We start from the raw sequence: 229598 nt of genomic DNA, 5'->3' as shown, positions 1-229598 counted from the left end.
GCCCGCCGCCTCAGGCCTTGAACGGGTCGAGGACGTGGCCGGTGAGGTCGGCAATCGAGTTGACCACCTTCGTCGGCCGGTACGGAAACAGCTCCGCGGTGTTCTCGGTGGAGATCCCGGACAGCACCAGGATCGTCTGCAGACCCGACTCCAGCCCAGAGCGGACGTCGGTGTCCATCCGGTCCCCGATCATCAGGGTGTTCTCCGAATGCACGCCCAGGTGGCGGAGCGCGGACCGCATCATCAGCGGGTTCGGCTTGCCCACGTAGTAGGGCGCGCGGCCGGTCACCCGCTCGATCAGCGCGGCGACGGCGCCGGTGGCGGGCAGCGTGCCCTCCCGGCTCGGCCCCTTCTCGTCGGGGTTGGTGGCGATGAACCGCGAACCCGCCTCGACCAGCCGGATCGCCTTGGTGATCGCCTCGAAGCTGTAGGTGCGGGTCTCGCCGAGGATGACGTAGTCCGGATCGCGGTCGGTCAGCACGTAGCCGATGTTGTGCAGCGCCGTGGTCAGCCCCGACTCGCCGACCACGTAGGCCGAGCCGCCGGGCCGCTGCTTCTCCAGGAACTGCGCGGTCGCCAGCGCGGAGGTCCAGATCGCACCCTCGGGGACGTCGAGCCCGGTGCGCTGCAGGCGGGCGCGCAGGTCACGCGGGGTGTAGATCGAGTTGTTGGTGAAGACCATGAACGGGATGTCGTTGTTGTGCAGGGCCGCCAGGAAGGCGTCCGCGCCCGGCACCATGTGCTCCTCGTGCACGAGCACGCCGTCCATGTCCATCAGGTACGTCCAGGGGGATGGCTCAGTCACGCCCCCGATGATCCACCGGAGGTGGGGTGGATGGCTACTTCGGCGGCCTTCACCACAAACCAGACCTCGTCGTCCGGAATGAGCCGCAGATCGGCGACGGCCGCTGGGGTCACGTCGGCGGCCAGCGAGCAGTTCCGCGCCACGCCGCGCACCCGCACGACGTCGCCGCGCGGTTCGAGCGCCGCCAACCGCACCGGGATCGCGTTGCGCGGGCTGCCGTGGGGCCGCTCGCGGTGCACCGCGACGGCCGACGGCGAGAACACCGCAGCGGCGGATTCGCCCTGCTCCAGCTCCTCGACGATCCGGCCGCTGATCGCGCCGTCCCCGAACGCGATACCGTCCGCCGCGGCCACCCCGGGCACCAGGTTGAGCCCGGCCACCCGCGCCGTGAAGGCCTCCTTCGGCCGGGCCAGCACCTCGCGGGTCGGGCCCTGCTCGACGATGCAGCCGTCGAGCAGCACAAGCAGCCGGTCGGCCAGCACGACCGCGTCCAGCACGTCGTGGGTGACCAACACGGTCGGTTTCTCCTGCCGGCGCAGCACTTGGTGCAGCAGCCCGCGCATGGCTGGGGCCGCGTCGACGTCGAGCGCCGCCAGCGGCTCGTCGAGCAGCAGCAGCTGCGGGTTGGCCGCCAGCGCCCGGGCCAGCGCCACGCGCTGCGCCTGACCGCCCGACAGCTGCCCGGGCTTGCGCGCAGCCAGTCCCGAAACGTCCACTCCGGACAGCCAGCGACCGGCGAGTTCCCGGGCCTCCGCCTTGCGGACGCCGGCCGCGCGCGGGCCGAAGGCGACGTTCTCCAGGGCCGTCAGGTTCGGGAACAGCAGGGCGTTCTGCGCGAGCAGCCCGACGCCACGGCGGTGCGTCGGCACGTTGATCCCGCGCTCGGTGTCCAGCCACGACGCGCCGTCCAGTTCGACCCGCCCGCGATTCGGCACCAGCTGCCCTGCCAGCACGGACAGCAGCGTGGACTTGCCCGCCCCGTTCGGCCCGAGCACGGCGAGGACCTCGCCCGGCGCCACCTCGAACTTCGCGCGCAGCGTGAAACCGGCGCGCCGGAACTCGATGTCGGCCCGCAATCCGCTCACAGCCGTCCTTCCACCGCCTTGGGCCGGGCCACCACGATGACCAGCAGCGCGACCACCACCAGCAGCAACGACATTGCCACCGCAGCGTCCACATCGGACTGGGCCGTGTTGTAGATGGCCAGCGGCAGGGTCCGGGTGGTGCCCTGCAAACTACCTGCGAAGGTGATCGTCGCGCCGAACTCCCCCAACGCCCGCGCGAAGGTCAGCACCAAGCTCGACCCGAGCGCGGGCAACAGCAGCGGCACGGTGACCCGCCGGAACGTCAACCAGGGCCCGGCGCCGAGCGTCGCGGCGACCTGTTCGTAGCGCCCGCCCGCGGTCCGCAGCGCGCCTTCCAGGCCGATCACGAGGAAAGGCATCGCGACGAACGTCTGCGCCAGCACCACGGCCGCCGTCGTGTACGGCAGGCGAATGCCCACGGTTTCGAGCAGCTGCCCGAGCGGGCCGGTGCGCCCCAGCAGGTAAAGCAGCGCGAGGCCGCCGACGACCGGTGGAAGCACCAGCGGTAGCAGCACGAAAGCTCGCACCATGCGCAGTCCGCGCATCCGGGACCGCGCCAGCACCAGCGCCAGCGGTCCGCCCAGCACGAGGGACAGCCCGGTCGAGATCAGCCCGGTGATCACCGACAGCCACAGGGCGTCGAGCGCGGCGGGGCTGAGCAGCAGCGCCGGCAGGCGTGCCGGGTCGACGCGGGTCAGCAGCCCCAGGACCGGCAGGACCACGAGCGCCAGCGCGAGCGCCGCGGGCACCCAAAGCACCACCGGCACCTGGGTCGTCCGCAATTTCAATGGAAATCGAAGGTCCGATTTCCATTGAAATTGCGGTGATCGCCTGGTCACGGGGTGCCGAAACCGTGCTGACCGAGGACCTCGCGGCCGACCGGACCTCGCACGAACGCCATGAACTCCGCGGCCAGCTGCTTCTCCGGCGCGGCCCCGATCGTCGCGATCGGATAGGTGTTGACCGCCTGCTGCGTCTCCGGGAAGTCAACCGCCTGCACCTGGGCCCCGGCCGCCTTCGCGTCGGTGACGTACACGAGCCCGGCATCCGCCTCCCCCGCAACGACCTTCTGCAGCACCGACTTCACGTCGTTCTCCTCGCTGGCCGGCGTCAGCTGCACGCCGGAAGCCTGCGCCACCTTCTGCGTGGCCGAGCCGCACGGCACCTGCGGCGCGCAGACCACGACGGTCCGGCCGGGCGCGGCGAGATCGGCGAGCGAGGCGATGTGGGCCGGGTTGCCCGGCGGGACCACGATCGTCAGCTGGTTCGTCGCGAACGTCTCCGGCTGGCCGACCAGGTCGCGCACCTTGTCCATGTTCTTCGTGTCCGCCGAGGCGAAGACGTCCGCGGCGCGGCCCTGCTTGATCTGCTCGGCCAGCGTCGACGAGCCCTGGTAGTCGAACTGCACCCGCACGTCGGGGTGCTGCCGCGTGAACCGCGTGCCGAGATCGTCGAAGGACTCGGTGAGGGACGCCGCCGCGAGCACTGTCACCGTGCGCTGCGGCTGGGACTGCTGCCCGGCCTGCCCGCACCCGGCCAGCAGCACGAGCGCAACCAGCGCACCGACGATCATCCTGAGCTTCGCCATCATCCCTCTCCCGGTGTTTCCACCACGACGTTGGTCGACTTGACCACGGCAACCGCCAGCGCCCCGGGCACCAGCCCGAGCTCGTGCACCGCCTCGGTGCTCATCAGCGAGACGATCCGGTGCGGGCCGCACTGGATCTCCACCTGTGACATGACCCGGTCCGAGACCACCTCGGTGACCAGCCCGACGAACCGGTTCCGCGCCGACCGGCCGATGCCGGAGGGATCCGGCGTCGAGCGCGCCTGGGCTCGGGCGAACTCGGCGAGCGCGGCGCCGTCGACGGTGCGCCGACCGGCGGAGTCCCGATCCGAGGGCAGCTGCCCGCCCTCGATCCACCGGCGCACCGTGTCGTCGCTGACACCGAGCAGCCCGGCGGCCTCTGAAATCCGATAGTGCGGCACAGCCGGAACAATACTTCCGCAGATGCGGGAAAAACCAGGGAATATGCCCGCCGATCAGGATCCCGCAACGGGTTTGTGCCTTCCTGCGCCCCCGTCGAACTCCCAGGCGGGTCCGCACAAAACCGCTCGCGCGATCGAAATACCCCGCCGCTACGCGCTAGGGTCGTGGTGTGACCGCGGTGGACCTGGGAATCCCGCTCGTGCGCCGCACGACCGATACGTCCGCACGTCCGGACACGCCGCAACTGGTGGACCGGTTCGGTCGCGTGGCCACCGATTTGCGCGTCTCCCTGATCGACAAGTGCAACCTGCGCTGCACCTACTGCATGCCCGCCGAGGGCCTGCCGTGGTTGAAGCGCGCGGAGTTGCTCGACACCGACGAGATGAACCGGCTGATCCGCATCGCCGTCGAGGAACTCGGCGTCAATACGGTGCGCTTCACCGGTGGCGAACCGCTGCTGCGGCAGGACCTGGTGGACATCATCGCGGCGACCGCTGCCCTGCCCGGCCACCCGACAACATCGCTGACCACCAACGGGATCAACCTCGGCGGCTACGCCGAACCGCTGGTGCGCGCCGGGCTGAACCGGGTCAACGTCTCGCTGGACACCCTCGACCGCGACGTGTTCAAGCGACTCGCCCGCCGCGACCGCCTCGACGACGTGCTCGCCGGGCTCGCGGCGGCGAAGACGATGCGGCTGGAACCGGTCAAGGTCAACGCGGTGCTGATGCGCGGGATCAACGACCACGAGACCTGCGACCTGCTGCGGTTCTGCATCGAGCGCGGCTACCAGCTGCGGTTCATCGAGCAGATGCCGCTGGACGCCCAGCACGACTGGGACCGCGAGCAGATGATCACCGCCGAGGAGATCCTGGACCGGCTCAGCGCCGAGTTCGACCTCACCCCGGACGTCGCCGAGCGGGGCTCCGCCCCCGCTGAGCGCTGGCTGGTCGACGGCGGGCCAGCCACGGTCGGCGTGATCGCCTCGGTGACCAGGCCGTTCTGCTCGGCGTGCGACCGCACCCGGCTGACCGCCGACGGCCAGTTGCGCTCGTGCCTGTTCTCGACGACCGAGACGGACCTGCGCGGGCCGATGCGCGCCGGGGCGGACGACACCGAACTGATCCGGTTGTGGCAGGAGACGATGTGGGCGAAAGCCGCGGGGCACGGCATGGACTCGGGCGAGTTCGCCCAGCCGGCCCGGCCGATGAGCGCTATCGGGGGTTGAGCGGATGACGGCGCTGCCGGACCAGGCCAGGATCGTCGCGGTGCAGGTGAGGTACTTCGCGGGCGCCCGCGCGGCCGCCGGAGTCCAGGAGGAGACGGTGCGCGTCGCGCGGCCGGACGGTGCCGCGGTGACCGCTGCGGACGTCATCGCCGCCGCGCTGAACCTGCACGACGAGAAGCTGTCGAAGGTGCTGCCGGCGTGCAGCTTCCTGCTCGACGGCGTCGCCGTCCGGGACCGCACCGTCGAGGTCTCCGACGACGCGACGCTGGACGTCCTCCCGCCGTTCGCGGGCGGCTGAACCGCACCCTCTTGGCCCTTCCGGACCGACGCTGAATTACTGCGCGCGCGGGCGTGCGCGCGCACGCGAATACAACATGCGCCGGCGTGTCGTACACGCTCACTCGGGTGACATTTTGATATCGCTCCAGACCATGTCGATCTTGATTCGCGAGCCGCGTCCTTCGGCAGCCTTAACGGCCCCTGATATAGCGACATAGATCGCTACTCTGCGCACTGATGCGAACCCTCTTCGTGATCGTCTCGGCGGTGTCCCGGCACGCCCGGGCGAGAGTGAAGAGGAGTCGACGGCGCGGTGAACCACCGCGACGAGCGTTGCTCGGAGGAAGTAACGAGGTGACCCATGACTCACTGTCGGTGATCGATATCGGCCCGGAAACGACTTGATAACAACGTCCTGATCAGCACAAATACCCCGGATCGAAGCACCTACCCCCGCTGTTACTGTGATCAGCGTCACATGATCTCAGGTTTCCGATCTCCGCGTTGGTTACGTAGTGTCGCTCCTCGGTCGGCCCCGAACCGATCAGCAAGGAGCGGAAGCCCGCAGCGCCGAGCCCTGTCCGGCGGGCTTCCAGACCCCGAAACGAAGAACACCGGACAGGGGCGGGGGACCCAACACCCGGGCTCCCCGAAGCCCTAGGGGTGAAGCCGGTTCCCCGAACCGGCCGGGCTGCCTCTCAGCCCGAACCCGACAGCTCACCTCGCAGGCGCGGCAGGAGAGAGGAAACATGGCTCGCTACCAAGGCAAGCACCGCAGGCCTTCCAATACCAGCCGCACCATCGCGCGCGTCGCCGTCGCCGGCGCTGTGGTCGCCACCCCGATCGCGATCGCAGCCCCCGCCAACGCGGCGTACGCCCCGAACTGGGACAAGCTTGCCCAGTGCGAGAGCAGCGGCAACTGGAGCATCAACACCGGCAACGGCTACTACGGCGGGCTCCAGTTCAGCTCGTCGACCTGGGTGGCCTTCGGCGGCACACAGTACGCCGGCAGCGCCCACCAGGCGACCCGCGAGCAGCAGATCGCCGTCGCCGAGAAGGTCCTCGCCGCGCAGGGCCCCAACGCGTGGCCCGGCTGCACCGCCAAGCTCAACTGGACCACCGGCGGTACCCAGGTCAGCGTCAAGACCACCACGCCCGCCAAGACCACCGCGCCGAAGCAGACCGAGACCAAGGTCAAGCCTCAGACGACCACGCCCAAGCCGGCGGTTAAGACCAGCGGCGCGGACTACACGGTCCAGATCGGCGACACCCTGAGCGAGATCGGCGAGAAGTTCGGCGTCGCCTTCCAGGAAATCGCCCAGCGCAACTCGAGCATCATCAGCGACCCGGACCTGATCTTCCCCGGTCAGCGGCTCGACATCAAATGATCTGGTCGACCGGCCGGTCCGGTCGGCGAGGAGTACGTGTCGTACCCCCCGACACGGCACGTGCTCCGCGCCTCTCGGAACCCCCACCGCAAACCCCCGGCGGCGGGGGTTCCGGCATTCCCGGGGTTCCTCGCTCGTCCGCGATGCGGGCGGCGGAACATCAGACCCCGCCTGTCCCCCGGGAATCCTAGGGACCGTTCAGTGGGCTCGGCTCAGCTCACCGCCTGCCGCACGAGGGCGCCGATGCGCGCCTCCACCTCGGGCGTCACCTCGATCAGGGCGAAGCTCGTCGCCCACATCGCGCCCTCGTCCAGCTTCGCCTGGTCGTTGAACCCGAGCGTCGCGTAACGCGCCTTGAACTTGTCCGCGCCCTGAAAGAAGCAGACGACTTTGCCGTCCAACGCGTAGGCGGGCATCCCGTACCAGAGCTTCGGCGCGAGCATCGGAGCGTTGGCCGTGACGATGGCGTGCACGCGCTCGGCCATGACCCGGTCGGAGTCGGGCATCTCGGCGATCTTCGCGACCACGTCCCGCACCGCCTCTGCCGCTTTGTCCGCGCGCGAACTGCGGCGCGCTTCCTTCTTCACCTCTTGGGCGTGCTCCTTCATCGCGGCCCGCTCCTCGGCCGTGAATCCTTCGTAGGCGGTGGTCTTGGTACGGCTCATAGCGGATTCCCCTCGAGGATCGTGGTGTGCGGGACCTCAACCCGGCTTCTCGTGCTGACCAGGTGTTCTTCGGCAGGTGGAAAGGTGGTGCCGTCAACGTCAGGTCGCCGACCGGCGGGCGCTTCGGCTGGGCACACGGCGCTGTCCCGGGCGAGCGCGGCGACCACTTCCGGCGGGCGGTAGTGGCACATCAGGCCAGGGCTTCCACTGAGGTGGTTCTGCGGGAGCATTCGGCGGCCGCAGGGCCGGCCACCTCGGAGGTGATCGTGTCGATGGAGGTCATGGCAGGAACGGTAGGTGCGGCCCGGTGACCGGCGCTTCTTGATTCCTGATCGGTCTTGGCGCACCGCACGGCTCGCCGAGCAGTCCGCGCTCGAGCGCCTCGCAGCGCTTGGTCCGCTGGCTCGCTTGATGGACGCGTTGGTTTCGCCGTCCCGCCGCGTTGATTCCCGCCGCGCTGACCGCGATCGATCAGCGCGGCGCAGCGGCGCTGCACTCACTGGGCCTGTCGGCTATCGAAGTGAATGCCTACAGCAGGATCAAGGGCAGTTGACCCATTCTTCGGTGTTGTCGTCGAAGACCTGGCGCTTCCAGATCGGCAGGCGCCGCTTGACCTCGTCGACCAGCTCCGAACAGGCGCTGAACGCCTGCTTGCGGTGTTCCGCCGCCACCGCGCACCCGAGCGCCACATCGCCGATCTTGAGCAGGCCGATGCGGTGCGACACCGCGATGGCGCGCACCCCCTCGAAGCGCGCCGCGATGTCCTGCGCCACCTCGGCGATCACATCGGACGCGCTGGGATGCCCGGCGTATTCGAGCTCGCGTACGCCGCGCCCGCCGTCGTGGTCGCGGACCACCCCGCCGAAGGTCACCACCGCGCCTGCCGCACTGTGCTCCACCGAGCGGGCAAGGCCCTCGACGTCGATCACCTTCTCGGTCACGTCGGCCCGCAGGACCGCCGCGACCACGCGGTTCGGCACCGCGTGATCGCCGCCGTGCAGCTGGTCGACGGCGTGCTCCAGGACTCCGTCCAGCACGCCGAGCCCGTCCTTGACGCCGCCGCGCGAGCCCGGCAGGTTCACGATCAACGTCCGGCCGCTGACCCCGGCCAGCCCACGGGAAAGCACCGCCGTCGGGACCTCCGGCAGGCCTGCCGAGCGGATCGCCTCGGCCAGCCCCGGGATCGGGTAGTCGAGCACCGCCGCCGTGACCTCGGGCGTGCGGTCGGTCGGGCTGATGCCGGTGCCGCCGGTGGTGATCACGACGTCCGCGCCGTCGGCGACCGCGCGGCGCAGCTCCTCCCCCACCGGGTCTCCGTCGGGCACCACGACGGGGGCAGGGGTCTCGTAGCCGCGCCCGCGCAGCCATTCGACGATCACCGGACCGGTGCGGTCGGGGTAAACGCCGGCCGCGGCGCGGTTGGACGCGGCGATCACTCGCGCTGTCCTCGTCATGGAGACCTCCTGTGTGTTTCATGCCCCGTCCGATCGGCCGCCGCAGGGGCCATCCTCCGTGACCTACCGATACGGCCTCAACCCCGCCCGCTCCGCGGCACGCGGCACCGGTGCCGTTCCCGCAATTTCAAAGTGGAAATCAGACCTTCGACTTCCATGAACCTTTTTCATGCTGGCCGATCCGGCGCCGCGACGCTTGGAGTCTTACGACGCGAGCATGCGCCGGAGACGCAAGGCCCACCCTCGCAACCGGCACCGCCGCGGGTTCTCAGCGGTCTTCTCGCGAGGACAGCCTGGACGCCGCTTATTGGTCATACCCAAGTCTGGGGTCCCACAGCCGATAAGACCGCTGAGGTTCCGCTACCCGCGCCGCAACGCAAGAAGAAACTGGAGAACGCTCAATGGAAATCGCGGACCCCTGGATCAGGCGTCGCGGTTCCAGGTGCCGGTCTTGCCGCCCTCCTTGCGCTCCACCTGGACGGCGTCGAGCACGGCGGCCGGGTCGACGGCCTTGATCATGTCGTGCAGCGTCAGCCCCGCCCCGGCGACCGCGGTCAGCGCCTCCATCTCGACGCCGGTGCGGTCGGTGGTCTTCACCGTCGCGGTGATCCGCACCTCGGCCTCGCCGAGCACGAGTTCAACCTTGGCGCCGGAGATCGCGATCGGGTGGCACAGCGGGATCAGGTCCGGGGTCCGCTTCGCGGCCATGATCCCGGCGATCCGGGCGGTGGCGATCGCGTCGCCCTTCGGCAGCCCGTCGCGGCGCAGCAGGGCGATCACCTCGGCAGTCGTGCGCACCACGCCGCTCGCGACAGCGGTGCGGGCGGTGGGCTGCTTTCCGGAGACGTCGACCATGCGAGCCGCGCCCGCCTCGTCGACATGCGTGAGCTCGTCCTGCGCCATGCCCCGAGCCTAGACCTGCCGGGGATTGCGGAAATCACCGCGGCACGGCTTCCCGGACTGCGCGTTCGAGCTGTTCACGGGGCCGTGAGTCTTGTCGTCACAGCTGCCCAACAAGCTCACGGCCCCGTTCGATCAGTACTCGATGTCCTCGGCCATGGACCAGGGCAGGGAAGAGCCGCCCTGCGGGGCCGGGTCGTCTTCCTTCGACGCGATCGCGGCCTTCTTCACCGCCTCCGCGACCGCCGGGGCCACCGCCGAGTCGAACACGCTCGGCACGATGAACGACGCGTTGATCCGCTCCCCGTCCGCGACGTCGGCGATCGCGTTCGACGCCGCCAGCATCATCTCGTCGGTGATCTTGTGCGCGTGCGCGTCCAGCAGACCGCGGAACACGCCCGGGAAGGCCAGCACGTTGTTGATCTGGTTCGGGTAGTCGCTGCGGCCGGTCGCCACGATGGTGGCGTGCTTCTGCGCCTCCAGCGGGTCGATCTCCGGGTCGGGGTTGGCCAGCGCGAACACGATCGCGTCGGAGTTCATGGACGCCACGTCGTCCGCGCTGAGCAGGTTCGGCGCGGACACGCCGATGAACACGTCCGCCTCGCGCACCGCGTCGGACAGCGTGCCGCCGCGGCCGTCCTTGTTGGTGGACGCCGCGATGGACTGCAGGTTCGGGTCGCTGTCGCCGCGACCGGCGTGGACGATGCCGTCGATGTCGACGGCGATGATGTCGGCCGGTTTCTTGTGCTGCAGCAGGCGGATGATGGCCGAACCGGCGGCGCCGACGCCGCACACCACGATGCGGCAGTCGGTGATGTCCTTGTTCACCACGCGCAGCGCGTTGCGCAGCGCGCCCAGCACCACGATCGCAGTGCCGTGCTGGTCGTCGTGGAAGACGGGGATGTTCAGCTTCTCCCGCAGCCGGGCCTCGATCTCGAAGCAACGCGGGGCGGCGATGTCCTCCAGGTTGATGCCGCCGTAGACCGGGGCCATCAGCTCGACGGCGCGGATGATCTCCTCGGTGTCCTGGGTGTCCAGGCAGACCGGCCAGGCGTTGACGCCGGCGAACTTCTTGAACAGCGCGGCCTTGCCCTCCATGACCGGCAGCGCGGCCGCCGGGCCGATGTTGCCCAGCCCGAGCACGGCGGAACCGTCGGTGACCACCGCGACCGCGTTGCGCTTGATGGTCAGCCGGCGGGCGTCCTCGGGGTTGTCCGCGATCGCGGTGCACACACGGGCCACGCCGGGGGTGTACGCGCGGGAGAGGTCGTCGCGGTTGTTGAGCGCGACCCGCGAGTTGACCTCGATCTTGCCGCCGAGGTGTACCAGGAAGGTCCGGTCGGAGATCTTGCGCACCCGGACGCCGGGCAGGGCACCGAGGACCTCGGCGAGGTCGTTGGCGTGGTCGGCCGACAGCGCGTTGCAGGTGATGTCGACGACGATGCGGTCGGCGTGCGACTCGACGACGTCGAACGCCGTGATGACGCCGCCCGCGCGACCGACCGCGCTCGTCAGGTCACCCGCAGCGGTCGTCGACGGCGGGGCCTCGACGCGAACGGTGATCGAATAACCCGGACCTGGAACCGGCATGGCACACCCCTGTCGAGCTGATCGGCTATGGACTTGGTGGGTGCGGTCCTCCGGCGGCCCGCGGGCCGCCGGAGGCAGATCGCCCATCCGGGATGCAAGCCCTTCGGGCCGGCTAAGCGACCAGAACTTCACCCAGCACGAAAAAGCCTAAAACTTTCCCGACTGTGAGCGACGTCCGGTCCCGTTACCGACCGGTTCCCCTTGACAGGAGGGTCACTTGTTGATTCGGGTGACCGGGTGGACGTAGGAAACGGCGTCCTGCCCGAGCGGGAAAGCGGTGTCCCCGAACGGCGACAACGCGCCCTGCTTGTCGGCCAGGAACTCGCTCACCGGGTGATCGCCGTCCGAGACCTTCGGCCAAGACGGGTCAATGCGGTCCTTTTTGGTCTTGCCGGCCACGTCGTTCCTCCTGTGCATTCCGGCTACGGTGCACTTCCAGTTTGCCGGATCCGGGCCCGGACCTCACCCAAGGGTGCGCAGCGCAACTAGTGCCGCGTCAAGCAACGTTGATCGGGTGTTGAGGGTGCTGCCGATTTCGCGCGAAATCGCCGCTCCCCACGCGTGCCAGGTGGCGATTTCGCGCGAAATCGACACCTCTCCCGTACGGCCCGGATGGCGGGTGGCTGCGTGATGATCAATAGGCCGATCAAGGTTCGTAGCCGCGGCACTAGGACCGGCGCGCGGACCTCGGTCCGGTGCGATGCATCTCACCAGGCGGCGACGGAGAACGTCGGCGCAGCGCAGCCGCTGAGTATCGTGGAGAGGATGTCATCACTGGCGGATTGGCTCCGGGCACGCAGCGACGAACAGCTCGTCGCCCTGCTGCGCGCGCGGCCCGATCTCGCGACCCCACCGCCGGCCGACAACTCGGTGCTGGCGACACGCGTCGGAGTGCGCTCGTCCGTCGCACGGGCCTGCGAGGACCTCGATTCCTTCGCCCACGCCACGCTCGAGGCGCTGGTGCTGCTCGACGCCGACGTCGTCCCGGTGCCGTTGGACGCCGTCGCCGGGCTGCTCGGCCGCGACGTCACGGTCGAACGCGTCCGCCGATCCGTCACGCAGCTGCGTGACCTCGCGCTGGCCTGGGGCGAGGACGCCGAGCTATCGGTGTCCACGGCGGCGCGGGAGGCGCTCCCGACCTTCCCCGCCGGACTCGGGCGCCCCGCCGAGCGCCTCACCGAGGCGGCAGCGAAGGCCGCGCTGACCGACCTCGACGAGGAGGAGCGGCGGCTGGTCGGCAAGCTCGCCGAAGGCGCGCCGATCGGCCGTACCAAGGACGCCGCCAGACATGTCCCGCTGGAGCAGGCGGCCAATCCGGTGCAACGGCTGCTCGCCAAGGGGCTGCTGCTGCGGCGCGATGCCGAGACCGTCGAGCTGCCGCGCCAGCTCGCGTTGGCCGTGCGCGGCGACCACCCGATGGGCCCGGTGGAGCCCGAGGAGCCGATCCCGGACCTGACCGGCACCGGTCAGTCCAATGTGGACAACACCGGTGGCGGCGCGGCGCTGGAGCTGCTGCGGCACGTCGAAGAGCTGCTCGCCGCCTGGGGCGAGGAACCACCGGACGTGCTGCGCTCCGGCGGCGTCGGCGTGCGCGACCTGCGCCGCACCGCCAAGGCCATCGAGATCGACGAAAACCAGCTGGGCCTGCTCGTGGAGGTCGCGGTCGCGGCCAACCTCCTCGCCAACAGCGAGGGCTCGGAACCCCAGTGGGTGCCCACCATCCAGTCCGACACCTGGCTGGCCTCCCCACCCGGGCAGCGCTGGGCAACCCTGGCCCAGGCCTGGCTGGACCTGCCCCGGCTGCCGGGCCTCATCGGCGCCCGCGACGAGAAGGACCGGCTGCTCAACCCGCTGTCCGAAGACCTGCGCCGGCCGCTCGCGCCGAAGGACCGCCGCCGCATCCTCGACTACCTCGACGAACTGCCGGGCGGACACGGCGCCCGGCCGGACGACGTCGCCGCCGTGCTCGGCTGGCGCGCCCCGCGCCGCGGCGGACGGCTGCGCGACGACCTGGTGCGCTGGACCCTCGCCGAGGCGACCGCCCTCGGCGTCGTCGCGCTGCACGCGCTGACCACCGCCGGACGCGTCCTGCTCGTCGACGGCGCCGCCGAGGCGGCCCGGCAACTCGCCGACGCGCTCCCCGAACCACTGGACCACGTCCTGGTGCAGGCCGACCTCACCGTCGTCGCGCCGGGCCGCCTCGAACCCGACCTCGCCATCGAGATGAAACTCGTCGCAGACGTCGAATCCGCGGGCAGCGCAACGGTTTACCGGATCAGCGAAGGCAGCATCCGGCGCGCGCTCGACGCCGGCCACACCGCCGACGACCTGCACTCGCTGTTCCGCACCCGCTCCCGCACCCCGATCCCGCAGTCGCTGACCTACCTCATCGACGACGTCGCCCGCCGTCACGGCCGGCTCCGCGCGGGCACCGCCGCAGCCTTCCTGCGCTGCGACGATCCGCTGCTGCTGGCCGAAATCCTGGCCAAACCCGGGAGCGAAGAACTCGAACTCCGCCGCATCGCCCCAACCGTCCTGGTCAGCCCCCTGCCACTGGCCGACGTCGTCGCCGTCCTCCGCGTCGCCGGATTCGCCCCGGTGGCCGAAGGCCCCGACGGCAACGTGCTCGACCTCCGGGAGAGCGGTCGGCGAGTGCGCGGCAAGAGCCGCCCGGCGCAGCCGGTTGCGATCGCCGCGCCGAGCCCGGAGCAGCTCGGCGAGCTCGTAGCGCAGCTGCGAGCCGGCGACCGGGCGGGGGCGGCGCGGCGCGGCAGCGCCGTGAGCCCCGAGCGCGGGCGGCCGAGCGCCGAGGCGACGCTGCAGCTGCTGCGCGACGCGGCGCGGCAGCGCCGGAGCGTGTGGCTGGGGTTCGTCGACACGCACGGAGTGCGGAGCCAGCGCGTGGTGCGTCCGGTGAGCGTCGGCGGCGGAATCCTGCAGGGCTTCGACACCAGCAGCGAGGAGCTGGGCAACTTCCCGCTGCACCGGATCATGTCCGTCGCACTCGTCGAGGACTGACCGCCCGGCACTAGGCCGTAAGCTTCACGCTCCGCAGGTCCGGGGCCCGCCTCCACCCCCGGAGCGCCGTCACGCTGGTGTCGGCGCCAGCCTGCTGGAGCCAAGACCCGGCGCCAACGGCTACCGCGAGTACCTCGACGATGCCGTCCCGACCATGATCCAGATCAGGAAGCGGCTCGAAGCCGGACTGTCGACCCAGGAAATCGGATACCTGCAGCCCAGCGTCACCGGATCCGCACCCGACTTCGAACCCTGCCCGGAACTCCTGGACGCCCTGCGAGCACGCCTGCGCGGGCTAGACGAACACATCAACACGCTCGTCCGCTCCCGGAAGGTCCTCCACGACTACATCGAAGCGACGGAACGGCGTGCTCCACGGCAGGATTGCGACTCCACAACGCAGTTTTCGAGGCAGCGCTGGATCGCTCCCGTTGGGCCGCCAGCGGGAACTCCAGGCTGCGAGACCCCGAACAAGCGTCATACCCCCGAGAAACGCTCACTGGCATCCAGCAGCAGGAAACCTTGCTTTCGCAGTTTCGCCGAGAAACGCACGTTAGCGCCGAAATCCAGGGACTGGCCACTGTGGACCATCTTGGCCGCGTCAGGGCAGGGTGCCACCTGCACCGCTACGAAGGGACCTGGAAATCCGGCCTCAAAGCGTCGTGGCCATGCGTTGGCGCATTGCGTGTTCGACCAGGGCGATCAGGGCCTGCTTGGTGGACTCGCGGTTCCGGGCGTCCACCGTGATCATCGGGACCGAGGCGGCGATGGTCAGCGCCTCGCGGATGTCCTCCTGGTCGTGGTGCAGCACGCCGTCGAAGGTGTTCACCGCGATGATGTACGGCAGGCCCCGGTCGTCGAAGAAGTCGATCGAGGCGAACGCGTCCGCCAGCCGCCGGGTGTCGACCAGCACCACCGCGCCGATCGCGCCGCGCACCAGGTCGTCCCACATGAACCAGAACCGGTGCTGGCCCGGGGTGCCGAACAGGTACAGAATCACGTCCGAGTCCAGCGAGACCCGGCCGAAGTCCATCGCGACCGTGGTGGTGACCTTGTCCGGCGTCGCGCTGAGGTCGTCGACCCCGACGCTGGCCTCGGTCATGACCGCCTCGGTGGTCAACGGCACGATCTCGGACACCGAGCCGACGAAAGTCGTCTTCCCGACACCGAAACCACCGGCTACCACGATCTTCGTCGAGGTCTTCTGGCCGGCCGCATTCGATCGGGGATCAGAGCCTGCGAAGCCCACTGAGCACCCTTTCCAAGAACTCCATGGACGGCCGGCCACCGACGACCATGCCACTGTCGTGAATCAGAACCAGACCGGTGTCGGCCATGTCGCCGATCAGCACCCGGACGACCCCCAGCGGGAGGCGCAGGTGCGCGGCCACCTCGGCCACCGAGCGGGCCTCCAGGCACAGCTCGGAGATCGAGCGGTGCTCGGCCCTGGTCTGGGTCGCCTGGGAGCGACCGCGTTCGCTGGTGGTCACCAGCGTTTCGATAGCAAGATCATAATCGGTGCGGGTGCGCCCGCGCGTGCGGGCGTAGGGCCGCACCAGGGAACCGCCGTCGAGGCTGTCGGACTCCGGCTGGTCGATGCTGGGGATCGCCGGCATCGATCCGGAGATCGACGGCATGGACTGGGAAATCGGCGGCATCGACTGCGAGATCGACGGCATCGACTGGGAAATCGGCGACATCGACTGTGAGATCGACGGCATCGACACCGACGGCGGGCCGCTGTCGTTCGGCCGGGGACCGGCGGCAACCTCGGGCACCGAGTCGTAGCTGGAGCCGAACAGGTCCGCGCCCGGGCCGCCGAACAGCGCCCGGTCGTAGCCGCCCATCGACTCCGATCCGTGGCCGGCCGAACCGTCGTTGTCGACGAAGTCGTCCTGCCAGGACTCGGCGCTCAGCCGCTTGTTGTAGAGGCGGAAGAGGTCTCCGTCCCAGCTGGGCTCGGAACCGGTGTTCATGGCGAACTCCCCTCAGCGTTCCCCAGCCGAACTCACCGACGCCCCAAGCCCTGCAGCTGCGCCCGCAGTTCCGGGGTGAGCTGTTTTCCGACCCGCTCCACCAGCAAGGTCATCTCGTAGGCGACCAAACCGATGTCGGCGTTCGGCGCGGCCAGCACCGCCAAGCAGGAACCGTCGCTGATGGACATCAGGAACAGGTAGCCCTGCTCCATCTCCACGACGGTCTGCGTGACCTCACCGGCTTCGAAACAACGCGCGGCGCCCTGGGTGAGGCTGACCAGCCCGGAGGCCACCGCGGACAGTTGCTCGGCGCGGTCCCGCGGCAAACCCTGGGACCCAGCGAGCAGCAGGCCATCGGCGGACACCACGACCGAGTGCGCCACGCCGGGGACGCGACGCACGAAGTCGGTGATCAGCCAGCTGAAGCTGTTGCTGCTCGTCGGTTGCTGCACGGACCCGTTCACTCCTGCTCCTCGGGACGGCTCGGATTCGAGCGGGGTGGTTCACTGGAAACCGGTTCGGCCTTGGAATGCCTACCCCGTTTGACACCCTGCTGGAAGTTCGCCATCCGCCCGCGGACGGCGTCTGCCGAGCGGGTGGCGGCGGGTTTGCGGCGGGGGGGCTGCGGGGCGGCCGAGCCGGGCACCAGGTTCGTCTTGGGCACGCGCTTGGGCAGACCGGCCGCGGTGGTTTCCTGGACCTGCTGGGTCTGCAGCAGCGCCTCGGCGGCCCGCCAGCCGTCGTCGGCCGTGCCCCAGCCGGGATCCGGTGTCATGGTGCGCGGCACCTCGTCGACGACGGGCTCTTCCGGGATGCGCAGTTGTTCGGTCAGTCGCCTAGGCTCGATCGGCGCTTCGGCCGCCGCCGGGGTGGCCGGCGCGGCCGGGGCATCGTCCACATCGGACTCGCGGAACCACTGCGAAAGCACGGCTTCGTAGATCGGCAGTCGTTGGGTCGGCGCATCGTCCATGTCCCAGGCGGCCCCCTCCGGCTCATCGTCGGCGAACGCCGGCGATCGGCCGTCGGTGCCCTCGACCGGGCCTTCCCCTTGCGCCCAGGCTTCCGACGCCGGGTCCTGCCGGGTTCCGTTGTTCGCGGCGCCCTCGGAGTCCGCGGTGCCGAAGAGGCCACCGTCCGACCCGGATCCGTTCAGTCCAAAGCCGTTGTGTCCGGCCCCTTCCGGCCCGGCCGGGAACTCCATCGAAGCGGTCTTCGCTGCCTCGAACGGGCTGCGGAAGAGGTCCGCCGACCCGACGAGCTCTCCCGGTGCCCCGCACTGCCCTTCGAACTCGTCCGAGAAGTGGTTCCCGGCGGTCTCCTCGCTCGGCCACTCGTCGGCTCGGACCTCGTCGTCCGCGGGCGCCTTCGACACATCCTCCCACTCCGGAACGTCTGTGGCGCCGAACGAATCGCCGTTGGAAACGGTCACCGAGTACTGGGTCGACAGCTCGGTGTCCTCGACTTCCGGTTCTTCCTGCTGGAGTTGCGGGGTGAACGCGGTGGCCTGCTCGATGCCGACCAGTGACGGCAGCGGTGCGCGCTCGGTGGGCTGGTCGACGCCGCGGTCGGGGCTCGTGGCGGCGCGACCGCCGAACGCGGCGGCCAGGCCGAGGTGCGTGCCGGTCTCGCTGAACGCTTCGCGCCGTTCCTCGGCGAGCGCGGCGCGCGGCACGTCGGGCATCGGCCGCGGGCCGTCCGGCGTCAGCTGGACGACGAACTCGCCGGCCAGGTGCACCGTCGCGGTGACGCCGCCTTCCAAGTTGTCGTTGTTGTGCAGCTCGACCCGGATGTCGTGGCGCCGGGCCAGCTGCCCGACCACGAACAGGCCCATCCGGCGGGACACGGCGACGTCGATCTCCGGCGGCCGGGTGAGCCGGTCGTTGATCTCGTCGATCTCGCTGGCGTCGATGCCCACGCCGCGGTCCCGGATCTCGATTACGAGTTCCTGCCTGCGGTAGGCGGTGCGGACGGTGACCTCGGTGTCCGGATTGGAGAAGACCGTCGCGTTCTCCAGCAGCTCGGCGACCAGGTGCACGAAGTCGTTGACGACCCGGCCCTGGATGGCCAGGTCGGGCGCGTCGACCACGGCGATCCGCGCGTACTGCTCCACTTCGGACACCGCCGCGCCGAGGACCTCGTTGAGCGGCACCGGCCGCATCATCCGGCGGGTCAGGTCGGTGCCGCCGAGGATCAGCAGGTTCTCGTTGTTCCGGCGCATGCGGGTGGCCAGGTGGTCCAGCTCGAACAGGCTGCTCAGCTGGTCCGGGTCCTGCTCGTCCTGCTCCAGCCGGTCAATGAGGGCCAGCTGCCGCTGCACCAGGGTCTGGCTGCGGCGCGCCAGGTTGACGAACAGGTCGTTGACGTTGTTGCGCAGCAGCGCCTGCTCGGCGGCCAGCCGCAGCGCCTGCTGGTGCACCGCGTCGAAGGTGCGGGCCACCTGCCCGATCTCCTCGCCGGAGTGCACCGGCACCGGCTGCACCGTGATCTGGTTGGCGCTGCCCGGGTTCTCGTTGACCTTGCTGATCGCTTCCGGAAGGCCCTTCTGCGCGATCTCCAGGGCCCCGTAGCGGAGGATGCGCAGCGGGCGCAGCATCGAGCGCGCGATGTAGGCCGCGACGCCGAAGGCGACCACCAGCAGCAGCAACAGCAGCGCGGAGTCGCGGATCAGCGACCACCAGGCGGAGTCGGCGAGTGCCTCTGCGTCGTCGTGGAAGCCGGTGAGCAGCGACTCCTCCACCGAGCGGACCAGGTCGGTGCGTTTGCCCGACTGGGTGCCCCACTCGAGGGGGTTGATGCGCACCGCTTCCTTGCGGTCGGCCGCGATCAGCGCGGCCTGCTCGACTTGCTCCGAATCGTCCACCTCGGCACCGGCGACGCGCGACGCGAAGAGGGCGCGCTGCTCCGGGGTGGCGGCGGTCTCGAACTCCGCGAAAGCGGCCTCGTAGCGCGCGTTGGCGGCGCGGACCGCGTCGGCCTGCCCGGTGAGGAAACCGTTGAGCATCCCGGCACTGAGCAGGATCGAGCGCTGCTGGGCGAGCTGTTCCTTGGCCCGGCCGAGCGCTTCGGCGGCCCGGGCGGTCTGGCTGACCTGCGTGTTGACCGCGGAGGTGGCGACCATCCGGTTGATCTGCAGCAGCTCTTCGAGCACCGAGTTGTAGGCGACCAGCGTCTGCGGGCCGGTGAAGCGGTTGTTGATGGTGGCGCGCAGGGCGCCGAGGCTGCCGAGGCGGTTGACTGCGCGCTCGTAGGCGTCGCGGACCTCCGGCGAGAAGGTCGCGACCTGCTGGTCGAAGCCGTGCAGCTGCTGCACCGCCGTGTCGACCCGTTGGCTCTGCGCGACGTAGTCGGTGCCCGCGCTGCCGCCGTTGGCGGTGGTGAAGACGATCGCGAAGTCGCGTTCGCGCTGCAGCTCGTGGGTCAGGTTCGCGGCCTGCTCGCCGAGTTCGACCTGCTCGACGATGGTGTTCAGCCGCGACTGGGTGGCGAGGCCGTCGTAGACCCGGATTCCGCCGACACCGAGCGCGGCCAGGGTCGGGACGAGCAGGACGGCGGCCATCTTGTACCGGAGGCGCCAGTTGCGCAGCCACCACGTCTTGGACCGACCGGCAGCCGGTTCGGTGGCCGCGCCGGTTCCGGTAGCGGGGTCGTTGTTGAGCATCCCTGTTTCCTGCGCTGCGGCGGACATGTGCGACACCGCCACGGCTAGTTGCCTCTCCAGGCTGCGGCAGTGCTGATCATCGTGTCGGGAACGTGCCCGCGATCCGACGCGGCGGCGCCAGGTACCCACGAGCGGGTCGACGGTCCCACGACTCGCACCGTGCCCCCGCAGACCCTGACTCTGTCAGCCGGGCTTGCCATCACACTCCCTGGTCACAACGTGCATCCCCCGAAGCAGAGGCCAAGTCACCTCGACGGGCGAGACTATACTTAACCGGGCGTCACAAGTCAGGCCCCCAACACTAGAGTTCACCACCCCATAGGGTGGCATGGACAACACTGGGCCATCCGTGTGACCTCTACCTAGTTACACCTAGTTGTCGGGTTTTGTTCAACGTTCTACAGTTCAGGGGCACCCGCACCCCGCCGCACCACGGAAGACGCAGAACTTCGTACAAGGGTCGAGACGCCGCGGCGCGTGTGGCCGACGAGGGCCCTTCCCTGCTCGTGGCTCAGTCCACAGCGCATCAGCGCATCTCCCGTACCGCTCGCGGGGTACACCTGCGCCGTCATCGGCACGGCTGCGCCACAGACACACCTCCGCCGCAGCCCACCGTTCCACGTCGCACCCAATGCAAGGAGGAACAGATGAGCCCCGCCCTCGCCCACCGCTGCCTGCCCCGCAGGAGTCTATTCAAGCTCGCAGGTGGTGCCGTCACCGCCGGTGCGCTGCTGGGCACGAGCGGCTGCGGGCTCCTCGGTGGCTCGCAGGCGGAAAGCGGCGGCAACGGCCAGGTGGAGAAGGCGAACCTGCGCGTCGGCGCGCTGCCGATCAACGACCTGGCCCCACTGCACCTGGCCGTCCGCAACGGCTACTTCCAGCAGGAGGGCCTGACCATCGAGATCGTCAACGCCCCGGACGGCAGCGCCGCGCTGAACAGCACCATCGGCGGCGACTACGACATCACCTACAGCAGCTACGTGCCGTTCTTCGCCGCCCAGGCCAGCGGTGCGGCGTTGCTGAAGATCGTCGCGGACTGCGCGGCGGCCGCGCCGAACGCCACGATGATCATGACCTCGCCGAACTCCGGGGTGCGTACCCCGCAGGACCTCGAAGGCAAGACGATCGCCATCAGCGGCCCCAACACCATCACCGAACTGCTGGTCAAGGCCACCCTGAACGCCTACGGCGTGAACTACTCCAAGGTGAAGCTCTCGCCGACCCCGTTCATCACCATGCCCGCCGCGCTGCAGCAGCGCCGGGTCGACGCCGCGATCGTCACCGAGCCGTTCCTCACCCTGGCCGCCCGCGACGGCGGCGCGGTGCCGGTCGTCGACACCGCCACCGGACCGCTGGAGGACCTGCCGCTGACCGGCTACGGGGCGACCGCGAAGTTCTGCGAGGAGCACCCCAAGACCATCGCGGCGTTCCAACGGGTAATGGACCGCGCCGTCGCCGAGGCGCAGGACCGCAGCAAGATCGAGCCGCTGCTGCCGGAGTTCGCCAAGATCGACAAGGAGACCGCGGCGATCATCACGCTGCTGAAGTTCAACTCCCGGGCCGACGCCACCCGGTTGCAGCGGGTGCCGCGCCTGATGAAGGAGTTCGGGTTCATCAACACCGACATCGACGTCGCGAGCATGATCGTGGCCCCGCCACAGGCCTGACGTTTCCGCTGATCACGAGGCCGCGATCCCCTGGGGTCGCCATACTCCGTGATCCCCTGGGGTCGCCATACCCGGAGGACTCGCGGTCCCGCTCGGGCATGGCACCGGCGCGCTGGTGCAGACGACATTCGGTGTTCCCTCGAATTGTCCAGCAGAATTCGACTCTCCGTCACGATTCTGTCCGGACATTGGTCCGCGTGTCGTGAATCACGCGGCTCATCGTGGGACGAGTGGCAACGAGCTATTTACGCCTGGTTGTCGCGTGTGATCCGAGCTTCTACAGTTCGGGGGCACCAAACCCCGCCACCGCACCGGGAGGAAAGACGCAGCGCCGCCGAGTCCCCGCACCACCGGCCCGGCGTCGTTGCACGCCCCGCTAGTCCGCCGCTAGTCCTCCCGGGTCAACACCGCGACGACGCCGTCCACCCGCAGGCACGACCCGCGACGGCCGCCATCGCACGACCCGCACTCCGCTCCCGGCGCACGGCACAACGGAAAACGCGCACCCGCACGCACCCCGATGCCAGGAGGATCCACATGAGTCCCCGTCCCCGCGCCCTTCCCCGCCGAGGTCTGTTGAAACTGGCCGGCGGGATGGTCACGGCAGGCGCCCTGATGGGCACCAGCGGTTGCGGACTCCTAGGTGGATCGGAGGACAGGCAGGGCGGCAACGCCCAGGTCGAGAAGGCGAACCTGCGGATCGGCGGGCTGCCCACCAGCGAACTCGCACCGCTGCACCTGGCGGTGCGCAGCGGCCACTTCCAGCGCGAGGGCCTCACCGTCGAGATCATCAACGCGCCAGACGGCGGCACCGCGCTGACCAGCACCATCGGCGGCGACTACGACATCACCTTCAGCAGCTACGTGCCCATATTCGCCGCCCAGGCCAAGGGTGGCACCAAACTGAAGATCGTCGCGGACTGCGCGTCGAGCACGCCGAACACCTGCATGATCATGGCTTCGCCGGCCGGCGGCGTGCACAGCCCGCAGGACCTCGCGGGGAAGAAGATCGCGATCAGCGGCGCCGGGACCATCTCCGAGCTGATGGTGAAGGCCTCGATGAAGGCCAACGGCGTGGACTACAGCAAGGTCCAGTGGATGCCGCTCGGCTTCCCCAACATGCCCAACGCGCTGAAGACCGACCAGGCCGACGCGGCGTTCGTCGTCGAACCATTCCTGACGCTCTCCGCCCGCGACGCCGGCGCCATCCCGGTGGTGGACACCGCGACCGGTCCGCTGGAGGACCTGCCGCTGGGCGGCTACGTCTCGACCGCCAAGTTCGCCGACGAGAACCCGAAGACCGTGGCAGCTTTCCAGCGGGCCATGGACAGCGCGGTGGCCGAGGCCCAGGACCGCAGCAAGATCGAGCCGCTGCTGCCGCAATTCGCCAAGATCGACAAGGAGACCGCGGCGATCATCACCCTGCTGAAGATGAACTCCCGCGCCGACGCAACCCGCCTCCAGCGGATTCCGCGTCTGATGCTGGAATTCGGCTATATCCGCAACGACGTCGACGTGGCGAGCATGATCGTTGCTCCGCCGCAGAGCTGACTCGGGGAAATGACCAGAACACTCCGGGGATTGGTCGGTCTGCTGGGCTTCCTCATCGTGTGGGAAGCCTTCAGCCGATCAGGAATCGTCCCCCAGCAATACTTCCCACCACCGTCCACAGTGCTCGCCCAGTTCGCCGAACTGCTCGGCGACCGCTCCTTCCTGCTCGACCTGATCGCCACCGTGCTGGCGTGGGCGATCGCGCTGAGCATCTCGATCGCCATCGCGGTGCCCGCCGGGCTGCTGCTCGGCAGCGTCCGCTGGGTCCGGGTGGCCACCCGGGCGATCATCGAGTTCCTCCGGCCGATCCCTTCGGTGGCGCTGATCCCGCTGGCAATCGTGCTGGTCGGAGCTGGTCCGGAAACCAAGATCACGCTCGCGGTGTACGCCTCGGTGTGGCCGATCCTGTTCAACACCATCTACGCGCTGGACGAGATCGACCCGGTCATGGTGGATACCGCGCGCTCCTTCGGGTTGGGCCGCGGTCGGGTGATGTTCACCGTGGCGCTGCCGAACGCGGCGCCGTTCGTGCTCACCGGCATCCGGATGTCCGCTGCGGTGGCGCTGATCCTGGTGGTCAGCACCGAGTTCCTGGCCGGCGGCGCCAGCGGCCTCGGCACCTTCGTGCTCGGCGCGAGCACCGGCGCGGGCCGGATGGACCTGGTGCTGGCGGGCACGCTGGTCGCCGGGATCGTCGGCTACCTCATCAACGAGGCACTGGAACTGGTGCACAAGCGCGGCTTCCGGTGGAGCGCGGTCGATCGGGAGGCGGCATGATCAGGATGCGCGGATTCCTGCAGCGCTGGGTGGTCTTCATCATCGCGATCGTGGTGTGGGAACTGCTCACCCGCGTCGCGCAGAGCGCGTTCTTCCCGCCCCCGACGCAGATCGTCGGCACCGCGGTGGAGAAGTGGTTCAGCGGACCGGCTTCGTCGCTGTTCCTGACCGACGAGGCTTTCTCGGACATGCTGGCCAGCCTCGGGCGGATCGCCGTGGGCTGGCTCATCGCGGTGGTGCTCGGCGTCGCGCTCGGCACCCTCCTCGGCCGGTCCCGCACCGCGCTGGACTACTTCGGACCGCTGATGGCGTTCATGCGGGCCATCCCGCCGCCGGTGCTGGTGCCGGTCTTCCTGGTGCTGCTGGGCATCGGCGCGCAGATGCAGATCACCGTGATCGTCTTCGGCGTGATTTGGCCGATCCTGCTGAACACCGTCGACGGCGTCCGCTCCGTGGACCAGGTCAAGGTGGACACCATCCGGTCGTTCCGCATCCCCCGCTCGCACTGGGTGTTCGGGGTGGTGCTGCCCGCGGCGACACCGAAGATCTTCGCCGGACTGCGGGTGAGCCTGTCGCTGGCGCTGGTGCTGATGGTCGTCTCCGAACTCGTCGGCTCCACCGACGGCATCGGCTACCGGCTGGTCTTCGACCAGCGGCAGTTCGACTTCCCCGCCATGTGGGCGGGCATCGTGCTGCTGGGCATCCTCGGATACGTCCTCAACACCCTGCTGCTCGTGGTGGAGCGCCGCGCGCTGAGCTGGCAACCGCCGCAGGCGCACCAAGTAGTCGGAGGCTGAATTCCAATGACCGAAACCAAGACCATGCTCGAAGTCTCCGGGCTCGGACACCGCTACGGCGGCGGAGAAGGTCACCAGGCCATCGCCGACCTGACGTTCCAGGTGCGCACCGGTGAACTGGCCTGCATCGTCGGCCCGTCCGGCTGCGGCAAGTCGACCATGCTGCGCTCCATCTCCGGGCTGATCAAGCCCACCGCAGGCGACGTCCGGCTGGACGGCACCCCCGTGAACGGCGTGCCGGCCGACCTGGCCGTGGTGTTCCAGGACTACAGCCGATCGCTGTTCCCCTGGCTCTCGGTGCGGTCCAACGTCGAATTCCCGTTGCGCTCCAGGGGTTTGAGCAAGGCCGAGCGGCGCAGCCGGGCCGATGAGGTGCTGGAGTGGGTGGGCTTGGGCGCCGCCGCGAAGAAGTACCCGTGGCAGCTCTCCGGCGGCATGCAGCAGCGGGTGTCGATCGCCCGCGCGCTGGCCTGCCGGCCGTCGCTGCTGCTGATGGACGAGCCGTTCGCCTCGGTGGACGCCCAGACCCGCTTCGAGCTGGAGGACCTGCTGCTGCGGGTCCGCAAGCAGTTCGACAGCACGGTCCTGCTGGTCACCCACGACATCGACGAAAGCATCTACCTGGCGGACCGGGTGTTCGTGCTGTCGAAGTCCCCGGCGTCGATCGTGGCGGACCTGGAGATCCCGCTCGGCGACGAGCGGGACCAGATCACCACCCGCGAGTCGGAGACCTTCGTCTATCTCCGCAGCGAGGTGGCCCGCCTCCTCGACGTCCGCAGCGCCCAAGTTTCGGTGGCGGCAGCGGCGGAGAAGTCCGACGAGTCCACTGTGGACGGTTCGGCGAAGTCCACGGCGAAGCAGTGGACGGAGCCCGAGAAGGCGGAGGCCGAGAAGGCCGACGCCCACAACTGACGCAATCCGGCTGAAGGGCACCTTTGACCGGCAAAGTCGGCAACCGACAAAGTCGGCCGGAGGTGCCCTTCACTTCAAAGCGACCGGGCAATCCCATGGCGCTGTTCTCCCTCGCAAAGATCCTCAACGACTCGTCCATTCCGGACGAGCTACGCAAGCTGACCACCCACGAGGCGGACAAGCTGATCGCCGACCTCCAGCGATGACGCCCTTCAAGCCTTGATCAGCTTTCGGCAGCGGCGAATCGCCGAGTCGCTGAGGGCCGGCTCAGTCGCGGCGGCGAGGTCGCGTAGATGATCGGCGCTGCTGGTGCCGACGGCCACGAGTCGAGCCGCCGTTGCCGCCTCGCAGTAACTGATGCCGCCTCGGCGTTGCGCGCGTTTGCGGGCACTGGCGTAGGTAGCGGCCTTGCAGTAATGGCACCCCTGGTTCCATGCGGTAATTTCGTGGTGTGTTCGCGGTTTGGGAAGCGGCCGGACGGTGCGTCGGGGGGCTTTCACTCCGCCCGGCCGCACGACTCGATGCCGCCGCGAGTGGGGGAGGTCGCGGCATCGAGCCGGGTCTTTAGATCTCGCGAAGGCGCTGGATGATTCGGTCTCTGAGCTGTTGGTCGATCGGGGGCCTGGTGATCGGCTCGTTGAACCAATACGCGCGGTTCTCGGTTGTCAGGGTGTTGTCGGGCTCGCATACGACAGGTGTGCCGTCTGGCCAGTACATCGGTGAGGTCATGTCGGCCAGCCCTTCATTTCTTTGAGCAGTGTGTTGCAGTCCTGGCATGTCTTTGCATTTATCCAGTCCATTTCGGACGGTTGGGCAAGGGAGAAAATGTTGCCGCAGAACGCATCACCGGCCGTGCCTGAGTCGAGGCGGGTACCGGCAAAGGCGTGGCGTGTAAGGCCGTAGTCGCTGGACTCGTCGGGTACTGGCAGCCAGAAGTAGCGCTGTGAAGTTCCTGCTTCAAACATGAGAGTTCCTGTCATCCCTCGCCGCTATCAGGACGCCCGAGGGTGGGGCCGGTCTTCGCGGGAGGAACGAACCGGCCTCACCATGCCGCCGCGCGCCACGTCGAACACCAAAGGCGTGTCGCGTCGGGCAGAGGTAACTCGATGCCGTAGGTCGCAGACCACAAGAGGACGTCAATGGTGGTGCCAGGCATGCGAATCCCCTTCAAGCTCGTGGACCGGAAGGTCCGCACCGGGGTCATACGCCTGGGTGTGCGCTGGTACTGCGATGATCACGCGATCCCTATCCGACACGGCACGCTCCAGATGTAAACGTTATCTAGTGCGTAGGATGTCCAATACGTGCCTGTAAACGGAACAGTAACACCCTTAGTCACATCGGGTGATCTACACGACTACGAGCAACGTTAGGATGTGTGCCATGTCTGTTAACGCAGGTAGGCCTTGCGCAAGGGCTCTTTGCGCCGCCCTGCGTGCTGCGCGCGAGGCAAGCAGCCTCGGGGTTCGCGAGCTGGCGAGAGCGGTTGACCTGTCACCAGTGCAGATATCGCAATATGAACGCGGTGAGCGTATTCCCGGCGAAGCGCGAACCGGAGTAATTCTTGGTGCACTAAAGGTTTCATCGAGCGAGCAAAATCGGATTCTCGCATTGGTGCGCGCCGCGAAAGAACCGAACTGGCTCACTGTTGGCGTTAATGGCGTTCCACAACAGTTGGATATGCTGACGGAACACGAGCGGGCGGCATCCGGGATTACTCATTGGGAACCGTTGGTCATTCCCGGACTGCTGCAAACTCCTGACTACACGCGCTCAATCAAGGAAGCGGGCGGTTTGCAGCATGAGGAAATCGGCGTCCGTTTGGTGGTCAATGCTGGCAGGCGCGATGTAGTTACAACGGTGTCCAAGCCTGTCAACTATGAGGCTATCATTGGCGAAGCGGCGCTGCTGTCCCCAATCGCATGTAACGCCGTCATGGCAGACCAACTTCGGCACATTATCGACGACGCAAAACGGTCTAACGTTGCAGTCCGGGTCATGCCCGAAAAAACATCATGGCATCCCGGCTTGTCAGGTCCGTTTGTTTTCTTCACGTATCCTGATGCGCCCCCGCTTGTATATCTCGAACACCACAGTTCAGGCGCATGGGTTAGCCAGGACTACGACATCGAAGAATACGCCAAGGCTATCGATTGGATGCGTAGGACCACGCTCGATCCAGAAAAGTCGCTCGAACGTATTGAAAAATTGGCGGAAGTATGGGAGGTCTCACCGTGATCGAGTATCATTGGCGGAAATCTAGCTACTCGCACCAAAATGGCGCATGTGTTGAATTAGCGACCACGTTAGACCGCGTCCGAGATTCCAAAGACCCGAATGGTCCGATGCTGAACGTTGATGTGCCAAGTTTCGTTCGTGCGGTAAAGGACGGGCGTTTCGATCGCTGAATAGAACAATGATGCCCCGGTATCTGGTACCGGGGCATCATTGTGTCGGCTTCGCTGCGGCAGTAGTACGCGTACGGCAGTAACGATAGCTTGGTGGTGCGTTCAGCTTCCAGTGGGAGCGCCGTCGTTTCGTGCAGCCTGGCATGGGCGTGTCAACGAGACTCATCCGCATCCTGACAGTGTCATAGATCGCAAACTTCGCGCGCAGCCTGTACTTCCGACACCTCTCAGTGTTTACCATGAGATTAGCTCCACCCGAACCAATCTGTCTACAATGGACTTGTTCCTGCGTTTCTGCTACACAGAAGATCACAGACATGGACGCCTCGATCAAAATGGCAGCCTCGGCGTTGGGCTGCAAGGCTTGCAAAATATCGATCAAGGAATCCCCATGGCTGACTACTTGACCTACGTCTGGCGCCCGGTCACGGGCGCCCGTCACGCGTTTCCCATCGCAGCAACGAAAGCTCCGCGCGAGGAGCGGGTGTAGGCGTTCTGTGGGGCGGAAGCGGGCGCGGCGGAGCTGCACAACAGGTCCGAAGTGGACTGGCTTCGGGAGGACACCTGCATGCGCTGCTGGCACACCCTCACCGCCCGCCTGTGATCACCCGGGGACGGCGCAATTTCGCGAGAAATTGACCGTCACCCGGGTGAACGTCAATTTCTCGCGAAATTGACACCCCTCGCCCAACCGAAGGAGAACCACCGATGTTCTGGATCCAGCTCAGCACGTTCGTCCTGTTCAACCTGCTGGTCCTCGCCATGCTCGCCACCCAGTTGACCACTAGAACCATCGCGTTCTCCACGGCCCAGCAAGCCGGAGGCGGCGAAGGCGCTTACACGGTCTGGCACCTCAGAGCCGACATCGAAGCCGAGAACCGCAACGAAGAACACCGGGCGGAACAAGAACATCTCCACATACCACCGGGATTCCCCACCACAGACCCCGACGCCCCGACGACTTCGACGAGCCCACGACCATCAGGCGTGAACGGCCTGGGCAGGTGGAACGCCAAGTCAGTACAGGTAGCGCTGGCCCGGGTCGACCCTGACGTGCAGGAGGGTCGGTCCGGCCCGGCCCGCGAACTCCTCCACGAGGGCCGCGTCCAGCTCCGCCGGGGACTGGACCAGCTTGGTCCGGCAGCCCAGGCCGGTGGCCAGCGCGGCGAAGTCGATGCCGCCGAGATCCACGCCGGGTAGCTTGCTGCCGCCCGCCGCCTCGCCCAGCACCGCCACCGCCGCGTACCGCGAGTTGTCCATGATCACGAACGTGACGGGAGCGTGCTCCCGGACCGCGGTCCACACCGACTGGATCCCATACATGCTGGAACCGTCGCCGATCAGCGCGACCGTGCGCCGCGTCGGGTCCGCCATCGCCACCCCGACGGCCGCGCCGATGCCGTAGCCGAGCGCGCCGGAGAATCCGGTGAAGAACCCGCCATCGGTGGACCGGATCGGGAAGTGCTCGTGCAGGTCGTTGCGGTGGCTGGGGGTTTCCTCCACCACAGCCGCGTCCGCGGGCAGCGCCCCGGCGATCGTGTCGAAGACGTAGGCGGCGGTCATCGGCGTGGACGCGGCCGGTTTCGGCGGCCGCCGGTAGGTCGTCGGCGCGCTTCGCTGCTGCGCCTCGACCTTCTCGTTGACTTGCCGCACAGAATGCGCCAGCGTGCCCAGCACGCCGCGCCCCTCCCGGGCCCGGCCGAGCACCTGCGGATCGTCATGCACCAGGAAGAGCTCGGGCAGCTCGACTTCGCTCTCGCCGCGGTACACGTGGTAGGTGAACGCTGGCGCGCCCCACACCACGACGAGGTCGTGCCCGGCGAGCTCAGCGGTCAGCAACCGCTGCTCGGGCTGCAGGAAACCGGCGAACTGCGGGTGGTCCTCGGGGAACGAGCAGCGCGGCGACATCGGCGCCACGTAAACAGCCGCCTGCGCCTTCTCCGCCAGGTCGACGAGGTCCTCGACGACGCCGTCGGCGTCCACCGCCGGGCCGACGACGAACGCCGGGCGCTCGCAGCTCCGCAGCGCCTCGGCGAGGTCGGCGACGACGGCCGGGTCCGGGGCGGAACCGGGGGTGCGCGGCCGGGCCGTCACCGGCACGCCCGGCTCGTCCCAGTCGTCGGCCGGGATCGACACGAAAACCGGGCCGTACGGCGGGGTCGTCGCCAGCTGGTAGGCGCGCACCAGGGCCGCGGGGACGTCCGCCGCGCGGGCCGGCTCGTAGCTCCATTTCACGTACGGCTTGGGGAAATCGGCGGCGTCGGTGGCACCGAGAAACGGCTCGTCGAACATCAGGGTGCGGGTCTGCTGCCCGGCCGTCACGATCATCGGCGTCCGGTTGCGGTACGCGGTGAAGATCGCGCCGAGCGCGTGCCCCACGCCGCCGGCGGAGTGCAGGTTGACCAGCACCGGCTCCCGGCGGGACTGCGCGTAACCGTCGGCCATCGCGACGACCACTGACTCCTGCAGGCCGAGCACGTAGCGGAAATCGTCCGGCCACCCGGTCAGGAACGGCACCTCGGTCGTACCCGGGTTACCGAACACCGTGGTCAGCCCGAGTTCTCGCATCAGACCCCGGGTGATGTCACGGATCGTGTGGTCTTCGCTGCGCATCGAAGCCCTCCCTCATCGTGCGAGCACCCCCGTTCACCTGCGGGGTTGCCCAGACACGACATCACATCGAGGGCAGCGGAACCAGATCGCGTTGGTCACTGAGCGGACGGCACGGTGCACACCGTTCGCGCCGGATCGGGGTAGATCGCCGTCCGGCTCGTCCCGGGCGGGCAAACCGCCGCGCCGCCGGTGTTCGACGTCACCCCGGTGACCCGCTCGTTTCGCGCCCGGTTCGTCGCAGCGCACCCTGGTCTCGATACCGGCCACCGGGACGCGCAGGCAGTCGCCGACCTCCGGAAACGATCTAGGTCGGGCAAACCTAGTCGAGACGACGGGCCCGCCACGGCCGATCAGCGGAAATGGCCCGATTTACCGGAAATCCGGGGTCGTGAGTGCGACCGGGCACGGGGACAGGGCCCGGGTACAGGGGTGCCGGGCCCGGTCGCACACTCACGACCGCTCAGGCACCCTGGACGTCACCGAAGCAGACGGTGCGGTCCGCGAAGACGTAGTAGCCCTCGCCCTGCGCACAGGCGATCTTCGGGTCGGTGCTGTTGGCTACCTCGGTCACCTGGTCGTCTGCCGTGCTGCAGTCGATCTTCAGCGGCAGGACGTCGACGGAGTCGTTGAACCCCGTGAGGCAGTCGCCCGCCTTGACGTCCAAGACGATGCAGTAGGTCTTGCTGCCGGTGACGTTGCTGTAGTTGTCCCCGCACACCGAGTGGTCGGTGCCGCGCTGGACGTCGACGATCTCGTAGTCCGAGTCCGCGGAACCGCAGGTCGCGGCGTTCATGTCGCCGCCCTTCTCGCTGAGCAGGTCGACGCAGTTGCCGACCGCGAACTGGCTGCTGGAGCTGGTGCTCGTGCTGGAGCTCGTGCTGCCGGTGCCGGTCGGACTGCTGCTGGTCGTGCTGCCGGCGTTGTGGCTGGTGTTGCTGCCGCCGTTGCTGTTCACGACCACCAGGATGATCGTCACCACGATGCCGATGACCACCACCGCACCGGCGCCGGCCAGGGCGACGATGAGCCCGGTGCGGCTCTTCTTCGGCGGCATCGGGGGCTGGTTTCCCGCGACGTGGCGCCAGAAGTCGTCCGAGCCGTTCTGCGGCGGGTACTGGCCCGACGGGTACGACCCCGAGGGGTACTGGCCCGACTGCCCACCGTACGGTCCGGACTGCGCTCCGTACGGATCTTGCGGTGGATAACTCACTGCTCCTCCGGTTTTCTGTTCGCAACGAGCAATTTAGCCGAGTTACCCCCACCAACAGTGCCCGATCGGGTGATCGCGGCAATGGTGGAACACGCAGCGGAAGCACGCGATCACCGTTCGCAGCACGCCCGCGTCCCCGCGCCGGTTGCCCGGTGCTTTCCAAAGTTCTTCCCAGAAACGCGGTCGAGACTCGGCGACGTGCGATCGATTCGGCGCGGGACACGGGCGGGCGACGCGCAGTGGTGGCTCCTGGCCCTGCTGGCGCTCAACGCGATGTGGGTGGTCGACCTCTTCATGCTCGGCGGCGAGGCGGGCGTGCTGGCCGGTCCGCAGGGCCTGGTGCTGGCGCTGGGCCGGTTGACCGGTCTCGGCGGTGCGTTGGTGCTGGTGCTGCAGCTGGTGCTCATCGCGCGGGTGCCCTGGCTGGAACGACGGCTGGGCATGGACCGGCTCACGAGCTGGCACCGGTGGACGGGCAGCTGGGTCCTCTGGCTGGTGCTCGCGCACGTCATGCTGATCACGGTCGGGTACGCCGAGCAGGACGGCAGCCCGGTGCTCCCGGAGTTCGCATCGCTGGTGCTCGAAACCCGGGACGTGCTGCTGGCCGCGGCGGGCACGCTCCTGCTCGTCGTGGTCGGCGCCACCTCCGCGCAGGCCGCTCGACGGCGGATGCGGTACGAGACCTGGCACCTCCTGCACCTCGGGGCCTACCTGGCCGTCGTGCTCGGCTTCCTACACCAGGTGACGATCGGCAACGACTTCGCCGCCAACCCGATCGGCCGGGCCTACTGGTGGACCCTCTACGGCGCGGCCCTCGGCGCGGTGCTGGTGTTCCGGTTCCTGCTGCCGATCTGGCGGATGGTGCGGCACGACACCCGGGTGGTGGCGGTGGTCCCGGAAGGCCCGGACGTGGTGTCGGTCCACATCGGCGGTCGTCGGCTGGACCGGCTGCCCGCGCGGGCCGGCCAGTTCTTCCTGTGGCGGTTCGTCGCCAAAGGCCTTTGGACGCAAGCCCATCCGTACTCGCTGTCGGCCATGCCGAACGGGAAGACGCTGCGCATCACGGTGAAAGCGCTCGGCGACGGCAGCGCCGCGCTGCGCAACCTGCGGGTGGGAACGCGGGTCCTCGCCGAAGGCCCCTACGGCGCGTTCACCGCCGAGCAGTGCACCCATCGCGGTGTCCTGCTGATCGGCGGCGGGGTCGGGGTGACGCCGATCCGCGCGCTGCTGGAGGAATTCTCCCGAACCCGCAACGACGTCGTGGTGCTCTACCGCGTCCGCGATCGGCAGGACGCGGTGCTGGTCTCGGAGTTGCAGTGGCTGGCGAAGCGGGTCGGGGCCCGGCTGCACGTCGTGATCGGTCCCGCGACCGCGGTCGGCCGCCATGGACCGATCATGGGCCCGCAGCACATCGCCGCCCTGGTGCCGGGTGTCCAGCACCGAGACGTCTTCCTCTGCGGTCCGCCCGGCATGACCGACACGGTCCTCGGCGCCCTGCGCGACCTCGAAGTACCCCGGGACCAGTGCCACACCGAACGATTCGCCTTCGCGGCCTGAGGAGTGATGACATGCGACGTTTCGTCGTGATCCTGGCCCTCGCGATCGCGGGTTCGCTCCCGCTGTTGCGCTACCAGCCGGACACCGGCGCGGCGACGCGCGCGGCGCCCGCCCCGCAGCCCGCCGCACCTTCGACTCCACCCCAGGCAGGGACCGCTCCCCCGGGACCGGGCAAGTCCGTCGACGGCTCGCTGGTGCGGACCGAGTACGGGCCCTACCAGGTGCGGGTGGTGTTCACCGGCACCACGATCACCGACGTCCAGCTGATCACCGAGCCCGCCGACCGGCGCAGCAGGCGGATCGCCGGCGGCGCCGCTCCGACGCTGCGGCAGGAGGCGCTGCGGGCGCAGAGCGCGAAGCTCGACGCGGTGTCCGGTGCCACCACCACCAGCGAGGCCTACGCCGAGTCCCTGCAGGCCGCGATCGACTCCCAGGGCGGGTAGCCGTGGCGAGCGGAACGGGTTCCCACATCCGGCGCGTGGAGCACGTCATGGGCCTGCCGATTTCGATGGACGTGCGGTCGGCCCCGCCACCGGCGCTCGCCGCCGCGTCGCGGGCCTTCGACTGGCTGCGGGAGGTGGACCGCCGGTTCAGCCCCTTCCGGGAGGGCAGCGAGGTCCGGCGGTGCAGCGGCGACCGGACGCTGCCAGAGCACGCCAGCCCGGAACTCGCCGAGATCATCGATCTCTGCCTGCGCTACGAGCGGGACAGCGGCGGGGCGTTCCGCGCCTGGCTGCCGGGGCGTCCCTTCGACCCCTGCGGCGTGGTCAAGGGATGGGCGGTGCAACGGGCCGGGCTGCTGCTGCACGCGGCGGGGGCCGGCCGCTTCTGCCTCAACGCCGGCGGGGACGTCCTCGCCGTCGGCGAGCCCGAACCCGGCCGCGCTTGGCGGGTCGGCATCCGCCATCCCGAGCTCGCCCACCAGGTGTGCGCGGTGTTCGACGTGCGCGACTGCGCGGTCGCCACCTCCGGCAGCTACGAGCGCGGCGCCCACGTCGTCGATGGCCGCACCGGCCGCCCCGCGCGCGAGCTGGTGAGCCTGACCGTGCTGGCCCCCGACCTCACCACGGCCGACGCCGTCTCGACCGCCGCGTTCGCGATGGGCGTCGAGGGCATCGCGTGGGCCGCGGCCCAGCCCGGCTGCCTGGTGTTCGCCGTCGACGCCGAGCGCCGGGTGCACCGGTCTCCCCTGCTCGACGAGCCGGTGGTGACCCCGGAGCTGCTGGCGGCCTGCCGGGGCGCGACCGCTGCGCCGCGGTCGCAGCAGGAAGAATGGCCTCATGGATCCGGCCGCTGACGCACCACCGCGGCTGCTGCTGGTCGAGGACGACCCGGAGCTCGCCGAGATGCTGGCCTCGCTGCTGGGCGAGGAGGGCTACTCCGTCGACGGCGCAGCAGACGGTCAGCGCGGACTGCACCTCGGGCTCACCCGCGACTACGACCTGATCGTGCTCGATCGAGGGCTGCCCGCCCTCGAAGGCCTAGACCTGCTCACCCGCTTGCGGGCGCGGGGTGTGGCCACGCCCGCGCTGGTGCTGTCCGCGCTGGGCAACCCGGCGGACCGGGTGGCCGGGCTGGACGCGGGGGCGGAGGACTACCTGCCGAAGCCCTTCGACGTCGACGAGCTGCTCGCGCGCCTGCGGGCCCTGCGGCGCAGGCACCTCGACACCGCCCGATCCTTGCCCCTGCCGGACGGCCGCCTCGACCTCGACAGCCGGACGGTCACCGGCTCAGCGCGCCAACCGGTGCGGTTGTCGGAGCGGGAGTGCGCACTGCTCGCCCTGCTGGCGGCCCGGCCGCGACAGGTGTTCGGCCGCGACGACCTGCTGCGGCTGGTCTTCGACGGGGCCGGGAGCCCGGTCGTCGTGGACACCTACGTGCACTACCTGCGACGCAAGCTCGGCAAGCGCATCGTGGACACGGTGCGCGGCCGCGGGTACCAACTGGGGCGATCCGGGTGACGGCCCGGCAGGCGCGGTCCCCGGACGCCGCGATGCTCCGCCGGGCCCAGCTGCGCCTCGGCCTGCAAACGGCCGCGGCGGTGGCTGTCGCGATGTTGCTGCTCGCCGCGGTCACGCTCCTGGCAGTGGTGCACAACCAGCACCGGGCGCAGGACGAGCTGCTGAGCACCGCCACCGCTCGCATCGACGACGTGAGCGACCCGCCGGCCGGCGTGTGGCTGGTGGTGCGCTCGGGTGACCGCGAGCAGGTGTCCCCGGGGATGCCGCGAGGGTTGCCCGATGAAGAAACGCTGCGGCGAACCTCCCAGGACCGCGCCACGCGGTCGGCGGACGTCGTGGTGGAGGGGCGCGAGTTCTACGTCCGCACCCAGCCGCACGGGGCGGACGTCGTGCAAGCGGTGCTGAGCTTGCGCGACGCGCACGCCGAACGCATCCGCATCATCCAGGCGCTGGTCATCGCCGGAGGCGCGGGCCTGGTGCTCGCGGGCCTGGCCGGAGCGTGGCTGGGGCGGCGCGCGGTGGCACCGCTGGCGGAAGCACTAGCGCTGCAACGGCGTTTCGTCGCCGATGCGAGCCACGAGTTGCGCACCCCGTTGACGCTGTTGAGCACCCGGGCCCAGTTGGTCCGCCGTAGGCTCGGCCGAGACGCCGGCCCGGACCGCATCCGGTCCGATGTGGACGGTCTGGTCGCGGATGCCGACCGGCTCGCGACGATCCTCGAAGACCTGCTGCTGACCGCCGACCCGCGCGGCGAGATGCCCCTGCGCCCGGTGGCGCTCACCGAGCTCGCCGAGCAGGCGGTGTCCGCCGCCCGCCCGGCAGCCGAGCGGCAGGGCGTTTCGGTGCGGCTCGAAGCGCCCGGCCCGATCGAGGTCATCGGCTTCGACGCGGGCCTGCTGCGCGCGCTGAACGCGCTGTTGGACAACGCGGTCCGGCACGCGCGAGTGGACGTGCGGGTGGAGCTCAGCACCGACACGCGCTCGACGATGGTCGAGGTGGTCGACGACGGGCCCGGCATCGACCCGGCGATCTTGCCGACGTTGTTCAAGCGGTTCTCCTCGGCCCCCGGCGGCACCGAGCGCGGGACCCGGCGCTACGGCCTCGGGCTGGCGCTGGTCAGCGAGATCGCGGCACGGCACGGCGGGTCCGTCTCGGCCCGGCGCCCGGATGCCGGGGGAACCGCCCTGCGGTTGGTCCTGCCGGCCCGCTGAGCCCGCAACCGCAACCGGCGAAGCACCCCGCCACCAGTGCCCGGACGGGTGGTAGCGGCGACGGTGGAATACTGGGTGCGGAGTCCGACAGATGCCCCCGGCATCGCTGATCACCTGCGAAGAAACCGTCCGACCCGAGGGAACTGCACACCCCGCGATCGACGGCCCCCTGATCGTCCACACGGTCAATTCGGATGCACATACGAGCCCTGGTCTAGAGACCAGACAGGTCGGGGCTCCGACGGTCTCGCCGCATTACCTTTTCCGTCAGTTCGCAGCCGTATGTCGATCTCAGGCCGTTGTACGGCTGGGTCCAGCAGTTCTTGCGCCTCGCCCAGTGTCAAGTGGCATGCGAAACAGCACCCCGCACGGAACCGCGTGCACTTCACATTGCCTGAGCAGCGGCTGGGCGGACGTATTCTCATCGGAATCTTCGTCGATCATTTGGATGTTTCGACTTCGCCGGCGGTGGCGCCTTCCCCAGATCATCGTCCTTGGACGGAGGCGACGACGAGTTCGACGAGTTCCGTGACAGGAGATACTCCAGCTTGGCCAGCCTGTCACCCAGCACCTCGTTGGCCTCCACCAACTCTGAGATCTGGGTGGCCATCGCAGCGATCTGCCCATCCTGAGTAGCGATCCGGCTCGCCTGCTCACCGACGAGCACGATCAACTCGTCGCGAGACAACTCATCCGGCACCGGCACTTCACGATCACACCGCATCCGATCAACGCCGTGATCACCGGCCCCCACTTGATCACCGACTGTCAGCTCAACACTAGAACCCACACTCTCCGCGCACCCGGTGAATGTTTACGGTAAGACTCGTCGCCTGCCGTAGGCGGCACCCGGGCCGGGGAGTGCGGTCCGCGATGGTGGAATACTGGGTGCGGAGTCCGACAGGTGTCCCCGACACCGCTGATCACCTGCGAAGAAGCCGTCCGACCCGAGGGAGCTGCGCACCCGTGACCGACGGACCCCTGATCGTCCAGTCTGACAAGACCCTGCTGCTCGAGGTCGACCACGACCTCGCCGACGAGACCCGTACCGCCATCGCACCGTTCGCGGAGCTGGAGCGCGCCCCGGAGCACGTGCACACCTACCGCATCACGCCGCTCGCGCTGTGGAACGCTCGCGCCGCCGGGCACGACGCGGAGCAGGTGGTGGACGGGCTGGTGCGCTACTCGCGCTACCCCGTGCCGCAGCCGCTGCTGGTGGACATCGTCGAGACGATGGGCCGCTTCGGCCGCCTGCAGCTGGCCAACGACCCGGCGCATGGCCTCGTGCTGAACTCGCTGGACCGCGCGGTGCTGGAAGAGATCCTGCGGAACAAGAAGATCAACCCGATGCTGGGCGCCCGCATCGACGACGACACCGTGGTCGTGCACCCCAGCGAACGCGGGCGGCTCAAGCAGCTACTGCTGAAGGTCGGCTGGCCCGCCGAGGACCTCGCCGGTTACGTCGACGGCGAGGCGCATCCAATCATGCTGCAGCAGGACGGCTGGCAGCTGCGCGACTACCAGGCGCAGGCCGTGCAGTCGTTCTGGGCCGGCGGCTCGGGCGTCGTGGTGCTGCCCTGCGGCGCGGGCAAGACACTGGTCGGCGCGGCGGCGATGGCCGAGGCGCAGGCCACCACGTTGATCCTGGTCACCAACACCGTCGCCGGGCGGCAGTGGAAGCGGGAGCTGATCGAGCGGACGTCGCTGACCGAAACCGAGATCGGCGAGTACTCCGGCGAGAAGAAGGAGATCCGGCCGGTCACCATCGCGACCTACCAGGTGATCACTCGCCGCTCCAAGGGCGAGTACAAGCACCTGGAGCTGTTCGACTCCCGCGACTGGGGGCTGGTGGTCTACGACGAGGTGCACCTGCTGCCCGCGCCGGTGTTCCGGATGACCGCCGACCTGCAGTCCCGGCGGCGCCTCGGGCTCACCGCGACCCTGGTCCGCGAGGACGGCCGGGAAGGCGACGTGTTCTCGCTTATCGGGCCCAAGCGCTACGACGCGCCGTGGAAGGACATCGAGGCGCAGGGCTGGATCGCGCCCGCCGAGTGCATCGAGGTCCGGGTGACGCTGACCGACAACGAGCGGCTGGAGTACGCCACGGCCGAGGCCGACGAGCGCTACAAGATGTGCTCCACGGCGCGCACCAAGGCCCCGGTGGTCAAGGCGATCCTGGACCGGCACCCGGGCGAGCCCGCCCTGGTCATCGGCGCGTACCTGGAGCAGCTGCACGAGCTGGGCGAGGCGCTGAACGCGCCTATCGTGGAGGGTTCGACGAAGAACAAGGAGCGCGAGGCACTGTTCGACGCCTTCCGGCGCGGCGAGATCAAGCGGCTCGTGGTGTCGAAGGTGGCGAACTTCTCGATCGACCTGCCGGAGGCCTCGGTCGCGGTGCAGGTGTCCGGGACGTTCGGGTCGCGGCAGGAGGAGGCGCAGCGGCTCGGTCGGCTGCTGCGGCCGAAGGCCAAGCGCAAGCAGGCGCACTTCTACTCGGTCGTCTCGCGGGACACCCTGGACACCGACTACGCGGCGCACCGGCAGCGGTTCCTCGCCGAGCAGGGCTACGCGTACCGGATCGTCGACGCCGACGACCTGCTCGGGCCCGCCATCCCGGACGTCGGGTGACGACTTTTGGGGACGGTCAGCTGTCATCCAAAAGTGTCCGAGTTGGGTCCTGCGGCGGCTACCGTTGCGATGAACGCGCGCAACACCCGATGAGCTGCGCAGGCTCGCCGACTCGGGTGCGGCGTCCGCGGGCTCAGGCTGGGGGCGGGCTCGGGTTTGGGCGCCGGAATGAACACGGGGTGCGGGCGTCCCGCAAGACACTGGAGATCGGATGGCCACCGAGCAGGAACGTGCGGCACTGGGCGGAGCGCACCGGTTCGTCGGACTCGCGGAAAGCCTCGAACGCCACGCGGGGGCGCCGACCGGGGCCGAGCCCCCGAACGTGCACGGCACCAACCGCGGCTACGGGCTGGTGTTCTTCCACCTGGAGCAGTACCACCTGACCACGGTGATCAGCACCGGGCTGCGCTTCCAGCCGCTGGGCGCCGAACCCGCCCAGGAGCTCGCCTGCACGGTCTACAAGGAGCAGACCGAAGCCGCCCGGCACCTAGTCGACCTCACCGCCGGAGTGCTGGTGCAGCAGCGAACCCACCTGGTGCCGGACCAGATCGTGCCGAACGAGCAGCCGCTGCTGCCGGGCACCGAGTTCCACGGGGTGCTCGCCAGCGGCCACCCGCTGTTCCCGCCGGAGTTCACCAGGTTCACCGATCCGGACGGCGTGGAGCAGCTCCAGGTGTTCACGCTGCTGCCGGTGACCCTCGGCGAGCTGAACTACATCCTGGACAACGGCGTCACCGCGCTGCGCCAGCAGTGGGCGCGGTTCGAGGTGGACGTCTTCGACCTCGGCCGCCCCGGCGTGGTGTAGGTGGGAGTGCGATTTCAATGGAAATCGGACCTTCGATTTCAATGGAAATCGCACTCCGTCGGCGTGTCGTGGCCCGACACGCCGACGGATGTGGACAACTCCTTCGATTTCAATGGAAATCGGATCTCTGATTTCCATTGAAATCGCGGCGACAGCGGCCGTCGGTCGTTGCGTGCTCTTGACGCGCCGTGGCGGCTGCGTGCTCATTAGGATCGGGTCATGGCCCCTGCGACGATCGACTTGGCGGAGTTGGGCGCGGTGCGGGTGTACGCGCTGCCGATGCGCAACAAGTTCCGGGGCGTCACGGTCCGGCGAGGAGTCCTGCTGAGCGGACCGGCCGGGTGGGGTGAGTTCTGCCCGTTCGAGGACTACGACGACGCCCAGTCGGTGCCGTGGCTGCGGGCGGCGCTGGAGGCGTGCACCGAGGAATGGCCGGAGCCGGTGCGCGACCGCATCCCGGTCAACTGCACGGTGCCCGCCGTGCCGGCGGAGAAGGCCGCGGCAATCGTCGCGGCGTCCGGCTGCGGCACGGCGAAGGTCAAGATCGCCGAGCCCGGCCAGTCCCCCGGTGACGACGTCGAACGCGTAGCCGCGGTCCGCGACGCGCTTGGCCCGGACGGCGCGATCCGGGTCGACGCCAACGCCGCCTGGGACGTCGAAACGGCGATCACCCGCATCCACGAGCTGGACAAGGCGGCCGGAGGCCTGGAGTACGCGGAACAACCGTGCCCGACGATCGACGAACTCGCCGCGGTCCGCCGCCGGGTGGACGTCCGGATCGCGGCCGACGAGAGCATCCGCCGCGCCGAGGACCCGCTGCGCGTGGCGGTCGCCGGAGCGGCCGACGTCGCGATCATCAAGGCCACGCCGCTGGGCGGCGTCCGCCGCGCGCTGCGCGTCGCCGAGGCCTGCGGCCTGCCCTGCGTCGTGTCCTCCGCAGTGGAGAGCAGCGTCGGCCTCGCCGCGCAGCTCGCCCTGGCGGGCTCGCTACCCGAGCTCCCCTTCGCCTGCGGCCTCGGCACGGTGGCGCTGCTCGACGGCGACGTCGTCGCCGACTCGCTGCTGCCCGTGGACGGCCACCTGCCGGTGCTCCGCCGTCCGCCGGTGCCGGATCCTGCTCTGGTCGCGGCGGCTACGCCGCCTGCCGATGTGCAGCGGTACTGGCTCGACCGGCTCCGCCGGGTGCACGGCCTGCTCGCGGAGTCGTGAGTCCTGCGGGCCGTTACGGCTGTCTGCGGGCCGTTACGGCTGCTTGAAGGACTCACGACTCCGTTTGGAATCGGTCCGGGTGACGGCCGGGCGGTCAGGCGCGGCGGCGCCGGCGGCGCCGGATGATGCGGAACGCGAGGCCGAGGACCACGACGGCCACCGCGACCGGGGCCAGGCGCTTGAGGACCGGGGCTCCCGCCGTGCCGAGGAGGTCGATCGCCTCGTCCGACGGCGCCGCTGCGCCGGTCACCACCGCGTCCGCCTTGCGCGTGGGCTCCTCCTTGGCGGTGCTGGCGAACGTGTCGTGGCTGCCCGCCGGGGTAACCCGCCAGCTCGCCTTGCCCGCCGCGACCTTATCCTCCGCAGGCGCCGACGCCGCGGCCTTCTCCCCTGCAGGCGCCGACGCCGCGGCCTTCTCCGCGCCGCCGGATGCCGGGGCCGCAGCCTCCTTGGCCGGCGCCTCCGCCGGTTCCTCCTCGGTGAGGCGCTTCGCGAGGTTCGCCGCGAACTGATTCAGGATCTTGCCGCCGACCTCGGAGATCAGGCCGCGGCCGAGCTGCGCCGGCTTGCCGGTGACCTTCAGGTCGGTGTCCACCGTGACCGCGGTGGTGTCGCCTTCCGGCTGGAGCACAGCGGCTACCGTCGCGGCGGCGGTGCCGCTGCCGCGCGAGTCCTTGCCGCTGGCATCGATGACCACCCGGCGGGCGGCCTCGTCGACCTCCTTGAAGGTGCCGGTGCCCTTGTAGAGCAGGGTGACCGGGCCGAGCTTGACCTTGACCGAGCCGGCGAAGTCGTTGCCCTCGGCCTTGGTGAGCGTGGCGCCGGGCATGCACGGGGCGACACGCTCCGGGTCGAGCAGCGCCTTCCACGCCACGTCGACCGGCACCGGAACGCTGAACTGGTGCTGCATCTGCACTGGAGGGTCCTCCTGGTTCGACCGAGCTCGGCTCGAAAGAGCCGTCCTTCCTGAAGAAGCTGTCTCGAAGACCGCGCCAGACCTCGGGCGCCGCCTCAGCTGCGGGATACCCCGTCCATACCCGGCCGCCTCCCTGGCCCGCGCGACCTCGTCACAATTCACTACCAGCTTCCCAGCCCGCGCGGCTGGTGCCTACCCCATTTGGATCATTGCGGTTGACGCATCCGTACGGCCTGCGCGACCGCCCGTGAGTCTTTCGGGTTGCCGGGGCGGCTCGAAAGACTCACGGGCGGCTTCGCCTCGGGTCTAGCCGCCCGCCGCGGCGAGCACGGCGCGGCCGGTGAGGACCTCGGCGAGGTGCTCGCGGTAGTCGACGTCCGCGCTGGCGTCGGACGCCGGGCTGGTGCCCTCGGTGGCGTGCCGGGCGGCCGCCCGGATCGCGTCCGCCGTGGCGGGCTGACCGACCAGGGCTTGCTCGACGCCGCGGGCCCGGATCGGCGTCGGGCCCATGTTGGTCAGGCCGATTCGGGCCTCGGCGATCGTCCCCTCGGACAGCCGCACCACAGCGGCCACGCCGACGATCGACCAGGCCTGGGCGACGCAGTTGAACTTCTCGTAGTGCGCGCTCCACCCCGTCCACTTCGGCATCCGCACCTCGACCAGCAGCTCATCAGGTTCCAGCGCGGTGGTGAAGTAGTCGACGAAGAAGTCCGCCGCGGGCACGGTGCGCCGCCCGGACGGCCCGGCCAGCACCATTTCGGCGTCCAGCACCAGCGCTGGGGCCGGCAGGTCGCCCGCCGGGTCGGCGTGCGCCAGCGAGCCGCCGAAGGTGCCGAGGTGACGCACCTGCGGGTCGGCGACCGTGCGGGTGGTCAGCGCGAGCAGCTGCGCGTGCTGCTGCACCAGCGGATCGCGCATGACGTCGTGGTGCGTGGTCATCGCGCCGATGACCAGCGCGTCGCCTTCCTCGCGCACGCCGCGCAGGGCGGGGATGCGGCCGAGGTCGATGATCATCTGCGGATCGGCCAGCCGCATCCGCAGCACCGGCAGAAGGCTCTGCCCCCCGGCCAGCACCTTGGCGTCCTCCCCGGCCTCGGCGAGCGCGGCGACCGCTTCCTCCACTGTGGAGGGCGAGACGTAGTCGAACTGGGCGGGAATCACCGGTTACCTCCTTGGACGTCCATCGAGCCGAGTCCGCCGCCGGCTTCCGGCGCGGTGACGCTGCTTTCGCGGGCACCGGTCACGGCCCGCCACACCCGCTGCGGCGAGCACGGCATCTGCACGTCGTTGACGCCCATCGGCCGCAGGGCGTCGACGACCGCGTTCACCACCGCCGGGGTCGAGGCGATGGTGCCCGCCTCACCGACGCCCTTGACGCCGAGCACGTTCGACGTCGCGCGGGTTTCGGTGCGGTCGGTGATGAACTCCGGCAGGTCGGCGGCCGACGGGATCAGGTAGTCGGCCAACGTCCCGGTCGTCAGCGTGCCGGTCTCGTCGTAGACGGCCTCCTCGAACAGGGCCTGCGCGATGCCCTGCGCCAGCCCGCCGTGCACCTGGCCCTCCACGATCAGCGGATTGATCACGGTGCCGATGTCGTCGACGCAGACGTACTTGCGGATCTTGACCTCGCCGGTCTCGGTGTCCACTTCGGTCGCGCACAGGTGGGTGCCGTGCGGGAAAGAGAAGTTCTCCGGGTCGAACGTCGCGTCGGCGTCCAGGTTCGGCTCCACCCCTTCCGGCAGGTCGTGCGCGGCGAACGTGGCGAGCGCGACCTCGGCGAGCGCGGTGCCGCGGTCGGTGCCTCGGACCCCGAACCGCCCCGAGGCGAACTCGACGTCGTCCTCGGCGCATTCCAGCAGGTGCGCCGCGATCTTCTTGGCCTTCTCGACGACCTTGTCGGCGGCGCTGACCACCGCCATGCCGCCGACGGCCAGCGACCGCGACCCGTAGGTGTCCATGCCTTTCGGCGAGATCTGAGTGTCGCCGTGCAGCACCTCGACGTCCTCGAACGGGACGCCGAGCCGGTCGGCCACGATCTGGCTCCACGCCGTCACATGCCCCTGCCCGTGCGGCGAAGTTCCCGTTACGACCTCGACCTTCCCGGTCGGCAGCACCCGAATCGAGGCGTGCTCCCAACCGCCCGCGCCGTAGGACAGCGAGCCCAGCACCCGCGACGGCGCCAGCCCACACATCTCGGTGAACGTCGAGATGCCGATGCCCAGCTGCACGGGATCGCCGGAGCGCCGCCGCTCCTCCTGCTCCTCGCGAAGCGCCTGGTAACCGAACAACTCCACGGCCTTGTCGGTGGCGGCCTCGTAGTTTCCGGAGTCGTAGGTCAGCCCGGCGACCGTGTCGAAGGGGAACTCGTCGTGCGTGATCCAGTTCTTGCGCCGCAGCTCCATCGGGTCCACGCCGAGTTCGGCGGCGAGCTCGTCCATCATCCGCTCGATGGCGAACGTCGCCTCCGGCCGGCCCGCGCCGCGGTAGGCGTCGGTCGGGGTCTTGTTGGTGAACACGTTGGTACAGCTGAAGTGGTAGGCGGGGATCTTGTAGATCGCGTTGAACATGAACGCGCCCAGGATCGGGACGCCCGGCGTGACCAGCCGCAGGTAGGCGCCCATGTCGGCGAGCAGCTCGACCTTCAGCCCGGTGATCTTGCCGTCGCGGGTCGCCGACATCGACAGCTTCTGGATCTGGTCGCGACCGTGGTGCCCGGAGACCATCGTCTCGGAGCGCGTTTCGGTCCACTTCACCGGTCGGCCGAGCCTGCGGGCCAGCACGAAGGCGATGACCTCCTCCGGCGTCACCTGCAGCTTGCCGCCGAACCCGCCGCCCACGTCCGGCGCGATGACCCGGATCTTCTGCTCCGGCACGCCGAGCGACATGGACAGCATCAGCCGCAGGATGTGCGGCACCTGGGTGGCCGACCACATGGTGATCTGCTCGCCGATCGGGTCGACGACCACGGAGCGCGGCTCCATGAACGCCGGGATCAGCCGCTGCTGCCGGAAGGTCCGGTCGACGCGGACTTCCGCACTGCTCAGCGCCTGTTCGACGTCGCCGCCGGTGCCCGCCTCGGCCGAGTCGAACGTCCAGGTCGCGTTGCGGTTGGTGCCCAGGTCGTCGTGCACCAGCGGCGAATCCGGCTGCAGCGCCGCTGCCATGTCGAGCACGACCGGCAGGTCCTCGTAGTCGACGTCGATGGCGTCCAGCGCGTCGCGCGCCTCGGCCGCGCTGCGCGCCGCCACCACGGCCACCGCTTCTCCGGCGAAGCACACCTCGTCCACGGCCAGCGGCGGCGCCGCCGGGGCCTTCATGTCCTCCGTGATCGGCCACGCGCACGGTAGGCTGCCCTGCTCGTCGGCGATGTCGCGGCCGGTGAAGACCGCTGAAACGCCGGGCATCCGCCGCGCCTCGTCGGTGTTGATCGACGTGATCCGGGCGTGCGCGACCGGACTACGCAGGATCGCCAGGTGCAACGTGCCCATCGGGGTCAGGTTGTCGGTCCAGCGGGTGCGGCCGGTGATCAGCCGCGCGTCCTCCTTGCGTTTGCGGGCGCGCCCGAGCTCGGGTTCCAGGACCGATGTCATGACTGTCGACCTCCCGTCACCCTCGTCTCGACGTGCTCGTCAGCCGGCGTTCGCGGGACGGGAGCTTGTGACTGTGCTTCTCCGGGGGCGTGCTCCACCGCGGGGCCGGCGCCCGGCTGCATGCGCTGCGACGCGTCGCGGACCGCGCGGACGATGTTCTGGTATCCGGTGCAGCGACAGAGGTTTCCCTCCATGCCCTCCCGGATCTGCTGGTCGTCGGGTTCGTGCACCTCGGCGAGCAGGTCCAGGGCCTGCATGATCATCCCGGGCGTGCAGAACCCACACTGGAGGGCGTGGTTGTCGTGGAACGCCTGCTGCAAGGGGTGCAGCCGGCCGTCTTGGGCGAGCCCCTCGACGGTGGTGACGTCGTGCCCGTCGGCCTGCACCGCAAGCACCGAGCACGATTTCACGCTGTGGCCGTCCAGGTGGACGGTGCACGCGCCGCAGTTGCTTGTGTCGCAACCGACGACGGTGCCGACTTTGCCTAGGCGTTCGCGGAGGTATTGGACGAGCAGCATGCGCGGCTCGACCTCATCGGAGTATTTGGTGCCGTCGACGTTGACGGTGATGCGCGGCATTTGGGCGGCCTCCTCGGAGGAACTGGCCCGCGGTGCGCGGACGGTCGGGAACGGACTGCTCCGCCTGGGTGACGGGCGTCACCCGTGAGCCTGCTACGCCGACCGATCGCGAGCAAGCGCGCTCACGAGTGATGGTGAACAAGCCCGTCGACTTCGGAGAGTCGCATGCCGCGACCGCGGCCACTACGGGAGCCGCAGCCACTACGGGAGCCGCAGCCGCTGCCTCGCCCGGCGGCTCGGTCCGTCCGCAATTTCCATGGAAATCGAAGGTCCGATTTCAATGGAACTTGCGGAAGTTGTCCACAGCCGTAGGAAGTTGTCCACAGCCGTCGGAGGTTGTCCACAGCCGTCGGCGTGTCGTGACGTCGAAGACGAATGCTCACGAGTGGTGGTGGATGGGCCCCTCGACATCGGAGAGCCGCACACCGCGACCGCCCCAGCGCAGCGCGATCAGCTCGGCCGCGATGGACACTGCGGTCTCCTCCGGGGTCCGCGCGCCCAGGTCCAGGCCGATCGGCGAGGACAACTTGGCGAGCTCGTCCCCGGTCAGGCCCTGCTCGCGCAGCCGTCGCAGGCGGTCCTCGTGGGTGCGGCGGGAACCCATCGCCCCGACGTAGCCCAGGTTCTGCCGCAGCGCGGCCTCCAGCACCGGCACGTCGAACTTCGGGTCGTGGGTGAGCACCATGACTGCGGTCCGCTCGTCCAGGCGCCCGGCCTCCGCCTCGGCGGCCAGGTAGCGGTGCGGCCAGTCGACGACCACGTCGTCCACGCCGGGGAACCGGCTGTGCGTGGCGAACACCGGCCGCGCATCGCAGACCGTGACCCGGTAGCCGAGGAAGGCGCCCATCCGGGCCATCGCGGAGGCGAAGTCGATCGCGCCGAACACCAGCATCCGCGGCGGCGGCTCGAAGGAGTTCACGAACACCCGCAGCCCTTCGCCGCGGCGCTGCCCTTCCGGGCCGTACTCGATGACGCCGCTGCGGCCGCTGGCCAGCATGCCGCGCGCATCGTCGACGACCGCGTCGTCTATCCGCGCCGATCCCAGGCTGCCGCTGGTGCGCTCGCGCCACACCAGCAGGTGTGACCCGACCTTGCTCTCGTCCGGGTGCTCCAAGACGGTCGTGACCGCGACCGGCTCCTCGGCCCGGACCGAGGCCGCGACGGAATCGAGCTCCGGGAAGGTCTCGCGGTCCACCCGCTCCACGAAGACGTCGAGGATCCCGCCGCAGGTCAGGCCGACGGCGAAGGCGTCGTCGTCGCTGACTCCGTAGCGCTGCAGGACCGGATCGGCGCCTTCCAGCACGCCGGTGGCCTCCTCGTAGACCGCGCCCTCGACGCAGCCGCCGGAGACGCTGCCGACGGCCTCGCCACCGCTGGTCACCAGCATCGACGCCCCGGGCGGCCGCGGCGCCGACCGGAACGTCGCGACCACGGTGCCCAGCCCGACGGCCTCGCCCGCTTCCCACCGCTTGCTCAACTCGTCCAGCACGTCACGCACAGCGCACCTCCGCTTCCGCAACGCCTCCCGGCGCAGCGCCATTTCCGCCGGACCGCAACTCCGGCGCGTCGCCGGGCTTGGGGGGTGGGGCGAACGGCCTGTTTACCTCGCCTATTGAGGCGAACGGTCCGTTCGCCCCACCGCGCCGTGCCGGAATGCGTGCCCCGGCTACCCGGTCAGTTCTGCCCAAGTCCGACACTTCGCTCCTCCATCCCCGGCTGGGACAACCGGCGTACCCACGACCACACGTCCTCCAGCGAACGCAGGCTGTGTCCCGCCACCATCCGGTCAACGTGCGGCATGGCCGCGACAATCCCGGACTGCACCGGCTGGTAACCGTCGTGCCCGGCGTGCGGATTCGCCCAGATCACCGCCCGAGCCAACCGCCGCAACCGCCGCATCTGGTCGCCCAGCTCGGCCGAGTCGCCGCGCTCCCAGCCATCGGAGAACAGCACGACGACCGAACCGCGCGCGATGCCCCGCTGCCCCCACCGGTCCAGGAACACCCGGAGCGTCTCGCCGAGCCTGGTGCCACCGGAGAAGTCCGGCACGGCACGGGAAGCCGCCAGCAGCGCGGCCTCCGGATCGCGCTGCCGGAGCTGCCGGCTCACCCGCGTCATCCGGGTGCCCAACGTGAAAACCTCGGTGCTGGCGGGCGAACGCCGAACCACAACGTGCGCGAACCGCATCAGCGCATCCGCATACGGGCTCATCGACCCCGAGACGTCAATCAGCAGCACCACCCGGCGCGGTCGCCGAGAACGCTTCTGGCGCTGCAACCGCAACGGCTCGCCACCGGAACGCAGCAGCTCGCGGAGCGTCGCGCGCGGGCTGAGCGGGCCGCGCTTGCTGCGGCGATGCCGCAACGCGGGGCGAGACGGCGGTTCCGGGCGCAGCACCGCGAGCATGCGCCGCAGGTGCTCGCGCTCCGCCGCACCGAGCTCCGCGAGGTCGCGACGGCGGAGCACCTCGGCTTCGCTGGCGGCGGCGGCAAGCGGCTTGTCCGCGTCGCCGTCCTGGTCGCCGCCAGCAGCCGCGGAGAGCGCAGCGATCCGCGCCGGACGCGGCAGCGGACGGCCCGGCGACTCGGCGGGCAGCGGAGCGCCGCCGAACCAGCAGCCGAAGGCTGCGTCGTAGCGCGGAACGTCGTCCGGTTCGGAGCACAGCGTGATGCGACCGGCCCAGTAGACCGCGGAGCGGTCGTCGAGGCCGACGTGCTCGGTGGCGGCGAGGAAGGCCTGGACGCGGGTGGGGCCGCAGGCCATCCCGGAGTGCCGCAGGGCGCGGGCGAACCCGACCAGACCGGTCGCGGTGTGCTCCATCAGCCCCCTCCTGAACGTTCCGCTTCGATGGTCCGCAAGTTCCATTGAAATCGAAGATTCGATTCCAATGGAACTTGCGGACGGTCAGGGCGCCACGATGCCCGCGGCGCGGACCCTTTCGGTGTCCTCCCGGTATTTCAGCACCGCGCCCAGCGTGGTCGCGGCGATCTCGGTGTCCAGTTCGTTCTGGTCCAGCGCTTGCAGCGCCTGCGCCCAGTCCAGCGCCTCCGCCACCCCGGGCGGCTTCAGCAGCTCCATCTGCCGCATCCGCTGCACCGCCGCGGCCACCTGCTCCGCCAGCCGGGCTTCCAGACCCGGCAGGCGGCGTCGCAGAATCGCCACCTCCCGCTCCAGGTCCGGGTGCTCCAGCCAGTGGTAGAGGCAGCGACGCTTCAGCGCGTCATGCACTTCGCGGGTCCGGTTGGACGTCAGGATCACGATCGGTGGCTGCGGCGCCCGCACCACTCCGAACTCCGGAATGGTCACCGCGTATTCCGACAGCACCTCCAGCAGGAACGCCTCGAACTCGTCGTCGGCGCGGTCGATCTCGTCGACCAGCAGCACGCAGGGTGACTCCTGCAACGCGCGCAACAGCGGCCGCGCCAGCAGGAACCTCGGTGTGTACAGCGAAGATTCCGCGGCGTCGGCGTCCATCTCGCCCCCGGAAGCCGCCTCCAGGGTGCGCAGGTGCAGCAGTTGGCGCGGGAAGTCCCAGTCGTAGAGCGCTTGCGCGGCGTCGATGCCCTCGTGGCACTGCAACCGGATCAGGTCCACCCCGAGCGCCGTGGCCAGCGCCAGCGCCAGCGCCGTCTTGCCGGTGCCGGGTTCACCCTCGCACAGCAGCGGGCGGCGCATCCGCATCGCCAGGAAGGCCGCCGTCGCAATGCCATCGTCGGGCAGGTAACCGGTCTCGTCCAACGCCGTCGCGACCTCGGCCGGGGATTTCATGTCGAGCGTGTCATCCACCGCCATGCCGCCGAGCGTATGCGAACAACCGGCCCCAAGGCGATCATTCGATCATCCGGCAAGCAGGTCCCGGACCGCGTCGCCCACTGTGCCAACCTCCAAGGCGGGGATCGGCTCGCCGCGCACCAGGTACCGCCGGACCACGGCGTAGGGCAGGTCGATCACCGCGAGCCGAACGCGGGACCGCCCGCGTTCGTCGGCCTTCCCGAGCCGCCGAGCCAGGTCGGCCAGGGCCTTCTCCAGCCGCGCGTTGCCCGCGGTCAAGCGTTCGCGGGCCCCGGAGGGCCATTCGGCCAGGCCGAAGTCCCCAGGCCCGGCGAGCAGCACCCTCGCCTCGTCGGGGTGCTCGCGGCACCATTCGACCGCATGCCGCGCCATCGTGACGGCGGCGTCCTGGGGCGAGCCGCCGAGCGCCGCGAAGACGCCTTCCTGGAACCGGGTCACGGTGCGCAGCCACAGCGCCGACAGCAGCGCGGCCCGATCCGGGAAGCGGTGGTAGACCGAGCCGCTCGGGGCGCCAGCTGCCCGCGCTACCGCGGCCATCGTCACGCCTCGCGGCCCGGTTTCGGCGGCGAGCGCGACGGCGGCGTCAAGGAGTCGGTCGGCATCGTGCCGGGGAGGCCTTCCCATGTATTGGAGGATATGCTCCAATATCATTATTGAGAGAAACCTCTAAAACGGGAGGACCGCGATGGCCATCCGGAACCTGCACGTCAGGCGGCTACCGGTCGACGAGGTCACCGCCGGGTGCGCGCACCGGCCCGCTGGTCGTGGTGGGTGCGCTTGCTCGTTTCCGTAAGATCACGGGGGTTTCGGAGGTTGGTGCATGAGCCGGTTCAGCGGGTTCCCCGCGCACGTTGAGACGCACATCGGCCGGGTCCGCGGTGCCGACAGCCGGGACGCCAACGGCCGCGATCGGGGTTACTACCTCGTCTACTGCGACCACCCGGACGGCGCGCACGTCTCGGTGCTGACCAGCGGCCTGCGCGACCGCACCGCGGGCGCGCCGCTGCCGCAGGAGCTCGTGTGCACGTTGCAGGCGGGCCAGGAGCTCTACGCACGGCACCTGACCGGCGTGATCGCCGAGCTGCTGGTGGAGAGCAACAGCAGGGTCGGCTACGGCGCGCTCATCATGAACGACCGGATCCTGTTGCCGGACACGGAGATCTGCGGCGCGCTCGCCGCACCCCACCCCTACCTCGGCGACTCGTTCGACGTCCTGCTGAGCGAAGCCGGCGAACCGGTCCTCCAGCTGATCACGCTGGTCCCGATCACCCGGGACGAGGCGCAGCTGGTGGCCCGCTACGGCCGAGACGCGCTGTACGACCGCTGGGAGCGGGAGAGCTCCAACCTCCTCGACATCCACCGCCGCTCCGTTACTTGACTTGTTCGAGGACTCGTTTTGCATGTGGGCGCAAGTGGCGGAATCTGGCCGTGCGCGGTTTTGGGCGCTATAGCACCGAAAAGCGCGCACGGGACCTACAGCGACGTCACCGGATGCCGGGCGCCTGTTCGACGAACTTGTCCAGGACGCCGTCGCCGACCAGAACCTGCCCCTGGGGGCGGACCTCGCCGGGCGGGGTGCGGATCTGCTTGGCCCGATCCGCGAACTGCCGAGCCGCGGCGAAGCGATCGAAGGTGCGCCCCTCGTCGCCGTCTGCCCGCGCCTGGAGGCCGTCCATGGTGGCAACCAGCGCGTCGCCCCAGAGTTGGGTGGCCGTCAGCCATTGCTTCACGTCGCCGGCGAAGTCCGCCGGCGCGCCCTTGCCGATCTGCTCCGGGGCGTCCGCGATCGCCTGCGCGTAGCCGCGCAGCTCCCGCACCGCGCCCGCGCGATCGCCGCGCTGCCAGCCGGCGCGGAACTCCTCGATCCGCCGCGCCAACTCCGGCGCCTGCGGCAGCCACGGCCGGCCGCTGGGCAGCGGCGCCATGTGCTCCAGGTCGAAGAACACCATCAGCGCATCGACGGTCGCCGGGTCGGCGGCCAGCCCGGGCTGGCCGGCCACCCGCTTCCCCGCCAGGTACTCGGCCGCCGCCCGCCAGGCCCGCTGCGGGTCGAAGGCCGCGTCGTTCCAAGCGAAATCGGCCGCGCCGAGCTCCACGACCTTGCTCGCCGCCGCCAGGTTCATCGGGTTGGACACGTCGCCGACGAGCTGCCCGCTCAACCCCTGCTCCCGCTTGTCGTACGGGCCGAGCAGCACCCGCCCGACGGAGCCGTCGAAGTCGTTGACCGGGTAGTTGTCCCACAGGAAGAGCTTGCGCCCCCAGACCTTCTCGGCCTGCTGCGCATCGGAAACGGTGATCTGGCGCGGGATCACGCCGTCGCCGGTCCACATCACCACCACCCGCGGGTCGAGCGCCGAGCGGATCGCGGTCTTGTACGCCGAATCCTCCACGTCGGAGTACTCGGTCGGCACGAACTGCAGCGGCGCCACACCGGGATGCGCGTCGACGAACTCGCGCTGCACGCGGTTGAGCAGCTCCACCTGCGCCTTCCCGGCCGCGCCCTCGGACGGCTGGCCGTACTTCGCCTGGTCGCCCGGGCAGTTCCAGCGGGTGTAGGAGATGTCGTCCAGCGGCACGGAGAAGTCGCGGATGCCCTCGTCATACACCGCTTGCAGCTTCGCCAGCAGCGCGCGGAAGTCCGCGTCGTCGCTGTAGCAGATGGACGTGCCCGGCGAGAGGGCGAAGGTGAACTTCACGTGGTGCGCCTGGGCCTGCCGGATCAGCTCCTGCACCTGGGCGAGCTCGTCCGCCGGGTACGGCTCGCGCCATTTCTCCCGGTGGTACGGGTCGTCCTTGGGCGCGTAGATGTAGGTGTTCATCTTGACGTCGCCGTAGAAGGCCAACTGGTCCATGCGCTCGGCGTGCGTCCAAGGTGGACCGTAGAAGCCTTCGACGGCGCCGCGCAGCGGCATCGACGGGTGGTCCACGATGCCGACCCCGGAGATCCGGCCCGGCGAGGCGATCTGGCGCAGCGTCTGCACGCCGTAGTAGGCGCCGGCCGCGTCGGATGCGCCGATGAACAGGATCGGGCGGTTGCCGCCTCGCCCGGCCAGCACGTAACCCTCGGGCGGCAGCGGCGCGGGTGCGGCGTAGCCCAGCTCTTGCAGGCCCTTCACCACCGACGGCGAGTTCCGGTCGCCGATGCGGATGCTCAGGACGCTGTCGTCGGCGGGCGTGCCGGGCTCGCGCACCGTCACCCCGCTCGCCCCGGCGAGCGTCAGCACCTGGACCGCGAGGTCGCGGGTGGGCTGGTCGACGAGCGGATCGACGACCACTTCGGCCCTGCCCCGCACCGGGATGTCGTCGCCGAGCCGCTTCATCTCCTGCGGCTGCGGCGTGACCTGCGGCAGGCCGGTCGCGGGTAGCGACTGCGGCGGCGGCGCGGTCGGCGGCGGCGCCTGCGGCGCGGTGTTCGTGCAACCCGCCAGCACCGCGCTCGTGAGCGCCACGACGAGCGCCGACCACCGGACCTTTCGACCGAACATGTCCCCTACCTCAACCTGGACTCCCACCGGTCCCCCAGGACATCACACGCCGATTACGCCCGCCGACGCACCCGAAACTAGACACGCCGAAATAATTCGTGATAAAAATGATTTCATAAACGAACGACATATCTGAAGGCGGAGATCACCATGACCACCCAACAGGCCCCATCCCGGCAGGTCGGCCCGCCGCTGCTGATCGTCGGCATCGTCTTTGTCGCGCTGTTCCTGGCCGGGCTGGTCATCTCGACCGCGATGGCGGGCGGCGCGACCTACCCGAGTCCCTTCGAAGCGCCAGAGATCGTCGAGCGCTACCTGACGGCGCACGGCGGGGCGGCGGCGGTCGCCGGGTTCTTCCAGCTCGCCTCGGCCTTCCCGCTGCTGGTGTTCACCGCGACTGCGGTGCACCGCCTGCGCGCCACCGGCGCGTCCGTGCCCGGCACCTACATCGCGCTGGTGGGCGGCGTGCTCAGCGCCGGATTCACGATCCTCAGCGGACTGTTCCAGTGGGCCGTCTCCCGGCCGGTCGTGCTGAGCAGTCCCGACGCGATGCACCTGGCCCACCAGGTGTCCTTCGCCCTCGGCGGGCCGGCCTACGCGGCATCCTTCGGCCTGCTGGCGGCCGGGCTCTCGGTGCCGGTGCTCGTCATGCGGCGCGGGCCCCGCTGGGTTGGCTGGCTCGGCCTGGCCGTCGCCGCCGTCGGCATGCTGTCCACGCTGACGCTGATCGTCCCGGCCTTCTCCTACCTGATCCCGCTGACCCGGTTCCCCGGTTTCATCTGGCTGATCGCGATGGCCGCGACGCTCAGGCGATGAGGTCCCGCCAGCTCCGCACCCGATCCGCCCGCACCGACCCGTCGGCGCGGGCACCGGTGCCGATGTGGAAGGCGCGCGCCCCGGCGGCCCGCAGGTCGGCGACGTGCTCCTGTCGCAGGCCGCCGCCGACGAGCAGCGTCACGCCGTCGATGTCCTGCCGCGCGGCGAGTTCGCGCAGGTCGGCAAGGCCCTCGTCGACCCCGCCGGGGGAGCCGGCGGTGAGCACGGTGTCCGGGCCGAGCGACACCGCGTGGTCCCAGGCGAGCCGGTACTGGGAAGGACGAGCCTGGAAACAGCCGCGAACGCCCGAAGGGCCGCCCCCGAGCGGGGACGGCCCTTCGAAAACGCGGCAGCAGCGTGGATCAGAAGTCCATGCCGCCCATGCCACCGGTCGGGTCCGGAGCGCCGGCCTTCTCCTTCTCCGGCTTGTCCGCGACCACGGCTTCGGTGGTCAGGAACAGCGCGGCGATGGAAGCGGCGTTCTGCAGCGCCGAGCGGGTGACCTTGGCCGGGTCGAGAACGCCGGCCTGGACCAGGTCCTCGTACTCGCCGGTCGCGGCGTTGAGGCCGTGACCGGAGGTGAGGCCCTTGACCTTCTCCGCGACGACGCCGCCCTCGAGGCCGGCGTTGATGGCGATCTGCTTCAGCGGAGCCTCGACGGCGATCTTCACGCTGTTGGCGCCGGTCGCCTCGTCACCGGTCAGGTTGAGGCCGTCGAAGGCAGCCTGCGCGGCCTGCAGCAGCGCGACGCCGCCACCGGCGACGATGCCCTCCTCGACCGCAGCCTTGGCGTTGCGGACCGCGTCCTCGATGCGGTGCTTGCGCTCCTTGAGCTCGACCTCGGTCGCCGCACCGGCCTTGATGACGGCCACGCCGCCGGCCAGCTTGGCCAGCCGCTCCTGCAGCTTCTCGCGGTCGTAGTCGGAGTCCGAGCGCTCGATCTCGGCGCGGATCTCGTTGACCCGACCGGCGATCTGCTCGTCGTCGCCGGCACCCTCGACGATTGTGGTCTCGTCCTTGGTGACGACGATCTTGCGGGCGCGGCCCAGCAGGTTCAGGTCCGCGTTCTCCAGCTTGAGGCCGACCTCTTCGCTGATGACCTGGCCACCGGTCAGGATCGCCATGTCCTGCAGCATCGCCTTGCGGCGGTCACCGAAGCCTGGGGCCTTGACCGCGACCGACTTGAAGGTGCCGCGAATCTTGTTGACGACCAGGGTGGCCAGCGCCTCGCCCTCGACATCCTCGGAGATGATCAGCAGCGGCTTGTTCGCCTGCATGACCTTCTCCAGCAGCGGGAGCATGTCCTTGACGTTGGAGACCTTGGAGCTCAGCAGCAGGATGTACGGGTCCTCCAGGACCGCCTCCATCCGCTCCGAGTCGGTGACGAAATAGGGCGAGATGTAGCCCTTGTCGAAGCGCATGCCCTCGGTGAGCTCCAGCTCCAGACCGAAGGTGTTGCTCTCCTCGACGGTGATGACGCCTTCCTTGCCGACCTTGTCCATCGCCTCGGCGATCAGCTCGCCGATCTGACGGTCGCCGGCCGAGATCGCGGCGGTGGCGGCGATCTGATCCTTGGTCTCGATCTCCTTGGCGTTCTTGAGCAGCTGCTCGGCGATCGCCTCGGTGGCCTTCTCGATGCCCCTCTTCAGGGCGATCGGGTTGGCGCCGGCCGCGACGTTGCGCAGACCCTCGCGCACCAGCGCCTGGGCCAGCACGGTGGCGGTGGTGGTGCCGTCACCCGCGACGTCGTCGGTCTTCTTCGCGACCTCCTTGACCAGCTCGGCCCCGATCTTCTCCCACGGGTCCTCGAGCTCGATCTCCTTGGCGATAGAGACACCGTCGTTGGTGATGGTCGGCGCGCCCCACTTCTTCTCGAGCACGACGTTGCGGCCCTTCGGCCCGAGCGTCACCTTGACGGCGTCAGCGAGGGTGTTCATGCCGCGCTCAAGACCGCGGCGGGCGTCCTCGTCAAACGCGATCATCTTGGCCATTGCGGTGTGGTCCTCCACCTGTCTGGACGCCGCGGTGGTGGGTTTGCGCACCCCACGGCAGGACTCGTGCTCGGCCAGGCTCGGTGCCCGCGACGGACGACCGTGCGGCGGCGCCGTCGGGTGGCACCGCCGGAGACGGCCTCACCGTCCCGGCCTGGCACTCAACCTTGCTGAGTGCCAATACCGTGTTTAGCACTCTCACCGGTCGAGTGCAAGCGCGACTGTCAGCGGGTCGGCACCGAAGTCGGCAGGTGGTTGTTGTTGTAAGAGGAGGTTTTCGACGTCGTCGAGTCTGTGCCACTGCCGCCGGAACCGCCGATGGAGTTGGCCATCACAACGAAGATGACCACGATGACCACCAGCGCGACACCGGCGAGCACCGGCACGATCCACTTCGCCGAACCGCCCGACTTGGTCGCGAACGCCGCCGAACCGGCCGGGATCGGCGGGCGCAGCCGAACCGGGTCGTTGCCCGGCGGCGGCAGCGGACGCGGCGGCGGCTGGTACCGCGGGTAGCCGGGCGGCGCGGGCGGGCCGGGCGGCGCGGGCGGGCCGTACTGGATCGGCTGCGGGCCGGACATCGGAGCCACTGGAGCAACCGGAGCCGCCGGAGCCGCCGGAGCCGCCGGAGCCGCCTGGCGGGACGGTGGCGGCGTGTCCCCGGACGCCGGACCGAGCGCGGCGCGGGCCGCCGCGACCAGCTCCTTGCAGTTGCCGAAGCGCTGGTCGGGGCTCTTCGACATGCCGCGGCGCAGCACCTCGTCGATGCTGCCGGGCAGCACCACCAGCGCGGTCGCGGGCGGCGGCTCGGCGCCTAGGTGCCCCTGGATGACCTCCTGCACCTGCCCCCGGAACGGCGACCGTCCCGTCAGGCAGGCGAACAGCATGCAGCTCAGCGCGTACTGGTCGGTGCGGCCGTCCACCGGCTCGCCGCGCAGGTGCTCGGGGGCCGCGTAGGTCGGCGAGCCCAGGAAGTCGCCGCTGGCGGTGCGGTGCCCGGTCGCGCCGCGCCGGGTGAGCCCGAAGTCGGCCAGGTAGACGTGCTCGTGGACGGATTCGCGCGAGGTCACCAGCACGTTGGCCGGCTTCAGGTCGAGGTGCACCAGGCCGCGCTCGTGCAGCATGTCCAGCGCCTCGGCGACCTGGGAGAGCAGTTCCAAGGCGCGCTTGGGCGAGATCGGCCCGTCCTTGATCAGGCTGGCCAGGTCGGACCCGTCGACCAGCCGCATCGCGATGTAGAGCATGCCGTTGACCTCGCCGAAGTCATACAGCGGCACGATGTTCGCGTGGTCGATGGCGGAAGTGTTACGCGCCTCGTCGACGAACCGCTCGCGGAACTCCGCGTCACCGGTGATGTGCTCGCCCATGACCTTGAGCGCGACCTTGCGGCCCAGACGGGTATCGGTGGCGCGGTACATCACGCTCATCCCGCCGCGGCCGAGCACTCCGTCGATCTTGTAGTGGCCGAGGCGCCGCCCGGTGAGGTCTTCCGACACGCGAAGCAGCCTAACGTTTCGAGATCACGCCCGTCTTTCGGTTCGGCAACACCGTCTCGGGTTCGCCCACACCATGACCAGTCCGATCCCGGACCAGCCGAACGCGCCGCGGCCCGGCTCCCCATCCAGAGGAACCGGGCCGTGCGCATGATGTTCTTTCGCGAAGCGGCGGCAGCCGATCGCGGTGCGGACTCGGCTCGCACGCCGCGCGTGCCGAGCCCCCTTTCTAGACCTTGCGGACTCCGTCTGCTTGGGTGCGGCCGTCACGTCCCGCTTTCACTTCGAATTCCACCCGATCCCCTTCGGAAAGGGTTCGGAAACCAGACATGTTGATCGCGGAGTAATGGACGAACACATCAGATCCACCGTCCGTTGCGATGAATCCGTAGCCCTTCTCCGAGTTGAACCATTTGACCGTGCCGACCGCCACGGCGTCCTCCTCATAAATGTGATGCACGACGCGGAAAGCGTCGCTGGAGCAACGGCCACGCTACCCGAGAAATGGGGCCTCGTCGCGGGTTCGACAATGCGACTTTTCCGTTAAACACTGGGCCAAACGGGTGTCATCGGCGGCCACGTTCAGTTATCGGAGTCGAAGCGACCTCGCGAATTCGTCCGAACGAACGAGCCCATTTGCGCTCTCGGCGAAATTCAGGAACGAGCGCCTAGTCCATTCGCCTGCAACCAGGTGACGAGTCCTCGGGGATTGCGGGTTTGGGTCAACACCCGGCCGGGACCCGCGAAATCGAACACCAGACCTTCACCGCTCTTGAGCGACTGCACCACGCCCTGGTTCATCTGCCGTAACCGGCTCTGCACGGTATCGGCGTAGGCCACCACGTGACCGGTGTCGATCGTGACGTACTCGCCTGGCTGCAGCGTCACCACGTCCAGCGCGCCGTAGCAGGACACCACCACCGCGCCCTGGCCGACGACGTGCGTCATGAAGCCGCCCTCGCCACCGAAGAGGTTCTGGAAGCCGCCCCACTGCGTCTCCAGCTGCACGGTGCTCGCGGAGGCGAGCCAGCAGCCCTTGGTCACGCACCAGCCGACCCGGCCGTCGAGCTCCAGCACGTTCAGGTCGCCGGGCAGGTTCGGCGCCACGTCCACCCAGCCGCCCTGCTGCGGGGCCGTGTAGGTCGACACGAAGAACGACTCGCCGCCGAGCGCCGCGCGGGCCAGCGACTTGAGGAAGCCGCCCTGAGCGCGCGCCTCGACGGTCACGCCGTAGCTGGTGGCGAGCATCGCGCCGGACTCGACCCGCACCGGCTCGCCCGGGGCGAGCATCAGCCGGGCCACCCCGAACGACGGCGTGTGACGGGTGCGAACCTGCACCGGAACCTCCTATCTTTGGCATCGCACGGGCCGGACGCGCCGGCTCGGGCTGGCCACCCACCATCGGGCAAGCGATGCCGGCCGCTTTCCACCACGCGAGCGAGGTGACCACCCGCGGGCACCCAGACGTCTTCTCGCGAGGGCAGCCCCGACGTGGCGCACCGGAGACGAGTCGGGGATCCCGGAGTCGAGAAGGCGTCTGAAGTTCCGCTGCGGGACCACCTACGCAGAACGACCCACGCTCTCCCCGAGAGTCTGCCACGCACGATCATTGCGACGATTCGCACGCCGGTAGGGACAGTAGGGGTGTCGATGACCGATGATCTGGGCGTGTCGCACGGAACCGGAACCCCCGCCCTGACCGCGGTCGCCGACCACCAGTCGAAGATCACCGCCCTGCTCGCCCCGACACCGGTGGCAGCGAAACCGCTGGCGGACTGCCTGGGCCTGGCCCTCGCCGCGGACCTGGCCGCGCCGATCTCGCTGCCGCCGTTCGACAACTCCGCGATGGACGGCTACGCCGTCCGCTCCGTCGACCTGGCCGGTGCGACCCGGGAGCAACCGGTGCGGCTGCCGGTCCACGAGGACATCCCGGCGGGCCGGGTCGACGCGCCGGCGCTGCAGCCCGGCACCGCGCACCGGATCATGACCGGCGCCCAGATGCCGCCGGGCGCGGACGCGGTGATCCCGGTGGAACGCACCGATGGCGGAATCGAGCAGATGCAGGCGTTCGTCTCGGTGCAGCCGGGAACGCACGTGCGGCGCGCGGGCGAGGACGTCTCGGCCGGCGCCACGGTGCTCACGGCAGGCACGACGCTGGCGCCCGCGCAGCTGGGCGTCGCGGCCGCCGTCGGGATTTCCGAGCTGCCCGTGCACCGGCCGGTCCGGGTGCTGGTGCTGTCCACCGGTTCGGAGCTGGTCGCCCCGGGGACCGAGCTGCAGCCGGGACAGATCTACGAGTCCAACGGCTTGATGCTGGCCTCCGCGGTGCGCGAAGCGGGCGGCGAGGCGACGCTGCTGCGGTTCGTGCCGGACGACGTCGACGCCTTCCACGCCGCGCTCGCCCCGCACCTGGCCACCACTGATCTGCTGATCACCTCCGGCGGCGTCAGCGCCGGGGCTTACGAGGTCGTCAAGGACGCGCTCACCGGCACCGGTGTCGAGTTCACCAAGGTCGCGATGCAGCCCGGGATGCCGCAGGGCTGCGGCCGCTACCACGACGGCGTGGCAGTGGTGACGCTGCCGGGCAACCCGGTCAGCGCGATGGTTTCGTTCGAGGTCTTCGTGCGGCCCGCGCTGCGCGCCGCGGCCGGGCACCACGCCACCCGCCGCCCGGTGCGGCAGGCGACGCTCGTCGAGCCGCTGTCCGCGCCGGCCGGCAAGCGGCAGTACCTCAGGGGCCGGTTCGACCCGGCCACCGGCACCGTCACGCTGCAGGGCGCGCCCGGCTCGCACCTGCTGGCGGGCCTGGCCAAGGCGAACTGCCTGCTGGAGATCCCCGAGGACGTGACCGAACTCGCCGCGGAGTCCGCAGTAGACGTGATGCTGCTGGATTGAATGGGAACGCGGCGAGCCCGAAGATCACCTTGTTGACGGATCGCCGTGCTTCCCCGAGACTGCACCACCGTCCCGACCCACCCCTCCGGAGTTCTGCACCGTGCGTGGCCCCTGGCGCGCCGCCCTGGCGCTGGCGTTGCACATTGGCTTCTTCCTCGCGCCGATCGCGCTGGTCCTCGGACTGCTCGCGATCGCGGCGCTCACCTTCCGATACGACCAGGGCAGCGGGGCGAAGGCCGCGCTCGCGGCGGTCGCGGTCGGCGCGATCTGCGCGATCGGCCTGCGCGCCGTGTTGCGCAACCGGGTGCGGCCGCGCGGCGTCCAGCTGACCCGGACCGAGCAGCCGCAGCTGTGGCGGATGGCGGAGTCGATCGCCGCCGACGCCGACGCCCCGGTGCCCGACGAAATCCGCATCACCTCCGAGCCGAACGCGACCATCCTCGAGGACACCGCGCTGCTCGGCCTGCGCACCCGCACCCGGTACCTGGAGCTCGGGCTGCCGCTGCTGGCCGCGCTCAACGCCAGCGAGCTGCGGGCCGTGGTGGCGCACGAGCTCGGCCGGTTGACCGGCGGCAACCGACTGACCGTGACGGCCTACCGCGCGTCGGCGAGCGTCGAACGCACCGTCGCGCACCTCACCGGCGGCCCCGTCAAGTGGCTGTTCACCGGCTACGCCCGGCTGTTCACCGCGATCGCCGCCACCACCGGCTCCGAGCTGGAGCTGGCCGCCGACGCCATCGCCGTCCGGGAAGCCGGTACCCGCACAGCCGTCACCGCGCTGCGCAAGGCGATCGCCATCGAGATCGGCTGGCAGGAGTACGCCGACGACTACCTCAGCATGGCCAAGTCGGTCGGCCACGCGCCGGACGTGCTGCTGGGCTTCCGGTCTTTCATGGAGCACCCGGTGCGCAAGCGGCAGCTCGCCGAGCGCGTCAAGCGGACCATCGCCGGGGAGGCCGACGGCAGCCGCACGCGCCCGCCCGCACGCAAGCGCATTGAGGCGATGAAGCGGATCAAGGTGGGCAACAAGGAGCTCGACGACCGGCCCGCGTTCGCCATGCTGCGCAACCCGCGCAAGAGCGTGCCCGAGCTCGAAGACCGCCTGCTGATCGACGGCCTCAAGCGGCGGCTCGCGTGGCCGGAGCTGGCCCGGCTGGCCGGCGCCGCGCACGTCGCCGAGCGGGCCGCGCTGCTGAGCTCCGCCGCGGCGCAGAGCGGCCTGCCGGTGGAGCCGACGATCGTCGGCATCCTGCCCGCCATACACCGCGGCCAAGGCCACGACCTGGTCAACCCGGTGCTCAACCCGGGCCTGTGCCCGGAACGCATCGAGGAGGCGGCGGTCGACACGCTGACCGAACTGCTCGGCTGCGCCGTTGTGGACGCGCTGATCTGCGCCCGGCGGGCGCACCACGAACTGGACTGGGGCGGCCCGTCGACGGTGCGGCTGGCCAACGGGCAGCCGCTGGACCCCGATCGGCTGGTCCGCCCGGCGGTCTCCGACCCCCGGCTGGTCCCGGGGCTGCATCGGGCGCTGGTCGACCTCAAGGTGCCGCTGACCCACGCGCGCCGACCCGCCGCCGAGCCCGAGCCGGCGCTGGCCGGGATCGTCAGCCCGGTGCAGTGCGCCGACGGCAACTACGACCTGCTGGTGACCGACCGGGGCCTGGTGCTGCTGCCCAGTTCCGCCAGCACCACGAAGCGCCTGCTGGCGGGCACCCTCGCCCGGTTCCGCAAGGCCGAGCAGGAGCAGCTCGCCGAGCTGGCCGCGACGCCGGTCGGCGAGCTCCGGGAGCAGCCCGGCGCGCAGTGGGTGGACAGCCGGGACGTGGCCAGCGCCCGGCTGGACCAGGACCGCGGCGGCTGGTCCCTGTTGTTGGAGCTGTACCTCGACGAGTACGCGGTGTCCGAGCTGGACGACGTCGGCGTGCGCGACGGCGAGGACGGCATGTCCGAGCTTGAGCTGCGCAGCACCGCCGACGGCGTGGAGCACGGCGACCCGTATCGGGGCCTCGGCGAGTTGATGGGGGCGCGGATGAACCTCGACGAACCGGCCTACGCGGACGAGTGAAAATTGTCCGAACCTCGGTAACTCCCCGTTATGTAACGGCCCGCTCAGGTCCTCCAAAAGCGGCTACGGACTTTTTGTGAACTCAATTACACTGGAAACCGCGTCACGAACCGTCGATCAAATATCTTTCAAGACGTCCGCATGAACCCGCTGCTGCTTGCCGGTGGGGCGGACACGCCGAGGACCGTGCGCCGTCGGGGGGTGCACGGACCCGCACCGGGGAGGCCGTTCGACGTCTACGGGGAGACGTCGAACGGCCTCGTCGCCGGTTGCGCGACGTTCGTGGTCCGCCAACGCCCCACTCACCCGAGCGGATGACATGGGAATGGTCTTGACGGTAGCATCCCCGGATCGAATTAACGCAGGTCAGCAAGGCAGTTCTTGATCAACTGCGCCCCCTGGCGTCGGTTGACCCGAGGCGTCCGCGATGCTGTACCGACGACGGCACCGGTCGACACCCCCGTTCGCTCGGGGACACCCGGCCGAACCGCCGCACCATGACCGCCGACGCAGGGGCGTAGCACCTCGATGAGCACCGCGAAAGAACCGAAGAAGAACCCGCTGGCACACCTCGCCGCGCTGGCCCGCGACACCATCCCGCCGATGCACCCGGCAGGCCGCCCGTTCGTGCTCGGCGCCGTCATCGCGACCCTCCTGCTGCGCCGCCGGTGGCGTCCGGCGGGCGTGCTCGGCGGCATCGTCACCGCGTGGTGCGCGTGGTTCTTCCGCGAGCCGGCCCGCACCACGCCCAGCCGCGAGGGGCTCGCCGTCGCCCCCGCCGACGGCACGATCTCGCACATCGAGCCCGCGGTGCCCCCGGCCGAGCTCGGCCTCGGCGACGAGCCGATGACCCGCATCAGCGCCTTCCTCACGATCTTCGACGTGCACGTCCAGCGGATCCCGCTGAGCGGCAAGATCGAGACCATCGCCTACCGGCCCGGCAAGTTCCTCTCCGCCGACCTGGACAAGGCCAGCGAGGACAACGAGCGCAACTCGATGGTCATCCGCGCCGACGACGGCACCCAGGTCGCGGTGGTGCAGATCGCCGGCCTCGTCGCCCGGCGCATCGTTTGCTCCGTCTCTGAAGGCGACGTGCTCCAGGCCGGCAGCACCTACGGCCTGATCCGCTTCGGCTCCCGGGTGGACCTCTACGTGCCCACCGGTAGCCGGATCCTGGTCGAGCCCGGCCAGCGCACCATCGGCGGGGAAACCGCCCTCGCCGAGCTACCGCGGGGGAAGCACGCCTCATGAGCATGCACACCGCGCCCGGCGTCCGGTTGCTGCCCAACGCGATCACCGTGCTGGCGATGTGCGCCGGGCTGTCCGCGGTCCAGTTCGCGCTCAACGGCCAGCTCACCGCCGCGATCGCGGCCGTCGCGGTCGCGGCCGTGCTCGACGGCCTGGACGGGCGGATCGCCCGGCTGCTCGACGCCACCTCCAAGATGGGCGCCGAACTCGACTCGCTGTCCGACGCGATGTCGTTCGGAGTCGCCCCGGCGTTGACGCTGTACGCGTGGCAGCTGCAGGACAACCGGGCCGGCTGGATCGTCGCGCTGATCTTCGCGGTGTGCATGGTGCTTCGTCTGGCGCGGTTCAACACCCTGCTCGACGACACCGACCAGCCCCCCTACACCAAAGAGTTCTTCGTCGGGGTGCCCGCCCCGGCCGCCGGGCTGCTCGGGCTGCTCCCACTCGTCCTGACCGCGCACTTCGGCTACCCGGGTTGGTGGGCGAACCAGAACGTGGTGATGGTCTGGATGGTGCTGATCGCGGCGCTGATGGTCAGCCGCGTTCCAACGCTGTCGCTGAAGACCGTCAAGGTGCCGCCGCGGGCCGCCGCGCCGCTGCTGGTGCTGGTGGCGCTGCTGGCGGCGGCGATCATCATGTTCCCGCTGATCTCGCTGGCCATCGCCATGGTGCTCTACCTGCTGCACGTGCCCTACGCCGTCTACCGGCACAACTGGCTGGCCAAGCACCCGGAGGCCTGGAGCGCGCCGCCGCGGGAGCGACGCGCGATCCGGCGCCGCACCCAGCGGAGGCTCGGCCTGCGGCCGCCGCTGCGGCGACGCGTAGCGGGAGCCGCGAGGCGGGTGCGCCTGCCGCGGCGGCACAGCCACCCGGACGGCCCGCGGCGGAGCTGGCGCCGTCTGGAGTTGCGGCGCAGCCGCAACGACGGCGCCCCGCGCTAGCGGGCACGGAGCCCCGGTGCACCGGGGTTCCCGCAATTTCAATGGAAATCGGACCTCCGATTTCCATTGAAATTGCGGAAGTTGTCCACAGCCATCCTGGGTTGTCCACAGCCATCGGTGTGTCGGGCTCACGACACACCCTCACGGCACACCCTCACGACATACCCACGGCACCCTCACAAATACCGATGGTCCGCAGTTTCAATTTCAATTGAATTGAAACTGCGGATCCCCACCGCCAGCCCGGAACTCGCCCGGAACTCCGCGTCGAAGGCGGAAGGCCGGCGGAAGGCACCGGTGCCGGGGCGGCGGCGCGGTTAAGCTCGCGGCGTGCCGTCGATAACGTTGACCGCCCGTCTCTCCCCGTCCGCCAAGGACACCCGGCGCGGGGTCGTGCGCCTGCACCCCGAGGTCCTCGACGCCCTGGGGTTGCGGCCGTGGAACGCCGTCCAGCTGACCGGTGCTCGGGTCACCGTCGCGCTGGCCGCCGCAGCCGAGGTCGGCAGCCCGACCGGGATCCTGCTGCTCGATGACGTGGCGTTGATGAACCTTGGCCTCACCGAAGGCTCCGAGGTCGGCGTCTCGCCCGTGCAGGTCGCGGCGGCGAAGCGAGTGAGCATCGCGGGCTCGCGGCTGGCCCGCGCCACCGTCGCCCCCGAGACCCTGCGGTTGGCGTTGACCGGCAAGGTCTTCGGCACCGGCGACGCGGTGTCGCTGCTGCCGCAGGACGTCGCGCCGGCGACCACCGCGAACGCCGGCGAGGTGCGCCGGAAGCTCTCCACGGCCATCGGCATGACCTGGACCAACGAGCTGATCACCATCGCCGCCACCGAACCGCCCGGCGCGGTGGCCGTACAACCGTCCACAGTGGTCGAATGGCGGGACGGCGCGACGCCAGGGACCACCCCGGCCCCGCAAGCGGCACCGCAGCCCGAACCGGCACCGGTCGAGCCGACCGAGCCGACCGAGCCGGTGGTCCCGGTCGCCGACCTCGTCGGCTCCCGCGACACGGCGAAGCGCCTCACCGAATGGCTGCGACTGGCCTTCGAACAGCCCGAGCTGCTGCGCCGCCTCGGCGCCGAACCGCACCTCGGCGTGCTGCTCAGCGGCCCAGCCGGGGTGGGCAAGGCCACCCTCGCCCGCGCCGTGACGAGCGCGATCGGCGCGGACCTCGTCGAACTAGCCGCGCCCAGCGTCGCCGCGCTCGAACCGCGCGCCGCCGCCCAACGCCTGCAGGACGCGATCAACCGCGCCACCACCTCGGAGGGCGACTGCGTGCTGCTGCTGACGGACGTCGAGAGCCTGCTGCCGGGCACCGAGCCGCCGCCGCTAGCTACCGTGGCACTCGACGCGATCCGCGGCGCGATCGGCACCGACCGGCTCGCCGTGATCGTCACCAGCTCGCAGCCGCAGGCGATCGACCCCAGGCTGCGCGAACCCGGCCTGGTGGACCGGGAGCTCACCCTCAGCCTCCCCGCCGACGCCACCCGCGCGGACCTGCTGCGGGTGCTGCTCCGCAACGCGCCGCTGGCCGACGACGTGCGGCTCGCCGAGGTCGCCGAGCGCGCCCCGGGATTCGTCGTCGCCGACCTGGTGGCGCTGTGCCGGGAAGCCGCCGTCGGCGCCGCACTGCGGCACCAGTACGACGCCGCGGATCCCCGCATCCGGCAGCAGGACCTGCTGGACGCGCTGTCGTCGGTCCGGCCGATCTCGATGTCCACATCGGACAACCTGCAGACCGGCGGGCTGACGCTGGACGACGTCGGCGACATGGCCGAGGTGAAGCAGTCCCTCACCGAGACGGTGCTCTGGCCGTTGCAGTACCCGGACTCGTTCACCCGGCTCGGCGTCGAGCCGCCGCGCGGCGTGCTGCTGTACGGGCCGCCTGGCTGCGGCAAGACGTTCCTGGTGCGGGCCCTGGCGGGCAGCGGGCGGCTGAACGTGCTCGCGGTCAAGGGCGCGGAGCTGATGGACAAGTGGGTCGGCGAGTCCGAGCGAGCGGTCCGCGAGCTGTTCCTGCGGGCCGCGAACGCCGCGCCGACGCTGGTGTTCCTCGACGAGGTGGACGCGCTGGCGCCCCGCCGCGGCCAGTCCTCGGACTCCGGGGTGGCGGACCGGGTGGTCGCCGCGCTGCTGACCGAGCTCGACGGCGTGGAGCCGATGCGCGACGTGGTCGTCCTCGGCGCCACGAACCGCCCGGAGCTGGTCGACCCGGCCCTGCTGCGACCCGGCCGGCTGGAGCGCCTCGTCTACGTCCCGCCGCCCGACGTAGCAGCCCGCGAGGCGATCTTGCGATCCGCGGCGAAGAACACTCCGCTGGCGTCCGATGTAGACCTGGCTGCCCTCGCCGAGGAACTCGACGGCTACTCCGCCGCCGACTGCGCGGCCCTGATCCGCGAAGCGGCCCTGACGGCGATGCGCGAATCCCTGTCCGCAGCGGAGGTTTCCGCAGAGCACCTCGCCACGGCCCGCAAGGCGGTCCGCCCCTCGCTCGACCCGGCCCAGCTCGCGTCCCTGGAGGCTTACGCCAACCGCCCCTAACCCGGACGGATGTCAATTTCTCGCGAAATCGACCGGTGACCGGGTGACGCGGTCGCCGGAAGTGACGCAACGCAACCGCCACCCTGGAAACCCGCCGCCCCGTCACCCTCGGGGTGCACAATTTCGTGAGAAATCGACGTTCACCCGGGCGACGGTCAATTTCTCGCGAAATTGGCACGACCCCGGGTGAACGAATGGGACCGTCACTTGGTGTTGGCGTGGCCCTTGTAGTCGTTGGTGATGATGGCGATCAAGCCCGGCGTGGCGTCCTGGATGCCTTCGAAGCGGGGCTCCGCGCGCGCTCCGAAGCGGACCGCCATCTCCTGTGCCTGCTGCTCCTCGACGGTGCCGGGCCGGAAGTAGATCGTCGTGGTGGGGATCAGCCCCGCCGAGTAGTTGCCGACCTCCGGCACCTCGTAACCCGAGCTCCGGAAGTCCTCCGCGGCCCGGTGCGCCAATCCGCTGATCGTGCTGTTGTTGTAGACCCGCACCAGGATCTTGGTCGTCGTGTTACCGGAACCGACGGGTACGTCCTGGTTCTGCGTGCCCTGAGGCGGCGCGGGCGGCGGGCTGTCCTGTGTGGCCGGTGACGGCGCGACCTGCGACGTGGCGGGCGGCACCACGGCGGACTCGGCGGGCGGATTCTGGGTCAGCGACATGACCGGCGGGTTGTTGCCCGGTTCCGGGGGCAGCGGCTGGGCGGAATTCGACGCGCCGCCGCCGGAAACCAGCGTGACGATGCCGACGACGCCCGCGATCGCACCGACCCCGATCAGACCGAAGCCGATGATCTTGGCCTTGGCGGGTCCGGTGGACGGTTCCCCTGAAGTCATCAGTGCAACTCGATTCCCAGTCGTTGGGCGGCCCGTGCGCGCTGCCTACCCGCCCTTGCCTTGCGCAGCCTCTTGATCAGCATAAGGTCTTCTTGCGCGGCGGCCGGACTGTCCAGCAACGCGTTCAGCAATTGGTAGTACCGCGACGCGGACATGTCGAACAGCTCGCGGATCGCGCGCTCCTTCTTCACGCCCTCGCGCTTCCACCACTGCGACTCGAAGGCGAGGATGCCCCTCGCCCGATCGTCGAGTTCGTCGTCCGGCGCCGACGGCTGGGGCGGCACCGGCTGGGGCGGCGGTTCCACGATCCGCTCGATCGGCTGAGTGATCGGCTCGGCGAGTCGCAACGGCCGACCGGGTGCCGGATCAGATGTTCCCTGCCGTTGTTGCAGGCGCGCCAACTGTTCGCACTGACGGGCGATCTCCTGCGCAGTCAGCATTTGGGCGGCGTCCATCTGGCTCCTCGCCTCGCGATTCGGGACTTCCCGCGTTCGCAGGAATCACACGGCTGTGATTCCCCCTCAATTACACCATGCTCGGATTCGCGGCGGGAGCGGATCACACTGCCAGCAACGCGCGGGAGCACCCCGGCGCAACAGGCACCGGAAGCGCTAAAGTCCCGCTCATGGCTGTTCACCCGATCTGCGTCGTCGGCGACCCGGTGCTGCACAACCCCACCCGTCCGGTGGAGCGGTTCGACGACGCGCTGCGCACCCTCGTCGACGACATGTTCGAGACGATGGCCGCCGCCAACGGGGTCGGGCTGGCGGCCAACCAGATCGGCATCGACCTGCGGTTGTTCGTTTACGACTGCCCCGACGACGCGGGCGTCCAGCACCGCGGCGTGGTGGTCAACCCCGAACTGATGACCGCCGAGATCCCGCAGACCATGCCCGACCCGGACGACGACTGGGAGGGCTGCCTGTCGGTCCCCGGCGAGTCCTACCCGACCAGCCGGGCGAGCTGGGCGAAGGTCACCGGGTCCGATGTGGACGGAAAGCCGATCGAGGTCGAGGGGACCGGTTTCTTCGCCCGCTGCCTGCAGCACGAGACCGACCACCTGGACGGCCACCTCTACCTGGAACGCCTGGTCGGCCGCCACGCCCGAGCTGCGAAGAAGATGGTGCGGCGCAACGGCTGGGGCATCCCCGGCCTGACTTGGGACCCGGCCGAACACGGCGACCCCTTCGCCGAGGACGACTGATCAGAACTGACTTGTGTCAAGCGTGATGCCGAACGGCTCGGGCAACTCGACAGGCTCACCGAAAACTACGCGGTGTTGATGGAGATAACGCCCGCCGGTCGGCTGCGAGAACAACGTCACCGTCGGCCCGTCCGACGCGAACCTGTCGATCAATAGATACAAAGGAATTCCTGCATGCCCATAACCCCAAAGCTTCCTCGTGCGATCGTCATCGGCGTTGCCTCGAGATGTGATCTCCACAACCAGCAACGCCTTGTCTGCGAGGATTGAGCTCTTGCCCGCCGGAACATCACTCCTGGGAATCACCACGAGATCAGGCGTGCACAAACTCTTGCGCTCCGGAATCTTGATCCCGGATGTCTGAAAAATTGCCCACTCCTTCGAAATCGAATCGCGCAGTTCTCCGTGCACGACATCCGCAATCAGGTTATGCGCGTTTTCTGGCGGCGGCGTCATCACAACCCTTCCTTCGATGATCTCCGCGCGCCAAGCCGCGTTGGGAAGGTCGAGGTTCTGCCAGATTTCGACCAACTCTTCCCAGGTAGCGGTTTCGAACGCTGGGGCAGCAGTCACAGCTGGGTCACCTCCTGTATCGATGTCGCCACGCACCGTACTCACCATCCCTGACAACGTTGCGATCGCCCTGGTCATGAGCCTAACGGCAATCCGCGCTGCCGTCATCGGAGTGACCGGGGGTTGGCAGGTTCGACGGGTCCGGCTAGCCTCGGGCCGCGACAAACCAAAACCGCGGGAGCTCGTACCAACAGCGGGCTGAGAGGGCGGCTGGAGAACTCCGGGGCCGCCGACCGCACGAACCTGACCGGGTAATGCCGGCGTAGGGAGTGGATGGCAGTGGCCGACGTGCGTCCGAACGCGTCCGAGAACGGGACCAAGATCACCACCGGGCCGATCAGCGGCTCGCGGAAGGTGTTCCGGGACTCCGAATCCGGCCTGCAAGTGCCATTCCGCCGCATCGAGTTGACCAACGGCGAGCACCTCGACGTGTACGACACCTCCGGGCCGTACACCGACGAGAACGCCAACGTTGACGTCCACAGTGGACTTCACCGGATGCGGGCGGGGTGGACCGACGGCCGGGAACACCGGACCCAGCTCGGCTGGGCCAGGGCCGGCGTCATCACGCGGGAGATGGAGTACATCGCGACCCGCGAAGGCGTCCCGGCCGAACTGGTCCGGGACGAGGTGGCCAGCGGCCGGGCGGTGATCCCCGCCAACCGCTGCCACCCGGAGAGCGAGCCGATGATCATCGGCAAGAAGTTCCTGGTGAAGGTCAACGCCAACATCGGCAACTCCGCGGTGACCTCCTCGGTCGAGGAGGAGGTGGAGAAGATGGTGTGGGCCACCAGGTGGGGCGCCGACACCGTCATGGACCTGTCCACCGGGAAGCGGATCCACGAGACCCGCGAGCGGATCCTGCGCAACTCGCCGGTACCGATCGGCACCGTGCCGATCTACCAGGCGCTGGAGAAGGTCAACGGCGATCCGGCCGAGCTGACCTGGGAAATCTACCGCGACACCGTCATCGAGCAGTGCGAGCAGGGCGTGGACTACATGACCGTGCACGCCGGGGTGCTGCTGCGCTATGTGCCGCTGACCGCGAACCGGGTCACCGGCATCGTGTCCCGCGGCGGCTCGATCATGGCCGCGTGGTGCCTGGCGCACCACCGGGAGAGCTTCCTCTACACGCACTTCAGCGAGCTCTGCGAGATCCTGCGCGACTACGACGTCACGTTCTCCCTCGGCGACGGCCTGCGGCCCGGCTCCATCGCGGACGCCAACGACCGCGCGCAGTTCGCCGAACTGGAGACCCTCGGCGAACTCACCCACATCGCCCGGGAGCACGACGTGCAGGTGATGATCGAGGGTCCGGGGCACGTCCCGATGCACAAGATCGCCGAGAACGTGCGGCTGGAAGAGGAGCTGTGCGGCGAGGCGCCGTTCTACACGCTCGGGCCGCTGACCACCGACATCGCCCCCGCCTACGACCACATCACGTCCGGCATCGGCGCGGCGATGATCGCCCAGGCGGGCACCGCGATGCTCTGCTACGTCACCCCGAAGGAGCACCTGGGGCTGCCCAACCGGGACGACGTGAAGACCGGCGTGATCACCTACAAGATCGCCGCGCACGCCGCCGACCTGGCCAAGGGCCACCCGCGCGCGCAGGAGCGGGACGACGCGCTGTCCACGGCGCGGTTCGAGTTCCGCTGGACGGACCAGTTCAACCTGTCGCTGGACCCGGACACCGCGCGCGAGTTCCACGACGAGACGCTGCCCGCCGAACCGGCCAAGACGGCGCACTTCTGCTCGATGTGCGGGCCGAAGTTCTGCTCGATGAAGATCACCCAGGACATCCGCAGGTTCGCCGAGGAGCGAGGCCTGACGAGCGTCGAGGCGATCGAAGCGGGCATGCAGGAGAAGTCCGAGGAGTTCGCGGGCGCCGGCGGCAAGGTCTACCTCCCGCTCGCCGACTAGATCCCGACTAGATCCCCCATCGCCCCCCCGCAGGGGGTTTCAGGGGATTGCCAAGGGGGGACTGCGCGATTTCCATTGAAGTTGCGGAGGTTGTCCACAGCCTCCGGCGTGTCGGGTACCGACACGCCGGAGATCCGCAAGTTCCATTGAAATCGAAGGTCCGATTTCCATTGAAATCGTGTCCACGGAGGGGGCGCGCACCCTGGAAGATTCGTAGGAGCCGGGCCGTAACATGAGGTGGATGCACGAGATCTCGGCCGGGCACCAAGTTCGGCCCGTGAACGACACCGCCCCTCCGACCGCGTTGACCATCGCCGGATCGGATTCCGGCGGCAGCGCCGGGATGCACGCGGACCTGCGCACCTTTTTCGCCTGTGGCGTGCACGGCATGACCGCGGTCACCGCGGTGACCGTGCAGAACACCGTCGGCGTCACCGGCCTGGTGGAGATCCCGCCGGAGACCGTCGCCGCGCAGATCGACGCGGTCGCTTCGGACATCGGTGTGGACGCGGCAAAGACCGGGGTGCTCGCCTCGGCCGCCACCATCGAGGCCGTGCTGGACGCCTGCGACAAGCACGGCATCGGCCGCGAAGGCCGCACGCCGTTCGTCGTGGACCCGGTCGCGTCCTCCCGCAGCGGCGAGCCGCTGCTGCGCGAGGACGCGCTGGATGCCTTGCGGTACAAGGCTTTTCCGCGCGCCACGCTGGTCACCCCGAACCTCGACGAGGTCCGGCTGCTGACCGGGATCGACGCCCGCACCCGCGCGGACCTGCTGGACGCCGCGAAGGCCATCTTCGACTTCGGTCCGCAGTGGGTGCTGGTCAAGAGCGGCCACCTGGCCGACGACCCGGAGTGCGTCGACGTGCTCTTCGACGGCAACGAGGCGATCCCGCTGCCCGGCCCCCGCTACGCGACGGTGCACACCCACGGCGCGGGTGACGTGTTCGCCTCGGCGATCACGGCCGCTTTGGCGAAGGGCGCCTCGATGCCGGACGCGGTGCGCAGCGGGAAGCGGTTCGTCACCCGCAGCGTCTCGCGCGCGTACCCGCTCGGGGCCGGGGTGGGCCCGGTGTCGACGTTCTGGCGCGTCAGCCCCCGCTCCATCTGAAACCCCCATCTGTCCCCCTAATAGAGTGATTTTTGTCCCGGATCTGTAACCCGAATGGCGTGCCCCATCGACACAGTGGTTGAGAAACGCGTATTTCCCGAGACTGCGGGCCATCGGCGGTTGCGGTCTGCTGCGCCTTGGGCGCACGACGACGACAGGGGTTTGCAACAGCGTGGCTAAATCGGTGTGGACACGAGTGCGGGGACTGCTGGCCACCGAGGCAGGAGCACCGGACCCCCGGCAGCGCCAGTACGCCGTGCTGGTGCTCGTCGCCGTGGTGGCCGGCACCGCCATCGGATGGATCTTCAACCTGCAGACCCCGGCACTGATCGCCGGGTTAACCGCGGTGCTGGCGCTGGTCGCCACCGGCGGCCAGTCGCTGCGCTCCGACCTGCGCCGGTTCGTCTGGTTCACCCCGGCGCTGGTGCTCGTGATGACCGTCGGCCCGCTGCTGGTGAACATCCCGGTGCTGGCCGGGCTCGCGGTGGCGCTGGTGGTCTTCGGCAGCGGGATGCTGCCCGCGCTGGGCGAGCACTACCGCATCGGCGGGCAGACCTTCGCCGCCGCGACGCTGGTGTCCACCACCACCGGGATCGGCTCCGACCAGCCGGCGCTGGTGCTGCTGGCCTCGACCGCCGCTGGCGCGCTGTTCGCGCTGGTCCTGCGGGTGATCATCGGCCTCGGCGACCCGACTCGGGCGACTCGCGTGGCGGTCGCCCGGACGCTGCTCGAACCCGGGCCGGGCGTGGTCGAATCGGCCGCCGCCGCGTGGCGCGCCGACGGTTCGGCCACCTGGCTCGGCCAGGTGCTGGCCGGCGCGGCTCGCTTCCGCGCGGCGCGCGAAACCCTGCTCGCGCAGGCCCAGCAGAGCGACCGGGCGGAAGCCGCCCGCCTGGAGCAGATCGTCGCGGAGGCCGACCAGGTCGCCGCCGAACTCGCCCGTGCGGTGCGCTCCCGCGCCTGCACCGGACTGCCGGCCGCGGCTCGCCGGGACCCGGCGCAGGCCGTGGTGGCCCGCGGCGGACGGCAGGACCTGCCGGACGCGGTCCAGGGCCTCAACCAGGGGCTGGACCGGATCCGCGCCACGGTGATGCGCCGCGTCGAGACCCCGCTGCCGCCGCCGGCTCCCGGCGCGCGCCGGGAGCGGGTCATGGGCGCGGTCCGGGCGCACCTCTCGTTCCGCTCTTCGCTGTTCCGGCACGCGCTGCGCTGCACCCTCGCGGTCGCCTTCGGCATGGTGATCGTCCTGCTGCTGCGCGACCCCTCGGCGTCCAGCCTGCTGCTCGCGCTGTACGTGGTGCTGCAGCCGGCGGCGCGGGACAGCATGACCGGCGCGTTGGAGCGGACCGGTGGCGCGGTGCTCGGCGTGACCGCGCTGGCCGTGCTGATCACCCTGCTGCCGGGGACATTCCTGCTGGTGCCGCTGGTGATCGGCGGCATGCTGCTGAACATGACGCGGCTGCGCGCGGACTACCAGGCGCTGCTCGGCTGCCTGATCGTGGTGACCGTCGTCGACCAGGCGATGCGGCTGGACCGACCGCTGGTGAACGTGGGCATCAGCTTCGCGGCGAACACCGCGGTCGGAGCGGCCATCGCGCTGAGCGTCGGCTACGTCAGCTACCTGGTCCTGCCCAGCAGCATCCTGCCGGACGTGCGCGGCGCGGTGCGGTCCACGGTGTGGGCGGTGTCCGAGCTGCTGCGTAGCGTGCGAGCGGCCGGGCAGGGCGTCGACCTGCCCGTGGCGCTGCAGGCGGCGAACGTGCTGGCGCTGCGGCGCACCCAGGACCTGCTGGGCATGCCGGCAATGCTCGACGGGACCGGTGAGGAGACCGACGACGACCGCGCGACGCGTGCGGCGGCCATCGCGCTCGACGCGTTGCGACAGGACGTCGCGACGCTCGCGTTCCGGCCGGAGGCCGAGCAGGCGGTCGCGGTTCCGGCGCTGCGCGCGGTGGACGACCTGCTGGGCGGCAAGCCGACCGCGAAGATCCCGGACGTGCCGACGGGCAGCGCCCCGGCGACGGAGCTGCTGGCGAGCTCGCTGGTGGAGAACGCCCTGCACGCCCGCCAGGCGATCGACCGGACCTTCGGCTACGACAGCCCGTGGAAGAGCTACACGATCAGCTTCGTCCGCCCCGAACGCCTCCACATCCGCTGACCCGGGTACCGAACCCGGGTCGTGCGTGTCGTGGTGCCTGCACCTCGCGCGCGACGTCTCCCCCTGCGGGGGAGGCGTTTCCAACTCGGACGGGATTGATCCCCGGCTTGCGGTTCCTACCGTCGCAGCATGGGATCTGATCGCCCGCGATGCCGGCCCGCGTACGCGGTGGCGGTGCTTTTCCTCGGTTATGCGGCGGGGAAGGCGGTTTTCGCCTGGCAGGCCCGGCTCGGTTTCCCGGGCGGCCCGGCCCTGGCCGGAACCGGTGAGCCGGTCCCGGCCAGCCAGCGCCTCCCGCTCACTCCAGGGGTCGGCCGGGACTGGAGGCCTGGGCCCAGAAGCGCTTCGGGATTCGGCCCGCCAGGGACGCCAGGCGGCCGCCCTCGACCGCCGCTCGCATCGCCGCCGCCATGCGCTCCGGGTCCTGGGCGCGGGTCACCGCCGTGGCCAGGAGGACCGCGGAGCAGCCGAGCTCCATCGCCAGCGCCGCGTCCGAGGCCGTGCCGATGCCCGCGTCCAGCACGATCGGCACCGACGCGCGGGAGACGATCATCTCGATGTTGTGCGGGTTCCGGATGCCAAGGCCGGTGCCGATCGGCGAACCGAGCGGCATAACCGCCGCGCAGCCGGCCTCCTCCAGCTTCAGCGCCAGCACCGGGTCGTCGTTGGTGTAGGCGAGCACCACGAAGCCCTGGTCGACCAGCTGTTCCGCGGCGTCGAGCAGCTCCACCGGATCGGGCAGCAGGGTGTCCTCGTCGGCGACGACCTCCAGCTTGACCCAGTTCGTCTCCAGCGCCTCCCGCGCCAGCTGCGCGGTCAGCACGGCCTCAGCCGCCGTCCGGCAGCCCGCCGTGTTCGGCAATGCTTCGATGCCGAGCTTGCGCAGCAGGTCGAGCACCCCGGTGCCGCCGCCGGCGTCGGCGCGGCGCATCGCCACGGTCGTCAGCTCGGTTCCGGACGCGATCAGCGCGCGCTCCAGGACCGCGAGGTTCGTCGCCCCTCCGGTCCCGGTGATCAGCCGCGAACCGAACTCGCGGCCGGCGATCACCAACGGGTCGTCCATGACTCTCCTAACGACGGGTTCGGGTGGCGCGGGAACCGATGCCCGGTTCGATGCGCTTCTTCTGCTTCGCAAGGGGTCGGTTCGGGTTGGACCGCAACCTTTCCGGCTTTCCGGTTGGACGCCCCTCCTCCGGGTGGGGCGGAGCCACGTCACCCTCCTTGCACTGCGGTGAGGACCTCGATGGTGGCATCGGGGCTCAGCGTGGTGTCCGGCCACACGGCACGCGGCACCACCGAACCGTCCAGCGCCACGGCCACGCCCCGGTGGGGCACCCCGAATTCCTGCAGCACCGCCGCGAGCGTTGCGTCGGCGGCTACCTGCCGGGTCTCCCCATTGATCACGACGTGCACTGCTGTCCTCCCCATCGGCTCGGATCGGCGGCCTTGATCTCGGTGGCGGGCTCCTCGCCGTGCAGCAGCGCGAGCACCGCCTCGACGGTGACCGGGGCGAGCAGGAAGCCGCCGCGGTGATGCCCGGTGGCCGCCAGCACACCGGGTTCCAGCCAGCCGAGCACCGGCAGGTTGTCGTCGGTGCTCGGGCGCAGCCCGGCCGCGGCCTCGACGAGCTGGTACTCGGCGATGCCCGGCATCAGCCGCTCGGCGTCGGCGATCAGGTCTCGCACCCCGCCCACGGTGACCTCGGTGTCGAACCCGACCTCGTACTGGGTGGCGCCGAGCACCAGCCCGCCGCCGTCGCGCGGCACCAGGTAGGTCTGCCGGCCGCGCACCGGGCCGCGGATCGTGCGGCTGGGCGGCGGCAGCGCCGTGGGCCGCGCGCGCAGGCGGAGGATTTCGCCCTTCACCGGCCGGATCCGGTCCTTCAGCGCGGGGTGCAGCGCGCCCGAGTGGACGCCCGCCGCGATCACCACGACATCGCAGTCCACAGTGGAATCTTCGAGCTCCACCGCGCCGGGCCGGACCCGCTTCGCGTTCGCCGCGACGAAATCGACGCCCGCCGCAGCGGCGGCCGCGCGCAGCGCAGCCAGCGCGAGGCGGTTGTCGACCGCGAGGTCGCCCGGCACCTCAAGCCCACCGCGCACCGCCGGCCCCAGGGACGGCTCCAGGCGTCGCACATCCCGGCTGGTCAGGCGGGTGACGGTGCGGCCGAGCCGGGCGAGGTAGTCGACGAGGCTGTCCAGCTCGGCCCGGTCGGCGCTGTCCACGCCGACGACCAGGGTTCCCTCGCGGCGCAATCCGGAAGGCAGGCCGGAGGCTTGACCGAGTTCGCCGGCGAAAGCCGGCCACAGCCGCAGCGACGCCTCGCCCAGTTCCAGCAGTTCCTCTTCGCCGGGCCACGCCTCGGCGATCGGCGCCAGCATCCCGCCGGCCACGTTGGACGCCCCGGACGCCGGTTCGGCGTCGACGAGCTGCACCCGGTGTCCCGCGGCGGCTGCGCGCCAGGCCACGGACATGCCGATCACGCCGCCTCCTACGACGACGACGTGCTTCTTCCGTTCTTCAGACACTCCACGCTCCCTGCGCCGGCATGACCCGGATCAGGTTCGACGGTCGGGGCCAACGCCCCCTCTCAGCCCGGTACCCGGACTCCCGTGCTCACCGAGGACCACCGTACCGGGCGAGGATTGCGACGTCAGGGCGAGGTCGAGCAATTTTCACGATGCCCGGGGCGTGAGCGCCGAAAGCGCGTACGGCGGCCGCGCCGCAGGGGGCTACCCTGTGGAACATGCCTGGATTGGACGGCTTCGGCATCCGCGCCCGCCTCGACGAGTCGCGGCTGTACCTGTGCACCGACGCGCGCACCGAGCGCGGTGATCTCGCGGAGTTCGCGGACGCGGCCTTGGCCGGCGGGGTCGACATCATCCAGCTGCGGGACAAGCAACCGAACGGCGCTCCGCTGGAGGCCCGCCACGAGCTGGCGGCGCTGGAGGTGCTGGCCGAGGCCTGCGTGCGGCACGGCGCGCTGCTCGCGGTGAACGACCGCGCGGACGTGGCGATGGCCGCCGAGGCCGACATCCTGCACCTCGGGCAGGACGACCTGCCGGTGGAGATCGCCCGGCGCATCGTCGGCGAGCACGTCGCGATCGGCCGGTCCACGCACGACGTGGTGCAGGCCGATGCCGCGGCCATCGAACCCGGCGTGGACTACTTCTGCACCGGTCCAGTGTGGACGACCCCGACCAAGCCGGGGCGCCAGGCGGCCGGGCTCGGCCTGGTGGAGCACGCCGCGGAGCACCGCGGGCACGGTCGGCCGTGGTTCGCGATCGGCGGCATCGGCCCGGACAACCTCGACGAGGCCCTCAAGGCCGGGGCGGAGCGGATCGTCGTGGTCCGCGCGATCACCCGAGCCGAGGACCCAAGGGCGGCGGCCCGCGAACTCCGCGACCACCTGGGCTGAGACCCGCCGATCACGCGGTCCGCACCGGACGTCCACCTGGGAGTACCCCGGACATGACGCGGCCCCCGGCCGATCGCCGGGGGCCGGTCGGGGGCGTTACTGGGTGAGCAAGCTCAGGCCGTAGGCCTGGAGGATCTCGTTCACCGGCTGGAAGTAGGTCGTGCCGCCGGAGCTGCAGTTGCCCGAACCGCCGGAGGTCACGCCCTGGGCCTGGTTGCCGGACAGCCACGAACCACCGGAGTCACCTGGCTCGGCGCAGACGTCGGTGCGAGTCAGGCCGGTCACGGTGCCCTGCGGGTACTGCACGGTCTGGTTCTTGGCCTGCACCGAACCGCAGTGCCAGCCCGTGGTGGAACCGGAGCGGCAGATGGACGCGCCCACGGCGGACTCGGTGGAGCCGGCCACGCTGACGTTGCTGCCGTTGTACTGGTTCACCAGCGGCTGCGGGGTCTCGCCGGATCCGACCCGGACCCAGCCGTAGTCGTTGTCCGGGAACGACGAGCCCTCGAACTGGCCGGTGGGCTGCGACGTGGTGTCGCCCTCGTTGCCGCAGTGCCCGGCGGTCACGAAGCCGCCCTGCACCGAGAACCCGACCGAACAGCGGGCGCTGCCGATGTAGTAGGCGTTGCCACCAATGACGTCGGCCAGGGTGCGCGGGTTCTCCGTCGACTCCACGACCCGCACCGCGTCAACGAGGACGCCGGTGGACTGCACGAACTGCGCCGCCTGGACGGCGCTGCCCGGCCTGGTGGTGACGACGACAGAGTTCGCGCGGCTGTCGGCGTACCAGCCGGAAACCGGCTTGGGGGCTGCGGTGCTGCGGAGATTCAGGCCCTCGACGACCCCGTTGAGCTCCTCGATGGAGTAGTCGACCAGCGTGGGCTCGGCACCGGCGGCCCGCACCGCGTCGAAGGCGGCCGGGTCGGTGACGCCGACGACGAGCTTGCCGCTCGCCGGGTCGAAGTAGGCCCCGCCGAAGGTGCCGCCCAGCGAGCCGCGGAGCTGCTGCTCCGCGCGGTTGGCGGCGGCTTCCTGGTCGAGCCGCTGGCGGGCCTCGTCCCGGTTGAGGCCCAGGTCGCGCTGCATCGCGTCGAGCAGGGTCGCCGCTTCGCTCGCGGGCGGCGCGGTTTCGGTGGTGGTGGCGGTGGCCGGCATGGTCAGCGCGGCCACCGTCCCCGCCGCCAACATCACGGTCCCGGCCACCCGGGCCGCGAGTCTGCGCTTCATCTGATGTCTCCCTCTTCGTGAGCTGGATCTCAGAACCCCCGCCGCCGATCCAGTATCAGAGGAGCTCACCAGTCCCACATTTTCCCTTTCGCCCCATCTCACCCAAAACGCCCCCTGCGCAACTCGATCGAGTTGCACAGGGGGCGCCTGAACTGGGGTTTTTAACGCCCAGAAGTGGACTGCTGCAGCTCCCCCGTCCTAGCGGCGGGGTCGCGCGGGTCGACGACGCCCGAGGCCGGCGCCTGGCTCGGCTGCTCGGTCGAGGCCGGAGCCTGCGTCGGCTGCTGGGTGGGTGCCGGGGCCTCCGTGGTGGGTTGCTCCGCCGGCTGCTGGGTGGGTTTCACCTCCGTCGACGGCTGCGGCTGCTCGCTCGGGGCCTCCCGCGGCTTGGCCGGCTTGGCCGGGGTGCTGGGCGTTGGCTGCGGATCGCGATGCAGCACCTGGCCGAGCGTCGTTCCGCCGTCGCCGCCGGAGAGCGGCTTGCCGGTCACCCCTTCGACGCCGGTGACGATCAGCATGCTCAGCACGAAAGCCGCCGCGCAGCTAGCGGCCACCACGACCCACCGGGTCCGGAGCTTGCGCCGATCGGGGCTCGGCTGCGTCTCGACGACCTCGCTCGCCTGCTCCGTTCCGGACCAGCTCAGCATGCGGGTGGCGGCCTCGGCGTCGATCTTCGCCGTGCGGTCCTCGTCCACCACCGTTTCCCCGCCCGGCCAGTGCATGTCGGGCGTCAGGTGGATGTGCCGCGTCGCCTCGACCTTCTCGCCCGCCTTGGACACGAAGCGCGCGACGGTGGTCCGCTTGAGCCGCTTCTCCGAGGCCTTCGCGGCGGCGTACACCGCCTTCTCCTTCGCGCTGTCGAACGACCGCTGGTAGAACGCGCCGCCCACGGTGATGACCACGCTCGTCAGCGCGGCGCCGAGCATCGTGCCCGCCACCCCGAGCCGGGATCCCAGGAAGGCCGCGGTCACCGAGGCCAGCGCCGCTCCCGCGACCTGGGTCGGTGACAGGTCGAGCTTCTTCTTGGACTTCTCCCCCTCCTCGGCCGATTCCTGCTCGCTGGACTCCTCTTTCTGCCTGACCATGGCTCCCACGCTCTTGATGCACTCTCTCCAGAACGTTCTAACGGGTGAGCACAAGCGATTTCTCCATAACGTTGCCGAACCGTGAGGACTCCCACTTAGAGCCTGTCGGCGAATGCCGTCCGCGCCTTTGGAAGCGGCGTAGCCGCTTGCATTCACCTTGCCAAGAAGACCATCGGCGGGTTCTGAGAGGTTTTCTGGCGAGGACGGCCCCTCCGCCGCGTATTGGACATACATCAGGAGGGGCACCCGCAGTCCAGGGAACCTCTCAGGTTCCGCTAAGCGACCACCCACCCAGACCATTCACCAACAGGCTCTTACTTACGCGTAACGCCGCGGCCCGCAACGACGAAGGGCACCCCGACCGGGGTGCCCTTCAAGCGGAAAACACCGTTTTAGCGCAAAACCGGCGCCAGCTCAGTTGGGCGGGTTGAGCCTCGCGACGAACTTGTAGCGGTCGCCGCGGTAGATCGACCGCACCCATTCCACCGGGCACCCCTCGGTGTCGAACGAGTGCCGGGACAGCAGCAGCATCGGCAGCCCGACGTCGGAGCCGAGCAGCTCGGCCTCCTCCGGGCTGGCGAGTGCGGTCTCTATCGTCTCCTCGGCGTGCCCGAGCTCGACGTCGAAGTTCTCGCGCAGCACCTGGTAGAGGGAGCCGCCGGATTCCAGCTGGCCGGTCAGCCCGCGGAACCGGGTCAGCGGCAGGTGGGTGGTCTCGATGGCCATCGGCTCGCCGTCAGCCAACCGCAGCCGGCGCAGCCGCAGCACGGTCGAACTCGGCTTGGTCCCGAGCAGCGCGGCCAGCTCCTCCGCGGCCGGTTCCTCGGCGACCTCCAGCAGGCGCGAGGCGGGCTGACGCCCCTGGGCGCGCATGTCCTCGGTGTAGCTGCTCAGCTGCAGCCGTTGGGCGACCTTCGGCTTGGCCGCGAAGGTGCCCTTGCCCTGCACCCGCAGCAACCGCCCTTCCACGGTCAGCTCGGCCAGCGCCTGGCGCACCGTCGTGCGGGAGACGTCGAACTCGGCGGCCAGCGAGCGCTCGGTAGGAATCGGCGCACCGGGCGGCAGGGATCGGAGCATGTCCAGCAGGTGTTGCTTGAGTCCCCAGTACTTCGGTTCGCGTTGTGCGCGTCCGGGCGAGTCTGCCCCGCCGGTCACGGACGTTTCGAGCATCGTTCCTCCTACCGCAATTTTGCCGCCGTTCCGCTCCCCGAGGCGTCGAGCCGCCTTGCCGAGTCCTAATACCTCAGCATGCCCGAAAGCCGGCCGCGCGAGCGTCGCGGACGACGGGGTTGCCGTCGCGATGCACGAGCGCCCGAAGCTAGATGATTGATTCCGTGAAGATCATGTGAAGGGGGCCGGTGTGACGGCCTGGGAGGAGGGTGTTCAAGATCAAACTGTGACGAAAGAACTGAACACCCTCCTGACCGCACTCTACGTGCTGATCGATGACCATGTCGTCCCGGCTCGGACCGGACGGGGACGGCGCCCGCTGTTCACCGACAGTGAGTTGCTGACGCTGGCGGTGGCTCAGGTTCTGCTGCGTTACAACGGTGAGCGTCGCTGGATGCGGCACGTGCATAGCAACCCCGAGCTGCTGGCGATGTTCCCGCACGTGCCTCGCCAGCCCGGATACAACAAGCGTTTGAGGAACGCGCAGCCCTTGCTGTGCAAGGCAATCATCACCCTGGCCGCGTGCTGCCCGTCCTGGTTCGACGACCTGTGGATCACCGACGCCACCCCGGTGCCATGCGGCATGTCCCGGGAGACGGTGAAACGCTCGGACCTGGCCGGCCACGCCAACTATGGTTACTGCGCGTCACACTCCAGGTGGTACTGGGGCCTGAAGCTCTACCTCGTGTGTACCGGGGACGGGATGCCGGTCATGTGGTGCCTGGCCGACCCCAAGATCGGCGAACGCGAGGTGCTGGCCGCGTTACTCGACAACAACCACTACCTGATCCGCAACGGCCAGATTCTGTTGGCCGACAAGGGTTTCTCCGGCAAGGAGTTCAAGAAACTCACCGAGTCGAAGCAACTGCGGCTACTGCGCCCGGACCGCAAGGACGAAACCTACGCATGCGGCAACCTCGGCGGTGTGCGCCAGTGGATCGAGTCGGTCAACCAGACCCTCAAAAGCCAACTCGGCCTCGAACAGCACGGCGGACGCACCCCGGCAGGCGTGTTCACCCGCGTCGCCCAGCGCTTGCTGGCCATGGCCGCAGGCATCTGGCACAACTGGGAAACCGGCGCGACCAGCAAACGCTCACTCATCGCGTTCGACCACTAACACCAACTTCACGGAATCAATCATCTAGGGGCCAGCCTTATGCGTGCATGACAGTAGCGCCGAAAAGTCTTGACATCGTGTGCCCCGGACCACAATCTTGATCACATTGGTCTACACCAAAGAGGGCGGGTGCCCCGCACCCGCGGCTCCGCACTGGCGCGGAGGAAGGGGCGAACATTGAAGACCTGGAGAGCGCTCGTAGCGGCAGCCGCGCTGTCGTTGACACTCGCCGGCTGCGGCGGCGGTGCTGGCGAGAGCGACAACAAGCTGACCGTCTGGTTGATGGACGGCTCAGCGCCCGACGTGCTGATCGACGAGCTCAACAAGGAGTTCGAGCAGACCCACCCGGGCCTGGAGGTCGACTACCAGATTCAGCAGTGGAACGGCATCCAGGACCGCCTGACCACCGCGCTGACCAGCAACGACCCGCCGGACGTGATCGAGCTCGGGAACAGCCAGACGGCGCAGTTCTCCTCCGAGGGCACGCTGCTGGACCTCACCGCCGATGCCGAGGGCATGAACAAGTCGCAGTGGGTGCCGGCGCTGGCCGAGTCCGGCGCGTGGGAGGGCAGGCAGTACGCCGTGCCGTTCTACGCCGCCAACCGCGTCTTCGTCTACAACAAGGAGCTGTTCCAGCAGGCCGGCATCACCCAGCCGCCCACCAACCGTGACGAGCTGCTCGCCACGATCACCAAGCTGGAGCAGAAGCACGGCGGGGACCCCGACTTCCAGTCGCTCTACCTGCCGGGCCAGTCCTGGTACGCGCTGCTGTCGTTCATCTGGGACTCCGGCGGCGACCTCGCCGTCCGCGACGGCGCCAATTACCAGGGCGCCCTGGACACCGCCGGGGCCCGCGAGGGCGTCGAGTTCTACCAGCAGCTGGTCAAGACCTCGGCGACGTCCGCCCCGGCCGACACCGACGAGGCCGAGCCGCAGCAGGCCGAGGTGTACGCCAAGGGCAAAGTCGCGATGATGATCGCGCTGCCCTGGGAGGTGCAGACCGCGGCGAAGACGAACCCGCGGATCGCCGAGCTCTCCGGCGCCTTCCCGATCCCGTCGAAGCACCCGGGCAAGACCGCCCCGGTGTTCCTCGGCGGCTCCACCCTGGCGATCCCGGCGGGCAGTGCCGACGCCGCGGCCGCCAAGGACTGGCTGAGGCTGCTGACCAGCCAGAAATACCAGACCGAGATCGCCGACAGCGGCGTCGTGCCGGGCGCCTCGCAGGACACCAGCTCGCTGGCGAAGAGCCCGGTCAGCGCGGCCATGGCCGTTGCGTCGAGGGACGGCAAGGTGCCGCCGGCGGTCCCGCAGTGGGCGGCCATCGAGTCCGGGCAGAACCCGCTGAAGGACATGATGACGGCGGTGCTGACCGGCCAGAAGTCGGTCGTCGACGCCACGATGGAGGCGAACGACAAGATCACCAAGGCGCTGGCGGGCAACAACTGACCATGACCGCCACGCATACCCGCCCGGCGCCGGGCACTGCGGGCTCGCCCGTGGTGCCCGGCGCCCGGCGCCGCCCGCGAGTCGGGGAAGCGATGCCGTACCTGCTGCTCGCTCCCGCGGTGCTCGCCCTGATCACCCTGCTCGGCTGGCCCGCGGTGAACGTCGTCGTGACCAGCTTCCGCAAGCTCGACCTCGGCGAGCTCACCCGCGGTGAGTTCACCTGGACCGGCTTCGGCAACTACGCCAAGATCCTCTCCAACCCCGAGTTCTGGACCGTCACGGTCCGGACCGTGGTGTTCACCGCGTGCATCGTGGCGGCCACGGTGGTCGGCGCCCTGCTGCTGGCGTTGCTGATGAAGCACGTGCCGGCGGTCCCGCGGGTGGTGCTGCAAATCAGCCTGCTGCTGGCCTGGGCGGTGCCGCAGCTGGCCGCGACCACGGTATTCCAGTGGATCTTCGACCAGCAGTACGGGATCTTGAACAAGACGCTGGTGCTGCTCGGCTTCGACTCGTTCGCCGGGAACTCCTGGTTCGCCAGCGGCACCAGCACGCTGATCGTGGTGGGCATCCTGATCGTCTGGCAGGCCGTGCCGTTCGTGGCGATGACGCTGTACGCCGCGCTGCTCGGGGTGCCCAACGACCTTTACGAATCGGCCGGGATCGACGGCGCGGGCGGCTGGCAGACGTTCACCTCGATCACCTGGCCGCACCTCAAGCCGGTGCTGATGATCGTGACGTTCCTGTCGATCCTGTGGGACTTCAAGGTGTTCTCGCAGGTGTGGGCGATGCGCGAGGGCGGCCCGGACGGCGGGAGCACCACGCTGCCGGTCATGCAGTACCTCGAAGGCATCGCGGGCAAGCACTTCGGCGTGGCCGCCGCGGTCAGCGTGCTGATGGTGCTCGTGCTCGTCGTCGTCTGCGCCCAGTACCTGCGGCTGCTGCTGCGCTCTCAGGAGGTGGAGCTGTGAGGACCCGCCGGATCGGGTTGTCGGTGCTGGCAGTGGCCATCGCGCTGGTGTTCGCGTTCCCGACGTACTGGATGTTCGCCAGCTCGCTCAAGCCACGCGGCGAGGTGCTGTCGGCGTCCTACGACCTGGTGCCGACCTCGGTCACGCTGCAGAACTACGCGACCGCGCTGCTGGGCTCGGGCTTCCTCCGCTACCTGGGCAACAGCCTGCTGGTCACGCTCACCGCGGTCGCGTGCTCGCTGGTCGCGGGCGCGTTGGCGGCGCTGGCGATGAGCCGGTTCCGGTTCCGCGGGCGCAAGGGCTTCCTGATGCTCGTGCTGATCGCGCAGATGGTGCCGTTCGAGGCGCTGATGGTGCCGATGTTCCTGTTCATGCGGGATCTGGGGCTGCTGAACAAGCTGCCCTCGCTGATCCTCGTCTACTGGATCACGACCCTGCCGTTCACCATCTGGTCGCTGCGCGGGTTCATCGACGGGATCCCGATGGACCTGGAGGAGGCCGCGATGGTGGACGGCTGCGGCCGGGCCGGGGCGTTCCGGCGGGTCACCCTGCCGCTGCTGGGGCCGGGCCTGGTGGCCACCTCGGTGTTCGCGTTCATCACGGCGTGGAACGAGTTCCTGTACGCGCTGATCTTCATGCGCTCCGAGGACCTCCAGACGCTGCCGGTGTTCCTGAAGACCTTCCAGAACGCGTTCGGCACGGACTGGGGCGCGACGATGGCCTCGGCCACCCTGTTCACGCTGCCGGTCCTGGTGTTCTTCCTGGCGGTGCAGCGCAAGATGGTGTCGGGCGTCACGGCGGGAGCGCTGAAGGGCTAGCGGTGGCTAGCGGTGGCTAGCGGTGCTTCACGCCTGACAATCCGTGGCACCCCCAAGTAGGATTGGTCTAGACCTCAACGGAAGGGATGGGCCTGATGACCGCCACCCCCGGTCGGCACATGACCGACGAGATCTCCCAGCAGCCCGCGATCTTTGCCGACCTGCTGGCCGGCCGGGAGGCGATCGCCGAGGTCGCCGCGACGATCGCGGAGCGCCGACCGCGCTTCGCGCTGCTGGCCGCGCGCGGCTCCAGCGACCACGCCGCGCTCTACGCGAAGTACCTGATCGAAGTCCTGCTCGAACTGCCTGTCGGGCTGACATCGCCGTCGACGACCACGCTCTACGGCGCACAACCGAACCTGACCGACGTGCTGCTGATGTCGGTCAGCCAGAGCGGCGGGTCCCCCGACCTGCTGGAGGTCACCGAGTCCGGCCGCAACCGCGGCGCACTGACGGTCGCGGTCACCAACACCGCAGACTCCCCGCTGAACTCCGCCGCAGAGCTATCGGTGGACATCCGGGCGGGCCGCGAGCAGGCAGTGGCCGCGACCAAGACGTACAGCGCGACGTTGCTTGCCCTGTACCTGCTCGTCGACGCGGTGCGGGGCGGGACCGGCGCGACCGCGGAGCCGATCCCCGAGCTGGCCGCGACCGCCCTTGACGCCGGCCAGAAGGTGGTGGACGAGGCGGTGCGCCGGTACCGCTTCGCGGAGCGGATGGTCACCACCGGCCGCGGCTTCTCGCTGGCCACCGCCTCCGAAGCGGCGCTGAAGCTTGCCGAGACCAGCTACCTCTCGGCCCGCGCCTACAGCGGCGCCGACCTGCTGCACGGCCCGGTCGCGGCGGTCGACGAGGACACCGCGGTGCTCGCGTTGTGCAGCAAGGGGCGCGGCGGCGACGCGATGCGCGAGGTGCTCGACGTGGTCCACGAGCGCGGCGCGGACGTCTGCGCCATCGGCTCGGCGGCCTCGGACGTGCGTGCCTCGCACCGGATCCCGGTGCCGGACTGCGCCGAGGAGCTGGCGCCGGTGCTGGAGGTCCTGCCGGTCCAGCAGCTGGCCCTCGGGCTGGCGCTGGCCCGCGGCTTCGACCCCGACAAGCCGCGAGGCCTGAAGAAGGTCACCCGCACCCGTTGACGGTTGCGGGAGGAGGAGCGAACGGCCCACTCACTCCGCCTATCGGCACGAACGGTCCGTTCGCCCCACTCCGGCGATGCTCAGCGCGGCGGCGATGCTCAGCGCGGCGGCGATGCTCAGCGCGGCGGCGATGCTCAGCGCGGCGGCGATGCTCAGCGCGGCGGCGATGCTCAGCGCGGCGGCTGGCCGGCGGGCCTTTCCGCTGCGGGGCAAGTAAAAGCCCGCCTCACCGAGGGGGCGGGGTGAGACGGGCATCGCCAGACTACGCCGAACGGAGCAGGCCGCGAGCCTCGGGGCACGGCGTTCGGTAGAGCCGAAACTCCCTAAATGTCGTACACCTCGCGAGCCGTGGCGTCGAACACCGCCGACCTCTGCCGGTCGCCGAGGCCCGCGGTCAGCTGCCGGGCCAAGTCCACGACCTGCCCGTAATCGGCGGCCAGCAGGCACACCGGCCAATCGGAGCCGAACATCAGCCGCCCCGGCCCGAACGCCTCCAGCACCACGTCCGCATAGGGCGCCAGCCGCACCGGATCAGGTTGCCGGGCCCAGTCGTCTTGTGTGACCAGACCGGACAGCTTGCACACCACGTTCGGGAACGCGGCCAGCTCCCGGATCCGGCTCGCCCACGGCTCCAGCTCACCGGTGGCCACCGGCGGCTTCGCGCAGTGGTCCAGCACGAAGGTCTGCTGCGGGAACTGGCCGACCGCCTTGATCGCGGCCGGCAGCTGGTGCGGGCGGACCAGCAGTTCGTACACCAGCCCGGCGTCCTCGACCGCCGCCAGCCCGTTGAGCACGTCCGGGCGGATCAGCCAGTCCGGGTCGGGCTCGTTCTCGACCTGGTGCCGGATGCCCTTCAGCCAGCCGCCGGACGGGTGGGCCTGCAGGCGACCAATCCGCTCGCGGGCGTCCCGGGCGGTCAGGTCGACCCAGCCGACCACCGCCGCGATGCGGTCCACGCTGTCGGCCAGCACCAGCATCTCGGGCGTCTCGTCCGGGTCGGCGGCGGTCTGCACCAGAACCATGGCGTCCACCGTGGAGCCCTTCAACGCCGCCTGCAGGTCGGCCGGCCGGAAGTCGCGGCGCAGCGACTCCATCTCCGGCCCGACGATCCACGGCTGGTCCCGGACGTCGAGGTCCCACAGGTGGTGGTGGGTGTCGACGGTCATCGAGCTCCCCCGCAACGGCCCGCGGTTCCGGCAGCTACCGCACCCGAACCATCCAAATAGGACAGTTCGGCGCATGACCCGGCAAGGTCGTCCATTTCCAGCTCCCCGACTGATCAGCAACGTCTCGATGTATAGCCGCTCGCCACTCCAGACGCCAGGGATCTGCGGGAACGGTCGTGACCGGTTTTGATCGTGCCCCCATGCCCGGTCGCGGCGGGTAGAAAGAGTGCATGCACGGCGACGAAGCGGCCCTCGTACTCGGCATGGACATCGGCGGCACCACCAGCCGGGCCCTGGTAAGCGACCTGTCGGGGCGGGTGCTGGGCCGCGGCGAAGCGGCCGGCGGCAACCCGAACTCACACCCGGCCGACCAAGCGATGCGGCAGATCGCCGACGCCGCGCGGTCCGCGCTCGCCGAGATCGACCCGGCGGCGGTGCGCAACTGCGTGATCGGCATGGCCGGGGTCAGCAAGATGGCCGATCCGGAGTTCAGCGCGCTGTTCGACCACACGTGGTCCCGGCTCGGCCTGCACTGCGCCAGGCGAGCGATCAGCGACAGCGAGGTGGCCTTCGCGGCGGGCACGCCGGAACCCGGCGGAACGGTGCTGATCGCGGGAACGGGGGCCATCGCGGCCCGGATCGAGCAGCACCGGATGGTCGCGACCATCGGCGGCCACGGTTGGCTGCTCGGCGACGAGGGGTCGGCGTTCTGGCTGGGCCGCGAAGCGGTGCGAGCAGCGCTGCGAGCGCTAGACCGCGACGAACCGCTGCAGGGGCTCACGGCAGCCGTGCGCGATCGACTCCTGCCCAATGCACCGGACGCACCGGCGGCGCAGCGGAAGCAGCTGATCAGCACGGTGAACGCGGCCCCGCCGATCCGCTTGGCGGAGCTCGCACCCCTGGTCACGGCGGCCGCGGACGAAACGGCAGCCGACATCGTCCTGCGCGCCGCCCGCGCCCTGGCCGACACCGCTGCGGCCACCCGCACCCACGGGGAAACCAGGACGATCGTGCTGGCCGGCGGGCTGATGGCACCGGGCAACCCGGTCCGCGAGGCCCTGCGCGGCACGCTGTCAAAGCGCGGCTTCCAGGACCAGCGCACCGCAGGCCCCGGTGAAGCGGGCGCGGCCTGGCTGGCGGCTCTGGACCTCACCGCGGCCCCGGAAACCCTCCACAAACGCCTGCTCGGCTAACACCGGAGGCGGCTTCCCGCGAGCGCCGCGGACAGGTCGCCGTTCCTGCCTGACCTGTCTGCGGACGCCGGATCCAGCGGTGCGGCGACGGTGGCAACAAGTCGAGCGACGGGCACGGAATCCGCCGGCATGGGGCAGGAACCTGAGCGCGTTCACCCTACGGCGGGCGTTCTGCGCGCTTGAGCGTCCACGGCCGGGGAAGCGCCTGCCGAGGGGCGTTCGGTACTGCGGCGTCCAGAACCGGCGGCATCCTGCTGATCGCTGGAGCGGCTTTCTCGATCTCCTCGCCGCGCTGCGCTGATCAGCCGGGACCGCAGGTCTTCTGGGCGGCTCCAGCTCAGAAGACCCGCGGCTCCATCACAACCCGACTTCCCGCAAGCCCTTGCGGATGACGGCCAGTTCCGACTCGTCCGCTTCGACCAGCGGGAGGCGGACGCCTCCGACCCGGTGGCCGGTCAGGTTGAGCGCCGCCTTGACCGGGATCGGGTTGGTCGTCACCGACAACGCCGCGTACAGCGGCTTCAGCGCGGCGTCGATCTCCGCGCGGTGCTCCGGCTCGTCGACCATCCGCCGCATCTGCGGGCCCACCAGGTGGCTGGCCACCAGGATGCCGCCGAGTCCCCCGATGTCGAGGGCCGTCGCGAGGCCGTCGTCGTTGCCCGCGTACAGGCCGAGGCCGTCGATCTGGGCGAGCGCGGCGTTGTCCGCCTGCTTGACGTAGTCGATGTGCTCGACCTGGGCGAGCTCGGCGAGCAGGTCGTGCGGCAGCGACAGGCCGATCCGGGACGGCACGTTGTAGAGCACCACCGGCTTGTCCGTGGCCCGAGCGATCTCGGTGAAGTGCCGGACCAGGCCGCGCCGGTTCGGGCGGTTGTAGTACGGGGTCACCGAGAGCACCGCGTCAGCACCGAGCTCGGTCGCCCGCTCCGTCATTTCGCAGGCGTGCACGGTGTTGTTCGACCCGGTCGAGGCGATCACCGTGGCACCCGCCGGACGTTCCGCGCAGGCCAGCTCGATAAGCCGCAGGTGTTCCGCGTCGGTGAGCGTGGGCGCCTCGCCGGTCGTCCCGCAGACCACGATGCCGTCGGAGCCGTGGTCGATCAGGTGGCGGAACAGGGCGAGGAAGGCGGATTCGTCGACGCGCATCTCGTCGTCGAACGGGGTGACTATCGCGGTGATCACGCTGCCGAGAGACATGGCAACATTCTGCTCCTCGAGCCGCGCGGTCACGACCGCGGATGCCGCAGCCCGGGGTGCTCCGGCGGCAGCGACCGCCGCACCACCCACCAGCTCGCCGCCATGCAGACCGCCACCAGCGGCCAGGTCAGCACGACCTGCGCGATGGTCAGCGCACCGGTGGCGCCCAGCAGCCACAGCGGGATGAACACGACCAGCCGCACCATGTACTGCCCGACCCAGACCCAGCTCGCCCGGCTGTAGGCGCGCAGCAGCACCGGATCGCGGCGCCACCGCCGGGCCTGGCCGAGCGCCGCCCCGACGACCACGCCGAGCAGCGGCCAGCGGATCACGATGCTGATCATCCAGACGAGCGCGCTGAGGACGTTGGACGCCAGCCGGGGCAGGAAGAAGTCCGCGGCGTCGCCGGTATATAGCGCGATCAGGGCACCGACCAGGACCGCGAGCAGGCTGATCAGCACCGCCAGCGGACGGGCACCCCGCTGCAGCCGCCAGCCCGCGATCAGCGCGCCCACCACCACGGCCGCGCCGCCGCCGATGGCGATCGACTCGCCACCGAGGAACCACCCGAGGCCGAACGCGATCGGCGGCAGGCTCGCGTCGACCGCGCTGCCGCGGCCACCGAGCAGCCGGATGAACGAGTCGCGGTCGTCGCGGTCCGCTGCGATCTCCACCTGCCGGTCCTGGGTCACGGAACCCAGCCTGCCCGAACCAAGGCCCCGCTCGCACCCACCCGTGGCGGGCACCTCGCCCAGTTCCGGGATTCCCCCGCTCGTCGGAGCGGCTCACGCCGACCGCGGTATCCCGCGACCTCGGAGCCCGAGGCACGTACGGGCAGCGCTGTCCTGCGATGCGCCGGAACGTGCTGGGACATGCCCCCTCGCCAAGCTGCGCCTGGCCTTGCCAGAGCCATGCCGGGCTTGCTGGGACATGCCGGCCTCGCCGAGACGTGCCGGACTTGCTGGGTGTCGATCTTGGTGCCGCGGAAAGGATGTGGATAACTCCGGACGGCTGTGGATAACTTCCGCAATTTCAATGGAAATCGGACCTCTGATTTCCATTGAAATTGCGGAAAACCGGTTGAAATTGCGGAAAACTGGTGCTTCGTCCCGAGCCGGTCGGTCAGGGGCGGCGGGCGCGGGCGAGGAGGGCCGCCAGCTGGCGAGCGATGCGGGGCTTGTCCGCCGGGCGGCAGGTGACGACGTCCTGGCCGTCGGCGCGCTCGCCTTGCAGGGCGTAGCGGCCCCGGTCGTTGTCGAACCAGATCAGGTTCGGGATCCGGCCTTGCGGCCCGCCCCGACGGGCGCCGCCGACCACGAAGTGCCCGAGCCGGTACTTCTGCCCCGACGTGATCGCGCGCAGCTCCGCCAGCCCGTCGATGTCGGCATCGGTCGGGCGGCCGTGGCTGCGGTCGGCCACCGCGCGCACCTCACCGCCACCGCCGGGCGGCGCGTCGGGCAGCAGGTCGGCGCACACCCTCGGCAGGGTGTCCGGGGCGAGGAATCTCATCCGCAACCCCCTGCCGTCGAGCACACCGACCACGCCGACCTCACCCGTCGCCACCACCCGCGCGGTGAGCCGCTGCCCGGCGCGCACGTCGAGCAGCCCGGCGGCGGCGATCGACACCTCGGAGCTGCACAGCAGGTACAGCGCGTCCTCGACCTCGGGCTCCGGTCGGCCGTTGCGAGCCAGACCGGTCGACTCCAGCTCCTGCCACACCTGGGCGGCCAGCCGGTTGCGGTCCTCCGCCTCGCCCATTCGCGGGAGATCGAACGGGTACTGGCGCACGGCGAGGTTCAGCTGCTCACCGAGCAGGTCGACGGCGGGGATCGACAGGGTGATCGTCTCGACCATCACAGCTCATTTCGAGTCGGGGTGCGCCGACCGGCACCCCGGTCAGCGCGCCAACCGGGGCACCGGCCGTGCCCGCAGAGATCATTCCCGCAAACGGCTGGAGCCGCTCGCGGCCTGCACCGGCGCGGGGTCGCACCGGGAGAAGACGCCCGAGGTTCCCGCACCGCTGCGCATGCCACTTCGAAGCAGTCCTCAGAAGTCCCGGAAGCTCGACGGGGCCTCGCCCAGCACTGGCGGGGCCACCAGCCGACCGCCGCCGTCTTCCTCTTCGAAGAGTTCGTCGGCCTCGACCAGGAACTGCGGCACCGCCCCGCTACCGCTCTCCCCCGGCTTGTAGCCGGAGCCGGCGCGCAGGTCGTCGTCCCGCCGTTCCTCCTTGAAGTCGTCGGCCGACCAGGTCATGTTCCGGCCGTAACCGGACCGACCCGACGCCGACGCACCCCAGGTGCCCGACGACCCCATCGGCCCGAACCCGCCGTCGGCGCGTTGCGCGAGCTTCGGCGCCCGCGCCGGTCGTGGCACCGGCCGGTCCGCCGGGGGCTGCTGTTCCGGCGGACGCAGTGGTTCCTGGCGCGGCGGTGCCGGCGGAGCAGGCGGCGGTGGCCCGGCGTTGACCGGCATCGGACCGCTCGGCGGGCCGTCCGGCCGCGCTGGCGGCGGACCGACCAGGCGCCCGGCCTGCGGCATGGGCCCGCTCGGCGGCCCCTCGGGCGGCGGCCCGGGAGCCGCCGGAGGCCGCGGCGGCGGGCCACCCAGCGGAAGCACCGGGTTCCCCACCGCAGGCGACGGCGAACCCTGCGGAGCAGGGGAACGCGGCGGTTCCGCCATCGGCGGACCGTCGACGGGCGGAGGCCCGGCGAGCCGAGGCCCGGAGGGCGGACCGGCGTGCGGCGCGGGAACGTCGCGACGCGACTCGGACGGAGCCCCTTCGTGCCGGGGCGGGCCGAGCTGCGGCAACTGGCCGCTCGGCGGACCGACCTGAGGCAGCGGACCACTCGACGGACCCGTCGGCCCAGCGTCACGCCGCGGCGGACCATCCGGCCCGGGCAGCGCAGCGTCCTGCCGGGGCGCGCCTGCCTGCGGCGGCGGACCACCCAACAGATCGTCGTGCGCCTGCGGTGGCTGGCCGCCTTGCAGCATCGGGGCGTCAGGCCGCAGCAGCTTGTCCGGCTCGGGCACCAGCGGGCCGTCCAACGGCTGCGGGCCTACCTGAGGCGGTTGGCCGCTCGACAGACCACCCGTCGGCCCGGCGTCGTGCCGCATCGGTCCGTTCGGCCCGGGCGGCGGAACGCCGCGGCGCGGCGGGCCAGCTTGCGGCAAGGGACCGCTCGGCGGACCGACCTGCGGCGGCAGGCCACCCAGCAGGCCGTCCTGCACCTGCGGCGGCAGCGGACCACTCGATGGCCCGGTTTCGCGCTGCTGCGGCGGGCCATCGGGCCCCGGCGGCGGGACGTCGCGGCGCGGCGGACCGGCCTGCGGCGGGAGGGCACCCAGCAGGCCGTCCTGCACCTGCGGCGGCAGGCCGTCCTGGAGCGGCGGCGGCGGACCGCCCAGCAGACCGTCGTGCGCCTGCGGCGGCGGACCGTCCTGCACCTGCGGCGGCGGGCCCTCCTGGAGCGGCGGCTGCGGCGGCAGGCCGTCCTGGAGCGGCGGCTGCGGCGGCAGGCCATCCTGCGGCGGCAGGCCACCCAGCAGACCGTCCTGCACCTGCGGCGGCAGGCCGTCCTGGAGCGGCGGCTGAGGCGGCGGACCTTCTCGCGGCGGCGCGGGCGGGAGCGAGCCGCTGAGACCGCCGACGAATCCGGTGAGGCGCTGCGGCACCGGTTCCGGTTCCGGTTCCGGTTCCGGTTCGAGCGAACCGGACGGTTCGGCCGCCGGTTCCGGCCGCGCCGGGGGTTCATCGAGCCCGCCGAGGTCTCCGGAGAGCGCCATCCCGCCGCTCGGTGTCTTCGGTGCTTCGGGCCTGTCGGACGCTGGCGCCGGTCGGCTGTCCCTGCGCTGCTCGTGCTCGAAGCGATCGGTCAGCTGTTCGGTTCGCTCCCAGAGCGCGAACGGGTGCGGTTCTGCTGCAAGCGCAGCGAACTCACCCCTCAAGTCCAAGCGCTGCGGACGCGGGGCGGGTCGTGGCCCGCCTGGCGCGGGCGGTCCGGCGGGCGGCACCTCACCGCCGAGCGAGCCGCGCATCGGCGCGTCCGCTCGGCGTCGTCCTACCGGGCCACTGGCCCGCTGCTGCGCGTCGAAGCCCGCTGGCCCCGGCGCGGACGCCGGATTCTGCGGTGACGTCACGGTTCCCCCAGGTATTCGGGACGGCTGGAGCGGCGCGCGGCATCCGGGCGGACCCGGGCGGCGGGTGCACTGGAACCGACGCGGTGGAGCATGCGGCAGTTCCCCAACTCAACCGACCGCGATGACGCGAAAGGGGGGACGACGCTGCGTCTCCCCGAACGCACACCGACCTGCCACCTGCATAGATCGCGACATCGCGGGCCCCCTCGTTGCTTCTGTTACCGCCGAAGGACAGTAGCAGCTGCCGTTCACCCGTACCGGTGTTTCGAGGAATAGCCACCCAGTTACCGCCGGGACGCTGGAAAGGTGCGGTGCGCCAACGGAAAACGCAACGGACGTGCCATACCCGGACAAATCGGACCGAATTACTGGACCATTTCGTGCCGTTAATCACTAGAGCGAACCGAAGGTGGCGTACGTAGCTGTTCGAGCGCCAATGTGGTCCCGGATCACCGCGCGTGCGGGATGAATGACCAGGAAGGACATCGTCAATGGAATCGCAGCGCAGCGTCGGCTCGGCACGCTGGGACAGCTTTGTCGCGGTGGGAGACAGCCTCACCGAGGGGATCGGCGACGCCGATCCCGCCGGGGGCTACCGGGGCTGGGCCGACCGGCTGGCCGAGCACCTGACCGGCCAGAACCCGGAGCTGCGCTACGCCAACCTGGCGGTGCGCGGCAAGCTGATCCGCCAGATCGTCGCCGACCAGGTGCCGCAGGCCATCGAGCTGCGGCCCGCGCTGGTCGCCTTCACCGCCGGCGGCAACGACCTCATCCGCCCCGGCAGCGACCCCGACGCGGTCGCGGAGCTCTTCGACGCCGGGGTCGGCAAGCTGCGCGCCGCCGGCGCCGACGTGCTGATCGGCACCGGCTTCGACACCCGCGAAATCCCGGTGCTGCGCCACGTCCGGGGCAAGATCGGGACCTACAACTCGCACCTGCGGGCGATCGCCGACAAGCACGGCTGCTACGTGCTCGACCAGTGGTCGATGCGGGTGCTGCGGGACGCCCGGGCCTGGAGCGAGGACCGGCTGCACCTGTCCGCGGCGGGCCACCGCCGGGTCGCGCTGCGGGCCTGCGAGGCGCTGGGCGTGCCGGTCGCCGCCGACTGGAACGAGCCCTGGCCGGTCACCCCCGGCACGCCGTGGCGGGCCCAGCGCGCCCAGGACATCCGGTGGGCCCGCGAGTACCTGGCACCGTGGATCGGCCGCCGCTTGCGGGGCGTGTCCAGCGGCGACGGCCGCCCCGCGAAGCGCCCCCAACTGGAGAAGCTCACCGCGGGACACCCCTCGACCTGAGGTCACGGTGATTGATTCCGGGCTAGATGATTGATTCCGGGCTCCGCGCCGCCCGAGCCGCCGGCGGAAGCGGTCGCGACGTCTTGGGCAGCCGGTCGTGCGGTCCACATCGGATGGTTGGGTGTGCGCGGTGCAGGACCAAGGCCCGTGAGCGTTTTTCGGTGCTATGGCGCCCAAAATCACTCACGGCCAGGTGGCGACCTTCGCCCCGGCGGCACGCGGGGTTGGTAGCGGAAAGTCGCGGCCGCCGACATCCTGGCCCTGCTGAACCGGTTGGAGCTGCCGCAGGCAGTCCTGGGCGGATGCTCGATGGGCGGCTCCGTCACGATGGCGGTGCCGCGGGCCGCGCCGCAACGGGTCGCGGGTCTGCTTCTCGTCGACACCAGGGCTGTCGCCGACAACGACGAGCAGCGTGCCAACCGCCACACGGTCGCGGATCGAGCGGAACGCGAGGGCACCGCGCGCTGGCTCGCGGAGAGCACCCTGCCGAACCTGCTGGGAAACCCGACGCACGAACGACAGCCAGAGGTCGTCGCCAGCGTCCGAGTCCCTGTGCGGGCGGGAACAACGTGGTCGTCGACGAGCACGTAGAGTGCAGTCGGGAGGGTGTTTAGTTCTTTATTCACACATTGATCTTGAACACCCTTCTCCGCTACCCACTCACCGACCCCTCCCCTTCACGTGATCTTCACGGAATCAATCATCTAGGCCTAGGGCTCTCGGCGGGGACAGCCACCACGACGTGGTGATTAGGATTCATGATGTCGGGGATCCCGCAGCGCGAAGGCGTCTGAGGTTCCGCTACCCGCCCCGCCACGCAAACCGACCGCGGACACCGGCCACAAGACGAAGTGCGGACCTTCGGCCAGGATCACCCACTCCCGCGGCCGAAAGCCCGCACTCACCCCCAAACGTCCATTCGGGAGAACCATCCCGAATGTCAAACCCCCCTACGGCCGCCCCGGCCGGCCACGAGTGCCGACCGGGACGACCGGGCGACAATCCCCCCTTGGACTCCCCCCAGAGCCGCCCGTTCGTGCGAACCATGCACGGCTTGATCCGCACACAGATCAAGTTCTCAGCGCGCGCTACACACCCGCTAAACGTCGGCTAAACGCCCCTCAGCAGGCGGCCACGGAGAGATCTTCCAGCCGCGCGCGGACCTCCGCCGCGCGCGGCGAGCCCTCGGCCTCGAAGATCGCCAGCGCGGTGTCCCAGCGGGTCCGGGCCACCTGCTGGTCACCGCGGGACCGGGCGGCGTCGCCGAGACCTAGGTACGCCGACGCCTGCCGCATCGCGGAGCCGCACTTCAGCGCCACGTCCAGGGCCTCGTGGTGGAAGCGCTCGCCGTCGGCGATCCGGCCCAGCTCGATGCTCACTTCGCCGCAGTTGTTCAGCACCATCGCCAACGTCTCCAGATCGTCGGCGTCCCGGTACAGCGCTTCTGCCTCGCGCAGGTGCGCCAGTGCCTCCTCCAGCTCGCCGTTGACCTGCTCCACCATGGCCAGGTTGTTCAGCGCACCGGCCACGAAGTACCGGTCGCCCAGCGAACGGTAGACCCGGAGCGCGTCCTGGCAGTGCACTTTCGCTTCTTCGTAGCGCTTCAGGCGGAACAGCACGCTGCCCATGTTGACCTGGGTCATCGCCAACCGGGCGGAATCGCCGGTCTGCACCGCGACCCGGTACGACTCGTCGTAGTGCGCCAGCGCCGCGTCCAGCTGGCCCGACCGCGAGCACGCCACCCCGAGCCCTGCCGACATCAGCACCTTGCCCGCCCGGTCGTCCACCGCGCGGGCCGAGTCGAGCCCGTCGGTGTAGATCCGGATCCAGTCCTCCCAGGGGCAGCGCACCATCAGGTAGTTGAACTGCAGGCGCACCAGCGGCCAGGCGAGGTCGTGCATGCCTTCCGCGTTGGCCGCCCGGATCGCGGCGACCAGGTTCGGCCATTCCGCGTCGAACCACTCCAGCGCCTGGGCGCGGTCGGTGATCTGCGGCCTGGGCACCTCGGTGCCGCTGGAGAAGTCCAGGTCGTCCCGGGCGGGGCGGAGGAAGCGGCGCGCGTGGTCGGCCGTGACGAGGTAGTGGTTCAGCAACCGGCGCAGCGCCTCGGTGGCGATCGAGCTCGGCGCGGCGAGCAGGTCTCGGGCGTAGACGCGCAGCAGGTCGTGCATGCCGAACCGGTCCGGCTCGGGCTCGGTGACCAGGTGTGCCAGCGCCAAGGCCCGTAATCTCCGCTGCGCGCTGGGCGGATCGGTGTCGCACAGGGCGGCGACCGCGTGCGCGGTGAAGGTATGGCCGGGCACGAGCCCGAGCAGCCGGAAGGTGTCGGCGTGCACCGGGTGCAGGCTCCGGTAGGAGATGTCGAAAGCGCGGCGGACGCTCGTATCAGCATCGTCGATGTCCAGCGCGTGTAGCCGGTTCCGCTCATCGGTCAGCTCGTGCACCAAGTCGGACACGCCGCGCGCCGGATTCGCCGCGAGCCGCGCGGCGGCGATTCGCAACGCCAGCGGCAGCCCGCCGCACAAGTCCGCCAGCTGGGCCGCGGCGGCCGGTTCGGAGGCTGATTTGCCGGGCACGCCCGCCCGGTCGAGCAATTCGATCGCGGTCTCGGTCGGCAGCGTTTCCAGCGGCAGCACCCGAGCTCCGCTGCGCACCACCAGCCCGTCCAGCCGCCGTCTGCTGGTGATCAGCACCAGCGATTCGGCGCTGCCCGGCAGCAGCGGCCGCACCTGCTCCGAGTCGCGCGCGTTGTCGAGCAGCACCAGAACCCGGCGCTTCGCCAACAACGACCGGTAGAGCGCCGTGCGGTCGTCCAGCTCGACGGGGATCGCATTCGCTGCGACACCAAGCGCTTTCAGCATGCTGGTCAGCACTTCGCCGGGCGTCAGGGGCTCGCGTTCCGAGTCGAAGCCGCGCAGCGACGCGTAGAGCTGACCGTCCGGGAACTCATGCTCGACGCGGTGCGCCCAGGTCAGCGCGAGGGCGCTCTTGCCGACGCCGGCGGTGCCGGTCACCACGGCGAGCAGGCTGGAGCCTTGTTCGCGCTCGGTCAGCATCGTGTCGAGCGCGGCGAGTTCGCGCTGGCGGCCGACGAACCCGGCTGGGGCCGGGGGCAGCTCCGCCGGGATCGGGCGCCGGATGCCGAACCCGGATTCCGGCCGGCGCTGCGGATGGCGCAGTGCTGGGTCGTCGCGGAGCAGCCGCTCGTAGAGTTCGCGCAGCTCGGGCCCGGGATCGAGGCCGAGCTCGTGGGACAGCCGGCGGCGCAGGTCGTGGTAGCGGGACTGCGCCTCGGCGCGGTGCCCCGCGCGGTAGTGGGCGAGCATCAGCTGGCCGGTGAGCCGCTCCCGCAGCGGTTGGCGGTCGACCAGGGTGGACAGCTCCAGCACCAACTGGTGGTGGAGGCCGAGGTCCAGGTCGGCGGCGATCCGCTCCTCCAGCGCCAGCAGCCGCAGCTCGTCCAGGTTGGGCGCGACCATCCGGTACAGCCGGCTGCTCGCGATGTCCGAGAGCACCGGGCCCCGCCACAGCATCAGCGCTTCGGCCAGCACCTGCGACCGCGCCGCGGGTTCCATGCCGTGCGCGCGGTTGATCAGGGTTCTCGCGCGGTGGGCATCGATCCGGTCGCTGTCGACCCGCAGCAGGTAGCCGGGCGGGCGGGTGACGATCTCGGCCTGTTCTGCCGCGGCCCCGAAGAGCTTGCGCAGCCTGGAGACGTAGCCGTGGATGATGGTGCGGGCGCTGGCCGGCGGCTCGTTCTCCCACAGCGTGTCGATCAGCCGGTCCATCGATACGACCTGGTTCGGCTCCAGCAGCAGGCAGGCCAGCAGGGCGCGAACCGGGGCGCCGCCCAGCGGCTGCGCGACGCCGTCGGCGCGCACCTCAAGAGGACCGAGCAGGCGGAATTCCAATCCCGCGCCCGGCACCTCGGTCGAGCTGTCGTGCCCCGCCATCATCCCCAAATCCGACTTTCGCTCATGTTTTGGTTGAGCCTTCAGGCAGTCAGTCTCGACCAAGGCGCACACCGAGTCCACACCCCCGGAGAACCCGTCCGGCGGCGCGCTCACCTCCCCAAAACCGGACACACCGTAACGATCACCGGCCGAGCGGAGACCGATCGCCGGCCCGCGGTTCACCCCAATGGAGCCATGCCCGATTCCTCCCGGGACGTCCCACGCGCGCCCATTCTTGCGGTGAACGCCTGCCGACGAGCCAACACGCCAAGTAAAGTCGGGACACGCCGATCACTCGTATGAGGACACTGTGGAAGGAGAGCCCACCCCGTGCCCACGCCGTCCACAGTGGTCGATCGCGCGGTGGCCTGCCTGCTCGGCGGGGCGCTAGGCGATGCGCTCGGCAGCCCGGTCGAGTACGCGCAGCTGGACGACATCCGCGCCGAATTCGGCCAAGCAGGCGTCGCCGAACCACCACCTCAGGCCCTGCTGGGCGACGCCACGCAGATGTCGCTGTTCACCGGCGAGGGCTACCTGCACGCCTGGACAACAGGCAACAACGGCGGCAACTGGCGTCCGGTCGAGTCGACCGCCGCCGCATACCGCCGGTGGTTGACCACCCAGCAGGAGAACAAGCCGCAGCCCGGTGCGACCGGCCTGATGGCCGAGCCCGAGCTGTACGCTGGCCGGGCCCCCGGCCTGACCAGCCTGCGCGCGCTGCAAGAACCCGAACTCGGCACCCCGGACCGGCCGCGGAACAGCTCCAAGGGCTGCGGCGGCGTGGACCGCAGCGCGCCGCTCGGCTTCTCGCCGACCGCCGAGATGGCCTACCAGCTGGCCTGCCAATGCGCGGCGCTCACCCACGGCGGCGTCGGCGGTTGGGCCTCGGCCGGGGCGCTGGCGCTGATCGTGCACCTCGTCGCGGTGCAGCAGCGGAAGCTGCCGGCAGCTGTCGATCAGGCGGCTGGCCGCGTGTTGCGCGAAGACGCCGAGACGGCCACGGCCCTCGCGGAGGCTTCGACGCTGGCGCGGCTCGGCGCGAGCGTCGGACACATCGAGCGGCTAGGACAGGGCTGGATCGGCCCGGAGGCGCTGTCCATCGGCGTCTACTGCGCGCTCGCGCTGCCGAAGCCCGACCAGTTCACCGACGCCCTGCGGCTGGCCGTCAACCACTCCGGGCACAGCGACTCCACCGCGGCCGTGACCGGCAGCATCCTCGGCGCCCGCCACGGCACGGCGGTCCTGCCCCGCTCGTGGCTGGCCCGGCTGGAACTGGCGGACGTGATCGAGCGCATCGGCCACGACCTCGGAGCCTCCTGCACGGGCGAGAAGTTCAACGAACGCCGCTACCTCGGCCTCGCCTGACCGGCGGGCCCGGGCCCTCCTCGCCGACCGGTTCGCGGCGAACAGACAGTTCACCGCATAGGCGCGAGGCGGAACTCACCGTTCAAGTGCCGTTGGGGCGGCCCGCCTTGGCCCTGACGACAGCGACCGCCGCGGCCAGGAACCCGATGTTGAAGGTCATGTGCACTGCGGCGACCGCGCGGGCGAACTCGGATACCGCGTGCACGTCGCCGAAACCGACGGTGCTGGTGATCGACAGCGAGAAGTAGAGCGCGTCGGTTTTCGTGCGCAGCGCCGCGATCGAGCCGGGATCTTGAGCGGCCAGTCCGAAGTAGACGGCCGCGAAGAACAGCACTGCCAGGTACAACGCCGCCACGACCCCGGCCATCGAGCTGCCGTGGCGCGCGCCCTCGATCCGGAAGCGGCGCACCTGGAACATGATCAGCGCGGAGATGGCTATCAGCCCGACGGCGAAGATCACGACCGCGTTCACGGTGCCGAAGAGCCCGAACCTGCCGATCGGCAGCAGGTAGTAGACGACGGTGCACGCCACCACCGCAACCAGCGACGTCGCCAGGTTGATCAGGACCCTCTTCTGGCCGCTCCCAGCCACGAGCGCCAGCTTCGGCCAACACCAGGCCCGTCGCCATTCGGGTCCGTGCCCGGCGCACCGGCCCAACCCGCAGTCCCAATGGAAACTGCCACCACCCACCACGTGACCGCAGTCTCAATGGAAACGCCGTCAGGCGGCGGCCGGGGTTCGGGACAGGCGGCGGAGGCGGCGGTTGCCGACCACCCGGCACACCAGGTAGATCACGAACGAGATGATCGTGACGAAGGCGCTCACCGGGGCCCCGGGCGCCAGCGACAGGACGATGCCGCCGAGCACCGCTACCTCGGCGAACACCACGGCCAGCACCGTCGCCTTGAGCGGGCTCGCGGTAATCCGCGCCGCCGCGGCCCCCGGCGTCACCATCAGGGCTAGCACCAGCAGTGCGCCGACGGTGTAGACGCCCAGCGCCGTCGCCACGCCGACCAGCACCGCGAACAGCGGGGTCAGCACGCGCGCCGGAACGCCGCGGGCTGCCGCGACATCCGGGTCGACGCTGGCGAACAGCAACGGCCGGTACACGAAGGCCAGGACGACCAGGACGAGCGCCGCGCAGCAGGCCAGCAGCAACACGTCCGCGGAATCGACGCCGACGATCTGCCCCACCAGCAGGCTGAACTTGTTCGCGGTCCGCTCCGGGTTGAGCCACAGCAGCAGCACGCCGATGCCGAGCCCGAAGGACAGGATCGCGCCGATCACCGAGTCGCGTTCGGTCCCGCGCTGGCCCAGCAAGCCGAGCAGCAGCGCGGCGACCACGGCTCCGGCCAGCGCCCCGACGCCGACACCGACGCCGATCAGCAGCGCCGCGGCGGCACCGGTGAACGCGAGCTCGGCGGTGCCGTGCACGGCGAAGGACATCTTCCGCGCGACGACGAGCGGCGCCAGGCAGCCGGACACCAGGCCGAGCGCCGCCGCGGCCAGCAGCGCCTGCTGGACGAACGGGTAGCCGAGCAGGTCGACCGTGGTGGAGAAGTGCAGGACCTTGCCCAGCGCGTCGATGAATGCGTTCACGCCTCTTCCGCCTCTTGCACGTGGTGGTCGTGGTCATCGGTGCCGGCGACCACCAGCCGCCCGCCGACGCGGGCGACCTCGACGTCGGTGCGGTACAGCTCGGACAACGTGGCGGAGTTCATCACCTCGTCCGGCGGGCCGATCCGGAACCGGCCGTCCACCAGGTAGAGGACCCGGTCGACCAGCGGCAGCACCGGGTTGATCTCGTGCGTGACGAACAGGACCGCCGCGCCGGTCTGCCGGGCCTGGTTCGCGATCAGCCTGCTGACCTTGCGCTGGTGCGCGATGTCCAGGGACAGCAGCGGCTCGTCGCACAGCAGCACCGACGGGTCGCTGACCAGCGCCTGCGCCACGCGGAGCCGCTGCTGCTCGCCGCCGGAGAGCAGGCCCAGCGGCATCCGGGCGTACTCGGTCGCCTCGACCGCGCGCAGCGCCGCGGCCACCCGCCGCTTGCGCTCGCGGCGGCCGCGGAAACCCGTGCCCCAGTGGTGACCGTCCAACCCGAGACCGACCAGGTCGCTGCCCCGCACCATCACGGTGGCGTCCAGCGCTCGCTGCTGCGGGATGTAGCCGATCTGGTTGCTGCCGCGACGTGCCGGCGCGCTCGCGATCTCGACGCTGCCCGCGGAGAGCTGCTGCAAGCCCAGCAGCACCCGCAGGAGGCTTGTCTTGCCGGAACCGTTCGGCCCGAGCACGGCGAGGAACTCGCCCGGCGCGACGTCGAGGTCCAGGCCGGACCACAGGACACGCGAGCCGTACGAGAGCTCCGCGCCGCGCAACCGCACGGCTGGGGCTGTGCTGGTGGGCGCGAGGACGGGCTCGGTCTCGGATCTGGCGGTCATATCTCAGCGATTCTGGTTCAGGGCGGTCTGCAACGCCGTGATCTGGGCGTCCATCCACTGCACGTAGGTCTTGTCCTGCGGCAGCGTCTCGGTCATCTCGACGACCGGGATCTGATTCTGCTCCGCGGCGGTGCGCACGTTGCGGGTGACGGGCGATTCGGTCTGCGGGTTGTAGATGACCGCCGCGGCCTGCTTGGCGTTCACCGCGTTCTGGATCGCGGCCACCGCGGCCGCGGACGGGTCGGTCTCGGCCTCGATGGCGTTGACGAACTCGGGCGGCGTGATGTCCTGCAGGTTCGCGGCTTCGATCAGGTAGTGCGCGACGGGCTCGGTGACGATCACCTGCTTGCCCCGGTTCTGGTCTCCCAGCTCGCCGACCCGGCCTTGCAGCTTGCCGATCTCCTCCGCGAACCGGCCCGCGGCCTGGCCGAACTGCTCGGCCTTGGCCGGCCTGAGCTTGCTCAGCTCGGCGTTGACCTGGGCAGCCACCTGCTCCACGACGTGCAGGTCGTACCAGACGTGCTCGTTTACCGAGTGGTCGTGGCCTTCGTGCCCGCCGTGTTCCTCGTGCCCGCTCGCGGGTTCGCCCTCGTGCCCGCTCGCGGGTTCGCCGTGTTCCTCGTGCTCGCTCGCGGGTTCGCCCTCGTGCTCGTCCTTGACTGCCTCGACGGTGGGCTTGCCCTGGCCGCTGTTGCCGAGGATCCGCTCCATGAACTCGTCGTATCCGCCGCCGTTGAACACCACCAGGTCCGCGTCGGTGACCTTCGCGGCGTCCTGCGGGGTGCTCTCGTAGGAGTGCGGGTCGGCGTTGGGGTCGCTGATGACCGGCTCCACCTCGACTGCATCGCCGCCGACCGCCTGCACCACGCTGGCCCACACGGTGGTGGACGCGACCACCTTGATCTTGTCGCCGGCGCCCGGGCCCGCCTGCTCGCCGGTGCCGCATGCGGTCAGGGCGAGGGCGGTTGCGGCGAATCCGGCTAAGGCGGCGGCAGAGCGACTGCGGATGGTCATCGGATGCACTCCTCGGAGGTCGGCCCTTTGCGCAGCAGGCTGACGGCTATCTGCGAACGGTAACGGAAACCGTTGTCAACTACAGTCTAAGCACGGTTCCGCACGACACTCCACCGACCGGGTTATTTCTGTTGCGCACGCAACGACGCCCCCGCCAGGACCAGCGGGGGCGTCGATCAACCGATCGCCCGCGACTAAGCCGCCAGGCGGGCTCCGGTCTCGGGGTGGAAGAGGTGGATCTCGCTGTGGTCGCGCAGCGCCACGGTCACCTTCTGGCCGAGCGCGGGCGGGGTCCGGCCGTCGGCACGGACGACGAAGCGCTCCTGCGAGCCGTTGACGTCGATGGCGCCGTGGATCAGCGCGTCGGCGCCGAGTTCCTCGACCAGCTCGACGGTCATCGACATCCCCGCGTCGTCGCTGGAGGTCAGCGACAGCGCTTCGGGGCGGACGCCGAAGGTGACCTCCTTGAGGTCCCCGGCGGCGGCGACGGCCTCGCGCGGCAGCGGGATCGTGGCCCCGTCCAGCACCGCTCCGTCACGGGTCAGCGGCACCGTCTTCAGATTCATCGCCGGCGACCCGATGAAGCTCGCGACGAACGCGTTGGCCGGGTTCTCGTACAGCTCGCGCGGGGTGGCGACCTGCTGCAGCAGCCCGTCCTTGAGCACCGCGACGCGGTGCCCCATGGTCATCGCCTCGACCTGGTCGTGGGTGACGTAGATGGTGGTGGTGCCCAGCCGCTTCTGCAGCGCGGCGATGTTGGCGCGGGTCTCCACGCGCAGCTTGGCGTCGAGGTTGGACAGCGGCTCGTCCATCAGGAACACGCTGGGCTCACGGACGATCGCGCGGCCCATCGCCACCCGCTGCCGCTGCCCGCCCGAGAGCGCCTTGGGCTTGCGGTCCAGGTACTTCTCGAGGTCGAGCATCTTCGCCGCCTCGGTGACCTTCTGCTTGATGACGTCCTTGGGCGTCTTGCGCAGCTTGAGCGCGAAGCCCATGTTCTCCGCGACCGTCATGTGCGGGTAGAGGGCATAGGACTGGAACACCATGGCGATGTCCCGCGACTTCGGCGGGGTGTTGGTGACATCGTTGCCACCGATGGTGATGGCGCCCTCGTCGACGTCCTCCAGGCCCGCGAGCATCCGCAGCGCCGTCGACTTACCGGACCCGGACGGGCCGACCAGCACCAGGAACTCACCGTCGGCGATGTCCAAGGCAAGCTTGTCGACGGCCCGGACCGGCGGGCTCCCCTGGTAAACGCGCGAGGCGTTGACGTACGCAACCTCTGCCATCTGTGACACCTTTCACGGATTTGGTCACGAAAAAAGTAACCGCAAAAACGCTCGGGGTCAGCCCCTCGAATGAACCAACTCGGAGAGTGATCACTTTACGTCGCTCCGTGTTCACGGTCGAACGTGAGTGGGATATGCATCATGCTCACTTCACCGAGGGGTACTGAACCGTTACGGTTCCTCCATGGCGCGGTCAACGAATGCCCGGAGGCCTGCGACGCTCGCCTCGCTCGCTGCCGAACTTGGGGTCTCCCGGACCACGGTTTCGAATGCGTACAACCGTCCGGACCAGCTGTCCCCGGAGCTGCGCAAGCGGGTCCTGGAGACCGCTCGCCGGCTGGGTTACCCGGGACCGGACCCGGTGGCGAGGTCGTTGCGGACCAGGAAGGCGGGCGCGGTCGGCCTGCTGCTCACCGAGAACCTCTCGTACGCCTTCCGCGACCCGGGCGCCGTGGGCTTCCTCGAAGGACTCGCGCTGGCCTGCGAAGACGCCAGCCAGGGCCTGCTGCTGATCCCGGCGAGCCCGGAGCGCGAGGACGTCGCCTCGGTGCACCGCGCCGGGGTGGACGGGTTCGTCGTCTACTCGGTCCCCGAGGACGACCCGCACCTGGCCGCGGTGCTCGAACGGCCGGTGCCGGTGGTGGTCTGCGACCAGCCGCGCCTGGACAACCTGGACTGGGTCGGCCCGGACGACGGGAAGGCCATCAAGACCGTCGCCGACCACCTGATCAAGCTCGGGCATCGCCGCATCGGCGTGCTCTGCATGCGCCTGGCCCGGGGCCGCAACGACGGCCCCGCGTCGGTGCAGCGGCAGGCCAACGCCAGCTTCCACGTGCAGAAGGCCCGGTTGACCGCGCTGGCCGAGGTGTTCAGCGAGGCTGGGGTGGACTGGACGAAGGTGCCGGTGGTGGAGCGCTTCGACCACACCACGGCGTCCGGAGCCTCGGCGGCGGCGCAGCTGCTGGAGATCGACCCGGAGATCACCGCGATCGTCTGCACCTCCGACATACTGGCGCTTGGTGCGCTCAGCGAGGCCCGCAACCGCGGCCTGCGGGTTCCGGAGGACCTGACCATCACGGGCTTCGACGGCATCCCGGACGCGGAGCGGGCGGGCCTGACGACGGTGCGCCAGCCGTGGCTGGAGAAGGGCCGGGCGGCCGGGCGGCTGCTGCTGGAGACCAGCGAGCCGGGCCGCCCCCGCCACATCCAGCTGGAGACCCAGCTGATCACCGGAACCACCTCGGCGCCGCCCCGCTCCGCCGAAGAACGCTGGTTCGGCCCGTAAACCCACGGGTCCCCGCAGCTCTGGCCCCACGAGCACGTTTCGGTGCCGTAGAGGCTGTTCAGTGCGTAGAGGCTGTTCGGCGCTGTAGAGGGCTGTTCAGCGCCGTAGAGGGCTGTTCGGCGCTGTAGAGGCTGTTCGGCGCGTAGAGGGCTGTTCGGCGCTGTAGAGGCTGTTCGGCGCGTAGAGGGCTGTTCGGTGCGTAGAGGGCTGTTCGAGAACGCGTTCCGCGTGCCAGTGCATCGGCGGCCCTACGGCAGTGGCGGCGATTTCGCGCGAAATCGCCGCTCGCCACGCTGGCAAGGTGGCGATTTCGCGCGAAATCGCCCCCAGCCACGCGACCGTCACGCCGTTTCTCCGCCTCGACAGCACCAGTTCCCCCAAGCACACATCCCGGCGCCACCACATCCAAGGCAGCCGCTACAACAGCACAAAGCACTCACGGGCAACGACGTGCGGAAACACCGCCCCTGGCCGATCGATCGGTGCTGCGGGGGCGGCGAGCTGCAACTTCTGCCGGCAACGGCTGGAGGGGTCAGCAGGCCGGTAGTTCTTGGAGGTCAGCGGGTCAGTAGTTCTTGGAGGTCAGCGGGTCAGTAGTTGACCCATTCGTCCTGGGCGTACTGGAGGATCGTCGGGTGCATCAGCGTCGACGACTCCATGCCGGGGATTCGGGTGCGGTCCGGCGGGAACGTCGCCGACGCTTGCAGGGTTGCCTCGTCCAGCGAGCGCAGCGGCGGGACATCCGCGGGCAGCCGGAGTGGCGGCGCGCCTGGTGAGGCGAGCGGGTTTCCGTCCGCCTGGTGGGTTTCCGCAATTTCCATTGAAATCGACGGGCCGATTTCCATTGAAGTTGCGGTGCCCGTCGCGACGGGCGTCGGGTCGGGCTTCGCGCTGGCCAGGTGGAAGCCCCACTCCCCGAAGCTGGGGACCGTGATCTCGTACGGCACCGTGCTCAGGCCCGCCGCTCGCATCGTCGACTCGATGCACCAGAACGCCTTCGGCGCGAAGAACGGCGACCCCGACTGCACGACCATCCGCGCATCGTCCGACATCGCCTGCCGGGCCAGCCCGTAGAACTCCGTCGAGTACAGCTTCGCCGTCGCCGTCGAATCCGCGTCGGGCATGTCCACAAGCACCACGTCGTAGCGGTCGCGGTTGTCCCGCAGCCAGCTGAAGGCGTCCGCTGCGACCGCCCGCACTCGCGGATCGGCGAAGGCGTCCTTGTTCAAAGTGGACACTCGCGGGTCGGTGCGCGCCAGCTCCAGCACCGCCGGGTCCAGTTCCACCAGCGTGACCTCGCGGACGTCCGGGTACCGCAGCAGCTCCCGCAGCGCCAGGCCGTCGCCACCACCCAGCACGAGCACCCGCTCGTGGGGCCCGGCCATCGCCGGATGCACCATCGCCTCGTGGTACCGGTACTCGTCCATCGAGCTGAACTGCAGGTCCCCGTTGAGGTACAGCCGGGTGTCGCGGTTCCCGCCCAGCGACACCGACTCGGTCAGCACGATGTCCTGGTACTGGGTGCGTTCCGAATGCAGCACCGGGTCCGCGAACAGCGCCTGGCGCGCGGTGACCTCGAAGTCGTCGGCGAACGCGTAAGCCCCGAGGAGCAGGCCGCCGACCAGCGCGGATGCACCGGTCAACAGCAAGGTGGCGCGCTTGGACAGCTCCCGGCGGAAGACGGTCAGCACCAGCCCGAGCCCGGCGGCGGCGTTGACCATGCCGACCAGCAGCGCGCCCTGCACCTGCCCGAACAGCGGCAACAGCAGGAAGGGGAACGCCAACCCGCCGACGAGTCCGCCGACGTAGTCGGCCGCGAACAGGTCGGCGACCGCGGAACCCGCGTCCTGCCGCCGAATCCGCTGCAACAGCACCATCAGCAGCGGGATCTCCGCACCGATCAGCACACCGAGCACCAGCGCCATCGCGATCAGCGCCGGCGTGTAGAGGCTCAGCCACGCGAACGCGGCGTATAGCCCGAGCACGCTGAGCCCGCCGAGCAGCGCGAGCAGCAGCTCGATGCCCGCGAACGCCGGAGCAGCCCAGCGCTGCAGGGGTTTCGCGGCGAGCGCGCCGACGCCCATCGCGAACACCATCAGCGACAGCACGATCGAGGCCTGCCCGACGGTGTCGCCGATCAGGTAGCTGCCGAGCGCGACCAGCGCCAGCTCGTAGACCAGGCCACAAGCGGCGCAGATGAAAACCGCCACCAGCACCGCGGTCCGGGCGATCCGACCGCGCGGCTTGCCGGTCTCGGCCGGTTCGGCAGCGGGCTCGGCGCTCACCGACACGCGCTGCTCACCAGATCGAGGCGGCGATGATCACGGCGATCACGACGTGCGTGGTCGCGGACACCCACGTCGCCGGGTGCATGTCCGGGGAGGCTAGTTCGTCGCCCAGCTTGCCGGGGGTGACCGCGTCGATCAGCAGGAACGACAGGCTCATCAGGACTAGCCCGAGGATGCCGTAGGCGAGGGTGCCGATCAGCCCGGCGATCAGGTCGTTGGCGCTGCCCATGATCGCGGTGGTCAGGATGATGCCGACCCCCAGCAGTCCCGAGACCAGCAGCAAAGCCGCATTCGGGTTGCGGCTGACCCAGATCAGGTCGCGGAGCTTGCCCGGCGTGGCCAGGTCGACGAGCACGTAACCGAGTGCCATCATCGCCACGCCGATCACCCCGTAGGCGACCGCGGCGAGCATTCCGGTGAGCATGTTCTGGAGCAAGGTGAGGCCTTTCTGGTGTCGTGGTCGGTGCGATCTAGCGTCGGGGGCCCGCCGGCGGCGGCCCCTGCGGTGGAAGTGGCGGCCACGGACCACCCGGCGGCCCGGGCGGTGCCGGCCAGCCCGGCTGCGGCCCCGGTCCGGGCGGGCCCGGCCAAGTCGGCGGCCCTTGCGGGGCGGGCGGCCCTTGCGGGGCGGGTGGTCCCTGCAGCAGTCGCGGCGGCTGCTGCGGTCCTGCCGACGACGGCCCCTGCGGAGGCAGCGGTCCGACTGGCGACGATCCCGGCCCGACCGACGGCCCCTGCGGAGGCAGCGGTCCGGCTGGCGACGATCCCGGCCCGACCGACGGCCCCTGCGGAGGCAGCGGTCCGACTGGCGACGATCCCGGCCCGACCGACGGCCCCTGCGGAGGCAGCGGTCCGACTGGCGACGGCCCCTGCGCCCCCTGTTGCTGCGTCGGCCTGGGCTGCGGCGCGGCCGGAGCGTTCGGGGCATCCGGAGTGTCCGATGTGGACTTCTGCTTGGCGCGGGCCCGGAAGCCCAGGAGCAGGGCGAGAACCACGACGACGCCCAGGCCCCCGAGCCACGCCCAGGTCATCCAGTTCGAGCCAGAGCCGTCGCCGCGCGGCAACGGCGGAGCCGAGGCGTTGCCCGACGCGTCGTCCGCCACCGGCGGGGCCTTCAGCGCGCCGGTTTCCACCAGCAGCAACGGCAATCCGAGCGCGGCCTGCCCGGCCACGGTGACCGGCTCCTCGGCCAGCGAGTCGGCGGTGACGCCGAGGTTGACGAAGTCGCCGATGCCCGGCAGCGAGGCGAGGTCGTCCGACGCCGCCACCTTGACGTCGGCCGCGTCCGGATCGTCTTCGGTGGATCCGGCGGCGACAAAAACCCGGACCTCGGCCCAGCGCGGACAGGTCTCGGCCGGGATGTTCGGTCCCCGGCTGGATCCCTGGTCGAACTGCTTCGTCGACGCGTCCACGAGCTTCCAGCCGAAGCACACCCCGTGCGCCGCCTCGGCCGCGGCGAGCCCCTGCGCCAGTTGCTGTGCCTCGGCCGGGGTGAACCGCTGGATCGGCGGCCCCGAGTACCGCTGGCCCTCGGAGTAGCGGGTGGACTCCTCCGAGGTGAAGGTGGTCTGCGCGGGGTCGCGGCCGAGCACGCCGATGAGCGACCCCACGACGCCGACGGCCACGAAGAAGCCGACCACGGCCAGCACGAGTCCCCGGCGGCGGGCGGGTTTCTTGATGGTGGTGCTCATTTGCCCGCCCCCGGACCTCTGCCGCGGAAGCTCTCGCCGTGCGGGCTGCTCCAGCCCCAGACCCCGCCGACATGGCTGTGGTAGCGACGGTAGGCGCGGTCGGCGTCCATCACGTGGATCACCGAGCCGGGCGAGTGCGGCCTGATGATCACCGCATCGCTGGAATACCGCAGGTAGATGCCCGACGAGTCGGTGTACTGCGACTGCGGGCGCCACTTCGACGTGATCTCGGCGGCCACGGCGGTCGGCGGCTTCGGGCTGGTGTAGGCCCGGTTGTCGGAGTCACCGGAGAGGTCCAGGTGGGCGGCGCGGGTGTAGTTGTTCGCGACGTAGCCGCGTGGCCCGGTGCCGGTGGCGAAGATCGCCACCAGCCCGATGATCAGAGCCAACACCGCCGCGGCGGCGGCCAGCACGAACCAGAACTTGGGTTTCACCGGTCAGTCCGCCGTCGGGTAGATGAGCACGTCGTAGCGGCTGAGCGCCTCGCCGGCGCTGGCCTCCCAGTCGGCTCCGCCGTAGGACTCGAAGCCCAGCATCGAACCGTCCGAGGCCTCGTAGTCGTGGTAGCGGACGGTGCCCTGCTCGGCGAGGCCGGTGGTGGCCTCGCTGCGGAACTCGGCGCTGCCAGACTCCTCGGAGTGGTAGGTGCGCCCGGCGAAGTCGATCGTCTTCGGGCCCGGCCCGCCGGCGTCGGCGACCGGCGTCCACAACGACAGGACGAGGTCCGGGTCCTCTTCCACGGCCAGCCACACCTGCCCGCCTTTGGCGTCGTCGAGCAGATGTTCCGCCCAGTTCCAGCCGCCTTCGGAGAGCCGGATGGTGCCGCGGACGGTGTAGGAGAGGCCGCGCATCTCGACGATGTCGCCGGCCTTCAGCGCCCGCGGGTCACCGCGCAGCGAGTCCTGATCACCGGTGTGGAACGGGTCAGCGGGCCGGCTTTCCGGCTTCGCTGCGCCGCGCTTGGCGCGCACGCCCATGACCACGGCGACCACCGCGACGATGATCAACACGATGACCACGACGATCAGCGTTGCGACCAGTCCGTTCACCCGTCCGCCTTCCCTCGCGCGAGCGTCCGGCACAGAGGGTATTAGTCGTTCCCCGACGGTATGAACCCATTCGTCCAAATCGTGACAAGTAGAACGGGGGAAGCGAACGGCTTATTCACCCCGCAAGACGGCACAAACGGACCATTCACCGCACCGAACAACGCGAACGGCCCGTCGACGACACCAAACCTCGCTGAGCGAACGGAGCGTTCACCTCGCAGGAAGTGCGAGGTGAACGGTCCGTCAATACATGGCACGAAAGGTCCGTTCGCCTCGCGCCTTGGCTGGCTGGGGCGAACGGACCGCTCGTGCCGTAGGGGGTGGCGAACAGGCCGTTCGCTCCCCGCCGACCGCCCTACGCCGACAGCAGCTGGGCGCAGCGGATCAGTCCGAGGTGGGAGTAGGCCTGCGGGTGATTGCCGAGGGAGCGCTCCGCGATCGGGTCGTACTCCTCGGACAGCAGCCCCGTCGGGCCCGCCGTGTCGACGATCTGCTGGAACAGCTCCTCCGCCTCGGTGCGCCGGCCGATCAGCAGGTACGCCTCGATCAGCCAGGCGGCGCACAGGTGGAAGCCGCCCTCGTCGCCGGGCAGCCCGTCGTCGCGGCGGTAGCGGTACACGGTGGACCCGCTGCGCAGCTCCGCCTCGATCGCCGTGACGGTCGCCTGGAACCGCTCGTCGGACGGGTCGATCAGCCCGGACAGGCCGACGTGCAGCGACGCCGCGTCCAGGTCCGATCCCTCGTAGGCGGTGGTGAACGCCTGCACGTCCGGGTGCCAGCCGTTCTTGACCACGTCCTGGGCGATCTGGTCGCGCAGCGGTTCCCACGACGGGTCGGCCTCGCGGCCGTACGCGGTGGCCAGCTTCAGCGCCCGGTCCAGCGTCACCCAGCACATGACCTTGGAGTACACGTGGTGGCGCGGCACGTCGCGCTCTTCCCAGATGCCGTGGTCGGGCTCGGCCCAGCGGTGCGAAACGGCCTCGGCCATCGCCATGACCAGCTCCCAGTCCACGTCCCGGACCCGGCTGGTGGCCTGCGCGAGGTGCGCGACCAGCTCCACCACGGGGCCGAACACGTCGAGCTGCACCTGCTGGTCGGCGAGGTTGCCGACGCGGACCGGCCGCGAACCAGCGTAGCCGGGCAGGCTGTCGATGACGGCTTCCGGCCCGAGCCCGGTGCCCTGCAGCGTGTACAGCGGGTGCAGCCGCTCCGGGCCGGGCAGCGTCTCCAGCACCCGGTGCAGCCAGTTCAGGAACGCCTCGGCCTCGGCCGTGGAGCCGAGCGTGACCAGCGCCTGCGCGGTCATCGCGCCGTCCCGCAGCCAGCAGTACCGGTAGTCCCAGTTGCGGACGCCGCCGATCTCCTCCGGCAGCGAGGTGGTGGCGGCGGCCATGATCCCGCCGGTGTCGGAGTTGCACAGCCCGCGCAGGGTCAGCGCGGAGCGGGCGACCAGGTCGCGCTCCACCTCGGGCAGCGACAGGGTCTTCATCCATTCCGACCAGTACTGGTCGGCCTCCAGCCGGCGGTCCACCTCGGCGTGCGTCGGCGACAGGTCGTCGGTGCCGCAGCGCAGCTCCAGCACGAGCGGGCTGTCCTCGGTCGGGTCGACGACCGCGTGCGCGGACTCGTGCATGCCGTCGGAGGTGATCGCCCACTGCACGCCGGGCGAGTAAAGGACCATCGGCTCCGAGGTGCCGAGCACCCGCAGCCCGCCCGCCTCGGCGGTCAGCCGCACCGGCACCTGCCCGAACTCCGGGCGCGGCGCGAACTCCACGGCCGCGCGGGTGCTGCCGCTGATCACCCGGACCAGATCGGTGCGGTGGCTGTCGGTGCCGTGCGCGAGATAGTCCGTGACGAGTAGCCGCGACCAGCGGGTTTCCACGATCATGGTGTTCGGCACGTACCGCTGGCCAAGCGGCAGCGGGCTGCGCTGGGCACCGTTGCCGCCCTGCGGGCGGATCGTGAAGTGGCCCGCGCCGGGGCCGCCCAGCAGGTCGGCGAACACCGCCGCCGAGTCCGGGCCTGGGTGGCACATCCAGGTCAGCCGCGCGTCCGGGGTGAGCAGGCCGACGGTGCGCTCGTTGGACAGCATCGTCAGCCGCTCGATCGGCGGGGCCTGCTCGCCGTACAGCCAGGTGCGCCGCTCCTCCATCAGGAACGCCAGCACGGTGGCGACCTCGGTGGTGCTGCCGATCCGGTACGGCGCCAGCGTGTCCCCGTCACCGACCTTGATGCCCAGGTCGGGGCCGTGCAGCCGGGCGAAGGCCTTCTCGTCGGTGACGTCGTCGCCGAGGAAGACCGCCGCGGTGGCACCGACCTGGTGGCGCAGCGCGTCCAGCGCGTTGCCCTTGTCGGTCTGCACCACGGCGAGCTCGACGACCGCCTTGCCCTCGGTGACCTGCACGCCTTCCCAGGACGCCGGGCCGTTTCGGACGGTCTCCAGCACCTCCTCGGCCAAGGCGGGCTCGGCGCGCCGGACGTGCACGGCGACGCTGGCGGGTTTGTTCTCCAGCGTGACGCCGGGCTTGCCGCGCACGATGTCCTGCAGCGCGGTCTGCAGTTCGGTGCGCAGCTGGGTGGCCTCGGGTTCGAGCTCGTGCACGAACCCGATGTCGAACTCGGAACCGTGGCTGCCGACCAGGTAAACCTCGGCGGGCAGGCGGGACAGGGTGGCTAGGTCGCGCAGCGCGCGGCCGGAGATCACCGCCGTGGTGGTCGCCGGCAGCGCGGCCAGCGACCGCAGGGCGTGCACCGATTCGGGTAGCGGTTTGGCCTGGGTCGGGTCCGCCACGATGGGGGCTAGGGTGCCGTCGTAGTCGCATGCGACCAGAAGTCGAGGCGTCCGCGCGAGCTGCACGATCACTCGGCGCAGCTCGGCAGGCAGGGCTTCGGCGGTCAACGCCATACTCCTCAGGGGGGCGCGGTCAAGTCTGGGGTGGATCGATCCGGTTCGAGCCGCGGATGGTGACCGTCGACGTCGACCGGGTTCGACAAGTATCGCTGACGCGGTGCTGTCCGTGTTGTGGACCGCTTACCCGCAGCTACTCCGCGAGCGGTGTGCCCAGTGCTTCGAGGAACGACCGGGCCCAGCGGTCGACATCGTGCGTGAGCACTTGCCTACGGAGTGCGCGCATCCTACGGCGTCCCTCGGCCTCGTCGATGTCGAGGGCCGCGAGCAGCGCATCCTTCACACCGTCCAGGTTATGCGGATTCACCAGAAATGCACTCGTGAGTTCTGCCGCAGCACCGGCGAACTCGCTCAACACCAGTGCACCGCCCAGGTCGTACCGGCAGGCCACGTATTCCTTGCACACCAGATTCATGCCGTCCCGCACCGGCGTCACCACCATGACGTCGGCGGCGCAGTAGAAGGCCACCAGGTCCTTGCGGGCCACCGAGGTGTGCAGGTAGTGCACCGCGGGGTGGCCGACGCGGCCGAACTCGCCGTTGATCCGCCCGACCTCGCGCTCGATGTCCTCGCGCATTTGCTTGTAGTGCTCGACGCGTTCCCGGCTGGGCGTGGCGATCTGGATCATCGTCACGTCCTCGGCCTTGATGTGGCCCTCGGCGAGCAGCTCGTGCATCGCGTGCAGCCGCACGTCGATGCCCTTGGTGTAGTCGAGGCGGTCGACGCCGAGCATGATCTTCTTCGGGTTGCCTAGCTCGGCGCGCAGCGTCTTGACGCGCTGCTGGATCTCCTTGGTGCGTGCCAGCCGGTCGAGTCCGGTGGCGGCGATGGAGATCGGGAACGCCCCGACCCGCACGGTGCGGTCGCCGACCTGCACCACGCCGGTGCGAGACCGGACCCCGACCTGGCCGCGGCTGGGTTCGAAGCCGGCCAACCGGCGGGCCAGCCACAGGAAGTTCTGCGCACCGCCGGGCCGGTGGAAGCCCACCAGGTCGGCGCCAAGCAGCCCGCGCACGATCTCGGTGCGCCACGGCAGCTGCATGAACAGCTCGACCGGCGGGAACGGGATGTGCAGGAAGAACCCGATCCGCAGGTCGGGCCGGAGTTCGCGGAGCATCGCCGGGACGAGCTGCAGCTGGTAGTCCTGCACCCAGACTGTCGCGCCCTCGGCGCTGACCTCGGCGGCGGCCTCGGCGAAGCGCCGGTTCACCCGCCGGTAGGCGTTCCACCAGGAGCGGTTGTACGCCGGTGGCACGACCACGTCGTGGTACAGCGGCCACAGCGTGGCGTTGGAGAATCCCTCGTAGTACTCGGCGAATTCGGCCGCCGACAGACGCACCGGGTGCAGCTGCAGGTCGTCGTCGGCGAACGGTTCGACCTCGATGTCGGCGACCCCGGGCCAGCCGACCCACGCGCCGCGCCGGGCGCGCAGGAACGGCTCCAGCGCGGTGACCAGCCCGCCGGGGCTGTGCTTCCAGCGCTCCGTGCCGTCCTCGAGGCGTTCCAGATCCACCGGCAGCCGATTCGCGACCACGACGAAATCCGCTCGAACGGGCGTGCTGCCCTTGCTCACCGGTAATCCTCCCGCCGTATAGGCCACCTGTCGCGAGGCTAGCTAATCCAGCCAGTTGCTGCGTGCTGCGTGTGGTGCAAACGGGACGTGCGGGCCTGTGAGTCGTTTGGGCTGCTGCGGCGGCGCAAAAGACTCACGGCCGATCAGTCCAGCCGCCGTTTCGCGGGACGCAGCGGACCGGACATCCGCGGCCCGGAGAAACGGCGCTCCAACCTACCGAGCCCGGTACGGACCGGCTGTGCGAGGTACTCACCGAGCACCACCCCGGCGCCGAGCGCGAGGCCGGTCGCGACGGCGAGCATCAGCGTGGCGACGCCGGTCGGGCTGCCCAGCACGGACAGCTCGTACAGCCCGCGGTAGGTCGCCAGCCCGGGCAGCAGCGGCGCAACGCCGGAAACGGCGATCACCAGCACGGGAATTCGCAGCCGCCGTGCGATGATCCCGCCGATGAAACCGACCACGGTGGTGGCCACCGCGCCAGCCAGCACGGTATGCACGTCGGCCAGCGTCAGCAGCGCGTGCACCGCGGCGGCCGCGGCACCGCCGATTCCGGCCGCGAGCAGCGGCCGCGGCGGCGCGTAGCTGGCGAGCGCGAAGCAGGCCGACGTGGAAGCACCGGCGAGCATCTGCACCGGCAGGTGCAGGGCCGGTGCCAGCACTTCGGCACGCCCCAGGGCTTGCGCGTCGAGGCTGCCGACAGTGTCCCCGCCGATCCGCACTCCGATGTACAGCGACAGCACCACCCCGGCGATCAACCCGGCCGACATCAGGGCCAGCTCGGCTATCCGGCCCGCCGCGGTCACGTTGTAGCCGGTGATGGCGTCCTGCGTCGAGCCGACCACGGTCATCCCGGACAGCAACACGATGATGCTGGCGGCGATCGCCAGCGCCGCGTTGTCGAGCAGGCCGGTGGCGTAGCAGCCCAGCGCGACGGCGGTGGCGATCGCCCCGCCGGCGACTTGTTGGAAGAAGAACGGCAGCGCGCGTTTGTTCAGCAGCCGCCCGACGCGGTCCACCAGCGCGGTGGCGCCGGCGGCTACCAGCGGCAGCAGCGGGGTGGAGCCGCCGCCGAGCAGCACGGCCAGCGAGGCGGCCATGCCCGCCCAGGACAGTGTTGCGACCCAGCGCGGGAAAGGGTGCGGCGCCGTGGTGATCCGGTCCAGCTCGGCGTAGGCCTCGGCGGCGGTCAGCTCGTTGGCGGTGATCCGCCGCAGTAGCGCTTCGACGTCCGTGAGGCGCGTGTAGTCGAGGGAGCGGTTGCGGACCACCCGCAGCGACGTGATCGGCGGCAGGTCGGTGCCCCGGTAGCTCGACACCGTGATCGACGTGTAGACCACGTCGACCTCGGTGTGCGGCAGACCGTAGGCGGTGACCACGGCGATGATCGTCGCGGTCACGTCCGAGGCACCTGCCCCGCTGGCCATCTGCACCTCGCCGATGCGAAGCCCGAGGTCCAGAACGAGGTGGACGGTGGATTCGTTGGGCAGTGCCGGCCCATAGACGACGTTGCGAGACCCCGGCGGGATGGTGAGCTCCGGGTCGCGCCGCCGCAGCACACCGCGGGCGCGCTGCGTGATTCCCACTGCTGGTCTTCCTTCCTGCCGGGCCGCCTTGCGGGCGGTTCGCTTTGCCTGATCTTCCCCTCGGGCATCGCCTGTCATGAGCAGACCGTTGCACCCACAATCTGTGGCGTCCATCACCGATTTCGGCCGGACTTCGCCGCGGTCGCCGGCCATCGTCCGGCAGCGTCGACGCGGCCGCTTTCCACCCCGGGCGGATCGCCGCTTACGATGTCCCCGCACGACGGAAGTGCATGCCGCTGTAGCTCAGTTGGTAGAGCGCCCGCCTTGTAAGCGGACGGTCAGGGGTTCGAGTCCCCTCAGCGGCTCCGACGGTACCAGCGGAAACGCGCCTGCCCACCCGGTGACCAGGCGCGATCCGTCTCACTTTCGGTCTCAGTTGGGGTTACAGAAGTACCCGTTCAACTGGTCGGCGACGTCGCGGCGCAGCTCCTCGGTGACGTGCATATACCGCTCCTTCAGCCGGATCGACGACCAACCCATGGGGTCCTGGACGGCCCGGTCCGACACGCGGAGCAGCATGCAAACGGTCAAGCTCGCCGGACGGCACAACGTCGGCGACATGCTGACCGTGCGCGATGACCGTGCACGATCTCGCCGTGTTCGGCGCGCCGCACGGCGTCGCTCCAGGACGCCGGGACATCGCCTACCGCGCCGGCGGACACGCTCGCTGGCCGCTCGCTCATCGTCTCCATTCTGCTGTCCAGTAACGAAAGGCCCCCTCCCGATCGGGAGGGGGCTTTCGTTAGCGACTGAGCTCCAGCCGCCAATAGGCATACCTGGCGAATCCACTCGGACTGTGTAAGAGACTTTTGGGTAACCAACTGATCACGTAGCGCTATCAGCAAATGGGCAGGTCGCGTACCTTTCGGGCAGCGATCGAGTATTCGGCAATCCGGGGTCCGGTGAGGAGTCCCGCTGGCCGCACCCCGGTTTACCTGCGCAATCGACGGCGCCTTTGCGTAGTCATCCGATTACCCAACAGTCTCTAAGACCAGACTTCTTCACAGCCTCGCGTAGCGTGGAAGCCTCATCAGTCGACATGCGGAACGAGGTCGTCACGCTCAGAGGCTTGACGACCTCGACCTCCACTTCCTCAGCGTTCTCCAGGTCTTCGTCCAACTCGTCCCTGTGCGCGTACTGCCAATCGGCAATCTCCGCGTCCGTCATGTTCTCGAAGTCGGGTTCGTTGTTCGCCATCCGTCACAGCTCCCATGCACTAATCGGCCGAGCGGACTTCGCGTCAGGGCTGTACAGGAAGTTGACCCGCACGCGGCTGCCGCCGTTAGTAGTGATCGCTACAAAGTCTGCGGCTCGCCCTTTCTTCTTGTTCTTCTTGATGATCGGTCCGTTCTTGAACACTTGCTCAATCTCGTCGGCAGAAACCCCGTGTCGCGTGATCGGCCGCTGGAGTACCGATACCTGCTCGGCGATCCCATTGCCAGGTCCGGGTTATCTGGGAAGGTATGCGCACTTCCCAGCCATCCACAGGAGTGTTTTTGACGAAGCCACCCGATCTGTCGAATGCAGTACACCGCCCCGCCCGGCAGCGGCCGAGCGGGGCGGTCCGGTTCGGGCGGTCAACGGCCCTGGAGCGCCTTCGCGTTGTCGCCGAAGGTCCAGGACTTGGAGCCGTCCCAGTTGATCGACCAGGTCATCAGGCCCTTCAGGCTGCCGTTGTAGTGGTTCCAGGCCTGGGCGACCAGGTTGGGCGACAGGTGACCGCCACCCGCGCCCGGCTGGGCCGGCAACCCAGGAACCTGCTTGTCGTAGGGGACCCGGATCGTGGTGCCCTGGACGACCAGCCCCTTGTCCAGGCAATCCGTCTGCGCCGTGAATCCCTGCACCGTGCCGGCCTGGTACGAATCACCCGAACAGCCGTACATGCTTCCGTTGTAGTACTGCATGTTCAGCCACCAGAGTCGGCCGTTGTCCGCGTACTTCTTCACGATCGGCAGGTATGCGCCCCAGATCGATCCGTAGGTCACGCTGCCGCCGGTGACGTACGCGGTTTCCGGCGCCATCGTCAACCCGAATTCTGGGGGCATCTTGGCGAGCACGCCGTCGATGATGCGGATCAGGTTGCCCTGCGACGGCGAGAGCTCGTTGATGTTGCCGCTGCCGCTGAGGCCGGTCTCGATGTCGATGTCGATGCCGTCGAAGTTGTACTGCTGCAGGATCGGCACCACGGTCTCGACGAACCGGTCGGCAACGGCGCTGGAAGACAGGTCGATCCCCGCCGCCGCGCCGCCGATGGACATCAGGATCGTGAGCCCGTCCGCCTTGGCCTGGCACATCTCGGCCGGCGTGGCCACCTTCACCGTGCTGTCCATCCCGTCCTCCCACAGGACGGTGCCGTCCGAGCGGATTACCGGGAAAGCCGCGTTGATCACGTTGTAGCCGTGCTCGCGAATGGCCGGATCCGTGATCGGGGTCCAGCCGAACGGCGGGTGCACCCCGTTTACCGCGCCGTCCCAGTTTTCCCAGTACCCGTGGAGCACCTTGCCCGCCGGTTTCGATTTCACCGGACAGATTTCCGCCGCCGGGGCCGGGTTCGAGGCGTTCGCCGCCCGCGGCGCCTCGTAGCCCGCGGCGACCTGGGAGAACGACACAGCGGCGACGAACGACGCCACCAATCCGGTTCTCAGCAGGCGTTTCTTCCGACCAACCATTCCCGGCTCCCTCCGCGACGGGACCAATTTCGGAATTGGCCCGGATCCGATGAGGCTCGCTCGTCGTCCACCAAGAACTTTTATGACAAATTTCGCGACCGGAAACAAGATTTGAAGAAAAGTGGTATTTACCAATTTGCCCTGTCGTTCACCGAACTCTTCTCGATCATCGGCCGGGAAGCCGCACGATCCGATTCGCGGACCTGCCGGTCGAGGAGCGGGCGGCCCGGATGCGGGCCGCCGGTGGCTGGCAACGCGCAAGATCGCTGGTCCGGGATTCAGCGCGCATCATGGCTTCATGGCTGCCGAAACCACGATGACGGACAAGCTGTTCCGCGTCGCCGTGCTGCTCAAGGGACTGGACGGCGCGGTGCAGCTGATCGGCGGGGTGCTGCTGATCTTCTTGCCCCCCGACATCGTCACCCGGTTCGCGCACGCCGTCGTCACGCGGGACCTGCTGGGCCCGCCGGCCGGATCCCTGGCCGGGCACTTCGAGGAAGCTGCGCAGCACTTCGCCAGCGGCGGCAGCACGTTCGTAATCGCCTACCTGATCGCCCACGGCGTGATCAAGATCGGCCTGGTGATTGGCCTGCTGCTCAAGATCATGCCGCTGTACCCGGTGGCACTGACCGCCCTGGGCCTGTTCGTGATCTTCGAGGTGCTACGCGCGGTGCAGACGAGGTCGATCGCGCTGCCGTTCTTCGCGGCGCTGGATGTGGTGATCATCATCCTCGTGCTCCGGGAATACCTCGAATTGCGCCGCCGATCCTCGTGACCTTCGGCCTCTCGACCAAGATCATCGGTGGCCGGTAGGCGGACAGCGCACGTCTTGTTACCGGGGGCAGTTCGGCCGGCGGTGGTTACACCTCTGGTTCCAGTCGACCATTCATGGTAGATAGGGCAGTTTCCGAGGGACGAATAGCCTCTTCACGTTGGGATTCTTGTCCGGCTGCCAGGAGCTCTGTTTCAAACGTCTTTACGTTACAACCCAAAGGAGAATATAATGAAGTCATCTTTCCGTTCGGTCGTTCGCGGAGTGGCTATCTCTAGCGCGCTCGGTGCCGCTCTTGTCCTCGGGCAGGCTGGCATCGCCCATGCCGCCACGCCTGAAGTCTTTAAGTTGTGCTCCGGGGGCAACTTCGACTCTTTCGCGACATTTACCGAGCGGGGCGGGTTCTCGACTTTCGTCGTCAGGCGTGGGACCTGCCAGTCGTTCAAGTATGGCGGCACCCATGCTGAACGAGTTGACCTTAAGGTGGCGAACACCGGCAAGTACATCGGCTCTCTCGCCTACGATGGGCGCGTGGGCGCGAACGTGCGCACCGTCAACGACCCCAGCTTTACGTTCTGACCACACCGGAATTGCATGCCCCAACCGAGTAAGCCTCAGTGACAGTGTCACTTCTCTTGCTATACGACACCATTTCTTATTGAGATCACCTCAGTGCATTCAACCCGCGTCCAGTTGATCCATCGGTCCAGGGCCTGTTCCCGCGTCGGTCTATTGTGGCGATTTAGGCCTGGCTTTCGGTGGGATCTTCGGGACTTTCCACAACGCGCAACCGCGCGTTTCTCAGCTTCGTGGCCCGCTCGTGTCCCGGACGTGCCGGCAACGCCGCCCGGGTCGCGGCGGGCGGCTTTGCCGCTCCGTGCCGCCGGCATCAGGCCGATGCGGTAGCCGAACCCGACGCCGTGTGCGGCGCTTCATCCACGCCATCTTCGCTGCGAACTCGCCGACCGACCTGACCGCCGCCGGAAGGCGGCCCGCCGTCCGCGTACGACCGTCCCACTCCTCCCTGGGGCACCATATCGTCCCCCTCAAATGACGTGCCCAGCACACATGCGCCGCCAGCCGACTGGGCCGACAACTGAGCCGCAGACGAGCCCAAAGCTTGCAGATTGTTCAGCGGGTCCAGCTCCATATAATAACCCGCTTTGATCTCGTAGCCCCCGTTGGTCGGTATGGCGTCAACGTCGACGATTACGCCGTCCACCCCAATGTCCCCGCGCACGTGTTCGACGAATTTGCGCACGTGCTTCAATGCGTCGCTGTTGCCGCCATTCGTTCGTTTCCACTCCTGAATTACGCGCTCGTCTTGGGCTTTCCTTTTCTCCATTCTCTCGCGCTCGCTCCAGCTGTCGGGTTCTGCCATATGGTTCACGGAACCAGTCCTCCCGTTGCGCTCCGACCTGTCAGTCGGTACACGTGTATCGAGGCGCACATGGTTCAAACGCGCCTGGCTGCTACGCAGGGGCGTCGCCAGGCCAGCACCGCCGCTGACCCACTGCCGGACGACCTCGTCTGAACTCGAAGGTTCGATTTCAATGGAACTTGCGGACCGTCGGCGTGTCGCACCCCGACACGCCGATGCCTGTGGACAACCTCCGCAATTTCAATGGAAATCGTGGGCGGGCACGGACGTGCCAGGGCCCGCAGCCTGGAAGATCCTTGTTCTGGACGGAAACCTGCGAACCGATCTGCTCGGGGCCCGGCAGGGCATCCGGATATGGCGCTGGCGCCGCCCGAACGGCAAAGCCGCCGGTATCGAAACGGTCCACCACCTGGCCAACCTGCCACCCACCTCCCTAGCCGAAACTACCTAAACCGGACAGGTCAACCTTGCACACGCCCTGGACAGCGCACCCTGGACGGCCCGGCTGTTCGCCTACCCCGACGTCACCGGGCACCGCGATTGGATCCAGTCCATGGCGGGCGTGTAGCAGCTCACGGGAGGCGGCCTGCCCGGGCGCGTGCAAGCCTGGGGCAGCCGCCTCTTCTCATGTTCACCTGAATATCGGAGTTTGAATTTTCGAAAAAGGGGTAAGGTTCACTTCGGGAATCTTTAGAAACGTCGTTTCCGCAGGTCAGGGAGCCGACAAATGATCAAATTCATAATCGACAACAGGCTCCGTAGCATCAACTTCAAGCAAATTGCAACGCTTCTGTAGTGCTTCTCACGTGTAAAATTGCGTCTCGCCTGGTAGATCGATAGTTATCGCGCCGACAGCCTGGCGCGTTACGGATGTTCTGTTAAGTTGGCAAAGCATGACCGGCGATAAACCGAGCCATAACATCGACAACGGGAATGGCAGAAGCGGTTCAGCCGGACGGTTGGAGATCGACACTCCGGTCGTCTCGGACGGCCCTGAGCTCTACCGAATCACTCGCGATTCGGCAGTGCTGGATGTGAACTCGTCCTACGCATATTTGTTGTGGTGCCGGGACTTCGCGCAAACCTCCGCGGTGGCACGCATCGACGGTGCGGTCGTGGGATTCGTGACCGGGTATGTCCGGCCCGACGCCCCCGACACGCTCGTCGTGTGGCAGATCGCCGTCGATGCATCCCAGCGCGGTGGTGGCGTGGCAGGTCGGCTCTTGGGCCACCTGGTGGATCGCGTGCTGCCGCACGGGGTTCGCTACCTGGAGACGACGATCACTGCGGACAACGCCGCGTCGATCAGCCTGTTCACCGCGCTGGCGCGCAAGCGCGCGGCGAACCTGGAGCGCAGCGAGCTGTTCACCGCCGACCTGTTCCCGGATGCGCACCTGGGGGAGGACCTGTACCGCATCGGGCCGTTCGAGCCCGTCCCGGCCGCCGCGGCCGGATCCTGACCGCTGCCGCCGTCCGTACCGGCACGCAATCTTGTTCTTGAGGGTGCCGGGGCGCGCGAAGCGCGCGCTGCCCGGCCGAACGGAGGATCGTGAACGACATCTTCGCAACCCTGGAATCGGAAGTCCGCAGCTACAGCCGAACCTGGCCGACGGTCTTCGACCGCGCCGGCGGCAGCTACCTCTATGACGAAGACGGCACCGCCTACCTGGACTTCTTCGCCGGTGCCGGCGCGCTCAACTACGGGCACAACAACCCGTTGCTGAAACGAAAACTGATCGAGTACATCGAGCGCGACGGGGTGACCCACAGCCTCGACCAGTCCACTGTGGCCAAACGTGCGTTCCTGGAAACCTTCCGGGACAATGTGCTCAAGCCGCGCGGGTACAACTACAAGGTCCAGTTCCCCGGCCCGACGGGCACCAACTCGGTGGAGTCGGCGCTGAAACTCGTCCGCAAGATCACCGGGCGGGAATCGATCATCAGCTTCACCAACGCCTTCCACGGCATGACGCTGGGCTCGCTTTCGGTCACCGGCAACTCGATGAAGCGCGGCGGTGCCGGCATCCCGCTGGTGCATGCCACCCCGATGCCCTACGACGACTACTTCGACGGCCAGGTCCCCGACTTCCTCTACTTCGAGAAGATGCTGGAGGACAGCGGCAGCGGCCTCAACGAGCCCGCCGCGGTGATCGTCGAGACGCTGCAGGGCGAGGGCGGCATCAACTCGTCGCGGCCGGAGTGGCTGCGCGGGCTCTACGACCTGTGCCAGAAGCACGGCATGCTGATGATCGTCGACGACGTGCAGATGGGCTGCGGCCGCACCGGCCCGTTCTTCAGCTTCGAGGAAGCGGGAATCCAGCCCGACATCGTCTGCCTGTCCAAGTCCATCGGGGGCTACGGGCTGCCGATGGCGCTGACGCTGATCAAGCCGGAGCACGACGTCTGGGAACCGGGCGAGCACAACGGCACCTTCCGCGGCAACAACCCGGCGTTCATCACCGCCACGGAGGCCTTGAAGCAGTACTGGGCCGACGACGCGCTGGAGAAGTCCACCCTCGCCAAGGGCGAGCGGGTCGGCGAGGTGCTCGAAGAGATCGCCGCCAAGTACGGCGGCGCGGTGGCCAAGGGCCGCGGCCTGGCGCGCGGGCTCGGCTTCGAGGACACCAACGTCGCGGGCAAGGTCTCCAAGGCTGCGTTCGACCGCAAGCTGCTGCTGGAGACCTCAGGACCCAGCAGCGAGGTCCTGAAGATCATGCCGCCGTTGACCGTGTCGGATGACGAACTGGAGCAGGGGCTACAGATCGTCCGGGAATCGGTGCAGGCTGTCCTGGCCTGACTCGGCAACCGCATCGCAGCGATCGGACCGTTCACCGCGCCAGACGGCGTGAACAGGCCGATCGCTGCAATGCGGCAGAGCAGAACGAAGATCCACTGGAGGAAATGTGATCGTCCGGCACCTCTCGGACATCGAGGACACCGACGCCGACATCAAGACCGAGAACTGGCGCAGCAAGCGCATCGTGCTGGCCAAGGAGAAGGTCGGCTTCTCGGTGCACGAAACCACCCTCTACGCCGGTACGGTGAACGACTTCTGGTACGCCAACCACATCGAGGCGGTGTTCATCACCGAAGGCGAGGGTGAGATCGAGGACAAGGCGACCGGCGAGGTGCACCAGCTCAAGCCGGGTTCGCTGTACCTGCTGAACAACCACGACAAGCACCAGGTCCGGCCCCGCACGACCATGCGCACGGTGTGCGTGTTCAACCCGCCCGTGACCGGGCGCGAGGTGCACGACGAGGACGGCGTGTACCCGCTGGTCGTCGAGGACGACGAGACGCCGGTCGCAGGCTGATCCGGGCGACCGAGCTTGTTGACCGCGCGTGGCGGGTAACCGGAAACGGTTGCCTGCCACGCGCGTTGACGGGTCTTCCCCACGCGCGGACGTGGGGAATTGCGGGCGCATCCAGAATGCGCCGCTTCTAACCGAGGAACCGAGAAAAGGCGGCGGTGCCACCGGCACCAGCCGCTCCGGCGGGAATTCGCGAAGGAGGCGCAAACCATGACCGTCGCTGATCTGAGCACCCAGGACCGCTACCCGACCCGGGTGGACGCCGAGTCGGCAATGATCCGGCGCTCCGATCCCACAGTCTGGCCCGGCGTGACGGCCGGCCCGGCCACCGCGGAGGAGCTCGCGGGGCACGAGGCCAAAGGCTTCCACGTCGTAGAGGGCTTGTTGTCCCCGGCCGAGGTGCAGACCTACTGGCAGGAACTGGAGCGGCTCACCCGGGATCCGGAGGTGCGGGCCGACGAACGCACCATCGTGGAGCGCAGCTCCGACGAGGTCCGCTCGATCTTCGAGGTGCACCGGATGAGCGAGCTGATCGCCGAGCTGGTGCGGGACCCGCGAGTCCTGGACCGGGCCCGTCAGATCCTCGGATCTGACGTGTACGTGCACCAGAGCCGGATCAACTACATGCCCGGATACCGGGGCACCGGCTTCTACTGGCACTCCGATTTCGAGACCTGGCACGCCGAGGACGGCATGCCGGCGATGCGCGCGGTGAGCATCTCGATCGCGCTGACCGACAACTACCCCTTCAACGGCGGCCTGATGATCATGCCCGGCTCGCACCGGACCTTCGTGTCCTGCGTGGGCGAGACGCCGGACGACAACTACAAGTCGTCGCTGAAGGAGCAGCGGGTCGGGGTGCCGACGGAGGACGACATCACCAAGCTCGCCTACGAGCACGGCATCGAGCAGTTCACCGGCCAAGCGGGGTCGGCGCTGTGGTTCGACTCGAACTGCATGCACGGATCTGGCAACAACATCACGCCGTTCCCGCGCTCGAACATCTTCGTGGTGTTCAACAGCGTGGAGAACGCCCTGGTGAACCCGTTCGCGGCGGGCCACCCGCGCCCGGGCTTCATCGCATCCCGCAACCCGACACCGATCCTGCGCTGACGAACCCGGGGCGAGGGGCACCCGCGACCCAGTTACTTTGGTCGCGGGTGCCCCTCGCCCGTTCGCTTCGCGCCGTGACATGGATTCGGTTGCCAATCCGCGACTCAGATCACAAATAGTTTTGTAGCTCTGCGTGATCAGTCAATTTCGGAATCGTTCGATTACCCCATTTTGACTAATCCAGCCGAGAAACCATCGAAGCCCAGCGGGTTTACTCGACGGTAAGTAATTATCTTCGGAATATTCCAACCAGAAAAGAGTATCCGACACACCCATAGGGGTGGCGACGGTTACGCGCCGTGGCCTATGGTGTCCGTTATCAAAATTCCCGTCATCGTCGGGAAGTTTCCAACCTGGGGTTCAGAAGGGAGGCCTGCGGTACCACCTGGCATGGGTCCTGTCGCAGCGCCTCAACAGGACTCGTCCTGTTGTTGTCAGGCCCGGCACCAGTCGGGCCGCGTTCGGCGCACGCCGAACGTTGGGATCAACAACGAAAGGAACATGCAGGTGAACCGCAAGAAGGCCCGGAAGGCACGTCAGGCTCGTCGTCGGCGGGGCGCAGCAAAGCGCCCGGCCCGGCCGCGTCGGACGACCCGGGCGCTCCTGCTGCTGATACTGCGGGTCTCGTTGTGGTGGCTCGTCACTCGGTTCGACGACCACAGCTGATCCCCTTCCGGGGCGGGTTGAAGTGCCAGCTTCGGCCCGCCCCATCCCAGCCGACGCACCGCCAGGGCGCATCGTGCACGTGCAGCTACGGACAGTTGATCCGCAATCGCAATGCGCGGGCAGACTATCGGATACCGGTCTCGCACGACACGGCGATCGGCAAAAATAGTACGTGTGTCCGGCTACAAAAACTGCCGAGTTGCGCTGAAGCTGACCGGACGTTCCGCATTGCGAATTTCGATGGAAGCTCGCCGAAATCCCGGAAGGATCAGCGCACGGGGTGGGCGGCGAGGACTGCGCCGACCTGGTCGGCTACCGCCGGGTCAAGCATCGGGTAGCGGCCGCCGGCGACGAAACGTTCGGACAGTTCGAACGTGACCACCTCGCCTTCGGCGAGCAGTTCGCCCGCCGCCACCGGGTCATCCGCGACGTTGTCCGGGTGCGTGATGGTGATGTTCGCGAACGTCGCCGCCAGGTACGGGCTGGCGAACTGGGTGAACGAGTCGCCGACCATCCGCACCGGCTGGGCGATCATGCCCGGCTTCGGCCGCGACTCCAGGTGCAGCGGCTGGCGGAAGTCGCTGGGCTTGAACTGCGTGTTGTCCGCGGCTCCGCCGTCGGGCGCCAGCGAGTACGCCTGGATCGGCACGGTCCGGTCCTGTCCGAGCAGGTCCGGGATGTCGGCGCTGTGCGGGTACTGGCGGGACGGCAGGACCTTCCAGCTGCTTGTCACGCCCGGCTGCAGGCGCTCGGCGAGCTGGTACGTCATGGTGATGGCGCCCTCGTGGGTCCAGTGCGTGTCGATGTCGTGGTAGATCGGCCGCTGGTTGCGCGCCGCGACCTCGCGCAGCTGGGCACGCAGGTCGACCGCGCCGGTCGCGGCCGGCACGCGGCGCCAGAACTCCTCGCGGGCCTTCGTCGAGCAGTCCTTCCCGGCGTAGTCGTCCGGCATGTTCTCCGGGTACTCGGTGGACTTGTCAGGGGCGATGACCAGCTGGAACTTCCGGCCCGATGCCTCCACCACGGACCGCCAGCGGCGCAGTCCGGCGATCACCTGGTCCGTGGTCCGCTTCGGCACGCACCGGTAGGACACGTCGTGGCCGAGGTACAGCCAGCCGTTCTTGCCCTCGATGACGTCGGGGAACACGTTCTCGTCGATCGGCGGCTTCTCGTCCACCTGCCCGGCGCCGACCGGCGAGGTGTGCGAGCCGCCGGCCAACCGGGCGGGCTCGCCGAACACGCCGCGGCTGAGCGCGTCCACCGACTGCACGGCATCCTTGCGGAACGGCAGGTTGTCGGTGGCCCAGGCGTTCAGCCCGGTGAAGAACCCCCAACCGTCGGTGATGCTGGGGAAAGCGGCCAGCGGGCGGTTCTCCAGCTGCTCGGCGCGCGCCCCGAAGACCCAGGTCACCACCGGCGCGGTGAAGAACAGCACGGCGCAAAGGAGCGCGGCCAGCTGGCGCCTGCCGTGCCGGGGCCGGTGCAGCGGATGCTCCCGCGGCAACCACGCCTCGTGGACCGGGGGAAGAAGATCGGAGTGCTCCTGCCGCGACACGGAACCCACGTTAACCGGGCACGCAGCGCGACCGGCCCAGAACTCGCGGATCTCCTGCACAGCGGCGCGCGAGCGGGTCCGGCGGTAGCGTCCGCGCGTAGTCGTCGTAGTCCCCCATGCACAGCGGCGCGGGGCGCCAACCGACGACGTCCGATCGGCGGGTATGTGATCGGGTGCCGAGATGACCCTTTTGCGGGTCCCTCAATAGCGTGTTACTCCTGACCTGCAACAACTCGTAGCAGCGGTCTGGGGAAGGCGTACGGCAATGCATGAACATCCTTATGCGGCAACGCTTTCCGCGATCAAGTCACTACACGTCCAGTGGTCCGAAGAAGCAGAACTGACGTCCGATGCCGCGCATGCCGCTGTGCTATACCGTCGCCTGCTCGAACTCGCCGACACCGTAGCCCGGCTGTTCGTCTACGAACAGTTCCACCTCGAACAAGCGAGCAACACGATCCCGCCGCAACAACTTGTTTTGATCACTGGAACGGAACCAGGAGCAGGCAACCCCGTACGTGACGAAACGGGTTCGGTGCCAGCCGGAGCGGCAAGCTGATCACTTCGGCGACCTGCCCAGCGCCGTTCTTCGACGGCTCACCCAGGTTCAGTGGAGTCAGGTCTCCGCGGCCCAGATCTCCATCACGGCGGCTCCTGCGGGGTCGCCCTTACATGCTGGCGCGTGGCGGCGACTGAGCGTATCCGTCTTGGGCTCGCTTCGTCCGCTACCGTGGGTCTATGAACGGCCAGCGAGTGCCCGGTGGGGTGGTCCACGAGTTACCCGCAGACCTGCGCAAGGCGCTGATAGCCAACACCACGGCATTCGATGCCTGGAAGGACATCACGCCCCTGGCCCGCAACGAGTTCATCTGCTGGGTCGAGGATGCCAAGCAGGTGATAACCCGAGAGCGCCGTATTCGCCGGACCCAGGAGGAGCTGGCGGAAGGCAAACGTCGGCCCTGCTGTTGGCCCGGATGCAAACACCGCGAGCGCACCGGCAAGTAGTTACCGCAGCTTGAGTTTGTCCAGCGCACGTGGGTTTGTCTTGGCGCTGCCGCGTTGGACTGAGTAGCGGATGCCGTTGTAGACGAGGTCCCAGAGCGCCTGGTTTGCCTGGAGTTCTTTGGCGTCGAGCCAGAGCTCGGTGGCTTTTTTGTCAGTCAGCTCGATATCCCACGACAGCCCACCACTTGTGCCTTCGACCTTGACTTCGGTGAGTTCGTAGAGGTCGACGTAGCCGCTCTTGATCGCGAGCCAGTCGGCTCCTGCTGAGATGCCCCAGCGGTTGCGGGAGATGATCCAGAGGCCCCAGAGGGGGGCAACTGCCACGACGATCATCCACAGCCAGGGTGCTGTCCAGATCCAGTCGAAGCCCCAGTCCATGACGCACAAAATCACGAACACGATCGCCGAAACGATCAGCCCGGACAGGAAGGCTCCTTCGTTGGAGCGGTGGTACCACTCCAACACTGGCCCCCGTCCTTCTGGCGCCGGCGGGAAACGCGCGAACCGCGGTGACCGTGACGGTAGATCTCCCCAAACGGTTAGCCTTGGCGCTTGGGGTGGCCGTGGTTCGCCGGTTTTCGGGTTCGGACGTGGCGGTGTGGCAGTCACAGCAGTCCTTACCGGGTCATCTTCGGGTTGATCTCTTCGAGCTTCTTCCCGATGTTGCTCATGTCGTCGCCGAATTCGTCGATCGCGAAGCCGACGCCGATGCCGGCGACGCCGCCGATAATCGCGCCCGGTGGACCTCCGATCGCCGCGCCGACGACCGCACCAGAGAGCAGGCTGCCCGTGCCGCTGGCGACGGCGATGGTTGGGTCTTTGCCTTGGTTGAGGTCGTAGCCCACGCCCACTGCCGTGGCGACGAAGCCGATTCCTGGGATGATCTTGGCCATCTTGGTTGCACCGATGAGGAACGGGCTAGGCGCTTTGACGCTCTTGGGCAGGAGTTTGGCGTCGAGGAAGCCAAGAGCATTGCGTACCCGCGGTGGGAAGCGGCTGATCACGTTCGCCGCGCGTGTGGAAATCGCCTGGTCAATGGCGTCTTTGGCGCGCAGATCGTTCGTAATCTGAATCGCTGCCGCCTTGGTGCGGTTGGCAAGGCTGAGACTTTGACTTGTAGTCAGCCTCGCTGCCCGCTCGGCCTTTTCCAGCGCATCGTCCGCGAACCGGTGGAACTTGCTAACCCGCACCGCTGTCGCTCCGATGAAACCACCGGATATGTCGGCAAGCGTCAGTGACAGCTTTACCGGGTCCAACACGCCGGTAAGAAAGCGCACGAGGACGTGCTGGGACTGCGACTCCTTGTCCCGTGCTTCCTTCACGATCTGTGCTGCCTCGGCATAGGCCCGGGCGTAGGATTCGTTCTGGTCGACCTCGCTTCCGACTCCAGTCGCCACGGGGTCGGTTTCAATGGGTGTCAGAATCGGCGGCCCGGTCACTTCGGGCTGATCGTCACGCGGAATGTGCATGCGGTGGCTCCTTTCGCACACAGTTTGAATGGGTGGCCGGTCGGCGCCCTGGGAGGGAGAAGCCCGCACCGACCGGCCGAGCTCGATGCCAACGATCGGGGACATCGACATAGAGCAGTCTTGGAAACTCAGGCACCACGGCGGCGCGGACCGATCCGCGAGCGCAACCACGACCGCGCTTGCGAAGCGACGTCCGACTCATCAACCCAGCTGCGTCCAATATGGATGGTGTCGATGAGGTGATCGTCCTCATGCGAGCTGCCGATATCACCGCGATGCACGGTGAAAAAGCCAGCACCCCTACCCCAGCGGAACGTGTAGACCTCGGTCGGCGAGACCCGTTCGACACGCCACGCCATCGGCAGGAACCGCTTCGGCCCGGTCGTACTCATAGCGCGGTGCGAGAAAGGATCGGCGCGGAGCGCTGGTCAAACCGCGGCGCGGCCTCTTCGGCGGCTTTGCCGGCTACGCCGCGAGGCCGGAACTGGACACCGGCCTCGGCGAGCATGCGGTGCACGATCCCGTAAGACCGCCCGGACTCCTTGCAGAGTTGCCGAATACTCGCGCCTTTCTCGTACTTATTTTTGAGGACGCGCGCGAGCCTTTCGCGCGCAGCAGGCTTGAGCCGGGTGCCAGGTTTGATCTTCCGCATAGCAAGACTTCCTCCTGATCGCTTGAGAACATGAACGCGGTAGCGTTGAAAGGCGGAGCACTCGCATCCAGCAACGCCAGCAAAACCCGTGATCGTCGTCGTAGTCGCCGAGGACGTAACGACGGTTCCCGCTCGACGACAATGGATTCGGCGGATGCGACGAATCATGTTCGGCCCACGTCGGCAGTCGCGGACCGTGCAGCGGGCTCGTCATGCCCCATCCCGTGCCGCTGCGAGCTCGCCGAGCCGCTCGTCGACGAGATCCTGCAACTCCCTGGGACTGCGGCGCTCCAGCACGTGCTCCAGGTGCGTTTTCCACGGCTGCCCCTGCGGCGCCCTTCCAAAACTCCAGCGAGCGCGGGCGTGCATGTCGGCAACAGAGGCGGCCAAGTCGACACGCAGCGCATACAGCCCGTGCTGCCGGCATTCCCAGGTCTCCGGCACCGCACTATCGGCGGCGAACGTCACCGTGAAAGCCTCACCGCGGGGACAGCGGTACGCCTCCACGAGTCGCTCGGCCGGTTCGTAATCCTCGGGACGCTGATTACTCGGCTGCATCCGAGGAACCGCGCGCCCAAGAAGTCGAGTCGACACAGCTACACCGCCCCCACGATCGCCGCGATCCTGGCCGCAACGTCCTCGCGCAACGCATGCCGCCCCGCGCTCTCGACTTCGCTGCGCTCGCGCTCGACCCGGCTGAGGAGATGGGCGACCGTCAACGCGCCCTCACCGGCACCCGTGTGCTGGCCCGCAGGCTCGGCGGCGTACATCCGCCAGGCAACAAGCACGAGCAACGCGAGAGCGGGCACCATGCCCGCGAGGAACAGCAGTAAATGAGACACCCCAGTTCAATCCCTTCCGAAACAATGCGGACACCTCGGCAGGCGTCCAACCACAGACGGATGCGGCGGCGTACACGCTGCACCGCAATCAGCAAGCCCGAGCCGAACCCGCTTCGGCCCGAACGACAACCGCTGCGCATTCCCGGGTGAAACCCGGTGCAACAGGGCGGTGAACAGCCCTGGCCACGCCGAGCCCGACGGTCCGGTCACGACAAGACATCGCCAGGAACCCACAGATCGCTCGGCCGCGAGCATGTGACCGTCGGCGCGCCCGGCGAACCGTGCGGCGGGAGACCGAGCAACTCCATCACCACGTCAGCAACGGCGCCCCGGGCGTGCCACAACGGCGAAGGCGAGGCGTGGAACTCCAGGTCTTCGACCCGAACCCGCGCCGCCAAGGCGTCGAATGCCGACCGCGCCAGGAACATGTCCATCGCCCCCTCGCGGACCCGGAAACCCTGCACCGCGAGCACGCTGTCGACCTTCGGCAGGTGGGTGAAGCGAAACCCCGACCGCACGCTTGCCTCCAGCGCCGCCAGATGCGGACGCAGCCACGGCTCGATGTCGGACTGTGCTGGACGAACACCCACGTCTGGGACTCCTCTCGCCGGGACATGATCAGAGTGTCGCGGGATTCCCAAAAATACAAGAACGACAACCCGGGAAACCCATGTCACCACTCTAATGGATCATTGCCTGGGAAGCTCAGGCTCGTAAACTGCCGACACACGGCCCGCTACAGAGGAGGTACTGGTGTCAGACGACGAACGGGTCAGCCCGACAGTTCGACTGCGGAAGCTGGCCCGGGGCTTGCGTCGTTGGCGCAATGAATCGCGACTCTCGCTTGACGAGTTGGCTCCGCGCCTTGACTGGTCCAAGTCGAAGCTCGGACGATTCGAGACAGGCGACGGGGCTCCGGGACCAGCCGATGTCATCGCGATCGCGACCGTCCTCGGAATCCCGGACGAAGAGCGAGAACGCTACGTCGCGCTGGCCTTCCAAGCACGACAGAAGGGCTGGTGGCAGCGCTACGGCAAGGGAACACTCAAGGAGGACTTCGACGAGTACGTTGGTTTGGAGTCCGAAGCCAGCCATGTCCGCGAGTTCACGCACCAGTTGATCCCTGGGCTTCTTCAGACGTCGCGTTATGCGACAGAGATCATGCGTGCATCGCCGGGCATCGACGATGTTGCCGAACGTGCGGACCTACGGATGCAGAGGCAGGCACGTCTTCACGAAGCTGATCCGCTCCGACTCAGCACGATCATCCACGAGGCCGCGCTACGAAACCTCGTGGGCGGTCCGGAAGTCATGCGTGAACAACTCACCTTGCTGATCGAGATGGCGAAGCTCGACCAGGTGACCGTTCGGGCACTCCCGTTCAGCGCCGGCGCCTACCCCTCGATGGAGGCTCCCTTCATCATCCTGAGCTTCCTGGAGCCGGAAGATCCGGATGTGCCCTTCGCGGAGTACCTCACGGGCTGCGTCTACATCGAGGACCCGGATGAAATTGCTTCATATAATCTGTACTACAGCGCTCTTGAAGAGCAGGCGCTGAGCCCGGCAGAGTCGGTTGAGCTCATCAGCAAGATCGCCGGGGAGCTGTGACCACAACGAGGGAGCTACGATGCGCGCCCCAGACTTCAGCCAGGCGCACTGGCGCAAGAGCAGACGCAGCGGCGGCACCGGAGGTGCTTGCGTCGAGGTCGCGCGAGTGGTGAACGCGGCAGGCGTCCGGGATAGCAAGCTGGGTGACGCAAGTCCGATCCTGCCGTTCACCAACAGGGCCTGGGCAGCGTTCCTGTCTGACGTCAAGGCCGGAGAGTTCGACCCGCGCTGAACAGCGTTCTCCAAGCGACGCGGACACCTACAAATCATGAGCGGGGCTGTCCAACCGACAGCCCCCGCCATGTGCCTGCCGCCAGCCTCCCCGTCCGGCCAACAGCGCAAGCTGCGGTGATCAAGCCATGCCATGTGCCCACTGTGGACATTGCTGGGGCACATGTGGGGCACACGGCACCCCTCACACACAGACCGTCAACAACAGTCAGCGACCGGCGCCGTCTTTGCTGGTAGATGGCATGCCCGGCGGCGATCCGCTGGTGACGAACCCCGTTGCTCAGAACTGGTAATACAGGAAAGGGCTGAAGGAGCCGGTGGCGACGAGGAGGCCCGCGTAGCCGAGGCCGAGGGTCAGGACTCCGATCCGGAGGGCGTCGGCCTGCGGGGTTCGGACCGCTTCCAGGAACGGGCCGGTGCCCGAGTTCGCCGGGAGCGCCACGACCACCAGCGCCAGCAGCAGGAACACGAGGCGCTGGTTCGTCACCGACGCCGACACGATGTCCGTCAGGCCCGCGAAATCCGGCACCAGCATGTGGCCCAGCATCACGAACGCGCTGCCCAAGTCCGGCGACCGGAAGAACACCCAGCCGACCACCACCAGCAGCAGCGTCAGCGCGCGGCGACCGAGGCGGGCCCGGATGCCGCTCGGCGCGTGCGACCAGCCGAAGGCGCGCTCGACCACCAGCAGCGCGCCGTGGAAAAGCCCCCACACCAGGTACGTCCACGCCGCGCCGTGCCAGAAACCGGTCAGTACGAAGATGATCGCCAGGTTCCGGTAGGTGCGCGCGGTGCCCCGGCGGTTGCCGCCCAGCGGGATGTAGACATAGTCCCGGAACCAGCGCGACAGCGACATGTGCCAGCGCCGCCAGAACTCCGTGATCGTCACCGACGAGTACGGCCGGGCGAAGTTCTCCGGCAGCCGGAACCCGAGCATCCGGCCCAGCCCGATCGCCATGTCCGAGTAGCCGGAGAAGTCGAAGTACAGCTGCATCGCGTAGCCGATCGCGCCGAGCCAGGCGATCGCGAAGGTCATGTCCTGGTTCGGGGTGGCGAAGCAGGCGTCCACCATCGGCGCCAGCGTGTCGGCGATGATGACCTTCTTCGTCAGGCCCCACGCGAACCGGGGGAAGCCCGCCGCGATGTCGTCGAGCCGGTGGGTGCGCCACTGCGGCAACTGGTCGGCGATCTCCCGGTAGCGCACGATCGGACCGGCCACCAGCTGCGGGAACATCGCGATGTAGGTGACGAACGAGACCGGGTCGCGCAGCGCCGGGCGCTCCCCGCGGTAGGTGTCCACCACGTAGGAGATGTGGTGGAACGTGTAGAAAGAGATCCCGATCGGCAGCGCCAGGTGCAGCACCGGGAAGTCGCCGCCGAACCACTGGCTCAGCACCGCCAGCTGCGCGGTGGCGAACCCGGCGTACTTCCACACCGCCAGGATCGTCAGGTTGAACGCGACGGCGCCGATCAGCAACCACTTCCGCCGGTTCCGCTCGACGCCCCACTCGTCGGGTTCCAGGTGCCGCCCGGCGAAGTAGTTCACCACGATGCAGGCCAGCAGCAGCAGCGTCGTCCCGCCCGCGCCGCTGGCGTAGAACAGCAGGCTGGCGACTGCGATCACGGCGTTGCGTCCGCTGCGGGGTGCGATCACCACGGCCGCGAGCACGGCCGGCAGGAAGTACCAGAGGAACAGCGGACTTGCGAACGACATCGGGGGCCTCGGGGTGCGGGAGGCCCGCGCCTCCCCTTCTGAGCGGGGTTCAGCTTTCTTGCTCGTCGGACTCTAGCCGAGCCCCGAACGTCACCGGCCCGGAATGCGACGGGTACGAATCCCGGACAGCCGGTCCCGCGATCACCTAGCCTGGGGTTCATGAGCGCTCCGCCGCCGCCCGGTTGGTACCCGGACCAGACAGATCAGCGTTATGTGCGCTGGTGGGACGGCAGGCAGTGGACTCAGCACGTCCAGCCCGCCCAGCAGCCTGCTCAGCAGCACCCGCAGCAATACGTCCAGCAGCACCCGGCAGCGCAGCAGAACGACGCGTCCGCCATCGAGCTCGCGATGGGCGGCACCGGCGACGCCGCGTCCATCCAGCACCAGGTGCAGCAGCGGGCCGCCGTCGGAGGCGAGGTCGCAGGCGGCGGTGGCACGCTGTTCACCGAGCCGGTTCTGGTGATCAACCAGAAGGCGAAGCTGATCGAGGTGGCGAACGAGTACGCGGTCTACGACCAGCATGGGCGCCAGCTCGGCTCGGTCATGCAGGTCGGCCAGAGCGGCGCGCAGAAGGCGCTGCGGATGCTCACCAAGCTCGACTCGCTGATGACCGTGACGCTGGAGATCCGCGACATCACCGGCCGCCCGGTCCTGGTGCTGACCCGCCCGGCGACCATGTGGAAGGGCACGGTCCACGTGCAGCGACCGGACCAGTCGCCGGTCGGGGACATCAAGCTGACGAACGTCTGGGGAAAGGCCCGATTCGACTTCGAGGTCAACGGGCAGCGCATCGGCGGCCTGCACGCCGAGAACTTGCGCGCCTGGGACATCAAGGTGCTCGACCACGCCGACGCGGAGATCGGGCGGATCACCAAGACCTGGCAGGGCCTGGCGAAGGCCGCGTTCACCACGGCAGACAACTACGTCCTGCAGATCCACCGGCCGCTGGCGGACCCGCTGCTGAGCATGGTCGTCGCATCAGCCCTGACGGTCGACACGATCCTCAGCCAGAACCAACGGTAACCCGCAATTTCAATGGAAATCGAAGGTCCGATTTCCATTGAAATTGCAGTCCTCCGGCGTGTCGGCGCACGACACACCGAAGGATGTGGACAACGGCCGCAATTTCCGGCTCTTCTGCTTCTTCCGTGGGTTATGTGTGTCCCGGGGATTGACACATCTACCGAGACACGACCCCGGTAAGAACCGGCATCGCCACTCACGACCCCGCCCACACCCCTCGTGAGTGATTGTTCCGGTAAGAACCGGCATCGCCACTCACGACCCCACCCACACCCCTCGTGAGTGATTGTTCCGGTAAGAACCGGCATCGCCACTCACGACCCCACGGACACTCGTGCCTACGCACACGCACGTGCACCACCACCGCGGCGGTCTCGTCGAACTCGACATCCTCGGACCGTGCGCCGGTCGACGCCCACCACAACACGCCATAAAGCGGCCCTCGGCACGCCGTTCTCCGCTCCTCGCTTCCTGACTCTGGACAAGGCCAGAAACCTAGACGAAGCAACGGCGTGCCCCCGTCTCCGGACCCAAAAAACCAGCTCAAACCACCCACAGAAACGTCGCAAGAGCCCAATTTCCATTGAAATCGACGGTTCGATTTCAATGGAAATTGCGGTTTGGTGGGGCCTGGTGATCAGGACGCCGACGGCGGCGGGCGACCTCGGCGAGGACCACGCCCGCGGCGACCGAGGCATTTAGCGACTCCACGCCGCCCGCCATCGGGATCGAGACCGTCTGGTCGCAGGTCTCCCGGACCAGCCGCGACAACCCGCGCCCCTCCGAGCCGACGACGACCACCAGCGGCTCCGTGGCCAGCTCCAGTTCGTCCGAGGTGATGTCGGCGTCGGCGTCCAGACCGATGACCATCAGCCCGGCGTCCTTCAGGTCCTTCAACGTGCGGGTGAGGTTGACCGCCTTGGCCACCGGCAGCTTCGCGGCCGTGCCCGCGCTGGTGCGCCAGGCGACCGCCGTGATCCCGGCGCTGCGCCGCTGCGGCACGATCACGCCGTGCGCGCCGAACGCCGCCGCGGACCGGATCACCGCGCCGAGGTTGCGCGGGTCGGTCACGCCGTCGAGCGCGACGATCAGCGGCGGCATCCCGGAATGGCCGGCCGCCGTCAGCACGTCCTCCGGGTGCGCGTAGCTGAACTGCGGCACCTGCAGCGCAAGTCCTTGGTGCAGCGCGTTGTTCGTCATCCGGTCGAGCTCGATGCGCGGCACGTCGACCACGGAGATCCCGCGCGACTTCGCCTCCCGCACCGCCTCGGTGACTCGGTCGTCGATGTCGATGCCCTGCGCCACGTACAGCCCGGTCGCCGGCACGCCGGCCCGGATGCACTCCACCACCGGGTTGCGCCCGGCCACCAGTTCCGGCTGCGCGTCCTGCTGCGCCCGGCGCTTCGCGCGCTGCTGCTCCGTCTTGCTCCGGGAATCGGCGCGCTTCTTCGCGGGGTGGCTGACCCGGTCCTCCGCCTTCGGCGTCGGGCCCTTGCCGCGCAGCCCCCGACGGCGCTGCCCGCCGGATCCGACGACCATGCCCTTCTTGTTACTCTTGCGCATGCCGCCGCGGCGTTTGTCGTTGCCGGCCACGTGTTACCCGTCTTTCAATGTCCACATCGGACCGTCGGGGGTGTCCTCGACGGCAATCCCGCTGTCCTGCAACCGATCGCGCAGCAGGTCGGCGGTGGCGAAATCGCGCTCCTTGCGGGCCTGCTGGCGTTGTTCCAGGAGTGCCTCGACAAGGTCGGACAACGCGCGGTGCGCGGCGTCGTCCGCGCCGGAGTCGTCGGCCCACTGCTCGGACAGCGGGTCCAACCCAAGCACGTCCGTCATGGCCCGCACCGACGCTGCCGCGTCCCGGGCCGCCTCGTCGCCGCCGCGGTCCAGGGCGGCATTGCCTTCCCGGATCGCGTTGTGCACCGCCGCGATCGCCTGCGGCGTCGCCAGGTCGTCGTCCATCGCCGCGGTGAACTCCGCGGCCAGCGCGCCGTGTTCGACGCTGCCGGCGCGCTGGCCGACGCGGCGGACGAACGACTCGATGCGGCGGTACGCGGCGACCGCTTCGGCCAGCCCCGCCTCGGAGAACTCGATCGTGGACCGGTAGTGCGGGGTGACCAGGTAGTAGCGCAGCTCGGCCGCGCGGGCGCGCTGGAGCACGGCCGGGATGGACAGGGTGTTGCCGAGCGACTTCGACATCTTCTCGCCGCTCATGGTCACCCAGGCGTTGTGCATCCAGTACTGCGCGAAGCCGTCCCCGGCCGCGTTCGACTGCGCCAGCTCGTTCTCGTGGTGCGGGAACACCAGGTCCAGGCCGCCGCCGTGGATGTCGAACTCGCTGCCGAGGTAGAAGGTGGCCATCGCCGAGCACTCCAGGTGCCAGCCCGGCCGGCCGTAGCCCCACGGCGTCGGCCAGCTCGGCTCGCCCGGCTTGGCGCCTTTCCACAGCGTGAAGTCGCGCGGGTCGCGCTTGCCGCTGGCCAGGGTCTCGCCCTGCTGCACCTCTTCGAGGCGCTGCCCGGAGAGCTTGCCGTAGTGGTCGGCGTAGGAGGTCACCGAGAAGTAGACGTCGCCGCCCGCCGCGTACGCGTGTCCCTTGTCGATCAGCCGCTGGATCAGGTCGACCATCTGCGTGACGTGCCCGGTCGCGCGCGGCAGCACCGACGGCGGCTGGCAGCCGAGCTGGTCGTAGGCCCGCTCGAAGGCGCGCTCGTGCGTCGCGGCCCACTCCCACCACGGGCGACCGGCCTGGGCCGCCTTGGTGAGGATCTTGTCGTCGATGTCGGTGACGTTGCGGACCAGGCGCACGTCTTGGCCGGTGTGCTGCAGCCAGCGGCGCAGCACATCGAAGTTCAGGCCGCTGCGGACGTGTCCTACGTGAGGAATGCCCTGCACGGTGGCACCACAGACGTAGATCGACGCCACTCCGTCGCAGCGCGGGTGGAATTCGCGCGTCGTGCGGGTCGCGGTGTCATGCAGGTGCAGGCTCACGTCCCTGATGGTACGGGGGCAGGTCGACCCCCAATCACGACAGGGCCTGGCGAGTCAAGGGGTAGTGATCGTCAGCGCAGCACGTCGCGGACGGCGGTCAGCAGTCCGTCCGGCCGCTCGGTGGTGGACACCGGGTCGACGATCGCGACCTGGCATCCGACCGCGGCCGCGCCGCCGTCGGCCTCCTCGCTGTCGCCGACCATCAGCGCCTCGCCGGGCGCGACGTCGAGCCGCTCGCAGGCCCGCAGGAAGATCTTCGAATCCGGCTTGATCACGCCTTCGAGGTAGGAGAGCAGGAATTCATCGACGTACCGGGTGACACCGATCCGCTCGAACGCAGGGCGGATGTCGAACGCGATGTTGCTGATCACGCCGATCTTGATGCCCGCCTCGTGCACCCGGCGCAGCACGTCCGCGGCGTCCGGGTACGGCGTCCAGAAGTCGGTATCGATCAGCCGCTCGTAGAGGCCCTCGGCCTGGCCGTCCAGCACGCCGGAGCTGCGCAGCACCTCCAGGTAGACCTTGCGGTGCAGGGCGGGGTCCAGGTCGCGGTTCTCCCAGGCGTCCTGGAACTCGGGGCCGAGCTGCACGACCTGGCCGACCGGCGCGGTCATCCGGCGCATGACCTCGGCCTGCGCCGCAAGGTCGAAGAGGGTGCCGTCGGCGTCGGCGAGGTCGGAGAACCAGGACTCGTCCTCCTCCAGCCGGAAGAGCGTGCCGGAGAAGTCGAAGAGCACCGCGCGCAGAGTCACGGGGTCCACGGTAAGTGGACTGAACCGGGCCGAGCACCGACATGCGTCCAAGCTCACGACGCCGCCCCGGCCCGATGGTTCGCGGTTTCGATTGAAAACCGCGGTGCGGTCAGCAGCGCGGGGTCTGGTGGTTTCGCATCGGGACGACGATGCCCGCGATGCAGATCGCCGCGCTTGCCCACAACAGGACCACGGCCGCCGCCAGCCCGAGGCCGTCGCCCTCGGACCACAACACGAACGACATCGGCCACGCCAGCACCGGCTGCACTATGAGCAGCCGACGCACCCACCGGTTCCGCTCGATCTCCATGTGTCGAGCATGGCGCGCACCGACCCTGGCATTCCAGACCGCGAGCCCTGAGTTTTCCCCGACTCCGCCTACCCGTTACACCCCGGTACCTGTCCGTTACTCCAGAAGCCGCTGATCAGCGCCCGTGAGTGCTTTTCGGTGCTGTAGCGCCGAAAAGCACTCACGGGCACCGACTCAGGCCGTCGGGACGACCAGGGCGGTGGCGACGGCGGCGACGCCTTCGCCGCGACCGGTGAGGCCCAGGCCGTCGGAGGTCGTGCCGGACACCGAGACCGGCGCGCCGATCGCCGCCGAGAGCACCTGCTGCGCTTCCTCGCGGCGCCTGCCGATGCGCGGCGCGTTGCCGATCACCTGCACGGTCGCGTTGCCGATCCGAAAACCCGCCGCAGCGACCTGGTCTCGCACCTCGCCCAGGAAGTCCACCCCATGGGCGCCCGCCCAGCGGTCGTCATCGGTGCCGAACACCGCGCCAAGATCGCCGAGCCCAGCCGCCGACAGCAGCGCGTCGCACAGCGCGTGCGCCGCGACGTCGCCGTCAGAATGCCCGGCGCAGCCGTCCACGCCCGGCCAGAGCAGGCCCGCGATCCAGCAGTCGCGCCCGGCTTCGACGGGGTGGACGTCGACGCCTTGGCCGACGCGGGGCAGCAGCTCGGTCACTCGAGTTCTCCAGTGTCGTTCGCAACACCCGCATCCGAAGTCACGCCGACCACGGCCAGCACCGACTCGGCGATGGCCAGATCGAAGGCGGTGGTGATCTTCAAGGCGTGCGGGTGCCCGTCGACGGTGTGCACCTTGCCCCCGACCCGCTCCACGAGCCCGGCGTCGTCGGTGGCCACATCACCGGCCGCGGCGTAGGCCTCCCGCAGCACGTCGATGGCGAAGCCCTGCGGGGTCTGCACCGCCCGCAGCCGGGAGCGGTCCACGGTCGAAACGACGTCACCTGCCTCGTCGACCTGCTTGATCGTGTCTGTGACCGGCAGCACCGGGATCACCGCGGGAGCACCCCGCTCGACCGCGGCCACGACGTCCCGGATCATCGAAGCTGGGGTGAAGGCCCGCGCCGCGTCGTGCACCAGCACCACCCGCGCGTCCGGGGCCACCCGCTCGACCGCCTCCAGCGCGCGCCGCACGGAGTCGGTCCGCTCCGCTCCCCCCGGGACCACGTGCGCGGACGGCAGCGCGGCCAGCTCCGCGGCCACGACCTCGACCTGATCGGCCGGTGCCGCGACCACGACGTGGTGCACGCGGCCCGAGGCCAACAAGCCGCGGACCGCGCGCAACAACAACGATTCACCGTTCACCGGGACCAGCGCCTTCGGCATCCCGGCACCCAAGCGCACCCCGCGACCCGCCGCGGGGACCAGCGCAACTACGCTCACGCTCGTCTGTTCCCGATGATCACACTGCGGTGGCGAGGACTTCGTCCAGCAGGGTTTCCGCTTTGCCTTCGTCGGTACCCTCGGCCAATGCCAGCTCGCTGACCAGGATCTGCCGCGCTTTCGCCAACATCCGCTTCTCTCCTGCGGACAGTCCGCGATCCTTCTCGCGTCGCCAGAGGTCGCGCACCACTTCGGCCACCTTGTTCACATCGCCGGAGGCGAGCTTCTCCAGGTTGGCCTTGTACCGCCGAGACCAGTTCGTGGGCTCTTCGGTGTGCGGGGCCCGCAGCACGTCGAAGACCCGATCGAGTCCCTCCTGGCCGACAACGTCCCGGACGCCGACGAACTCGGCGTTGTCCGCGGGAACGCGCACGGTCAGGTCGCCCTGCGCGACCTTGAGGACGAGGTACTGCTTCTCCTCGCCCTTGATCACACGAGTCTCGATTGCTTCGATGAGCGCGGCACCGTGATGCGGGTAGACGACGGTCTCTCCGACCTTGAAAACCATGTGTCCTCTGCCCCTTTCGCTACGCCCACTTTAACACGTGGGGCAACTGGACCTCGACCACCTCACCATCCGTAATCGCAGGTCAGGCCGTGAACAGGGGTTGACAACAATGCCCCGGACGTGCAAGGACGCACCTTTCGGCCCACTGAAACCGTCCACTATGGACACTCCGATGGGGTTGTCGCGGCGGCGCCCGGTGACCCCGAAATAGGTAGTTCGGCTAGCCCCTGGAACGCCACGTGCAGGCGGGGATTAAGCTTCCCCCGGTTGTCCGGCAATCAGGAAGGACGCTGCAACCGTGAGCCGCCCTCAGCATCTCAAGGCCGTCCGCCTGCGGTTGATCCCGGCCGCTATCGGGCTCGGCGCCGTCGTCGCCCTCGCTGGGTGCAGTGCCGGTCAGGTGACCGAGACCGACACCCAGGTCGCCGCCGTCAACGGTGGCAGCGGCGATCTCAAGCAGATCGCGATCCGCAACGCCACGTTCACCTTCCCGACCTCCGGCGCCCGCTACCCGGCCGGTTCCTCCGCGCCGGTCCAGCTGGTGATTACCAACGAGGGCCCGGACGACAAGCTGGTCCAGGTCACCAGCCCCTACGCCGCGTCGGCCATCCTCGGCGGGATCACCGACGTGCCGAGCCGGACCGCGCTGCACGCCGTCGGCCAGTCCGCGGCGGTCCAGCACGGCGAGACGTCCGCGGACCGCGAGGTGCAAATCACGCTGAACGGCTTCAAGCAGGACATCACGCCGGGCGTGACGGTCCCGGTGACCTTCGTCTTCGAGAAGGCCGGCTCGGTCACCGTGCAGGTCCCGGTGGGCCCAGACCACACGCCGCGCCCCGAGCACGGCAGCCCGCTGCCGGGTGCCGAGCAGGGCGGCGGTCACTGACTGCAGGCTTCACCGGAATCGGGCCGTCCCCGCTCAGGGGCGGCCCGATTTCGCACCTCAGATGCCCTGCGCGAGATGCCCTGCGCGCCGCGACTCGCGGGACTGATACCGGCGCGCCCGGCTGAGTGGCGCAATTTCAATGGAAATCGAATGTCCGATTTCCATTGAAATTGCGTCGGCCACGGGACCTGCCCGCCGCTTTATCCACTCGAAGGTGGGGAATCCGCGAGGTTGCCGCGATGCCGGTGATCGGGCCTGTCGTCGCGGGCGGATAGCCTCGCGGCGTGCCCCCGAAGAACGCCCGCGCCGCCCGCCCCGCATACCGCTGCGCCGACTGCGGCCACGAGGTCGCCAAGTGGGTCGGCCGCTGCCCGAGCTGCCAGGCGTGGGGCACCATCGACGAGATGGCCGCAGCCCGCCCGGTGCTGACGAAGGTCGCGGCGGGCGCACCCGCCACCCCGGCCCGCCCCATCGCCGAGGTCGACCTCGACTCCGCCCGCGCCGTATCCACCGGCATCGCGGAGCTGGACCGGGTGCTGGGCGGCGGCATCGTGCCGGGCGCGGTCGTGCTGCTGGCCGGCGAGCCAGGTGTGGGCAAGTCCACACTGCTGCTGGAGGTCGCGCACCGGTGGGCCGCAGGCGCCTCACCCGGCCCGTCGCTCTACGTCACCGGTGAGGAATCCGCAGGTCAGGTGCGCCTTCGCGCGGAGCGCACCAGCTCGGTGCACCCGGAGCTCTTCCTCGGCGCCGAGAGCAACCTCTCCGCCGTGCTCGGGCACGTCGACGCGGTGAAACCGGGCCTGCTGATCGTCGACTCGGTGCAGACCGTGCAGTCGCCCGAGGCCGACGGCAGCCCCGGCGGCGTCACGCAGGTCCGCGCGGTGACCACCGCGCTGGTGGCGCTCGCCAAGGAGCGCGGCCTGCCGGTGGTGCTGGTGGGGCATGTCACGAAGGACGGCGCGGTGGCCGGTCCGCGCGTGCTGGAGCACCTGGTCGACGTCGTGCTGCACTTCGAGGGCGACCGGCACTCGGCGCTGCGGATGCTGCGCGGCGTGAAGAACCGGTTCGGCCCCGCCGACGAGGTCGGCTGCTTCGAGCAGCGCGACGACGGCATCGCCGAGGTCCCGGACCCCTCCGGGCTGTTCATCAACCGCCAGGAGACGCAGGTCGACGGCACCGCGGTGACCGTGATGGTGGAGGGCAAGCGCCCGCTACTGGTGGAGGTCCAGTCGCTGGTGATGAAGACCCAGATGGCCATGCCGCGGCGCTCGGTCAGCGGCCTGGACTCGGCGCGGGTGTCGATGATGCTCGCGGTGCTGGGCAAGCACGGCCAGGTGCACACCGGCGACTGCGACGTGTTCGCCGCGACGGTCGGCGGCACGAAGGTGCACGAACCCGCCGCGGACCTCGCGATCGCGCTGGCCATCGCCTCTTCGAAGAAGGGCAAGGCGCTCCCGTCGAACCTGATCGCGGTCGGTGAGGTGGGGCTGGCCGGGGAGATCCGGCGGGTCAGCGGCGTCGGGCGGCGGCTGGCGGAAGCGGCCAGACTCGGCTTCGACCGGGCGCTGGTGCCGCCGGACGCGGGCCCGCTGCCGAAGGGCGTGCGCGCCACGGTGGTATCGAACCTCAGCGAGGCGCTCACGATCGTGAGGTGCAAATGAGCCACGAGCAGCTGCGCGGCACGCTCGCCCGGCTGGCTCCCGGAACCGCGCTGCGGGACGGGCTCGAGCGCATCCTTCGCGGGCGCACCGGCGGCCTGATCGTGCTCGGTTACGACCCGGCGGTCGAGGCGCTCTGCGACGGCGGGTTCCACCTGGACATCGAGTTCAGCGCTACCCGGCTGCGCGAACTGTCCAAGATGGACGGCGCGGTGGCGCTGTCCACGGACGCCAAACGGATCATGCGGGCGAACGTGCACCTGGTGCCCGATGCCAGCACCCCCACCGAGGAGTCCGGCACCCGGCACCGCACGGCGGAGCGCACCGCGATCCAGACCGGCTACCCGGTGGTGTCCGTCAGCCAGTCGATGAGCATCATCAGCGTCTACACGCAGGGCCACCGGCACGTGCTGATCGGCTCGCCGGAGATCCTGTCCCGCGCGAACCAGGCGCTGGCGACCCTGGAGCGCTACACCGCGCGGCTGGCCGAGGTCGCGCAGACGCTGTCGGCGCTGGAGATCGAGGACTACGTGACGTTGCGCGACGCGATGACCGTCGTGCAACGGATGGAGATGGTGCGGCGGATCGCCGACGAGATCGAGGGCGACGTCGTCGAGCTGGGCAAGGACGGCCGGCTCATCGAGCTGCAGCTGGACGAGCTGGTCGGCTCCTCGCGGGAGGCGCGCGACCGCCGGGGCCACGCCCGCGACGGCATCGACCTGGACCGGGAGCTGATCGTGCAGGAGTACCTGCCGACCAGCGGCGCGATGCCGACCTCGGAGCAGGTCGAGACGGCGCTGCGCAAGCTCGACGGCACGGAGCTGCTGGACCTGACCGCGATCGCCGGCGCCTTCGGCTACCCGGACACGCCGGAGGCGCTGGACCAGCACCTGACCCCGCGCGGCTACCGGCTGCTCGCCAGGGTGCCGCGGCTGCCCGCCACCATCCGCCGGCAGCTGGTGGAGCACTTCGGCTCGCTGCAACGGCTGCTCGCGGCGACGGTGGACGAGCTGCGCGCGGTGGAGTCGATCGGCGACACGCGGGCGAGCCTGGTCCGGGAAGGCCTCTCCCGGCTCGCCGAATCATCCATAGTGGACCGATTCCCCTAAAGCCGTTGCAGTCTCTCCGATTTCGCCATGGCTCCGCCGGTCAGGATGTGCCGGTCAGGATGTGCCGGTCAGGGTGCGGCGGTCAGGCGGAACGGGGTGGGCGAGCTGTTGAGCGCCGCGACCCTGGCCAACACCTGGTAGGCGCCCGCCGGTGCGCGCCCCGGCTCGTCCCGGCAGTCCGCTGTGGACATCTGGCCGGACCACTGGACGTCGTTGCGCACCGACTGCCCCGGCTGCAGCAGCGGCTGCTCGTTGGTCGACTCCGAGTAGCAGTCGTTGCTGGACCACACGTGCTTGCCGCCCGGGGTCGACACGGTCAGCTCGCGCAGCATTCGGTTGACGTCCCGCACGCACGCCCGGTCGCCCGCGTTGGTCACCACGATGCTCATGCCGATCCGCTCGCCCACCTTGAACTCCGGGCGGGCCACCTCGGCGACGACGCGCATCGCCTGGTCCGCGCACGGCGGCGGCGGGGCGTCGGCCGCCACCGCGACCGGCGGACCCGGCGGCGGTGCCTGGGCCGCCTGAGGCTCCGAGGCGCCGCCGATCAAGGCGATCGCACCCCAGCCGATGAGGACCGCTGCGAGCACGGCCGCACCAATCGCCACCGCGCGGCGACGCCAGTACACCGCGGGCGGAAGCGGCCCGGTCGGATCAAGCACGGCACGACAGTAACTCGATGACTACTCCGAACAGCGTTACCATCGATCACCCAATTGGGCGTATCGCATTCGATCATGCCTACAGCACCCGATTCCGCGACCCGCCGACCACCGATCCCGGGCCTCGCACCCGAGCACGCGGTTTCGCGGCGGCGCGGCGTGCCCGGTGGTTCCTCGCGAAACCGCGCCCCCGCAGCGCGCGAGGGGCGTTTTTGCAGGTAGCCAAGGCCGTTCGGTTCCAGTCGAGTGGAACTCCGTACGGCGGGCGGGGCGGGCGCCAGGTGACGGGCTCGGACGCGGTTCCGCGAGGGTTCGGGGACCTGGCAGGATCGGTCGTGTCATGAAGACCACCGCCGCGCATCCCACCGTCCCGCCCCTGGACCCGGTCGACTTGATCGACTGGTTCGCCGCGACCGCCCGACCGCTGCCGTGGCGCGCGCCCGGCACGACGGGTTGGGGCGTGCTGGTCAGCGAGACGATGCTGCAGCAGACCCCGGTCAACCGGGTCCAGCCGATCTGGGAGGAGTGGATGCGCCGCTGGCCGCGTCCCTCCGACCTCGCCGCCGAGTCGCAGGGCGAGGTGCTGCGCGCCTGGGGGAAGCTCGGCTACCCGCGCCGGGCGCTGCGGCTGTACGAGGCGGCCGCGACCATCGCCGCCGAGCACGGCGATGTCGTCCCGTCCGACGTCGACACCCTGCTGGCGCTGCCGGGCATCGGCGCCTACACCGCCCGGGCCGTGGCGGCCTTCGCCTACGGCAAGCGGGCGCCGGTGGTCGACACGAACGTCCGGCGGGTGGTGGCGCGCGCCGTGCACGGCGCCGGTGATGCCGGTCCGCCGTCGACCAAGCGCGATCTCGACGACGTCGACGTCCTGCTCCCGGCCGACGACGCCAGCGCCGCGAAGCTGTCGGCGGCGTTGATGGAGCTCGGCCAGGTGGTGTGCACCGTCCGGTCGCCGCGGTGCGAGGCCTGCCCGATCGCGCACGACTGCGCGTGGCAGCACGCGGGCCGACCTGCCTACGCCGGGCCGCCTAAGAAGGTGCAGAAGTTCGCCGGCACCGATCGCCAGGTTCGCGGCAAGCTGCTGGACGTGCTGCGCGGTTCGACCGGCCCGGTGCTGCGCGAGCAGCTGGACGCGGTGTGGTCGGACGCCGGGCAGCGGGACCGGTGCCTGGACTCCCTGCTGGTGGATGGGCTCGTCGAGCAGACCGACGACGGCCGCTTCGCGCTCCCCGGCGAGCACTGATGGCGCAGGCGTTGGTGTCGTTCTTCGACGACGCAGCGGAATCCGGGATCCAGGCGTTGTGGCGCCGCTTGGACGACGCCGGGGTGCCGAGCATCGCCACCCGATCCGGCGGCAAGCACCGTCCGCACGTGACCTTCGCGGCGGCAGCCGGGATCCCCACCGCCGCGCGCAAGGCGCTGCGCACCGAGCTGGAGCTGCTGTCCATTCCGGACCTCTGGCTGCACACCCTGGGGACGTTCCCCGGCGAGGACCGGGTCCTGCTGCTGGGAGCGGTCGTGGACACCGAGCTGCTGGCGGTTCACTCGGCGGTGCACGACGCACTGGCCGGGCGCGTGCAGCACCCGTCCGCCTACTACTTCCCCGGCGCCTGGATCCCGCACTGCACGCTCGCCCAGGGCATCACGGACGACCAGCTGGCGGTGGGCTTCCGGGCCCTGCAACCGCCGGAGCCGGTACGAGCCGGGATCAGCGAGATCGCCATCGTCGACACGCGAACCGGCGACACCGAAACCATCATCACCCGCTGATCGCAGGTTCCGCGTAGCCCGCTGCCGCGGACCGGACACGCCGAAGGTGCGGTTTTCCGGCAAGACCGATCCACCTGGCACGAGGCGCAACGTCGACCTCGCTCCACTTTGGACATGAGTTGCCGAGATCCGCGCGAGCCGCCACTTTGGACACAGTCATGCGCTCAGGAGGGTGAATGGACGTCGACGGTGTGGCCATCCTCGCCCGCGGAATCGCCGCCAGGGGCCCCGAGGGCATCATCTTCGCCGACCTGGACCTGCGCGTCGAACCCGGCGCGCTCGCCGTGGTGGCCGGGCCCTCCGGCACGGGCCGCACCTCGCTGCTGCTCGCCCTGTCCGGCCGCCTCCCGCTGATCACCGGGCACCTGGACGTCTCCGGGCATGTGCTGCCCGCGCAGGCCAAGGCGGTGCGGCAGCTGATCCGCCCGGCCCGGCTGCGCCCGGGCTACGAGTTGGAGGCCAAGCACCGGGTCCGCGAGGCGATCGTGGAACGCCGCCTGATCAGCGGCGTCTCCGAGCGCTCCATCGATGCCGCGCTCGACAAGGTGCGGATCGCCCCGGACCGCACCGCGCTGATCGACGAGCTGCACCCCGCCGAGCGGCTGCTGCTCGCGGTGGCCCTGACGGTCGCCTCCGAGCCCGCCGGGATCCTCGTCGACGACGTGGACGCCGGTCTCCCCACGTCCGGGCGGGCGCAGGTGTGGGCGGGGCTGCGCGAGGTGGCCCGCACCGGGATGACAGTGCTGGCCAGCGCCACCGATCCGCCGTCCGGCGACGTCGACGTGATCCCGCTGCCCGCGCGCGAACCCGACCGCCCCACGAAGGTGCTCGACCTGCAGGAAGAGGTCACCCGGTGAAAGCGTTCAAGCTCGCCTGGCTGGAGGTGCGGCGCTTCCGCGGGCCGCTGCGCCGCTTCGTGCCGCTCGTCCTGGTCCTAGTCCCGCTGCTGTACGGGTCGCTGTACCTGTGGTCGAACTGGGACCCCTACGGCCGGTTGAACCGGGTACCGGTCGCGGTGGTCAACTCGGACCAGCCGGTGGACAGCCGCGGCGAGCACATCAACGCCGGCGAGCAGTTCGTCCAGCAGCTCAAGGCCACCGACATCTTCGACTGGAACTTCGTGGACTCCGCCGAGGCCCGGCACGGGCTGCAGGAGGGCCGGTACTACTTCACGATCGAGGTCCCGTCGGACTTCAGCACGAAGCTGGCGACCGCGGCCGACCGCGGCCCGGAGCGCGCCTCGCTGCAGTTCGTCAAGAACGACGCCAACGGCTACATCGCCGGGATCATGGCCGACACGGTGCAGACCGAGCTGCAGAACCAGATCAACGCCGCCGCGCACGCCACCTACGCCCGCGCGCTCTACGGCGAGCTCGACCAGGCGCGCGGGAAGCTGCAGCTCGCTTCGGAAGCGTCGAAGCAGCTCGTCGAGGGCACTGATCTGAGCAAGCAGGGCACCGCGGCGCTTTCCAAGGGCCTCAACGGGGTTCGCGACGGCACCGGCGAGGTTTCGCGCGGCGTGCAGAGCATCTCCGACGCGACCGCGCAGCTGGATCAGCAGCTGCGCACGATCAGCAACTTCACCGCCGAACGGCTGCCGGGCGCGGTCAACGCCCTGGTCAACGCCAGCAACGTGGCGGTCAACAGCCTGAGCACGATCAAGGCCACCACCGGTTTCCTCAGCCAGCGCGCGGCAGAAGGCCGCGCGGCCATCGAGGAACTCGGCCAGAAGCATTCCGAGATCGCGCAGGATTCCGCGTACCAGCGAGCGCTGGACAACGTCCGCAAGATCGCCGACTCGGCGGCCGCCGCCGAAAAGGACGCCCAGCAGGCCCTGACGACCGCGCAGGACGCCAACGGCCAAGCGCTGGCCCTGCAGAACAACGTCGGTCCGCTGCAGAACCAGATCCGCGCGATCACGGCCCCGGCGGACACGCTGCGCGCGGGCGCCGCGGAGCTCGCCGGTGGTTCCAACGGCATCACCAACGGCCTCAACACGCTGGCCGCTAGCAGCGGGGTGCTGGAGACCGGCGCCGGGCAGCTCAACGACGGCGCGAAGAACCTGCTGGGACTGGTCGACGACACGCTGGGCAAGATCCCGCCGACGAACCCCACCGAGGTCGCCAACGCCGCCGACGTCCTCGGGTCGCCGACCGAGATCCACACCGAGAACCTCAACCCGGCCAACGTTTACGGGCGCGGGCTGGCGCCGTTCTTCTTCGCGATCGCCCTCTGGGTGTTCGGCCTGTTCGCGTACCTGCTGCTCAAGCCGGTGAACCTGCGCGCGCTCGCGGACCGCGTCGGGCCGTGCACGATCGCGTTCGCCGGGTTCCTGCCTGCGGCGGTGCTGAGCGTGCTCGGCGGGCTCGTGCTGTACGCGGTGGTCGACTTCGGGCTCGGGCTCGACCCCTTGCACGTTTGGTGGACGATCGGACTGGTGACCCTCGCCGCGGTCGCGTTCGTGGCGATCGACCACTTCCTGCGCACGGCGTTCGGCACGGTCGGCGGCCTGTTGTCGCTGGTGCTGCTGATAATCCAGCTCACCGCCTCCGGCGGCCTGTACCCGATGGAGACGACTCCGGTGCCGTTCCAGGCGATCCACCCGTTCCTGCCGATGAGCTACCTGGTGGACGGGCTGCGGGTGACGATCTCCGGCGGCATGACGGAGCACCTGCTGCGCGACGTCGCCGTGCTGACCGGATTCCTGGTGGTCTTCCTGGCCCTGACGACGCTGGCGGTGCAACGCCAGCGGTCCTGGACGATCGCCCGCCTGCACCCGCAAATCGAGTTGTAGCGCTCGCCTGTGACCTCTTGCCACGCGGTCGCAGGCCACCCCTTCAGGCTCGTAGGCTGGCTACATGGCTGTTGTGAAGATCAATGCTATCGAGGTTCCCGAGGGCTCCGGTCCGGAGTTGGAGAAGCGGTTCGCTTCGCGGCACGGCTCCGTGGACAGCGCTCCCGGCTTCCTCGGCTTCGAGCTGCTGCGCCCGGTCAAGGGCGAGAACCGGTACTTCGTCTACACGAAGTGGGAGTCCGAGGAGGCGTTCCAGGCGTGGGCTAGCGGCCCGGCCAAGGCGGCGCACGCCGGTGAGGCCAAGAACCCGGTGGCAACCGGCTCCAGCCTTCTGGAGTTCGAGGTCGTCCAGGAGTCCCACCCGGGCGCCTGACCCAGCGAACGCTGATCCTGCTGGTTGCGTCAGCGCGTCAGCGCGTCAGCGCGTCAGCGCGTCAGCGCGTCAGCGCGTCAGCGCGTCAGCGCGTCAGCGCGTCAGCGCGTCAGCGCGTCAGCGGCGTCAGCGCGTCAGCGCGTCAGCGCGTCAGCGCGTCAGCGCGTCAGCGCGTCAGCGCGTCAGCGCGTCAGCGCGTCAGCGCGTCAGCGCGTCAGCGCGTCAGCGCGTCAGCGCGTCAGCGCGTCAGCGCGTCAGCGCGTCAGCGCGTCAGCGCGTCAGCGCGTCAGCGCGTCAGCGCGTCAGCGCGTCAGCGCGTCAGCGCGTCAGCGCGTCAGCGCGTCAGCGCGTCAGCGCGTCAGCGCGTCAGCGCGTCAGCGCGTCAGCGCGTCAGCGCGTCAGCGCGTCAGCGCGTCAGCGGCGCGGTCAGCGCGTCAGCGCGTCAGCGCGTCAGCGCGTCAGCGCGTCAGCGCGTCAGCGCGTCAGCGCGTCAGGCGGCGGTCAGCGCGTCAGCGCGTCAGCGCGTCAGCGCGTCAGCGCGTCAGCGCGTCAGCGCGTCAGCGCGTCAGCGCGTCAGGACGAGCGTGGCGAGGATCGCGCGATGGTCGGCGCCCGCCACGTCGAAGGTCCGGTAGGACTGCGCGGCGATGCCCTTGGTGGTGAGCACGTGGTCGATCGTGACCGGCGGCGGGAACCAGGAGCCCGGACCCGGCCAGGTCGGGTGCAGGCCGGCACCGGTGACCTCGGCGGCGTCGGTGTAGCCCTGGTTGAGCAGGTACTTGAGGCGGGTGTGGTCGAGGGTCGCGTTGAAGTCGCCCGCCAGCATCCGTGGCGTGCCGTCGGCGGCCGGGCCCGGTAGCGCGCGCAGGTCGCTGGCCCAGAGCTCGGCTGTGTCGCGACCCATCGGGTACAGCGGGTGCACCGCCACGATCTCGAAGTCCCGCGCCCCCGGCACCTGCACCCGCGCCGAAGGCTGGGCCAGCGTCGTCTGCGGCACCAGCGCCGTTTCCTGCACCGGATAGCGGGAGGCGATCCCGGTGCCGTCCGCCTTCGGCCCCGGTTGGTACACCCGGTGCGGCAACACTTCGGCGAGTCCGGCGGCGTCCAGCGCGGCCACCATCTCGGGCGTGAGTTCCTGCAGGCTGAGCACGTCGACCTGGTTCTGCCGCACCAGGCCGACGACCTGCGCGGCGTCCGCGCCGCCGAAGTAGGTGTTCAGCGACAGCACCCGCAGCGCCACGCCCTGTGCCGGGGTCGTGTTGGGAATCGCCCGGGGCACGACCGACAGCGCCAGGGACGCGGTGACCAGGCCGACGACGAGCGCGGTCAACCAGCGCCGCAGCATCAAGCCGAGCAACGCCAGCACGATGCCGGCCAGCAACGCGTACTGAGTGAGCGCCACCAGCGCGACCGTGTACCGGTCGCCATCCAATCCGGCCAGCGGCAGCGCCGCCCACGCCGTGAATCCCAGTGCTGCCAGCAACAACAGCGCCGTGATCGCACGCCCGCCAGGTTTGCGGCGCGGCTGCTCCTCCTGCTCCGGCGCGGCCAACAACGTCTGATCCATGTGACACCCCTTATCGTCCGCGCCATCCAGCCTGTCAGCGAGCTGTGCGCGGCCTGTCAGGACCCTCGTCGACGTTGGTGGGTGCAAGCCGGAGGAGGTTGGCATGTCATTCCCGCCGCTCAAGCCCCGTGAGTGGTTTTAGGCGCTATAGCGCCTAAAACCACTCACGGGCACCTACCAGCCGAAACCCTGCTCCACCTTGCTCAGGAACCCGCACCAAGCCGCGTGGCTGACCACGATCTGCCCATCCCCAGGCGCCTTCGAATCCCGCACGCGACAGCCTGGTCGGTTAATCGAACCTCGACGCAGGCGTTGCTCTCTCGGGCGGTCCTGATCACGGCGATCCTGACGGTCGCGGCGTTCGTGGTGATCCGCATCCGCTGAGCGGCGATCAGGACTTGAAGTCGAGATGCCCAATGCGCTCCTCCACAGTGACGATATTGCGCAGTGCCTCGCGGGTGCAGGTGAGGAAGGAACGCCACGCCGCAGCCTGTTGATCGAGGAGCGACCGGGTAAGGGCGTTCCCAGCCTGGGCTTCGTGGAGTGCCTGGCACAGCTTGTATTCGATCTCGGTGAGCACCCCCAGTGTCCGGGCCTGCTCCGCCTCAGTCATCAGCAGGCTGTAATCACGCGTTGCTGGGTCCGGAACCTCCGGATGCTGACCACCGTCCGCTGAAGACATCGAAACTCCGCTTCTACTTCGGAAGATGCGCAAGCACCAAAGGTGCGGCCTGCTGCGCCAGCTTGCACCCAGCTTCGACATCCCCGCCGATGTTCCCATCGGTGCTCAATGATTCCGTCGGCGACACAGCGATTGCCACCGTGCAGATGTCACCAGTTGCGCCCCGAACGATCTTCGCCGTTTTCCCCGACACCTCGGTGTCTTCGACTGAACCACCGGAGAAGTTCAACTGGTCCAAAGCTCGGTCCGGGTTCAACGAGATCCCAAGTTGACCAGGACCTTCGCTCACGTTGAAGCGGCAACCAGGTGCTCCTGCCACGTCCCGACGAACACCCTGATCAACTCCGAGCTGCTGTGGTTCGTCGTCCGTCAGCAGCTGGCAAGGATCAACCCCGGCCAACACACCTCCAGACGGCGCTTCTGAACTCACGGACGAGTTGTCGGCCGTCTCCGATGGCTCGGTGCTGCACCCGCCGCAGCTTCTCCAGGCTTCGCGACGCCGTCGCCGAGGCCAACCGGGAAATGATCACCCGATCGGTTTGAACCCAATCCAGAAGGCCCCGCCTCCCGGGCGCGGGAAGCGGGGCCTTCTGGTGGTGCATCAGGCGGACTCGGTGTCCGTGCCCTCCTGCTTGTCGTCGGAGCTCGCCGAGACCGCGACCGGCGGGGCGTCCGGGACCAGCGACGGCTTCTGCTCGCCGCGGAAGGTGAAGTGCGCCTTGTCGTCGGCTCCTTCGCCGTCCCAGCCCTCGACGTCGACGATCACGATCTGGCCCGGCTGGACCTCGCCGAAGAGGATCTTCTCGGAAAGCTTGTCCTCGATCTCCCGCTGGATCGTCCGGCGCAGCGGCCGCGCACCCAGCACCGGGTCGAACCCGCGCTTGGCCAGCAACTTCTTCGCCTTGTCCGTCAGCTCCAAGCCCATGTCCTTGGCCTTGAGCGCCTTCTCCACCCGGCCCGAGAGCAGATCAACCATCTGGATGATCTGGGCCTCGGTGAGCTGGTGGAACACGATCACATCATCGATGCGGTTGAGGAACTCCGGCCGGAAATGCTTCTTCATTTCCTCGTTGACCTTGTTCTTCATCCGCTCGTAGTTGGAATCGGCGCCCTGACCACTGGAGAAGCCCAGACCAACAGCCTTGGAGATGTCCTGCGTACCGAGGTTCGAGGTGAAGATCAGCACCGTGTTCTTGAAGTCCACCGTCCGGCCCTGACCGTCGGTCAGCCGACCGTCCTCCAACACCTGCAACAGCGTGTTGTAGATCTCTTGGTGGGCCTTCTCGATCTCGTCGAAGAGCACCACCGAGAACGGCTTGCGCCGCACCTTCTCGGTGAGCTGACCACCCTCCTCGTAACCGACGTACCCGGGCGGGGCACCGAAGAGCCGCGACGCGGTGTAGCGGTCGTGGAACTCGCCCATGTCGATCTGCACCAGCGCGTCGTCGTCACCGAAGAGGAACTCCGCCAACGCCTTGGACAGCTCCGTCTTCCCGACACCCGAGGGACCGGCGAAGATGAACGACCCCGACGGACGCTTCGGGTCCTTCAGGCCCGCACGGGTACGGCGGATCGCCTGCGACACGGCCTTGACCGCGTCGTCCTGGCCGATGATGCGCTTGTGGAGCTCGTCCTCCATGCGCAGCAGCCGGGTCGTCTCCTCCTCGGTGAGCTTGAACACCGGGATACCCGTCCAGTTCGCCAGCACCTCGGCGATCTGCTCGTCGTCGACCTCGGCGACCACGTCCAGGTCACCGGCCTTCCACTGCTTCTCCCGCTCCTCCTTCTGGCCGAGGAGCTGCTTCTCCTCGTCCCGCAGGCGGGCGGCCCGCTCGAAGTCCTGCGCGTCGATCGCGGACTCCTTCTCCCGACGCACATCAGCGATCTTCTCGTCGAACTCCCGCAGGTCCGGCGGCGCGGTCATCCGGCGGATCCGCATCCGGGCACCGGCCTCATCGATCAAGTCGATCGCCTTGTCCGGCAGGAACCGGTCGTTGATGTAGCGGTCGGCCAGACTCGCCGCCGCCACCAGCGCCGAATCCGTGATCGACACCCGGTGGTGCGCCTCGTAGCGGTCCCGCAGACCCTTGAGGATCTCCACCGTGTGCTGCAACGACGGCTCACCGACCTGGATCGGCTGGAACCGGCGCTCCAACGCCGGGTCCTTCTCCACGTACTTGCGGTACTCCTCCAGCGTGGTGGCACCAATGGTCTGCAACTCACCACGGGCCAGCATCGGCTTGAGGATGCTCGCGGCATCAATCGCGCCCTCGGCGGCACCCGCACCCACCAGAGTGTGGATCTCGTCGATGAACAAGATGATGTCGCCGCGGGTCTTGATCTCCTTGAGCACCTTCTTCAAGCGCTCTTCGAAATCACCGCGGTAACGCGAACCAGCGACCAGCGACCCCAGATCCAGGGTGTAGAGCTGCTTGTCCTTCAGCGTCTCGGGCACCTCGCCCTTGACGACCTTCTGCGCCAAGCCCTCCACGACCGCCGTCTTACCGACACCGGCCTCCCCGATGAGCACCGGGTTGTTCTTGGTGCGCCGCGAGAGGACCTGCATGATCCGCTCGATTTCCTTCTCCCGGCCGATCACCGGGTCCAGCTTGCCCTCGCGGGCGCTCTGCGTCAGGTTCCGCCCGAACTGGTCCAGCACCAGCGACGACGACGGCGTGCCCTCACCGCGGCCACCGGCCTCAGCAGGCTCCTTGCCCTGGTAACCCGACAGCAACTGCAGCACCTGCTGACGCACCCGGTTCAAATCCGCACCAAGCTTGACGAGCACCTGCGCGGCCACGCCTTCGCCCTCGCGGATCAGCCCGAGCAGGATGTGCTCCGTGCCGATGTAGTTGTGGCCGAGCTGCAGCGCCTCGCGCAGCGACAGCTCCAGCACCTTCTTGGCCCGTGGGGTGAACGGGATGTGTCCGCTGGGGGCCTGCTGCCCCTGGCCGATGATCTCCTCGACCTGTTGGCGCACGCCCTCAAGCGCGATACCCAGCGACTCCAACGCCTTGGCGGCGACACCCTCACCCTCGTGGATCAAGCCCAGGAGAATGTGCTCGGTGCCGATGTAATTGTGGTTGAGCATCCGGGCCTCTTCCTGGGCCAGGACGACCACCCGCCTCGCGCGGTCGGTGAACCTCTCGAACATTCGCACTCCCTGACTGCTGCGCCGGCGGTCTCGTTCCGGGACACGGCTCCTGCATCGCCGATGCCCACGACGGGTTCAGCACTCTTGGGGACCACTGTAGTAGCCCCACCCGGTCGCGGTCCGTGCCCGCTACGGCCTACTGCCCACATTCTTGTCCGGCACCCTGGCCAACGACCCGCTGGCCTGCGGGATTCCGGATTTCGACCGATCGGATGGCCCTGTCCGCTCAGCGCGAACAAACCCTACGAGCCGGACTGATCGGCGGACGCACCACGTCGGCCGCCGATCGGGACCACCATCGGGGTACCCGCCACGGGATCAGCAATCACCCGCGCGTTCAGCTCGAAAACCTCGGCCAACAACTCCTCGGTTAGCACGTCACCCGGCTCGCCCTCGGCGACGATCGCGCCGCCCTTCATCGCCACCAAGCGGTCGGCGTATCGGGCGGCCAGGTTCAGGTCGTGCAGCACCATCACGACCGTACGGCCGCTCTCGTCGTGCAGCCGCCCGACGAGCTCCAGCACGTCCACCTGGTGGGACAGGTCGAGGTAGGTCGTCGGCTCGTCGAGCAGCAGCAGGTCGGTGCCCTGCGCCAACGCCATGGACAGCCAGGCGCGCTGCCGCTGGCCGCCGGAAAGCTCGTCCAGGGTGCGGTCGGCGAGGTCCTCGATGCCGGTCATGCCCAGCGCCTCGGCCACCGCCGACTCGTCGTCCGAGGACCACTGCCGGTACCAGGACTGGTGCGGGTGCCGACCGCGGGCGACCAGGTCGGCAACGGTCAGGCCCTCGGGCGCCACCGGCGACTGCGGCAGCACCCCGAGCACCTTGGCGACCTCCTTGGTGGACAGCTTGTGGATCTGCTTGCCGTCCAGCAGCACGCTGCCGCGCTTCGGGTGCAGCAGGCGCCCCAGCGCGCGCAGCAGCGTCGACTTGCCACAGCCGTTCGGGCCGATCACCGCGGTGATGGTGCCGTCCACGACGTCGAAGTCCAGGCCGTCGACGATGACGCGGTCGCCGTAGGCCAGCTGCAGGTCGCTGGCGTGCAGCCGCTGCCGTTCCCCGTTGGTCGACACGGCGCGCTGGTCCTCGGCCTTCTCGCTGGACGTGGCGGATGCGGTCATGCGCGGACCTCCCGATACCGACGGACGAGCAGGTAGATCAGGTACGGAGCGCCGAGGATGGCGGTGATGATGCCGACCGGAAGCTCCATGCCGCCGAAGGCGGTCCGGGAGATCACGTCGGAGCCGACGACCAGCGCGGCGCCCAGCACCGCCGAGGTGAGCAGCGGCGGGCGCGAGGTGCGCGCGACGCGCAGCGCGATCTGCGGGGTGGCCAGCGCGACGAACTGGATCGGCCCGGCCGCGGCGGTGGCGATCGACGCGAGCGCGACCGAGGCCAGCAGCAGCGCGCCGCGCGAGAAGTCCATCCGGACGCCCAGCCCGCGCACCGTGTCGTCGTCGAACTGCAGCGCCCCGAGCACGTGCGTGCCGATCAGCGTCGGCGGGATCAGCACGACGAGTGCGATAGCCACCGGGATTGCGTGTTCCCAGCCGCGCGCGTTGAGGCTGCCCGTCAGCCACACCATGGCCCGGCTCGCGTCGGTGACGTCGCCGACGGTCAGCAGCCAGTAGGTCGCGTTGCCCGCCAGCGCGCTGACACCGACGCCGACCAGCACCAGCCGGAAGGAGTCCACGCCGCGGCGGTAGGCCAGCGCGTAAACCGCGATGCCGGTGATCAGCCCGCCCGCCAGCGCCACCAGCGGCAGGCCGTAGTTCGCCAGCGCGCCCGCGAGGCTGCCCGCCGTGCCGCCGAGCACGATCACCAGGGTCGCGGCGGTGCCCGCGCCCCAGGTGATGCCGAGCATGTCCGGGCTGGCCAGCGGGTTGCGGGCGAGCGCCTGCATGATCGCCCCGGAGAGGCCGAGCGCGGCGCCGACCAGCAGACCGGTCAGCGACCTCGGCAAGCGCAGCTCCCAGATGATGATCTGCTGCGCCCGGTCGCCGCCGCCGACCAGCGTGTTGAGCACCTCCGGCGGGCTGATCTGGTACTCGCCGAGACCGACGTTGAGCACGAAGGCCGCGAGCAGCACGACCAGGCCGCCCAGTAGCGCCACCAGGGGCCGCCAGCGCAGCACCCCGGAGAACGGGCCGAGCCGGACCGGTCGGCGACCGGCGATGCCTGACTGCTCGTTGTCGAGAACCCGGGTCACAACCGCACCAACTTCCGGCGGCGCACGAGCGCTATGAAGAACGGCGCGCCGACCATCGCCAGCATCACCCCGACCTGCACCTCGGACGGCCGCGCCACGATCCGGCCGAGCACGTCGGCGAGCAGCACCAGCGACGCGCCCAGCAGCCCGGCGAATGGGAGCAGCCAGCGGTAGTCGGCACCGGTGAAGAAGCGGGCCACGTGCGGCACGATCAGACCGACGAACCCGATCGGCCCGCAGATCGCGACCGCCCCGCCCACCAGGATCGCGATCCCGGCGATGCCCGCCCGGCGCGCCCACTCGACGCGGTGGCCGAGCGAGCGGGCCACGTCGTCGCCCAGCGACAGGGCGTTGAGGCTGGACGCGTTGGTCAGCGCCAGCCCGACGCCCACCACCAGGAACGGCAGCACCTGGGGGATCACCGTGGTGTCGGTGATCGCGATGGATCCGACCTTCCAGAACCGGTAGGTGTCCATGGTCTGCTGGTCGGAGATCACCAGCGCCGAGGCGATGGCCTGCAGCAGGTGGCTGATCGCGGTGCCGGCCAGCGCCAGCGCCACCGGTGTCGGGCCGCCGCGGCCGAGGGAGCCGATCGCGAACACCGCGAGCGCGCCCAGCAGCGCGCCGGCGAAGCCGAACCAGATGAAGCCGAGCAGCGTGGTGACGCCGAAGGTGTAGACCGCGAGGACGACGGCCAGCGCCGCGCCCTGCGTGATGCCGAGGATGCCGGGGTCGGCGATCGGGTTGCGGGTGTGGCCCTGCATCAGCGCGCCCGCCAGGCCCAGCGCCGCGCCCGCGAGGACGCCGACGATCGTGCGCGGCACCCGCAGCTCGCGGATGATCAGGTCGTTCTCGGTACCGGTCGGCGCGAACAGCCCGGCCCACACGTCCTGCAGCGGGATCGTCTTGGCCCCGATCACCACGCTGAGCACGCAGGCGACCACCAGCACGACCAGCAGGACCGCGATGCCGATGACCCGGCGGCGCCGGCGTTGTCGCAGGCGGGTGCCGCCGGCGGACGTGGGTGCCGCACCGTGCCCGGATGCGCGAGGGCTGCCGACGGCCACGCTGCGACTCACGTCCCACTCCCTCTGCCACTCCTCCGGACCGCACTTAGGTTAGGCCCACCTAAGGATGAACCAACAGGGTGGTGCGGATTGTCCGATGTCACATTTCGGCGCCCGACCGACGCCGACCGACGCCGACCGACGCCGACCGACGCCGGGAGCATCCGGGAAAAAGTGCAACGGAGGCGACAATCGGACAGGATCTCGCGCGCTTTTCCGCCCGCTAAGCGGTGAATAGAGTTATCCGAACGCAACGAGGGGCGTTTGCCGGCTGGTGAGCCCGGCAAACGCCCCTCGGCGGTTACTTCAGTTCGCCTGGTGGTACTGCTCCACGATGTCGGCGGGGATACGACCCCGGTCCGACACCTTCAGGCCGCGCTTGCGAGCCCATTCCCGAATGGCCTGGTTCTGCTCGCGATCGGCACTCGTGGAACCGCTGGCGGAACGCACCGCCGCGGCACCCGGGCGCGGACCCGGCTTCTTGCGGCCGCCGGCCCGACGCGCGTTGGTGACGTAGTTCGCCAGGGCATCCCGCAACTCGCCGGCATTGTCGACGGAAAGGTCGATCTGGTAGGCGACGCCGTCCAATCCGAACTCAACGGTTTCGTCGGCCTGCCCGCCGTCCAGATCGTCGACAAGAGTGACAGTGACCTTCTGCGCCATCTTCGAAGTCCTCCCCGGAGCCAAAATTGTGCAATAGCGGGACGGCGACCATCCGCCAGGAGCGCAACTCCCTTGCGAGTACGTCAATAGCCGTCACCGGAACATTCTGAGCTCAGGTTAGCGCAGTAACTGCCTTATTGCACTCACCCGGGCCAGAAAATTCACCGGTGTCCGCCCTGATCGGGTCATTCCGGGCGGACCAGCGGGAAGAGGATCGTCTCCCGGATACCCAGCCCGGTCAACGCCATCAACAACCGGTCGATACCCATTCCGACCCCACCGCTGGGTGGCATTCCGTACTCCAGCGCGCGGAGAAAGTCCTCGTCGATCGGCATAGCCTCGTCATCACCCGCGGCCGCGAGAGCGGCCTGCTCCTCGAGCCGGGCGCGTTCCACGACCGGGTCGACGAGTTCGGAGTATCCGGTGGCCAGCTCGAACCCGCGAACGTACAGGTCCCATTTCTCCGCCAACCCCGGCTCGCTGCGGTGTTGCCGGGTCAACGGCGAGGTCTCCACCGGGAAGTCGCGAACGAAGGTGGGCGCGGTCAAATGATCCCCTACCAGGTGTTCCCACAGCTCCTCGACGAGCTTTCCGTGACCGTGCGCGGGATCGGTCTGCAATCCGTAGGAGTCCGCGTGCTTGCGCAACGCCTCGACCGAAGTTTCCGGAGTGATCTCCGAATCCAGCGCTTCCGACAAGGAGTCGTACATCCTGATCGACGCCCACTCGCCGGACAAGTCGTACTCGGTCCCGTCGAACCAGGTGACCACCTGCGAACCCGCGACCACTTCGGCAGCTTCCTGGATCAGCGACGTGGTGAGCGCGGCCATGTCGTCGTAATCCGCATAGGCCTGGTAGAACTCCAACATCGCGAACTCGGGTGAGTGGGAAGAATCACTACCCTCGTTGCGAAAGTTCCGGTTGATCTCGAAAACCTTCTCGATCCCGCCGACGACGCATCGCTTCAGATACAACTCCGGCGCGATCCGCAGGAACAAGTCCATGTCGAAGGCGTTGGAATGCGTCGTGAACGGACGCGCGGCGGCACCGCCTTGCAACGTCTGCAACATCGGGGTTTCCACCTCGACAAAACCGCGCCGATTGAACGAATCGCGCAGCGAACGCTGCATCGCGGCGCGAGTGCGCACCGTGTCGGCGGCCTGCTTGCGGACGATCAGGTCGACGTAGCGCTGCCGGACCCGCGTCTCCTCGCCGAGGTCCTTGTGCATCACCGGCAGCGGGCGCAGCGTCTTGGCCGCCATCCGCCACTCGTCGGCCATCACGGACAGCTCGCCGCGCCGGGAGGTGATCACCTCGCCGTGCACGAAGACGTGGTCGCCGAGGTCCACGTCGCTCTTCCAGGACGCCAGGGCATCCTCGCCGATCTGCTTGAGGCTGAGCATCGCCTGCAGCTCGGTGCCGTCGCCGGCGCGCAGCGTGGCGAAGCAGAGCTTTCCGGTGTTGCGCAAGAACATCACGCGGCCCGCGACGCCGACCTGCTCGCCGGTGGCGGTGTCGGACGCCAGGTCCTGGTGGGCGGCGCGCACCTGGGACAGACTGTGCGTGATCGGCAGGTTGACCGGGTACGGGTCGACTCCGGCGGCGAGCAGGCGCTCCCGCTTCTCCCGCCGGATCCGCATCTGTTCCGGCAGGTCGTCGACGCCGTCAGCGCTGGTTGCCGGGGAGGTGGGAAGGTCCTGGTCAGTCACGGCCTCCAAGGGTACGTTTCGCCCTCCCACCACCCGCCACCAGGAGCCCTTTCAGCAGTTGACCTGTTCCCGCTCGGCCCCGCTGCGGTGCGAGCGCTGGAACCTCGGACGCCTTCCCGGCTCCGGGCTCCCCGATTCGCGCACGACCAGTCCTCGCGGATCCCGACGAGTCGGGACCTCCGGTGTCAGCGGAAGTTCCGGTCGAAGACGAGGCGGAGGCCGAGGAGGGTCAGGTCCGGAACGTGGTGGGTGATCGTCGTCGACTCGGTCACCACCAGCGGGGCCAGGCCGCCGGTGGCGATGACAGTGGTGGGGCCGCCGTGGGTGGACTCCAGCTCCGCGACGATGCGGCGCACCAGGCCGTCGACCTGACCCGCGAAGCCGAACAGGATGCCGGACTGCAGGCACTCCACGGTGTTCTTGCCGATCACCGATCGCGGCCGGACCAACTCGACCTTGCGCAGCTGCGCGGCCCGCGAGGCCAGCGCGTCCAGCGAGATCTCGATGCCCGGGGCGAACGCGCCACCCAGGAACTCGCCCTTGGCCGAGATGACGTCGATGTTCGTGGAAGTGCCGAAGTCGACCACCGCGCAGTTGGTGGCGTGCAGGTGGTGCGCCGCCAGGGTATTGATCACCCGGTCCGCACCGACCTCCTTCGGGTTGTCCACCAGCAGCGGCACCCCGGTGCGCACGCCCGGCTCGACGACCACGCGCGGCACGTCACCCCAGTAGCGGCCCAGCATGACGCGGAGTTCGCGCAGCAGGGCGGGCACTGTGGACAGCGCCGCGATGCCGGTGATCTCGTCCGCGTAGTCCCCGAGCAGCCCGCGCATCGTCAGCGCCATCTCGTCGGCGGTCATCCGCGGCTCGGTACGCATCCGCCAGTCCCGCACCAGCGTGGTGGCGACGTCGGCGTCCGCGACCTCGGGGCGGTCGGCGTAGAGGCCGAGCACGATGTTGGTGTTTCCGACGTCGATGGCGAGCAGCACCGTCGTTGGTCCCTTCGGTTGTCAGCGATCACGCGGGCGGCGGCCCTGCCGCGCTCGGCTGGGCTCTGACGTCAGGCAAGCGCCGCTTTCTCCTTCACCGCGCACTCAACTCGGGTTCTCAGACATCGCGAGGACACCCCACACCCCGAGCTCTTCTCGCGAGGACAGCCCCGAAGCCGCGTTATTGGACACCGGGGATCCCGCAGTCGAGAGGGCGTCCGCGGTTCCCCTACCCCGCCACGCAAACCGACCACGAACCCTCCCCGCAAAGCTCAGTGCTCCGGCTGTTGCAGGAGGGCGTCGAGCTTCGCGGCGTCGTCCGTCTCGGCCGTCGGGTCGGCGAGCACCGCCGCGCTGGTAAGACCCGAACCCGCCGGGGCGCTGCCCGGGTCCTCGCCCCGCTCCAGGATCCGGTTGTCCGCGTCGACGAAGATCACCTTCGGTCGCACCGAACGCGCCTCCATCGCGTCCATCACGCCGTAGGACAGCAGGATCACGATGTCGCCGGGCTCGATCAGGTGCGCGGCCGCGCCGTTGATGCCGATCACCCCCGAGCCACGCTCGCCGGTGATCACGTAGGTCTCCAGCCGCGCGCCGTTGGTGACGTCGACGATGGCGACCTGCTCGCCTTCCAGCAGGTCCGCGGCATCCATCAGGTCAGCGTCGACGGTCACCGAACCGACGTAGTGCAGATCGGCCTGGGTCACCGTGGCGCGGTGGATCTTGGACTTCAGCATGGTGCGGAACATCGCAGACCTCCTACTGCTGATACCGCGGTTTGCCGGCGTATCTTGCGCGACGCCCGATCCGTCTCGACGGGCACCCGCGCGTTCGCCGCTTCACCTCTGTTCGGACACGCCGGGGCTGCCCAGCAGCACCAGCGCGTTGTCGATCAACCTCGTCGATCCGACCTTGGCCGCCACCAGCAGCCGCGCCTCACCCTCTGCCGGGACCGGGCCCAGCTCGGTGTCGCGCAGCTCCAGGTAGTCGACATCCACCGACGGCTCCGTGGCCAGCACCGCACCGGCGGCCTTGAGTGCCGCATCCGCTCCCGCCGCCGCGGCGTGCGCCGCGGCCGTCAGCGACGCGGAGAGCACCAGCGCCGCCTCGCGCTGCTCGGCGTTGAGGTAGGCGTTGCGGGAGGACAGCGCCAAGCCGTCCGCTTCCCGCACGGTGGGGATGCCCTGGATCCGGGCGTCCAGGTTCAGCTCCCGCGCCATCCGGCGGAGCAGCACGAGCTGCTGGTAGTCCTTCTCGCCGAAGAACGCCAGGTCCGGCCGCACGATGTTGAGCAGCTTCAGGACCACGGTGAGCATCCCGTCGAAGTGCCCCTGCCGGGAGGCGCCCTCCAGCTGCACGCCCAGCGGTCCGGAGTGGACGGTGATCTGCGGGTCGGGGCCGTACATCGTATCGACCGACGGCGCGAAGACCAGCTCCACCCCGGCTGCCCGGCACGCTTCCAGATCGGCCTCGAAGGTGCGCGGGTAGCGGTCGAAGTCCTCGTTCGGCCCGAACTGCAGCGGGTTCACGAAGATCGACACGACGGTGACGGCGTTGATGTCCCGGGCCCGGCGGATCAGCTCCAGGTGGCCGCGGTGCAGCGCGCCCATCGTCGGCACCAGGTGGATCCGGCGGCCGGTGGCCCGCAGGGCGCGGGTGACCCTGGCCAGTTCGGTGGGCTCGCGGTGCACGGTCAGCTCGCCCCGCGCGAAACCCGGGCTTTCGCTCATGACCGGTCCGCCTCTCCGCGATTTGCAGTGGTGGTTACGTCCAGCCCGAACCTCGCGTTTCGTGGTTTCTTGTGGCTGGCTTGCGTCACGGTCCCCTTGGGTGCGGTTGAGGAGGACCTTGGTTGCACAGGGCTGCTCACGCGGGCTCCTCGTCCAGCGCTTCGCGGACCGCCGCGGCCCCGTCCGCACGCAGGATCCCGGCCTGCTCGGCTCGCTCCGCGGTCCGCTTCGCCAGCTCGCGGTAGCTGGCCACGGTCTCGGGGTTCTCCCCGCTCAGCGCGGCCAGGTGCGCGCGGACCGTGCCGGCGTCGCCGCGCATCACCGGACCGGTGATGGCGCGGTCTCCGAGGCGCAGCGCGTTGTCCAGCGAGGCGGACAGGATCGGTGCCATGACCCGGTCGGGGATTTCGATGCCCGCGCCGCGCAGCAGCTCGGCGCACTCGTTGACCAGGGTGATCAGGTGGTTGGCGCCGTGGGTGAGCGCGGCGTGGTAGAGGCGGCGGGACTCCGCCGGCACCCGTACCGGCTCCATCCCGAGCTCCAGCGCCAGCGCCTCCGCGACGTGCCAACCCGCGTCGTCCACACCGGACGCCGTGACGGCCATGCAAGCGTTGGCGAGGCGTTCGACGTCTTCCGCGCGGCCGGTGAAGGTCATGGCTGGGTGCAGCGCCATGGTCAGCACGCCGACGTCGGCGGCCGGGGCGAGGACGTCCACGCCGTGCGCGCCGCAGGTGTGCGCGAGGATCTGCCCGGCGCGCAGGGATCCGGTGGCGACCAGACCGCGGGCCAGTCCGGCGATCGCGTCGTCCGGCACCGCCAGCAGCACCAGGTCGGCCTGCAGGGCCACCTCGTCGGGCGGCAGCACGGCGACCCCGGGGAGCAGTTCCCCGGCCCGGCGCAGCGATGCCTCGGAGACCGCGGAGACCGCGACGACCTGGTGACCCGCGCGTTGCAGCGCCGCACCCAGGACGGCACCGACCCGGCCGGCCGAGATGACTCCGACCCGCAGCCGAGGGCCCGTGCGACCAGCAGCCATTACCACCTCGTCCTCCCCTACCGTTCCAGTCCCAACCACCGGGTACCAGACAGCAGCGCGAGACTAGCCCGCCGATCCCGCCGCCGTGCCCCCCAGGTGGCGAGAACCACGCAATCCAGGTCCTGACACACCCCTGGGTCCGCAATTTCCATTGAAATCGAAGATCCAATTTCCATTGAAATCGCACGGAGTTGTCCACATCCTCCGGCGTGTCGCGGCCCGACACGCCGGAGGACCGCGATTTCAATGGAAATCGAAGGTCCGATTTCCATTGAAATCGCGTTCAGTCCCGGGAGCGTTGGATCGGCGGCCTCGGGTTCCTGGGGCCTGGCGGGCGCCGGAGGTTGTGCTTGGTCAGCTCCGTGAGCTTGATACGGGCCGTCTGGATCGCCTGGTGGGTGCCCGCCGCCGACCGCCGCGCCTGCTTCAGGTCCTCGATCAACTTCTCGCGACGAGCCCGGCGCGCCGCGCTGGTGGTCTGCCCCTGCGCGGCCCGGTGCTGCAGGAACGCCAGCTCGGTGACCGCGATCTGGTAGTCCCGCACCGCCTTCGCCGCCTCGTTCCCGGCGCTGCGCCGCACCTTGCGCAGCCAGCCGCGCCGACCCGCGAGCGTCGCGAGCATCTCCATCTCGCTGCGCACGATCAGCCCGGCCCGCTCCAGCACCGGCAGCTGCTGGATGACGATCCGCTGCTCCCGCTTGCGCTGCCACACCACCAGCCAGAAGGTGCCCAGGAAGATCGGCACCATGATCAGGAAGTAGACGTTCAGGAACTCCGTGCCGCCGAGCAGCGTCGACGTGTTCCACACCGCGTGCAGCAGCACCGCGCCGGCGAACCCGACCAGCAGGTACAGCAGCCGCAGCCGCTTGCTGTCGGTCCGCGAGGCCAACCCGGCGCCGATGCCGAACATCGAGCTGAACAGCGGGTGCGAGAACGGCGCGAGCACCCCGCGCAGGATGAACACCGCCACGACACCGCCGCCTACGCTGCCCAGCCCGCCGGCGGCGAAAGCCTTGCCGAAGTACAGGATGTTCTCGGTGAAGGCGAAGCCCGCCGCGGTCAGCGACGCGTAGACGATGCCGTCGACCAGCCCGTTGAACTCCGACCGGCGGCGGAACCACAGCGCCACGACGAACAGCGCCTTCGCCGCCTCCTCCACCAGCGGGCCCGCCACCGCCGTGAGGAAAAACCGGTTGTCCGGGCCGAACAGGACGTTGCCGAGGTCGGTGATGGCGTCGTTGAGCAGCAGCGAACACGCGGTCGCCCCGCCGGCGCCCCACAGGAACGCGCCGAGCAGCAGCATCGGCGGTTCCGGCTCCCAGCGGTCGATCCAGATGATCGCGGCGAACACCACGCCCACCGGCAGCAGGGCGGCCACCGCCCCGACCAGCGCCGGCGCCACCCCGACCTTCGAGGTGGTGACGCCGACCATCACCAACCCGCAGATTCCGAGCACGATCAGGCCCGCGACGGGCCATCCGACGGCGTGGTGCTTGCGGCTCTGGAGCCTGCGCGCGCCGGACAGATCGGCGGGCTGTCTCTGGAGATCAGGACTCGACACGGACAAAACCCTAGATAACGGCTCGGACCGGTGCCCGGATAGTCACCTTCTCAGGCGCGTCGGCGGCGTCGGCGTTGCGCATCGGAGGTACCCCCGTACGCGGCTAGCAAGTCGTTCACCGAGGTCCCCTCGGCGTGCGCGCCCGCCGGATCGGGCTCCGGCAGCGGGGCGACCGGTTCGGGCTCGGCCTTCGACGGCGCCGACGGCTCGGCGCGACGTGGCGCCTCCGCGCGCTCGTAGTGCGCCTTGTCCGGCCGCTTGTCCGGGCGCTTGGCCGCGGCGGGGCGGGCCGGGTGCACCTGGGCCGGCTGCACTTGGGCCGGCTGCGGCTTGGGCCGCTGCCGCTGCTTGGGCCGGCGCTCCGGCTGCTCCCCGGACAACCTGGTGATCAGCTCGGTGTTGGGCTGGGCACCGTTGGAAGGCGTTGGTGCGGCGGGAAGTTCGCGCGCCGGCGGCGGCACGAGCTGGCCCTCCACCTTGCCGCGGTCGGGCAGCGAGCGGACCCGGGTGGATTCGGCGCGCAGCGCGACCCGCTCGAACAGCACGTCGCCGCCGAGCACCTTCTCCAGGCTCTCGCGCAGTCGGCGCAGCTCCGCCTGCAGCGCCTGCATCTCGCTCTCGGACTCCTCGGCGGCCTTGCGCCGCGCCTCGGCCTCGGCCTCCAGCTCGAACTCCCTGCGGGCCGCGATCTCCCGCTCCAGTTCGAGCTCGTAGATGCGCTGGCTGTCCGCGGCATGCTGCTCGCCCTCCACCATGCGGTTGCGCAACTTGGCGACCGCGAAGGCCCCGATCAGCGCCGACCACAGCGCAGCAACGAGCCCGAGGCGCAGCAGGCGGGCGTCGTTGGTGAGCACGAGGACCGCCGTGGCGGCCGCGGCGAGCACTAGCACGAGCACCCACAAAGCTGTCGATCGCCCCCTGCGGGATCCGGATTCGGTGCTGCCGCGTTCGGACATAGCCACCACGGTACCGGGCGGTTATCAAGTCGAGACCTCAAGGGAAGAGACCGGTCTCCACTTTGGTCGGTGTGGCGCAGCGCACCGCCGACCGAACGGCCGAACGACTCGGCTCATTCCTCGTCGTCATAAGGCTCTTCCGGCTCGTCCGGATTGCGCAGGCAGCTCTCCAGCCAGAGCCCGGCCGCGATCAACGCGCCCGCGCTGATCGCCCCGATCACCGCGGCGAAGGTGTCCGCCCGGGCGGCCTCGACGATGCCGAGCCGCGGCAGCAGGAAGGCGATCAGCCCCACCCACGCACCGGCCATGATCGCGCCGGCCAGCGACGACGCCTTGGCCAACGCGACCGCGCGCGCGGCGGTCAGCCCGTCGACCGGTTCGGTGCCCGGCTCGCGCTTGACCCGCGGCCGCATGTTCAACGCCAGGAGCAGGTCGATGAGCGCGATCACCAGCAGCGTCGCCCCGGCCAGCAGCGGCAGCGGCGGCAGCTCGCCGTACACCAGCCTGGCGAGCACGTAGACCACGACGGCCGCGGCCAAGCCGCCCACGATGAGCTGCCGGGGCTTGGTGAAGGTCAGGTGCTCTGCGTGTCGTGGTGCCACGGTCCCAGCATGGCACCTCACCCCGCCCGGACCATCCGCGGGCGAAAATGCCCTTGAGTCTCCACCGACTGGAGGGTCGAAGGTGAATCTCGTGGACGACACCGTGCTCTACACGATCGGCGAGCTGGCCCGGCGAACCGGGCTGAGCGTTAAGACGATCCGGTTCTACTCCGACAGCGGCGTGGTGCCGCCCACCGACCGAACCGCAGCCGGCTACCGGCGCTACGACGTGACGGCCATCGGCCGGCTGGAACTGGTGCGCACCCTGCGCGAGCTGGGCGCCGGGCTGGACGAGGTGCAACGGTTCCTCGCCAACGAGACCACGCTCTCGAACCTGGCCAAGACGCACCTGGAGCTGCTGGAGGAGCAGATCCGCGTGCTGCAGACCCGGCGGGCGGTGCTGCGGGCGGTCGTGAAGCTCGACCGATCGACCGAGGAGGTACGACTCATGCACAAGCTGGCGCAGATGTCCGACGAGGAGCGCAACCGGCTGATCGACGAGTTCTGGGACGAGGTCAGCGGGGACGACCTCAACATCACCCCGGGATTCACCGAATGGCTGCGCCAGGCCAAACCGAACCTGCCCGCCGACCCGACGGCCGAGCAGCTGGAGGCCTGGATCGAGCTGGCCGAACTGGTGCGGGAACCCGACTTCCGGCGCGCCGTCCGGGCGCTGTACCAGGAGCACTCCGACCGCCGCGACGCCGGCGAAGCGCTGGTGGCGGACCAGGAAGAAGCGCAGAAGTGGTGGGCGGTCACCGACGAGGCGCGGGTGCTCGTCGAGTCGGGGACGCCACCGGAGGGCGCCGAGGCGCAGGCCCTGGCCACGCGGATGATGGCGCTGTGGGGCCGGGCCGACACCGCGGAGTCCCGCCGCGAGCTCGCGGAGGACTACGAGAACCGCACCGACGAGCGGATGTCGCGCTACTGGGAACTGCTGGCGACCATCAACAACTGGCCGAAGCACCCGGTCACGGCGGCCACCGCCCGATGGCTGGCCGCCGCCCTCCGCGTGTCGAACGATTAAGCGGCGCATCACCCGGGCCGGGCGCAATTTCTCGCGAAATCACGCCCTGCCCGGGTGACGCGCAAATCGCGCGCCACCAGAAATTCCTCGTGGACGATCAGCGAAGCGCCAGGTCCGCGCGGAGGTGGACGTCGTCGACCTCGTTGCGGGGCAAGGCTTCCAGGAGGTCCGCGACGCGGCCGTGGCCGGGCAGTTCGGCGTTCGGGTCGATCGCCAGCCACGGGATCAGCACGGTGGCGCGGCTCGGCGTGCCGGGGTGCGGCAGCAGCAGCTCGGGGTCCTCGCTGCGGACACCGTCCACAGTGACCACATCGACGTCCAACGTCCTAGGGCCCCAACGCTGTTCGCGGCGGCGTTCCGCCTGCTGCTCCAGCGCTTGGCCCCGGCGCAACCAGCCCCACTCGTCGAGCTCCGGTGATTCCACGATGAGCACCGCGTTGAGGAAGTCCGGCTGGTCGGTGACCCCCCACGGCGCCGTCTCGTACACCGGGGACGCCGCGACCAGCACGTCCGAGACGCCTTCGACGGCGAGCCGGAGGTACGCCAGCCTGTCCCCGAGGTTCGACCCGAGCGAAAGCACCGCCCTGCTCATCGCAGCCTCCCGATATCGCGCACCCTTTGTTGAAAAGACCCGTGAGTGCTTTTCGGCGCTATAGCACCCAAAAGCACTCACGGCACCCGACCTGCGGAACCCGGACCCGACGGCTCACGCCGGGACGACGTTGCCGCGACCGCCGCGGCGGGAGCGGCGGATGGTCACCGCCACGTCCGCGAAGGTCAGCGGGATCGGCGCGCTCGGCTTGTGGATGGTGACCTCTGCGGCGTGCACCCGCTCGTCGGACATGATGTCGTCCGCGATCTCGCCGGCCACCGCCTCGATCAGGTCCTTCGGCGGCCCGGCGACGATCGCCGCGGCCCGCTCGGCCAGCTCGCCGTAGTGCAGTGTCTTCGCCAGGTCGTCGCTCGTGGCGGCGTCCCCGAGGTCGAGCCAAACCGTGATGTCGACGAAGAAGTCCTGCCCGTCGCGCTTCTCGTGGTCGAAGACGCCGTGGTTGCCGCGCACCTTCAGGCCGGTCAACGTGATCCGGTCAGCCACCGAGTTCCCCTCCATTGCGCCACGCGGCGGTCACCGCGACCGCGTCCAAGGATTGCCGGACGTCATGCACCCGCACGCCCCAGGCCCCGCGATCCGCCGCCAGCGCCGACACCACGGCCGTCGCCGTTTCCCGCCCGGCGGGCGGTCGGGGCTTGCCATCGGCGTCGGCCAGCAGCCGCCCGAGGAACCGCTTGCGCGAGGCCCCGACCAGCACCGGAAAACCCAGGTCCACGAAGACGTCGAGCCGCTGCAGCAGCTGCCAGTCGTGCGACCCGCTCTTGGCGAACCCGAGCCCCGGGTCCAGCACAATCGCGTCCTCGGCCACGCCGGCGGTCAGCGCCGTGTCGACCTGCTGCAGCAGCTCATCGCGCACCTCCGCGACGACGTCCTGGTACACCGCGAGGCTGTTCATGTCCTTGCTGTGGCCGCGCCAGTGCATCAGCACCCACGGCAGCCCGGTGTCCGCCGCGACGTGCACCATGTCCGGGTCGGCCAGGCCGCCCGAGATGTCGTTGATCATCACCGCGCCGGCCTCTGCGGTCACCGCCGCGACCTTGGCGCGGGTGGTGTCCACGCTCACCGGAACACCGGCGGCGACCAGCTCGCGCACAACCGGCAGCACGCGCTCGATCTCGGTGGCGGCGTCGACGCGTTCCGAGCCGGGCCGGGTCGACTCACCGCCCACGTCGATGATGTCCGCGCCCAGCCGGTGCATCTCGATGCCGTGCGCGACGGCCGCGGCCCGGTCCAGGTAGCGCCCGCCGTCGGAGAAAGAATCCGGGGTCACGTTGAGCACGCCCATCACCGCGCAGCGCGGCGGGTGCGGCAACAGCGAATGCATCATCGACCCCTGATCAGCGACAACGCCTCGGAGCGCGAGGAAGCCGAGCTGCGGAACTGACCGCGCACCGCGGAGGTCGTGGTCGTCGAACCGGCCTTGCGAACCCCGCGCATGCCCATGCACAGGTGCTCGGCGTCGATCACCACGATCACCCCGCGAGGCTCCAACCGGCGCACCAACGCATCGGCGACCTGCGAGGTCAACCGCTCCTGCACCTGCGGGCGCTTGGCGTAGAGATCGACGAGCCTGGCCAGCTTGGACAGCCCGGTCACCCGGCCCAGTTCATTAGGAATATATCCAACGTGAGCAACTCCATGAAATGGCAAAAGATGATGCTCGCAATTGTGAGTCAAATGTCCATTAATTAGAAACGTCGGATGCGGATCGCATTTATAACTATAAACCGTGTACGGCTTCGCACCGGTTGCCTCCAGGTGCCGGACCGACTCGACCTTGACCCACTGCGACTCGATCAGGTCGGTCCGATGCGATTCCTGGCTGAAGCCGTGTCGCAAGAACCAGTCATCGGCGATCCACAGCCGGGAGATCGCGGGAGTCTTCGACGTGAACCGTGCGCCGATCACCTGGGCAACGTCTTCCAGGAAGCCAGCGTTCATGCTCGCGATCGTCCGACCGCGACTGGTCTTGGACCGGAACCCGTCCCCGTCGGCATAGGCATCCAGGAAACCGCGGAACGTGATCTCGTTCGACATCACGACTCGCGGGAACCGCTGCCGCTGATCGTGCGCGTCCCCTCCCACGTACTGGCGCACCAGGTCCGCCAGGTAGGAAGAAACGACTCGCACGCGGAAGCCTTCGACCTGGCGTTGCAGGTAACCGGACGGCCGCTCGATCTCTTCGATCTCGGCATCGACGCCGAAGGCCTGGTCGAGCGCGTAGGCGAACTTCTTCGCGAAGTCGCGATCGTTCACCACCAACGACACGTACCGGTCGCCGACCGTGCCGTCGGAGCAAAGGGCTCCCAGCGCGTAACCGAATTCGTAACCGATGTTCGGTTGCCAGCGCTGGCGACACAGCTTCTGCTGCGGCGTCCACTCGATGTAAGTACCGGCCACATCCTTGGCTTCCTGCCATCCCTGCGGCGTTGCCAGCGGATGGTCAGGAGTGACCTGGAATCGGCCCTGCTCTGTGACGACCTCGACGAGTTCGCGCTTCTGGTGCGAACTGACCTCGACGACCTCGGTCTGCTCTACCTTGCCGTCGACGAGGGTCCAGAAACGATCCCCGATCCGGACATCCCGAGCGGGCTTCGCACCATCAACCAGGTTGACGGTCTGCTTGCTCGGCACGCACTGGGAGTACACCGGGATGTCGCGAACCAGGACGAGTTCCTCGTGTGCCTCGTCGAAGGTCTTGTCCAGGACCTCGTCGGGGTTCGTGTACAGCCCCGCGAACAGCTCGCGGTAGGCGCGGGCGACGCGGGCCGGGGTGTCCCGCAGGCCCTCCCGGTCCGGGTCCTCACCGGCCGCGAGCAGCAACTCCCGGACAGCCGCCTCGGCGCGGGCCTGGTCGAACTGGGGAATGTGGAAAGAGCCGTCGGGACGGGAGTCGCCCCCCGCCCCGATCGGCTCGTCGACCGTGCTGGTCAATTTGTCTTTCCTCCACCGGCTGAGGCGCCCGGAGGCACCGAGTGCACCGGAGTGGTCAGCGGCTGGAGTTGCCGCTGCCGTTGTCCTGAGCCGAGTCCTGGCTCGTCTCGGGGTTGGGCCGCGGGGCTTCCTCCGCCTTCGGCTCACCCTGCTGCGGTGCCGGGTGCTCGGCCGGAGCCTGCTGCCCGCGCTCCCAGGACGGGGTCCAGTTGTACTGGCCGCCGCCCCCACCGGGGTAGCTCGAACCGGACGGGTTGGTCGCCGGGGTCCACCCGGGCGGCGCGCCGTAGTTCGGCGGAACCCCCTGCGGCACCTGGCCGTGCTGGCCCGACTGCTGCTGCCCCTGGTTCGGGTTCTGGAACTGCACCGTGCCCTGGTGCGCCCCCGCACCGGCACCGGCCGGGGTCGGCTGCTCGTGGTGCGGCGGAGCACCGTTCTGGTTGCCCGCTGCACCCGCCGGGGACGGCGTCGGAGTCGGCTCCTCCTTGACCGGGGGCCACGGCTCGCCGCGCTCCTTGGCCAGCTCGCCGGGGGTCTTGACCGGCGGCTTGTCCGACGGCGTGCGACCGGCGAAGTCGTTGAACGCGGTGATCCGGGGGCGCTTCTGCACTCGGGAGAAGATGCGCTCCAGGTCCTTGCGGACCAGCGTCTCCTTGTCGATGAGCTCCAGCACGAGGTCGTCGAGCACGTCGCGGTAGGTGTTGAGCACCTCCCAGGCCTCGGTGTGCGCGGCCTCGATCAGCCGGCGCACCTCCTCGTCGATCTCGTGCGCGACCTCCAGCGAGTAGTTCGGCTGCTGACCGGCGGTGCGGCCAAGGAAGGGGTCGCCCTCTTCCTTGCCGTACTTGACCGCGCCCAGCCGGGCGGTCATGCCGTACTCGGTGACCATCGCGCGGGCGATCTTGGTGGCCTGCTCGATGTCGCTGGACGCACCCGTGGTCGGCTCGTGGAAGACCAGCTCCTCGGCGGAGCGGCCACCGAGCGCGAACACCAGGCGGGCGATCATCTCCGAGCGGGTCATCATGTCCTTGTCGTCCTCGGGGACGACGAGGGCGTGCCCGCCAGTGCGACCGCGCGGCAAGATCGTCAGCTTGTACACCGGCTCGAGGTCGGGCATCGCCCAGGCGGCCAGCGCGTGCCCACCCTCGTGGTAGGCGGTGATCTTCTTGTCCCGCTCCGAAATGATCTTGCTCTTCCGGCGCGGGCCGCCGATCACGCGGTCGACCGCTTCCTCCAGCGCGGCGGCCGTGATCAACTGGCCGTTCTCCCGCGCGGTGAGCAAGGCGGCCTCGTTGACCACGTTCTCCAGGTCGGCACCGGAGAACCCGACGGTGCGCTTGGCCAGGCTGTCCAGGTCGGCGTCCTGCGCCAACGGCTTGCCCTTGGAGTGCACGTTCAGGATCGCGCGGCGACCGCGCAGATCAGGCGCGGACACCGGGATCTGCCGGTCGAAGCGGCCCGGGCGCAGCAGCGCCGGGTCCAGGATGTCCGGCCGGTTCGTCGCGGCGATCAGGATGATGCCGCCGCGCGAGTCGAAGCCGTCCATCTCGACGAGCAGCTGGTTGAGGGTCTGCTCCCGCTCGTCGTGCCCACCGCCGAGGCCGGCACCACGCTGGCGGCCGACCGCGTCGATCTCGTCGACGAAGATGATGCACGGCGCGTTCTGCTTGGCCTGTTCGAACAGGTCGCGGACGCGGGAGGCACCGACACCGACGAACATCTCGACGAAGTCGGAACCGGAGATCGAATAGAACGGCACGCCGGCCTCACCGGCGACGGCTCGGGCGAGCAGCGTCTTACCGGTGCCGGGCGGGCCATAGAGCAGGACGCCCTTCGGGATCTTGGCACCGAGGGCCTGGTAGCGGCCGGGGTTCTGCAGGAAGTCCTTGATCTCGTGCAGTTCCTCGACGGCCTCGTCGGCACCCGCGACATCTGAGAACATCGTCTTGGGCATGTCCTTGGTGAGCTGCTTGGCCTTGGACTTGCCGAAGTTCAGGACGCGGTTGCCGCCGCCCTGGACGTTGTTCATCATCCACATCAGCAGCAGCACGAGCAGGCCGATCGGGACGAGGTAGAACAGCATCTGCACCCAGAACGAGTCCTGGGTGACCTTGGTGTTCCACGTCGGCACGTGCGCATTGCGGATCTCGGCGACCACCTGGTCGGTGGCACCGGCCGGGTACTGCGCGATCAGCTGTTCGCTGCCTTGGAAGCCTTGGCCGGGGTTGAGGGTCAGCCGAACCCGCTGCTCCTTGTCCTCGATGGTCGCTTCCTTGACCTTGCCCTGGGCGATCTGTTCCAGGGCCTGCGAGGTGGAGACCTCGCGGTAGGAGCGAGTCTCGTCAAAGAGCACGCTGAACGCGTAGATCAGCAGAAACGCTGTCAGGATCCACAGCAGCGGGTTGCGGAGCAGGCGCTTTCGGTCCATTCACTTGCGGCCGTCGGGCGGCCTCGACCCTCCCTGACTGTCACTTCGGGCAACGGCTGTTGGTAGACACACTTCGTCATTGCCGTCAACCCCTTCAGACCAGCGTACCGGCCGATGCGAGGGCACGACCATGCCGAGCTGACGCAGGACGCCCAGCGTACTCGGCCACCGGGGCGCATTGGGGCGGGAGGGCCGAACCGGACACGCCTGCCCGGCCGCTCCCGGCTCACACGCCGGACGTGTAGACCTTCGGATCGAGCGTGCCGATGTAAGGCAGATCACGATAGCGCTCGGCGTAGTCCAGCCCGTACCCGACCACGAACTCGTTCGGGATGTCGAAGCCCACGTACTTCACCGGGACATCCACCTGCACCGCGTCGGGCTTGCGCAGCAGGGTGCACACCTCCAGCGAGGCGGGGTTGCGCGAGCTCAGGTTCTTCAACAGCCAGGACAGCGTCAGCCCGGAGTCGATGATGTCCTCGACGATCAGCACGTCCCGGTTGGCGATGTCCCGGTCGAGGTCCTTGAGGATGCGCACCACGCCGGACGAAGAGGTGGACGAGCCGTAGGAGCTGACCGCCATGAACTCCAGCTGGGCCGGCTGGGGCAGCGCCCGCGCGAAGTCGGTCATGAACATGACCGCGCCCTTGAGCACGCCGACCAGCAGCAGATCACCACTCGCGTCCTGGTAGTCCTCGTCGACCTGCTTTGCCAGCTCGGTGACCTTGTCGTTGATCTGCTGCTCGGTGATGAGCACAGAAGCGATGTCGCCGTCGTACACGGCCCGGCTTCCCCTCTTGTCGAATCGACGGGACACCGGTTCCCGGCGCTGGCAACCCAGCCGCCCGAACCGAACGCCTCGGCGTCCCGTCAACCATTCGGCGGCTTGCGGCCCGCCGCTTCCACCAAAAGCGTGCCATGCGCCCGGCGCAGCACAAAGTCGCCTGGCAAGGCCGGTCCGCCTTGACCGCGCCAGTCGGACACCAACGCGTCCGCCGCGCGCAGGTGTTCGTCGGTGATCTCCGGGACCCCGCGCTCCAGCAACCACACCCGCAGCACCCGACGCCGCAGCGCGCCCGGAACTTCCTGCAATGCCACGGCATCGAGCACGTCGCCGGCCTCGACGCGACCACGCACCTCGTCGGCCAGCAAGTCCAGCGCGTCGGCGTCCTCGCGCAGCTGCCGAGCGGTGCGCGCGAGCGCCTCCCGCACCCCGCCCTGCAATGTATCTTCAAGCAGCGGAAGGACTTCTGTGCGCAACCGCACACGCGTGAAACGCGCATCGGAGTTGTGCGGATCCAGCCACGGCTTTAGGCCGAGCGCCGCGCAGGCGGCCTCGGTCGTGGCCCGGCGGACGCCCAGGAACGGGCGCGCCCACGGCGGATCCAACGGCCGCATCCCGGCGATCGAGCGAGCCCCCGAACCCCGCCCGAGCCCGAGCAGCACGGTTTCGGCCTGGTCATCGAGGGTGTGTCCGAGCAGCACCAACGAACCCGGCGGGCGCTGCGCGCGCAACGCCGCGTAGCGCGCGCGACGGGCAGCAGCCTCCAGCCCACCGCCGCGCCCGACCTCGACCTCGATCACCCGGGCCGAGCACCCCAGCCCGCGGAGCTGCCCGGCGGCGCGGGCGGCGACGTCGGCGGAGCCGACCTGGAGCCCGTGGTCCACGACCAGACCATGCACCGCGACGCCCTCGCGGCGAGCGACGTGCGAGGCGGCAGCGGCGAGCGCCAGCGAGTCCGCGCCACCGGAGCACGCGACCGTCAGCGGAGCGCCGCGGAACGGCGCCGCCTCGGCGGAGCCGAGCAGGCGCCGGAGGGCGCCGCGAACGGCGCTGACGGCGGGATCGGGCGGCGGCACGCCGCCATTCTCCCGCATGCAATTTCAATGGAAACTGCGGATCGTCGGCGTGTCGCACCACGACACGCCGACGTCTGTGGACAACTTCCACAATTTCAATGGAAATCGGACCCTCGATTTCCATTGAAATCGAAGTCGTCCTCCCCGTGGACCCGGGTCAGCCGTGGACCCGGCGGATCCAGGCTGCCGGGTCGCCGATCTCGGCGCGGGTCGGCAGGTGGTCCGGGGACGTCCAGATCGCGTTGAAGCCGGCCATCCCGATGGCGTCCACGACGTGCCGGGTGAACGCCGCGCCCTGCGCGTACTGGCGGATCTTCGCGTCCACCCCGAGCAGGCTGCGCAGCACTCGGTCGAGGAGGCCGCCGCCCTTCCGGCGCTCCGTGAAGCGCTGGCGGATGGTGGCCACGCTGGGCACCACCCGCGGACCCACCGCGTCCATCACGTGGTCGGCGTGGCCTTCCAGCAGCGTGGAGATGGCGATGATGCGGTCCAGCGCGGCCCGCTGGCTCGGCGTCTGCAGCAGCTCGATCACCCCGAGCATGCCCGGGCTGGAGTCGCTGCTGGAGCGGGTCGAGCGGGCTTCCCGCAGCACCGCGGGCAGCCCGGTCAGCAGCTCACCGGTCGTGCCCTCCATCTCCGCCAGCAGCGTGCCCAGGCTCTCCGCGAAGTGCTCGCGCAGCCACGGCACCGCGTTGAACTGCAGCCGGTGTGTCGACTCGTGCAGGCACACCCACATCCGGAAGTCGTCGCCGGGCACTCCGAGGGACTTCTGCGCCGCGACGATGTTCGGCGCCACCAGCAGCAACCGGCCTTGCTGCCCGGCGACGCCGGATTCGCCGTACGGATCGAACTGGCCGAGCACCTTGCCGCCCAGGTAGGCGAGCACCACCCCGGCCTGCAGCCCCGCGCCGCGCGCGCTGATGCCGCCGAAGAGGTCGTTTCCCCGCAGCACCTGCGAGTCCGCTGTGGACAGTGCGGCGTCGGTGAGTTCGGCGAGGCCGTCCGCCGCGCCGCGCACCCAGGCGGGCCGGTCGACGACGTCCCCCTCGGCGATCGGCAGGCCCTGGCCCAGGCCGGTCAGCTCGCGGACGTGGGATTCGGCTTCGACGCTGAACCGCCGCAGCGAGCGCACCGCCTGCTCGGCTTCCGACCGGGGCACATCCGGCCCCGGCTTCATCAGCCGGACCGCGGTGGCGACGGCGATGTTCCAGTCCAGCGCCCGATGCTCGCCGGTGGCGCCCCGGTCTGGGGACGGGGGCAGGGTGGAAGGTCGGGCGTTCACACGACCGACCGTACCCCGCCCGCAGCCCCGCAGGTACCTCACTTTCGAGGCCGCACCTGCGCAGCCGCGCACCGTTTCCGCTGGTCAACGACCGTGAGTGGTTGTGGGCGCTATAGCACCCGAAAACGCTCACGGCGCCTGACCTGCGGAAACAGCCGTGCCCCGGTCAGCGGCAGCCGCAGCCTCGCAGGGCGTCGGCCACGCCGTCCAGCGCGGGCCGTGCGACCGCCGGGCTCGTGCCGTTGGACATGAACGCGAACACCAGCAGCCTGCCGTCCTTCGTCACCACCGTGCCGGCCAGGCTGTTGACGCCGTTAAGGGTGCCGGTCTTCGCCCGCACCCAGCCCTCGCCGGGGCTCCCGCCGTAGCGGTCGCTCAGGCTGCCGCTGCCACCGGCGATCGGCATCCCGGTGAGCAGCCCGCGCAGCTTCGCCGACTGCGGTGCCAGCCCGCCCTCCGGGCTGGCCGGGGCGGTCGCCGAAGCCAGCAGAGCGGAGAGCAGCTTGGGCGTGGTCCGGTCGTCCAGGGACAACCCGCTGCCGTCGGCCATGCTCGTGCCGGTGACATCGAAGCCGTGCTGCGCCAGCACGTCGCGCACTGCCTTGGCCGAGCCCGCGAACGACGGGTCGTTGCCGGTGGCGATGGCCACCTCGCGCGCCAGCGCCTCGGCGAGCAAGTTGTCCGAGTGCTGCATCGCGATGTCGACCATCTCCTGCACGGTCGGCGACTGCACCTGGGCGAGGACCTGCGCGTTCGGCGGCGCCACGCCCTTCGACACCTGCGTCGCGCCGAGCCCGGCCGCGAGCCGCTGCGCGGCCTCCACCGCCGGGGTCGAGGTCCGGGGGCTGTAGTCCTTGGTCGGGTCGTCCCGGCCCCCGTCCAACATCACCGGCTCCATCGGCGCCATCATCCCGCCGGCCACGTCCTGCGGCAGCCAGCCCGGGGCGAGGCCTGGTCCGGTGTACCTGCTGGTGTCCACCAGCACAGACGTCACGTCGCCCCCGGCCGCGGCCCGGGCCTGGGCGACCAGGTCGTCGAACCGGGCGGCCCCCGGGTAGACCGACTCCTTGTTCGCGGGCAGCGTGGACAGCGTCAGGTCACCACCGCCGACCAGCACCACGGTGCCCGGTTGGCTGCCGCGCACCACCTTGGTGGTGAGCCGCTGGTCGTGGTCCAGGACGAGCAGTGCCGCGCTCATGGCCAGCAGCTTCCCGGTGGACGCCGGGACCATCTCCTTACCGGCGTTCTGCTGCCGCAGCACCTGTCCGGTCTGGGCGTCCAGCACCACACCGGCGAAGGTGCCCAGACCAGGGTTGCCCAGCGCTCCGGCGAGAGCGTCGTCGAGGCCCGCCTTCGTGGGCAGCGGCGCGTTCTGGTCGAGCGGCTTGATCACCGGGTTGAGCCGGACCGGCGCGGGCGGATCGGCGAGCTGCGCTTTCATCAGGGCGTCGACCAGCGTCGGGCCGAACGCGATGCCAGCACCGAGCAGCGCGACGACGATCACGGCGACCGCGATCAGCCCCCGGCGACGGCGATGGGGCGGCTCTGCCTTCGGCGGTTCTTCGCCCAACGTCGGCACGGGCGCGGCGCTCGGCGAGATGCGCTGCGGCTGCGCCCGCGATCCGGTCAGGCCCGCGAAATCCGCTGGCGAAGCGGCGGCAGGCGGGGTGAGGCCGACCGAATCCTGCGGAAAACCGCCGGACGGCTTGGCATGCGGGGCGGTCAGGCCCGCGAAATCCGCGGCGGACGCGGGGCGCGGCGGCGGGCCGTCGAAGTCCGGCCGCGTGAACTGCTGCGTCTGCTCGGCGGGAGCGACCGGCGGCACGGGCTTGATCTGCTGCGTCGCAGGCCCCGGGTCCGCGGCGCGCAGCGCTTCGAGGCCCTTGAGGTCGATCCGGGTGGTCTTCTCCGCCTCGCTCTCCGCCGGGACCTTCGCGATCTGCTGCGTCGAGTCGATGGGCTGGGCGGCGACCCATGGGATCTGCTGCGTCTCGTCGATGCGCGGCGACTCGACGGGCCCGGCGATCTCGATCCGCCTGATCCGCTGGGTCTGCTCGACGTTGCTGGGCGGCGGGGTCGCATCGGTGACCGGCGAGAACTGCTGCGTCAGCTCGACGGCGGTGACCGGCGGCTCGACGATGCGCTCCTGGTCGCCGGTCGGCCGGTCATCCGCCTCCGGCTCCTCGTCCGCGGCAGGCCGATCGTCCGGCTCCGGCGCTACGTCGCGAGTCGGCCAGTCGTCCCGCTGCGGCGCCTCGTCACCAGTCGGCCAGTCGTCCCGCTCCGGCTCCTCTTCGCCGCGCGCCGTCCCTGGCGCCGCACCAGCGGCTGCTGCGGCTGCTGCCCCGGGCGAAGTCCCAGCAGCGGGTTCCTCGCTCGACGCGGCCCCGGCACTGGCCTCGGTACCGGCTTTCGCAGCGATGCTCGTTTCGTCCCCGGCCCCTGCCGTGGCTGCCCCAGCAGGCTCGGCCGATGTTGCGGACTCGGCACCCGCGGTCTTCGGCTCAACAGCGGGTTCAGCAGATTCAGCGGGTTCAGCGGATTCCGCGGTGGAATCAGGACCGTCGCCGGTTCCCGTTCCTGGCTCGGGAGCTTCTCCCGGCTTGGTCCCAGCGCCCGCCAGTCCGGAGTCAGCGGCCGTTTCGGTCCTGGCCTCGGCATCGTCGGCTGGCTCGGCGCCAGCATCGGCAGCAGGCCCGGCAGCTGCTTTCGCGCCAGTTCCAGCGGTGTCTTCCGCGTCTGTCTCGGAACCAGTGCCGTCGGCCTCATCAGCAGAAACTTGTTCGGGCTTCGTCCCAGCGGCGGCTACGGCCTCGGATCCAGCAGCGGTTCCAGTTTCGGCAGCGGTTCCAGATTCGGCAGCGGTTCCAGATTCGGCGTCCGCGCCGCAATCCGATCCTGCGTCAGGGCCGGAAACAGTGGACTCGGCTGCCGTTGCGGACTCCGCGTCCGCGCCGGAATCCGATTCTGGTTCGGCGTCCGCGCCGGTGTCTGCTTCAGGTTCGGCGCCGGAATCCTCTTTTGGGGCCGGTTCGGTGCCGGAGCCGGAAGTCGCTGCCGCATCGGAGCTTTCGGTGGCAGTGGTCGCCTCTGCGGATTCAGCCGCCGTTCCGGCGTCCGCCCCGGTTTCCGTTCCCGAGTCCGCGCCGGGGACCGCCGTCGCTTCGGAATTTCCGTCAGCGGCGTCGGACTCGACCGCCGCTCCGTCCTCGGAGCGCTCGGGTGCAGCTGCAGCTCCGGCTGCCTCGACCGTGCCGCTGTGCGCGCTGCTGGCCTCCACTCCGGAATCGGCGGCAGTGCCCGGGTTCTCGTCAGCCTTCTCGCCGGGCTCGCCGCCGGCCACTGCGCCGGCCTTCCCGCCGCCGGCCTCCTTGCCGGCGTTATCGGCCTTGTCTTCGGACTTGTCGCCGGGGTCGACCTCGCCATCGGTCTGCTCGCCGGAATCCGCCTTCGAGGCGGCTTCGTCGACTTCTTCGGAGTCCGCGGCTTCTTCGGAGTCCTCGGCGCCGGCCCCTTGTCCGGACCGGTCATCGGCGGGCGGGTCTCCGGCCTCGGCGGCAACGGTCTTCAACCGCGCGGTCTTACCCGCCGAGTCCGCCTCTGCCTCCGGCGGCTCGGCCGCGGCGGCTGTGCCCTTGGTCTCATCGGCACCGGCCCGCGCCGCCGGCTCCCGGGGCGCGCCGCTCGCCTCCGCGGCCTCGGATTCCCCGGCGTTCGACGAGGTCACGGCCTCGGTCGGCGGGCTTGTTCCGGTCCGGGGCGGGGTGGTCTCCGACGTCTCCGCGGCTTGGTCTCCGGCGGCCCGGTCCGGCGGCGAGCCGTCCGGGGACGACGCATCGGGTCGGGTAAGGCTCTCGCTATCCGATGTTGACGCCCGGACGTCGGGTTCGGACACCTCACCCCCGCTGTTCTGGGGTTCGGGCACGTGCTCCTCCTCGACGGTTCGCCAGACTGCCAGATTGCGAGCTCCCGCACTGCGGTGGGGGCCGGAGAGCTGCCGTGGTCCACACTAGACGTGGTCGCACGCGGGAGCGGGCGGCTGCATCCGACGCAAGACGAGTGAGGAACCGCGTGGACTTCGACGTCACGATCGAGATCCCCAAGGGGAACCGGAACAAGTACGAGGTGGACCACGAGACGGGGCGAATCCGTCTCGACCGGACGCTGTTCACCGCTACCCAGTACCCGGCGGACTACGGGTTCATCGAGGACACCCTCGGCGAGGACGGCGACCCGTTGGACGCGCTGGTCCTGGTCCAGGAGCCGACGTTCCCCGGCTGCCTGATCAAGTCGCGTGCCATCGGCATGTTCCGGATGCGCGACGAGAAGGGCGGCGACGACAAGGTCATCTGCGTTCCCTCGGACGACCCGCGGCAGGAGCACCTGCGCGACATCCACCACCTCGCCGAGTTCTACAGGCTGGAGATCCAGCACTTCTTCGAGGTGTACAAGGACCTGGAACCGGGCAAGAGCGTGGAGGGCGCGACGTGGGTCGGCCGCACCGAGGCCGAAGCGGAGATCAAGCGCTCGTACGAGCGGGCCAAGGAACAGGGGCACTGAACCACCGCCCCGAGAAAGGGCCCTCGCCGCGCTGGATGCGGTGAGGGCCCTTTTCACTTGTGTAGCACCGGGTCCGTGAGCGCTTCTGGGCATCCCCACTCACAGGACCTGACCAGGCACTTCGTGAACTTGTCCACAGGCCTGGGGATAACTGGACAAGTCTGTGGACAAGTCTGTGGACAAGTCAGTCCAGGCGGATGTCGCGGAGTAGCCAGGTGAGGCCGAAGGCGACCAGGACCACGCAGCCGCCGACAAAGAACACCGTGTCCATCGAACTGGCGAAGCCCTCCAGGATCGGCCGCGCCAGCCGCGGGTCCAGGCCGTACAGGAACGACGTGTCATTGATGTCGAGGCCGGCCCCGCCACCTTGCTGCAGCGCTTCGACGAACGACCGGTTCACCGGGTTCGCCAGCACCTCCGGGTCGCGCAGCGCCGCGGTGAACTCCGGTGTGGCGAACGCCGCTCGCGTAGCATCCGCGATCCGGCCGCCGACCGTGCTGAACAGCACCGACAGGAACGCCGCCGCGCCGACTGTGCCGCCGGTCTGCCGGAACAGGTTCACCGACGCCGTCGCCACGCCCATGTCGCGCGGGGTGGCGCCGGTCTGCACCACGAGCGTCAGGGTCTGCATCAGCATGCCCAGCCCGCAGCCCATCACCACCGCCGTCAGCCCCACCTGGACCAGCGAGGTGTCCACCCTGATCAGGCTGAACAAGAACAGCGAAGTGGCCATGAACGCGGCACCGACGATCGGGAAGACCTTCAGCCGGCCGGTCCTGGCGATCAGCTTGCCGACGACGCCGGTCGCGACCATGATCCCGGCCGTCATCGGCAGCAGCATCAGCCCCGCCTCGGTCGGGCTCAGGCCCTTGACGATCTGCAGGTACAGCGGCAACGAGCTCAGCCCGCCGAACATGCCGATGCCGACCAGGAAGTTGAGCAGGTTGCCCATCCGGAACGACGACCGCCGGAACATCCGCAGCGGCAGCAGCGCCTCGGCTCCCATCCGGCTCTCGACGAACACGAACAGCAGCCCCCCGACCGCGCCGATGGCGTACATGGCCAGCGAGATCGACGACAGCCAACCCCACTGGCGGCCCTGCTCGGCGACGGTCAGCAGCGGCACCAGCAGCACGACCAGCGCCGCCGCGCCCAGGTAGTCGATTCGGTGCCGGACGCGTTCGGTCGCCACGTTGAGCACCTTCGCGACGACGGCCAGGGCCGCCAGCCCGACCGGCAGGTTCACCAGGAACACCCAGCGCCAGCCGTCGATGCCGAGGAAACTGTCCATGCCGGCGAACAGGCCGCCGATCACCGGCCCGATCACGCTGGCGGTGCCGAAGACCGCCATGAAGTAGCCCTGGTAGCGGCTGCGCTGTCGGGCGGGGATCATGTCGGCGATGATCGTCAGCGCCAGCGACATCAGGCCGCCGCCGCCGAGGCCCTGGATGGCGCGGAACGCGGCGAGCTCGTAGATCGAGTTCGCCAGCCCGCACAGCAGCGAACCGACCAGAAACAGCGAGATCGCGGTCAGGTACAGCGGTCTGCGGCCGTAGATGTCGGAGAGCTTGCCGTACAGCGGCGTGGTGATGGTCGCCGTGATCAGGTATGCGGTGGTGACCCAGGCTTGCGCGGTCTGCCCGTGCAACTGGTCGGCGATGACGCGGATCGCCGAGCCGACGATCGTCTGGTCGAGCGCGCCCAGGAACATGCCCAGCATCAGGCCGGTGAGCACGGTCAGGATCTGCCGGTGGCTCAGCGCGAATCCGGCGGTCTGCGCAGGTGGCACAGCCGTTTCCGACATGGTTTTCCCTTCAGGGGGGTGCTCCTCGTGATGCGCCGGCGGGCGAGTCCGGCCGGAGCGCTGCGGCACGAACATCCCCAGCAATTTGCTTGCAGCACTCAACTAGTTGGCGGGACAACTATGACCTGCGGACAAATGCGAGGCAACTTCGTTTCCGGCGCCTTGGGCCACGTCAGCGCCGACGCGCACCCGACGATCTGGGCATCGCCAAGACAGTGCCGTCGGACTGGCGCAGCACGACGACCGGGGTCGTCGAGGCGTGCTTCCCGCTCGGCGCGAACCGCTCGCGCGGCGATCGCGGTTGGTAGAACCAGGCCAGCTCGGCCCGCACCCGCGCCACCACCCGCCGCCGGCGCAGGTGCCTGCAGATCGCCGGGGCCAGCACGACCAGGCCGGACAACGTCGCCAACGGCACCATCCACCAATGCATCCCGCTCCCTCCTCGTGGGAGAGGAATGGCGCTCCGCCCGGCACGTGATGCGGCGATCGCCGGGATCACCCCAATGGCCCAACATAAATTCAACGACTGTTGATTTTTTGGCCCATTCCGCGCTACCTTGCTTGCACCGGCGCGGGGAGGTTGGCCTTGAGCACGTTGGAGACCCAGGTTCTGCTCGACCTCGGCGAGATCCGCGCGAGCGACGGCGAACTGGCCGGCGGCAAGGCCGCCAACCTGGGCGAGCTGTCGGCGGCGGGATTCCGGGTGCCACCCGGCTTCTGCATCAGCACGCTCGCCTACGACGAGGTCTGCCGCGAACTCACCGGCGACCTGATCGACCGGTTGCCTGGGGCAGCAGCCGAGATCCGCTCCCGGCTCGCCGGCGCCGAAATCCCCGCCGAGCTGGCTGCCGCGATCACCGCCGCCTACGCCGAACTCGGCCCGGACGCCCCGGTGGCGGTGCGTTCGTCCGCGACCGCCGAGGACCTACCGCACGCCAGCTTCGCCGGCCAGCAGGACACCTACCTGAACGTCATCGGCGAGGCTGCGCTACTGGACGCCGTGCGCCGCTGCTGGAGTTCACTGTGGACGGACCGGGCGGTGGCCTACCGGGCGGCCAACGACATCGACCACCGAGCGGTGCGGCTGGCGGTGGTCGTACAGCGCATGGTCGACGCGACGGCGGCCGGCGTGCTGTTCACCGCGAACCCGGTCACCGGGCGGCGAACCGAGACCGTGATCGACGCGAACACCGGACTCGGCGAATCGGTGGTGTCCGGCGCGGTCACCCCGGACCACTTCGCAGTGGAGTCCGGCCGGATCACCGCGCGGCGGCTCGGGGACAAGCCCACCAGCGTCCACCCGAAACCCGGCGGCGGCACGGAAACCGTTGCGCAGCAGGGCGATCAGCCTTCGATAACGGACGATCAGGCCCGCGCGCTCGCCGCGCTGGGTTCGGAAGTGGCGCGGCACTGCGGCGCGCCGCAGGACATCGAGTGGGCCATCGATGGCGACGGCACCCCGTGGCTGACCCAGTCGCGGCCGATCACCACGCTGTTCCCGCTGCCCGCCGAACCGCACGGCGGCCTGCACGTCTACCTGTCGATCAACGTCGCGCAGGGCGTCTACCGGCCGATCACGCCGATGGGCGCCGCGACGCTGGCGCTGATGTTCAACAACCTCATGCGCAACCTAGGCATCCCGACCGACGGACCGCGGCCGAAGCTGTGGCGGCAGGCCGACGGTTGGCTGTTCGCCGACATCACCGGCATGACCCGGAACAAGATCGGCCGCGCCGTGGCACCCAAGGTGTTCGCGATGGCCGAAGCCCGCACCGGAAAGGTCTTCGAGTCGCTGCTCGACGACCCGCGCCTGCCACTGGGCCCGAAGGTGCCGTGGCCGCTGCTTCGCCGGCTCGCCGGGATCTTCGCGCGCACCAAGGCGCCGATCGAGGCGGTGCGCACGCTGCGCGACCCCAAGCGCGCTCGCGAGCGGATCTTCGGCTTGGCACGGGAAATCCGGGCGGAGCTGGCCGGCCCCGAGCCGTCGTCCGCGCGGGAGCGGCTGGCCGCGGCGCGGCGGAGCGTCGCGGAGATCGCGGTCCCGCGAATCGCGCAGATCCCGCCGAGGATGCTGCCCGCCGTCGTCCTCAGCCGACTGCTCCCGAAGCTGGCGGGCAAGGCCGCCAGCTTCGAAGAAGTGCAGATCGTGCTGCGCGGTATCCCGCACAACGTCACCACCGAGATGGACCTGGAGCTTTGGGGGATCGCGCAGCTCGCCAGCCGGGACCCCGAAACCGCCCGGCTGTTCGCCGGATCCTCCATCGACGAGCTCGCCGAGCGCTACCAGGACCGGAAGCTGCCGGTAGAAGTCCAAAATGGACTCGATGCGTTCTTCGAGCGCTACGGGCATCGGACGGTGGCGGAGATCGACATCGGGATCCCGCGCTGGTCCGAGGCCCCGGCGCACGTGCTCGGGCTCGTCGCGAACTACGTGCAGACCGGCGAAAGCGGCCACGACGCAGACGAGCAGTACCGGCGCGGGGTGGCCGACGCGGAGCGGATGGCCGCCGAGATCGTGTCCCGGCTCAAGAACCCGCTGCGAGCTCGGGTCGTCGGCTTCGCGATGGACAGGGTGCGGCAGCTCGCCGGGCTCCGCGAAATGCCGAAGTACTGCATCGTGCTCACGATCGCGAACGCCCGCAAGCACCTGCTGGCCGTCGGCCGAGAACTCGCCTGCACCGGTGGCCTGGAGCGCGCGGAGGACGTGTTCTTCCTCGACTACGACGAGCTCGCCGAGGCGGTCTCAGGCGCCGACCACCGCAATCTGGTGGCAAAGCGCCGAGAAACCCACGAACGCGAACTGCGGCGCCGGCACCCGCCGCGCGTGCTGCTCTCGGACGGCACCGAACCCGAGGCGACGCTGCCCACGGCGGCGGTCGACGGTCAGCTGATCGGGACATCGGCTTCGGCGGGCACCGTGACCGGGACGGCGCGAGTGGTGCACGACCCGGTCCGCGCGCGGCTCGCCCCAGGCGAGATCTTGGTGACGCCGTCCACGGATCCCGGCTGGACGCCGCTGTTCCTGACCGCGGGCGGCCTGGTGATGGAGATGGGCGGGCCGAACTCGCACGGAGCGACGGTGGCCCGGGAGTACGGAATCCCCGCCGTGGTGGGAGTTCCGGAAGCCACGACCCGAATCACCGACGGCCAGCGGATAACCGTCCACGGCTCCGCGGGCACCGTCGAACTGGACCGGTGAGCCGGGCGATCGCCCGGCTCGGGCACGCCACCGGCAACGACGGAATCGACTTCTGGACGCGGGCCGGGCGGCGATTTCGCGCGAAATCGCCACCACCCCGGGTGACGCGGCATCGTCGCGCTTCGTGATCGCCGCGGCGCGTTCGTGCAGGTGGTGCCAATTTCGCGAGAAATTGACCGTCACCTGGGTGAACGTCAATTTCTCGCGAAATTGGCACCCAACCCTCCCCCGGGGCGGCTCCTTCCCTCCCTGCAGCCCCGTTCCCGCTGGTCAACGCCCGTGAGCGCTGTTGGGGCCATAGCGGGCGCTTTGGAAGCGACCGGCCAAGATGCGGTAGGGCGGGCTCTTGTCTTTGAAACCCCGAAGCCGCGTATCTGGTCATGCGCGAATTGGGGATCCCAGTCCAGGCGGCGTTTGAGGTGCCGCCAGCCGCAGCGCCGCGCACAACGAGTGTGGCAGCAGTCACCGCAGCACCGAAAAGCACTCACGGCGGCTGATCAGCTGCAACCGGGGCCTACGCGGTGATGGCCCCTGCCGGTTCCGGCGGGGGCCATCGAGTCCGTTCGGGGGCGCCGTCGGCGGAGGAAGCCCGCCGCTCCAGCGGGGTGAGCTGCGCCGGGTCGACCGTGTTGCCGGGCCGTCGCTTCCGGCGTCGTTCTGTTCGACGTGGAGGGCCGCCGGGCCCCGCTCAGCCGCCGAGCTGGTTGGCGCCACCGAGCGGGCCGTGGCTGGCCACGTCGTTGACCTTGTCCAGTGTCGTGTCCGGGGCGACCTTGCCGAGCGGGAGGGTATCGGTCACGCCGTCCAGCGGGCTCGCCGGACCAGCGACGCCGCCGAGCGCGCTGCCGCTTCTCGCCGCCGGCAGCGTCGAACCGACCGGGGAGCCGGCCACCACGCCGTGCACCGTCTCGCCCACCAGGTTGACCTCCTGCGGCGTGGGCGGCAGCTGCGCGGGCTTGGTCTGCGGCACGCCCGCCTTTGTGCTGTCCAGCACCGAGCCCAGGCCAGCCGGCAGCTCGTCGACCGGGCCGCCCTGCCTGGCGACCGGGCTGACCGCCAAGGCGGGGACGACGTCGCCCACCGGCAGCGCGGCGGTGTCGAGGCTCCGGCTGCCGGTCACACCGCCGAGCAGGCCCGTGACCGGGTTGCTGTCGCCGAGCACGCCGACGCCGCCAAGCACGCCGTCGAGCGGGCCACCGGCGTTGCTGCGCCCGGTTAGCTGCTTCTCGACCGGGACGACGTCGCCCACGGTCTGCTGCGCGGAGGCCAGCGTGCCCGCGACGTGGTACGTGGTCTGCGCGAGGTTGTTGTCGGTGGGCAGCTGAGCGGGCAGCTGCGGGGTCTCGGCCGCGTTCGCGGTAGCGGCGAAGCCGACCGCGCCAGCGCCGCCGACCAACACAACGGCCGCTGCGGTAAGGGTGCGCTTCATCGCATTGCTCCTCTCTGCACAGGCCGATTCCTGTGCGCCGCGCCGGAGATTACGGAAGGATCACTCACCACCATTCAGCGATCACATAAGTGGGAAATGTAGACATTCAGTGATCGTTATCCGCCTATTTCTCCACGCTTTCGTGAAGCGCGACATGGGAGTGATTACTGACCGATCCCGTCCGCTGCGGTTGAGGGCAAGCGGCGCACCTGTTCGGCTCGCAGCGACTCGACCGCGTCGGCGAATTCCGCATAGGCCTCGTGCTCGCTGTCGAACCGGCGGTACCGACCGACCCGCAGCTCCACCGACTCGTACTCGCGGTCCAACGCGTCGGCGGCCTGCTGGCACGCGACCGCCCGGTACCGGTATTTGGCGTGCCCGGCGAACGCCGCGGCCACCGCGACGACCAGGCACAACGCCACCGCGACCCCCCGAACGTCCACAACGGACACCGATACCGCCGTCACCGTCGCGGCGATGATCGAGCCGCCGATGACCACCGCCTGCAGGACGTTGTCCTTCGAGCGGTCCCGCCGGGCCTCGCCCCGGTAGCGCTCGACGAGATCCGGCAGCTGCGCCCGGTAGCGCTTGTGCAAACCCAGCAAATCCCCGGACCCCAGTTCATCCAGCATGTTCTCGCGGTACGCGCATTCGAGCGCGCGCAGTTCTGACTCCACCGCGCGAACCTTAAAGTGCTGCTGGTAGACGAACCTCCCCGACAGGGCCATCGATGCCACGGCCAGGGCGAAAACCACCCCCGCCGGTATCGCGGACACCCATAACGACAACGCCATCGCGGCGGAGCCGATCAGCAACAGGTTGCCCGGCACCGCCCAGGCAACCAGGAGCCGCTGCACCAACCGCGCGCGGTAGTGCTGCTCAGACCGCTCGGCGATCCGGCGTTCCCAGTCCGGCGGCTGGCGATCCCCGGCAAGCACTCCACCGCCGACGATCCCGGCCGCATCCACTCGCTCCATCACATCGAATCCTTCCAGGCGCGTTAATGCGATCGAAGTAGCTCCCGGAGCACCACGACAATCGGCCGGGAGGGTGATGATCTGCTCGGCCGATCGGTCCACCCCGGATACGCCGGGTGATCGCTGCTGGGTTCGCACGCCGCTCACGTTCGATAACGGGCAGTGATAACAGCCAGTGGTGCACGCCGGACATCGTTTGGCGGTTTCCGGGGGTCTGCCACTCTGGCAGCGCCGCCCGCGGACGGGTCAACCGGGTCCACCAATCGGGCGTCGACACGCCGTCGAGAACGCACGAAAGGCTTACCGATCCGTCAACTCGGCGTTCGCGTCGCGGTAGAGCTCCTCCGGATCCACCGGCCGCCCGGCCACCTCGATCTGGAAGTGCAAGTGTGGCCCGGTCGATTCGCCGCGATCGCCCATCGTCGCGATCAACTGCCCGGCCCGAACCTGTTGTCCGACCGAGACGAAGTCCTCGTCGATGTGCCCGTAAATCGAAACGACGTCGGCGCGGTGCGCAATTCTGATCCACATGCCATAACCGCTCGCCGGACCGGAATCTATGACGATACCCTCCGACGCCGCTCGGATCGGGGTGCCGATGTCGTTGGCGATGTCGACACCGTTGTGCATCTCGCCCCAGCGCCCACCGAAGCCGCTGCTGATCTCGCCATCCGCCGGCGACACCCAGTCAGCTACCGGAGCAGCAGGTGGATCGGACTTGGTGGGCAGCTTCGCGGCGAGGCCAGCGGCGAATCTCAGGCCGATCGCCGGGGGTTTCGATTGGTCATCCTGCACAGCCGGGGCGGCCAGGGCACCAGCGGCGCCGAGCACGCTGCCCACGACCAGTCCGACCAGTCCGGCGATCACCGTATTATGTCGTATTGCCATCGCGTTTCCACTCCTCCCGCCGTCCGCGGTTATTCGCGCGACGGCCGGGCCGAATTCCGCGTTCGGACGCCGGGGATTCCGAAACCGGCGTCTGGGCGGTTCGGCAAGATTGCAGCCGAACCGCACCGGGAATGCATTTCGGAATTGGCTCAATGGAATGACGTGCCGACAATTCGCCGCGTCCCGCGCACAGGTGTCGGGAGGTCCGCCACGGACACGCACGGTCCACAGTGGTCACGATTCTCAGTGAACCGCGCGTGGGCCGAACCCGAAACCCTTTCCAGCCATCACGGAGGGTGTCGGACGCGGCCGAGCCGCCGATGTCACCTCCCTGATCCGCACACCACTCGACCGGTAATCACCCGATCAGACCAAGAGCGAGGGGCGCCCGTGCCCTCTTGCTAAGTCACGGATGGCCCTCACCAGCCATCGATCGAGTGCTTCCAAACCGGCGGAAGGGTTCTCAGGATGACGGCGAGGCCGCACGGCGCGCTCGCCGGATCGAGCGCCCGATCGCCGACTTCGCCCAAGCCCTGAAGAACGTCTGACGCGGCAACGGGACCGTGAGCGCTTTCGGGCTGCTATAGCAAGAGGCTGAGACAGCAACCCAAAGGGCTCACGGCCCCGCGACCTCGTCACTTCGGTTCGACGAACTGGACGTCGAGCTGGATCTTCACCACGTTGCCGAGCAGGGCTTCACCCGCGCCGAAGTTGATGCCGTAATCGCTTCGGCGGATCTCGCCCGTCGCCTCGAAGCCGGCGTGGCGGCTTCCGTCGAAGACGTCCCCGACCCCGCCGAACTCGACCTCGAAGGTGATCGGCTTGGTCACCTCTCCGATGGTCAGCTCGCCTTCGAGGGACCAGTCCTCGCCTTCGCCGCGCAGCCGGGTCGAGCGGAAGGTCATGGTCGGGCGCTTCTCGGCGTCGAGCAGGTCCGGGGCGAGGACGTGCGCGTCGCGGTCGGCGTTTCCGGTGTCGATGGACGCGATGGCGACGGTGGCGGTGATCGTGCTGTCGTCGAGGGTCTCGCCCACCACGAGTTCGGCGTCGACCTCGGCGAAGCGGCCCCGCACCTTCGACACTCCCAGGTGCCGGATCGAGAAGCCAACCGAGGAGTGGAACGGGTCGAGGGCCCAGCGGCCGGCGGTCAGCTGGAGTGCGGTCGTTTCAGTGGTCATGGCACCAACCTCGCGGTTACGCCGCACCGGAGGGAGACCGCGCTGAGGCTGGCCCTCGCAGGGCCACCCACAAGCGCGTCCCCAGCAGGTAAGTTCCTGTCGTGCGCGACAACGAATTCGGGGCCTTCCTGCGCGCCCGTCGGGAAGCCATCACGCCCACCGAGGTGGGGCTGCCCACCGGACCGCGACGGCGCACGCCCGGGCTGCGGCGCACGGAGCTGGCGATGCTCGCCGGGATCAGCGTCGAATACCTCACCCGGCTGGAGCAGGGCCGGGACCGCCACCCGTCCTCCGAGGTGCTGGGTGCCCTCGTCGACGCTCTGCGGCTGTCCTCCGAGGAGCGCGCGCAGTTGTGGCTGATCCTGGGCACGAACAAGCCGAGCGCGCTGTGCCCGCGGGTCGCCGAGCCGCCGGTGCGGACGGTTCGCGAAGGTGTGCAGGCGATCCTCCAGCGGCTCGAGCCGAGTCCGGCGCTGGTGGTCAACCGGATCGGCGACGTCCTCGCCCGCACGGACGGCTACCAGCGACTGGCGGGCCCGGTCGGGGTCCTGGACGCCGAGCGGCCCAACCTGGTGCGCTTCGTGTTCACGGACGACCGCGCGCGCACTGCGCACCCCGAGTGGGCACGCATCGCCGACGCCCAGGTCAACTTCCTCAAGCTCGGTTTCCACTGCGACGACCCGCATTCCGCGGGCCTCGTCGAGGAGCTGAGCGCCGCCGCCGGAGCCCCGTTCACCAGCCGGTTCGAGGCACAGCAGGTCGTTCCGGAGCGCACCGGAGTGGAGCGCTGGGTGCATCCTGAGGTCGGCGAGCTGCGGCTGGGTTTCGAGGTCCTGGAGGTTTCGGGCACCGACGACCAGCGCCTGATCATCTACCTGCCCGCCGACGACTCGACCGCGGCAGCGCTGGACCGCCTCGACGGGCGCCACCCCGGCGGCCTGCGAGCAGTCTCCGGCTGACCGTCGTGAGTGGCCGTTCCGGTTCTTACCGGCAGCGCCGCTCACGAGTCTTCCCAGTCGCGCGGGGACAGGGTGAGGGCTTCGGGATCGCCGCGAAGGCTTGCCCTGGTAGTCGGGGAGACGGACGGTCTGCCCGGCGGTGTCTTCCAGCACCATCTGGCCACGCGACCAGCACGACGGTGATCGTGCCGGTGGCCAGCGAGAAGAAGATCGCGTCGGCGGCCAGGTAGAGCGTGGCGGTGGAGCTCGCTGACGTACAACCGCCCGTCGGCGAGCTCGGCGATGACGCGCCGGCGCTGCGCATGGCCCACGGCGCCGAGGAACGCCAGCAAGTCCTCGCTATCCATCAACCCACCCCGATCCGTCAGCCAACACTTGCGCATGGCATGACCGGCTGTCATGCAACCAGGGCGGCGTTCCCGCAGGTGAGGGCCCGTGAGCGCTTCCGGGTGCTAGAACGCCCTAAACCACTCACGGGCCCTGGCCAGGCGAAACCAACGGCGGCGGTGCGGCTCGATGTCGTCGCGGAGCTGCCGGCCGAGCGCGGTCGCGCTGTCCTTCCTCATCTTGATCGGCGCCCCTTACCCTGGTGCCCGACCCGCCGCGGCCGGAGCGCACCGCTCGGCGGCATCGAGCGTGCTTCCGCAGGTTGCCCGCGAGGCGGCCGAGGCAGCAGTCCGGCTGGTTCCACGGACGCGCACCGGTACCGATCGGCACGCATCGGGCACGCAGAGACCGTTCGCAGGGAAGCTGCGTCACGCCACCTCACCTCGGGCAAAAGAAAAACCGCAGGTCACCTGGGTGATCCTGCGGTCTTTCCAGCGAGCCGCCTAAGGGAATCGAACCCTTGACCTACGCATTACGAGTGCGTCGCTCTAGCCGACTGAGCTAAGGCGGCGTTGCATGAGCAAGTGTAGCGGGCCGGGCCTCGCCGTCGTTCACGGCCCCACTGCTTGGCGCTGGCCCGATCGGCGCTTGTCTTCGCTGGTGGCCGGGATTGACTCCGGGAAGACCCCACCTTCGGCCGACGCACTGCGACGACTTCCTTCGCCACCTCGTCACCTTCGACTCGTTGGATCCACAGTGATGCTTAACACGTGACCGGGAGGTTCTCGGATGCGGGCAGTCCGCCGCTTCAGCGCGTGCCCCACCGTCGGGCTCGCTGCAGCATGTGCCGGACGCCGTCCACGCGCATTCCAACGTGCAGCTCGCTTTCCGCTCCCGGGCAGACCGGCAAAGCCGTGCAGTCGACCTCGACGTTCCAGGTCGCCAGCGTCCGGTTGTTCGACGAACGGACCGTTCACTTCACCTATCGAAGCGGACAGGCCGTTCGCTAGAGACCAGCCAGCGACGGCGCACCACTACGCGAAACGAGTTTCCGAACAGGCTCTACAGCGCCCAAAAGACTCAAGGACCCTCACCGGCCTGAACACATCCGTGTCCACTGTGGAGTCATCCGGTGTAGAGGACGGCTAGCATTGCTTCCACCGCGATGATGGGCTTCACGTTCTGCGTCAGGGCTTCGCGGCACTCCAGGACCGCGTCGAGGCGGCGCAGCGCCGACTCCGACGTCCACTCCGCCGCCCCCTTCGCCACCGAACGTTCGAAGTCCGGGTGGTTCAGCGGGGCGGTCGAGCCCGCGCGGGTCACCAGCACGTCCCGGTAGAAACCCGCCAGGTCGACCAACGCCAGGTCCAGCGCGTCCCGCTGGGAGCGCGTGGCGCGCGACTTCTGGCGCTTCTCCAGTTCCTTCAGCGCCGCGTTCGCGCCGCGGGTGGCCGCCGCCGTGCCCTTGCCCGTGCCGCCCGCGCCCATCGCGGTCTTCAGCTCTTCCTTCTCGGCCTCGTTGCGGTCCTCGTTCGCGGTGACCGCTTCCGTCTCGGCCAGCTTCACCAGCCCGGTGGCCGCCGTGAACACGTCCGAGAACCGGCGCAGCCCCAGCGGAATGCGCAACACCGACTCGCGCCGCTCCCGCACCTCCTCGTCGGTCGCCAGCCGCCGCGCCCGGCCGATGTGGCCGCCACACACCGAAGCCGCCCACTGCGCGAGCTCCGCGTCCACTCCATCGCGCTCGTGCAGCACCTCGGCGATCGCGCCGGACAACGGCGTGCGCAACTGCACGACGCGGCAGCGGGAGCGGATCGTGACGGACACGTCCTCCGGGTGGTCAGACGGCGCGCACAGCAGGAACACGGTCCTCGGCGGCGGCTCCTCCACCGCCTTGAGCAGGGCGTTCGCGGCGCCTTCCGTGAGCCGGTCGGAGTCTTCGATCAGCACGATGCGCCACTGGCCGGTGGTCGGCCGCCGCGCCGCGGCCTGCACGAGCGCCCGCATCTCCGCAACCGAGATCGACAGGCCTTCCGGCACCACCAGCCGAACGTCCGCGTGGGTGCCGTGCAGCACCGTCCGGCACGCCGAGCAGTGCCCGCAGCCCGGCTGCTCGGGGTCCGAGCACTGCAGTGCCGCGGCGAAGGCCCGGGCGGCGGTAGAGCGGCCCGATCCGGGCGGCCCGGTGAACAGCCACGCGTGCGTCATCGATCCCGGCGGGACCGGCTCACCCCGCGCCAGGAGGTGGGCGGCGCGCACTGCGGCGAACAGCGTCTGCACCGCGTCGGGCTGTCCGACGACCTCCGCCCACACGCCGGTCTTCGGCTGCCCCGGAGCGTCGGTCTGCATCACGTCGCCTCCAGTACTTCGCGGACACCCAGACTGTACGGGGCGGCACCGACCGGCCTCGCCGCCAGTTCGCCAACGGGGCCGTGAGTCTTTGGGCGGCCTATGCCGATGGCAACCCAAAGGACTCACGGCCCCGGGATCAGCTGAAGGGCGGGATCACGCCGACTTCGAAGAGGAACTCGCCCGCTTCTTGGCCGCCGTGCTCTTCGCCGCCGTGCTCTTCGCCGCCGTGCTCTTCGCCGCCGTGCTCTTCGCCGCCGTGCTCTTCGCCGCGGTGGTCTTCTTGGCTGGCGCCTTCTTCTTCGCCGGGGCCTTGGCGCGCCGCTCCGCGAGCAGTTCCACCGCGCGGTCCATGGTCAACGACTCGACGTCATCGCCCTTGCGCAGCGACGCGTTGGTCTCGCCGTCCGTGACGTACGGACCGAACCGGCCATCCTTGATCACCAGCGGCTTGCCGGTGTCCGGCGCCTCGCCGAGCTCCCGCAGCGGCGCCGCGGCCGCCCGCCGACCCCGCTGCTTCGGCTGCTCGTAGATCTTGAGCGCCTCCTCCAGCGTGATCGAGAAGATCTGGTCCTCGGTCTCCAGCGAGCGCGAGTCCGTGCCCTTCTTCAGGTACGGGCCGTAGCGGCCGTTCTGCGCCGTGATCTCGTTGCCGGACTCCGGGTCCTTGCCCACCACGCGCGGCAGCGACAGCAGCTTCAGCGCGTCGTCGAGCCTCACGGTGTCCAGCGACATGTGCTTGAACAGGCTGCCAGTGCGGGGCTTGCCCTTGCTGCCCTCGGGCAGGATCTCGGTGACGTACGGCCCGAACCGGCCTTCCTTCGCGACCACCTCGTTCCCCGACTCCGGGTCGGTGCCGAGGCTGCGGCCCTCCATCGGGGTCGCGAACAGCTTCTCCGCGATCTCCACGGTGAGCTCGTCCGGCGGCAGGTCGTCCGGCAGGTTCGCGCGCTGCGACGAGCCGTCGCCCAGCATCCGCTCCAGGTAAGGGCCGTAGCGGCCGACCCGCACGTAGACGGTGCGGTCCTCGTCGTCGTTGAACATCGGGATGGAGTTGATCTCCCGTGGATCGATCTCCTCGACCCCGGAACCGACCAGCTTCTTCAGCCCGCCGGCCCGGCCGATCGAGTCCTCCGGGCCGATGTCGCCGCCGAAGTAGAACCCGGACAGCCATCGGGTGCGCTGCTGGCGCCCCTCGGCGATGCGGTCCAGTTCGTCCTCCAGCGCGGCCGTGAAGTCGTAGTCCACCAGCCGGCCGAAGTGCTTCTCCAGCAGGCCGACCACGGCGAAGGCGATCCACGACGGGACCAGGGCGGAGCCCTTCTTCCACACGTAGCCGCGCTCCTGCACGGTGCTGATGATCGACGCGTAGGTCGACGGGCGGCCGATGCCCAGCTCTTCCAGCGTCTTGACCAGGCTGGCTTCGGTGAAGCGCGGCGGCGGGTTGGTGGTATGCCCGTCCGGCGACAGCTCCGGCGCGGTGACCGACTGGTCCTGCACCAGCTGTGGCAGCCGCGACTCGGCGTCGTCGGCGACCCCACCGGCCTCCGAGTCGACCGCCTCGACGTAGGCCTTCAGGAATCCGGCGAAGGTGATCGTGCGGCCGGATGCGGCGAAGGTGCACTCCTCGCCGCTGGAGGCGGTGCCGGTGATGCGCACCGACAGCGTGGTGCCCTTCGCGTCGGCCATCTGGGAGGCGATGGTCCGCTGCCAGATCAGCTCGTAGAGCTTGTAGCCGTCGACGTCGTTACGCAGCTCGGCCGCGACCTCGCCCGGAGTGCGGAAGCTCTCGCCCGCCGGGCGGATCGCCTCGTGCGCCTCCTGGGCGTTCTTGACCTTGCGGTTGTACTGGCGCGGCTGCGGCGGCAGGTACTGCTCGCCGTACAGGTCGCGGGCCTGGTTGCGCGCCGCCGTGATCGCCGTCTCGGACAGCGTCGTCGAGTCGGTCCGCATGTACGTGATGTAACCGTTCTCGTACAACCGCTGCGCCGTGCGCATCGTCCGGTCGGCCGAGAAACGCAGCTTTCGGCTGGCTTCCTGCTGCAGCGTGGAGGTCATGAACGGCGCGTACGGCTTCCGCGTGTACGGCTTCTCCTCGACGCTGGACACGTGCAGCTGCGCGTCGGTGAGCGCGGCGGCGAGGCTGCGGGCCTCCTGCTCGGTCAGCACCCGCGTGTCGGGGTTCTTGAGCCGCCCGTCCGGGCCGAAGTCGCGGCCGGTGGCCAACTTCGCGCCGTCCACGTTCACCAGGCGTGCGCCGAAGCGCCGCGGCGAGGCGTCCGGGCCGGCATCCATCGTCGCGGAGATGTCCCAGTACTCGGCCGGGACGAACCTGATCCGCTCGCGCTCCCGCTCGACCACGATCCGGGTCGCCACCGACTGCACGCGGCCCGCCGACAGCTTCGGCATGACCTTCTTCCACAGCACCGGGCTGACCTCGTAGCCGTACAGCCGGTCCAGGATGCGGCGGGTCTCCTGCGCGTCCACCAGGTCGTGGTCCAGGTCGCGCGGGTTGGCGGCGGCCGCCTGGATCGCCGACTCGGTGATCTCGTGGAACACCATCCGGCGAACCGGCACCTTCGGCTTCAGCGTCTCCAGCAGGTGCCAGGCGATCGCCTCGCCCTCGCGGTCACCGTCCGTCGCGAGGTAGAGCTCGTCGACCTGCTTGAGCGCGTCCTTCAGCTCGGTGACCGTCGACTTCTTGTCCGAGCTCACCAGGTACAGCGGCTCGAAGTCGTTGTCGACGTCGACGCCCAGCCGGGCCCACGCCTGCCCCTTGTACTTCTCGGGCACGTCCTTGGCGTTCTTCGGCAGGTCCCGGATGTGCCCGCGAGAAGACTCGACGATGAAGTTCGAGCCCAGGTAGGAGGCGATCTTCTTGGCTTTCGCCGGCGACTCGACGATCACCAAGCGCCGGCTCGCGGAGCCAGCCCCGTTGGGGGACCCCGAAGCCCTCCCGCCGGCCTTCTTCGTCCGTGTCGACCCAGCCACGCTTACCTGCTCTCTTCTTCCGGAGGCTTCCGCTGCACCCGGTGCTACCCAACAAGTTCCTCAGTGTGCCCCTTGTGCGCTAGTTCGCAGCGCGCAGGGAAGGCACAGGGTTGCACATAACACGCTAAGACTCGTCAACATCTTCTTGTACGAACGTATCGGGTGACTCCGGTGTTCCGTTGCGTGACCTGGCGTGATGTGCGTCAACCCGGTCAGGACACCAGGGGCCACGTTCGCTCGATCGCACCATCGGGAGTTGGGCCGACGAGCTCGGCGAGGCGGGCCAACCGGCGACGACCGGCGACGCGCAGCGCAGGGCCACCGGCACGCGGGCCGACCGGCTTGGCCGGGAGGCCGCAGCCGAGCAGCGCCGCGGCCAGCGGCGCGTGCGTGTCGGGCGCGTGCGGATCGAGCCCGAGGCGGTAGCCGGTGGGCTCGCCGTAGCCAGCGGTCAGCGCCCAGATCCGGAGGGCAGCGCCGTCCGGGACGAAGTCCGGCGGGACGGATTTCACGGCGCCGCGCAGCCAGCGCGCGGCGAGGCCGGTGAGGTCCGAACGGAAGGCGGTGCGGATCAGCGGTCGGCCCTCATCGGAGCGGCCGAGCTCGGCTTCCACGCCGCGTTCGGCGCAGGCCGCGACCAGGGAGCGGGCGCGCCATTCGGCGTCGACCACCACGGACAGCCGGGCCGCGGTGCCGCGGCCGAAGCCGACCGCCTGCCCGGGGCCGCACAGCATGCCCGCGAGGTCGGCGACGTCTGGCTGCCGCGCCTCGGCCGAGTAGAAGGACAGCTGGTCCACGGCCCGCATGCTAGAACGGTAGTTCGACTTTGGCCAGCACATCCATCCGTATGCGCGAGGCTCTACCGCAGTTTGAATTGAAACTGTCAGCGGGTTTGTTCACCGCCGAACTGGCTCGGCATCGGGGTTGCGAGTTGCAGCGAACGGCCCGTTCGCTTCACGAGTCGAGGTGAACAGGCCGTTCGCTGCACCCAACCAGCCCAGCGGCCGGTCTCAGCCCGGGGGTTGCTGCTGGGGCTGGGCGAAGAACTGCTTGCAATCCGGCGCCTGCTCGGCGGCGGTCTTGAGCTCCTCGTTGTGGTCCAGCTGCTCCAGCTTGTCCTGGAGGTTCAGCTGCTGGCCCTTCTGCAGCTCCTGCTGCAGGCCGGTCATGCCCTCCTGGAACCGCTGTTCGTTGGTCGGGTCGATCTGCTTCGCCTTGTCGCCCGCCCCCTGCAGGAGGTCGCGGACCTGCGTGAAGCCCTGCTGGAAACCCTCGTTGACCTGGTCCGCGCCCGCGATCGGCGACGGGCCCAGGCCCTTCAGGCCCTGGATGGTGCCATCGGCGGAACCCACCGCCGAGTCGATTCGTTCGATCACCGTTTTCTTGAGCGTGGCCGTATTCGTCTTGTCCACGGGCGGGAGCTGCTTCTGGGAAGCGGAGAAGCCGCCCACCAGACCGCACATCCGGCCCACCCACGCAACCCCCTCCGGGCTCGGGGCGGCGGCCTTCGGGGGCGGCGCCGGGGCGGGGCCTGCCGCGCACCCGGCGAGCGCCAGCGGAACGGCCGCCAGCACCGCGATGGACGTCGAACGGATCTTCATGCGCACTCCTCGCAATGTTCGGAGTTGCCTTCGGCGTGCCGCCCGACTCTCCCCCACCGGCCGCCGCACGCCGGAAGCCGGGGTCGGCTACCCGCCGAAAACCCAGCTCACGGAAAGGGCGCTGCCCCCGCGGGGGCAGCGCCCTTCTCGATCGGCGCGGCGTCAGGGCGCGCCGTTGACCGCCTTGTCGTCGGACGGGGATGACTCCGCGATCGCCGTGGAGCGGCGCTTGGAGACCACGACCGCGGTGATGATCACCGCGGTCGCGACGATCGCGATGCCGATCCCCACCGCCTGGTTCGCGCCCGCGCCCACGCTGAACGTCACCACGGCCGGCGCGATCAGCACCGACACCAGGTTCATCACCTTCAGCAGCGGGTTGATCGCCGGACCGGCGGTGTCCTTGAACGGGTCGCCGACGGTGTCGCCGATGACCGTCGCGGAGTGGGCCTCGGAGCCCTTGCCGCCGTGGTAGCCGTCCTCGACCAGCTTCTTCGCGTTGTCCCAGGCACCACCGGAGTTGGCCAGGAAGATGGCCATCAGGGTGCCGGTGGCAATGGCACCGGCGAGATAGCCCGCCAGCGGGCCGACGCCCAGGCCGAAGCCGACCGCGATCGGCGCCAGCACCGCGAGCAGACCAGGGGTGGCCAGCTCGCGCAGCGAGTCACGGGTGCAGATGTCGACGACCTTGCCGTACTCGGGGCGTTCCGAGCCGTCCATGATCCCGGGCTTGTCCCGGAACTGCCGCCGCACCTCGTAGACCACGGCGCCGGCCGCGCGGGACACCGCGTTGATCGCCAGGCCCGAGAAAAGGAACACCACGGACGCCCCGATGATCACGCCCACCAGCACGTTCGGCGCGTAGACGAAGAACTCGGAGGCGCTGAGGTGACCGGCTACATCGGCCAGCGCGACGCCGATCGCGTCCGTGTAGGACCCGAACAGCGCGGTCGCGGCAAGCACCGCCGTCGCGATCGCGATGCCCTTGGTGATCGCCTTGGTGGTGTTGCCGACGGCGTCCAACTCGGTGAGGATCTTCGCGCCCTCGCCCTCGACGTCGCCGGACATCTCGGCGATTCCCTGGGCGTTGTCGCTGACCGGGCCGAAGGTGTCCATCGCGACGATCACGCCGACGGTGGTCAACAGACCGCAGCCGGCCAGCGCGATGGCGAACAGCGCCACCGGCAGCGACCCGGACAGCAGGAACGCGCCGAACACCGCCGCGCCGATGATCAGCGCGGTGTACACGGCGGACTCGAAGCCCACAGAGAGGCCGGAGAGGATCACGGTGGCCGCGCCGGTCAGCGACGACTTGCCGACGTCGCGCACCGGCCGGTGCTCGGTGGCGGTGAAGTAGCCGGTGAGCTTGAGGATGACCACCGCGAGCAGGATGCCGATGATCACCGCGACCAGCGCGATCAGCGCCGGGCTGCCGTTGGTGGCCCGGATGCCCTCGGAGACGCCGGTGAGCTCGGCGAACGTACTGGGCAGATACAGCATCGCCGCGATAGCGCAGAGCACCGCGGAGATGCCGGCCGAGATGTAGAACGATCGGTTGATCGCGGTCAGCGCGCTCTCGCCGGCGCGGGCCTTGGTGATGTAGACGCCGATCACCGCCGTGATCACACCCAGGGCGGGCACGATCAGCGGGAACAGCAGGCCGTGCAGGCCGAACGCGGCGGTGCCCAGGATCAGCGAGGCGACCAGGGTGACCGCGTAGGACTCGAACAGGTCGGCCGCCATGCCGGCGCAGTCGCCGACGTTGTCCCCGACGTTGTCGGCGATCGTGGCGGCGTTGCGCGGGTCGTCCTCCGGGATGTTCTGCTCGACCTTGCCGACCAGGTCGGCACCCACGTCGGCGGCCTTGGTGAAGATGCCGCCGCCGACTCGCATGAACATCGCCAGCAGGGCGGCGCCGAAGCCGAAGCCCTCCAGCACGCGCGGGGCGCCGCCGGCGTAGACCAGCACCACCAGCGCGGCGCCGAACAGGCCGAGGCCGACGGTGATCATGCCGACCACGCCGCCGGTGCGGAACGCGACCCGCATCGCCTTCTCGCGCCCCTCACCCGCCTCGCGGGCTGCCGCCGCGACGCGGACGTTCGCACGGGTGGACAGCCACATGCCGAGGTAGCCGATGGTGGCCGAGAAAGCGGCGCCGAACAGGAAGAAGATCGATCGGCCGATCATCTCGCCGGTGCTCTCCGCGGGCAGCGCGAACAGCACCAGGAACACGATCACCGCGAAGATCGCCAGTGTGCGGAACTGCCGGTTCAGGTAGGCCGACGCGCCTTCCTGGACGCCCTTGGCGATGTCCTGCATCTTGGCCGTTCCTTGGCCGGCGGACAGCACCTCCTTGATCAGGACGTAGCCGAAGGCCAGGGCGGCCAGGGCGATCACCATGACCACGCCGACGACGACGTAGTCGGCGCCGCCGAGTTCGATACCGATGGCTTGCTGGGCGAGGTCCATCCGGGTATGCGAGCTCGGTGGTGCAGCGCCCTGGGCCCAGCCGTGCTGGACCGGGGTGAGCAGGGACATCCGTCCTCCTGGGTTGTGCTCGGTTCAGCACCGGAACCCGGAAAGCTCGACCGGGATTCGATGCGCGGTAGGCGGCCCCGCCCGGTACGGCCGGTGATCTGCCGCTGGCCGTCCGTGGCGACGTCGTGGCTCGGGAGTCTATTCAGGCCACGAGTGGCTTACCTCACGGTGTGATACGCAACTCGTCCCGACGTGGGGTTCCGTTACTAAAAAATCGATTCAGATAGGTACTTGATCACCCAATTGGGCAAAGTTCGATTTGGCCCAATCGGGTGAGATAAGGTAGAGGACACGACTCCGACGGTCCACTGTGTCGCGGCCGCAGCCAGCGTCGCGGGCCGAAACTGCAGAAAGAACCATCCGATCGAGCGATACCGACACGGAAGCGGGAACCGGGAACGCGTGCAGAGGACGCGATCGGCACTGTGCAAGGCTCGCTTCTGTGCGCGCAGCGGACGAGGACAAGGGGCGGCGGTTGCTCGACCGCGCCGTAGCCGGCATACCTGCCGACGAAACACCGGTGCGCCACGTCGAGCACCTGCCGGCCCGCCCGGCACGGACCGCCGACTGGCCGAAGTGGGCCCCGCCGCGGCTGGTGGACGCGCTCCGTGACCGCGGTGCGCGGGAGCCGTGGGTGCACCAGGCCGAAGGAGCCGAAGCGGTCTGGGCGGGCGAGAACGTGGTGGTCGCGACCGGCACCGCGTCCGGCAAGTCGCTGGTCTACCAGCTGCCGGTGCTGTCCAAGCTGCTCGACGACGACCGGGCGACCGCGCTCTACCTTGCCCCCACCAAAGCACTCGGCGCCGACCAGCTGCGCACGATCGACGAGCTCGGCATGCGGGAGGTCCGGGCGGCGAGCTACGACGGCGACACCCCGCAGGTGGAGCGGGACTGGGTGCGCACGCACGGTCGATGGATCTTCACCAACCCGGACATGCTGCATTACGGCGTGCTGCCCGGTCACGGCCGGTGGGCGCGGTTCTTCCGGCGCCTCAGCCACATCGTGGTCGACGAGTGCCACACCTACCGCGGAGTGTTCGGCTCGCACGTAGCGCTGCTGCTGCGCCGCCTGCGCCGCGTCGCGCGGCACTACGGCGCGGATCCGGGTTTCGTGCTCGCCTCGGCGACCGTGTCCGACCCGGCATCGCTGGCCGCGCGCCTGACCGGTGTCTCCTGCCGCGCCGTGACCGACGACGGATCGCCGCGCGGGGCCCGGACGATCGCGTTCTGGGAACCGCCGCTGCTCGGCGAGATCATCGGCGAGAACGGCGCTCCGGTGCGCCGGGCGGCCGGCACCGAGGCGGCGCGCATCATGACCGAGCTGGTCATCGAGGACGCCCGGACGTTGGCGTTCATCCGGTCCCGGCGCGGGGTGGAGCTGGCTGCGCTGTCCGCGCAGCGTGCGCTGTCCGATGTAGACGAATCGTTGGCCCAGAAGGTCGCCGCCTACCGCGGCGGGTACCTGCCCGAGGACCGCCGCGAGCTGGAGCGTTCCCTGCTGTCGGGCGAGCTCCGCGCGGTGGCCACCACCAACGCGCTGGAGCTCGGCATCGACATCTCCGGCCTCGACGCCGTCGTGGTCGCCGGGTATCCCGGCACCCTCGCGTCCTTCTGGCAGCAGGCCGGACGAGCCGGGCGGGACGGCGAGGGCGCCCTGGTGGTCTTCGTCGCGCGGGACGATCCGCTGGACACCTACCTGGTGCACCACCCGCCCGCCGTTCTCGACCGGCCGGTCGAGGCGACGGTGCTCGACCCGACCAACCCATATGTGCTCGAACCGCACCTGGCCTGCGCCGCCGCCGAGCTGCCGCTCGACGAGGACTCCTTCGACGTCTTCGGCGGCGAGCCCGCCCGCCGGGCCGTGGAAGCGCTCACCGCGGACGGGGTGCTGCGCAAGCGCCCGCACGGCTGGTTCTGGACCTCCCGCGAGCGTCCACATCGGAACGTCGAACTGCGGGGCGCCGGTGGGCACCCGATCGCCGTCGTGGAGGGCGAATCCGGGCGGATGCTCGGCACCGTGGACCCGGACTCGGCCTGCGGGACTGTGCACCCCGGCGCGGTGTACCTGCACCGCGGCGAGTCCTTCGTGGTGGACGAGCTGGACCTGGAGACCGGAATCGCCCTGGTGCACCAGGAGAGCCCGGATTGGACGACCTCACCGCGCAACGTCGTGGACATCTCGGTGCTACGGACGATCGAGCGACACGACACCGGACGCGGCGTCACGGTTTGCCTCGGCGAGGTGGAGGTCACCTCGCAGGTCGTCGGCTACCTGCGAAAACGGCCCTCCGGCGAGGTGCTGGACCAGGTTCCGCTGGACCTCCCCGCGCAGACCCTGCTGACCCGGGCGGTCTGGTACACGGTCGGCGACGAGCTGTTGGTGGGCAGCACGCCGGGGGGCGCCGGGCTGGATCCGGCGCTCGTCCCCGGCGCGCTGCATGCCGCCGAGCACGCGGCGATCGGTCTGCTGCCGCTGTTCGCGACCTGCGATCGATGGGACATCGGCGGGGTTTCCACCGCATTGCATGCCGACACCGGGGAGGCAACGGTGTTCGTGCACGACGGTCATCCGGGAGGGGCCGGATTCGCCGATCGCGGTTATGCCGCATTGGTCCCATGGTTGGCCGCGACGCGGGAAGCGATCGCTTCCTGCGACTGCCCGGCTGGGTGCCCGTCCTGCGTCCAGTCGCCGAAGTGCGGGAACGGCAACGAACCGCTGGACAAGGCGGGGGCGGTAGCTGTTCTCGACGCGGTTTCGACCGCGCTCGGGGGAAGCGCCGCTGGATCGGCTGGGCTCCACGGCGATCGTCCACAAGAGAGCTGAGCACGAAGGGCTGGTGCGTGCTCAGAGGCGTGTCCGGTCGTACTGGGGCCCTGGGCGCGGATGCCGATCCGTTCGACGCCTGCGCGGTCGGCAGGGGGTCACCTGCCCGCTGCGAGGAGCTCCGCCACGTTCTCCGGATTGCTGTTGTCAAGGAGTTCAAGACTCGTGCAGAACGCCTCCTGCACGAAGTCGGAGCCGGGCAGCTGCCAGGCGCACACCTCGGGCTTGACCCGCCAGTGCACCGCACCGCCCGGGTAGGCCGTCGGGGGCATGGGCACCCAACTTCCGTTGCCGTGCAAGCGGATTTCATCTTGCTCGGCCAGTTCGGGGTAGAGCTCGCCGCCGCTGGACATCAGGAAGTACCAGCGGCCGTTCGGGGTGGCGACGATCGGCACGGGGAAGCCGAGTTCGCGCAGCACCGAAGCGGCCCGGCGGCCGAGGTCCGCGTCGACCTCGATGGCGTCCACCGTGGTGCCGGTGGCGATCAGCAGGCCGTACGGCCGCTCCGACCACCAGGACGTGACCTCGTCGGGGTTGGTGCCGAGCCGGTCCTGCCAGTCGCGGTAGACCGGCACCAGGCCGTTCTCCTGCCGTCCGCGCCGGCCGATCCAGACATCTTCTTCGGGATAAGTTCCGGGCAGCACCGGCCAACCGCGCGAGGCGAATCCGATCGCCTGCACGCGAAGTTCGATCCGGCTGCTGGTCAACCCGGCCGGATGGGCCGGGACGCCGCGGAAGGCGTTGGGCCACCTGTCCGCCGACCGTTGCATTTGCTCCGCCTCCTCGTTCCACAGTGGGCGCCGGACCGGCGGCTCGGGGTCGCCTCCGGAATCACCTTCGGCAGCCGCCTGGTTCTCGACCTCGTTGTCGTAAACCTTGGGTCTTGCGCTCACACAACTAATCAACGTCATCGGACCCCGCCGAGTACACCCCCCAGTCGACGACCGGTAGCTCAGCCGCGACGAACGCTCCCAGCCGAACACGAGCACCGATAGATCATCCTGGTGAGCGACACCGGAATGACCGCTCCCAATGGTGATTTCGGAGCGGCTCGACCGTTCGCCGACCGCTCATCGCAGCCGGGCCGATCACTCGTCGGTCGGCCCGGCACGGGCCCGTGCGCTGGCTTTCCGCCCGCCCGGGACGAACGCGGGAAGATCGGTTCGCACTGCCACGAGGGCATCCCATCCGTCCATCGTGCATTCAGCCACCTCGACCCGCATCCCGCTCGCGACCTGGTTCGCCCGTTCGCATGCGAGCTGCTGTCCGTGCGGCGCGTACGCCGCCGCGGCCAGCGCCGCGAGGTCCGCCGCTCCTTCGGCCCGATGCCGGGCGATGGTTACCGCGCCCAACTGCAGGACGAACCACAGCAGGGCGAGCAAGGCCATCGAGAGCACTGCCGAAAGCACGGTTGCCGCACCCCGATCGCCGTTCATCGCGCCACCAGCCCTTCGACCCCCGGTTCCAGCACCGCCACCGCGCGTGCGCGCAGCAACTGGCCGGGCACGAACCCGCCGGGCAGCGGCGCGCTCACCTCGGTGCTGACCTGGTCGCCCTCGACCAGCACCGACAGCGACGCGCCGGCCGGGGCGATGCGGCCGACCGCCTCGTCCGCGCGGGGCCGGTCGCCGCGCGCCACCAGCCGCGCGGCCTCGACCGCCGCGTCGGTGCAGCGGAGATGGCCGATCAGCGCGCCGGCTCCGGTCAAGATCAACGCGAACACCGCGATCACCGAGCAGATGCCCAGCGCCGCCTCAGGTCCCAACCGGCAGCCAACGCCAGCGGATCCGTTCGGTCGCGTCGCCGGTCGGCCGCCGCGGACCACCGACGCACGGCGAAGGCGGCGGCCAGGCCGATCAAGATCCCGCCGACCGGACCCACCACCTGCACCGCACCGGCCCCGACCGTTCGTCCAGCGCAAGGTCGTCTCACCCAACGACTTCACCGACCTCAACGAGAGGCGACGTCGGCAGTAGGCAAGCAACGAAAAAGCGCCCGCCCGGTACCAGGAATACCGGGACGGGCGCTTTTCTCATACCCGTTCGGCATCATCAGGCCATACGACGATAATCGGCAACCCACGTTCACGCGCTGCATCTACGACGTCGCCAGTTCCGCCGCGCCCGCCCGCAGGTTGGCCGTCCCATACGGCGAACATCGCCTCAACGGAGTCGAGGATGTAGTCGCTGGCACCCATGTAGGCATCGCGGTTCGACTCCGCGAACGGCATCGTGTGAACCTTCGCTGCCTTGCTGATCAGCTCGTCGAACTCGGCTGCGTTGTCCGCCTTGACCTTCCTCTCGCGGTAGTCAGCAGCGGGAAGAACGACTTCCAGCGTCCCGCCCGCGCTCAGCACCGCATGAGCGAATACCTGATCGGCACCGCGAGCAAGACAGCTCACGCCGACGAGATCATGCCCACTGTAGGCGGAAAGTTCGGATTCCAGTGCCTTCAGTACGAGCGGGACGCTCGCGGCGCTGAGGTTTGAGTGCCCGGTGATTCCGATACGCGACAACTTGTCTGGCCCTTCCGTTCTGTGCTGCTCAAGCCTCGATCAGATCACGAACCGCCTCGCGGGTGCTGTGCACGGCGGTCGATGTGGCGAAGGGCTGAGACTCGCGGTAGAAGTCCCGCAGCTTCTCGCCGACCCGCCCGGACGTCCATTCGCCAGCGATCGGCAACACGGCGTCGATCAGTTCGCTAGCTCGGTCCAACTCCGAGGTGATGAGGTGGGTACGAGCAAGCCCGATGAGATCGAAAGTGTGGTTTCGTACTCGCGACTGATCGCGGAGCGCCAGGGCTCGGCTGATGTAGTCCTGCGCGTGCCGCGCGTCCTTCGGGTTGTTCGTAGCAGCGGTGAGGTCACGCCAACGCGCCCCAATGACGCCGTACAGCTCCGCCTCGTCCAGCTTCTTTACCCGGCGATGATCGGTTCCGTTGGCGTCACCCTCGGCGAAGTGGTCCTCGGCAAGTCCGACCGCCCGACGGAAAGACTGCCTCTTCCCGGTTTTCGCGTAGGACCACGCCTCCCGTGTGGCCAACAGCGAGCGCAGCCGCGGGCTAGCTGACTTTCGGGTGCCGTACTGGGCGAGTTGCACCAGTTCGAGCCCGTCGTCGGGCTGTTCGAGGTCGTAACACTGGCGGGCGAAGGAGGCCAATGTAACCGCGGCGAAATTCTCATCACCGGCGACCTTGGCGAACTTAACCGAGAGCGTGTAGTACCGCTGGGCGGCACCATGCGAGCCGGAGTCCCACGACATCGACGCGGCGATCACAGCTAGCTCCGCGCCGACGAGAAACGCCCGCCGGGTCGTGGAACCGTCGGAAGCGTCCTTGAGTCGATCGCTGACGTCATTGAGCTGGGCAATCACAGCTTTTCGCGTAAGCAGTCCGGTCGGAGTGTTGTTCCATCCCTGAATTTGATCAGCGATCTGCTGCCAGCCTGCAAGCTCGGCCTCGCTGACCGATGAGGTGCCCTGGAAGCGGGTTTGCTGCGGCATCAACCAGCGCTGAAGGGGATCGGTGAGCGCTGTACCGGCTAGGGCGGCTGACGCAGAGGTCAGCGCTTGACGTCGTGAGAGTGTCACGTCCTGACTCGTCATTTCTTCAGCAGTGGCTACGACGTCCGCAGGAAGCCACCCCTTCGACTGATCGTCTGGACCCGTGGTCGGCGGCTTGGCTGATGGTTGCCTACCGGGAGTGAAGCCGAGATCAGCGTCAGACTTCGCGCCCAGTACGGCGCGAAGACCGGAACGGTAGGCAGCGCCCGGCCATCGAACTTCGCCCCTCTCGTATCGGGCGATCTGGTGTCGGTCGAGGTCGTATTGCTGCTTTGTGGCTGCGAGCAGGTACCGATTGACTTCCTCGGCCAGTTCCGAGCGCGACATGCATTCGCCGGGCACACGACGCGACGGCATCGCTTCCCGTGCAGCGCGGAGGGACGTATTCAGCGTCGGCACGGCAGCCCCTTAGCAGATCGGACACTGAGTGTATCCAGGCCAGCGCAGCGGGTCAGATAGCAATCTGACCCGCGATGCCCCGCGATCTGTGTCGAGTGTCCTGGTCTCGGTGACGACAGTGGGCTTATGACCCGGGCAGTGGCATACCAACCCCACCCGTTCCACTGGGTTCCGGCTGACGGCCAGCGGCACGCAAGCACCGACGCACGGCTGGGCGGCGGCTACCCGACCAGGGTGTGTGTCGCGACGCTGTGCGGTCACCAGCTGATCGCGGACAACACCGACCGCGCGTGGCTTTGGGACACCTGCCCGGACTGCAACGCCGCGGCACACAAGCTCGCCCACTACCTGCCGGCGGTGGGTGCGCGATGAGCGCCGAGCACGCCCACATCGGGCGCATGATCCGCGCAACGGTGTTGATGTTGGGCTACGCCGCCGACGACGTTGAGCGCGGCCGGTGGAGCGACGACGAAATCCGGCAACTCGGCGACCAACTCGCGACCGTGGCCGCTGCACTCCGCGGTGCAGGAACGTCGCCGGAACCACTTGTGATCGACCTATCGGAGGCAAAGCGATGATCGCCGCGTTGATCGCAAGCGGCCTGCTCGGCGTCGGGGGCTCGCCCTGTGGGCGACGTTTTACTACGCCCCAGCACGCCACGCCGATGGCGGCGAAGGTGCGTTGACGGTCGCGTTCCTGGTTGCCCGGGTAGAAGCGGAGACCACCAGCGACGGCCGGCACTGGCGGCGCGAGCCGCGGACCGTCCAGATACGTGGAGATCTGGCCGATGCGCTCGCTGTCGAGGAAACCCGGCACCCGCCACTGGTCGAGTCTGGTTTGCCGGTCGATGACCGGGAAGCGATGGCACGGCACCCCGGAATGCTGCGGCGGCTGCTCGCCGCGTTGCTGCAACTGTAGGCCCGGTGGGAATGCCGCAGCCGATCCCGACCGCGGTGTTCCCACCGCAACCATGTGCCTGCGCCGTTGCTTACAGGTCGGCCAGGTACACGGATGGTCAGGCGATGCAAGCCCCCCGACGTCGTCTGACCATCCACCCCAGCTCCCCGGAGCGGAACGGCCGACCCGACCCGACATGGCGGCCGTAGCTGGGTTGACGAGCGGCAGTGCGCCGCAACCGTTCCCACCGCTCCGGGGAACCCTTTCCGATCCAGACAGAAAGGAGGACGGCTATTGCGGGCATCTTGCCCGCTGCTCATCGATCCACCGGCCGAAGTCCACTAACGAACGGAGGACCACATGACCGCTGTCATCGAGCAGACAGCAGCACGAACTCTGATCGACAGCACACTGTTCGACCGCCTCACGGCGCGCATCGCCAACGAACACCAAGCGCCCATCGACTACGCCGAGCGCATCATGGATCAGGCGTTGGCGTTCCTCGCCGTCTCGGCTGACCACCTGGGAGAACCGCTCGCGCCAACGCCTGCGGTCGACATCGGATGGCACGCCTTCATCCTTTACACCCGCGAGTACGCCGAGTTCTGCAACCTGGTCGCTGGGCGGTTCATTCACCACGTGCCCAACGACGCCCCGAATGCGCTACCCGGCAGGGGCACACCCGTCGAAGCTCGCGCCCGTACGGTGAAGGCGATCCAGCGCGCCGGGTTCCTGGTCGATGGCGAGCTGTGGACGGACGTGGCCGCCAAGTGCTCGCCTGGCGACGCCGAGGATGGCTGTTGCGCGGCATCAGGCGTCGACGGCAACGAGAACACCGAGAACCAGACACCGCCGCCAGTTAGGTAAGGAGACGGGCCGACGTGACCACCTGGCATGAACTACCCGAGCAGGTACGGGACGCCGTACAGTGGCACGTCGGCCCCATCTCGGCGGACACCGACATCACCACGGGCCGTAACAGCGACCTCGCCGCGGTGCTGTACACGAGAGCCGGGCGGGTGTTCGTCAAGGGTGTTGAGGGTGTCAGCCGCCGCATGCGGTTCTTGCGCAACGAAACCACGGCCGGGCAGTTGGCCGCTGGGCTTGCCCCCGCGGTGATGTTCGCCGAAGACATCGGTGAATGGCTGGTCGTCGGGTTCGAGTACGTGCCCGGCCGACCGGCTGACCTTTCTCCTGGTTCACCGGATCTGCCGATCGTCGCCGAGGTCGTCGACCGGCTCGGCGAGTTCCCCGCGACGGGGCTGCGGTCGCTGCGGGATCGGTGGGGCACCGTCGACTGGTGGGGCCGTCTCGCCGAGCAGGCGCCCGACGTGGTGCACGGCTGGGACGTTGCGGTTATGCGGCAGTGGGCGGCACGGCTGCCGGCGCTCGCCGACGGCGACCGGTTGGCGCATACCGATCTGCACGGCGACCAATTCCGCATCGGTCCCGACGACAGGGTGCACGTGATCGACTGGGGCTTTCCCGGCGCGGCGGCCCCGTGGGTCGATGGCGCGTATTTGGTGCTGAGGCTGGTCGAAACGGGCCACGAGCCCGGCGCAGCGGAAGCGTGGGCCGATGCCAACCTGTCCGCGTTCGCCGACGTCACCGGCGACCACCTGACCTCGTTCGCCGCTTACCTGGCGGGTATGTGGTCGCACTGGGCCGTCACGAAGAACGGACCTGGGATGCAGCACCGGGCACGGCTCGCCCGTGACTACGCCGCATGGCGGACCGAAACGGCAAGCGTGCAGGCGCGGCGCTGATCGCGGGTCTGCGCACTACGTTTCTCCGATCATCCTGGTGAGCGACACCGGAATGACCGCTCCCAATGGTGATTTCGGAGCGGCTCGACCGTTCGCCGACCGCTCATCGCAGCCGGGCCGATCACTCGTCGGTCGGCCCGGCACGGGCCCGTGCGCTGGCTTTCCGCCCGCCCGGGACGAACGCGGGAAGATCGGTTCGCACTGCCACGAGGGCATCCCATCCGTCCATCGTGCATTCAGCCACCTCGACCCGCATCCCGCTCGCGACCTGGTTCGCCCGTTCGCATGCGAGCTGCTGTCCGTGCGGCGCGTACGCCGCCGCGGCCAGCGCCGCGAGGTCCGCCGCTCCTTCGGCCCGATGCCGGGCGATGGTTACCGCGCCCAACTGCAGGACGAACCACAGCAGGGCGAGCAAGGCCATCGAGAGCACTGCCGAAAGCACGGTTGCCGCACCCCGATCGCCGTTCATCGCGCCACCAGCCCTTCGACCCCCGGTTCCAGCACCGCCACCGCGCGTGCGCGCAGCAACTGGCCGGGCACGAACCCGCCGGGCAGCGGCGCGCTCACCTCGGTGCTGACCTGGTCGCCCTCGACCAGCACCGACAGCGACGCGCCGGCCGGGGCGATGCGGCCGACCGCCTCGTCCGCGCGGGGCCGGTCGCCGCGCGCCACCAGCCGCGCGGCCTCGACCGCCGCGTCGGTGCAGCGGAGATGGCCGATCAGCGCGCCGGCTCCGGTCAAGATCAACGCGAACACCGCGATCACCGAGCAGATGCCCAGCGCCGCCTCGACCGTCACCGCCCCGGCATCGCGGCCGGTCGTTCCGGCGCCGGGCGCAACGACCGGCGCCGGAACCACCTCCGCCATCAGACACCGCCGCCTTCCAGCCCGCGGGCGATGAGCCCAGCCAGTGCGTCCTTGACCGAATCACCGGTCACGACGCTGTAGAGCAGCGAAGCGAACGCCACCGCGGCGACAGTCCCCACCGCGTATTCGGCAGTGCTCATGCCTCCGTCGCCGTGCAGCAGCGTGCGGAGCCGGCGCGTTGCCGTCCACCGGTTCGTTCGGGTACTCATTTCGATCGACCCCTTCCAATATTTGTCCACAATGGATTCACAAGGGTGCCGCGAGGCGGTGCACCATGCCGACCGCCACGGGGAGCACCCCGAGGCACAGGAACGCGGGCAGGAAGCACAGGCCCAGCGGTGCCGAGATCCACACCGTTGCACGCTGGGCGCGTGCTTGGGCCTGCTCGGCGACCGTGGCTCGCGCGTGGCTTGCGATCTCGCCAGCAACGTCCGCCAGCGCGCTGCCGGTCCGGGCGGTCCGCCGGGCCGCACGTGCGAGCTCCGCGGTGTCCGGGTTCCGCAAGGCCGGTTCCCAGCCGGTTGCGGCGTCCGAACCCAGCGCGAGGTGATCGGCGACCTCGCGCAGCGTTCGGCAGGCCGGACCGGTGAGCTCGTCGGCCACTGCCCGCACGATCACCGGCACCGGCAGCCCTGCTCGCATGCCGGCGGCCAGCAGGTCCCAGCCCGCGGCCAGCGCCAGCGGGTCCGTTCGGTCGCGTCGCCGGTCGGCAGCCGCGGACCACCGACGCACGGCGAAGGCGGCGGCCACGCCGATCAAGATCCCGCCGACCGGACCCACCACCTGCACCGCACCGGCCCCGACCGCCAGCGGGAGCATCCAGGCCACAATGGACGGTGTTGTCCGGCTCCGCCCCGGCGATCGCGGGCCGAGCGCTCGCAGCCGCGCCCGCGCCGAACTCGCCGGGACGAGCAGCAGTGCCACCGCCGCGAGCAGCAGCTCGATCACGGCTGCACCACCGCCCTGGTCAGGCGCAACGTCCAGCCGACCCCGGCGCACAGCAAGGCAACCCCGACCAGCAGGAGCAGTTGCCCGAGCAATCCGCCGGTCAGCACGGTGATCGGTCCTGCCCCGACCGCCTCGCCGAACAGCAGCCCGAAGAGCGGCAGCCCGGCGAGCACAGCAGCGGTCGACCGCGGACCAGCCATCTTCGCTTCGACGTCCCGGCGGAACGCCGCGCGCCGTTCGACGTCGCCGCGCACCGCATCGAGCAAGTCTGCCAATGCGACGCCGTGCCGCTCCGCGAGCGCCCAGGCCCTCGCCATCCGACCCAGTGGCTCACGCAGTTCGGCGGCCCCGTCGTGCGCTTCGAGAACCTTCGCGACTTCGCCGCCGAGCCGAACCGTGGTGGCCATGTCCTGGAACACCTGACCAACCGCCGGGCCCGACTCCGCCGCCGCTCCCTCGGCCGCGGCGGCCGGGTGGGCACCCGCGCGCAGCTGCGCCACCAACAGCCGAAGTCCGGCGGTCAGCTCGTCGGCCTGCTTCAGCCGCTGGCGCCAGTCCCGCTGCGATCGCCAGTACTTCACTCCGAGCAACGACAGGGCAGTTCCCGCGCACGATCCAACGGGACCAGCGAAACTCCAGCCCGCCACTGCGACTGCCGGAATCGCGAGCAGCCGCGCCGCCCGACGGAGTGGGAGCCCAGGAACGTGGGCCGGCATGGTGCGGAGCCGTTCGCGCGCCCGGATCTCCGGCCAGCACAGGACGGCCGCGGCCAGCACGATTAGCGCGTGGATCAGCACGGCAAGGCACCTCCCCTCGCCTCCAGCAGCGCCGCCAGCGCATCCCTGCCCGGCCCCCAGCCGCTTTCGACCTGCCAGGCCGGGAGCACCTCGACCAGGTCGCCGTCCCGGCGCAGCACGCCGATACCAGCGAGATGCCTGCCGCGCCGGGCGCTCCGCCGAACGTGCAGCACCACCTGCACGGCCGCGGCCAGCTGGCTGTGCAGTGCGGCGCGCGGCAGTCCGCCGAGGGCGGCAAGTGCCTCCATCCGGGCCGGGACCTCTTGCGGCGAGTTGGCGTGCAGCGTGCCGCCGCCCCCGTCGTGCCCGGTGTTCAGCGCGGCGAGCAGCTGGCGGACTTCGCCGCCGCGCACCTCGCCGACGATGAGCCGGTCCGGCCGCATGCGCAGCGCCTGCCGGACGAGGTCCCGGACCTGGATCTCCCCCGCCCCTTCGACGTTCGCCGGGCGGGTGAGCAACCGGACCACGTGCGGATGCCGCGGGTAGAGCTCGGCGGCCTCCTCGACGCACACGATGCGCTCGGACTCCGCGACCTCCCCCAGCATCGCCGCCAGCAGCGTCGTCTTGCCGCTGGCGGTACCGCCTACCACCAGGAACGCCAGCCTGGCGGCCACGATCTCGCGCAGCACCGCTGCGGTCGGCCCGTCGAAGGCTCCGGAGCTCCGCAGCGCATCGAGGTCGTGCGCGGCAGGGCGCAGCACGCGCAGCGAGATGCAGGTGCCCTCGCCCGCGACCGGCGCCAGCACGGCATGCAACCGCACCGGCCCGGACGCGCTCTCCTGCGGCAACCAGGCGTCGACCCACGGCTGGGCGTCGTCCAGCCGACGGCCGCTGGCAACGGCGAGCCGCTGTGCGAGACGGCGCACCGCATCCTCGTCGGCGAAGCGCACCGCCGCCCGCGCAAGCCCGTCGCCCCGGTCCACCCAGACCTTGTTCGGCGCGGTGACGAGCACGTCGGAAACCGCCGGATCGCGCAGCAGCGGCTCCAGCACTCCGGCACCGCGGAATTCCTGCTGCACCAGGCGAAGCGCGGCTAGGACGTCGGCGTCGGCGACCAGCCCGCCGGACTCCTCCCGCACCGCAGACGCGACGGCTGCCGAGGTCAGCGTGGCACCGCTGCCGACCAGGCGGTTGCGCACCCGCTCCAGCAATTCGCCGTCGATCGCATCGGCCACAGTGGACTCCGCTGGCGCCGCGCCGGCGATCTGATCGATTTCCAGGACACGACTAATGGACATGACTGACCCACTTCCGTTCTGGTGGAGCACCGAATAGAGCTGCTTCCCGCACCGGCCGACCGGCTGGTGCGAACCTTCCAAGCCCGCGCGCGAGTTCGGTGCAGTCGCGACGAGACCGTCGCCGCGCCAGCACCGAAGCTGCAGGCACGTCCGAAGACCCGCCGACACACACGGGCCTCGATCAAGAACTCAACAAGCCACAGTGGACATTTCCGCGCCGCTGAGCGCGGCCAGGACTTCCTGCGCGGCTCGCGCAACCGGCCCCCGGCGGATCGCGGCTAAGCCGCCGCGGTCCAGGACGGCGGGCAGGCTCGGCTGTGGCCGCATGACCGACAGGACTTCCGCGCCCACCGCTCGCGCTACGTCGGCCGTGCGCAGTCCGCCCGGTGCCGGACCTCGCACCACCAGCCGGACCGGGCCGGCCGCGTGTTCACGGATGCTCGCCACCGCACGGGCCGCCGCCGCGCAGGCGCGCACTTCGGCAGGGACGACGACCACCGCCAGGTCTGCCTGGCGCAGCCCGGCCACCGCCGCTGCCGGGAGGGTGCGCGGCAGGTCGCAGACGACGGTGTCGCCCGCCCGGCGGCCCGCGCCGAGCACTGCTCGCACCGCCTCCGGGGTCAACCCGCTCGACGGCCCGTCACGGTCACAGGACAGCACTGTGATCGCGCCGGCTCCGATGCGGCGCTTCGGCAACGCCTCGTGCAACGCGCTCGCCGCGAGCCGACCGGCGTTGACGGCCAACCCCGACCAGCGCAGGCCGTCGGCCGCTTCGGCTCCGACGGCGAGGTCCACGCCGCCACCGAGCGGATCGCAGTCGACCAGCAACGACCGTTCGCCGCCGCGCGCCGCGACCACCGCCACCGCTGTGGCCAGCACCGAGGCACCGGCACCGCCGCAACCGCCCAACACCGCGAGCACCCGGCCGCCCTGCGTCGGCACGTCGCCCGCATCGGACAGCAGCTCGATGAGGTTCGCCTCGTCGGCGGGTAGTTGCAGGACGTGCTCGGCACCGATCTCGAACGCGGCGCGCCAAAGATCAGAGGTCGGGTCCCGGCACAGCACGGCGACACCGCGTCTTCGCGGCAGACCGTCGGCCGCACCGATCGCGGCCGGGTCGAGCAGCACCAGGGGCGCGATCCCCCAGCCGGCGGCCGCCGGATCCGGGGTGTGCTCCAGCTCGCCGCCGGTGGCAGCGGCCAGTCGCGAGACCTCTTCTGCCAGCGCGGAATCCCGCGTGACGAGCAGCGGACGTGCAGTAGTCATGGCGATGCCTCCGGCAATCGAATGGTGCGAGTGGGATGAGCGCGGAATTGGTGCGGTCGATAACCAAGGTGGCCGGATCTTCGACGACTGCCAACCGGTTTTTCCAAATCTGTGGACAAGTCCAGCACCTGTGGATAACTCGCACCCCCCGGAAGTGCGATACCCGCCTGACAAAAAATGGAAAGAATTCACGTTCGCTCCGGCCGGATTCGCCCGCACCGGCTCCGCCGAAAATGGGACGACCCCCGCCAAGGGGGGAGGGGCGGGGGTCGTCAACAGTTCAGCTCCGGGGGGTCGAGCTGAACCTGTCCGGGTGGCACCGGACTACCCTCACTCTAGCCCGTAGATCCCCGGCAACGTCCCCCGTCCATTAGAGGGAACGTTCTTGCTCTCGGTGTTCACTGAACCGGACGGTAACCGGCATTCGAGTCAAGAATTAGCTCCCACTAGACGAGAGCAACACGCAGCACCATACGCAGCACCATACGCAGCGTGAATTTTTGGCGCACACCGACGCAACCGGCGCGCGCCCGCGGGATGCCCGCCGATGAGTCCGGAAATCCCGGCACCGGGACCGCGCAACAACTCCCGCAAGGGGACGAACTGCCAAACCACTCGCGCAAAGCGCGACAACGGAGATCGAAGGCGAAAGCAGGAATGGGAAAAGCTCCGGCAATGCGCGCCCGCAGCCCGCTCCGCCCGGCTCGTATGCTGTGCGGCGTGACAGAGCCCGCGAACCCATCGGCCCCCACCGGACGGCGGGTGGCCGCGTTCTTCGACCTGGACAAGACCGTCATCGCCAAGTCGAGCACGCTCGCCTTCAGCCGACCCTTCTTCCAAGAAGGGCTGATCAACCGGCGGGCCGTGCTGAAGAGCGCCTACGCCCAGTTCGTGTTCATGCTGGCCGGCGCCGACGCCGACCAGATGGACCGGATGCGCGCGCACATCACCTCGCTGTGCACCGGCTGGGACGTCGAGCAGGTCAACGCGATCGTCGACGAAACCCTGCACGACATCGTCGACCCGCTGGTCTACAAGGAAGCCACCCAGCTCATCGCCGAACACCAGGAGCAGGGCCACGACATCGTCGTGCTGTCGGCCTCGGGTGAGGAGGTCGTCGCCCCCATCGCCAAGCTGCTCGGCGCCACGCACTCGTCCGGCACTCGGATGGTCGTGGTCGACGGCCGCTACACCGGCGAGGTCGAGTTCTACTGCTCCGCGGAGAACAAGGCGATCACCGCCAGGGAACTCGCCGAGAAGTACGGCTACGACCTGTCCGAATCCCACGCCTACTCGGACTCGATCAGCGACTTGCCGCTGCTGGAGAGCGTCGGGCATCCCACCGTCGTCAACCCCGACCGCGGGCTGCGCAAGGAGGCCGTCCAGCGCGGCTGGCCGTCATTGTCCTTCGAGCACCCTGTGTCGCTGCGCGCCCGGATCCCCACGCCGTCCCGCGCCGCGGTGACCGCAGCCGGTGTCGGCATGGGCGCGGTGGCGGCGGCCGGAGCCGCGTGGTGGGGCTTGCGGGCCTGGCGCCGCCGCCGCTGACGGCGCACCCGGCCGCACGTTTTCGGCTCCACATCGCGGAACCCCCGGTGATCACCACCGGCGGAACCAATACCTACGGCGCACCCGCGAACCCTTGCAGTGACGCACGCCACCGACTACAAAGGGAAGTGCGGACCCTGGTTGGCCAGGGATGTTACGGAGGAGAAGTAGCATCCACCCCGATCAGACTCCGCGCGCGAGCCCGGAGCACCCACGCGTTGCCGCACACAAGGCTGGTCGTTCCACGGGGTTGCGTACCGGGACGCCGGACGCCTAGCCCGGAAGTTACGACACAAGTGCACGCTTGGTAACCCGAGTACTCGCGCATAGGCGGCGGCCCGTCGATCTAATCGACGGGCCGCCGCCGTATGCCGGGGGTCGTTCCCCCGCACGGCTTTCCACCATGTGCGCCGGTGTTCTCCCACCCGATCTGCCCGATACCGCAGGCGGGATTGCCCCGGCCAAAACCTCTTTGCGGGACTGACCGTGCCCACGCCGGTGCACAGCGTTGACCGGCGCGAGTTACGTGGGTAACTTCCGAAATCGACCGATTCGTGGTGAACACTTTCCGTCCGGCGAAATCCTCCGCCCGCAGGGAGGCCAACGTGAAGACCCGAGCGCGCCGCGCCGTTGTCGCGCTGAGCGCCATCGCCATCGGCGCCGCAGCACTTTCCGCGACCGGCGGCGCTGTCGCTCCGGCGCAACGGCTGTCACCTGACGAGCTGCTCAAGCAAATGACGCTGGAGGAGAAGGCCGGGCAGCTGTTCATCACCTACGCCTACGGCCGCACCGCGGACACCCCGCACCCGAAGAACCAGGAGGAGTTCGGCGTCGACACCCCGGCGCAGGTGGTGCAGAAGTACCACCTCGGCGGCATCATCCACTTCGCCTGGACCGACAGCCTCTACGACCCCAAGCAGATCGCCGAGCTGTCCAACGGCCTGCAGAACGCCGCGGTCACCTCGGGCGCGAAGGTGCCGCTGCTGATCTCCACCGACCAGGAGCAGGGGCAGATCACCCGCATCCCGGAGCCCGCCACTCAGTTCCCGGGCAGCATGGCGCTCGGCGCCGGCCGCAACCCCGACGACGCCGGCCGCTCGGCCGCCATCACCGGACAGGAACTGCGGGCGATGGGGCTGAACCAGAACTTCGCGCCGAGCGGCGACGTCAACGTCAACCCGGCGAACCCGGTGATCGGGGTGCGGTCGTTCTCCTCCGACCCGGCGCTCGCCGCTCAGTTCACCGCCGCACAGGTCCGCGGATACCAGGACTCGGCCAAGCCGGGCGAAACGGTGTCGGCCGCGGTCAAGCACTTCCCCGGGCACGGCGACACCAACGAGGACAGCCACACCTCGCTGCCGGTGATCGAGCACGACCGGCAGCAGTGGGAGCAGCTGGACGCGCCACCGTTCAGGGAAGCGATCGGCGCCGGGACCGACATGGTGATGAGCGCGCACATCGTGGTGCCCAAGCTCGACGACTCCGGTGAGCCGTCGACGCTCGCGCCGAACGTGCTCACCCGGATGCTGCGCAACGAGCTCGGCTACCAGGGCGTGATCGTCACCGACTCGCTGAAGATGGACGGCGTGCGGGAGAAGCACCCCGACGCCGAGATCCCGGTGCTGGCGCTCAAGGCCGGCGCCGACGTGATGCTGATGCCGTTCAACGTGCAGATCGCCATCGACGGCGTGGTCAACGCAGTTCGCACCGGTCAGCTCACCGAGCAGCGCATCGATGAGAGCGTGAAGCGCATCCTGGCGCTGAAGTCCGCCCGCGGCGTGCTGGACAACCCGTTCGTCGATGTGTCCAAAGTGTACGAGATCGTCGGGACGCGGAAGCATGTCTTCGAGGCGCAGGCCATCACCGACCGCACCACGACCGTGCTGCGCAACGAAGGGATGCTGCCGCTGAAAGCGCCGGCGACGATATTCGTGACCGGCGCCGGGGACAAGGCGACCGCCGCGCTGGCGGAGCGGATCAAGGCGCGCGGCCCGCGGCCAACGGCGTTGGCGACGGGCTTGAAGCCGACCCCGGAGCAGATCAACCAGGCCGTCGAAGAGGCAAAGCGCAACGACATCGCGGTGGTGCTGACCAACGCCGCTTGGAACCCGGACAACAAGGCCCAGCTCGACCTGGTCCGCGCCCTGCAGCAGACCGGGAAGCCGGTCGTCGCGGTCGCCGTGCGCGACCCGTACGACGCGGCGCACGTAGAGCTGCCCGCCTGGATCGCCACCTACTCGGACAAGGCGGTGGCGATGGAATCGCTGGCGCGGGTGCTCTTCGGCGAGATCGCCCCGGTCGGCAAGCTGCCGGTCCCGGTGCCCGACCCGAACCAGCCCGGCGTCGACAAGTACCCGTTCGGCCACGGACTGAGCTGGTAAATGGGCGATTTCGCGCGAAATCGCCAGCCCGAGAACCCGGGGCGGAGCATGGTGGACACGGAAAGGACACGCATGGGTGGTGTGAATCGACGGGGCTTCCTGACCGCGGCGGCGCTCTCCGTGCCCGCGGTCGGCCTCGCGGCGAGCTCCGCGTGCGCCGCCCCGCCGACCACCGAACTCGGCTCCGCGGTCGAGACCGGCGCGGACGTCCTAGCCGCGCGGGACTGGCAGGACGTCACCGGCCGCCGGATCGGGGTGGTGACGAACCCGACCGGCGTGCTGGCGTCGTTGGAGCACGTCGTGGACGCCATGCACGCCAGCGGCGAGGTGGACGTCGCCGCGGTCTTCGGGCCGGAGCACGGGTTCCGCGGCACGTCCCAGGCCGGCGGCTCGGAGGGCGACTACCGCGACCCGCGCACCGGGCTGCCGGTGTACGACGCGTACGGGGCCGACGCCGCGAAGCTTGCCGAGATGTTCCGCAAGGCGGGCGTCGAGCAGGTCGTGTTCGACATCGCCGATGTGGGCGCCCGCTTTTACACCTACATCTGGACGATGTACACCGCGATGCAGGCGGCGCACCGGGTCGGCGCGGCGTTCCTGGTGCTGGACCGGCCGAATCCGATCGGCGCCCGGGTGGCCGGGCCGCGGCTGGACCCGCGGTTCGCCTCCGGCGTCGGGCTGCTGCCGATCGTGCAGCAGCACGGCATGACCGTCGGCGAACTGGCGCAGCTGTTCGACCGCGAGTACCTGCCGGGCCAGCTGGACCGGCTGGACGTGATCCGCGTCGAGGGCTGGCGCGGGCGCGGTGCGGACGCCGGGCTGCCGTGGGTGCCGCCCAGCCCGAACATGCCGACCCCGGACACTGCGGCGGTGTACCCCGGGACCGGGCTGTTCGAGGGGACTCTGCTGTCCGAGGGCCGGGGCACCACGAGGCCGTTCGAGATCATCGGCGCGCCCGGCATCGACTGGCGGTGGGCGGAGGAGCTCAACGCCGCCGGGCTACCGGGACTCCGGTTCCGCGAAACCTACTTCGTGCCGACCTTCTCCAAGCACGCCAACGAGACCTGCGGCGGCGTGCAGGTGTACCGCAACGGCGAGATCGACGCGATCGGCGCCTCGGTCGCGATGATCGTCACCGCTCGCCGGCTGTACCCGCAGGTCTTCGGCTGGCAGCCGGACAACATGATCGACAAGTTGTCCGGTTCGGACCGGCTGCGCACGATGGTCGATGCGGGGGCCGACGCGCACGAGATCGTCGGCGCCTGGCAGAGCGACGTGGCTGACTTCCAACGACAACGCGAGCCGTACCTGCTTTACCGCTGAGGGAGACGCGATGGGCAAGACCATTCTGGCGGCGGTGGCGCTGCTATCGGTCACCGCGCTGGCCGGGTCTGCCACGGCAGCGCCCGGCCGTACGGACGGCCACTTCGACCGCCCGCAGGAGGGATTCGCCCGCGCCGGCACCGTGTTGCAGGACGGCACCCCCGAAGGAGTGGGGCTCGATCCCGGACCCATCGATGCGGCACTGCGGCAGATCGCGGCCTGGACGAACAAGACGCCCGACCTCGAAAACCCGATGTACGCGGGCGCGGTCAGCCTGCTGGCGCACGACGGCGTCGTGGTGCGCCGCGAAGCGGCGGGCGACGAGCTGCGCTACTCCGACGGCAAGGGCACCGAACTGCCCGCCGACCAGCGCGAACCGATGCGGCCCGACACGATCTTCGACATCGCCTCGATCACCAAGCTGTTCACCTCGATCGCGGTGCTGCAGCTGATCGACGACGGCGAGGTGAACCTGGACTCGCCGGTCGCCGAGTACCTGCCGGAGTTCGGCGTCAACGGCAAGCAGTCGATCACCGTCCGGCAGCTGCTCACCCACACCTCCGGGCTGCAGGCTGAGGTAAAGCTCTGGAAACTGCCCGCGGACCAGCGGATTCCGTCGATCATGCAGCTGACGCCGGAGTTCCCGCCCGGCACCCACTACACCTACTCCGACCCGAACATGATCACCCTCGGCTTGCTGGTCGCGCGCGTCGCGGGTGCCCCACTGGACCAGGTGGTGACGGACCGGATCACCGGGCCGCTGGGCATGACCAACACCGGCTACAACCCCCCAGCCTCGGAGCTGCACCGCATCGCGGCGACGGAGTACCAGGCCGAGCCGCCGCGCGGCCTGGTGCGCGGCCAGGTCCACGACGAGAACGCGTGGTCGCTGGGCGGGGTCTCCGGCCACGCCGGGGTGTTCTCCACCGCCGACGACCTCGCGACGCTGGCGCAGGCGCTGCTAAACGGCGGCACCTACCGCGGCAACCGCATCCTGTCCGAGGACAGCGTCGAGAAGATGCTGACCAATTTCAACAGCGCTTTCCCCGGCAACGCCCACGGTTTGGGCTTCGAGCTCGACCAGCGCTGGTACATGGCCGGGCTCAGCGGGCCGCGCACCGCGGGCCACACCGGCTTCACCGGCACGTCGCTGGTGATCGACCCGGCGTCCCGGTCGGTGGCGGTGCTGCTCACCAACCGGGTGCACCCGTCGCGGGACTGGGGGTCGAACAACCCCGCCCGGCAGGCGCTGGCGCAGGGCATGGCGCGGTCGCTCGCCGTGGATCCGGCGCTGGGTTCGGAATCGTGGTTCTCCGAGCGCGGTGGGACGTTGACGACGGACGCGCTGGGACCGGTCAGCGGCCCGACGCAGGTGTCGTTCTTCGCGTTCGTGGACACCCAGCAGGACAGCGACGGGACGGACCCGCTGCTCGTGGAGGCCAGTGTGGACGGTGCTGGGTGGCAGCCGGTGACCGTCCGCGCGTCCGGCCCTGGTGCTCCCGACGGGCCGCAGAGCTCGTTGGCCGGGGCGGGACACCGGAGCTGGTGGAAGGTGCGCGGCACGGTCGACGCGGACGCCGGCCAGCAGGTGCGCCTGCGGTGGCGCTACGCCCCCGACGGCAAGTACTCCGGCCGGGGCGTGAACGTGGACGGCATCCTCGTGGCCGACCGCGACGCGACCTTGTTGGACGGCGAGCTCGAAGCGAACCGCCTCCACCCCGACGGCTGGCTTTCCACCGACCGCTGACGCGGAAGCCCGCAATTTCACTGGCCACCGAGTTCCAGCGCTGTGCATCGTTCATGACCATTTAAATTACAACTTGAACTATTAAAATTGCAACATTTCTAACTTGCTAGACTCGCCGCATGGACGAGCCGATGGCCGCGCGCGAACTCTGCAGCCTGATCAGCGAGCTCGCGCACAACATCGACGAACACGTGCGCGGCTGCGTCGCCGACACCGACCTCACCGCGCCCCAGGCGATCGCGCTGCGCGAGCTGAGCGAACCGCTGACCATGCGCGAACTCGCCGACCGGATGCACTGCGCGACATCGAACGTGACCTTCGTGGTGGACCGGCTGGAGAAGAACGGCCTGGTCACCCGGCAGCCGCACCCGCGCGACCGCCGCGCCAAACAACTCGCCCTGACCGCCGAAGGCGAGCGGCAGCGCGCGCAGATCATCGAGCGCTTCTCGGTGAACACCCCGCTGGCCGGACTCACCCAAGCGGAACAGCAAGCCCTGCACGGCCTGCTCCAGCGAGCCCTCGACGACCGCTGATCCCGACCGGCCGCTCCGTTCGGGAACCGTTCGAGTCGCGTGGCGGGTCGCGGGCAGGCAGTGTCGAACCGCTAGCCGCAACCGTTGGAGGGGAGTCGAAGTGTCGGCGATTCCGCAG

General features: G+C 69.5%; 208 protein-coding genes, 2 tRNA genes, 4 pseudogenes and 3 riboswitches (1 of these 217 running past the window's edge). Of the genes and pseudogenes, 79 read left to right on the top strand and 135 right to left on the bottom strand.

Annotated elements, in window-relative coordinates:
* Positions 1-10: 10 nt before the first annotated feature.
* The 5 genes from FDZ84_RS14645 to FDZ84_RS14625 all read right to left on the bottom strand — a co-directional run bounded on the left by FDZ84_RS14645 (position 11) and on the right by FDZ84_RS14625 (position 3879).
* The gene (locus tag FDZ84_RS14645) at positions 11-775 is read right to left on the bottom strand and encodes an HAD-IIA family hydrolase (RefSeq protein ID WP_210435703.1); all 765 of its coding nucleotides are present in this window, start codon (positions 773-775) and stop codon (positions 11-13) included.
* A 26-nt stretch (positions 776-801) separates the two neighbouring features.
* The gene (locus FDZ84_RS14640) at positions 802-1890 is read right to left on the bottom strand and encodes a sulfate/molybdate ABC transporter ATP-binding protein (protein ID WP_210435565.1); all 1089 of its coding nucleotides are present in this window, start codon (positions 1888-1890) and stop codon (positions 802-804) included.
* Positions 1887-2657 (bottom strand): ABC transporter permease, encoded by a 771-nt coding sequence (locus tag FDZ84_RS14635; protein ID WP_210435702.1) that lies wholly within the window; start codon positions 2655-2657, stop codon positions 1887-1889. The genes FDZ84_RS14640 and FDZ84_RS14635 overlap by 4 nt, the downstream gene beginning before the upstream one ends.
* Positions 2658-2725: 68 nt before the next feature.
* Positions 2726-3481, bottom strand: coding sequence for a molybdate ABC transporter substrate-binding protein (modA, locus tag FDZ84_RS14630; protein ID WP_168586355.1), 756 nt, complete (start codon positions 3479-3481; stop codon positions 2726-2728).
* Entirely contained in the window at positions 3478-3879 is a 402-nt protein-coding gene (locus FDZ84_RS14625) for a molybdopterin-binding protein (protein WP_168586354.1), read from the bottom strand. The genes modA and FDZ84_RS14625 overlap by 4 nt, the downstream gene beginning before the upstream one ends.
* A 170-nt stretch (positions 3880-4049) precedes the next feature.
* Here FDZ84_RS14625 and moaA point away from each other — a divergent pair, with 170 nt between their 5' ends.
* The 3 genes from moaA to FDZ84_RS14610 all read left to right on the top strand — a co-directional run bounded on the left by moaA (position 4050) and on the right by FDZ84_RS14610 (position 6775).
* Positions 4050-5108 (top strand): GTP 3',8-cyclase MoaA, encoded by a 1059-nt coding sequence (moaA, locus tag FDZ84_RS14620; RefSeq protein WP_210435564.1) that lies wholly within the window; start codon positions 4050-4052, stop codon positions 5106-5108.
* 4 nt (positions 5109-5112) lie between these two features.
* Positions 5113-5406, top strand: a complete 294-nt coding sequence (locus FDZ84_RS14615) for a MoaD/ThiS family protein (RefSeq protein ID WP_168586353.1) — start codon at positions 5113-5115, stop codon at positions 5404-5406.
* 583 nt (positions 5407-5989) lie between these two features.
* Positions 5990-6134, top strand: a riboswitch (cyclic di-AMP (ydaO/yuaA leader).
* Positions 6135-6136: 2 nt separating this feature from the next.
* Positions 6137-6775, top strand: a complete 639-nt coding sequence (locus FDZ84_RS14610; protein ID WP_168586352.1) for a transglycosylase family protein — start codon at positions 6137-6139, stop codon at positions 6773-6775.
* A 212-nt stretch (positions 6776-6987) separates the two neighbouring features.
* On the opposite strand, the gene FDZ84_RS14605 is transcribed toward FDZ84_RS14610, so the two are convergent.
* A complete protein-coding gene (locus FDZ84_RS14605) occupies positions 6988-7440 on the bottom strand; it encodes an iron chaperone (protein ID WP_168586351.1) in 453 nt (150 codons plus the stop codon).
* 26 nt (positions 7441-7466) lie between these two features.
* Between FDZ84_RS14605 and FDZ84_RS14600 the strand changes: the two genes are divergently transcribed.
* Positions 7467-7751, top strand: coding sequence for a hypothetical protein (locus FDZ84_RS14600; RefSeq protein WP_168586350.1), 285 nt, complete (start codon positions 7467-7469; stop codon positions 7749-7751).
* Positions 7752-7979: 228 nt separating this feature from the next.
* Here FDZ84_RS14600 and FDZ84_RS14595 read toward each other — a convergent pair whose 3' ends face one another.
* The 4 genes from FDZ84_RS14595 to FDZ84_RS14580 form a co-directional block, all read right to left on the bottom strand.
* A complete protein-coding gene (locus FDZ84_RS14595) occupies positions 7980-8894 on the bottom strand; it encodes a molybdenum cofactor biosynthesis protein MoaE (protein ID WP_168586349.1) in 915 nt (304 codons plus the stop codon).
* Positions 8895-9317: 423 nt separating this feature from the next.
* A complete protein-coding gene (gene moaC / locus FDZ84_RS14590; protein WP_168586348.1) occupies positions 9318-9797 on the bottom strand; it encodes a cyclic pyranopterin monophosphate synthase MoaC in 480 nt (159 codons plus the stop codon).
* A gap of 132 nt (positions 9798-9929) precedes the next feature.
* Positions 9930-11384: an NAD-dependent malic enzyme gene (locus FDZ84_RS14585; protein ID WP_168586347.1), complete on the bottom strand. Its 1455-nt coding sequence runs from the start codon at positions 11382-11384 to the stop codon at positions 9930-9932.
* A gap of 213 nt (positions 11385-11597) precedes the next feature.
* Positions 11598-11801, bottom strand: a complete 204-nt coding sequence (locus FDZ84_RS14580; protein ID WP_190819033.1) for a hypothetical protein — start codon at positions 11799-11801, stop codon at positions 11598-11600.
* Between the two features lie 348 nt (positions 11802-12149).
* Here FDZ84_RS14580 and FDZ84_RS14575 point away from each other — a divergent pair, with 348 nt between their 5' ends.
* Positions 12150-14402, top strand: coding sequence for a helicase-associated domain-containing protein (locus FDZ84_RS14575; protein ID WP_168586345.1), 2253 nt, complete (start codon positions 12150-12152; stop codon positions 14400-14402).
* Positions 14403-15054: 652 nt separating this feature from the next.
* On the opposite strand, the gene FDZ84_RS14570 is transcribed toward FDZ84_RS14575, so the two are convergent.
* Genes FDZ84_RS14570 through FDZ84_RS14555 form a run of 4 tightly spaced genes read right to left on the bottom strand, consistent with a single transcriptional unit; the run spans position 15055 to position 20063 of the window.
* Positions 15055-15651, bottom strand: a complete 597-nt coding sequence (locus FDZ84_RS14570) for an ATP/GTP-binding protein (RefSeq protein WP_168586344.1) — start codon at positions 15649-15651, stop codon at positions 15055-15057.
* Positions 15632-16378, bottom strand: a complete 747-nt coding sequence (locus FDZ84_RS14565) for a DUF742 domain-containing protein (RefSeq protein ID WP_168586343.1) — start codon at positions 16376-16378, stop codon at positions 15632-15634. Before FDZ84_RS14565 ends, FDZ84_RS14570 begins: the two co-directional genes overlap by 20 nt.
* Before the next feature lie 32 nt (positions 16379-16410).
* Positions 16411-16842: a roadblock/LC7 domain-containing protein gene (locus FDZ84_RS14560; protein WP_168586342.1), complete on the bottom strand. Its 432-nt coding sequence runs from the start codon at positions 16840-16842 to the stop codon at positions 16411-16413.
* Positions 16839-20063: a sensor histidine kinase gene (locus tag FDZ84_RS14555; RefSeq protein ID WP_246869016.1), complete on the bottom strand. Its 3225-nt coding sequence runs from the start codon at positions 20061-20063 to the stop codon at positions 16839-16841. The genes FDZ84_RS14560 and FDZ84_RS14555 overlap by 4 nt, the downstream gene beginning before the upstream one ends.
* Before the next feature lie 620 nt (positions 20064-20683).
* Between FDZ84_RS14555 and FDZ84_RS14550 the strand changes: the two genes are divergently transcribed.
* The 5 genes from FDZ84_RS14550 (at position 20684) to FDZ84_RS14530 (ending at position 25740) form a co-directional block, all read left to right on the top strand.
* On the top strand, positions 20684-21703 hold the full coding sequence (locus FDZ84_RS14550) for an ABC transporter substrate-binding protein (protein WP_168586341.1): 1020 nt from the start codon (positions 20684-20686) through the stop codon (positions 21701-21703).
* 537 nt (positions 21704-22240) lie between these two features.
* Positions 22241-23254, top strand: coding sequence for an ABC transporter substrate-binding protein (locus tag FDZ84_RS14545; protein WP_246869015.1), 1014 nt, complete (start codon positions 22241-22243; stop codon positions 23252-23254).
* Between the two features lie 9 nt (positions 23255-23263).
* Entirely contained in the window at positions 23264-24031 is a 768-nt protein-coding gene (locus FDZ84_RS14540) for an ABC transporter permease (protein ID WP_168586340.1), read from the top strand.
* Positions 24028-24828 carry an ABC transporter permease gene (locus tag FDZ84_RS14535; RefSeq protein WP_168586339.1) on the top strand — a complete coding sequence of 267 codons (801 nt, stop codon included), beginning with the start codon at positions 24028-24030 and terminating at the stop codon, positions 24826-24828. Before FDZ84_RS14540 ends, FDZ84_RS14535 begins: the two co-directional genes overlap by 4 nt.
* A gap of 6 nt (positions 24829-24834) precedes the next feature.
* Positions 24835-25740 (top strand): ABC transporter ATP-binding protein, encoded by a 906-nt coding sequence (locus FDZ84_RS14530; protein WP_168586338.1) that lies wholly within the window; start codon positions 24835-24837, stop codon positions 25738-25740.
* Between the two features lie 725 nt (positions 25741-26465).
* Here FDZ84_RS14530 and FDZ84_RS14525 read toward each other — a convergent pair.
* Positions 26466-26705 (bottom strand): hypothetical protein, encoded by a 240-nt coding sequence (locus FDZ84_RS14525; RefSeq protein WP_168586337.1) that lies wholly within the window; start codon positions 26703-26705, stop codon positions 26466-26468.
* A gap of 418 nt (positions 26706-27123) precedes the next feature.
* On the opposite strand from FDZ84_RS14525, the gene FDZ84_RS14520 reads away from it, so the two are divergent.
* Positions 27124-27978 (top strand): helix-turn-helix transcriptional regulator, encoded by an 855-nt coding sequence (locus FDZ84_RS14520; protein WP_168586336.1) that lies wholly within the window; start codon positions 27124-27126, stop codon positions 27976-27978.
* The gene (locus FDZ84_RS14515; protein WP_371812857.1) at positions 27960-28148 is read left to right on the top strand and encodes a DUF397 domain-containing protein; all 189 of its coding nucleotides are present in this window, start codon (positions 27960-27962) and stop codon (positions 28146-28148) included. Before FDZ84_RS14520 ends, FDZ84_RS14515 begins: the two co-directional genes overlap by 19 nt.
* Before the next feature lie 657 nt (positions 28149-28805).
* On the opposite strand, the gene FDZ84_RS14505 is transcribed toward FDZ84_RS14515, so the two are convergent.
* From FDZ84_RS14505 to FDZ84_RS14495, 3 genes are all read right to left on the bottom strand, one after another.
* Positions 28806-29060: a hypothetical protein gene (locus tag FDZ84_RS14505; RefSeq protein WP_168586334.1), complete on the bottom strand. Its 255-nt coding sequence runs from the start codon at positions 29058-29060 to the stop codon at positions 28806-28808.
* 105 nt (positions 29061-29165) lie between these two features.
* The gene (mdlC, locus tag FDZ84_RS14500) at positions 29166-30761 is read right to left on the bottom strand and encodes a benzoylformate decarboxylase (RefSeq protein WP_168586333.1); all 1596 of its coding nucleotides are present in this window, start codon (positions 30759-30761) and stop codon (positions 29166-29168) included.
* Positions 30762-31221: 460 nt separating this feature from the next.
* A complete protein-coding gene (locus FDZ84_RS14495; RefSeq protein ID WP_168586332.1) occupies positions 31222-31971 on the bottom strand; it encodes a hypothetical protein in 750 nt (249 codons plus the stop codon).
* 198 nt (positions 31972-32169) lie between these two features.
* Between FDZ84_RS14495 and FDZ84_RS14490 the strand changes: the two genes are divergently transcribed.
* From FDZ84_RS14490 to FDZ84_RS14470, 5 genes are read left to right on the top strand one after another with little or no spacing between them, the layout of a single operon-like run.
* Positions 32170-33528 carry a ferric reductase-like transmembrane domain-containing protein gene (locus FDZ84_RS14490; RefSeq protein WP_246869014.1) on the top strand — a complete coding sequence of 453 codons (1359 nt, stop codon included), beginning with the start codon at positions 32170-32172 and terminating at the stop codon, positions 33526-33528.
* An 11-nt stretch (positions 33529-33539) separates the two neighbouring features.
* Positions 33540-33971 carry an FMN-binding protein gene (locus FDZ84_RS14485; protein ID WP_168586331.1) on the top strand — a complete coding sequence of 144 codons (432 nt, stop codon included), beginning with the start codon at positions 33540-33542 and terminating at the stop codon, positions 33969-33971.
* A 47-nt stretch (positions 33972-34018) separates the two neighbouring features.
* Complete coding sequence (locus tag FDZ84_RS14480; RefSeq protein ID WP_168586330.1) at positions 34019-34825, top strand: FAD:protein FMN transferase; 807 nt, start codon at positions 34019-34021, stop codon at positions 34823-34825.
* Positions 34809-35489, top strand: coding sequence for a response regulator transcription factor (locus FDZ84_RS14475; RefSeq protein ID WP_168586329.1), 681 nt, complete (start codon positions 34809-34811; stop codon positions 35487-35489). The genes FDZ84_RS14480 and FDZ84_RS14475 overlap by 17 nt, the downstream gene beginning before the upstream one ends.
* Positions 35486-36700 (top strand): sensor histidine kinase KdpD, encoded by a 1215-nt coding sequence (locus FDZ84_RS14470; RefSeq protein ID WP_168586328.1) that lies wholly within the window; start codon positions 35486-35488, stop codon positions 36698-36700. The genes FDZ84_RS14475 and FDZ84_RS14470 overlap by 4 nt, the downstream gene beginning before the upstream one ends.
* Positions 36701-37121: 421 nt before the next feature.
* On the opposite strand, the gene FDZ84_RS14465 is transcribed toward FDZ84_RS14470, so the two are convergent.
* Entirely contained in the window at positions 37122-37367 is a 246-nt protein-coding gene (locus tag FDZ84_RS14465) for a DUF6444 domain-containing protein (protein WP_168586327.1), read from the bottom strand.
* Positions 37368-37666: 299 nt separating this feature from the next.
* Between FDZ84_RS14465 and FDZ84_RS14460 the strand changes: the two genes are divergently transcribed.
* From FDZ84_RS14460 to FDZ84_RS14450, 3 genes are all read left to right on the top strand, one after another.
* A complete protein-coding gene (locus tag FDZ84_RS14460) occupies positions 37667-39328 on the top strand; it encodes a DNA repair helicase XPB (protein WP_168586326.1) in 1662 nt (553 codons plus the stop codon).
* 211 nt (positions 39329-39539) lie between these two features.
* Positions 39540-40133: a suppressor of fused domain protein gene (locus FDZ84_RS14455; protein ID WP_168586325.1), complete on the top strand. Its 594-nt coding sequence runs from the start codon at positions 39540-39542 to the stop codon at positions 40131-40133.
* Positions 40134-40352: 219 nt separating this feature from the next.
* Positions 40353-41342 (top strand): o-succinylbenzoate synthase, encoded by a 990-nt coding sequence (locus FDZ84_RS14450; protein ID WP_168586324.1) that lies wholly within the window; start codon positions 40353-40355, stop codon positions 41340-41342.
* A 94-nt stretch (positions 41343-41436) separates the two neighbouring features.
* On the opposite strand, the gene FDZ84_RS14445 is transcribed toward FDZ84_RS14450, so the two are convergent.
* The 8 genes from FDZ84_RS14445 to FDZ84_RS14410 form a co-directional block, all read right to left on the bottom strand.
* Positions 41437-42258 (bottom strand): SRPBCC family protein, encoded by an 822-nt coding sequence (locus tag FDZ84_RS14445; RefSeq protein WP_168586323.1) that lies wholly within the window; start codon positions 42256-42258, stop codon positions 41437-41439.
* A 306-nt stretch (positions 42259-42564) separates the two neighbouring features.
* Positions 42565-43419 (bottom strand): xanthine dehydrogenase family protein subunit M, encoded by an 855-nt coding sequence (locus tag FDZ84_RS14440; RefSeq protein WP_168586322.1) that lies wholly within the window; start codon positions 43417-43419, stop codon positions 42565-42567.
* Positions 43416-45848, bottom strand: a complete 2433-nt coding sequence (locus FDZ84_RS14435) for a xanthine dehydrogenase family protein molybdopterin-binding subunit (RefSeq protein ID WP_168586321.1) — start codon at positions 45846-45848, stop codon at positions 43416-43418. Before FDZ84_RS14435 ends, FDZ84_RS14440 begins: the two co-directional genes overlap by 4 nt.
* Positions 45845-46426, bottom strand: a complete 582-nt coding sequence (locus FDZ84_RS14430; RefSeq protein ID WP_168586320.1) for a (2Fe-2S)-binding protein — start codon at positions 46424-46426, stop codon at positions 45845-45847. The genes FDZ84_RS14435 and FDZ84_RS14430 overlap by 4 nt, the downstream gene beginning before the upstream one ends.
* Positions 46427-46805: 379 nt before the next feature.
* Positions 46806-47924, bottom strand: coding sequence for an XdhC family protein (locus tag FDZ84_RS14425; RefSeq protein WP_168586319.1), 1119 nt, complete (start codon positions 47922-47924; stop codon positions 46806-46808).
* Between the two features lie 176 nt (positions 47925-48100).
* Positions 48101-49246, bottom strand: coding sequence for a VWA domain-containing protein (locus FDZ84_RS14420; protein WP_168586318.1), 1146 nt, complete (start codon positions 49244-49246; stop codon positions 48101-48103).
* Between the two features lie 84 nt (positions 49247-49330).
* Positions 49331-50218 (bottom strand): MoxR family ATPase, encoded by an 888-nt coding sequence (locus FDZ84_RS14415; protein ID WP_168586317.1) that lies wholly within the window; start codon positions 50216-50218, stop codon positions 49331-49333.
* Between the two features lie 45 nt (positions 50219-50263).
* Entirely contained in the window at positions 50264-50869 is a 606-nt protein-coding gene (locus tag FDZ84_RS14410) for a TetR/AcrR family transcriptional regulator (RefSeq protein WP_246869013.1), read from the bottom strand.
* 169 nt (positions 50870-51038) lie between these two features.
* Here FDZ84_RS14410 and FDZ84_RS14405 point away from each other — a divergent pair, with 169 nt between their 5' ends.
* Positions 51039-51596: a suppressor of fused domain protein gene (locus tag FDZ84_RS14405; RefSeq protein ID WP_168586316.1), complete on the top strand. Its 558-nt coding sequence runs from the start codon at positions 51039-51041 to the stop codon at positions 51594-51596.
* Positions 51597-51702: 106 nt separating this feature from the next.
* On the opposite strand, the gene FDZ84_RS14400 is transcribed toward FDZ84_RS14405, so the two are convergent.
* Positions 51703-53703 (bottom strand): beta-N-acetylglucosaminidase domain-containing protein, encoded by a 2001-nt coding sequence (locus FDZ84_RS14400; RefSeq protein ID WP_168586315.1) that lies wholly within the window; start codon positions 53701-53703, stop codon positions 51703-51705.
* Between the two features lie 150 nt (positions 53704-53853).
* Between FDZ84_RS14400 and FDZ84_RS14395 the strand changes: the two genes are divergently transcribed.
* A complete protein-coding gene (locus tag FDZ84_RS14395) occupies positions 53854-54519 on the top strand; it encodes a hypothetical protein (RefSeq protein WP_168586314.1) in 666 nt (221 codons plus the stop codon).
* Here the strand turns inward: FDZ84_RS14395 and FDZ84_RS14390 are convergent.
* From FDZ84_RS14390 to FDZ84_RS14370, 5 genes are all read right to left on the bottom strand, one after another.
* Entirely contained in the window at positions 54509-54766 is a 258-nt protein-coding gene (locus tag FDZ84_RS14390) for a hypothetical protein (protein WP_246869012.1), read from the bottom strand. The genes FDZ84_RS14395 and FDZ84_RS14390 overlap by 11 nt on opposite strands.
* 115 nt (positions 54767-54881) lie before the next feature.
* Complete coding sequence (groL, locus tag FDZ84_RS14385) at positions 54882-56510, bottom strand: chaperonin GroEL (protein ID WP_093268687.1); 1629 nt, start codon at positions 56508-56510, stop codon at positions 54882-54884.
* Positions 56511-56734: 224 nt separating this feature from the next.
* The gene (locus tag FDZ84_RS14380; protein WP_168586313.1) at positions 56735-58006 is read right to left on the bottom strand and encodes a serine/threonine-protein kinase; all 1272 of its coding nucleotides are present in this window, start codon (positions 58004-58006) and stop codon (positions 56735-56737) included.
* Positions 58007-58232: 226 nt separating this feature from the next.
* Entirely contained in the window at positions 58233-58436 is a 204-nt protein-coding gene (locus tag FDZ84_RS14375; protein ID WP_093268692.1) for a cold-shock protein, read from the bottom strand.
* A 221-nt stretch (positions 58437-58657) separates the two neighbouring features.
* Positions 58658-59341: a TIGR00266 family protein gene (locus FDZ84_RS14370; RefSeq protein WP_168586312.1), complete on the bottom strand. Its 684-nt coding sequence runs from the start codon at positions 59339-59341 to the stop codon at positions 58658-58660.
* Positions 59342-59653: 312 nt separating this feature from the next.
* Between FDZ84_RS14370 and glp the strand changes: the two genes are divergently transcribed.
* The 5 genes from glp to FDZ84_RS14345 all read left to right on the top strand — a co-directional run bounded on the left by glp (position 59654) and on the right by FDZ84_RS14345 (position 67696).
* Complete coding sequence (gene glp, locus FDZ84_RS14365; RefSeq protein ID WP_168586311.1) at positions 59654-60898, top strand: gephyrin-like molybdotransferase Glp; 1245 nt, start codon at positions 59654-59656, stop codon at positions 60896-60898.
* A gap of 100 nt (positions 60899-60998) precedes the next feature.
* Complete coding sequence (locus tag FDZ84_RS14360; protein WP_168586310.1) at positions 60999-62966, top strand: M48 family metallopeptidase; 1968 nt, start codon at positions 60999-61001, stop codon at positions 62964-62966.
* Between the two features lie 528 nt (positions 62967-63494).
* On the top strand, positions 63495-64217 hold the full coding sequence (locus FDZ84_RS14355; protein WP_168586309.1) for a phosphatidylserine decarboxylase: 723 nt from the start codon (positions 63495-63497) through the stop codon (positions 64215-64217).
* A complete protein-coding gene (gene pssA, locus FDZ84_RS14350; RefSeq protein ID WP_168586308.1) occupies positions 64214-65155 on the top strand; it encodes a CDP-diacylglycerol--serine O-phosphatidyltransferase in 942 nt (313 codons plus the stop codon). Before FDZ84_RS14355 ends, pssA begins: the two co-directional genes overlap by 4 nt.
* Before the next feature lie 330 nt (positions 65156-65485).
* Positions 65486-67696 carry an AAA family ATPase gene (locus tag FDZ84_RS14345; RefSeq protein ID WP_168586307.1) on the top strand — a complete coding sequence of 737 codons (2211 nt, stop codon included), beginning with the start codon at positions 65486-65488 and terminating at the stop codon, positions 67694-67696.
* A 203-nt stretch (positions 67697-67899) separates the two neighbouring features.
* Here the strand turns inward: FDZ84_RS14345 and FDZ84_RS14340 are convergent, their stop codons facing one another.
* Both FDZ84_RS14340 and FDZ84_RS40650 read right to left on the bottom strand, forming a co-directional pair.
* Positions 67900-68529 carry a LytR C-terminal domain-containing protein gene (locus FDZ84_RS14340; protein WP_168586306.1) on the bottom strand — a complete coding sequence of 210 codons (630 nt, stop codon included), beginning with the start codon at positions 68527-68529 and terminating at the stop codon, positions 67900-67902.
* Positions 68529-68984: a DUF3263 domain-containing protein gene (locus FDZ84_RS40650; protein ID WP_168586305.1), complete on the bottom strand. Its 456-nt coding sequence runs from the start codon at positions 68982-68984 to the stop codon at positions 68529-68531. The genes FDZ84_RS14340 and FDZ84_RS40650 overlap by 1 nt, the downstream gene beginning before the upstream one ends.
* Positions 68985-69154: 170 nt before the next feature.
* Here FDZ84_RS40650 and FDZ84_RS14330 point away from each other — a divergent pair, with 170 nt between their 5' ends.
* A complete protein-coding gene (locus FDZ84_RS14330; protein WP_168586304.1) occupies positions 69155-69733 on the top strand; it encodes a peptide deformylase in 579 nt (192 codons plus the stop codon).
* Here FDZ84_RS14330 and FDZ84_RS14325 read toward each other — a convergent pair whose 3' ends face one another.
* Positions 69734-70342: a Uma2 family endonuclease gene (locus tag FDZ84_RS14325; protein WP_246869011.1), complete on the bottom strand. Its 609-nt coding sequence runs from the start codon at positions 70340-70342 to the stop codon at positions 69734-69736.
* 128 nt (positions 70343-70470) lie between these two features.
* Positions 70471-70593, top strand: a riboswitch (TPP riboswitch).
* Between FDZ84_RS14325 and thiC the strand changes: the two genes are divergently transcribed.
* The 3 genes from thiC to FDZ84_RS14310 all read left to right on the top strand — a co-directional run bounded on the left by thiC (position 70580) and on the right by FDZ84_RS14310 (position 75495).
* On the top strand, positions 70580-72229 hold the full coding sequence (gene thiC, locus FDZ84_RS14320) for a phosphomethylpyrimidine synthase ThiC (protein WP_246869010.1): 1650 nt from the start codon (positions 70580-70582) through the stop codon (positions 72227-72229). It overlaps the preceding riboswitch by 14 nt.
* Positions 72230-72470: 241 nt before the next feature.
* On the top strand, positions 72471-73337 hold the full coding sequence (gene thiD / locus FDZ84_RS14315; RefSeq protein WP_168590059.1) for a bifunctional hydroxymethylpyrimidine kinase/phosphomethylpyrimidine kinase: 867 nt from the start codon (positions 72471-72473) through the stop codon (positions 73335-73337).
* Positions 73338-73509: 172 nt separating this feature from the next.
* On the top strand, positions 73510-75495 hold the full coding sequence (locus FDZ84_RS14310) for an FUSC family protein (RefSeq protein ID WP_168586303.1): 1986 nt from the start codon (positions 73510-73512) through the stop codon (positions 75493-75495).
* Positions 75496-75793: 298 nt separating this feature from the next.
* Here the strand turns inward: FDZ84_RS14310 and FDZ84_RS14305 are convergent, their stop codons facing one another.
* From FDZ84_RS14305 to thiO, 3 genes and pseudogenes are all read right to left on the bottom strand, one after another.
* On the bottom strand, positions 75794-76558 hold the full coding sequence (locus FDZ84_RS14305) for a thiazole synthase (protein WP_168586302.1): 765 nt from the start codon (positions 76556-76558) through the stop codon (positions 75794-75796).
* 149 nt (positions 76559-76707) lie between these two features.
* Positions 76708-76908: a sulfur carrier protein ThiS gene (thiS, locus tag FDZ84_RS14300; RefSeq protein ID WP_168586301.1), complete on the bottom strand. Its 201-nt coding sequence runs from the start codon at positions 76906-76908 to the stop codon at positions 76708-76710.
* Positions 76896-78026 (bottom strand): annotated as a pseudogene (gene thiO / locus FDZ84_RS14295) (glycine oxidase ThiO); the annotation flags it as partial. The pseudogene thiO and the gene thiS, both read right to left, overlap by 13 nt.
* Positions 78014-78119, bottom strand: a riboswitch (TPP riboswitch). It overlaps the preceding pseudogene by 13 nt.
* A gap of 122 nt (positions 78120-78241) precedes the next feature.
* Between thiO and thiE the strand changes: the two are divergent.
* Positions 78242-78913: a thiamine phosphate synthase gene (gene thiE / locus FDZ84_RS14290; RefSeq protein WP_168586299.1), complete on the top strand. Its 672-nt coding sequence runs from the start codon at positions 78242-78244 to the stop codon at positions 78911-78913.
* A 96-nt stretch (positions 78914-79009) separates the two neighbouring features.
* Here the strand turns inward: thiE and FDZ84_RS14285 are convergent, their stop codons facing one another.
* From FDZ84_RS14285 to FDZ84_RS14275, 3 genes are all read right to left on the bottom strand, one after another.
* Positions 79010-80140 (bottom strand): S1 family peptidase, encoded by a 1131-nt coding sequence (locus tag FDZ84_RS14285; protein ID WP_168586298.1) that lies wholly within the window; start codon positions 80138-80140, stop codon positions 79010-79012.
* A 161-nt stretch (positions 80141-80301) separates the two neighbouring features.
* A complete protein-coding gene (locus FDZ84_RS14280) occupies positions 80302-81225 on the bottom strand; it encodes a hypothetical protein (RefSeq protein ID WP_168586297.1) in 924 nt (307 codons plus the stop codon).
* A 414-nt stretch (positions 81226-81639) separates the two neighbouring features.
* Positions 81640-82395 (bottom strand): GntR family transcriptional regulator, encoded by a 756-nt coding sequence (locus tag FDZ84_RS14275; protein ID WP_168586296.1) that lies wholly within the window; start codon positions 82393-82395, stop codon positions 81640-81642.
* A gap of 226 nt (positions 82396-82621) precedes the next feature.
* Between FDZ84_RS14275 and FDZ84_RS14270 the strand changes: the two genes are divergently transcribed.
* The 5 genes from FDZ84_RS14270 to FDZ84_RS14250 all read left to right on the top strand — a co-directional run bounded on the left by FDZ84_RS14270 (position 82622) and on the right by FDZ84_RS14250 (position 87880).
* Positions 82622-83512, top strand: coding sequence for an IS982 family transposase (locus FDZ84_RS14270; protein WP_168584373.1), 891 nt, complete (start codon positions 82622-82624; stop codon positions 83510-83512).
* A gap of 177 nt (positions 83513-83689) precedes the next feature.
* Positions 83690-84958, top strand: a complete 1269-nt coding sequence (locus FDZ84_RS14265; protein ID WP_168586295.1) for an extracellular solute-binding protein — start codon at positions 83690-83692, stop codon at positions 84956-84958.
* 2 nt (positions 84959-84960) lie between these two features.
* Positions 84961-85926 carry a carbohydrate ABC transporter permease gene (locus tag FDZ84_RS14260; protein ID WP_246869009.1) on the top strand — a complete coding sequence of 322 codons (966 nt, stop codon included), beginning with the start codon at positions 84961-84963 and terminating at the stop codon, positions 85924-85926.
* Positions 85923-86744, top strand: a complete 822-nt coding sequence (locus FDZ84_RS14255; protein WP_168586294.1) for a carbohydrate ABC transporter permease — start codon at positions 85923-85925, stop codon at positions 86742-86744. The genes FDZ84_RS14260 and FDZ84_RS14255 overlap by 4 nt, the downstream gene beginning before the upstream one ends.
* Before the next feature lie 86 nt (positions 86745-86830).
* Positions 86831-87880 carry an SIS domain-containing protein gene (locus FDZ84_RS14250; RefSeq protein WP_168586293.1) on the top strand — a complete coding sequence of 350 codons (1050 nt, stop codon included), beginning with the start codon at positions 86831-86833 and terminating at the stop codon, positions 87878-87880.
* A gap of 39 nt (positions 87881-87919) precedes the next feature.
* Here the strand turns inward: FDZ84_RS14250 and FDZ84_RS14245 are convergent, their stop codons facing one another.
* Positions 87920-88093: a hypothetical protein gene (locus tag FDZ84_RS14245; RefSeq protein WP_168586292.1), complete on the bottom strand. Its 174-nt coding sequence runs from the start codon at positions 88091-88093 to the stop codon at positions 87920-87922.
* A gap of 110 nt (positions 88094-88203) precedes the next feature.
* The gene (locus FDZ84_RS14240) at positions 88204-89046 is read right to left on the bottom strand and encodes an amidohydrolase (protein ID WP_168586291.1); all 843 of its coding nucleotides are present in this window, start codon (positions 89044-89046) and stop codon (positions 88204-88206) included.
* Positions 89047-89276: 230 nt separating this feature from the next.
* Here FDZ84_RS14240 and FDZ84_RS14235 point away from each other — a divergent pair, with 230 nt between their 5' ends.
* Complete coding sequence (locus FDZ84_RS14235) at positions 89277-90239, top strand: N-acetylglucosamine kinase (RefSeq protein ID WP_168586290.1); 963 nt, start codon at positions 89277-89279, stop codon at positions 90237-90239.
* Positions 90240-90596: 357 nt separating this feature from the next.
* Here the strand turns inward: FDZ84_RS14235 and dapA are convergent, their stop codons facing one another.
* The 4 genes from dapA to FDZ84_RS14215 form a co-directional block, all read right to left on the bottom strand.
* Positions 90597-91436 (bottom strand): 4-hydroxy-tetrahydrodipicolinate synthase, encoded by an 840-nt coding sequence (dapA, locus tag FDZ84_RS14230; RefSeq protein WP_168586289.1) that lies wholly within the window; start codon positions 91434-91436, stop codon positions 90597-90599.
* Between the two features lie 29 nt (positions 91437-91465).
* Positions 91466-92128: a DUF3159 domain-containing protein gene (locus tag FDZ84_RS14225; protein ID WP_168586288.1), complete on the bottom strand. Its 663-nt coding sequence runs from the start codon at positions 92126-92128 to the stop codon at positions 91466-91468.
* Between the two features lie 430 nt (positions 92129-92558).
* A complete protein-coding gene (locus tag FDZ84_RS14220; protein WP_168586287.1) occupies positions 92559-93290 on the bottom strand; it encodes an ESX secretion-associated protein EspG in 732 nt (243 codons plus the stop codon).
* A gap of 192 nt (positions 93291-93482) precedes the next feature.
* Complete coding sequence (locus tag FDZ84_RS14215) at positions 93483-93977, bottom strand: hypothetical protein (RefSeq protein WP_168586286.1); 495 nt, start codon at positions 93975-93977, stop codon at positions 93483-93485.
* 243 nt (positions 93978-94220) lie between these two features.
* On the opposite strand from FDZ84_RS14215, the gene FDZ84_RS14210 reads away from it, so the two are divergent.
* From FDZ84_RS14210 to FDZ84_RS14200, 3 genes are all read left to right on the top strand, one after another.
* Positions 94221-95570: a hypothetical protein gene (locus FDZ84_RS14210; RefSeq protein ID WP_168586285.1), complete on the top strand. Its 1350-nt coding sequence runs from the start codon at positions 94221-94223 to the stop codon at positions 95568-95570.
* Positions 95571-96067: 497 nt separating this feature from the next.
* Entirely contained in the window at positions 96068-96871 is an 804-nt protein-coding gene (locus FDZ84_RS14205) for an SGNH/GDSL hydrolase family protein (protein WP_168586284.1), read from the top strand.
* A gap of 252 nt (positions 96872-97123) precedes the next feature.
* Positions 97124-97462, top strand: coding sequence for an alpha/beta fold hydrolase (locus tag FDZ84_RS14200; RefSeq protein WP_371812894.1), 339 nt, complete (start codon positions 97124-97126; stop codon positions 97460-97462).
* A gap of 530 nt (positions 97463-97992) precedes the next feature.
* On the opposite strand, the gene FDZ84_RS14195 is transcribed toward FDZ84_RS14200, so the two are convergent.
* Positions 97993-100827, bottom strand: a complete 2835-nt coding sequence (locus FDZ84_RS14195; RefSeq protein ID WP_246869007.1) for a BTAD domain-containing putative transcriptional regulator — start codon at positions 100825-100827, stop codon at positions 97993-97995.
* Positions 100828-101154: 327 nt separating this feature from the next.
* Here FDZ84_RS14195 and FDZ84_RS14190 point away from each other — a divergent pair, with 327 nt between their 5' ends.
* Positions 101155-102189, top strand: coding sequence for an ADP-ribosylglycohydrolase family protein (locus FDZ84_RS14190; RefSeq protein ID WP_168586283.1), 1035 nt, complete (start codon positions 101155-101157; stop codon positions 102187-102189).
* Between the two features lie 82 nt (positions 102190-102271).
* Here the strand turns inward: FDZ84_RS14190 and FDZ84_RS14185 are convergent, their stop codons facing one another.
* From FDZ84_RS14185 to FDZ84_RS14165, 5 genes are all read right to left on the bottom strand, one after another.
* Complete coding sequence (locus tag FDZ84_RS14185) at positions 102272-102781, bottom strand: ion channel (RefSeq protein WP_168586282.1); 510 nt, start codon at positions 102779-102781, stop codon at positions 102272-102274.
* 129 nt (positions 102782-102910) lie between these two features.
* A complete protein-coding gene (locus FDZ84_RS14180; RefSeq protein ID WP_168586281.1) occupies positions 102911-103789 on the bottom strand; it encodes a metal ABC transporter permease in 879 nt (292 codons plus the stop codon).
* The gene (locus FDZ84_RS14175; protein ID WP_168586280.1) at positions 103786-104631 is read right to left on the bottom strand and encodes a metal ABC transporter ATP-binding protein; all 846 of its coding nucleotides are present in this window, start codon (positions 104629-104631) and stop codon (positions 103786-103788) included. The genes FDZ84_RS14180 and FDZ84_RS14175 overlap by 4 nt, the downstream gene beginning before the upstream one ends.
* A 3-nt stretch (positions 104632-104634) precedes the next feature.
* Positions 104635-105645, bottom strand: coding sequence for a metal ABC transporter solute-binding protein, Zn/Mn family (locus tag FDZ84_RS14170; protein WP_168586279.1), 1011 nt, complete (start codon positions 105643-105645; stop codon positions 104635-104637).
* Positions 105646-105839: 194 nt separating this feature from the next.
* Positions 105840-106934: an ABC transporter ATP-binding protein gene (locus FDZ84_RS14165; protein ID WP_168586278.1), complete on the bottom strand. Its 1095-nt coding sequence runs from the start codon at positions 106932-106934 to the stop codon at positions 105840-105842.
* A gap of 184 nt (positions 106935-107118) precedes the next feature.
* Between FDZ84_RS14165 and FDZ84_RS14160 the strand changes: the two genes are divergently transcribed.
* Positions 107119-108219 carry a LacI family DNA-binding transcriptional regulator gene (locus FDZ84_RS14160; protein WP_168586277.1) on the top strand — a complete coding sequence of 367 codons (1101 nt, stop codon included), beginning with the start codon at positions 107119-107121 and terminating at the stop codon, positions 108217-108219.
* A gap of 590 nt (positions 108220-108809) precedes the next feature.
* Here the strand turns inward: FDZ84_RS14160 and FDZ84_RS14155 are convergent.
* From FDZ84_RS14155 to FDZ84_RS14120, 8 genes are all read right to left on the bottom strand, one after another.
* Complete coding sequence (locus FDZ84_RS14155; protein WP_246869006.1) at positions 108810-110504, bottom strand: polyamine aminopropyltransferase; 1695 nt, start codon at positions 110502-110504, stop codon at positions 108810-108812.
* 13 nt (positions 110505-110517) lie between these two features.
* A complete protein-coding gene (locus tag FDZ84_RS14150; protein ID WP_168586275.1) occupies positions 110518-110943 on the bottom strand; it encodes a DUF350 domain-containing protein in 426 nt (141 codons plus the stop codon).
* Positions 110944-110977: 34 nt separating this feature from the next.
* Positions 110978-112198, bottom strand: coding sequence for a hypothetical protein (locus FDZ84_RS14145; RefSeq protein ID WP_168584095.1), 1221 nt, complete (start codon positions 112196-112198; stop codon positions 110978-110980).
* A complete protein-coding gene (locus FDZ84_RS14140; RefSeq protein WP_168586274.1) occupies positions 112195-112632 on the bottom strand; it encodes a DUF4247 domain-containing protein in 438 nt (145 codons plus the stop codon). Before FDZ84_RS14140 ends, FDZ84_RS14145 begins: the two co-directional genes overlap by 4 nt.
* Positions 112633-112635: 3 nt before the next feature.
* Entirely contained in the window at positions 112636-113247 is a 612-nt protein-coding gene (locus FDZ84_RS14135; protein WP_168586273.1) for a DUF4178 domain-containing protein, read from the bottom strand.
* A gap of 355 nt (positions 113248-113602) precedes the next feature.
* Positions 113603-116152 (bottom strand): trehalose-phosphatase, encoded by a 2550-nt coding sequence (otsB, locus tag FDZ84_RS14130; RefSeq protein ID WP_168586272.1) that lies wholly within the window; start codon positions 116150-116152, stop codon positions 113603-113605.
* A gap of 136 nt (positions 116153-116288) precedes the next feature.
* Positions 116289-117728 (bottom strand): trehalose-6-phosphate synthase, encoded by a 1440-nt coding sequence (locus tag FDZ84_RS14125; RefSeq protein ID WP_168586271.1) that lies wholly within the window; start codon positions 117726-117728, stop codon positions 116289-116291.
* Between the two features lie 143 nt (positions 117729-117871).
* Positions 117872-119311 (bottom strand): threonine/serine exporter ThrE family protein, encoded by a 1440-nt coding sequence (locus FDZ84_RS14120; protein ID WP_168586270.1) that lies wholly within the window; start codon positions 119309-119311, stop codon positions 117872-117874.
* Between the two features lie 232 nt (positions 119312-119543).
* Here FDZ84_RS14120 and FDZ84_RS14115 point away from each other — a divergent pair.
* Positions 119544-119616 (top strand) — tRNA-Thr (locus FDZ84_RS14115).
* Between the two features lie 67 nt (positions 119617-119683).
* Here the strand turns inward: FDZ84_RS14115 and FDZ84_RS14110 are convergent.
* The 4 genes from FDZ84_RS14110 to FDZ84_RS14095 all read right to left on the bottom strand — a co-directional run bounded on the left by FDZ84_RS14110 (position 119684) and on the right by FDZ84_RS14095 (position 121980).
* A complete protein-coding gene (locus FDZ84_RS14110) occupies positions 119684-119830 on the bottom strand; it encodes a hypothetical protein (RefSeq protein ID WP_246869005.1) in 147 nt (48 codons plus the stop codon).
* Between the two features lie 444 nt (positions 119831-120274).
* The gene (locus tag FDZ84_RS14105; protein WP_168586269.1) at positions 120275-120508 is read right to left on the bottom strand and encodes a hypothetical protein; all 234 of its coding nucleotides are present in this window, start codon (positions 120506-120508) and stop codon (positions 120275-120277) included.
* A 3-nt stretch (positions 120509-120511) separates the two neighbouring features.
* Positions 120512-120670: a hypothetical protein gene (locus FDZ84_RS14100; RefSeq protein ID WP_168586268.1), complete on the bottom strand. Its 159-nt coding sequence runs from the start codon at positions 120668-120670 to the stop codon at positions 120512-120514.
* Positions 120671-120888: 218 nt separating this feature from the next.
* Positions 120889-121980, bottom strand: a complete 1092-nt coding sequence (locus tag FDZ84_RS14095; RefSeq protein WP_168586267.1) for a chitinase — start codon at positions 121978-121980, stop codon at positions 120889-120891.
* 298 nt (positions 121981-122278) lie between these two features.
* Between FDZ84_RS14095 and FDZ84_RS14090 the strand changes: the two genes are divergently transcribed.
* Together FDZ84_RS14090 and FDZ84_RS14085 are read left to right on the top strand one after the other, a co-directional pair.
* Positions 122279-122755, top strand: coding sequence for a DUF2127 domain-containing protein (locus FDZ84_RS14090; protein WP_168586266.1), 477 nt, complete (start codon positions 122279-122281; stop codon positions 122753-122755).
* Between the two features lie 228 nt (positions 122756-122983).
* The gene (locus tag FDZ84_RS14085) at positions 122984-123331 is read left to right on the top strand and encodes a hypothetical protein (protein ID WP_168586265.1); all 348 of its coding nucleotides are present in this window, start codon (positions 122984-122986) and stop codon (positions 123329-123331) included.
* Between the two features lie 310 nt (positions 123332-123641).
* Here FDZ84_RS14085 and FDZ84_RS14080 read toward each other — a convergent pair whose 3' ends face one another.
* Entirely contained in the window at positions 123642-124133 is a 492-nt protein-coding gene (locus FDZ84_RS14080; RefSeq protein ID WP_168586264.1) for a hypothetical protein, read from the bottom strand.
* 893 nt (positions 124134-125026) lie between these two features.
* Between FDZ84_RS14080 and ectA the strand changes: the two genes are divergently transcribed.
* From ectA to thpD, 4 genes are all read left to right on the top strand, one after another.
* Positions 125027-125593, top strand: coding sequence for a diaminobutyrate acetyltransferase (gene ectA, locus FDZ84_RS14075; protein WP_246869004.1), 567 nt, complete (start codon positions 125027-125029; stop codon positions 125591-125593).
* An 89-nt stretch (positions 125594-125682) separates the two neighbouring features.
* A complete protein-coding gene (gene ectB / locus FDZ84_RS14070; RefSeq protein WP_168586263.1) occupies positions 125683-126930 on the top strand; it encodes a diaminobutyrate--2-oxoglutarate transaminase in 1248 nt (415 codons plus the stop codon).
* Between the two features lie 106 nt (positions 126931-127036).
* The gene (locus tag FDZ84_RS14065) at positions 127037-127447 is read left to right on the top strand and encodes an ectoine synthase (protein WP_168586262.1); all 411 of its coding nucleotides are present in this window, start codon (positions 127037-127039) and stop codon (positions 127445-127447) included.
* A 207-nt stretch (positions 127448-127654) separates the two neighbouring features.
* On the top strand, positions 127655-128557 hold the full coding sequence (gene thpD, locus FDZ84_RS14060; protein ID WP_168586261.1) for an ectoine hydroxylase: 903 nt from the start codon (positions 127655-127657) through the stop codon (positions 128555-128557).
* A 934-nt stretch (positions 128558-129491) separates the two neighbouring features.
* On the opposite strand, the gene FDZ84_RS14055 is transcribed toward thpD, so the two are convergent.
* Positions 129492-130778, bottom strand: coding sequence for a hypothetical protein (locus FDZ84_RS14055; RefSeq protein ID WP_168586260.1), 1287 nt, complete (start codon positions 130776-130778; stop codon positions 129492-129494).
* A 265-nt stretch (positions 130779-131043) separates the two neighbouring features.
* On the opposite strand from FDZ84_RS14055, the gene FDZ84_RS14050 reads away from it, so the two are divergent.
* The gene (locus FDZ84_RS14050) at positions 131044-131337 is read left to right on the top strand and encodes a hypothetical protein (RefSeq protein ID WP_168586259.1); all 294 of its coding nucleotides are present in this window, start codon (positions 131044-131046) and stop codon (positions 131335-131337) included.
* Positions 131338-131516: 179 nt separating this feature from the next.
* A complete protein-coding gene (locus FDZ84_RS14045; protein WP_168586258.1) occupies positions 131517-131783 on the top strand; it encodes a YdeI/OmpD-associated family protein in 267 nt (88 codons plus the stop codon).
* Here FDZ84_RS14045 and FDZ84_RS14040 read toward each other — a convergent pair whose 3' ends face one another.
* From FDZ84_RS14040 to FDZ84_RS14010, 7 genes are all read right to left on the bottom strand, one after another.
* Positions 131784-132248 (bottom strand): hypothetical protein, encoded by a 465-nt coding sequence (locus FDZ84_RS14040; protein ID WP_168586257.1) that lies wholly within the window; start codon positions 132246-132248, stop codon positions 131784-131786. It lies immediately after the preceding gene.
* Between the two features lie 152 nt (positions 132249-132400).
* On the bottom strand, positions 132401-133252 hold the full coding sequence (locus FDZ84_RS14035; RefSeq protein WP_168586256.1) for a hypothetical protein: 852 nt from the start codon (positions 133250-133252) through the stop codon (positions 132401-132403).
* A 128-nt stretch (positions 133253-133380) separates the two neighbouring features.
* Positions 133381-133611, bottom strand: a complete 231-nt coding sequence (locus FDZ84_RS14030) for a hypothetical protein (protein ID WP_168586255.1) — start codon at positions 133609-133611, stop codon at positions 133381-133383.
* A 29-nt stretch (positions 133612-133640) separates the two neighbouring features.
* Positions 133641-133904 carry a helix-turn-helix domain-containing protein gene (locus FDZ84_RS14025; RefSeq protein ID WP_168586254.1) on the bottom strand — a complete coding sequence of 88 codons (264 nt, stop codon included), beginning with the start codon at positions 133902-133904 and terminating at the stop codon, positions 133641-133643.
* A gap of 210 nt (positions 133905-134114) precedes the next feature.
* Positions 134115-134462 carry an RNA polymerase-binding protein RbpA gene (locus FDZ84_RS14020; RefSeq protein ID WP_168586253.1) on the bottom strand — a complete coding sequence of 116 codons (348 nt, stop codon included), beginning with the start codon at positions 134460-134462 and terminating at the stop codon, positions 134115-134117.
* A 38-nt stretch (positions 134463-134500) separates the two neighbouring features.
* Positions 134501-134746, bottom strand: coding sequence for a hypothetical protein (locus tag FDZ84_RS14015; RefSeq protein ID WP_168586252.1), 246 nt, complete (start codon positions 134744-134746; stop codon positions 134501-134503).
* Positions 134747-134952: 206 nt separating this feature from the next.
* Positions 134953-135336, bottom strand: coding sequence for a hypothetical protein (locus tag FDZ84_RS14010; protein WP_246869003.1), 384 nt, complete (start codon positions 135334-135336; stop codon positions 134953-134955).
* A gap of 163 nt (positions 135337-135499) precedes the next feature.
* Between FDZ84_RS14010 and FDZ84_RS14005 the strand changes: the two genes are divergently transcribed.
* Positions 135500-136354, top strand: a complete 855-nt coding sequence (locus tag FDZ84_RS14005; protein WP_210435562.1) for a helix-turn-helix transcriptional regulator — start codon at positions 135500-135502, stop codon at positions 136352-136354.
* 19 nt (positions 136355-136373) lie between these two features.
* On the top strand, positions 136374-136586 hold the full coding sequence (locus FDZ84_RS14000; RefSeq protein ID WP_168586251.1) for a DUF397 domain-containing protein: 213 nt from the start codon (positions 136374-136376) through the stop codon (positions 136584-136586).
* Between the two features lie 279 nt (positions 136587-136865).
* On the opposite strand, the gene FDZ84_RS13995 is transcribed toward FDZ84_RS14000, so the two are convergent.
* Positions 136866-138299 (bottom strand): MBOAT family protein, encoded by a 1434-nt coding sequence (locus tag FDZ84_RS13995; RefSeq protein WP_168586250.1) that lies wholly within the window; start codon positions 138297-138299, stop codon positions 136866-136868.
* Positions 138300-138458: 159 nt separating this feature from the next.
* Here FDZ84_RS13995 and FDZ84_RS13990 point away from each other — a divergent pair, with 159 nt between their 5' ends.
* On the top strand, positions 138459-139322 hold the full coding sequence (locus FDZ84_RS13990) for a phospholipid scramblase-related protein (RefSeq protein ID WP_168586249.1): 864 nt from the start codon (positions 138459-138461) through the stop codon (positions 139320-139322).
* A gap of 603 nt (positions 139323-139925) precedes the next feature.
* Here the strand turns inward: FDZ84_RS13990 and rlmB are convergent.
* The 7 genes from rlmB to FDZ84_RS13955 form a co-directional block, all read right to left on the bottom strand.
* Entirely contained in the window at positions 139926-140915 is a 990-nt protein-coding gene (gene rlmB, locus FDZ84_RS13985; RefSeq protein WP_168586248.1) for a 23S rRNA (guanosine(2251)-2'-O)-methyltransferase RlmB, read from the bottom strand.
* 3 nt (positions 140916-140918) lie between these two features.
* Positions 140919-142313, bottom strand: a complete 1395-nt coding sequence (gene cysS, locus FDZ84_RS13980) for a cysteine--tRNA ligase (RefSeq protein ID WP_168586247.1) — start codon at positions 142311-142313, stop codon at positions 140919-140921.
* Between the two features lie 71 nt (positions 142314-142384).
* A complete protein-coding gene (locus FDZ84_RS13975; RefSeq protein ID WP_168586246.1) occupies positions 142385-143065 on the bottom strand; it encodes an HAD family hydrolase in 681 nt (226 codons plus the stop codon).
* A gap of 109 nt (positions 143066-143174) precedes the next feature.
* A complete protein-coding gene (locus FDZ84_RS13970; protein ID WP_168586245.1) occupies positions 143175-143375 on the bottom strand; it encodes a hypothetical protein in 201 nt (66 codons plus the stop codon).
* Positions 143376-143549: 174 nt separating this feature from the next.
* A complete protein-coding gene (gene ispF, locus FDZ84_RS13965; RefSeq protein WP_210435561.1) occupies positions 143550-144032 on the bottom strand; it encodes a 2-C-methyl-D-erythritol 2,4-cyclodiphosphate synthase in 483 nt (160 codons plus the stop codon).
* Positions 144029-144754, bottom strand: coding sequence for a 2-C-methyl-D-erythritol 4-phosphate cytidylyltransferase (gene ispD / locus FDZ84_RS13960; RefSeq protein WP_168586244.1), 726 nt, complete (start codon positions 144752-144754; stop codon positions 144029-144031). The genes ispF and ispD overlap by 4 nt, the downstream gene beginning before the upstream one ends.
* 19 nt (positions 144755-144773) lie before the next feature.
* A complete protein-coding gene (locus FDZ84_RS13955) occupies positions 144774-145262 on the bottom strand; it encodes a CarD family transcriptional regulator (RefSeq protein ID WP_168586243.1) in 489 nt (162 codons plus the stop codon).
* Between the two features lie 298 nt (positions 145263-145560).
* On the opposite strand from FDZ84_RS13955, the gene FDZ84_RS13950 reads away from it, so the two are divergent.
* The 3 genes from FDZ84_RS13950 (at position 145561) to disA (ending at position 148915) form a co-directional block, all read left to right on the top strand.
* A complete protein-coding gene (locus FDZ84_RS13950; protein WP_210435560.1) occupies positions 145561-146148 on the top strand; it encodes a copper chaperone PCu(A)C in 588 nt (195 codons plus the stop codon).
* A gap of 284 nt (positions 146149-146432) precedes the next feature.
* Positions 146433-147809, top strand: a complete 1377-nt coding sequence (radA, locus tag FDZ84_RS13945) for a DNA repair protein RadA (protein ID WP_168586242.1) — start codon at positions 146433-146435, stop codon at positions 147807-147809.
* Complete coding sequence (disA, locus tag FDZ84_RS13940) at positions 147806-148915, top strand: DNA integrity scanning diadenylate cyclase DisA (protein WP_168586241.1); 1110 nt, start codon at positions 147806-147808, stop codon at positions 148913-148915. Before radA ends, disA begins: the two co-directional genes overlap by 4 nt.
* Before the next feature lie 68 nt (positions 148916-148983).
* Here the strand turns inward: disA and FDZ84_RS13935 are convergent, their stop codons facing one another.
* Positions 148984-149577, bottom strand: coding sequence for a hypothetical protein (locus FDZ84_RS13935; RefSeq protein WP_168586240.1), 594 nt, complete (start codon positions 149575-149577; stop codon positions 148984-148986).
* Between the two features lie 340 nt (positions 149578-149917).
* On the opposite strand from FDZ84_RS13935, the gene FDZ84_RS13930 reads away from it, so the two are divergent.
* The 5 genes from FDZ84_RS13930 to FDZ84_RS13910 all read left to right on the top strand — a co-directional run bounded on the left by FDZ84_RS13930 (position 149918) and on the right by FDZ84_RS13910 (position 154517).
* Positions 149918-150823, top strand: a complete 906-nt coding sequence (locus tag FDZ84_RS13930) for an A/G-specific adenine glycosylase (protein WP_168586239.1) — start codon at positions 149918-149920, stop codon at positions 150821-150823.
* Positions 150823-151350 carry a 2'-5' RNA ligase family protein gene (locus FDZ84_RS13925; protein ID WP_168586238.1) on the top strand — a complete coding sequence of 176 codons (528 nt, stop codon included), beginning with the start codon at positions 150823-150825 and terminating at the stop codon, positions 151348-151350. Before FDZ84_RS13930 ends, FDZ84_RS13925 begins: the two co-directional genes overlap by 1 nt.
* 176 nt (positions 151351-151526) lie before the next feature.
* On the top strand, positions 151527-152207 hold the full coding sequence (locus tag FDZ84_RS13920) for an ATP-binding cassette domain-containing protein (RefSeq protein ID WP_168586237.1): 681 nt from the start codon (positions 151527-151529) through the stop codon (positions 152205-152207).
* Positions 152204-154144 (top strand): YhgE/Pip domain-containing protein, encoded by a 1941-nt coding sequence (locus tag FDZ84_RS13915; RefSeq protein ID WP_168586236.1) that lies wholly within the window; start codon positions 152204-152206, stop codon positions 154142-154144. The genes FDZ84_RS13920 and FDZ84_RS13915 overlap by 4 nt, the downstream gene beginning before the upstream one ends.
* A gap of 64 nt (positions 154145-154208) precedes the next feature.
* Positions 154209-154517, top strand: a complete 309-nt coding sequence (locus tag FDZ84_RS13910) for an antibiotic biosynthesis monooxygenase (RefSeq protein WP_168586235.1) — start codon at positions 154209-154211, stop codon at positions 154515-154517.
* Positions 154518-155082: 565 nt separating this feature from the next.
* Here FDZ84_RS13910 and FDZ84_RS13905 read toward each other — a convergent pair.
* From FDZ84_RS13905 to FDZ84_RS13825, 16 genes and pseudogenes are all read right to left on the bottom strand, one after another.
* Positions 155083-156084, bottom strand: coding sequence for an endonuclease/exonuclease/phosphatase family protein (locus FDZ84_RS13905; RefSeq protein WP_168586234.1), 1002 nt, complete (start codon positions 156082-156084; stop codon positions 155083-155085).
* Between the two features lie 391 nt (positions 156085-156475).
* Positions 156476-156766 (bottom strand): hypothetical protein, encoded by a 291-nt coding sequence (locus tag FDZ84_RS13895; protein ID WP_168586232.1) that lies wholly within the window; start codon positions 156764-156766, stop codon positions 156476-156478.
* 13 nt (positions 156767-156779) lie between these two features.
* Positions 156780-157229 (bottom strand): annotated as a pseudogene (locus FDZ84_RS13890) (DUF3558 family protein); the annotation flags it as partial.
* Between the two features lie 138 nt (positions 157230-157367).
* A complete protein-coding gene (locus tag FDZ84_RS13885) occupies positions 157368-159920 on the bottom strand; it encodes an ATP-dependent Clp protease ATP-binding subunit (RefSeq protein ID WP_168586231.1) in 2553 nt (850 codons plus the stop codon).
* A gap of 242 nt (positions 159921-160162) precedes the next feature.
* Positions 160163-161041 carry an ABC transporter ATP-binding protein gene (locus tag FDZ84_RS13880; protein ID WP_246869002.1) on the bottom strand — a complete coding sequence of 293 codons (879 nt, stop codon included), beginning with the start codon at positions 161039-161041 and terminating at the stop codon, positions 160163-160165.
* Positions 161038-162129 (bottom strand): iron chelate uptake ABC transporter family permease subunit, encoded by a 1092-nt coding sequence (locus FDZ84_RS13875; RefSeq protein ID WP_168586230.1) that lies wholly within the window; start codon positions 162127-162129, stop codon positions 161038-161040. The genes FDZ84_RS13880 and FDZ84_RS13875 overlap by 4 nt, the downstream gene beginning before the upstream one ends.
* Positions 162126-163208 carry an iron ABC transporter permease gene (locus tag FDZ84_RS13870; RefSeq protein ID WP_246869001.1) on the bottom strand — a complete coding sequence of 361 codons (1083 nt, stop codon included), beginning with the start codon at positions 163206-163208 and terminating at the stop codon, positions 162126-162128. The genes FDZ84_RS13875 and FDZ84_RS13870 overlap by 4 nt, the downstream gene beginning before the upstream one ends.
* 294 nt (positions 163209-163502) lie before the next feature.
* Positions 163503-163859 (bottom strand): Lsr2 family protein, encoded by a 357-nt coding sequence (locus FDZ84_RS13865; RefSeq protein WP_168586229.1) that lies wholly within the window; start codon positions 163857-163859, stop codon positions 163503-163505.
* A 185-nt stretch (positions 163860-164044) separates the two neighbouring features.
* Positions 164045-165499 carry a lysine--tRNA ligase gene (lysS, locus tag FDZ84_RS13860; protein WP_210435699.1) on the bottom strand — a complete coding sequence of 485 codons (1455 nt, stop codon included), beginning with the start codon at positions 165497-165499 and terminating at the stop codon, positions 164045-164047.
* 254 nt (positions 165500-165753) lie between these two features.
* On the bottom strand, positions 165754-166557 hold the full coding sequence (locus tag FDZ84_RS13855; protein WP_168586227.1) for a type III pantothenate kinase: 804 nt from the start codon (positions 166555-166557) through the stop codon (positions 165754-165756).
* A 272-nt stretch (positions 166558-166829) separates the two neighbouring features.
* Complete coding sequence (gene panD / locus FDZ84_RS13850) at positions 166830-167306, bottom strand: aspartate 1-decarboxylase (protein ID WP_168586226.1); 477 nt, start codon at positions 167304-167306, stop codon at positions 166830-166832.
* A 90-nt stretch (positions 167307-167396) separates the two neighbouring features.
* On the bottom strand, positions 167397-168287 hold the full coding sequence (gene panC, locus FDZ84_RS13845) for a pantoate--beta-alanine ligase (RefSeq protein WP_168586225.1): 891 nt from the start codon (positions 168285-168287) through the stop codon (positions 167397-167399).
* Positions 168288-168423: 136 nt separating this feature from the next.
* On the bottom strand, positions 168424-169323 hold the full coding sequence (locus FDZ84_RS13840; protein WP_168586224.1) for a Rossmann-like and DUF2520 domain-containing protein: 900 nt from the start codon (positions 169321-169323) through the stop codon (positions 168424-168426).
* A gap of 283 nt (positions 169324-169606) precedes the next feature.
* Positions 169607-170884, bottom strand: coding sequence for a PrsW family intramembrane metalloprotease (locus tag FDZ84_RS13835; RefSeq protein ID WP_168586223.1), 1278 nt, complete (start codon positions 170882-170884; stop codon positions 169607-169609).
* A 50-nt stretch (positions 170885-170934) separates the two neighbouring features.
* Complete coding sequence (locus FDZ84_RS13830; protein ID WP_246869000.1) at positions 170935-171780, bottom strand: DUF6779 domain-containing protein; 846 nt, start codon at positions 171778-171780, stop codon at positions 170935-170937.
* 173 nt (positions 171781-171953) lie between these two features.
* A complete protein-coding gene (locus FDZ84_RS13825) occupies positions 171954-172442 on the bottom strand; it encodes a DUF3180 domain-containing protein (protein ID WP_371812855.1) in 489 nt (162 codons plus the stop codon).
* A gap of 91 nt (positions 172443-172533) precedes the next feature.
* Between FDZ84_RS13825 and FDZ84_RS13820 the strand changes: the two genes are divergently transcribed.
* Positions 172534-173469 (top strand): MerR family transcriptional regulator, encoded by a 936-nt coding sequence (locus FDZ84_RS13820; RefSeq protein WP_168586221.1) that lies wholly within the window; start codon positions 172534-172536, stop codon positions 173467-173469.
* 97 nt (positions 173470-173566) lie between these two features.
* Here the strand turns inward: FDZ84_RS13820 and folK are convergent, their stop codons facing one another.
* From folK to dacB, 10 genes and pseudogenes are all read right to left on the bottom strand, one after another.
* Entirely contained in the window at positions 173567-174061 is a 495-nt protein-coding gene (folK, locus tag FDZ84_RS13815) for a 2-amino-4-hydroxy-6-hydroxymethyldihydropteridine diphosphokinase (RefSeq protein ID WP_168586220.1), read from the bottom strand.
* Between the two features lie 114 nt (positions 174062-174175).
* Positions 174176-174565: a dihydroneopterin aldolase gene (gene folB / locus FDZ84_RS13810; protein WP_168586219.1), complete on the bottom strand. Its 390-nt coding sequence runs from the start codon at positions 174563-174565 to the stop codon at positions 174176-174178.
* A complete protein-coding gene (gene folP / locus FDZ84_RS13805) occupies positions 174558-175409 on the bottom strand; it encodes a dihydropteroate synthase (protein WP_168586218.1) in 852 nt (283 codons plus the stop codon). Before folP ends, folB begins: the two co-directional genes overlap by 8 nt.
* Positions 175406-175747 (bottom strand): annotated as a pseudogene (gene folE / locus FDZ84_RS13800) (GTP cyclohydrolase I); the annotation flags it as partial. The gene folP and the pseudogene folE, both read right to left, overlap by 4 nt.
* 969 nt (positions 175748-176716) lie before the next feature.
* Positions 176717-176992, bottom strand: a pseudogene (locus tag FDZ84_RS13790) (GTP cyclohydrolase I); the annotation flags it as partial.
* A 79-nt stretch (positions 176993-177071) separates the two neighbouring features.
* Positions 177072-179444, bottom strand: a complete 2373-nt coding sequence (ftsH, locus tag FDZ84_RS13785) for an ATP-dependent zinc metalloprotease FtsH (RefSeq protein ID WP_168586217.1) — start codon at positions 179442-179444, stop codon at positions 177072-177074.
* A 226-nt stretch (positions 179445-179670) separates the two neighbouring features.
* Positions 179671-180225 (bottom strand): hypoxanthine phosphoribosyltransferase, encoded by a 555-nt coding sequence (gene hpt / locus FDZ84_RS13780; protein WP_168590047.1) that lies wholly within the window; start codon positions 180223-180225, stop codon positions 179671-179673.
* 89 nt (positions 180226-180314) lie between these two features.
* Positions 180315-181322: a tRNA lysidine(34) synthetase TilS gene (gene tilS, locus FDZ84_RS13775; RefSeq protein ID WP_168586216.1), complete on the bottom strand. Its 1008-nt coding sequence runs from the start codon at positions 181320-181322 to the stop codon at positions 180315-180317.
* Positions 181323-181461: 139 nt separating this feature from the next.
* On the bottom strand, positions 181462-182586 hold the full coding sequence (locus FDZ84_RS13770) for a zinc-dependent metalloprotease (RefSeq protein ID WP_210435559.1): 1125 nt from the start codon (positions 182584-182586) through the stop codon (positions 181462-181464).
* A gap of 166 nt (positions 182587-182752) precedes the next feature.
* Positions 182753-186511, bottom strand: coding sequence for a D-alanyl-D-alanine carboxypeptidase/D-alanyl-D-alanine-endopeptidase (dacB, locus tag FDZ84_RS13765; RefSeq protein WP_168586215.1), 3759 nt, complete (start codon positions 186509-186511; stop codon positions 182753-182755).
* Between the two features lie 146 nt (positions 186512-186657).
* On the opposite strand from dacB, the gene FDZ84_RS13760 reads away from it, so the two are divergent.
* Positions 186658-187146, top strand: a complete 489-nt coding sequence (locus FDZ84_RS13760) for an inorganic diphosphatase (RefSeq protein WP_168586214.1) — start codon at positions 186658-186660, stop codon at positions 187144-187146.
* A 184-nt stretch (positions 187147-187330) separates the two neighbouring features.
* On the opposite strand, the gene FDZ84_RS13755 is transcribed toward FDZ84_RS13760, so the two are convergent.
* Both FDZ84_RS13755 and FDZ84_RS13750 read right to left on the bottom strand, forming a co-directional pair.
* Complete coding sequence (locus FDZ84_RS13755) at positions 187331-188950, bottom strand: MDR family MFS transporter (RefSeq protein WP_168586213.1); 1620 nt, start codon at positions 188948-188950, stop codon at positions 187331-187333.
* A gap of 172 nt (positions 188951-189122) precedes the next feature.
* A complete protein-coding gene (locus FDZ84_RS13750; RefSeq protein WP_168586212.1) occupies positions 189123-189380 on the bottom strand; it encodes a hypothetical protein in 258 nt (85 codons plus the stop codon).
* A gap of 156 nt (positions 189381-189536) precedes the next feature.
* On the opposite strand from FDZ84_RS13750, the gene FDZ84_RS13745 reads away from it, so the two are divergent.
* Entirely contained in the window at positions 189537-192149 is a 2613-nt protein-coding gene (locus FDZ84_RS13745) for a PEP/pyruvate-binding domain-containing protein (protein ID WP_168586211.1), read from the top strand.
* Positions 192150-192837: 688 nt separating this feature from the next.
* Here FDZ84_RS13745 and FDZ84_RS37785 read toward each other — a convergent pair.
* From FDZ84_RS37785 to FDZ84_RS13725, 4 genes are all read right to left on the bottom strand, one after another.
* Positions 192838-193578: a hypothetical protein gene (locus tag FDZ84_RS37785; protein WP_210435558.1), complete on the bottom strand. Its 741-nt coding sequence runs from the start codon at positions 193576-193578 to the stop codon at positions 192838-192840.
* A gap of 164 nt (positions 193579-193742) precedes the next feature.
* On the bottom strand, positions 193743-194555 hold the full coding sequence (locus FDZ84_RS13735) for an SLATT domain-containing protein (protein WP_168586210.1): 813 nt from the start codon (positions 194553-194555) through the stop codon (positions 193743-193745).
* Between the two features lie 300 nt (positions 194556-194855).
* Positions 194856-195443 (bottom strand): M23 family metallopeptidase, encoded by a 588-nt coding sequence (locus FDZ84_RS13730; protein ID WP_168586209.1) that lies wholly within the window; start codon positions 195441-195443, stop codon positions 194856-194858.
* Between the two features lie 635 nt (positions 195444-196078).
* Entirely contained in the window at positions 196079-196621 is a 543-nt protein-coding gene (locus FDZ84_RS13725; protein WP_168586208.1) for a YceI family protein, read from the bottom strand.
* A gap of 101 nt (positions 196622-196722) precedes the next feature.
* On the opposite strand from FDZ84_RS13725, the gene FDZ84_RS13720 reads away from it, so the two are divergent.
* On the top strand, positions 196723-197580 hold the full coding sequence (locus tag FDZ84_RS13720) for a helix-turn-helix transcriptional regulator (protein ID WP_168586207.1): 858 nt from the start codon (positions 196723-196725) through the stop codon (positions 197578-197580).
* A gap of 41 nt (positions 197581-197621) precedes the next feature.
* On the opposite strand, the gene FDZ84_RS37780 is transcribed toward FDZ84_RS13720, so the two are convergent.
* The 7 genes from FDZ84_RS37780 to FDZ84_RS13685 all read right to left on the bottom strand — a co-directional run bounded on the left by FDZ84_RS37780 (position 197622) and on the right by FDZ84_RS13685 (position 207317).
* Entirely contained in the window at positions 197622-197927 is a 306-nt protein-coding gene (locus FDZ84_RS37780) for a hypothetical protein (RefSeq protein ID WP_210435557.1), read from the bottom strand.
* 477 nt (positions 197928-198404) lie between these two features.
* Positions 198405-198478, bottom strand: a tRNA-Thr gene (locus FDZ84_RS13710).
* A 554-nt stretch (positions 198479-199032) separates the two neighbouring features.
* A complete protein-coding gene (locus FDZ84_RS13705; RefSeq protein WP_168590045.1) occupies positions 199033-200256 on the bottom strand; it encodes a DNA polymerase III subunit delta' in 1224 nt (407 codons plus the stop codon).
* A 156-nt stretch (positions 200257-200412) separates the two neighbouring features.
* Positions 200413-203247, bottom strand: coding sequence for a type I DNA topoisomerase (gene topA / locus FDZ84_RS13700; protein ID WP_210435556.1), 2835 nt, complete (start codon positions 203245-203247; stop codon positions 200413-200415).
* Between the two features lie 212 nt (positions 203248-203459).
* A complete protein-coding gene (locus FDZ84_RS13695) occupies positions 203460-204053 on the bottom strand; it encodes a hypothetical protein (RefSeq protein WP_210435555.1) in 594 nt (197 codons plus the stop codon).
* Between the two features lie 204 nt (positions 204054-204257).
* The gene (locus FDZ84_RS13690; RefSeq protein ID WP_168586206.1) at positions 204258-204848 is read right to left on the bottom strand and encodes a hypothetical protein; all 591 of its coding nucleotides are present in this window, start codon (positions 204846-204848) and stop codon (positions 204258-204260) included.
* Between the two features lie 162 nt (positions 204849-205010).
* Entirely contained in the window at positions 205011-207317 is a 2307-nt protein-coding gene (locus tag FDZ84_RS13685; RefSeq protein WP_210435697.1) for a sodium-translocating pyrophosphatase, read from the bottom strand.
* A 511-nt stretch (positions 207318-207828) separates the two neighbouring features.
* Between FDZ84_RS13685 and FDZ84_RS13680 the strand changes: the two genes are divergently transcribed.
* Positions 207829-210210, top strand: coding sequence for a DEAD/DEAH box helicase (locus FDZ84_RS13680; RefSeq protein ID WP_168586204.1), 2382 nt, complete (start codon positions 207829-207831; stop codon positions 210208-210210).
* 98 nt (positions 210211-210308) lie between these two features.
* Here FDZ84_RS13680 and FDZ84_RS13675 read toward each other — a convergent pair whose 3' ends face one another.
* From FDZ84_RS13675 to FDZ84_RS38835, 5 genes are all read right to left on the bottom strand, one after another.
* The gene (locus FDZ84_RS13675) at positions 210309-211103 is read right to left on the bottom strand and encodes a bifunctional DNA primase/polymerase (protein WP_210435554.1); all 795 of its coding nucleotides are present in this window, start codon (positions 211101-211103) and stop codon (positions 210309-210311) included.
* Positions 211104-211298: 195 nt separating this feature from the next.
* Positions 211299-211646 (bottom strand): Rv3654c family TadE-like protein, encoded by a 348-nt coding sequence (locus FDZ84_RS13670; RefSeq protein WP_168586196.1) that lies wholly within the window; start codon positions 211644-211646, stop codon positions 211299-211301.
* Entirely contained in the window at positions 211643-211975 is a 333-nt protein-coding gene (locus FDZ84_RS13665; protein WP_168586203.1) for a TadE family type IV pilus minor pilin, read from the bottom strand. The genes FDZ84_RS13670 and FDZ84_RS13665 overlap by 4 nt, the downstream gene beginning before the upstream one ends.
* Before the next feature lie 267 nt (positions 211976-212242).
* On the bottom strand, positions 212243-212725 hold the full coding sequence (locus tag FDZ84_RS13660; RefSeq protein WP_168586202.1) for a hypothetical protein: 483 nt from the start codon (positions 212723-212725) through the stop codon (positions 212243-212245).
* 28 nt (positions 212726-212753) lie between these two features.
* Complete coding sequence (locus tag FDZ84_RS38835; RefSeq protein WP_246868999.1) at positions 212754-213581, bottom strand: hypothetical protein; 828 nt, start codon at positions 213579-213581, stop codon at positions 212754-212756.
* Between the two features lie 726 nt (positions 213582-214307).
* Here FDZ84_RS38835 and FDZ84_RS13650 point away from each other — a divergent pair.
* From FDZ84_RS13650 to FDZ84_RS13630, 5 genes are all read left to right on the top strand, one after another.
* Positions 214308-214541, top strand: coding sequence for a zinc finger protein (locus tag FDZ84_RS13650; protein ID WP_246868998.1), 234 nt, complete (start codon positions 214308-214310; stop codon positions 214539-214541).
* Positions 214538-214747 carry a hypothetical protein gene (locus tag FDZ84_RS13645; RefSeq protein WP_168586199.1) on the top strand — a complete coding sequence of 70 codons (210 nt, stop codon included), beginning with the start codon at positions 214538-214540 and terminating at the stop codon, positions 214745-214747. Before FDZ84_RS13650 ends, FDZ84_RS13645 begins: the two co-directional genes overlap by 4 nt.
* A 103-nt stretch (positions 214748-214850) precedes the next feature.
* Positions 214851-215087: a hypothetical protein gene (locus FDZ84_RS13640; RefSeq protein ID WP_246868997.1), complete on the top strand. Its 237-nt coding sequence runs from the start codon at positions 214851-214853 to the stop codon at positions 215085-215087.
* 339 nt (positions 215088-215426) lie between these two features.
* Positions 215427-215933 (top strand): hypothetical protein, encoded by a 507-nt coding sequence (locus FDZ84_RS13635; protein ID WP_168586198.1) that lies wholly within the window; start codon positions 215427-215429, stop codon positions 215931-215933.
* 14 nt (positions 215934-215947) lie between these two features.
* A complete protein-coding gene (locus FDZ84_RS13630; RefSeq protein WP_168586197.1) occupies positions 215948-216832 on the top strand; it encodes a phosphotransferase family protein in 885 nt (294 codons plus the stop codon).
* Positions 216833-216953: 121 nt separating this feature from the next.
* On the opposite strand, the gene FDZ84_RS13625 is transcribed toward FDZ84_RS13630, so the two are convergent.
* The 7 genes from FDZ84_RS13625 to ssd all read right to left on the bottom strand — a co-directional run bounded on the left by FDZ84_RS13625 (position 216954) and on the right by ssd (position 221948).
* Positions 216954-217301, bottom strand: coding sequence for an Rv3654c family TadE-like protein (locus tag FDZ84_RS13625; RefSeq protein WP_168586196.1), 348 nt, complete (start codon positions 217299-217301; stop codon positions 216954-216956).
* Positions 217298-217699 (bottom strand): TadE family type IV pilus minor pilin, encoded by a 402-nt coding sequence (locus FDZ84_RS13620; RefSeq protein WP_168586195.1) that lies wholly within the window; start codon positions 217697-217699, stop codon positions 217298-217300. The genes FDZ84_RS13625 and FDZ84_RS13620 overlap by 4 nt, the downstream gene beginning before the upstream one ends.
* Positions 217699-217908, bottom strand: coding sequence for a DUF4244 domain-containing protein (locus FDZ84_RS13615; RefSeq protein ID WP_168586194.1), 210 nt, complete (start codon positions 217906-217908; stop codon positions 217699-217701). Before FDZ84_RS13615 ends, FDZ84_RS13620 begins: the two co-directional genes overlap by 1 nt.
* Before the next feature lie 37 nt (positions 217909-217945).
* A complete protein-coding gene (locus FDZ84_RS37775) occupies positions 217946-218647 on the bottom strand; it encodes a type II secretion system F family protein (RefSeq protein WP_210435553.1) in 702 nt (233 codons plus the stop codon).
* Complete coding sequence (locus tag FDZ84_RS13605) at positions 218644-219444, bottom strand: type II secretion system F family protein (RefSeq protein WP_210435552.1); 801 nt, start codon at positions 219442-219444, stop codon at positions 218644-218646. Before FDZ84_RS13605 ends, FDZ84_RS37775 begins: the two co-directional genes overlap by 4 nt.
* Complete coding sequence (locus FDZ84_RS13600) at positions 219438-220607, bottom strand: TadA family conjugal transfer-associated ATPase (RefSeq protein ID WP_168590039.1); 1170 nt, start codon at positions 220605-220607, stop codon at positions 219438-219440. Before FDZ84_RS13600 ends, FDZ84_RS13605 begins: the two co-directional genes overlap by 7 nt.
* 264 nt (positions 220608-220871) lie before the next feature.
* Positions 220872-221948: a septum site-determining protein Ssd gene (ssd, locus tag FDZ84_RS13595; RefSeq protein ID WP_168586193.1), complete on the bottom strand. Its 1077-nt coding sequence runs from the start codon at positions 221946-221948 to the stop codon at positions 220872-220874.
* Between the two features lie 708 nt (positions 221949-222656).
* Between ssd and FDZ84_RS13590 the strand changes: the two genes are divergently transcribed.
* The 6 genes from FDZ84_RS13590 to FDZ84_RS13565 form a co-directional block, all read left to right on the top strand.
* Positions 222657-223496 carry an HAD-IB family hydrolase gene (locus tag FDZ84_RS13590; protein WP_168590038.1) on the top strand — a complete coding sequence of 280 codons (840 nt, stop codon included), beginning with the start codon at positions 222657-222659 and terminating at the stop codon, positions 223494-223496.
* Between the two features lie 605 nt (positions 223497-224101).
* Positions 224102-225877: a glycoside hydrolase family 3 protein gene (locus FDZ84_RS13585; RefSeq protein WP_168586192.1), complete on the top strand. Its 1776-nt coding sequence runs from the start codon at positions 224102-224104 to the stop codon at positions 225875-225877.
* A 72-nt stretch (positions 225878-225949) separates the two neighbouring features.
* Positions 225950-227200, top strand: a complete 1251-nt coding sequence (locus FDZ84_RS13580; protein ID WP_210435550.1) for an exo-beta-N-acetylmuramidase NamZ domain-containing protein — start codon at positions 225950-225952, stop codon at positions 227198-227200.
* Positions 227201-227210: 10 nt separating this feature from the next.
* Positions 227211-228947 carry a serine hydrolase domain-containing protein gene (locus FDZ84_RS13575; protein WP_168586191.1) on the top strand — a complete coding sequence of 579 codons (1737 nt, stop codon included), beginning with the start codon at positions 227211-227213 and terminating at the stop codon, positions 228945-228947.
* Between the two features lie 131 nt (positions 228948-229078).
* A complete protein-coding gene (locus FDZ84_RS13570; RefSeq protein ID WP_168586190.1) occupies positions 229079-229480 on the top strand; it encodes a MarR family winged helix-turn-helix transcriptional regulator in 402 nt (133 codons plus the stop codon).
* 100 nt (positions 229481-229580) lie between these two features.
* Positions 229581-229598: the start of a PPOX class F420-dependent oxidoreductase gene (locus tag FDZ84_RS13565; protein WP_168586189.1), read on the top strand. The gene runs 375 nt beyond the window's last position; only the first 18 of its 393 coding nucleotides appear in the window; it begins with the start codon at positions 229581-229583; its stop codon lies beyond the right edge, outside the window.

This window comes from Saccharopolyspora sp. ASAGF58 (assembly GCF_012277335.1).
Classification (GTDB): Bacteria; Actinomycetota; Actinomycetes; order Mycobacteriales; family Pseudonocardiaceae; genus Saccharopolyspora; species Saccharopolyspora hattusasensis.
Note: the sequence above shows the minus strand (reverse complement) of the source record. Positions and strands in the feature narration are given on the sequence as shown.

What these genes read in the sequence shown, in the direction of transcription:
- thiD (WP_168590059.1), top strand. Translation starts at nt 72,471, where the DNA reads ATGCACGAGATCTCGGCCGGGCACCAAGTTCGGCCCGTGAACGACACC.
- FDZ84_RS14280 (WP_168586297.1), bottom strand. Translation starts at nt 81,225, where the DNA reads ATGGTCAGGCAGAAAGAGGAGTCCAGCGAGCAGGAATCGGCCGAGGAG.
- FDZ84_RS14045 (WP_168586258.1), top strand. Translation starts at nt 131,517, where the DNA reads ATGAACGGCCAGCGAGTGCCCGGTGGGGTGGTCCACGAGTTACCCGCA.
- FDZ84_RS14595 (WP_168586349.1), bottom strand. Translation starts at nt 8,894, where the DNA reads ATGACGAGGACAGCGCGAGTGATCGCCGCGTCCAACCGCGCCGCGGCC.
- FDZ84_RS13925 (WP_168586238.1), top strand. Translation starts at nt 150,823, where the DNA reads ATGGCGCAGGCGTTGGTGTCGTTCTTCGACGACGCAGCGGAATCCGGG.
- FDZ84_RS14250 (WP_168586293.1), top strand. Translation starts at nt 86,831, where the DNA reads ATGGGCCTGATGACCGCCACCCCCGGTCGGCACATGACCGACGAGATC.
- ectA (WP_246869004.1), top strand. Translation starts at nt 125,027, where the DNA reads ATGACCGGCGATAAACCGAGCCATAACATCGACAACGGGAATGGCAGA.
- FDZ84_RS14485 (WP_168586331.1), top strand. Translation starts at nt 33,540, where the DNA reads ATGCGACGTTTCGTCGTGATCCTGGCCCTCGCGATCGCGGGTTCGCTC.
- FDZ84_RS14615 (WP_168586353.1), top strand. Translation starts at nt 5,113, where the DNA reads ATGACGGCGCTGCCGGACCAGGCCAGGATCGTCGCGGTGCAGGTGAGG.
- folP (WP_168586218.1), bottom strand. Translation starts at nt 175,409, where the DNA reads ATGATGCATTCGCTGTTGCCGCACCCGCCGCGCTGCGCGGTGATGGGC.
- FDZ84_RS14105 (WP_168586269.1), bottom strand. Translation starts at nt 120,508, where the DNA reads ATGGCGAACAACGAACCCGACTTCGAGAACATGACGGACGCGGAGATT.
- FDZ84_RS14030 (WP_168586255.1), bottom strand. Translation starts at nt 133,611, where the DNA reads ATGGCGTGGCGTGTCGAACGGGTCTCGCCGACCGAGGTCTACACGTTC.
- FDZ84_RS14205 (WP_168586284.1), top strand. Translation starts at nt 96,068, where the DNA reads ATGGAATCGCAGCGCAGCGTCGGCTCGGCACGCTGGGACAGCTTTGTC.
- FDZ84_RS14525 (WP_168586337.1), bottom strand. Translation starts at nt 26,705, where the DNA reads ATGTTTGAAGCAGGAACTTCACAGCGCTACTTCTGGCTGCCAGTACCC.
- FDZ84_RS14435 (WP_168586321.1), bottom strand. Translation starts at nt 45,848, where the DNA reads ATGACATCGGTCCTGGAACCCGAGCTCGGGCGCGCCCGCAAACGCAAG.
- FDZ84_RS13885 (WP_168586231.1), bottom strand. Translation starts at nt 159,920, where the DNA reads ATGTTCGAGAGGTTCACCGACCGCGCGAGGCGGGTGGTCGTCCTGGCC.
- panD (WP_168586226.1), bottom strand. Translation starts at nt 167,306, where the DNA reads ATGTTCCGCACCATGCTGAAGTCCAAGATCCACCGCGCCACGGTGACC.
- FDZ84_RS14165 (WP_168586278.1), bottom strand. Translation starts at nt 106,934, where the DNA reads ATGGCAGAGGTTGCGTACGTCAACGCCTCGCGCGTTTACCAGGGGAGC.
- FDZ84_RS14540 (WP_168586340.1), top strand. Translation starts at nt 23,264, where the DNA reads ATGACCAGAACACTCCGGGGATTGGTCGGTCTGCTGGGCTTCCTCATC.
- FDZ84_RS14520 (WP_168586336.1), top strand. Translation starts at nt 27,124, where the DNA reads ATGTCTGTTAACGCAGGTAGGCCTTGCGCAAGGGCTCTTTGCGCCGCC.
- dapA (WP_168586289.1), bottom strand. Translation starts at nt 91,436, where the DNA reads ATGTCTCTCGGCAGCGTGATCACCGCGATAGTCACCCCGTTCGACGAC.
- FDZ84_RS14555 (WP_246869016.1), bottom strand. Translation starts at nt 20,063, where the DNA reads ATGTCCGCCGCAGCGCAGGAAACAGGGATGCTCAACAACGACCCCGCT.
- thiC (WP_246869010.1), top strand. Translation starts at nt 70,580, where the DNA reads ATGGCAGTGGCCGACGTGCGTCCGAACGCGTCCGAGAACGGGACCAAG.
- FDZ84_RS14050 (WP_168586259.1), top strand. Translation starts at nt 131,044, where the DNA reads ATGCATGAACATCCTTATGCGGCAACGCTTTCCGCGATCAAGTCACTA.
- FDZ84_RS14395 (WP_168586314.1), top strand. Translation starts at nt 53,854, where the DNA reads ATGACCACCCAACAGGCCCCATCCCGGCAGGTCGGCCCGCCGCTGCTG.
- FDZ84_RS13930 (WP_168586239.1), top strand. Translation starts at nt 149,918, where the DNA reads ATGAAGACCACCGCCGCGCATCCCACCGTCCCGCCCCTGGACCCGGTC.
- FDZ84_RS14240 (WP_168586291.1), bottom strand. Translation starts at nt 89,046, where the DNA reads ATGACCGTCGACACCCACCACCACCTGTGGGACCTCGACGTCCGGGAC.
- thiE (WP_168586299.1), top strand. Translation starts at nt 78,242, where the DNA reads ATGCCTGGATTGGACGGCTTCGGCATCCGCGCCCGCCTCGACGAGTCG.
- FDZ84_RS14580 (WP_190819033.1), bottom strand. Translation starts at nt 11,801, where the DNA reads ATGCACAGGAGGAACGACGTGGCCGGCAAGACCAAAAAGGACCGCATT.
- groL (WP_093268687.1), bottom strand. Translation starts at nt 56,510, where the DNA reads ATGGCCAAGATGATCGCGTTTGACGAGGACGCCCGCCGCGGTCTTGAG.
- FDZ84_RS37780 (WP_210435557.1), bottom strand. Translation starts at nt 197,927, where the DNA reads ATGGATAGCGAGGACTTGCTGGCGTTCCTCGGCGCCGTGGGCCATGCG.
- FDZ84_RS14275 (WP_168586296.1), bottom strand. Translation starts at nt 82,395, where the DNA reads ATGCTCGAAACGTCCGTGACCGGCGGGGCAGACTCGCCCGGACGCGCA.
- glp (WP_168586311.1), top strand. Translation starts at nt 59,654, where the DNA reads ATGACCGATGATCTGGGCGTGTCGCACGGAACCGGAACCCCCGCCCTG.
- FDZ84_RS13615 (WP_168586194.1), bottom strand. Translation starts at nt 217,908, where the DNA reads ATGAGTACCCGAACGAACCGGTGGACGGCAACGCGCCGGCTCCGCACG.
- FDZ84_RS14545 (WP_246869015.1), top strand. Translation starts at nt 22,241, where the DNA reads ATGAGTCCCCGTCCCCGCGCCCTTCCCCGCCGAGGTCTGTTGAAACTG.
- FDZ84_RS14035 (WP_168586256.1), bottom strand. Translation starts at nt 133,252, where the DNA reads ATGCACATTCCGCGTGACGATCAGCCCGAAGTGACCGGGCCGCCGATT.
- ssd (WP_168586193.1), bottom strand. Translation starts at nt 221,948, where the DNA reads ATGACTACTGCACGTCCGCTGCTCGTCACGCGGGATTCCGCGCTGGCA.
- FDZ84_RS14170 (WP_168586279.1), bottom strand. Translation starts at nt 105,645, where the DNA reads ATGACCATCCGCAGTCGCTCTGCCGCCGCCTTAGCCGGATTCGCCGCA.
- FDZ84_RS13705 (WP_168590045.1), bottom strand. Translation starts at nt 200,256, where the DNA reads ATGCAGACCGACGCTCCGGGGCAGCCGAAGACCGGCGTGTGGGCGGAG.
- FDZ84_RS14195 (WP_246869007.1), bottom strand. Translation starts at nt 100,827, where the DNA reads ATGATGGCGGGGCACGACAGCTCGACCGAGGTGCCGGGCGCGGGATTG.
- FDZ84_RS14410 (WP_246869013.1), bottom strand. Translation starts at nt 50,869, where the DNA reads ATGATATTGGAGCATATCCTCCAATACATGGGAAGGCCTCCCCGGCAC.
- FDZ84_RS14175 (WP_168586280.1), bottom strand. Translation starts at nt 104,631, where the DNA reads ATGACCGCCAGATCCGAGACCGAGCCCGTCCTCGCGCCCACCAGCACA.
- FDZ84_RS14330 (WP_168586304.1), top strand. Translation starts at nt 69,155, where the DNA reads ATGGCTGTTCACCCGATCTGCGTCGTCGGCGACCCGGTGCTGCACAAC.
- FDZ84_RS13725 (WP_168586208.1), bottom strand. Translation starts at nt 196,621, where the DNA reads ATGACCACTGAAACGACCGCACTCCAGCTGACCGCCGGCCGCTGGGCC.
- FDZ84_RS14575 (WP_168586345.1), top strand. Translation starts at nt 12,150, where the DNA reads ATGTCATCACTGGCGGATTGGCTCCGGGCACGCAGCGACGAACAGCTC.
- FDZ84_RS13620 (WP_168586195.1), bottom strand. Translation starts at nt 217,699, where the DNA reads ATGGCGGAGGTGGTTCCGGCGCCGGTCGTTGCGCCCGGCGCCGGAACG.
- FDZ84_RS13625 (WP_168586196.1), bottom strand. Translation starts at nt 217,301, where the DNA reads ATGAACGGCGATCGGGGTGCGGCAACCGTGCTTTCGGCAGTGCTCTCG.
- FDZ84_RS13580 (WP_210435550.1), top strand. Translation starts at nt 225,950, where the DNA reads ATGGGTGGTGTGAATCGACGGGGCTTCCTGACCGCGGCGGCGCTCTCC.
- FDZ84_RS14355 (WP_168586309.1), top strand. Translation starts at nt 63,495, where the DNA reads ATGAGCACCGCGAAAGAACCGAAGAAGAACCCGCTGGCACACCTCGCC.
- FDZ84_RS37785 (WP_210435558.1), bottom strand. Translation starts at nt 193,578, where the DNA reads ATGAAGCGCACCCTTACCGCAGCGGCCGTTGTGTTGGTCGGCGGCGCT.
- FDZ84_RS14260 (WP_246869009.1), top strand. Translation starts at nt 84,961, where the DNA reads ATGACCGCCACGCATACCCGCCCGGCGCCGGGCACTGCGGGCTCGCCC.
- FDZ84_RS13635 (WP_168586198.1), top strand. Translation starts at nt 215,427, where the DNA reads ATGACCGCTGTCATCGAGCAGACAGCAGCACGAACTCTGATCGACAGC.
- FDZ84_RS14610 (WP_168586352.1), top strand. Translation starts at nt 6,137, where the DNA reads ATGGCTCGCTACCAAGGCAAGCACCGCAGGCCTTCCAATACCAGCCGC.
- pssA (WP_168586308.1), top strand. Translation starts at nt 64,214, where the DNA reads ATGAGCATGCACACCGCGCCCGGCGTCCGGTTGCTGCCCAACGCGATC.
- FDZ84_RS13670 (WP_168586196.1), bottom strand. Translation starts at nt 211,646, where the DNA reads ATGAACGGCGATCGGGGTGCGGCAACCGTGCTTTCGGCAGTGCTCTCG.
- FDZ84_RS13910 (WP_168586235.1), top strand. Translation starts at nt 154,209, where the DNA reads ATGGCTGTTGTGAAGATCAATGCTATCGAGGTTCCCGAGGGCTCCGGT.
- FDZ84_RS14400 (WP_168586315.1), bottom strand. Translation starts at nt 53,703, where the DNA reads ATGTTCGGTCGAAAGGTCCGGTGGTCGGCGCTCGTCGTGGCGCTCACG.
- FDZ84_RS14305 (WP_168586302.1), bottom strand. Translation starts at nt 76,558, where the DNA reads ATGGACGACCCGTTGGTGATCGCCGGCCGCGAGTTCGGTTCGCGGCTG.
- FDZ84_RS13735 (WP_168586210.1), bottom strand. Translation starts at nt 194,555, where the DNA reads ATGGAGCGAGTGGATGCGGCCGGGATCGTCGGCGGTGGAGTGCTTGCC.
- FDZ84_RS40650 (WP_168586305.1), bottom strand. Translation starts at nt 68,984, where the DNA reads ATGGACGCCGCCCAAATGCTGACTGCGCAGGAGATCGCCCGTCAGTGC.
- FDZ84_RS14565 (WP_168586343.1), bottom strand. Translation starts at nt 16,378, where the DNA reads ATGAACACCGGTTCCGAGCCCAGCTGGGACGGAGACCTCTTCCGCCTC.
- FDZ84_RS14080 (WP_168586264.1), bottom strand. Translation starts at nt 124,133, where the DNA reads ATGGCAGAACCCGACAGCTGGAGCGAGCGCGAGAGAATGGAGAAAAGG.
- FDZ84_RS13755 (WP_168586213.1), bottom strand. Translation starts at nt 188,950, where the DNA reads ATGTCGGAAACGGCTGTGCCACCTGCGCAGACCGCCGGATTCGCGCTG.
- FDZ84_RS13690 (WP_168586206.1), bottom strand. Translation starts at nt 204,848, where the DNA reads ATGAAGATCCGTTCGACGTCCATCGCGGTGCTGGCGGCCGTTCCGCTG.
- moaC (WP_168586348.1), bottom strand. Translation starts at nt 9,797, where the DNA reads ATGGCGCAGGACGAGCTCACGCATGTCGACGAGGCGGGCGCGGCTCGC.
- FDZ84_RS13995 (WP_168586250.1), bottom strand. Translation starts at nt 138,299, where the DNA reads ATGTCGTTCGCAAGTCCGCTGTTCCTCTGGTACTTCCTGCCGGCCGTG.
- FDZ84_RS14110 (WP_246869005.1), bottom strand. Translation starts at nt 119,830, where the DNA reads ATGCTGCTCCGCGTGTCGGACCGGGCCGTCCAGGACCCCATGGGTTGG.
- FDZ84_RS14000 (WP_168586251.1), top strand. Translation starts at nt 136,374, where the DNA reads ATGCGCGCCCCAGACTTCAGCCAGGCGCACTGGCGCAAGAGCAGACGC.
- FDZ84_RS14515 (WP_371812857.1), top strand. Translation starts at nt 27,960, where the DNA reads ATGGGAGGTCTCACCGTGATCGAGTATCATTGGCGGAAATCTAGCTAC.
- FDZ84_RS14405 (WP_168586316.1), top strand. Translation starts at nt 51,039, where the DNA reads ATGAGCCGGTTCAGCGGGTTCCCCGCGCACGTTGAGACGCACATCGGC.
- mdlC (WP_168586333.1), bottom strand. Translation starts at nt 30,761, where the DNA reads ATGCGCAGCGAAGACCACACGATCCGTGACATCACCCGGGGTCTGATG.
- FDZ84_RS13955 (WP_168586243.1), bottom strand. Translation starts at nt 145,262, where the DNA reads ATGGTTTTCAAGGTCGGAGAGACCGTCGTCTACCCGCATCACGGTGCC.
- FDZ84_RS14585 (WP_168586347.1), bottom strand. Translation starts at nt 11,384, where the DNA reads ATGCCGGTTCCAGGTCCGGGTTATTCGATCACCGTTCGCGTCGAGGCC.
- FDZ84_RS14085 (WP_168586265.1), top strand. Translation starts at nt 122,984, where the DNA reads ATGAAGTCATCTTTCCGTTCGGTCGTTCGCGGAGTGGCTATCTCTAGC.
- FDZ84_RS13685 (WP_210435697.1), bottom strand. Translation starts at nt 207,317, where the DNA reads ATGGACCTCGCCCAGCAAGCCATCGGTATCGAACTCGGCGGCGCCGAC.
- lysS (WP_210435699.1), bottom strand. Translation starts at nt 165,499, where the DNA reads ATGCGGATCCGGCGGGAGAAGCGGGAGCGCCTGCTCGCCGCCGGAGTC.
- FDZ84_RS14415 (WP_168586317.1), bottom strand. Translation starts at nt 50,218, where the DNA reads ATGGCGGTGGATGACACGCTCGACATGAAATCCCCGGCCGAGGTCGCG.
- panC (WP_168586225.1), bottom strand. Translation starts at nt 168,287, where the DNA reads ATGAGCGAAAGCCCGGGTTTCGCGCGGGGCGAGCTGACCGTGCACCGC.
- FDZ84_RS13590 (WP_168590038.1), top strand. Translation starts at nt 222,657, where the DNA reads ATGCTGTGCGGCGTGACAGAGCCCGCGAACCCATCGGCCCCCACCGGA.
- FDZ84_RS14420 (WP_168586318.1), bottom strand. Translation starts at nt 49,246, where the DNA reads ATGGAGCACACCGCGACCGGTCTGGTCGGGTTCGCCCGCGCCCTGCGG.
- FDZ84_RS14235 (WP_168586290.1), top strand. Translation starts at nt 89,277, where the DNA reads ATGCACGGCGACGAAGCGGCCCTCGTACTCGGCATGGACATCGGCGGC.
- FDZ84_RS13905 (WP_168586234.1), bottom strand. Translation starts at nt 156,084, where the DNA reads ATGGATCAGACGTTGTTGGCCGCGCCGGAGCAGGAGGAGCAGCCGCGC.
- otsB (WP_168586272.1), bottom strand. Translation starts at nt 116,152, where the DNA reads ATGGCGTTGACCGCCGAAGCCCTGCCTGCCGAGCTGCGCCGAGTGATC.
- FDZ84_RS14605 (WP_168586351.1), bottom strand. Translation starts at nt 7,440, where the DNA reads ATGAGCCGTACCAAGACCACCGCCTACGAAGGATTCACGGCCGAGGAG.
- FDZ84_RS14475 (WP_168586329.1), top strand. Translation starts at nt 34,809, where the DNA reads ATGGATCCGGCCGCTGACGCACCACCGCGGCTGCTGCTGGTCGAGGAC.
- FDZ84_RS14095 (WP_168586267.1), bottom strand. Translation starts at nt 121,980, where the DNA reads ATGGTTGGTCGGAAGAAACGCCTGCTGAGAACCGGATTGGTGGCGTCG.
- FDZ84_RS13865 (WP_168586229.1), bottom strand. Translation starts at nt 163,859, where the DNA reads ATGGCGCAGAAGGTCACTGTCACTCTTGTCGACGATCTGGACGGCGGG.
- FDZ84_RS14530 (WP_168586338.1), top strand. Translation starts at nt 24,835, where the DNA reads ATGACCGAAACCAAGACCATGCTCGAAGTCTCCGGGCTCGGACACCGC.
- FDZ84_RS14215 (WP_168586286.1), bottom strand. Translation starts at nt 93,977, where the DNA reads ATGCCGCAGGCCGGGCGCCTGGTCGGTCCGCCGCCAGCGCGGCCGGAC.
- FDZ84_RS14340 (WP_168586306.1), bottom strand. Translation starts at nt 68,529, where the DNA reads ATGACTTCAGGGGAACCGTCCACCGGACCCGCCAAGGCCAAGATCATC.
- FDZ84_RS14090 (WP_168586266.1), top strand. Translation starts at nt 122,279, where the DNA reads ATGGCTGCCGAAACCACGATGACGGACAAGCTGTTCCGCGTCGCCGTG.
- FDZ84_RS13750 (WP_168586212.1), bottom strand. Translation starts at nt 189,380, where the DNA reads ATGCATTGGTGGATGGTGCCGTTGGCGACGTTGTCCGGCCTGGTCGTG.
- thpD (WP_168586261.1), top strand. Translation starts at nt 127,655, where the DNA reads ATGACCGTCGCTGATCTGAGCACCCAGGACCGCTACCCGACCCGGGTG.
- disA (WP_168586241.1), top strand. Translation starts at nt 147,806, where the DNA reads ATGAGCCACGAGCAGCTGCGCGGCACGCTCGCCCGGCTGGCTCCCGGA.
- FDZ84_RS14145 (WP_168584095.1), bottom strand. Translation starts at nt 112,198, where the DNA reads ATGAGCACCACCATCAAGAAACCCGCCCGCCGCCGGGGACTCGTGCTG.
- FDZ84_RS13575 (WP_168586191.1), top strand. Translation starts at nt 227,211, where the DNA reads ATGGGCAAGACCATTCTGGCGGCGGTGGCGCTGCTATCGGTCACCGCG.
- FDZ84_RS14160 (WP_168586277.1), top strand. Translation starts at nt 107,119, where the DNA reads ATGGCGCGGTCAACGAATGCCCGGAGGCCTGCGACGCTCGCCTCGCTC.
- FDZ84_RS14220 (WP_168586287.1), bottom strand. Translation starts at nt 93,290, where the DNA reads ATGGTCGAGACGATCACCCTGTCGATCCCCGCCGTCGACCTGCTCGGT.
- FDZ84_RS14450 (WP_168586324.1), top strand. Translation starts at nt 40,353, where the DNA reads ATGGCCCCTGCGACGATCGACTTGGCGGAGTTGGGCGCGGTGCGGGTG.
- FDZ84_RS13695 (WP_210435555.1), bottom strand. Translation starts at nt 204,053, where the DNA reads ATGCGGGCCGTGGACCAGCTGTCCTTCTACTCGGCCGAGGCGCGGCAG.
- folK (WP_168586220.1), bottom strand. Translation starts at nt 174,061, where the DNA reads ATGAGCAGGGCGGTGCTTTCGCTCGGGTCGAACCTCGGGGACAGGCTG.
- ftsH (WP_168586217.1), bottom strand. Translation starts at nt 179,444, where the DNA reads ATGGACCGAAAGCGCCTGCTCCGCAACCCGCTGCTGTGGATCCTGACA.
- FDZ84_RS14480 (WP_168586330.1), top strand. Translation starts at nt 34,019, where the DNA reads ATGGGCCTGCCGATTTCGATGGACGTGCGGTCGGCCCCGCCACCGGCG.
- FDZ84_RS14455 (WP_168586325.1), top strand. Translation starts at nt 39,540, where the DNA reads ATGGCCACCGAGCAGGAACGTGCGGCACTGGGCGGAGCGCACCGGTTC.
- FDZ84_RS14535 (WP_168586339.1), top strand. Translation starts at nt 24,028, where the DNA reads ATGATCAGGATGCGCGGATTCCTGCAGCGCTGGGTGGTCTTCATCATC.
- FDZ84_RS14645 (WP_210435703.1), bottom strand. Translation starts at nt 775, where the DNA reads ATGGACATGGACGGCGTGCTCGTGCACGAGGAGCACATGGTGCCGGGC.
- FDZ84_RS14550 (WP_168586341.1), top strand. Translation starts at nt 20,684, where the DNA reads ATGAGCCCCGCCCTCGCCCACCGCTGCCTGCCCCGCAGGAGTCTATTC.
- FDZ84_RS13730 (WP_168586209.1), bottom strand. Translation starts at nt 195,443, where the DNA reads ATGGCAATACGACATAATACGGTGATCGCCGGACTGGTCGGACTGGTC.
- FDZ84_RS13645 (WP_168586199.1), top strand. Translation starts at nt 214,538, where the DNA reads ATGAGCGCCGAGCACGCCCACATCGGGCGCATGATCCGCGCAACGGTG.
- FDZ84_RS13840 (WP_168586224.1), bottom strand. Translation starts at nt 169,323, where the DNA reads ATGGCTGCTGGTCGCACGGGCCCTCGGCTGCGGGTCGGAGTCATCTCG.
- FDZ84_RS13895 (WP_168586232.1), bottom strand. Translation starts at nt 156,766, where the DNA reads ATGTCTTCAGCGGACGGTGGTCAGCATCCGGAGGTTCCGGACCCAGCA.
- FDZ84_RS14430 (WP_168586320.1), bottom strand. Translation starts at nt 46,426, where the DNA reads ATGCCGCGCATCACCGTCAACGTCGACGGCACCAAATACTCCGATGAG.
- FDZ84_RS13570 (WP_168586190.1), top strand. Translation starts at nt 229,079, where the DNA reads ATGGCCGCGCGCGAACTCTGCAGCCTGATCAGCGAGCTCGCGCACAAC.
- FDZ84_RS14285 (WP_168586298.1), bottom strand. Translation starts at nt 80,140, where the DNA reads ATGAAGCGCAGACTCGCGGCCCGGGTGGCCGGGACCGTGATGTTGGCG.
- FDZ84_RS14505 (WP_168586334.1), bottom strand. Translation starts at nt 29,060, where the DNA reads ATGTTCTTGTTCCGCCCGGTGTTCTTCGTTGCGGTTCTCGGCTTCGAT.
- FDZ84_RS14025 (WP_168586254.1), bottom strand. Translation starts at nt 133,904, where the DNA reads ATGCGGAAGATCAAACCTGGCACCCGGCTCAAGCCTGCTGCGCGCGAA.
- FDZ84_RS13970 (WP_168586245.1), bottom strand. Translation starts at nt 143,375, where the DNA reads ATGGAGATCGAGCGGAACCGGTGGGTGCGTCGGCTGCTCATAGTGCAG.
- tilS (WP_168586216.1), bottom strand. Translation starts at nt 181,322, where the DNA reads ATGCGGGAGAATGGCGGCGTGCCGCCGCCCGATCCCGCCGTCAGCGCC.
- FDZ84_RS13880 (WP_246869002.1), bottom strand. Translation starts at nt 161,041, where the DNA reads ATGACCGCATCCGCCACGTCCAGCGAGAAGGCCGAGGACCAGCGCGCC.
- FDZ84_RS13920 (WP_168586237.1), top strand. Translation starts at nt 151,527, where the DNA reads ATGGACGTCGACGGTGTGGCCATCCTCGCCCGCGGAATCGCCGCCAGG.
- modA (WP_168586355.1), bottom strand. Translation starts at nt 3,481, where the DNA reads ATGATGGCGAAGCTCAGGATGATCGTCGGTGCGCTGGTTGCGCTCGTG.
- FDZ84_RS14020 (WP_168586253.1), bottom strand. Translation starts at nt 134,462, where the DNA reads ATGCAGCCGAGTAATCAGCGTCCCGAGGATTACGAACCGGCCGAGCGA.
- FDZ84_RS13990 (WP_168586249.1), top strand. Translation starts at nt 138,459, where the DNA reads ATGAGCGCTCCGCCGCCGCCCGGTTGGTACCCGGACCAGACAGATCAG.